174 protein-coding genes, 6 tRNA genes, 1 other RNA gene, 2 pseudogenes and 2 riboswitches (2 of these 185 running past the window's edge) are annotated in these 230,686 nt (G+C 60.0%); of the genes and pseudogenes, 89 read left to right on the top strand and 94 right to left on the bottom strand.

Going from position 1 to position 230,686, the window contains the following annotated elements; all coding sequences use genetic code 11:
* From MSL71_RS03920 to MSL71_RS03905, 4 genes are all read left to right on the top strand, one after another.
* Positions 1 to 614 carry the 3' end of an ATP-binding cassette domain-containing protein gene (locus tag MSL71_RS03920; RefSeq protein WP_180137343.1) on the top strand. The gene continues 907 nt to the left of window position 1, outside the view, so only the last 614 of its 1,521 coding nucleotides appear in the window; its start codon lies beyond the left edge, outside the window; the stop codon is at positions 612 to 614.
* 264 nt (positions 615 to 878) lie between these two features.
* Positions 879 to 2,474: an aldehyde dehydrogenase family protein gene (locus MSL71_RS03915; RefSeq protein WP_180137342.1), complete on the top strand. Its 1,596-nt coding sequence runs from the start codon at positions 879 to 881 to the stop codon at positions 2,472 to 2,474.
* A gap of 846 nt (positions 2,475 to 3,320) precedes the next feature.
* Positions 3,321 to 5,045 (top strand): methyl-accepting chemotaxis protein, encoded by a 1,725-nt coding sequence (locus tag MSL71_RS03910; protein WP_180137341.1) that lies wholly within the window; start codon positions 3,321 to 3,323, stop codon positions 5,043 to 5,045.
* Between the two features lie 367 nt (positions 5,046 to 5,412).
* Positions 5,413 to 7,335: a RecQ family ATP-dependent DNA helicase gene (locus tag MSL71_RS03905; protein WP_180137340.1), complete on the top strand. Its 1,923-nt coding sequence runs from the start codon at positions 5,413 to 5,415 to the stop codon at positions 7,333 to 7,335.
* 61 nt (positions 7,336 to 7,396) lie between these two features.
* Here MSL71_RS03905 and MSL71_RS03900 read toward each other — a convergent pair whose 3' ends face one another.
* From MSL71_RS03900 to trhA, 5 genes are all read right to left on the bottom strand, one after another.
* Entirely contained in the window at positions 7,397 to 8,644 is a 1,248-nt protein-coding gene (locus MSL71_RS03900; RefSeq protein WP_180137339.1) for an NAD(P)-dependent oxidoreductase, read from the bottom strand.
* Positions 8,645 to 8,838: 194 nt separating this feature from the next.
* Positions 8,839 to 9,933: a S1C family serine protease gene (locus tag MSL71_RS03895; protein WP_180137338.1), complete on the bottom strand. Its 1,095-nt coding sequence runs from the start codon at positions 9,931 to 9,933 to the stop codon at positions 8,839 to 8,841.
* A gap of 27 nt (positions 9,934 to 9,960) precedes the next feature.
* Entirely contained in the window at positions 9,961 to 11,952 is a 1,992-nt protein-coding gene (locus tag MSL71_RS03890) for a monovalent cation:proton antiporter family protein (RefSeq protein ID WP_180137337.1), read from the bottom strand.
* 288 nt (positions 11,953 to 12,240) lie between these two features.
* Positions 12,241 to 13,062 carry an alpha/beta hydrolase gene (locus MSL71_RS03885; protein ID WP_180137336.1) on the bottom strand — a complete coding sequence of 274 codons (822 nt, stop codon included), beginning with the start codon at positions 13,060 to 13,062 and terminating at the stop codon, positions 12,241 to 12,243.
* Positions 13,063 to 13,186: 124 nt separating this feature from the next.
* Entirely contained in the window at positions 13,187 to 13,837 is a 651-nt protein-coding gene (trhA, locus tag MSL71_RS03880; protein WP_180137335.1) for a PAQR family membrane homeostasis protein TrhA, read from the bottom strand.
* Between the two features lie 604 nt (positions 13,838 to 14,441).
* On the opposite strand from trhA, the gene MSL71_RS03875 reads away from it, so the two are divergent.
* The 4 genes from MSL71_RS03875 to MSL71_RS03860 all read left to right on the top strand — a co-directional run bounded on the left by MSL71_RS03875 (position 14,442) and on the right by MSL71_RS03860 (position 17,602).
* Entirely contained in the window at positions 14,442 to 16,070 is a 1,629-nt protein-coding gene (locus MSL71_RS03875; protein ID WP_180137334.1) for a methyl-accepting chemotaxis protein, read from the top strand.
* Positions 16,071 to 16,272: 202 nt separating this feature from the next.
* The gene (locus MSL71_RS03870) at positions 16,273 to 16,563 is read left to right on the top strand and encodes a YciI family protein (RefSeq protein WP_180137333.1); all 291 of its coding nucleotides are present in this window, start codon (positions 16,273 to 16,275) and stop codon (positions 16,561 to 16,563) included.
* 25 nt (positions 16,564 to 16,588) lie between these two features.
* A complete protein-coding gene (locus tag MSL71_RS03865) occupies positions 16,589 to 17,137 on the top strand; it encodes an HD domain-containing protein (RefSeq protein WP_180137332.1) in 549 nt (182 codons plus the stop codon).
* Between the two features lie 114 nt (positions 17,138 to 17,251).
* Entirely contained in the window at positions 17,252 to 17,602 is a 351-nt protein-coding gene (locus MSL71_RS03860; RefSeq protein WP_180137331.1) for a potassium channel family protein, read from the top strand.
* A 90-nt stretch (positions 17,603 to 17,692) separates the two neighbouring features.
* Here the strand turns inward: MSL71_RS03860 and MSL71_RS03855 are convergent, their stop codons facing one another.
* From MSL71_RS03855 to MSL71_RS03815, 9 genes are all read right to left on the bottom strand, one after another.
* Positions 17,693 to 18,037 (bottom strand): antibiotic biosynthesis monooxygenase family protein, encoded by a 345-nt coding sequence (locus MSL71_RS03855; protein ID WP_180137330.1) that lies wholly within the window; start codon positions 18,035 to 18,037, stop codon positions 17,693 to 17,695.
* A gap of 72 nt (positions 18,038 to 18,109) precedes the next feature.
* Complete coding sequence (locus MSL71_RS03850; RefSeq protein ID WP_180137329.1) at positions 18,110 to 18,598, bottom strand: methylated-DNA--[protein]-cysteine S-methyltransferase; 489 nt, start codon at positions 18,596 to 18,598, stop codon at positions 18,110 to 18,112.
* Positions 18,595 to 20,052: a DNA-3-methyladenine glycosylase 2 family protein gene (locus MSL71_RS03845; protein WP_180137328.1), complete on the bottom strand. Its 1,458-nt coding sequence runs from the start codon at positions 20,050 to 20,052 to the stop codon at positions 18,595 to 18,597. Before MSL71_RS03845 ends, MSL71_RS03850 begins: the two co-directional genes overlap by 4 nt.
* A gap of 267 nt (positions 20,053 to 20,319) precedes the next feature.
* Positions 20,320 to 20,958 (bottom strand): amino acid ABC transporter permease, encoded by a 639-nt coding sequence (locus MSL71_RS03840; protein WP_218950940.1) that lies wholly within the window; start codon positions 20,956 to 20,958, stop codon positions 20,320 to 20,322.
* 283 nt (positions 20,959 to 21,241) lie between these two features.
* Complete coding sequence (locus MSL71_RS03835) at positions 21,242 to 22,006, bottom strand: transporter substrate-binding domain-containing protein (RefSeq protein ID WP_180137326.1); 765 nt, start codon at positions 22,004 to 22,006, stop codon at positions 21,242 to 21,244.
* 480 nt (positions 22,007 to 22,486) lie between these two features.
* Positions 22,487 to 23,710, bottom strand: a complete 1,224-nt coding sequence (locus MSL71_RS03830; protein WP_180137325.1) for a dicarboxylate/amino acid:cation symporter — start codon at positions 23,708 to 23,710, stop codon at positions 22,487 to 22,489.
* 478 nt (positions 23,711 to 24,188) lie between these two features.
* Complete coding sequence (locus tag MSL71_RS03825; protein WP_180137324.1) at positions 24,189 to 25,487, bottom strand: L-cysteine desulfidase family protein; 1,299 nt, start codon at positions 25,485 to 25,487, stop codon at positions 24,189 to 24,191.
* 477 nt (positions 25,488 to 25,964) lie between these two features.
* Positions 25,965 to 27,860 carry a sigma 54-interacting transcriptional regulator gene (locus tag MSL71_RS03820; RefSeq protein WP_180137323.1) on the bottom strand — a complete coding sequence of 632 codons (1,896 nt, stop codon included), beginning with the start codon at positions 27,858 to 27,860 and terminating at the stop codon, positions 25,965 to 25,967.
* Between the two features lie 252 nt (positions 27,861 to 28,112).
* The gene (locus tag MSL71_RS03815; protein ID WP_180137322.1) at positions 28,113 to 29,291 is read right to left on the bottom strand and encodes a patatin-like phospholipase family protein; all 1,179 of its coding nucleotides are present in this window, start codon (positions 29,289 to 29,291) and stop codon (positions 28,113 to 28,115) included.
* 433 nt (positions 29,292 to 29,724) lie between these two features.
* Between MSL71_RS03815 and MSL71_RS03810 the strand changes: the two genes are divergently transcribed.
* Positions 29,725 to 31,296, top strand: coding sequence for a phytoene desaturase family protein (locus MSL71_RS03810; protein WP_180137321.1), 1,572 nt, complete (start codon positions 29,725 to 29,727; stop codon positions 31,294 to 31,296).
* Positions 31,297 to 31,331: 35 nt separating this feature from the next.
* On the opposite strand, the gene MSL71_RS03805 is transcribed toward MSL71_RS03810, so the two are convergent.
* Both MSL71_RS03805 and MSL71_RS03800 read right to left on the bottom strand, forming a co-directional pair.
* Positions 31,332 to 31,784 (bottom strand): hypothetical protein, encoded by a 453-nt coding sequence (locus MSL71_RS03805; protein ID WP_180137320.1) that lies wholly within the window; start codon positions 31,782 to 31,784, stop codon positions 31,332 to 31,334.
* Positions 31,785 to 32,258: 474 nt separating this feature from the next.
* On the bottom strand, positions 32,259 to 32,897 hold the full coding sequence (locus MSL71_RS03800; RefSeq protein WP_180137319.1) for a DUF1326 domain-containing protein: 639 nt from the start codon (positions 32,895 to 32,897) through the stop codon (positions 32,259 to 32,261).
* A gap of 610 nt (positions 32,898 to 33,507) precedes the next feature.
* On the opposite strand from MSL71_RS03800, the gene MSL71_RS03795 reads away from it, so the two are divergent.
* Positions 33,508 to 33,987 (top strand): hypothetical protein, encoded by a 480-nt coding sequence (locus MSL71_RS03795; RefSeq protein WP_180137318.1) that lies wholly within the window; start codon positions 33,508 to 33,510, stop codon positions 33,985 to 33,987.
* A gap of 108 nt (positions 33,988 to 34,095) precedes the next feature.
* On the opposite strand, the gene MSL71_RS03790 is transcribed toward MSL71_RS03795, so the two are convergent.
* Positions 34,096 to 34,172 (bottom strand) — tRNA-Pro (locus MSL71_RS03790).
* A 226-nt stretch (positions 34,173 to 34,398) separates the two neighbouring features.
* On the opposite strand from MSL71_RS03790, the gene MSL71_RS03785 reads away from it, so the two are divergent.
* The 7 genes from MSL71_RS03785 (at position 34,399) to MSL71_RS03755 (ending at position 41,785) form a co-directional block, all read left to right on the top strand.
* Positions 34,399 to 34,965, top strand: coding sequence for a hypothetical protein (locus MSL71_RS03785; protein ID WP_180137317.1), 567 nt, complete (start codon positions 34,399 to 34,401; stop codon positions 34,963 to 34,965).
* Between the two features lie 25 nt (positions 34,966 to 34,990).
* On the top strand, positions 34,991 to 36,769 hold the full coding sequence (locus tag MSL71_RS03780; RefSeq protein WP_180137316.1) for a long-chain-acyl-CoA synthetase: 1,779 nt from the start codon (positions 34,991 to 34,993) through the stop codon (positions 36,767 to 36,769).
* Between the two features lie 133 nt (positions 36,770 to 36,902).
* Positions 36,903 to 38,594 (top strand): S8 family serine peptidase, encoded by a 1,692-nt coding sequence (locus tag MSL71_RS03775; protein ID WP_180137315.1) that lies wholly within the window; start codon positions 36,903 to 36,905, stop codon positions 38,592 to 38,594.
* A 769-nt stretch (positions 38,595 to 39,363) separates the two neighbouring features.
* Positions 39,364 to 39,852: a GNAT family N-acetyltransferase gene (locus tag MSL71_RS03770; RefSeq protein WP_180137314.1), complete on the top strand. Its 489-nt coding sequence runs from the start codon at positions 39,364 to 39,366 to the stop codon at positions 39,850 to 39,852.
* An 85-nt stretch (positions 39,853 to 39,937) separates the two neighbouring features.
* Positions 39,938 to 40,123, top strand: a complete 186-nt coding sequence (locus MSL71_RS03765; protein ID WP_180137313.1) for a MerR family transcriptional regulator — start codon at positions 39,938 to 39,940, stop codon at positions 40,121 to 40,123.
* Positions 40,124 to 40,310: 187 nt separating this feature from the next.
* Positions 40,311 to 40,886 carry a MerR family transcriptional regulator gene (locus MSL71_RS03760; protein ID WP_180137312.1) on the top strand — a complete coding sequence of 192 codons (576 nt, stop codon included), beginning with the start codon at positions 40,311 to 40,313 and terminating at the stop codon, positions 40,884 to 40,886.
* Positions 40,883 to 41,785, top strand: coding sequence for a patatin-like phospholipase family protein (locus tag MSL71_RS03755; RefSeq protein ID WP_180137311.1), 903 nt, complete (start codon positions 40,883 to 40,885; stop codon positions 41,783 to 41,785). The genes MSL71_RS03760 and MSL71_RS03755 overlap by 4 nt, the downstream gene beginning before the upstream one ends.
* A 565-nt stretch (positions 41,786 to 42,350) precedes the next feature.
* On the opposite strand, the gene MSL71_RS03750 is transcribed toward MSL71_RS03755, so the two are convergent.
* From MSL71_RS03750 to MSL71_RS03740, 3 genes are all read right to left on the bottom strand, one after another.
* A complete protein-coding gene (locus tag MSL71_RS03750) occupies positions 42,351 to 43,028 on the bottom strand; it encodes a lysophospholipid acyltransferase family protein (RefSeq protein WP_180137310.1) in 678 nt (225 codons plus the stop codon).
* A 227-nt stretch (positions 43,029 to 43,255) separates the two neighbouring features.
* The gene (locus tag MSL71_RS03745) at positions 43,256 to 44,008 is read right to left on the bottom strand and encodes a sulfite exporter TauE/SafE family protein (protein WP_180137309.1); all 753 of its coding nucleotides are present in this window, start codon (positions 44,006 to 44,008) and stop codon (positions 43,256 to 43,258) included.
* A 15-nt stretch (positions 44,009 to 44,023) separates the two neighbouring features.
* Entirely contained in the window at positions 44,024 to 44,398 is a 375-nt protein-coding gene (locus MSL71_RS03740; protein ID WP_180137308.1) for a rhodanese-like domain-containing protein, read from the bottom strand.
* 863 nt (positions 44,399 to 45,261) lie between these two features.
* Between MSL71_RS03740 and MSL71_RS03735 the strand changes: the two genes are divergently transcribed.
* Together MSL71_RS03735 and pbpC are read left to right on the top strand one after the other, a co-directional pair.
* Positions 45,262 to 50,172, top strand: a complete 4,911-nt coding sequence (locus tag MSL71_RS03735) for an alpha-2-macroglobulin family protein (RefSeq protein WP_180137307.1) — start codon at positions 45,262 to 45,264, stop codon at positions 50,170 to 50,172.
* Between the two features lie 548 nt (positions 50,173 to 50,720).
* Complete coding sequence (pbpC, locus tag MSL71_RS03730) at positions 50,721 to 53,072, top strand: penicillin-binding protein 1C (RefSeq protein WP_246317710.1); 2,352 nt, start codon at positions 50,721 to 50,723, stop codon at positions 53,070 to 53,072.
* Positions 53,073 to 53,730: 658 nt separating this feature from the next.
* On the opposite strand, the gene MSL71_RS03725 is transcribed toward pbpC, so the two are convergent.
* Together MSL71_RS03725 and pta are read right to left on the bottom strand one after the other, a co-directional pair.
* Entirely contained in the window at positions 53,731 to 57,048 is a 3,318-nt protein-coding gene (locus tag MSL71_RS03725) for an AfsR/SARP family transcriptional regulator (RefSeq protein ID WP_180137305.1), read from the bottom strand.
* Positions 57,049 to 57,152: 104 nt separating this feature from the next.
* Positions 57,153 to 59,267 (bottom strand): phosphate acetyltransferase, encoded by a 2,115-nt coding sequence (gene pta, locus MSL71_RS03720; protein WP_180137304.1) that lies wholly within the window; start codon positions 59,265 to 59,267, stop codon positions 57,153 to 57,155.
* 560 nt (positions 59,268 to 59,827) lie between these two features.
* On the opposite strand from pta, the gene MSL71_RS03715 reads away from it, so the two are divergent.
* Both MSL71_RS03715 and MSL71_RS03710 read left to right on the top strand, forming a co-directional pair.
* Entirely contained in the window at positions 59,828 to 61,153 is a 1,326-nt protein-coding gene (locus tag MSL71_RS03715) for a glutamine synthetase family protein (protein ID WP_180137303.1), read from the top strand.
* A gap of 267 nt (positions 61,154 to 61,420) precedes the next feature.
* Positions 61,421 to 62,110, top strand: coding sequence for a tetratricopeptide repeat protein (locus tag MSL71_RS03710; protein WP_180137302.1), 690 nt, complete (start codon positions 61,421 to 61,423; stop codon positions 62,108 to 62,110).
* Here the strand turns inward: MSL71_RS03710 and MSL71_RS03705 are convergent.
* Positions 62,107 to 62,502 (bottom strand): hypothetical protein, encoded by a 396-nt coding sequence (locus MSL71_RS03705; protein WP_180137301.1) that lies wholly within the window; start codon positions 62,500 to 62,502, stop codon positions 62,107 to 62,109. The genes MSL71_RS03710 and MSL71_RS03705 overlap by 4 nt on opposite strands.
* A 190-nt stretch (positions 62,503 to 62,692) precedes the next feature.
* On the opposite strand from MSL71_RS03705, the gene MSL71_RS03700 reads away from it, so the two are divergent.
* Complete coding sequence (locus MSL71_RS03700) at positions 62,693 to 65,962, top strand: AfsR/SARP family transcriptional regulator (RefSeq protein ID WP_180137300.1); 3,270 nt, start codon at positions 62,693 to 62,695, stop codon at positions 65,960 to 65,962.
* 445 nt (positions 65,963 to 66,407) lie between these two features.
* Positions 66,408 to 67,559 carry a sulfate reduction electron transfer complex DsrMKJOP subunit DsrP gene (dsrP, locus tag MSL71_RS03695; RefSeq protein WP_180137299.1) on the top strand — a complete coding sequence of 384 codons (1,152 nt, stop codon included), beginning with the start codon at positions 66,408 to 66,410 and terminating at the stop codon, positions 67,557 to 67,559.
* Positions 67,560 to 67,779: 220 nt separating this feature from the next.
* Here the strand turns inward: dsrP and MSL71_RS03690 are convergent, their stop codons facing one another.
* The 7 genes from MSL71_RS03690 to MSL71_RS03660 form a co-directional block, all read right to left on the bottom strand.
* Positions 67,780 to 67,992, bottom strand: coding sequence for a hypothetical protein (locus tag MSL71_RS03690; RefSeq protein WP_152004962.1), 213 nt, complete (start codon positions 67,990 to 67,992; stop codon positions 67,780 to 67,782).
* A gap of 2 nt (positions 67,993 to 67,994) precedes the next feature.
* Positions 67,995 to 68,813, bottom strand: coding sequence for a phospholipase A (locus MSL71_RS03685; protein ID WP_180137298.1), 819 nt, complete (start codon positions 68,811 to 68,813; stop codon positions 67,995 to 67,997).
* A gap of 195 nt (positions 68,814 to 69,008) precedes the next feature.
* Complete coding sequence (locus MSL71_RS03680; protein WP_180137297.1) at positions 69,009 to 69,818, bottom strand: phospholipase A; 810 nt, start codon at positions 69,816 to 69,818, stop codon at positions 69,009 to 69,011.
* 212 nt (positions 69,819 to 70,030) lie between these two features.
* Positions 70,031 to 74,032: an ATP-dependent RNA helicase HrpA gene (gene hrpA / locus MSL71_RS03675; RefSeq protein WP_180137296.1), complete on the bottom strand. Its 4,002-nt coding sequence runs from the start codon at positions 74,030 to 74,032 to the stop codon at positions 70,031 to 70,033.
* A 526-nt stretch (positions 74,033 to 74,558) separates the two neighbouring features.
* Positions 74,559 to 75,119, bottom strand: coding sequence for a methyl-accepting chemotaxis protein (locus MSL71_RS03670; RefSeq protein WP_180137295.1), 561 nt, complete (start codon positions 75,117 to 75,119; stop codon positions 74,559 to 74,561).
* Positions 75,120 to 75,126: 7 nt separating this feature from the next.
* Complete coding sequence (locus tag MSL71_RS03665) at positions 75,127 to 75,774, bottom strand: hypothetical protein (protein ID WP_180137294.1); 648 nt, start codon at positions 75,772 to 75,774, stop codon at positions 75,127 to 75,129.
* Positions 75,775 to 75,948: 174 nt separating this feature from the next.
* Positions 75,949 to 78,129, bottom strand: a complete 2,181-nt coding sequence (locus MSL71_RS03660; protein ID WP_180137293.1) for an acetyl-CoA hydrolase/transferase C-terminal domain-containing protein — start codon at positions 78,127 to 78,129, stop codon at positions 75,949 to 75,951.
* Positions 78,130 to 78,211: 82 nt separating this feature from the next.
* Here MSL71_RS03660 and MSL71_RS03655 point away from each other — a divergent pair, with 82 nt between their 5' ends.
* Positions 78,212 to 78,412 (top strand): hypothetical protein, encoded by a 201-nt coding sequence (locus MSL71_RS03655; protein WP_180137292.1) that lies wholly within the window; start codon positions 78,212 to 78,214, stop codon positions 78,410 to 78,412.
* On the opposite strand, the gene MSL71_RS03650 is transcribed toward MSL71_RS03655, so the two are convergent.
* From MSL71_RS03650 to htpX, 3 genes are all read right to left on the bottom strand, one after another.
* A complete protein-coding gene (locus MSL71_RS03650; protein ID WP_180137291.1) occupies positions 78,393 to 79,340 on the bottom strand; it encodes a rhomboid family intramembrane serine protease in 948 nt (315 codons plus the stop codon). The genes MSL71_RS03655 and MSL71_RS03650 overlap by 20 nt on opposite strands.
* 346 nt (positions 79,341 to 79,686) lie before the next feature.
* Positions 79,687 to 80,286, bottom strand: coding sequence for a MarC family protein (locus MSL71_RS03645; protein ID WP_180137290.1), 600 nt, complete (start codon positions 80,284 to 80,286; stop codon positions 79,687 to 79,689).
* A 387-nt stretch (positions 80,287 to 80,673) separates the two neighbouring features.
* A complete protein-coding gene (htpX, locus tag MSL71_RS03640) occupies positions 80,674 to 81,699 on the bottom strand; it encodes a zinc metalloprotease HtpX (protein ID WP_281374422.1) in 1,026 nt (341 codons plus the stop codon).
* 270 nt (positions 81,700 to 81,969) lie between these two features.
* Between htpX and MSL71_RS03635 the strand changes: the two genes are divergently transcribed.
* The 4 genes from MSL71_RS03635 to MSL71_RS03620 are packed head-to-tail and all read left to right on the top strand — an operon-like array spanning position 81,970 to position 85,467.
* Positions 81,970 to 82,896 carry a helix-turn-helix transcriptional regulator gene (locus MSL71_RS03635; protein WP_180137289.1) on the top strand — a complete coding sequence of 309 codons (927 nt, stop codon included), beginning with the start codon at positions 81,970 to 81,972 and terminating at the stop codon, positions 82,894 to 82,896.
* A 55-nt stretch (positions 82,897 to 82,951) separates the two neighbouring features.
* Positions 82,952 to 83,758 carry an ABC transporter substrate-binding protein gene (locus MSL71_RS03630; RefSeq protein ID WP_246317700.1) on the top strand — a complete coding sequence of 269 codons (807 nt, stop codon included), beginning with the start codon at positions 82,952 to 82,954 and terminating at the stop codon, positions 83,756 to 83,758.
* Positions 83,759 to 83,779: 21 nt separating this feature from the next.
* Positions 83,780 to 84,463, top strand: a complete 684-nt coding sequence (locus MSL71_RS03625; RefSeq protein ID WP_180137287.1) for an ABC transporter permease — start codon at positions 83,780 to 83,782, stop codon at positions 84,461 to 84,463.
* A gap of 2 nt (positions 84,464 to 84,465) precedes the next feature.
* Positions 84,466 to 85,467: an ABC transporter ATP-binding protein gene (locus MSL71_RS03620; RefSeq protein WP_180137286.1), complete on the top strand. Its 1,002-nt coding sequence runs from the start codon at positions 84,466 to 84,468 to the stop codon at positions 85,465 to 85,467.
* Between the two features lie 265 nt (positions 85,468 to 85,732).
* On the opposite strand, the gene MSL71_RS03615 is transcribed toward MSL71_RS03620, so the two are convergent.
* The 17 genes from MSL71_RS03615 to MSL71_RS03535 form a co-directional block, all read right to left on the bottom strand.
* Positions 85,733 to 86,014 carry a Trp family transcriptional regulator gene (locus MSL71_RS03615; RefSeq protein WP_246317699.1) on the bottom strand — a complete coding sequence of 94 codons (282 nt, stop codon included), beginning with the start codon at positions 86,012 to 86,014 and terminating at the stop codon, positions 85,733 to 85,735.
* Positions 86,015 to 86,255: 241 nt separating this feature from the next.
* Positions 86,256 to 86,600, bottom strand: a complete 345-nt coding sequence (locus tag MSL71_RS03610) for a CGGC domain-containing protein (protein WP_180137285.1) — start codon at positions 86,598 to 86,600, stop codon at positions 86,256 to 86,258.
* Between the two features lie 373 nt (positions 86,601 to 86,973).
* Positions 86,974 to 88,182 (bottom strand): UxaA family hydrolase, encoded by a 1,209-nt coding sequence (locus tag MSL71_RS03605; protein WP_180137284.1) that lies wholly within the window; start codon positions 88,180 to 88,182, stop codon positions 86,974 to 86,976.
* Positions 88,179 to 88,523: a UxaA family hydrolase gene (locus tag MSL71_RS03600; protein ID WP_218950939.1), complete on the bottom strand. Its 345-nt coding sequence runs from the start codon at positions 88,521 to 88,523 to the stop codon at positions 88,179 to 88,181. The genes MSL71_RS03605 and MSL71_RS03600 overlap by 4 nt, the downstream gene beginning before the upstream one ends.
* 196 nt (positions 88,524 to 88,719) lie before the next feature.
* Positions 88,720 to 90,264 carry a BCCT family transporter gene (locus MSL71_RS03595; protein WP_180137283.1) on the bottom strand — a complete coding sequence of 515 codons (1,545 nt, stop codon included), beginning with the start codon at positions 90,262 to 90,264 and terminating at the stop codon, positions 88,720 to 88,722.
* Between the two features lie 25 nt (positions 90,265 to 90,289).
* Complete coding sequence (locus MSL71_RS03590) at positions 90,290 to 91,411, bottom strand: mandelate racemase/muconate lactonizing enzyme family protein (protein ID WP_180137282.1); 1,122 nt, start codon at positions 91,409 to 91,411, stop codon at positions 90,290 to 90,292.
* Between the two features lie 277 nt (positions 91,412 to 91,688).
* Positions 91,689 to 93,044, bottom strand: a complete 1,356-nt coding sequence (locus MSL71_RS03585) for a sigma-54 interaction domain-containing protein (protein ID WP_180137281.1) — start codon at positions 93,042 to 93,044, stop codon at positions 91,689 to 91,691.
* A gap of 84 nt (positions 93,045 to 93,128) precedes the next feature.
* Positions 93,129 to 94,502: a radical SAM protein gene (locus tag MSL71_RS03580; RefSeq protein ID WP_180137280.1), complete on the bottom strand. Its 1,374-nt coding sequence runs from the start codon at positions 94,500 to 94,502 to the stop codon at positions 93,129 to 93,131.
* Positions 94,503 to 94,692: 190 nt separating this feature from the next.
* Positions 94,693 to 95,382: a type 1 glutamine amidotransferase gene (locus MSL71_RS03575; RefSeq protein WP_180137279.1), complete on the bottom strand. Its 690-nt coding sequence runs from the start codon at positions 95,380 to 95,382 to the stop codon at positions 94,693 to 94,695.
* A 335-nt stretch (positions 95,383 to 95,717) separates the two neighbouring features.
* A complete protein-coding gene (locus MSL71_RS03570) occupies positions 95,718 to 96,518 on the bottom strand; it encodes a 4Fe-4S binding protein (protein ID WP_180137278.1) in 801 nt (266 codons plus the stop codon).
* Positions 96,519 to 97,073: 555 nt separating this feature from the next.
* The gene (moaA, locus tag MSL71_RS03565) at positions 97,074 to 98,054 is read right to left on the bottom strand and encodes a GTP 3',8-cyclase MoaA (RefSeq protein WP_180137277.1); all 981 of its coding nucleotides are present in this window, start codon (positions 98,052 to 98,054) and stop codon (positions 97,074 to 97,076) included.
* A gap of 254 nt (positions 98,055 to 98,308) precedes the next feature.
* A complete protein-coding gene (cobA, locus tag MSL71_RS03560; RefSeq protein WP_180137276.1) occupies positions 98,309 to 99,826 on the bottom strand; it encodes a uroporphyrinogen-III C-methyltransferase in 1,518 nt (505 codons plus the stop codon).
* On the bottom strand, positions 99,823 to 100,755 hold the full coding sequence (hemC, locus tag MSL71_RS03555) for a hydroxymethylbilane synthase (RefSeq protein WP_218950938.1): 933 nt from the start codon (positions 100,753 to 100,755) through the stop codon (positions 99,823 to 99,825). Before hemC ends, cobA begins: the two co-directional genes overlap by 4 nt.
* Positions 100,755 to 100,988, bottom strand: a complete 234-nt coding sequence (locus MSL71_RS03550) for an FmdB family zinc ribbon protein (protein ID WP_180137275.1) — start codon at positions 100,986 to 100,988, stop codon at positions 100,755 to 100,757. The genes hemC and MSL71_RS03550 overlap by 1 nt, the downstream gene beginning before the upstream one ends.
* Before the next feature lie 139 nt (positions 100,989 to 101,127).
* Positions 101,128 to 101,703 (bottom strand): D-sedoheptulose-7-phosphate isomerase, encoded by a 576-nt coding sequence (locus MSL71_RS03545; protein WP_180137274.1) that lies wholly within the window; start codon positions 101,701 to 101,703, stop codon positions 101,128 to 101,130.
* Positions 101,700 to 103,103, bottom strand: a complete 1,404-nt coding sequence (gene selA, locus MSL71_RS03540; protein ID WP_180137273.1) for an L-seryl-tRNA(Sec) selenium transferase — start codon at positions 103,101 to 103,103, stop codon at positions 101,700 to 101,702. The genes MSL71_RS03545 and selA overlap by 4 nt, the downstream gene beginning before the upstream one ends.
* Positions 103,104 to 103,297: 194 nt before the next feature.
* Complete coding sequence (locus MSL71_RS03535; protein ID WP_180137272.1) at positions 103,298 to 104,635, bottom strand: HDOD domain-containing protein; 1,338 nt, start codon at positions 104,633 to 104,635, stop codon at positions 103,298 to 103,300.
* A 462-nt stretch (positions 104,636 to 105,097) separates the two neighbouring features.
* Between MSL71_RS03535 and pyrF the strand changes: the two genes are divergently transcribed.
* A complete protein-coding gene (gene pyrF, locus MSL71_RS03530) occupies positions 105,098 to 105,826 on the top strand; it encodes an orotidine-5'-phosphate decarboxylase (RefSeq protein ID WP_180137271.1) in 729 nt (242 codons plus the stop codon).
* Between the two features lie 379 nt (positions 105,827 to 106,205).
* Here pyrF and MSL71_RS03525 read toward each other — a convergent pair whose 3' ends face one another.
* Complete coding sequence (locus MSL71_RS03525) at positions 106,206 to 107,090, bottom strand: tetratricopeptide repeat protein (RefSeq protein WP_180137270.1); 885 nt, start codon at positions 107,088 to 107,090, stop codon at positions 106,206 to 106,208.
* Positions 107,091 to 107,674: 584 nt separating this feature from the next.
* Between MSL71_RS03525 and MSL71_RS03520 the strand changes: the two genes are divergently transcribed.
* From MSL71_RS03520 to MSL71_RS03405, 24 genes are all read left to right on the top strand, one after another.
* Entirely contained in the window at positions 107,675 to 108,784 is a 1,110-nt protein-coding gene (locus MSL71_RS03520) for a two-component system sensor histidine kinase NtrB (RefSeq protein ID WP_180137269.1), read from the top strand.
* Positions 108,785 to 108,808: 24 nt separating this feature from the next.
* Positions 108,809 to 110,230: a sigma-54-dependent transcriptional regulator gene (locus tag MSL71_RS03515; RefSeq protein ID WP_180137268.1), complete on the top strand. Its 1,422-nt coding sequence runs from the start codon at positions 108,809 to 108,811 to the stop codon at positions 110,228 to 110,230.
* A 511-nt stretch (positions 110,231 to 110,741) separates the two neighbouring features.
* Positions 110,742 to 111,122, top strand: a complete 381-nt coding sequence (locus MSL71_RS03510) for a response regulator (protein ID WP_180137267.1) — start codon at positions 110,742 to 110,744, stop codon at positions 111,120 to 111,122.
* 184 nt (positions 111,123 to 111,306) lie between these two features.
* Entirely contained in the window at positions 111,307 to 111,522 is a 216-nt protein-coding gene (gene gvpA, locus MSL71_RS03505) for a gas vesicle structural protein GvpA (protein ID WP_092209254.1), read from the top strand.
* A 287-nt stretch (positions 111,523 to 111,809) separates the two neighbouring features.
* The gene (locus MSL71_RS03500; protein ID WP_180137266.1) at positions 111,810 to 112,445 is read left to right on the top strand and encodes a hypothetical protein; all 636 of its coding nucleotides are present in this window, start codon (positions 111,810 to 111,812) and stop codon (positions 112,443 to 112,445) included.
* Between the two features lie 124 nt (positions 112,446 to 112,569).
* Complete coding sequence (locus tag MSL71_RS03495) at positions 112,570 to 113,517, top strand: hypothetical protein (protein ID WP_180137265.1); 948 nt, start codon at positions 112,570 to 112,572, stop codon at positions 113,515 to 113,517.
* Between the two features lie 68 nt (positions 113,518 to 113,585).
* A complete protein-coding gene (gene gvpN, locus MSL71_RS03490; protein ID WP_180137264.1) occupies positions 113,586 to 114,533 on the top strand; it encodes a gas vesicle protein GvpN in 948 nt (315 codons plus the stop codon).
* Positions 114,533 to 114,865 carry a hypothetical protein gene (locus MSL71_RS03485; protein WP_180137263.1) on the top strand — a complete coding sequence of 111 codons (333 nt, stop codon included), beginning with the start codon at positions 114,533 to 114,535 and terminating at the stop codon, positions 114,863 to 114,865. The genes gvpN and MSL71_RS03485 overlap by 1 nt, the downstream gene beginning before the upstream one ends.
* A 31-nt stretch (positions 114,866 to 114,896) precedes the next feature.
* The gene (locus MSL71_RS03480; protein ID WP_180137262.1) at positions 114,897 to 115,646 is read left to right on the top strand and encodes a GvpL/GvpF family gas vesicle protein; all 750 of its coding nucleotides are present in this window, start codon (positions 114,897 to 114,899) and stop codon (positions 115,644 to 115,646) included.
* A 64-nt stretch (positions 115,647 to 115,710) separates the two neighbouring features.
* Positions 115,711 to 116,247: an Hsp20/alpha crystallin family protein gene (locus MSL71_RS03475; protein WP_180137261.1), complete on the top strand. Its 537-nt coding sequence runs from the start codon at positions 115,711 to 115,713 to the stop codon at positions 116,245 to 116,247.
* A gap of 7 nt (positions 116,248 to 116,254) precedes the next feature.
* A complete protein-coding gene (locus tag MSL71_RS03470) occupies positions 116,255 to 118,384 on the top strand; it encodes a CDC48 family AAA ATPase (RefSeq protein WP_180137260.1) in 2,130 nt (709 codons plus the stop codon).
* The gene (locus MSL71_RS03465; RefSeq protein WP_180137259.1) at positions 118,374 to 119,411 is read left to right on the top strand and encodes a GvpL/GvpF family gas vesicle protein; all 1,038 of its coding nucleotides are present in this window, start codon (positions 118,374 to 118,376) and stop codon (positions 119,409 to 119,411) included. Before MSL71_RS03470 ends, MSL71_RS03465 begins: the two co-directional genes overlap by 11 nt.
* Positions 119,408 to 120,076: a hypothetical protein gene (locus MSL71_RS03460; protein ID WP_180137258.1), complete on the top strand. Its 669-nt coding sequence runs from the start codon at positions 119,408 to 119,410 to the stop codon at positions 120,074 to 120,076. The genes MSL71_RS03465 and MSL71_RS03460 overlap by 4 nt, the downstream gene beginning before the upstream one ends.
* A gap of 13 nt (positions 120,077 to 120,089) precedes the next feature.
* Complete coding sequence (locus tag MSL71_RS03455) at positions 120,090 to 120,833, top strand: GvpL/GvpF family gas vesicle protein (protein WP_180137257.1); 744 nt, start codon at positions 120,090 to 120,092, stop codon at positions 120,831 to 120,833.
* Positions 120,834 to 120,837: 4 nt separating this feature from the next.
* The gene (locus tag MSL71_RS03450; RefSeq protein WP_180137256.1) at positions 120,838 to 121,086 is read left to right on the top strand and encodes a gas vesicle protein GvpG; all 249 of its coding nucleotides are present in this window, start codon (positions 120,838 to 120,840) and stop codon (positions 121,084 to 121,086) included.
* A 15-nt stretch (positions 121,087 to 121,101) separates the two neighbouring features.
* Positions 121,102 to 121,392: a gas vesicle protein GvpO gene (gvpO, locus tag MSL71_RS03445; RefSeq protein ID WP_281374442.1), complete on the top strand. Its 291-nt coding sequence runs from the start codon at positions 121,102 to 121,104 to the stop codon at positions 121,390 to 121,392.
* 4 nt (positions 121,393 to 121,396) lie between these two features.
* Complete coding sequence (locus MSL71_RS26855; RefSeq protein ID WP_180137254.1) at positions 121,397 to 121,762, top strand: gas vesicle protein; 366 nt, start codon at positions 121,397 to 121,399, stop codon at positions 121,760 to 121,762.
* Positions 121,763 to 121,780: 18 nt separating this feature from the next.
* Positions 121,781 to 122,080, top strand: a complete 300-nt coding sequence (locus tag MSL71_RS03435) for a hypothetical protein (protein ID WP_180137253.1) — start codon at positions 121,781 to 121,783, stop codon at positions 122,078 to 122,080.
* Positions 122,070 to 122,375, top strand: a complete 306-nt coding sequence (locus tag MSL71_RS03430; RefSeq protein ID WP_180137252.1) for a gas vesicle protein K — start codon at positions 122,070 to 122,072, stop codon at positions 122,373 to 122,375. The genes MSL71_RS03435 and MSL71_RS03430 overlap by 11 nt, the downstream gene beginning before the upstream one ends.
* Positions 122,376 to 122,567: 192 nt before the next feature.
* Complete coding sequence (locus tag MSL71_RS03425; RefSeq protein WP_180137251.1) at positions 122,568 to 123,581, top strand: GvpL/GvpF family gas vesicle protein; 1,014 nt, start codon at positions 122,568 to 122,570, stop codon at positions 123,579 to 123,581.
* Between the two features lie 4 nt (positions 123,582 to 123,585).
* On the top strand, positions 123,586 to 124,233 hold the full coding sequence (locus tag MSL71_RS03420; RefSeq protein ID WP_180137250.1) for a gas vesicle protein: 648 nt from the start codon (positions 123,586 to 123,588) through the stop codon (positions 124,231 to 124,233).
* A 45-nt stretch (positions 124,234 to 124,278) separates the two neighbouring features.
* Positions 124,279 to 126,075 (top strand): Hsp70 family protein, encoded by a 1,797-nt coding sequence (locus MSL71_RS03415; RefSeq protein ID WP_180137249.1) that lies wholly within the window; start codon positions 124,279 to 124,281, stop codon positions 126,073 to 126,075.
* Positions 126,011 to 126,934, top strand: coding sequence for an Hsp20/alpha crystallin family protein (locus tag MSL71_RS03410; RefSeq protein ID WP_180137248.1), 924 nt, complete (start codon positions 126,011 to 126,013; stop codon positions 126,932 to 126,934). The genes MSL71_RS03415 and MSL71_RS03410 overlap by 65 nt, the downstream gene beginning before the upstream one ends.
* Positions 126,935 to 126,989: 55 nt before the next feature.
* Entirely contained in the window at positions 126,990 to 128,909 is a 1,920-nt protein-coding gene (locus tag MSL71_RS03405) for an ArsA family ATPase (RefSeq protein WP_180137247.1), read from the top strand.
* 41 nt (positions 128,910 to 128,950) lie between these two features.
* Here the strand turns inward: MSL71_RS03405 and MSL71_RS03400 are convergent, their stop codons facing one another.
* The 8 genes from MSL71_RS03400 to hisS form a co-directional block, all read right to left on the bottom strand.
* Positions 128,951 to 129,451, bottom strand: coding sequence for a thioredoxin family protein (locus tag MSL71_RS03400; RefSeq protein ID WP_180137246.1), 501 nt, complete (start codon positions 129,449 to 129,451; stop codon positions 128,951 to 128,953).
* 14 nt (positions 129,452 to 129,465) lie between these two features.
* Positions 129,466 to 130,587 carry a permease gene (locus tag MSL71_RS03395; RefSeq protein WP_281374421.1) on the bottom strand — a complete coding sequence of 374 codons (1,122 nt, stop codon included), beginning with the start codon at positions 130,585 to 130,587 and terminating at the stop codon, positions 129,466 to 129,468.
* Between the two features lie 303 nt (positions 130,588 to 130,890).
* Positions 130,891 to 130,966 (bottom strand) — tRNA-Asn (locus MSL71_RS03390).
* A gap of 72 nt (positions 130,967 to 131,038) precedes the next feature.
* On the bottom strand, positions 131,039 to 134,896 hold the full coding sequence (locus tag MSL71_RS03385; RefSeq protein WP_180137245.1) for a response regulator: 3,858 nt from the start codon (positions 134,894 to 134,896) through the stop codon (positions 131,039 to 131,041).
* Positions 134,897 to 134,984: 88 nt separating this feature from the next.
* A complete protein-coding gene (locus MSL71_RS03380; protein ID WP_180137244.1) occupies positions 134,985 to 138,899 on the bottom strand; it encodes a response regulator in 3,915 nt (1,304 codons plus the stop codon).
* 397 nt (positions 138,900 to 139,296) lie between these two features.
* A tRNA-Asn gene (locus MSL71_RS03375) sits at positions 139,297 to 139,372 on the bottom strand.
* A gap of 132 nt (positions 139,373 to 139,504) precedes the next feature.
* Positions 139,505 to 141,292 (bottom strand): aspartate--tRNA ligase, encoded by a 1,788-nt coding sequence (gene aspS, locus MSL71_RS03370; RefSeq protein ID WP_180137243.1) that lies wholly within the window; start codon positions 141,290 to 141,292, stop codon positions 139,505 to 139,507.
* A gap of 32 nt (positions 141,293 to 141,324) precedes the next feature.
* Positions 141,325 to 142,578 (bottom strand): histidine--tRNA ligase, encoded by a 1,254-nt coding sequence (hisS, locus tag MSL71_RS03365; RefSeq protein ID WP_180137242.1) that lies wholly within the window; start codon positions 142,576 to 142,578, stop codon positions 141,325 to 141,327.
* A 501-nt stretch (positions 142,579 to 143,079) separates the two neighbouring features.
* Here hisS and MSL71_RS03360 point away from each other — a divergent pair.
* Positions 143,080 to 143,952 (top strand): Rossmann-like and DUF2520 domain-containing protein, encoded by an 873-nt coding sequence (locus MSL71_RS03360; RefSeq protein WP_343052492.1) that lies wholly within the window; start codon positions 143,080 to 143,082, stop codon positions 143,950 to 143,952.
* Positions 143,953 to 143,974: 22 nt separating this feature from the next.
* Here the strand turns inward: MSL71_RS03360 and MSL71_RS03355 are convergent, their stop codons facing one another.
* From MSL71_RS03355 to MSL71_RS03330, 6 genes are all read right to left on the bottom strand, one after another.
* Positions 143,975 to 144,643, bottom strand: coding sequence for a helix-turn-helix transcriptional regulator (locus MSL71_RS03355; protein WP_180137240.1), 669 nt, complete (start codon positions 144,641 to 144,643; stop codon positions 143,975 to 143,977).
* A 419-nt stretch (positions 144,644 to 145,062) separates the two neighbouring features.
* Positions 145,063 to 146,406 carry a sodium-dependent transporter gene (locus MSL71_RS03350; RefSeq protein ID WP_218950937.1) on the bottom strand — a complete coding sequence of 448 codons (1,344 nt, stop codon included), beginning with the start codon at positions 146,404 to 146,406 and terminating at the stop codon, positions 145,063 to 145,065.
* Between the two features lie 264 nt (positions 146,407 to 146,670).
* The gene (locus MSL71_RS03345) at positions 146,671 to 148,053 is read right to left on the bottom strand and encodes a tryptophanase (protein WP_180137239.1); all 1,383 of its coding nucleotides are present in this window, start codon (positions 148,051 to 148,053) and stop codon (positions 146,671 to 146,673) included.
* A gap of 62 nt (positions 148,054 to 148,115) precedes the next feature.
* Positions 148,116 to 148,499 (bottom strand): RidA family protein, encoded by a 384-nt coding sequence (locus tag MSL71_RS03340; protein ID WP_180137238.1) that lies wholly within the window; start codon positions 148,497 to 148,499, stop codon positions 148,116 to 148,118.
* Positions 148,500 to 148,843: 344 nt separating this feature from the next.
* Positions 148,844 to 151,828: an insulinase family protein gene (locus MSL71_RS03335; RefSeq protein ID WP_180137237.1), complete on the bottom strand. Its 2,985-nt coding sequence runs from the start codon at positions 151,826 to 151,828 to the stop codon at positions 148,844 to 148,846.
* A 671-nt stretch (positions 151,829 to 152,499) separates the two neighbouring features.
* Complete coding sequence (locus tag MSL71_RS03330; RefSeq protein WP_180137236.1) at positions 152,500 to 152,931, bottom strand: hypothetical protein; 432 nt, start codon at positions 152,929 to 152,931, stop codon at positions 152,500 to 152,502.
* A gap of 548 nt (positions 152,932 to 153,479) precedes the next feature.
* Between MSL71_RS03330 and MSL71_RS03325 the strand changes: the two genes are divergently transcribed.
* Positions 153,480 to 154,097, top strand: coding sequence for a DUF2062 domain-containing protein (locus MSL71_RS03325; RefSeq protein ID WP_180137235.1), 618 nt, complete (start codon positions 153,480 to 153,482; stop codon positions 154,095 to 154,097).
* A complete protein-coding gene (rsmA, locus tag MSL71_RS03320) occupies positions 154,084 to 154,956 on the top strand; it encodes a 16S rRNA (adenine(1518)-N(6)/adenine(1519)-N(6))-dimethyltransferase RsmA (RefSeq protein WP_180137234.1) in 873 nt (290 codons plus the stop codon). The genes MSL71_RS03325 and rsmA overlap by 14 nt, the downstream gene beginning before the upstream one ends.
* A 141-nt stretch (positions 154,957 to 155,097) precedes the next feature.
* Here rsmA and MSL71_RS03315 read toward each other — a convergent pair.
* The 6 genes from MSL71_RS03315 to tig all read right to left on the bottom strand — a co-directional run bounded on the left by MSL71_RS03315 (position 155,098) and on the right by tig (position 161,275).
* A tRNA-Asp gene (locus MSL71_RS03315) sits at positions 155,098 to 155,175 on the bottom strand.
* 5 nt (positions 155,176 to 155,180) lie between these two features.
* A tRNA-Val gene (locus MSL71_RS03310) sits at positions 155,181 to 155,256 on the bottom strand.
* 106 nt (positions 155,257 to 155,362) lie between these two features.
* Positions 155,363 to 157,753, bottom strand: a complete 2,391-nt coding sequence (gene lon, locus MSL71_RS03305; RefSeq protein ID WP_180137233.1) for an endopeptidase La — start codon at positions 157,751 to 157,753, stop codon at positions 155,363 to 155,365.
* Positions 157,754 to 158,014: 261 nt separating this feature from the next.
* The gene (clpX, locus tag MSL71_RS03300) at positions 158,015 to 159,259 is read right to left on the bottom strand and encodes an ATP-dependent Clp protease ATP-binding subunit ClpX (RefSeq protein WP_180137232.1); all 1,245 of its coding nucleotides are present in this window, start codon (positions 159,257 to 159,259) and stop codon (positions 158,015 to 158,017) included.
* A 3-nt stretch (positions 159,260 to 159,262) separates the two neighbouring features.
* Positions 159,263 to 159,877, bottom strand: a complete 615-nt coding sequence (clpP, locus tag MSL71_RS03295) for an ATP-dependent Clp endopeptidase proteolytic subunit ClpP (RefSeq protein WP_180137231.1) — start codon at positions 159,875 to 159,877, stop codon at positions 159,263 to 159,265.
* 60 nt (positions 159,878 to 159,937) lie between these two features.
* Complete coding sequence (gene tig / locus MSL71_RS03290) at positions 159,938 to 161,275, bottom strand: trigger factor (RefSeq protein ID WP_180137230.1); 1,338 nt, start codon at positions 161,273 to 161,275, stop codon at positions 159,938 to 159,940.
* 428 nt (positions 161,276 to 161,703) lie between these two features.
* On the opposite strand from tig, the gene MSL71_RS03285 reads away from it, so the two are divergent.
* Both MSL71_RS03285 and MSL71_RS03280 read left to right on the top strand, forming a co-directional pair.
* Positions 161,704 to 162,393, top strand: a complete 690-nt coding sequence (locus MSL71_RS03285; protein ID WP_180137229.1) for an N-acetylmuramoyl-L-alanine amidase family protein — start codon at positions 161,704 to 161,706, stop codon at positions 162,391 to 162,393.
* Between the two features lie 63 nt (positions 162,394 to 162,456).
* Positions 162,457 to 162,533, top strand: a tRNA-Pro gene (locus MSL71_RS03280).
* Between the two features lie 99 nt (positions 162,534 to 162,632).
* Here the strand turns inward: MSL71_RS03280 and MSL71_RS03275 are convergent.
* Positions 162,633 to 162,950 (bottom strand): STAS domain-containing protein, encoded by a 318-nt coding sequence (locus MSL71_RS03275; RefSeq protein ID WP_180137228.1) that lies wholly within the window; start codon positions 162,948 to 162,950, stop codon positions 162,633 to 162,635.
* A 572-nt stretch (positions 162,951 to 163,522) separates the two neighbouring features.
* Here MSL71_RS03275 and lnt point away from each other — a divergent pair.
* The 5 genes from lnt (at position 163,523) to MSL71_RS03250 (ending at position 168,806) form a co-directional block, all read left to right on the top strand.
* A complete protein-coding gene (gene lnt, locus MSL71_RS03270; protein WP_180137227.1) occupies positions 163,523 to 165,130 on the top strand; it encodes an apolipoprotein N-acyltransferase in 1,608 nt (535 codons plus the stop codon).
* Positions 165,131 to 165,322: 192 nt separating this feature from the next.
* Positions 165,323 to 166,424 (top strand): peptide chain release factor 2 gene (gene prfB, locus MSL71_RS03265; protein WP_425484392.1). Its coding sequence is split into 2 segments (ribosomal slippage): positions 165,323 to 165,379 and positions 165,381 to 166,424, totalling 1,101 coding nucleotides; the frame shifts between segments, so codons are not numbered across the junction.
* Entirely contained in the window at positions 166,421 to 166,969 is a 549-nt protein-coding gene (locus MSL71_RS03260) for an HD domain-containing protein (RefSeq protein ID WP_180137226.1), read from the top strand. The genes prfB and MSL71_RS03260 overlap by 4 nt, the downstream gene beginning before the upstream one ends.
* A gap of 81 nt (positions 166,970 to 167,050) precedes the next feature.
* Positions 167,051 to 168,010, top strand: coding sequence for a thiamine-phosphate kinase (gene thiL, locus MSL71_RS03255; protein ID WP_180137225.1), 960 nt, complete (start codon positions 167,051 to 167,053; stop codon positions 168,008 to 168,010).
* A gap of 16 nt (positions 168,011 to 168,026) precedes the next feature.
* Positions 168,027 to 168,806, top strand: coding sequence for a TatD family hydrolase (locus MSL71_RS03250; protein ID WP_180137224.1), 780 nt, complete (start codon positions 168,027 to 168,029; stop codon positions 168,804 to 168,806).
* 402 nt (positions 168,807 to 169,208) lie between these two features.
* Here the strand turns inward: MSL71_RS03250 and MSL71_RS03245 are convergent, their stop codons facing one another.
* The 4 genes from MSL71_RS03245 to MSL71_RS03230 all read right to left on the bottom strand — a co-directional run bounded on the left by MSL71_RS03245 (position 169,209) and on the right by MSL71_RS03230 (position 173,305).
* Complete coding sequence (locus MSL71_RS03245; protein WP_180137223.1) at positions 169,209 to 170,753, bottom strand: amidohydrolase family protein; 1,545 nt, start codon at positions 170,751 to 170,753, stop codon at positions 169,209 to 169,211.
* A 69-nt stretch (positions 170,754 to 170,822) separates the two neighbouring features.
* The gene (locus MSL71_RS03240; RefSeq protein WP_180137222.1) at positions 170,823 to 171,587 is read right to left on the bottom strand and encodes a hypothetical protein; all 765 of its coding nucleotides are present in this window, start codon (positions 171,585 to 171,587) and stop codon (positions 170,823 to 170,825) included.
* A 150-nt stretch (positions 171,588 to 171,737) separates the two neighbouring features.
* Positions 171,738 to 172,262 (bottom strand): hypothetical protein, encoded by a 525-nt coding sequence (locus MSL71_RS03235; protein WP_180137221.1) that lies wholly within the window; start codon positions 172,260 to 172,262, stop codon positions 171,738 to 171,740.
* A gap of 80 nt (positions 172,263 to 172,342) precedes the next feature.
* Entirely contained in the window at positions 172,343 to 173,305 is a 963-nt protein-coding gene (locus MSL71_RS03230; protein WP_180137220.1) for an AEC family transporter, read from the bottom strand.
* 479 nt (positions 173,306 to 173,784) lie between these two features.
* Between MSL71_RS03230 and MSL71_RS03225 the strand changes: the two genes are divergently transcribed.
* Positions 173,785 to 174,705, top strand: coding sequence for a molybdopterin-dependent oxidoreductase (locus MSL71_RS03225; protein WP_180137219.1), 921 nt, complete (start codon positions 173,785 to 173,787; stop codon positions 174,703 to 174,705).
* Positions 174,706 to 174,714: 9 nt separating this feature from the next.
* Positions 174,715 to 177,375, top strand: coding sequence for a response regulator (locus MSL71_RS03220; protein WP_180137218.1), 2,661 nt, complete (start codon positions 174,715 to 174,717; stop codon positions 177,373 to 177,375).
* Between the two features lie 139 nt (positions 177,376 to 177,514).
* On the opposite strand, the gene MSL71_RS03215 is transcribed toward MSL71_RS03220, so the two are convergent.
* A complete protein-coding gene (locus MSL71_RS03215; RefSeq protein WP_180137217.1) occupies positions 177,515 to 179,581 on the bottom strand; it encodes a methyl-accepting chemotaxis protein in 2,067 nt (688 codons plus the stop codon).
* Between the two features lie 337 nt (positions 179,582 to 179,918).
* Here MSL71_RS03215 and MSL71_RS03210 point away from each other — a divergent pair, with 337 nt between their 5' ends.
* The 6 genes from MSL71_RS03210 to MSL71_RS03185 all read left to right on the top strand — a co-directional run bounded on the left by MSL71_RS03210 (position 179,919) and on the right by MSL71_RS03185 (position 188,819).
* Positions 179,919 to 181,406 carry an OmpA family protein gene (locus MSL71_RS03210; RefSeq protein WP_180137215.1) on the top strand — a complete coding sequence of 496 codons (1,488 nt, stop codon included), beginning with the start codon at positions 179,919 to 179,921 and terminating at the stop codon, positions 181,404 to 181,406.
* A gap of 170 nt (positions 181,407 to 181,576) precedes the next feature.
* Entirely contained in the window at positions 181,577 to 182,566 is a 990-nt protein-coding gene (locus tag MSL71_RS03205) for a Smr/MutS family protein (RefSeq protein ID WP_180137214.1), read from the top strand.
* Positions 182,567 to 182,955: 389 nt separating this feature from the next.
* Positions 182,956 to 184,725: a hypothetical protein gene (locus MSL71_RS03200; RefSeq protein ID WP_180137213.1), complete on the top strand. Its 1,770-nt coding sequence runs from the start codon at positions 182,956 to 182,958 to the stop codon at positions 184,723 to 184,725.
* Between the two features lie 41 nt (positions 184,726 to 184,766).
* A complete protein-coding gene (locus tag MSL71_RS03195; RefSeq protein ID WP_180137212.1) occupies positions 184,767 to 186,083 on the top strand; it encodes a hypothetical protein in 1,317 nt (438 codons plus the stop codon).
* 205 nt (positions 186,084 to 186,288) lie between these two features.
* Positions 186,289 to 188,082, top strand: a complete 1,794-nt coding sequence (locus MSL71_RS03190; RefSeq protein WP_180137211.1) for a hypothetical protein — start codon at positions 186,289 to 186,291, stop codon at positions 188,080 to 188,082.
* A gap of 83 nt (positions 188,083 to 188,165) precedes the next feature.
* Positions 188,166 to 188,819, top strand: coding sequence for a hypothetical protein (locus MSL71_RS03185; protein WP_180137210.1), 654 nt, complete (start codon positions 188,166 to 188,168; stop codon positions 188,817 to 188,819).
* Between the two features lie 411 nt (positions 188,820 to 189,230).
* On the opposite strand, the gene MSL71_RS03180 is transcribed toward MSL71_RS03185, so the two are convergent.
* Positions 189,231 to 190,130, bottom strand: a complete 900-nt coding sequence (locus tag MSL71_RS03180) for a CE1 family esterase (RefSeq protein ID WP_180137209.1) — start codon at positions 190,128 to 190,130, stop codon at positions 189,231 to 189,233.
* 310 nt (positions 190,131 to 190,440) lie between these two features.
* Between MSL71_RS03180 and MSL71_RS03175 the strand changes: the two genes are divergently transcribed.
* The 4 genes from MSL71_RS03175 (at position 190,441) to MSL71_RS03160 (ending at position 194,849) form a co-directional block, all read left to right on the top strand.
* Positions 190,441 to 191,607, top strand: a complete 1,167-nt coding sequence (locus MSL71_RS03175) for an ATP-binding protein (protein WP_180137208.1) — start codon at positions 190,441 to 190,443, stop codon at positions 191,605 to 191,607.
* Entirely contained in the window at positions 191,604 to 192,959 is a 1,356-nt protein-coding gene (locus MSL71_RS03170) for a vWA domain-containing protein (protein ID WP_180137207.1), read from the top strand. Before MSL71_RS03175 ends, MSL71_RS03170 begins: the two co-directional genes overlap by 4 nt.
* Positions 192,960 to 193,060: 101 nt before the next feature.
* Positions 193,061 to 193,756 carry a hypothetical protein gene (locus MSL71_RS03165; protein WP_180137206.1) on the top strand — a complete coding sequence of 232 codons (696 nt, stop codon included), beginning with the start codon at positions 193,061 to 193,063 and terminating at the stop codon, positions 193,754 to 193,756.
* Positions 193,757 to 193,928: 172 nt separating this feature from the next.
* Positions 193,929 to 194,849, top strand: coding sequence for a transposase (locus MSL71_RS03160; RefSeq protein WP_180137205.1), 921 nt, complete (start codon positions 193,929 to 193,931; stop codon positions 194,847 to 194,849).
* A gap of 86 nt (positions 194,850 to 194,935) precedes the next feature.
* Here MSL71_RS03160 and MSL71_RS03155 read toward each other — a convergent pair whose 3' ends face one another.
* The 6 genes from MSL71_RS03155 to MSL71_RS03130 form a co-directional block, all read right to left on the bottom strand.
* Entirely contained in the window at positions 194,936 to 195,886 is a 951-nt protein-coding gene (locus MSL71_RS03155; RefSeq protein ID WP_180137204.1) for a class I SAM-dependent methyltransferase, read from the bottom strand.
* A gap of 481 nt (positions 195,887 to 196,367) precedes the next feature.
* Positions 196,368 to 197,402: an ABC transporter ATP-binding protein gene (locus MSL71_RS03150; RefSeq protein WP_180137203.1), complete on the bottom strand. Its 1,035-nt coding sequence runs from the start codon at positions 197,400 to 197,402 to the stop codon at positions 196,368 to 196,370.
* Complete coding sequence (locus MSL71_RS03145; RefSeq protein ID WP_180137202.1) at positions 197,395 to 198,567, bottom strand: ABC transporter ATP-binding protein; 1,173 nt, start codon at positions 198,565 to 198,567, stop codon at positions 197,395 to 197,397. The genes MSL71_RS03150 and MSL71_RS03145 overlap by 8 nt, the downstream gene beginning before the upstream one ends.
* 2 nt (positions 198,568 to 198,569) lie before the next feature.
* On the bottom strand, positions 198,570 to 199,496 hold the full coding sequence (locus MSL71_RS03140) for an ABC transporter permease (protein ID WP_180137201.1): 927 nt from the start codon (positions 199,494 to 199,496) through the stop codon (positions 198,570 to 198,572).
* Positions 199,497 to 199,602: 106 nt separating this feature from the next.
* On the bottom strand, positions 199,603 to 200,631 hold the full coding sequence (locus tag MSL71_RS03135) for an ABC transporter permease (protein ID WP_180137200.1): 1,029 nt from the start codon (positions 200,629 to 200,631) through the stop codon (positions 199,603 to 199,605).
* Positions 200,632 to 200,647: 16 nt separating this feature from the next.
* Positions 200,648 to 202,465, bottom strand: coding sequence for an ABC transporter substrate-binding protein (locus MSL71_RS03130; protein WP_180137199.1), 1,818 nt, complete (start codon positions 202,463 to 202,465; stop codon positions 200,648 to 200,650).
* 447 nt (positions 202,466 to 202,912) lie between these two features.
* Between MSL71_RS03130 and MSL71_RS03125 the strand changes: the two genes are divergently transcribed.
* The 4 genes from MSL71_RS03125 (at position 202,913) to MSL71_RS03110 (ending at position 209,572) form a co-directional block, all read left to right on the top strand.
* Entirely contained in the window at positions 202,913 to 204,007 is a 1,095-nt protein-coding gene (locus MSL71_RS03125; RefSeq protein ID WP_180137198.1) for a M20 family metallopeptidase, read from the top strand.
* Between the two features lie 1,282 nt (positions 204,008 to 205,289).
* The gene (locus tag MSL71_RS03120) at positions 205,290 to 206,849 is read left to right on the top strand and encodes a sigma-54 interaction domain-containing protein (RefSeq protein ID WP_218950935.1); all 1,560 of its coding nucleotides are present in this window, start codon (positions 205,290 to 205,292) and stop codon (positions 206,847 to 206,849) included.
* Positions 206,850 to 207,088: 239 nt separating this feature from the next.
* The gene (locus MSL71_RS03115; protein ID WP_180137197.1) at positions 207,089 to 207,520 is read left to right on the top strand and encodes a putative signal transducing protein; all 432 of its coding nucleotides are present in this window, start codon (positions 207,089 to 207,091) and stop codon (positions 207,518 to 207,520) included.
* Positions 207,521 to 207,715: 195 nt separating this feature from the next.
* Positions 207,716 to 207,820, top strand: a riboswitch (glycine riboswitch).
* 3 nt (positions 207,821 to 207,823) lie between these two features.
* Positions 207,824 to 207,962: riboswitch (glycine riboswitch) on the top strand.
* Positions 207,963 to 208,192: 230 nt separating this feature from the next.
* Positions 208,193 to 209,572 carry an alanine/glycine:cation symporter family protein gene (locus MSL71_RS03110; protein WP_180137196.1) on the top strand — a complete coding sequence of 460 codons (1,380 nt, stop codon included), beginning with the start codon at positions 208,193 to 208,195 and terminating at the stop codon, positions 209,570 to 209,572.
* Between the two features lie 59 nt (positions 209,573 to 209,631).
* Here MSL71_RS03110 and MSL71_RS03105 read toward each other — a convergent pair whose 3' ends face one another.
* Complete coding sequence (locus tag MSL71_RS03105) at positions 209,632 to 209,898, bottom strand: GIY-YIG nuclease family protein (RefSeq protein ID WP_180137195.1); 267 nt, start codon at positions 209,896 to 209,898, stop codon at positions 209,632 to 209,634.
* A gap of 247 nt (positions 209,899 to 210,145) precedes the next feature.
* Positions 210,146 to 212,128: a ribonuclease catalytic domain-containing protein gene (locus MSL71_RS03100; RefSeq protein ID WP_180137194.1), complete on the bottom strand. Its 1,983-nt coding sequence runs from the start codon at positions 212,126 to 212,128 to the stop codon at positions 210,146 to 210,148.
* A gap of 254 nt (positions 212,129 to 212,382) precedes the next feature.
* Here MSL71_RS03100 and MSL71_RS03095 point away from each other — a divergent pair, with 254 nt between their 5' ends.
* From MSL71_RS03095 to MSL71_RS03085, 3 genes are all read left to right on the top strand, one after another.
* Positions 212,383 to 212,682, top strand: a complete 300-nt coding sequence (locus MSL71_RS03095) for a hypothetical protein (protein ID WP_180137193.1) — start codon at positions 212,383 to 212,385, stop codon at positions 212,680 to 212,682.
* Positions 212,683 to 213,115: 433 nt separating this feature from the next.
* The gene (locus MSL71_RS03090; RefSeq protein ID WP_180137192.1) at positions 213,116 to 215,266 is read left to right on the top strand and encodes a CHASE2 domain-containing protein; all 2,151 of its coding nucleotides are present in this window, start codon (positions 213,116 to 213,118) and stop codon (positions 215,264 to 215,266) included.
* Positions 215,267 to 215,281: 15 nt separating this feature from the next.
* Complete coding sequence (locus MSL71_RS03085; RefSeq protein WP_180137191.1) at positions 215,282 to 216,484, top strand: M48 family metallopeptidase; 1,203 nt, start codon at positions 215,282 to 215,284, stop codon at positions 216,482 to 216,484.
* A 637-nt stretch (positions 216,485 to 217,121) separates the two neighbouring features.
* On the opposite strand, the gene MSL71_RS03080 is transcribed toward MSL71_RS03085, so the two are convergent.
* From MSL71_RS03080 to uxx1, 5 genes are all read right to left on the bottom strand, one after another.
* Positions 217,122 to 218,333: a diaminopimelate decarboxylase gene (locus MSL71_RS03080; RefSeq protein ID WP_180137190.1), complete on the bottom strand. Its 1,212-nt coding sequence runs from the start codon at positions 218,331 to 218,333 to the stop codon at positions 217,122 to 217,124.
* A complete protein-coding gene (locus MSL71_RS03075) occupies positions 218,326 to 218,826 on the bottom strand; it encodes an SET domain-containing protein-lysine N-methyltransferase (RefSeq protein WP_180137189.1) in 501 nt (166 codons plus the stop codon). Before MSL71_RS03075 ends, MSL71_RS03080 begins: the two co-directional genes overlap by 8 nt.
* 59 nt (positions 218,827 to 218,885) lie before the next feature.
* Complete coding sequence (locus MSL71_RS03070) at positions 218,886 to 220,019, bottom strand: DNA-methyltransferase (protein ID WP_180137188.1); 1,134 nt, start codon at positions 220,017 to 220,019, stop codon at positions 218,886 to 218,888.
* Positions 220,020 to 220,385: 366 nt separating this feature from the next.
* Positions 220,386 to 221,036 (bottom strand): LOG family protein, encoded by a 651-nt coding sequence (locus MSL71_RS03065; RefSeq protein WP_180137187.1) that lies wholly within the window; start codon positions 221,034 to 221,036, stop codon positions 220,386 to 220,388.
* Between the two features lie 142 nt (positions 221,037 to 221,178).
* Positions 221,179 to 221,397, bottom strand: coding sequence for a UXX-star selenoprotein family 1 (uxx1, locus tag MSL71_RS03060; RefSeq protein WP_180137186.1), 219 nt, complete (start codon positions 221,395 to 221,397; stop codon positions 221,179 to 221,181).
* A gap of 183 nt (positions 221,398 to 221,580) precedes the next feature.
* Here uxx1 and MSL71_RS03055 point away from each other — a divergent pair, with 183 nt between their 5' ends.
* The 6 genes and pseudogenes from MSL71_RS03055 to MSL71_RS26845 all read left to right on the top strand — a co-directional run.
* Positions 221,581 to 221,859 carry an HPr family phosphocarrier protein gene (locus MSL71_RS03055; RefSeq protein WP_180137579.1) on the top strand — a complete coding sequence of 93 codons (279 nt, stop codon included), beginning with the start codon at positions 221,581 to 221,583 and terminating at the stop codon, positions 221,857 to 221,859.
* Between the two features lie 340 nt (positions 221,860 to 222,199).
* Positions 222,200 to 223,969, top strand: a complete 1,770-nt coding sequence (ptsP, locus tag MSL71_RS03050) for a phosphoenolpyruvate--protein phosphotransferase (RefSeq protein WP_180137185.1) — start codon at positions 222,200 to 222,202, stop codon at positions 223,967 to 223,969.
* A gap of 131 nt (positions 223,970 to 224,100) precedes the next feature.
* Positions 224,101 to 224,574: an SsrA-binding protein SmpB gene (gene smpB / locus MSL71_RS03045; RefSeq protein ID WP_180137184.1), complete on the top strand. Its 474-nt coding sequence runs from the start codon at positions 224,101 to 224,103 to the stop codon at positions 224,572 to 224,574.
* Between the two features lie 158 nt (positions 224,575 to 224,732).
* Positions 224,733 to 225,133: a transfer-messenger RNA gene (gene ssrA, locus MSL71_RS03040) on the top strand.
* Between the two features lie 349 nt (positions 225,134 to 225,482).
* Positions 225,483 to 225,629: pseudogene (locus MSL71_RS26850) on the top strand (GIY-YIG nuclease family protein); the annotation flags it as partial.
* A gap of 34 nt (positions 225,630 to 225,663) precedes the next feature.
* Positions 225,664 to 225,813: pseudogene (locus MSL71_RS26845) on the top strand (Wadjet anti-phage system protein JetD domain-containing protein); the annotation flags it as partial.
* Between the two features lie 169 nt (positions 225,814 to 225,982).
* Here the strand turns inward: MSL71_RS26845 and MSL71_RS03030 are convergent.
* Positions 225,983 to 226,366, bottom strand: coding sequence for a hypothetical protein (locus MSL71_RS03030; RefSeq protein WP_180137183.1), 384 nt, complete (start codon positions 226,364 to 226,366; stop codon positions 225,983 to 225,985).
* 643 nt (positions 226,367 to 227,009) lie between these two features.
* On the opposite strand from MSL71_RS03030, the gene MSL71_RS03025 reads away from it, so the two are divergent.
* Positions 227,010 to 228,059, top strand: coding sequence for a hypothetical protein (locus MSL71_RS03025; RefSeq protein ID WP_218950934.1), 1,050 nt, complete (start codon positions 227,010 to 227,012; stop codon positions 228,057 to 228,059).
* Between the two features lie 212 nt (positions 228,060 to 228,271).
* Here MSL71_RS03025 and MSL71_RS03020 read toward each other — a convergent pair whose 3' ends face one another.
* Entirely contained in the window at positions 228,272 to 229,375 is a 1,104-nt protein-coding gene (locus MSL71_RS03020; protein WP_180137182.1) for a GGDEF domain-containing protein, read from the bottom strand.
* Positions 229,376 to 229,570: 195 nt separating this feature from the next.
* On the bottom strand, positions 229,571 to 230,686 hold the 3' portion of the coding sequence (locus MSL71_RS03015) for an aldehyde dehydrogenase (protein ID WP_180137181.1). Its footprint extends 381 nt past the window's final position; the window shows 1,116 of its 1,497 coding nt (coding positions 382–1,497); the start codon falls outside the window, past its right edge; its stop codon occupies positions 229,571 to 229,573.

The raw sequence follows: 230,686 nt of genomic DNA, 5'->3' as shown, positions 1-230,686 counted from the left end.
CGGAAAACCGGTCGAAACGGGATCTTTTGTTTCATGTTTCCAAGGGGACCATGGACCTGGCCCCGGGCAGAGACCTGAGCTTTCCCGATCTCGTCATGGGGCCATCAAGCCGGGTGGGAATCACCGGGAACAACGGGACGGGCAAAAGTTCACTGATTCGTCATATCCTCGCCCGAACCCGGATAGCAGAAGAGCGGGTGTTCTTTCTGCCCCAGGAGACAGACCCGGACGAGGCCCGTGAACTTGTCCACAAGGTCCGCTCGTTGCCCGAAGAGGAGCTGGGGCGGATCATGACCCTCGTCCGCAGGCTGGGATCGTCACCTGCAAGGCTCATGGATACCCGGCAGCCGAGCCCGGGAGAGCTGAGGAAACTTGCCATTGCCGTGGGCATTGTCAAGCATCCCCATCTCATTGTCATGGACGAACCCACCAATCACCTGGACCTGCCTTCGGTGACCTGCCTGGAGGAGGCCCTGGCGACGTGCTCATGCGGCCTTCTTGTGGTCAGCCATGACAATCGTTTTCTGGCGCGCATTGCCAGGACCCGGTGGCACCTGGCACCTGTGGCGGGCGGGAACGGACATGTGGTGTTGGAGGTGTCCGGTTTTGCATGAAGGGCATGGCCGTGACCTGGTTGCGCCCGGTCATTTTTGGTGGAGGGCGGTGGAAGGGGGACGGGTATGTGTGTGCCGGTACCGGGAACCTGTTTTGCTTTCGTGAACCACATTTTTTGGTGTGTATTGACAGGGTTGTCGTTGGAGGCTATGGTTGGGGAAGTTGTCGGCCGGCTGGCCGACTGAGAGGCTTGGGAATCAAGGATGAACGGTTGGTCCAACACAACGGCTCCCCGTTTTTTCAGGGCCGGAAAGGAGGCACAGATGAGCAGTTCCATGGAGGCACAGGTTCTACCGGACAATGACGCGACCCCTTGCTGCGACGCCGTTACAGGGGAGCTTCTCGGGCACTCTCCCCTGCACTCGACGGAGGATCTCAAGGAGGCCATTGCGGCGGGGCGGCTGGCTCAGAAAGTCTGGGCGGACATGCCGGTGAAGGAGCGGGTCCGGCGGATGATACCCGTGCGGGATTACATGATGGCACACCTGGACGAGCTGGCCGAGACCGTGGCCCGGGACGTGGGGAAAACCCGCATCGACGCCCTGGTTTCCGAGATCGTGCCCGCCATGATGGCCCTGACCTATTATTGCGGCAAGGCCAAGGGGTTTCTCAAGCCCCGGAGGATGATGCCGGGGAGTATTTTCTTTGCCAACAAGTGGAGCCGGATCCACCGGGTGCCCTTTGGGGTGATCGGGATTATTTCGCCGTGGAATTACCCCTTCAGTATTCCCTTTTCCGAGGTGGTCATGGGGTTGCTGGCGGGCAACGCCGTGGTGCTCAAGACCGCTTCGGAGACCCAGGCTGTCGGTCTGGCCCTGAAAGAGTGCCTTGCGGCCGCGGATCTGCCCGAAGGCCTTTTCAGCTTTATCAACATGCCCGGACGCATCGCAGGGGATGCCTTTCTGGAGTCCGGAGTCGATAAACTCTTTTTCACCGGCTCGGTTCCCGTGGGGAAGATCCTCATGGCCAAGGCGGCCGAGACCCTCACCCCTGTCTCCCTGGAGCTTGGGGGCAACGACGCCATGCTGGTGTGCGAAGACGCCGACCTGGACCGCGCGGTGAACGGAGCGGTGTGGGCGGGCCTTCAGAACGCCGGACAGTCCTGCGGGGGCGTGGAGCGGATCTATGTGCATGTCTCGGTGTACGAGCCGTTTATGAAGCGCCTCAAGGCCAAGGTAGAGGCTCTCAGGGTGGGGTATGATCACAGCCACACCACGGACGTTGGGGCCATTGCCACCGAGCGGCAGCTGGAGACGGTGAAGCGCCATGTGGACGACGCCGTGGCCAAAGGCGCGGTGGTTTATGCCCGGTCCAGGCCCCCCAAAGATCCCCTGCAGGGGCATTTTTATCCGCCCACGGTGCTCACCGAGGTGACCCACGACATGCTGGTTATGGCCGAAGAGACCTTCGGGCCGGTGCTGGGGGTGATGAAGGTGGCCAGCATGGACGACGCGGTGATCCTTGCCAACGATTCCGATTTAGGGCTCACCGGTTCGGTGTGGACAAAGAAATGGAAGAAAGGGGCCAAGCTTGCCCGGCGCATCATGGCCGGTGCCGTCACCGTCAACGATCATCTCATGAGCCACGGCCTGGCCGAGACCCCCTGGGGCGGATTTAAAGAGTCCGGCATCGGCCGTTCACACGGCGCCATCGGTTTTGCCGAGATGACCGAATCCCAGGTTGTGGTGCAGGACGTGATGCCCCTTGTGAAGAAAAACCTGTGGTGGCACCCCTTCAGCCCCAGGGTCTACGCCACCATCAAGGGCGTGGCCCAGACCCTGTACGCCCCCACCTGGAAAGAGCGGGCCAAAGGCCTTGGCAAGGTGCTCATGGGCTTTCCCCGGATGTTTATGAAGTAGGGCAAATAGATAAAAAAAAACGATGCCTCCGGCGGCAAGGTGTGCCACCTTAAAAGCAGGTTGCGGATGTGTTTTTGCCCCTCGTTCCTCGGGTCGAATCACATCCGCCTTTAAAGTAAACATTCACTCAAAAAGATGTTTTAAAATCTGTTTGTGAAACTTTTTAAAAATTTAGCCGCCGGAGGCATAAGCTGTATAGTTACAAATGCCTTTACCTGTGACGGGAAGATGTCTCGTCTGTGGTAAAGGCATTTTTTTTTGTGCGTAGCAGATGTCGGGGGGACGGCAACGTAAGCCGGACAGGGATCACGGGGAACGTTCCGGAGGGCAGGGGCTGAGCCTCTTATCCCGGATATTTCACGGCTCGTGAAATATCCGGATGATGCGTTTTTGCTTTCAGGCTTGAGAGGCATGTTGCATGGAACCCCGTGCCAAGGGTGATTCCCTATCCCCTATCCCCGATCCCCGATGGCATCGGTGCTGTTTTTTTTTAGTGGGACTGTTTCAGAAAATCGGTGATTTGGCCCTTTGGTTTTGCCCCAGGGGCAGCCCGGGGCTGAAATTGAGCTAAATCGCGGGACGCAATCGGCGATAACAGGAGTATGCGGAACGATGTTTGACCTGGTGATCGGACCGCATGTGGCTAAAAAATTTCTGACAGAGGAGGGGTGATCCCCTGTTGGGCCTGTTTTGGGGCTGGAATGGGGTGTGGGGTGTATTAAAAAAATTTCGTACGTTTCGTCAGTTTCACGGATGTGGAATGAGACAGGTCCCTTTCAATGGCGAAAGGGCAAGGGCTCCCAGGTTTTGGAGAGCCCTGAATTGCATGGCTGCGAAGGAGAAGGAATGCTCAAAAACGTATCAATCAAAGCACGTCTGTTTGTTGTTGTCGGGATGGTCATGATGTTGTTTGTCGGCATGCTGTTCGGCGTGTTTGAAACGGGACGTTTGGCAAAAGAGGTGGGGATCGATGCGGCTGAGTCGATGATGCTGGAAAGGCAGAAGGAGACGCTGAGGGTGGCGTCCCATACCGTGGGGGAGATGCTGGGCAAGGCGTTAAAGGGCAAGACCGACCCTGCGGAGGTGCGTGCCGTGGTGGAAGACCGCATCGCCTCCCTCAGGTTTGGTGAGGATAAATCGGGTTATTTCTTTGTCTACGATAAGACGACAGCGGTGTGCGTGGCCACAAACCTCTCCCTTGCAGGAAAAGAACTGGCTGGCGTCAAGGATTCGGTGGGGGTGTATTACGTGCGCGACCTTCATCGTGCGGCCAGGGACGGCGGCGGATTTGTGCAGTATCAGTACAAGAAACCCGGCAAGGGGATTCAGCCGAAGCTGGGATATGCGGAGATGATCCCGGGCACCGGTCTCTGGGTGGGTACCGGGGTGTACATCGACAACATTGACGTGGAGAAAGCACGCATCGAAGCCCTTGTGTCGGGCAATGTGGCCCGAAAAGGGGCATGGGTGGCCGGGCTCGCCGGTGCCTTTTTTCTTCTTGTGATTCTTCCCGTCATCCTGACCATTGCCTTCGGGATCTCCCGCACCCTGGGGGAAGCCATTGAAGGGCTCCGGGGCATTGCCGAGGGGGAAGGGGACCTCACCACACGTCTGGTGATCAAGAAGCATGACGAGATTGGCGTTTTGGCCCACTGGATCAACGTCTTCATTGAGAACCTGCAGGGGATCGTCCGGGACGTCACGGAAAACGCCCGGGGGCTCAACGGCGCTGCAAACGAACTCTCGGCCGTCTCCACCCAGCTTTCCCAGAACGCGGATGAGGCCTCCTCCAAGTCCAGAACCGTTGCCGCAGCAGCCGGTGAGATGAGCGGCAGCATGACTTCGGTGGCCGCCGCAAGCGAGCAGGCCGCAGGCAACGTCGGCATGGTGGCCGCAGCCTCTGAAGAGATGAGCGTAACGGTTCAGGACATCGCCGCCAACTCCGAAAAAGCGAGCACCATGACCCACGAGGCCGTGGACAAGGCGCGCATGGCCAGCCAGAAGGTGGACCACCTCGGCGGCTCAGCCCAGGAGATCGGCAAGGTGACCGAGGCCATCACCGAGATTTCGGAGCAGACCAACCTGCTGGCCCTGAACGCAACCATCGAGGCGGCCCGTGCCGGTGAAGCCGGAAAAGGCTTTGCTGTCGTCGCCAACGAGATCAAGGCCCTGGCAGCCCAGACCGCCGACGCCACCCAGGAGATCAAGCGCCAGGTGGCCGGGATCCAGGGGGCCACCGAGGAGACGGTGGTGGAGATCCGGTCCATCACGGATGTGATCGTGGAGGTCAACGACGTGGTGGCAACCATCGCCGCCGCCGTAGAAGAGCAGGCCGTCACCACCCGGGAGATCGCCGGCAACGTGGCCCAGGCCGCCCAGGGTATCGATGAAGTGAATTCCAACGTGGCCGAAAGCTCCATGGTCGCCGAGAACATCGCCCAGGAGATCAGTGTGGTGAACGCCACCGGCGTTGAGCTCGCCTCCAGCAGCACCCTGCTCAGCTCCCACGCCGGTGAGTTGACGAGGTTGTCCGATGCCCTGGCAGGGATGGTGGCGCGGTTTAAGGTGTGAGAATGGTAATAAGGATAAAGGCTAAGGGCGAAAGGTAATAGGTAATAGGGTGAAAGGTTGAAGGGAAAGGCTTCCGGTGGCCGTTTTTTGATAAAAGCTGGACCATAAACCTTTGGTAGCCCCCTGGGTTTCTCCGTGTTCTTCGGAAAAAGCCAGGGGGCTTTTTTTGTGGAAGGAAATCGGTGTGTTTTGGCCGATAGGTTAATCTTTTCTGGATGAAGATTACACCTGTTGACAACACCCATGGGTTTCTGGTTGCATGACGGGGCATAAGGGGCACATTCCAGGCCTGTGTAAGGATTCAGTTGCCTCCGACGGGTCGCTTTTTGACCTGAATCGTGACCACGTTTGATGAGGAAAGGAGATCATGAACACAGCAGAGCTGCTTAATCGGTTTGGCTTTTCGGGGTTTCGGCAGGGGCAGGAGCCGGTGGTGGAGAGGATCCTGGGGGGGGGCTCGGCCCTGGCGGTGTTTCCCACGGGGGCGGGCAAGTCCCTTTGTTACCAGCTTCCGGCCCTGGCATTGCCCGGGCTCACCGTGGTGATTTCGCCCCTCATCGCCCTGATGAAGGATCAGGAGGATTTCCTCAAGGCCAAGGGGATCCCGGCGGCCCGTCTGGATTCCACCCTGACCCGCGAGGCGTCCCGGAAGATTTTGGGGGAGGCCATGGACGGGACCCTCAAGATCCTCATGGTGTCGGTGGAGCGCCTTCGAAACGAGATCTTCAGGGAGCAGCTCAAGCGCATGAACCTTTCGCTCCTTGTGGTGGACGAGGCCCACTGCATCTCCGAGTGGGGCCACAACTTCCGGCCCGATTACCTGAAGATTCCTGAGTACAAGGCCTTTTATAATATTCCCCAGGTGCTTTTGCTCACGGCCACGGCAACGCCCAAGGTGGCCCGGGATATCTGCGAGAAGTTCGGCATGGGGGAAGAGAGCGTGGTCCGCACCGGCTTTTTCCGGCCCAACCTGCACCTCCGGGTGCTTCCGGCGGCCACATACGCCGAAAAGCGTGGTGCGCTCCTGGCGGCCATGGGGGATGAACCCCGTGGTCCGGCCATCGTTTACACCACCCTTCAGAAAGGGGCAGAGGCTGCGGCGGCCTTTCTGACGGAAAACGGGTTTCCCTGTGAAGCCTACCATGCGGGGCTGGCACCGGACGTCCGGGCGTCCATCCAGAACCGGTTCATGGAGGGCTCTTTGCCTACGGTGGCCGCCACCATCGCCTTTGGCATGGGCATCGACAAGAGTGACATCCGCAAGGTGATCCACTTTGACCCGCCCAAATCCATCGAGGGGTACAGCCAGGAGATCGGCCGGGCGGGTCGCGACGGCGAGCTCTCCGCCTGCACCCTCATCGGCTCCCGGGAGGGGATTCACACCCTGGAGAACTTTGTCTACGGGGATACCCCGTCCAAAGAGAGCATTTTCAAGCTGGTCTCCGGGATCGCCGCCCACCCCGAAAAGAACTGGGAGGTGAGGCAGTCCGAGCTCTCCCGGCAACTGGACATGCGGCCCCTGCCTTTAAAGACATTGCTTGTGTACCTGGAGCTTTTCGGGGTGATCAAGCCTGTGCGGGTCTTTTTCGAGAATTACGCCTTTAAGTACGAGCGCCCCAAAGGGGCCATCATCGATGTGTTTCAAGGGGACCGCCGTGCCTTTGTGGAGACGCTCTTCTCCCTGTCCGACGACAAGAAGGTGTGGAGCTATCCAGACATGCAGGCGGTCTGCCAGGCCACAGGGTCTCCGCGGGAGCGGATCCTGAGTGCCCTCTCCTGGTTTGAAGAGCAGGGAATGATCACCCTGAAGCAGGGCCGGGCCGTGGATGTCTTTGAGATTCTCCAGCAACAGGTGGACGTGCCCGGCCTGGCAGAGCGACTCCACGATCTCTTCAGCCGGAAAGAGGGCTCCGAGGTGGCGCGGATTCATCAGGTCCTTGATCTTGCCGACGGCACGGCCTGCCTGTCCCAGGCGCTCTCCGCCTACTTTGGCGAGCCCCTGGAGCGCCCCTGCGGGAGTTGTTCGGTCTGCCTTGGCAAGCATCGTCCCATCCCGCCTGCCCCCCATGCCCGCGACCTGTCGACCCTGCGCCTTGACGAGGTGGCCGGGGCCTTTGTTGCCGGACTTTCCAACCGGGATCCGCGCCTCATCGCCAAGTTTCTCTGCGGCATCCCCTCTCCCTCCCTGTCCCGTACCCGGGGCGAAAAAGGGTTTGCCGCCCTGGAGACCGAGCCCTTCCATGAGGTGATGGCGTGGTGTGAGAGAGAATTGGGGATCAGTGAACAGTGAATCTGTTCCTGCAGCTCTGATGCCTTGACTATGGGTGCACCCGACCCGTGAACTATCCGGGCTAAGGTGTCCCCGCCTTGCCGTCCATATACGTTTCCATGGCAGCCACGGCCCGTTTGGAGAAGGCCACGGCCTCCACCACGGTTTTGGCGCCGGTAACCACGTCCCCGGAGGCAAAGACCCCTTCCATGGTGGTTCTGCCGCAGTCGTCGGTGATGACAAGGCCCCCCTTGGCCACCTCGATGCCGGTGGCCGTGGCCACAATATTGGCCTGGGGGGTCTGGCTTGCGGCGATCATGACGGCGTCTGCGGGAAAGAGGGTCCGGGTGGCCGGGTCCGGGGTGTAGGTGGCGTTGCCTTCGGCGTCTTCGCTTCTGACCGTGGATTCCACCACAAGGCCTTCGTCGGTGATGGCAACGGGGTTGGTCTGAAAGGCGAACTCCACCCCTTCCACTTTGGCGTAATCGTACTCAAAGGGGGTGGCGGGCATCTCGGCTTCGCTGCGCCGGTAGACCACGGTGACCTCCTGGGCCCCTTTTCTCAAGGCGGTGCGGGCCACGTCCATGGCCACGTTTCCGGCGCCGATGATGGCCACCCGCCTGCCCAGGCGATAGACATCCGGGTTTTTCAGGTAGTTGATGGCGTAGTGCACGTGGCCGAGGCTTTCGCCCTGGATGCGCAAGGGGCGGGGCTTCCACACCCCGGTGCCGATGAAGATGCTCTGGTAGCCGTCCCGCTTGAGATCGTCGATGGTGATCACCGGGCCGATGAGGGTGTTGGGGCGCACCTTTACCGAGAGTCTTTCCAAGAGCTCGTCCAGGCTGTCCAGGACCTTTTTGGGCAGGCGGTATTCGGGGATGCCGTAGCGCAGGATGCCGCCGGTGCGCTCCGCAGACTCGAAGATGGTGACCCTGTATCCTTTGAGGGCCATGAGGATGGCCACGGTAAGGCCTGCAGGGCCCGAGCCGATGACGGCCACGCGCTCTTCTCTTGATTCACGGGGCGCCATGTCGTGTCGGGTGAGGAAGTAAGAGGAGATGTACTGCTCGATGGTGCTGATGGCCACGGGCTTTTTTTTTGCCGAGAGCACGCAGTGGCCCTCGCAGAACTTTTCATGGGGGCAGATCAGCGAGCAGATGACGGACAGGGGGTTGTTTTCGAACAGCAGGCGTCCGGCCTCCATCATCTCGCCTTTCCTGAAGAGCTCGATCATGTCGCGGATGGGGGTGGAAACGGGGCATCCCGTGGTACAGCGGGGTTTTTTACAGACAAGGCACTGGTTGGCCTCTTCGATGACATGGGTTCCCAAGGCAGACTCCTCACGGTTGGGGTGGTGCCTTTGGGCCGGGGTGTTGCGGCGATGCGCGGTCGGTTCTGCGGTGCGTGGAACAGCGGCCCCAAAGGCATGTCCGGAAGCTCCCTGTGGCGGGGCTTCCGGAAAGAATGACTCCGATTATCGGGGGCGTTACTATGCCACATCCCAGGTAAAATGGAAAGGGACCCTTAAGGGGTTAACCCCTGGAATTCATCCAGGGCCGCCTCAATGGGAATGGCAAAACCGATGCCTTCGGAGTCGGAGAGGACCATGGTGTTGATGCCGACCACACGGCCTGTTTCATCAATGAGGGGGCCGCCGCTGTTGCCGGGGTTGATGGGGGCGTCGGTCTGGATGTAGGCGTGGCCTTCATGGCTTCGTTTTCCGGAGACAATACCGGAGGTCACGGTGTGGGAAAGCCCCAGGGGGTTGCCGATGGTGAAGACAGGCTGGCCGATTTTCAGGGCATCGGATTCTCCCTTCTTCAGGCAGGGGCACTCTTTCTGGTCCAGCCGCAGGAGGGCCAGGTCATGGGTGTCGCTGAAGGTGACGTCGGTGGCCGTGTAGGTGGAGTCGTCGTAAAGGATGATCGTGTAAGAGGGATTTTCCCGGTTCTCTTCGATGGCCGCAAGGCGGCTCTTCATCTCTGCGTACTGCTGGGCGAGGGAGGCGCTGTCCTCCCGTTCCCGCTGGATGTAGGTATCGATCTCCATGGAGAGGGTGGGATCCGCCACATAGGGCGCCTTATCTTCGGCATCTTCGATGCTTTTTTGCTTGCTGCTGATGACATAGTCAAGCATGAAAATTTTGTCTCGCAGGACCTGGATCTCCTCTTCACTTATGGTGAGGACATGCTTGTTGGTGATGATGCGGCAGTCCGGGGCGATGAAAAACCCCGAGCCCGAGCCCCAGGGCGTTTCGATGAACACCGTTGCCAGCTGGCTCTCTTCAATGGGGTTTCCGGGCTGCATGAACTCGTAGAGTTGCCGGGTGATGCCGGTGGCAGGCCGGGCTTGGGGGGATGCATCGGGTTTTGGGGTGAAGGACCGGGTGCTGAGGTGTATGGCACCGGCAATAAAGACCCAGACAATGCTTATGCTGAGCGTGACGCGTGCCCATTTGGGGAGGGGAATCACGGGCAGCCGGGTGGGCGTCCGGTCTGAGACGCTGTGGATGGGATCCTTGAGGCGTTCCTGCATCATTCGGTATTTTTCGAAGACGATACCGCAGGCTTCGCACTCCTTTTCAGCGACTTGTTCGTGGTGGCACTTTGGGCATTTCATGGCGGTTGTCCGTGTGTGTATGAATTCTTACTCCAGCACCTCGGTATCGAGATCGGGCGTGTTGATACCGGCCAGGGCCTGGAAGAGGCTGCGGGCGTCGTCGGTGCCGATGATGGCCACCAGGTCGCAGGCCAAGAGCCTCAGGTCGGCGTCGGGGTTGGGGATGAGGGTCTCGCCCCGGAGGACGCCCACCACGGACACCCCGGTTTCCGTGCGGATGCGCGCCTCGCCCAGGGTGCAGCCCACCAGGGCTCCCGAGGGTTCTAAGCGGACCCACTGCAGGTCGAACTGCTGTTCCGCCCTGGAGAGCTGGCCCAGGGTGGTCATCTGCTCGTGATCGCCCAGCATGGGGGCAAAGATCTTCTGCCGGAGGGTCTCGGTCTGGTGCTGGATCTCCGTGGGGGGAACGCGCAGGTGGAGCAGGGCTTTGCGTGTCATCTCCTGGCCGGCCTCGAATTCCGGCAGGATCACCTCGGAGACGTTCATGTCCTTGAATATTTCGATGAACTCCCTGCCCGAGGCCCGGGTGATGATGGTGATGTCTTCGGCCATGTTCCGGGCATGAGTGACCACGGAACGGGCTTCCACCGGGCCGGGGAGGGTGATGAGCAGGAGGCGGGCCCTCAGGATGTCGGCCGCCTCCAGCACGATCTCGTGGCAGGCGTCGCCGAAGACCACGGGCAGGTTGTCCTGCCTGGCCAGCTCCACCCGCCGCTGGTCGAGTTCAATGATGACAAAGGGAAGGCCCATGGCCTTGAGGGCCGATGCGATGTGGCGCCCCACACGTCCGCCCCCGGCAATGACCACGTGGTCCTGGAACCCCTCTTCCGGGACGTTGACGGTCTCCAGGGGTTCATGGCGGAACCATCGTTTTTTCAGGGTGTAGAGTCGTGGGGTCAGGCCCGAGACAATGGGGGTAAGGACCATGGTGAGCACCGCCGTGGTGAGGAGCAGGCTGTAGAGGTCATGGCTGATGGAGGCTGTTGCCACCCCCACCCGTGCCAGGACAAAGGAGAACTCTCCCACCTGAAACAGGCCCAGGCCCACGGCCAGAGGCACCACGTTGCCGTAGCCGAAGAGGCGGGTGACCCCCATGAAGATGAGGCCCTTGCCCAGGCTGATGACCGTGACCAGGAGAAGCACCGCCCCGAGGTGGTCTCTGAGGAAGGTGAGATCCAGGAGCATGCCCACCGAGGCGAAGAAGAGGAGCCCGAAGAGGTCCCTCAAGGGGATGATGTCGCTTAAGGCCTGATGCCCGTAATCCGATTCGCTCAGGACCATGCCCGCCACAAAGGCGCCGAAGGCAAAGGAGAGGCCCACCAGGTAGGTGAGGTAGCCGATGCCCAGGCCGATGGCGGTGATGGCCAGCAGAAAAAGCTCCCGGGACCCCAGGCGGGCGATGTGGGCCAGCAGTCGGGGCAGAAGGCGGGTGCCCAGGAAAATCATGGCAACAAGAAAAATCGTGGCCTTGGCGGCCGCGGCCCCCAGATTGTCCAGGCCCATGCCCGGTGTGCTGAGCTGGGGCAGGATGATCATAAAGGGCACCACGGCCAGGTCCTGGATGATGAGCATGCCCACCATGACCTTGCTGGAGAGGGTGCCCATCCATCCCTGGTTCATGAGGGTCTTTAGGATGACCATGGTACTGGACAGGGAGATGAGGGCCCCGAGCCAGAGGGCCGGGAGCCAGCCCCATCCCAGGGTCTTGCCGATGACGAAGCCCAGGGCGGTGGTGAGCCCCATCTGCAGGGGCGTGCCTATAATGGCGATTTTTTTCACCGGTTTGAGGTCTTTGCTGGAGAACTCCAGGCCCAGGGCAAAGAGCAGCAGGGCCACGCCGATTTCGGCCAGGAGCTCAATGTCGTGGATGTTGGCAACGGTGGTGAGGCCGGTATGGGGGCCCAGGGCGATGCCGGCGGCAATGTACCCGAGAATCAGGGGTTGACCGATACGCTGCATGAGAAGGCCACAGCAGAAGGCTGCGACCACGATAAGGATGATGTCTGTTGCAATGCCCATGGAAACCTCGGTTGCTGTGGCTGAGCAGGTGGATGAGACCGGAGACCGGGATAACAAGTTTATATTAAAGCACGGTTTGAGCATTTCTGTGAACAGAATACCATGATGCGGTGCATATTTCGGGCGGGGGGACGGCTTTCAGGGCCGTGAAGGGATGGGAAAGCTCTTGCCGCCGGGGTGGCTGGGCGGGCATGGAGGGACCGCAGCCATTGCTCAGCGGTCCCGGAAAAAGGGGGAGGCGGGGTAAGGCGGAGTGTCGTTATGTATTATTATTTCAGGGCAAAGCCCTTAACCCGGAAATTCCATAAGAAAACGTTCCACCTCGGCAAAGAGCTCCGTGGCAATGGGGCCGCGGACGATGCCGTGCTGGTGAAAGGGGATTTCGAGGTAGGTTTTGTTGCCGTGGCCGATGCGGGCAAAGAGTTTTTTGCCGCTTTTGTCGCTTACCTTGGGGTCGCCTTTGCCCTGGACGATGAGTGCGGGGGGGCAGAGATCAGGCAGGCCTTTCCAGACCCTCTTCATCAGGGCTTTCACCTGGACGAGGCCTGCGATGGGGCTCTTCAGGTAGTTGATGTGGGGGTTGTCCGCGTGGTTGGTGACGAACTCCTTGGTGAACCAGGTGAGGCCCAGGGCCCGGCAGAGTCGGTTCCAGTCGTTTAAGGCCTCCACGCCGGAGACGGACAGGCTCTTGAATTTTAAGGGGGCACTGACCGAGATCACCGCCTCAAAGGCCTCGGGTTTGAAGAGGGCCTGAGCAAGGGCCAGCCCGGCGCCCGTGGAAAACCCTGCCACCACGATGCGCGTGCAACACGTTTTAAGGATGGCGTGGCCCCGGTCCACGGAGTCCATCCAGTCGTCGCAGGTGCGCCCGGCAAGGTCGGCGGGGGAGGTGCCGTGGCCTGCCAGCCTGGGGGCGTAGACGGTGTACCCGAGCCCGTAAAGGAACTCGGCCCATTGCCGGACCTCTTCAGGGGCGGCCATGAAACCGTGGATCAACAGGATGCCGGTTTGGGCTGCCGGGTGGCGAAGGAAGACCGGGGCGCCGATATTCCGTGGTTTGGATTCGCCTTCTTGAGCAAAGGCGTCGTAGTCGTCATAAAAGCGGAGCATCTCCCCAAGGGCGAGAGACTCCCATTCCCGGCATGGTACCTGTTCTTTCCGTGATTCAATCAAAGCGTCTTGTTGTCCAGTCTTGTTTTTCAGTATGCAGTCACATTCGTTGTCCGGGGCGGTGTTATGCCAGGGACGTGGCATAGACCCGGTAAATCAGGGCGTAGTGGAGAACGCCGCCCAAAAGGACCATGATGTGGAAGAGTTCGTGGAAGCTGAAGATCCCCGGGACAAGCCGGGGCCTTTTGATGGCGTAAATGAGGGCTCCGGCCGTAAAGGAGGCGCCGCCCGTGAAGAGAAGCACCGTCTGTCCGGCCGAGAGGTTGGCCAGCACCTGTTTGATGGGGAAGACCGCTGACCATCCCATGGCGCTGTAGATGAGGGCATAAAGGACCCTCGGGGCCCTGGGAAAGAAAAGCTGGGAGATGAGACCGAAGCCCACCACGCTCCACTGAAAGGCGATCATGACCCAGCGCGTGTTGCCCTCAAGGCAGAAATAGCTGATGGGGGTATAGGTTCCGGCGATCATAAAGAAAATGGCCAGGCGATCCATCTTTCGCCAGAAGGAGAGCTCGTTTTCCTGTTTTTTAAAGGCGTGGTACAGGGAGCTGGCCGAAAAGAGAAAGACCAGGGAGAGGGCGTAGACAAGGGCGGTGATTGTCATGGACGCCGAGTGGCTGGCAATGCGCAAAAGGTAGACGGTCCCCACCAGGGAGGCAAGGGCACCTGCCAGGTGCGAATAGAAGTTGAACGATTCCTGTGTCTTGATTCCCATGTCGCTTTCCTCGAAAGAATGGATGGGGCGTCGCGTGGGCCGGTGGAAGGACCCGGCGTCCATGGCCTCTGCCTGACCTTGGTATATAATATGTTACCGGGGGGAAAGACAGGAAAAAATGCGTCTGATGCGGTTCCGTATCTTATGGAATTTCAAGGGGCCGGAGCCACAGGGCCGGGGTGTGTCAGAAGGGGTGTGGTACAGATCTGGCTGAAACGGAAGGGGTGGGACAGGTTTTTCCGGGTGCTGCGGGGGGGGTGCAAAGCAAAAAATCTGCTTTGTGTTTTTCGCCTCATTTTTTTGGGGAGGACGGTGTCCGGTTGGGTCGTGGGGTGTGTCGTGGTTGGGATGTTTCTATGTAAACAGGCGGTTGTCCTGCAGGGAAACGGTGTTTTTTCGGGGGCGGAGTAACCCTGCCTTTTTATATCTTGGCCTTTTTTCAGGCGCTTCAGGTGTCGGGCTGGCACGGTTGTTGTTATGTAGTGCAGGGTATGCCCCTGGGCCGGGGAGACACTCCGGATCCCAAAGGGCTCAATGTGCCGTGTGTCGCACCGGGTGAGACAGGGCTGGTCATGGGAATTCAGTTGCAGCGGAGTGTGAAGAGATGAGTATCAAGGTCAGGCAGACGCTTTTGATGGTAGGATTTTCGGTGATTGTCGTGTTTATGTTCTGTTCCACCGTGGTGGTGTCCGGCCGCATGAAGGACGACGGCCTGGTCATCAACCTGGCGGGCAGGCAGCGCATGCTGACCCAGAAGATGACCAAAGAGATCCTTCATTACACCGCCTCCCCCGATGCCTCCTCGGCAGCCACCATCCGCAATACGGCCAAGGTGTTCGATCTGACCCTGAAGGCCCTCACCGACTCCGGCAACGCCCCCTTGACCCTGAATCTGAAGACCACGGCTTACCGGCACTGCCCTGCGGCCGGAGGAGAGGTGCGGGCGCAGCTGGAGAGGGTCTCGGGTCTGTGGAAGCGCTTCTACGGACACCTTGAGACCATTGTCTCGGGCGGGGCAGGGGCCGCAGACAGCCTGGCCTGGGTCCAGGCCAACAACCTTTCCCTTCTGGGGGAGATGAACAAGGCCGTGCTCCTGATGCAGAAGGCCTCCGAGAAAAAGCTCTCCCTGCTCTACAGCCTCCAGATCGGCGGCGTGGCCGTGGGCTTACTGGTCATGCTCCTGGGCATCCGCATGACCTTTGGGCTGCTGACCCGCCTTGCCCGGGTGGAGAAGTTCGCCCGTCGCCTGGGGTCCGGTGATTTAAACGCCACCTCCGGCATCGACGGAAGCGACGAACTCGGCCGCATCGGCGGCAGCCTCGACACCATGGCCGGAGAGATGAAGGCCATGCTCCAGGGGGTTGTGGACAACTCAAAAACCCTGTTTGTCTCCTCCGGTGAGCTGAGCACCCTGTCGGGAAGCATGACCGTGAACCTCTCCTCCATCGTGGGAAAGTCCCAGTCCGTGGCGGCCTCCGCCGAGCAGATGAGCGGCAACATGAACACCGTGGCCGCCGCCATTGAAGAGGCCTCCACCAACGTGGGCATTGTGGCCGAGTCCGCCGAGCAGATGATGGAAACCATCGGCGAGATCGCCGGGAGCACGGGCAAGGCAACGGAGATCACCGCTCAGGCCGTGGACCAGGCCGAGTCCTCGGCCACCCGCATCGCCTCCCTGGGCGAGGCGGCCAGGGAGATCGGCCACGTCACCGAGGCCATCACCGAGATCTCCGAGCAGACCAACCTGCTGGCCCTCAATGCCACCATTGAGGCGGCCCGGGCCGGTGACGCGGGCCGGGGATTTGCCGTGGTGGCCAACGAAATCAAGGAGCTGGCCCGCCAGACCGCCGAAGCCACCGGTGACATCCGTACCCAGGTCACCATGATCCAGGACGCCACCCGGGATGCGGTCAGCGAGGTGACGGGTATCAACGAGGTGGTCCACGGCATCAACGAGGTGGTGGGGGGAATCTCTGCTGCCGTGGAAGAACAGTCCGTCACCACCCGTGAAATTTCCGAGAACATCGGGCAGGCTTCCCTGGGCATCCAGGAGGTGGCGGCCAACATCGCGGACACCTCCGTGGCCGTGGGCAGCGTGGCCCATGACATCACCGAGCTGAACCGGGAGACCACGGGCCTCGGCGAGGGAAGCTCCAAGGTGGCCTCGGAGGCCTCCACCCTCAACAGCCTCTCCGAAGAGCTGGAGACCGCCGTGGGGCAGTTTCGCCTGTAATGTCTCCGTGTGATGCGGGGCTCGCCCGGCTGGGCAGCCCCTGTGGCTGTGCAAGGAAATCCTTGAAGCTTTTCATTGTCTGTGGTTCCCTTGGGCCGTTGTGATCCGGGGGCCTTCGGGGCTCCTCGGATGAAGGGGGAGAGGCCCCCAGACCCAGGCCATCCCCGTATGTATGATTCGATCAAGATGCAAAGGACGACGCATGTATATTGTTTCCCTCACCTATGTATGCGAAATGGATAAAGTGGACGCGAACCTTGAGGCCCATGTCGTTTACCTGAAAGAGCAGTACGAAAAGGGCTGTTTTATCGCCTCCGGTCGCAAGGTACCCCGTACCGGTGGGGTGATCCTTGCGGACATGCCTTCCAGGGACGCCCTGGACGCGGTGCTGGCCGAAGACCCCTTCTGCAAAGAGGGCGTGGCGCGCTATGATGTGACGGAGTTTGTCCCCTCCATGGCAGCCAAGGGTTTCGAGTGCCTCTTGCCCAATTAACCGCTTTTTTCCAAGGATGTTACCCATGACTGTCTGGAATCAGGACCTTGTCCTTGCCGCCTGGAATTTTGCATCCAGGGCTCACAACGGGCAGACCATGCCCGGTACCGAGATCGCGTATATCAATCATGTGGGGACGGTCTCCATGGAGGTGATGGCCGCCATCACGGATGATCCCGCCTGTACCGACAACCCGGATCTTGCCGTGCTTTGCGCGCTGTTGCACGACACCCTCGAAGACACGGAGACCTCCTTTGACACCGTGGCCGAGTGTTTCGGGCTTGAGGTGGCCCGAGGGGTAAAGGCCCTTTCCAAGGACAAAACCCTTGGCAGCAAGCAGGCGCAGATGGCTGACAGCCTCGCCCGTATCCGGCAGCAGCCCGAAGAGGTCTGGATGGTCAAGCTCGCCGATCGCATCACCAACCTCCAGCCACCACCCGCCCACTGGGACCGGGAGAAAATCGAGGCCTACCGTCAGGAGGCCGAAATGATCCTGGGCTCCTTGGGAACGGCCAACGTCACCCTGGCCGAGAGGCTCCGGCTCAAGATCGAGCACTACCTGCAATACTGCTGAACCGGATCGTTCTTGCTGTGTCGTTTTTAGGGTTGAACAATGATTACATCTTTCGTATGACATCTCATACGGAAGATGTACCGGGCCGATGACCCTCATCCAAGGTGCGTGATAATGGACTTTACCCTGACGTTTATTCGGTTTTTGTTCTGGGCCCTTTACCTTGCAGCCCCCCTGATGGTGTTCTTGCTCCTTGTGATCGTGGCGCTGGGGCAGTGGGTGGGTCGCCTTGAAAAATGGGCCCGGTTCGACACCCTTTACTGGACGTTCATCACGGCCACAACCGTGGGGTACGGCGATATGCGCCCCGTCAGAAAGGGCTCTCGGGTTCTGTCCGTGCTCATTGCCCTGACGGGCCTCATGTTCACGGGCATCCTTGTGGCCCTGGCCCTTCATTCCGCCACCCTTGCCTTTGGAGAGCACGTGGACATGGGAGTGATCAAGGAGATCAAGCAGCAGCTTTAGATCGCTTTCAACCCCACCGGTCGTGTCGGCTCGTCATGCCCCCGTCACTCGTGTGATCGCGCTTGCCCGGTCCCACAGGCTCAACTCGGGTTACAAAAGGGCGTGGTTCGAATCCGTCGGGGCCTGATCCCGTTTATCGTGGGTGTAGTCCCGAACAACCTTGGCCACGCGGATGCGGTAGGAGGTGAAGAGGGACTCTTTGCCCGTTTTCTGAGCTGTTCGGTGGTCCAGCATGGTGCGCCAGGCCTCGATGGCGGCCTCGGATTCCCAGAAAGAGAGGCTCAGGAGTTTTCCCTCCTCGTTGAGGCTGGCGAACCGTTCAATGGAGATAAAGCCACGTCGGCTTTCGAGGAATCCCCTGATTTCCGCGGCGATTTTAAGGTACTCGGCTTTGCCTTCCGCCTTTGGGGTCACTTCAAACATGACGGCATACATGGTGGTGTTTCCTTTTTGTAACGGTTCCGCTTAATAAAAGCCTCCGGCGGCCTTGCCGGGGGCGTTCTATCCCTACGATGGGGTTTTACCCTGTTCCAGCCGGATGAGCTTCTCCTTGATGGCCAGGCCATGGGCAAAGCCCGTGAGCTTGCCGCCTGCTCCCACCACCCGGTGGCAGGGCACGATGAGGGGGATGGGGTTCTTGCTGTTGGCCATGCCCACGGCCCGGCAGGCCTTTTCGTTGCCCAGGTTGCTGGCAATGTCTCCGTAGGTCCTGAGCTCCCCAAAGGGAATGGCCGTGAGCTCCTGCCACACTTTTTTCTGGAACTCCGTTCCCGAGGGGTTGAGCTTCAGGTCAAAGTGATCCCTTTTTCCTTCCATGTACTCCCGCACCTGCCCCACGGCGTCTTCAAAGAAGGCGTCGTTTCGCACCCACTCCGATGAAATCTCAAAGACCCGCTTGCCTTCCCCCGTGCAGAGGTGAAGGTGGGAGATGCCCTGGTCATCCCCTGCAAGGATCACGTCACAGAAGGGGGCCTGGAATTGTGTGTAAAAGGTCATGCTTCCTCTCCTTTGTCGATATGCCACAGGCACAGGGTTGCATAGCTCCGGTAAGGGCGCCAGGCTTCGGCCATGGCCAGGATCGTTTTGGTCGATGGTTTGTTGCCTTGGGTCAGGGCCTTGATGACCCCTAAGTCCGTGGCCGGAAAGCAGTCTTTCATGCCCAGTCCCCGCATGGCCACGTAGTGGACGGTCCAGTCTCCGATGCCCTTGAGGGCGGAAAAGTCCCTGTGAAAGGCGTCGAAGGGCTGGTTGGGGGTGAGTTTGACGGTCCCGTCCAGAACGGCCCGAACCGCGGTTTGCAAGGTGGCCTGTCGGGTCTGGGTGAGGCCGATGCCGGAGAGGTCGAGGTGCGAGAGCTCTTCGACGTCGGGGAAGTAACGGTTTAGGCCCTCCGGATAATCAGGGTCGGTGCGCCTGTCCGCCTTATCAGCGATACGTCCGGCCAGGGTGGTGGCGGCCTTTACCGTGATCTGCTGGCCCAGGATGGCGCGGACAACGAATTCAAAGGGTTCAAAGGCCACGGGCAGGCGGGGCACGTGGCCGTTTTTCATGCCCCGGCTCAGGATGGTGTCCGCTGCAAGGAGGTGGTTGATCCGGGAAAAGTCGGTGTCCAGGTCGAACATCCTGCGGACCCGGTTGTGGATTTCCATGCAGCAGCGGATGTCGTCACATCTGATGTGGAGCTCAATGGACGATGTTCCCGGGTCCTCGGTGACGGTGAAATACCCCCGGGCTGTGCCGGTTCGGAAGGTGCGGCTGTAGCTCTCCGAGGTGACCACCTCCACCCCGGCGATGGCCCGCGGGGCCAGAAAGGAGAGGGTTTGCTTGAAATCAAAGGGCTGTCGGCAGGGGAGTTTCAGCAGGGTGCGGCCTCCGGTCTTCTCTTCCGGTGCCCCCTCTTCCCGGCGAACCTGGGTGGGCGTTTTCCCGAAGGCCTTTTTAAAGACCTCGTTGAACTGGCGAATGGAGCCGAAGCCTGAGGCATAGGCGATGTCCGTGACGCTCTGATCGGAGTAGACCAGGAGTTTTTTGGCGAACAGGGCCTTGTGGTAACGGGCCACGGCCCCGGGCTGGGCGCCCAGGTTGTCCTGAAAGAGCTGTCGCAGGTGGCGGTCCGACACCCCCACCTCTTCTGCCAGCTCCCCTATGCTGTGGTCGTAGAGGAACCCTCCGTATATTTTTTCCAGGGCCTCTTTCACCAGGAATGCCCCCCGGATGTTTCCGTTGGTGTAGTCTGTTTCAAGGTCCGGCCTGCATCGGTAGCAGGGCCGGAACCCTTCTTTCAACGCTTCGAAGAGTGTCTTGAAGTAGCGGACGTTCTCCTCTTTGGCCACAGGAGACGGGCACGAAGGCCTGCAGAAGATCCCCGTGGTTTTCACCCCGAAGAAGAACCTGCCGTCGTAGTTCCTGTCCTTGGCTATTCTGGCCTGGCTGTATTCGTGCTGCATCATGGTCTCTTTGCCCGAAAAGGTGGTGCGGCGTGCCCCAGGAGACCACGGGTGATGATCCGAAAAAACGACCCGTGACCTCTTTCCTGTATGGATAACGTTCCTGCCGGAATCCTGGCAAGCGGTTTTCGGAGATGGCATTTTTTTGATGGGCAGGGGAGGTGCGGTGTGTTGGGCGCTGCCGCTCCGCCGGGCCGTCATAACCGTGGGCGGAGCAGCGAAAGCCGCTGTGGCGAGCCTTTCTTCGCAGAAAAACGGGGAGGCGAGGTGTTACTTGTCCATGACGCCGAGTTTTCTCTCCAGGGCGGCCAGGGCCTGGGAGATGATGAAGGTCAGGAAGAGATAGACCACACCGGCGCCGAAGAGGAACTGGACGTAGTCGTAGTACCGTGCGCCCATGACCTTGGCTGAGTACATCAGCTCACCGGCCCCGATGACGGAGACCAGGGAGGAGTCCTTCAAAAGGACGATGAACTCGTTGCACAAGGGGGGAATGATTTTGCGGAAGGCCTGGGGCAGGATGACGTCCCTCATGGCCCGGCCGTGGGGCATGCCCAGGGAGCGGGCAGCTTCCATCTGGCCGTTGGGGACGGCCTGGATGCCCGCACGGACGATCTCCGCCACGTAGGCGCCAGAGTTGATGCCAAGGGCCGTGATGCCTGCCTTGATGGGCGAGAAGAGGATCGGTTCTCCGGTGATGGCCAGGTAGAGCTGGGGCAGACCGAAGTAGATAAAGAAGATCTGGAGCAGCATGGGGGTGCCGCGCAGGACGTATACATAGACACTTGACACGGCTCGGATCAGGCGGTTTCTGGAGATGCGGCCCATGCCGGCAAGGGAGCCGAGGATGATGCCGATGATCAGGGCACCGGAGGTCAACTGGATGGTGACTGCGGCTCCTTTAAGCAAAAATAACTTGTGCTGCCAAACCAGCGCAAAATCGATCACTGTGATGATCCTTCTATGGGGTTGCCGACGGCGGGCCTGCCGGGGGCAAACGGTTTTTTGAACAGGCCCTTTGAGACGCGGGGCGGCGTGAAAAACCATGCGGTTTTTCTCCGGCCCCTCAGGTGGTCACGGTAACGGCCTGTTGTGGTGCGTGCTGTTAAGGACAACACCCCAACCGGTCTGCCGGCTGGGGTGGCGTCGTTTTACGATCAAAGCTGAGGGCCGTGAGGCAGGGACATAATCCCTATACGCCCCACTTCTTGCGGAGCTTGGCGATGGTGCCGTCGGCTTCGAGCTTTTCCACGGCCTTGTTCAGGGCGTCCAGGAACTCAGGGGAGTTCTTGCGCACGATGGCTGCGGTCTCTTCGTAGCTCAGGGGCTTTTCAAAGACGGTGAACTCAGGTTTCTTGGCGTAGTTTTCGGCAATGGCCACGTCCAGGACAGCGCCCTGAACTACGCCGTTTTTCATCATCATCACAGCGATGTTGGCGTCGTCCACTATCTGGGCGTCGCAGCCCTTGATCTTCTTGGCTGCTTCGGCGCTGGTGGAGCCGATCTGGGCGGCAACACGCTTGCCCACCAGGTCTTCCTCGGTTTTGACGGGGGAGTCGGCCTTGGTGAGGACCGTGGAGCCGTTTTTGTAGTAGGGGATGGTGAAGTCAACGCTCTTTTTGCGCTCTTCGGTGACGGAAAAGCTGGACATACCCAGGTTCACCTGCCCGTTTTTCACGGCAATGATGATGGAGTCAAAGCCCATGGCCTGGAATTTGGTTGTGAGGCCCAGCTCGGCGGCAACGGCGTCGATGAGGTCGATGTCAAAGCCCACGATCTTGTTGGTGGCCGGGTCCACGCTTTCAAAGGGGGGGTAGTCGGGGCTGGTGCCCACGATGAGAACGCCGGATTTCTTGATCTTTGCCCAGTTCTTGTCCGCGGCGGATGCCGTGGAAACCATTGCCATGCAAACCCCTGCCATGACCATGACGGTCAGCAGTTTTTTCAATCGTGCCATGTTCGTCTTCCTCCTGGTTATCATATGGAGACGGCTCCCAAGCCAGCGGCTGCCCTCCTCCCGGTGAGCCGGGCCTTCGGCAAAGGGCCTTGATGCGGGGCCCTTGATCTGTCGCGTGGTTGATGAGAAGCGACATCCCCTGTTTGATGGATCCGTCCAGTCAAATCAAAATTTTATTTAGTATGACTGAAGGGCTCGGATGTCAAGACGAAACCGGCAACAGGTCAGGGCCAACGCTTTTAAAAATTCAGTTGCCTCCGGCGGGGCGCTTTTTGAAAAAAGCTCCGCAAAAACGTTCCGGTAATCAAGATTAAAGAAGGGGAGGGGCTATGCTCTGCAGGCACGAATCCTCAAAAAAAAACCTGTTTGCTGAATTTTTCAAAAGGTTGGCCCCCGGCGGGGCCGCCGGGGGCTGTTCTTTGGGCTGAATGGTTCCTTTATTGTTGCCCCCGGCAGCTTGGCCGGAGGCAACCCGTGGGGCTATTTGAGTTCCGTGCTGAGCCCTGCTTCGCAGGCGCGCTCCTGCTGGAGCTCGCCGTTGCGGTTGAACAGGCCTTCGAGCATCAGGGTGAGGGCGCCGTCACCGGTGACGTTGCAGGCGGTGCCGAAGCTGTCCTGGAGGGCAAAGACCGCCACCAGAAGGGCCACGCCCGCGGGGTCGAACTGGAGAACCCCCACCACGATCCCCAAAGACGCCATCACCGTGCCGCCGGGAACGCCGGGGGCGCCGATGGCAAAGATACCGAAGAGCAGGATGAACAGGGCCATGACGCTGACGGAAGGCAGGTGGCCGTAGAGCATCATGGAGATGGTCATGGCAAAAAAGGTTTCGGTGAGCACGGAGCCGCACAGGTGAATGGTGGCACCCATGGGGACCATGAACTCCACGGTGTCTTTGCTGAGGGCGCTGGACTTGGAAGCGCAGGAGAGGGACACGGGAAGGGTGGCGGCGCTGGACATGGTGCCCACGGCCGTGAGGTAGGCCGGGGAGTAGTGCTTGACCACCTCAATGGGGTTCTTGCCGGAGATCATGCCCGCAATGAGGTAGAGGATGGTGAGCCATACAAACTGCCCCACCAGCACGATGGCGATGACCTTCAGGAAGACGGGGAGCTGCCGGGTGAGGCTGCCTTCGTAGGCAAGGCAGGCAAAGGTGGCGGCAATAAAGATCGGAAGAATGGGGATGACCACGCGGTGGACAACCTGCATCATGATCTCTTCAAATTCGTTCATGAGCTTGGCAAAGGTCTCGGCCTTGGTCCAGATGGTGGCGCTGCCCAGCATGATGGCGGTGACCAGGGCGGTCATCACCGACATGACAGGGGGAATGTTGAGCTGGAAGACCACCTTGGGCAGCTCCCGGAGTCCCTCCACGCTGGTGGCGATGGAGAGGTGCGGGATGATGAGATAGCCCGCCATGGCAGCCATGGTGGCCGCCCCTGCGGCGGAGAGGTAGGCCAGCAGGACCCCTGTGCCGAGCATTTTGTTGGCGTTGCTTCCGAGCTTGACGATGGACGGCGCAATGAACGCGATGATGATCAGCGGCACCGTGTAGTAGATCAGCTGCCCGATGACGTATTTGATGGTGGTGACAACCTCGATGAAGGCCTCGTTTGCCACAAGGCCGATGATGATACCGGCGGCGATTCCGCCGATGAGCTTGATAATCAGAGCAAATTCTCCAAACCTGTTTTCCAATGACATCCTATCATCCCTCCTGGTTGAACATATTGGGCCCGGGTAAAAAAGCCGCTTGCGTGCGGGTGTTCCGGGGCGTCTCAACGTTGAAACGATTCCCAGGGGAGCCCATGTCGGCTGCAGTGTCTCCAACCTGCCTGCCGCCGAGCGCCGTGCTTTTTATGCCGAAGCCTTTATTTTTTGGGGGGCGGCTTCCAGGCCATGGGCCCGAAGTGTGCCTGTCCCCCGTTTTTTACACGTGTTTGTCAACTCCCTTGCATATGGGGTCCCCGGCAGGGGAGCCGGGGGGCTTTGCGTTGGCCAGGGTGACCATATAGCGCGATTCCGGCCATGTCCCGTGAAAAAACGGGGACCGGTCAAAATAGTTTTTATGTTGCGTGAAAGGGAACGCGGGCCGGATGGATGGTCGCCGTGACCGGGGAGGGAAGAGCTCCCTTTGTCGGGTTGCTTTTCCCCCGTTTTTATCAGGCACCGGTTCCCTTATTTACCCCACCTTTTTGTACTGCCTTTCCATGATATCAAGGATGGAGTTGTTGGCACCGGCCAGGCCTGTGTTGCACAGGTAGCCGAGGTTTTCAAAGAGCTGGCGGAAGCTGAAGGCCAGAATGCCGTTGTCCTCATGGACGGCGACCCCTTTCTGGGCCAGAAGGGCTGCCTTGACGGCCCAGCTAGCTGAAAGGGCCAGCTTGTAGGCGCATCCCTCTTTGCCGCCGTCGCAGATCAGGCCCGTGATGCTGCCCACCATGTTGAGCATGCTCTTGAAGATCTGGGCTTCACTGCCGCCCATCATGTAAGAGACCCCGGCACAGGCTCCGATACCCGCGGCCACGCCGCATCCGCACATGGCCGACAGGGTGCCGGTGAAGGACTTGATATAGACGGTGATGAGGTTGCTGAAGGCCAGGGCCCGGAGCATGGCTTCCGGCGAGGCCTCGGTGGCTTCGGCCACCCCGGCAATGGTCAGGAACACGGTGATACCGTGGTTCCCGCTTCCCGCGCTGCTCATGGCAGGCAGGGTGGAGCCGGACATGCGGGCTTCCGAGGCTGCTGCGCAGAGCATCTCCGCCTTGGTGACCATCTGGTCGTTCAGGATCCCTTCCTCCACGATTTTCTTGTATGCCTGGCCGATGCCTCCCTCATAGGAGAGCCCCTCTTTGGCCAGCATCATGTTCTTGTCCACCCCTTCCTGGAGAAACCGGATCTCATCCAGGGGCACAGTGTTGGAAAAATCCAGAAGGTCTTTGAGGTCGTATGCCTGGATCAGTTTTTTGTGGGCCTGCTCGTCCACAGCGCCGGGCTCTTCATGGGAGAGGTTGATCCCCTCTTCCACCTTGACGATGTTGTTGTGGCGGTCCACGGCCATGACCTTGATCTGCCTGCCGTCGTTGAGGGTGACAAAGATCTCCACAAAGAGCCTGCTGCAATTGCCCTTGATGCCGACGGTGATGAGGCCTTTTTCCACCAGGGCTTCGGCCTTTTTGTTTTGCTCCGGGGCGATGGTCTCCAGGACCCGCAGCTCTTTATCGGGGGTTGCGATGACAAGGCCCAGGGCCGTTGCGATTTCCAGCCCCCGTTTCTTGATGCCCGGGATGCCCACGCGAAGGCCGTTTTTGAACAGGGCGGCATCCACGCAGACCTCAACGGTCTTGATCATGGAGAGGTCTTTGATTTTAGCCCCCGCCACAGAGGCTGCGTATGCCACGGCAATGGGCTCGGTACACCCTGTGGCCGGGACAACTTCCCGCTTTAAGATTCCAACCAGCTCGGAATAATCGGTGGCCATGGTCTGACTCCTTTCTATGGTTCGTACGTGTCGTACTTGATCGTTCACGGTTTTTTGTTTTCGTCCCATGACTAAGGGCAAGGAGCATGCCATGTTTGAAAAAAGCGGAAAGGTCTCGTTGGTTTTTTGATGGTTTGCACGGGGTGGGGAATGGTAAGTGTTTGTCAAAAAGACGAATTTGCAAGGGGTGGTGAAGGGGGACGGCACGACGTACGTTCAGGTACCACAGGAAGGATACACACAGGCCAGTTTCACATCTGATACAAAAAATTGTATCAGATGTGAAACTGTGTCGGTATTGAAACAAAAATAGATCTGTTCACCCCCGCTGCCCCAGACGGTCGGCATGAGAAGAGGTGTTTGCCGAGAGACATCCTGACCCACAGCCCTTGTTCAGACCGATTTCACTGGTGGCGGCAGAGGCTCCGCGCATCATTCCCAGGCAGAGCCTGGGAACGAATGAGACCCTGCCGCCGTTTATCGCTCCTTGCCCTCGCCTTCGGCACGGGCGGAGCTCGTTAGCGCATGTGACGTCCCTGAGGAACGAAGGGATGGCGCATTTTTGAACCTGGGGATGGTGATGGCGTGTTTGCGGAGCCTGCGGTAGAGGGTGGTGCGGCTGATGTTGAGGTCTTTGCAGGCGTTTTTGACGATCTCTTTGTGTTTTAAGTCGCTGTGGGCGTCGATGGTTTTCTGGATCAGCTCTTTTTCCACGCGATCCATGTCCGAGGAGAGGGTGGCGCCTGGGTGGGCAAGGGGCAGGCCCGCTGCGGGGGCGGCACCTTTCAGCCTGTTGTTGCCGCCTGCGAGCCGTCGCTTGATGAGGTCCTCGTGGATTTCGTCTCCCGTTTCAAAGTTGACGGCGTACTCCAGAATGTTTTGCAGCTCCCGGACATTGCCGGGCCAGGCGTGGGCGGTGAAGAGCGCCTCCGCGTTTTTCGAGAGCCGCTTCACCGATTTGTCGAACCGGAGGTTGTACTGCCCGATATAGAACTGGGAGAGGTAGATGATGTCCTGGACCCGTTCTCTCAAGGGGGGGATGTGGATGGGGATGATGTTGAGCCGGTAGTAGAGGTCTTCCCGGAAGGTGCTTTCTTCGATGCGCTCCCTTAGGTCGGCGTTGGTGGCTGCGATGATGCGGATATCGATTTTCCGGGTCTCGTTGCTGCCCACCCGGCAGATCTCTTTTTCCTGGAGCACCCGGAGGAGTTTCACCTGGAGGGCGTAGGGCATCTCGCTGATTTCATCTAAAAAGAGGGTCCCTTCGTCGGCCCCTTCGAACTTGCCGATGCGGGTGTTGATGGCGCCGGTGAAGGCCCCTTTTTCGTGGCCGAAGAGTTCGCTTTCCAGGAGTTCGTCGGGGATGGCCCCGCAGTTGATGGCGATAAAGGCGTTGTCCCGTCTCTTGCTCCTGTTGTGGATGGCCCGGGCAAAGAGCTCCTTGCCGGTGCCGCTCTCCCCGTAGATGAGGACGTTGGAGTCGGATTCGGCGGCTTTGGCTGCCGTGGCCTTGGTGTCCAGAAGGCTTTCAGACACGGTGAGGATGCTGTCGAAGTCCACGTTGACCTGGTTCTGCTGGGTGTACCGGATCATCTTTTTTTCGAAGCGGATGAACTCGTGCAGCTTGACGATGAACTCGCTGCCCTCTGCGTCCATGGTGTAGACCGAGGCCACCAGGGTGGTGACCTGGCCGTGGAACCGCACGCGGATTTTCCTGTTCTCCACCACCTCCCGGTTGAGGGCTTTCTCCTTCAGTTCATCCCAAAGGCCCGTCAGGAATCCCCCTGAATCGGAGATGGAAAGTTCGGTGAGGAGCTGGTTCAGTGGGTCGTTCCTGTAGAGGATCTCCCCGGAACGGTTGAACACCACGAGGGCCTCCTGCATGGTGTTGAGGATGGTCTTGAGCCGGAGGGCCAGGAGCTGGTTCTCCCTGGACATCCTCTCTTCCGAGAGTTTGGCTTCCAGGAGCTCGGCCATCTTCTGGATGAAGTTGATGTACTGGGCCTTGTTCCGGACGATCTTGTCCCGCTGCTCGTCGGTGAAGGCAATGACCCCGATGACCCCGATGGGCACATCTCCCCGTTTGAGGGGCATGCACACCTCGGCCTTTTCACTGCACCGTACCCGCCTTTCGCACACCGCGCAGATTTCGCTCTCTCGGGCGGTCTCCACCACATAGTGCCGACCGGTCTTCAGGGCGTAGCCAAAGGCTGTCTGCTCTTCGATCTTGAGGCCGATGCGGTCTTTGTAGATGCCCGTTCCGGCAATGCGCACCATGTTGCTGTCCATGACGGTGACATCAATGTTGACCACCGCCTCAATGGCCTCCGCCACCTTTTGGGCAATCACGGCGAATATTTTCTGGGTTTCCATGGATAACGACTCCATCTTCATTCTGAGGGCAAAAAACGAGTTGAAAAAAACGTACCACACCATGGCTGGCAGGTGTGCTTTTTTTGGTCTCATTCGGGCGAGGGGGCCGGGCCGGGTCGCCGGAGGTCGCAACACACGGCGCGTTGCCATGACTCTGTGTCATGGCCTTTTTAAAAAAAAGGGGCAGGCCCTTTTGGCTGTTTCAGCCATAACGGGCCTGCCCCTGTGTGTATGTGTCTCTCTTTTGCCGGGCTAGTTGGCTTTTTTCATTCCGGGTTGCGCGGCCTGGGTCCCTTTCTTCCCAAAAGCCCGGGCCATAAAGTTCTGCACCCCGGCCACGCCGCTGTCGAACAGTTTCTGCTCGTCGGCTTTGCTGAGCTTGAAGTCGGTGGCGGGGATGCCGCAGCCGCTGACATTGACGGTCCTCTGCTCGTTTCTGGAGAAGAGGAGCATGGCAAAATTCTGGCTGTTCATCAGGTCGTTCAGCATGTACCCGGCAAACTCCAGGCCGTTGGTCGGTGGGGGCTGGCCCACGTCCGTGGCCATTTTCCCCGGATCCTGAAGAATGGCGATGGCCGCGTCCGTGTCGAGTTTCAACCCCAGGGTGCCGGGGTTGGCGTCTAAGTTGCCGTAGGGACCGGGCCTGTAGTCCGGCATGAACTGTTTCTGGTCGAAGAGTTCAATGGGGTAATTCCAGACCACCCCGCCATCCACGAAAAGGCACTTGGCCTGACCGCCGTCAAAGGGAAAGGACATCTCCACGGGTTCGAAGAAGATGGGAATGGACATGGAGACCCGGACCGCATCGGCCAGGAGGATGTCGGGGGTGTCCTGATAGGAGAAGACCACCGGGTAACCGGAGTTCAGGTTGGTCCCGATGACAAAGGGATCGATTCTGAAATAGTCTGTTTCATGGATTTTCGCAAAGGTCAGCTCTTTGCTGGTGATACCCAGGCCCGCCTCTTGAAGGGCCGCATCAATGGCATCTTCCAGCCACTGCTTGAAGGCGTTGCCTGCCCAGATTCCCGTTTTGGTGGCGTCAAATTTACTGAACAGGTCCTTGTAGACTGCCGAGGCGTCCTCGATGGTTTTGATCCCCTTGCCCACGGCCCAGGGGAAGAGGAGGAACTTGTACCAGTCCCATCCCCTGAAATCGCCGATCAACGCCTCCACCTCCCTGCCGAAGGGGGTAAAGTCTTCAAACTTGGAAAAGTCTTCGTCCATCAGGGTTTTCATGGCGTCGTAGTTGCCGTTGTAGACGGCATACAACGCGGCGAGAATGGAGCCTGCGGACGTTCCCGCGGTCCTTTTGACCTGGGAAATATCGATTCTGTCCGAGTTCTTAAGGAGCTCATGGATGGCCCCCATATAGGCCAGTCCCTTGATGCCTCCACCGCTGAATGCCAGGTTTTCAATGGTCAACATGTCCATGACATGCCTCCTGAAAGAAGGTTGATGGTGCGGGGGCGGGCACATCATGATGGCAAAGGGTGCCCGTTCCCCCCAGGGTCGTGATGTATCTTTCCGGGATATGTCTTGAGAAACCGCGATTATGAATGAAGTCGACAGGGAAAAGGCGTGGTGGCTGAATAAAGAGGGCTGAAATGCGCACTTCTCATGCGTGCCCGTGCAGGTGAAGAGGCCCGACTGTGTCCCCTTGCGTTTCGTTGCGATACCGGAATCTGATGGTGTATAATATATCAAATTTTCAATATATTTTAAATGGAAGCCCTGGCGGGGCCTGTTTCCCTGTGGCTTCATAACCCGAACGCACGTTCCGGCTCGGTTCTTTCCCGTGTTTTTGCACTCCGTCATTGTCTGAAATGAAGGAAGGGACGATCGTCACGATGCAAAGGAGATGGCTATGGCAACATTAACGGAGCTGGCATCCAAGGTACCGGACAAAGAGAGGTTTCCTGTTGCGATTATCGGGGCTGGGCTCGGAGGCCTGATGGCGGGCGCCTGCCTGTCCAGAAACGGCTTTCCCGTGACTGTTTTTGAAAGGTATGACAAACCCGGCGGCTACGCCACGACCTTTTCAAGGGGGGAGTTTACCTTTGATGTTTCGCTGCATGCCACGGTGGCCACAGGCCCTCCCGTGGATTTTTTGCTGGAAGCCTCCGGGGTAAAAAACAGGATCGAGCCTGTGCTGCTGCCCGAACTGGCACGGTTTGTCACCCCCGGGCGCCCGGACCTTTCGTATCCCAGGCAGGAGGCGAAAAACCTGCTTCCCAACGACCCGACGAACTATGTCAAAGAGATCATCGCGTCCTTTGTGGCCCGGTTCCCCGATGATGCCCAGGGGATTCAGGCCTTTTTCGGCAAGATGATGCAACTGCTTCAGGCGTTTTTGAAAGAGGGCATGGCTGGGCTGGAAAAAGATCCTTTAAGCAAGATCCCCCTGTCGAAATTTCTTGATGAATGCACGGGAGACCCCTGGCTCAAGACATTGCTGGGAGGGTTTATCTCGTATTACGGGAAAACCCCGGCGACCTTGCCTGCAAGCTTTTACCTGTTCAGCACCGGTGGCCTGATCACCTGCGGGAGCTGGTATTACAAACGGCGTTCCCAGGATTTTTCCAACGCTTTTGTGGATGTGATCAGGGAACATGGTGGAAAGGTGGTGACCGGGGCCGAGGTCACGGATGTCCTCATGGAAGGGGAGGAGGTTTCCGGTGTGGTGTGTCAAACAGGTGGGGCTAAACGCAAAGAGGCGGCAAAAGCCGTAATCTCCAATGCCTGCGTTCCGGAGACCATGTTTAAGCTGCTGCCTGCGGGTAAGGTCCCCCAGGATTACCGGGAAAAGCTCGGAGCCCTGAAGCCCTCCATGTCCATGGTGAATATCTGGCTGGGGCTGAACAGGGACATCAGTACGGATATCCCTGCTTACGAGACTTTTGTGTTTGACTCCTGCGACGATGCGGCAAACCTTCAGGCCATCAATGCCTGCGATCCTGAGAGAATGCCCTACGGGGTGACTGTTTACAACAACGCCTACCAAGGGTACGCGCCTCCCGGCACCAGCATTGTATCGATCTTTGCGCGCAGCAGCTACGAGCCATGGCGGGCTTTTGAGGTGGAGTACAGGACGGACCACGCCCAGGCATCTGCCTACATGAAACGGAAAAATCATGTCAGGGACGTGTTGATCCAACGGGCGGAAAAACAGGTCATCCCGGGGCTGTCCGGCATGATTTGGGAGAAGGAGGCGGCAACACCCCTGACGAATCTTCGGTTTACAGGCAATGCCCAGGGCGCTTTTCTCGGGTACAGCCAGCTCCTCGGCAACAGCGGCGGCAGCCGTCTGAAGAATACCTGCCCTGTTGAGGGCCTGTACCTGGCCAGCGCCTGGGGGACGCCCGGAGGGGGCTACTTCGGCGTTCTCAACGGCGGCTACGACGCTGTTTGTGACCTGTTAAAGGACCTGCAGCCCTGAAACAAATCCATGTGGAGCGAGGTGGCCTTCGGAGGCTAATCCTCTGTGAATAGGATGCGGGCCGCACCGGCGTCACGTAAACCATCCATGATGATCTGCCGCTGATACCCATGCAATACAGGTTGCAGCTCGTCGACGCCGCGTACAATAAAGGTGGGGCGTACCATGGCAAACTTCGGTGACATGGTTGCGGTGCAATGCTTTAAAAACGCTGAGAGGCAGGGGTATTTGTCGTGGTACCCGTCATCCCCGTACCCGTCATCTCCATGGTGCGTGGCAAACAGATCAACTTTAAACGACTCAAAAGGCCTGGGCGGTACCTCGCCCACGGAGGTGATACGGGCGTTTTTGCCCTTGGAAAGATAGATACAGGTGTGAAATTTTGTGGTTAGGCTGCCCTTCTTGAAGGTGAAGGACTCACGTGAAATATCCACCTCTATTTTGGGTGAAAATTTTAAGAGGAAATTGTCTGATGTTACGCTTTTCATAGTGTGTATCACGGGCTTTCACCGGCAGGCCGCTATACACCCAAACCGGTACAGGAGGTTCAACAGGCTGAAAAACGGGAATACCGCCGGAACGCCCTTTGCTGAAAGCGACACGCCGAAGGCACCTGACTAGTTACTATGGATCCTTTGAAAAGGAAACGCCTCCGACGGGTCGCTTTTTGAAAAAAGTTCCGCAAAAACTTTCCTGTAAAACGTAAAAATAAGATGTGCTATGCACGGTCGCTGTGCACACCAAAAAAACGAAGCCTGTTTGTCAAACTTATCAAAAGTTTGGCCCCCGGCAGGGCCGCCGGAGGCCGCTTTTTTTTCAGGTTAGGCCCATGCCAAGTATAAATTACACATGACGGGATCACCCCATACGTCCCCAGCATGTTTTTTTGATCGTTGCGTCGAGACGTAACGCATTTGAGGCGAAAGATCGTTATGTATTATTATTTTGGGGCATAGACCTTACTACAAGGTTCCCGAGGCATCAATTTTTGAGGTCAGGCCGTTGGTACCGGTGTGCTTGAACTCTTTGCCTTTGCTTTTGTGGGTCAGGGTGACTGCTTTGTACTGGGTGTGGTCCTCCATGAAGGGCACGGGAAGGTTTTTGATGCTGATGGGCTCGCCGTTTAAGCCCTTCATCTTTTCGATCTCCACCTTGGAGGCGGGCACGGAAAAGGTGACTTTGGTGTCGGTGCGTTCCACGGAGATGGGAGCCCTATCCTCGGAGAGGATTTTCGAGCCGCCGGAGTAGATGATACCGAAGGTCTGGTCCAGCTTCAGGAGCTCGACCACGGCTTTGGCCTGCTCCATGGAGGCGGACTCATCCACATACACCCTCAGCCATTTGCCCAGGCTGAAGGCCGTGACCACGGATACGCCGTCAAGGTTGACGTCCCCGTAGTGACCCTCCTTGATTTCAATGAGGTTGTTGCCCTCGCAGTAGCCCCGTGTCGACGGGGAGCCGAACAGACAGGGGCAGGTGGGGTTGCAGCTGCAACTCTCCGTATAGTTGGCTTTGATGGCCCACCCTTCTGCATGGACCGTGGCCGCTGTGATACCCATGATAAACAGGCCCAGCACCCATAATATGATGTGATGTTTCATGACGCCATTCCTCTCTTAAGGATAAAGAGATTTCGGATTCCCGGACGGGACGGTGTCCGGAAACTATTTGTTTCTCGGTCACGGCGCGTTGCCGTTGCCTGGGAAGGCAAAAGGGGAAAAAGCGGTGCGACGAAGGGGGCGTAAAGCCTGAAGGGGGCCACACAACAACAGGGCGGGGACAGAGCCGGGGTCATACGAAAAGGGGGATAAAGCGCACATGCCGTCTATCAAAAATACACCAGGCCCCAGTGGTTATCAACATCGAATCCGGCTGCTTGATGCCCGGGACTGGGTCGGCGCGTGCCTTCGTATTTGACAAAAGGGGCGGCTCCCCATATGGATAGTACACTGTTTACCGTGTTCCGCCGCCCTTGATTTCAGGGGATTGCCGAATCTGGGCCCTTTGCCCCGCAAGGTCCCGGGCACATGACGCCGCCCGCAGGCGTTGCCGCCCCGGCGTCGGCACGTTTCATCGATGTTTCTGAAAAGACCGTATGAACCCATTGGAGTTGAAGGAATGACTATGTTTCACATCACAAAGACCCGGATGAACCCTTTGATGAGGGTGACGATTGCAGTGTCTCTTCTTGTTATGCTGAGCGGTTGCGGAATGATCAAATCGTGGCGGACACCCGAACCGCCCAAGCCTGTCTACAAGTATATCCCCAGTGTCGGGGACAACGTGCGATTTGTGGTCATGCCGTTTAACAACTACATCAACCAGCTGGAGTTCGCCGCCAAAGTCGAGAGCCACCTGCTGGGCGCCGGGTTGAACCTCGTGGCACCTCCTCGCGGGACCAAGACCGTTGAAGAACGAAAGGGTGCAGGGTTCCCCCGGTCCGGCCTGAACCGCAAAGAGATGAAGACGGTCCGTATCGAGAGGTACATCGTCTCCGATGCCGTGGATGCTGAGTACCTGGTGGAGACCATGCTGAAGGATTCCCACGGGACCGTGAAATTCACCCGCCTGAGCGACCACAAGATCATGGGTGTCCTGACCCTGAAAGGGTCGAAATCCAAATTTAAAAAGGAACTCTACAAAGAGCTTGAAGCCATGAGATTCGTCTCAAGGACCATTGTCCGGGGATAGCTGGGCAGGTTGCTCGTCTGGGGCATAACCGACGCGTTATGTTCGTACAAACAAAAAAAGGATCTGATCGGTGTCGATCAGATCCTTTTGTTTTTTAAGCTGTTGTTTTGGTCGGGGCGAGAAGATTCGAACTTCCGACCCCTTGACCCCCAGTCAAGTGCGCTACCAGGCTGCGCTACGCCCCGCCAAAAACAGATCGGGTTATACGCCCTTGCCCGGCGTGGTGTCAAGGGAAAAGGGGGGCAGAGTTATTTTACAACACAATGGTAAACAAAGATTATTGTTGTTATGGTGATTGACGATTGTGGTCTTGCGGTTTTTAAGGGCGTGCCCGGTGCCGGGCAGCGGGCCAAAGGGCCTGCGCCTGCTTTTATGAACGGATCCGAATGGTTTTCTATGTGGGAGGGGGCCATGAGTGAAGTGCAAAGGCAAAAGTGTCTGCAGTCGGTGACCCGGAAGCTGGTGGTGGTGACGGCGGGGTGCCTGGTCTTTCTGACCATCTTTTTTTATGCGGTCAACCCGTCGGAGGCCAAGCGGACCTACCTGGTGAGCTACGTGTTCATGGCAGGGCTCATCGGCGGTTTTGTCAGCATCCAGCAGCGGTTGCCCTCCCTGGGCCTCGATGAGCTGCGGGAGCTGTCCAACTCCTGGTTTTCCATTCTTCTTATTCCCATCAACGGGGGCGTGTTTGCCCTGGTGCTCATGATCCTGTTTCTCTCCGGGATACTGGAGGGCTCCATGTTTCCCCGATACACCCACAGCGCCATCAACCACGACGACCTGGTGGGCAGCTTTGCCCTGTGGCTTAACTCTACCTTTCCGCAAAGCGGGCCAGACATCGCCAAGCTTCTCTTCTGGTCCTTTGTGGCCGGATTCAGCGAGCGCCTGGTGCCCCAGATCATTCGATCCGCCACCCAGAACCTCCAGGAGACCCGTGAAAGCGAAGACGACGAGACGCCGCCCGTCTCAGAAACATAAATCATGCAGCAGATGAAGGAACGTTATGAGTCAGGTTAAGCAATGTGTGTCCATGGTCAAAGGGGCCCTGGGGCCCTTTTTCCTTTCGCCTTCAAGCCAAAAAAACGTGGGGGCGGTTCTGGAGCGCCAGGCGGAAAAGCGTCCCCACCAGGCCCTGATCTGCTTTGAAGACCGGGTGATGACCTACGGGCAGGCCAATGAGCTTGCCAACCGATATGCCCGGCTGTTTCTCTCCCGGGGGTTTGCCAAGGGGGATACCGTGGCCCTGCTCATGGGGAACCGGCCGGAGTATCTGGTCATCCATGCGGGCCTGGCCAAGATCGGGGTGGTGCCCGCCCTTGTGAACACGAACATCCGGGGGCGGGTTCTGGCCCATGCCCTGGAGGTCGTGGAGGCCAAGGCGGTCATTGTGGGCATGGAACTGGCCGAGGCCTTTGACGCGGTGGGCGATCAGATCAGCCTGCCCGGGTCCGTGTTTGTGGAGAAAGAGGGGCACGATGTGGCCACCCCGCCCGGCATGGAAGACCTTGCCCCCCTGCTTGCCGATCAAACCGGGGCAAACCCCGAGGCCCCATGGCCGGTGGTGGCCGCGGACACCCTGGAGTACATCTACACCTCCGGCACCACGGGCATGCCCAAGGCCACGGTGCTGACCCACCGTAAGTGGTTTCAGATGGGGTATGCGGCGGGGGGCTTTGCCATGAACGCCGTCCCCGGAGACGTGCAGTACCTCTGCCTGCCCCTCTACCACAACAGCGGCATCAACATTGCCTGGCCCCACTCCCTGATGTGGGGCGGTACCCTGGCCCTTGCCCGCAAGTTCTCGGCCCGTCGGTTCTGGGACGACGTGAGGCGGTTCAATGCCTCCCATTTTATCTACGTGGGGGAGCTGTGCCGCTACCTTTACAACCAGCCGCCCCGGGATGACGACAAGGCGAACCCCCTGCGCGTGATCCTAGGCAACGGCATGCGGGCGGAGTACTGGGAGGCGTTTCAGGAGCGCTTCGGCATTGAGAAGGTCATTGAGGTCTACGGCGCCACCGAAGGGGTGGGTGGGCTGATGAACAGAAAGGGGCTCCCCGGCATGATCGGGCAGCTCTCCTTTGCCGGGGTGGTGCGCATGGGGGAGCTGGCCCGCTGTGATGTGGAGACCGGGGAGATCTACCTGGACGCCAACGGGTTTGCCCAGAAATGCAGGGTGGGAGAGACCGGGATGTTCCTGCCGAAGATCAATGGCCTTAACCGGTTTTCCGGTTATAAAAACAACAGGGCCGCCACCGACGAGAAGATCCTCAGCAATGTCTTTGCATCCGGGGATCGGTACTTTTTGAGCGGAGACCTGATGAAGCTCCATGAAAAGAGTTACGTCTCCTTTGTGGACCGGCTGGGGGACACCTTCAAGTGGAAGGGGGAGGTGGTTTCCACCAACGAGGTGGGGGACCTTCTCTTTCGGTTCGGTGACATCGAAGATGCCAATGTCTACGGGGTGGAGGTGAAGGGGGCCGAGGGCAGGGCCGGCATGGCCGCCCTTACTCTTCTTCCCGGTTGCGAGATCGATTTTGCGGCCTTGAGCGCCTACGTGGCCGAGAACCTGCCCGCCTATGCCCGGCCCTGGTTTTTGAGGCTTCGGGAGCAGTGCGATGTGAGCGTCTCTTTTAAGCAGCAGAAGGTCACCTTGAGAAAAGAGGGGTTTGCCCCCCATCGCATCGACGACCCCCTCTACTTCTATTATCCGGGTGAGGGGTACCGCCCCCTGACCCCGGACCTTTACGACGATATCCAGGGCGGCACGGTTCGGTTTTAACGCCTGTACCGATCAACGGGGATTGCCGTCGGCACCAGACGAAATAGATTGCCATGTGCTGAATACCGACAGTTCATATGAACCCTCCCCCATCCCTCGTCGGATGACGGGACCACGTCACGGAGGTTTGTGTATGAGACATCGTTCGGCTTTGCAGATTGTATCGTTTGTGATGTTTGTTCTGTGCGGTTTGGGTGCCTTTGCCTCGGCCGTTGCCGCAGGAGGCCCGCTGACCCTGGATCTTCGGGAGAGGCTGGAGACCCTTTCTGGCCATGAGGTGCTGCCCGTCATCGTTGTTCTGAAGGAGGCCCCCGGCCTGAGGGCCATGGCCGGAGACCTGGATACGGCGGCGTTGTCCAGGGCCCAGGATGCGCTTCTCAGGGCTGTTCGCGGCTCTGTACCCCGGTATCGTTACACCCGCATCCCGGCCCTGGCCATGGATGTGAGCCGTGTGGATATCCAAACCCTTTCAGGGCTCGCCTCTGTGGCGCGTATTGAATACGACGCGCCTGTCCATGCGTTTATGGATACGGCAGCCCAGTGGAGCGGGGTCACCGCCGCCCGGCAGATGTACGGCCTGGACGGCGAGGGCGTCACCGTGGCGGTGATCGATACGGGGATCGACGCGGGGCACGCCGCCTTTGGCGATCGCGTGACCGCCTTCTGCGACCTGGTGGGGGACGACACCGGGGCCTCCGCCTACGACGACAACGGCCACGGCACCCATTGCGCGGGTATCATCGCAGGGGCAGGCGATGAAAACGGGGCCAACGCGGGGATTGCCCCGGCAGCAGAGCTGGTGGGCGTCAAGGTGCTGGACAGCCGCGGCAGCGGCAGCATGAGTACGGTCATTGCCGGGATTGAGTGGTGCATTGAGCGCAAACAGGAGCTGGGCATCGATATCATCAGCCTGAGCCTGGGAAGCACAGGGAGCTCCGACGGCACCGACGCCACCTGCCTTGCGGCAAACGCCGCGGTATCCGCAGGCATTGTCACCGTGGTGGCCGCCGGAAACAGCGGACCGGCGTCTTCCACCATCGGGTCACCCGGCGCAGCCGAAGAGGTGATCACCGTGGGGGCCATGGGCGATCCGGGTGAGGGCGGTTTTTTCCTGGCGGACTTTTCCAGCCGGGGGCCCACGGCGGACCAGCGTGTCAAGCCGGATATCGCCGCTCCCGGGGTGAATATCATGGCCCCCCTGGCCAACTCTCCGGCAGGGTATATCGCCCACAGCGGCACCAGCATGGCCACCCCCTTTGTGGCGGGAACAGCGGCCCTGCTCCTCCAGGGCGATCCGGCCCTGACCCCGCAAGGGATGAAGGCGGTGCTGGCGGCCAACGCGCAGTTCTGGGGACCGGCCGGAAACGACAATGAGGTGGGCGCAGGGCGCCTGGACGGCCTTCAGACCATCAGCAAGACCATGGACGGCTATCCTGCCCCGCCCCTTGAAGGCGCACCTTACCACCTCGGCGTCACCGATACCCTGAGCGGGTGGAACTGGTTTGCTTCGGCCACGGACAAACGGGACGAGTGGACCTTTGATGTCTATGATACCTCCCAGCCCATCGCCGTGACCCTGATCATCGAGGCCTGGCACCCCATTCTGCTGGTGTTTCCCAGCCATGACTACAACCTGAGCCTTCTGGACCCCGACGGCACCGAAGTGGCCTCGTCCGCCAAGTGGTCAAGCAGGCAGGAGACCGTGACCTTTGCACCCACCGTCATCGGCACCTACACCATTCGGGTGGATGCCCGCAAAGGGTCAGGGGCCTACACCCTGGATGTGAGCGCGTTGACCAGCAACCTGGCTCTCATCGGAGGGTAAATCGGTGCGGGAGCCCCGAAACGGCTCGAGCCAAACGTAGGGTGAGCTTGCGCACCGTTTACCGTACGATGCGCGCTGGCGGCGTTTCGCGTCACGCAAATCGGTGCGGGGGCCGCACCCTACAGGCCACGGCAACCCCGAAGCGGCTCGAGCCAAGCGTAGGGTGCGCCGTGCGCACCGTTTACCGTACGATGCGCGCTGGCGGCGTTTCGCGTCACGCAAATCGGTGCGGGGGCCGCACCCTACAGGCCACGGCAACCCCGAAACGGCTCGAGCCAAGCGTAGGGTGCGCCGTGCGCACCGTTTACCGTACGATGCGTGCTGGCGGTTCGCGTTATGCAAATCGGTGCGGGAGCCGCACCCTACAGGCCACGGCAACCCCGAAGCGGCTCGAGTCAAGCGTAGGGTACGCCGTGTGCACCGTTTACCGTACGATGCGCGCTGGCGGTTCGCGTGACGCAAATCGGTGCGGGGGCCGCACCCTACAGGCCACGGCAACCCCGAAGGGGCTCGGGTCAAGCGTAGGGTGCGCTTGCGCACCACCGAAAAATCGAAACGGGCGTGAAAGCCCATGCCCGGGTGAGCTTCACGCAACATGGACATGGCAAAAGGCGTGGGGGGTATTCCGAATACATGATGCCAATGGGTGGACGTGTGGCCCGTAAGGCGCTATCTCAAGAAAGAGAGAAGCGGCCTTTTCGGGCCTTTTTTACGCAATTTGCGTTTCTGCAACTCGCAGCAGTGACGCCGTCATGGAGTGTGAAGCATCATGTCATATACCATCGAAGAGATCCGTCCTGAGTGGGACGGTGCCATCTGTGAGGTCATCAGGAAAACCGGCGCCGAGTTCGGGGCCGTGGGGGAGGGCTTCGGGCCTTCGGACCCGGAAGTGAGCGCCATGAGCCGCCACTACGCCCCGCAGGACGGGAGCCTTTATCTTGTTGCGCGGGTGGGGGGCCGGGTGGTGGGGGGATGCGGGGTGGCCCCTTTTCAGGAGAGCCGGGAGACCTGCGAGCTGCGTAAGCTCTTCCTCCTTCCCGAGACCCGGGGCCTGGGCGCGGGAAGGGACCTTGCCGAGCGATGCCTGGCCTTTGCCGAGGCCGAGGGCTACCGGCGCTGCTACCTGGACACCCTGGCTGCCATGACCGCTGCCATCTCCCTGTACGAAGCCCTGGGCTTCGAGCATCTGGACGCACCCCTTGCCGGTACCATCCACGGTGGATGCGATGTCTGGATGCTGAAAGCATTTTCCGGTTGACCCGTTTATGGCTTCACAGTTTATACCCTTTCCTGTCATGGCCGTGACGCACCCAAAACCGCATGAACAGTTAAGGAGAAAAATCATGGAAAAAAATGTCAGCAAAGAGCAGTGGGTTGCCATGTTTCAGGAGATCGGGTTGTCCGAGGAGCAGATGATGGCATGGCACAAGGTGTTTGAAACCCGCCATCCCGAGGTCCACGATCAGTTCCTGGCGTGGCTGGGGATGTCCGAGGCGGAAATCGCCGATGTGCGGAAACGCTGCAGTTAAGGATTAAATCAGGAAAAACAAGTACGCCTCCGGCGGCCAGGGGACGATCCCCTGGCCCCAGGTTGCGGATGCTCATAAAATCATCTCCAACCTGATTGTCAAACCCGGTTTTATAAATCAGGCAAACGTTTGGCACCCGGCAGGGCCGCCGGAGGCATTTCTTGTTTACTCATCCGGGAGATGGACCGTGAAAACCTACACGATTTCTCAGCTGGGCCGGGCCTTCGGGTTGTCCCGGAGTACCCTGCTTTACTACGACCGCATCGGGTTGCTGCGGGCGCCTGAGCGCACCCCGGCCGGATACCGGGTGTACACCGGGGCAGAGTACGACCGCCTGGCAAGGATCACCATGTTTCGGGGGGCGGGCATGGCCCTGTCCGATGTGCAGGCGATTCTGGACAGCGGCCAGGCCCCAGCCGTGAAGATCCTGGAAAAGCATGCCAGGGAGCTGGAGGCGGAGATTCTCTCCCTCAGGCACCGGCAGCATGCTGTCATCGGGATGCTCAAGGCCATGACCGGGGATGCGCCCACCCCTGTGGTGGACAAGCAGATGTGGGTGGCTATGCTGGAGGCCGCGGGCATGGATGAGGCTGCCATGACGGTGTGGCATGCCGAGTTCGAGGCGCGGGCCCCCATGGCTCATCTGGAATTCCTTCTCTCCCTGGGCATTTCCCGGGAGGAAGCGGAAAAGATACAGACGTGGTCGCGCGAGCACTGCGACGAAGGCGCACAGGCCCGAGGGCCGGAAGGGGACAACGCATGAGTGGCAACACAAACAACAAAAGGGGAAAAACGGTCTCCCTTGTGCTGGGGAGCGGTGGGGCACGAGGGTTGGCCCATATCGGGGTCATTCACTGGCTGGAGGAACACGGCTTTCACATCGCCTCCATCTCGGGGTGTTCTGTGGGAGCCATGGTGGGCGGCATTTATGCGGCGGGGCACCTGGACGAGTTTGAGACCTGGGTGCGCTCCATTACGCGCATGGACCTGGTGGCGCTCATGGACCTCTCCTGGGGAAAGAGCGGCCTGGTCAAGGGGGACAAGGTGATGAGCACCCTGGTGGGGCTGGTAGGCGATCAGTGCATCGAAGACCTGCCCATTCCCTTTACGGCTGTGGCCACGGACATGTTGAACGAAAAGGAGGTGTGGCTCACCTCCGGCAGCCTGTTTGATGCCATTCGGGCCTCGTGTTCCATCCCCTTTTTCCTGACGCCGGTTCACCTGAACGGGGTGGAACTCATCGACGGCGGCGTCCTGAATCCCGTGCCCATCGCCCCCACCTTCGGAGATTCAACCGACATCACCCTGGCCGTGAATTTGGGGGGGCCTGCCGAGGAGCACCAACACGAGGAGACGGATCAGGTGCAGGCTGCCGAGGAGTCCCCGACGATCCGCCGTAAGATCAATCGGTTTATCCACCGGTTCAAGAACAATGGAAAGGAGAATTCAGGCAGGGACTGGGGGGTCTACGACATCGCCCACCAGGCCTTTGACGCCATGCAGGGCACCATCGCCCGGCAGAAACTGGCCGCATATCCGCCGGACAGGCTGGTGGTGATTCCTAAGAACGCCTGCGGCACCCTGGAGGTGTACCGGGCTGCGGAGATGATTGATCTGGGCTACCGACGGGCCGAAAGGTGCTTCAGTGAGCTGCTGGCGTAAAAATCAGATAGACAAAAAAGGATGCCTCCGGCGGCCAGGTGGGGGCACCTGGAAACCTTATAGCGAATGCATGACGGCCGTCATCATGCAAATGTTTTCGAGGCATTCGCGTGGTGTGTGACATGTGGCATCTGTTTTTGCAGGAGAGGCCCATTTTATTTTTCTGGAAGCACGATGAAAGGGACGTGGGATTCGCCTGGCTTAAACCGGAATAACTCCGGCAGCGAGGTGTGCCACCTCGAAAGCCGGTTGCAAATGTGCTCTACGGTGTATGATGTGAGGTAGGGTGCGCTTGCGCACCGCCGAAGAACCGTAACGGTCATGAAAACCCATGTAGGGTGACCTTCACGCAGCATAGAAATATCAAAAGACGTCGGCTTTCTTAACAATATGGTGCGCAAGCACACCCTACAGGATGCCATAGAATAAACTGTTCAGGTTATTCTGACAGCCAGAGGTAGATTGCGTTGGGTCGTTCCGACTTTTTAAAACCTGTTTGTCAAACCCAGTCCATAAAATTGTCAAACCTTTGGCCCCCGGCAGGGACGCCGGAGGCGTTTTCCCATCAAGCCGCCAGGCATTCCTGCTTCAGGCGCTCGTTGTCTGAGAACATGACGCCTTCCAGGGCCAGCCGGTGGTCTTCAAAGGCGTCTTCGGAGTCTGTTTCCGGGAAGGTCAGCTCCTCCCCGAACCGCAGGATGACCTTGGAAAAGGGCTTGGGCAGCAGGAACCTGTCCCAGCTGTTGGCGTACCAGGCACGGTCAGCCTGGATGTAGAAGGGCACAATGACCGTCTCTTCCCCATGGGCAAGGCGGATGGCTCCGGGTTTGACTTTCCCGAAGGGGCCCCTGGGGCCGTCGATGATGTGGGCGGCGAGCCTGTGGGTGCCTAGGTGGTCGATCATTCCTTTCAGGGCGTCTCCTCCCCCCTTTGATGACGATCCCCGCACCGTGGTCCAGCCGGTTCGGTTGGCCACAGCCGCGATGAGCTCCCCGTCTTTGCTCTGGCTGATCATCAGGCCGGGGCAGTACTCTTTGTACTTTTGGAAATACCGGATGGCTGCGAAAAACTGCTGGTGATGGACGCACAGGAGGATACGCTTGTCCTTGTTCAGGTAGGCATCGAGCCAGGCATCCTCGTTCTGGACCTCAAGCCTGAAGCTCAGGGAGTACATCCGGATGAACTTGTAGAGAAGCCACTGGGAAAACCTGGACGAGAGCATCCTGTTGATCTTGATCGCCATGATCACCTCGACGGTTGAAGGAGTTGAATCACCGGCCATGCGTGGGGACTCATCCAGAGAGGACGATGCAGAACAGGCGAGGAAAGGTGTGCCCCTGCCTGAGACACAAAGGGGAATATCCAAGGGGATGAACACACGGGATTAAGACAAGATTTATCTCAATTCGGGGCAGAAAGCAAATCGCATTTTAAAAGTCATGGGCTGCGGACGGGCCGACGCAACGGGGATTACCAGAGTTTCATGGAGAGCTTCACAGCCAGGAGGAGCAGCACCATGCCCAGGCATTTTTTTACGGAAGAGGCTTTCATGTTTTGCTGCATTACCCGGGTCCCCATGTACCCGCCCACCCAGGCGGCGAGCCCCGCAATGGCAAGGAGGTGCAGGGAGACCGACCCCAGGGCCGCGTAGGCGAGAAAAGCGGAAAACGAGGAGAAGGGCACGGCAAAGGCCGTCACCGCTGCGACCCGTTTCGGATTGAAGCCCTGGACGATCATCAGGGGCGAAATGAGCCCGCCGCCTCCCACCCCGAGAAGGCCGGAGAAGAACCCGGCGACGGCACCCACCAGCATGGGGCCCACAACCGGTCGGTCCTCCCGGTACTGATCCGCATAGTTGGATCCCTTGAAAAAGAGCATCATGGACCCGGAAAAGGCGAGGAACCCAATGAAGGCGAAGAGGACCGCCCGGGTGGGGACGCGGTGGCTGACCCAGGCCCCCACCGGGGCAAGGAGAACCGATGCCGCGATGATGGGGACGCCCAGCCTGATGTCCAGGCGTTTTTCCCGGATATTGGAGACCGTGGCCCCGAGCATGCTCACGGTGTTGACAAAAAGGGCCGTGGGCCGTGCCTGGGCAAAGGGGATTCCCAGCCAGGTGAGGGTGGGAATGAGGACCAGGGCCGAGCCGACGCCCCCCAGGGCAAAGAGGAAACTCAGGCCAAAGGAGAAGAGGGCGACGGCGAGTGTGAGGTGATCCAGCATGGAAAGCCCGGCTCCTTACATCTTGGCCAGGGGGCCGGGTTTGAAGATTTTGACCAGCTCCTCCATGGACGCGGTGAGGCCCTTGACCTCGTCAAAGCCCTTGGCCTTCAGGTAGGTATAGGCCACCGCACCTCGAAAGACTGACGAGCAAAAGGCCACGATGCACTTGTCCCGGGGCAGTTCATCCAGGCGGTGGGGCAGCTCATGCAGGGGAATGTGTACGGCAAAGGGGAAGGCGGTGTAGGCGACTTCCTGGTCCGTTCGGATGTCCAGGAGGACGATGTGATCGTTGCCGAGAGCCTTTCGGACACCGTCCACGCTTATGGCGTGGTCCCCTGCCCCCAGAAAATCAAAATCCATATCGGTGATAACCTGGTCCAGTGCGTTCATTTTTACTCCTTTGCGTGATGGGTTGGGGTAGATATATCTTTATATCCCCATATTGCCAAGTAGAAATATACTCCCCTTGCGCCCAGTGTCAACTCCCGAGCCGCGTCGGCATTGTGTTTTTACGGGCAGGGTTTATTAGCCCGGATATTACGCGAGTCAAGTGCACCCAATAGGCAAGGCATCAGGGCTGAGGATGCCGTGGATTACCTCAAGGTTCTGATAACGCAGAAGATGGGGGCGCTCGGATCGCCCGAAGGGTGAGGAACTCGAGCAGAAAACCATGAATTACATTATGTGTTTGTAACTATTCAGCTTATGCCTCTGGCGGCCCTGCCGGGGGCCAAGCTTTTGAAACGTTTGACAAACAGGTCTTGATAGCTTTGGCATGAATTCCAGCGATTTTGACTGTTCTCATTTTTCTGCTCGCTCTCTTCGCTTTCTGCCCCGCAGGGGCAGAAAGCGAAGAGAGTGAACAAGCGGAACGTTTTTTGCGGAGCTTTTTTTCAAAAAAGCGACCCGCCGGAGGCAAGCTGAATAGTTGCATGTGTTTTTGAAATGTCTATTATTACAGATGGCTATCTGTGATAGTTTTCCAGCGCTGCAGTTGCGCTATTTTCTCGCGAAATACCCGGTCTGGGGGCATGGCGGGGTGGGGGCAACGGCTGTCTCCGGCCTGTCCGTGACAGCGCAGAAACTGTCGTTTGATGCAAATAGAGTAAAAAAAGGACCCGTAGAATTACCTTGCTATTACGATGTAGAAAAATGATTGACAAGGTGATCAAGGGGTGGTTATTTTGCGCTGATATATTTGAACTAGATTTTAGGTAACTATACGATAAAATGTGACATGAGGTGAGCCTACCGTGAGAAGGTATTTTTTTGACAGGAGCATTCCCATACTCCGAGCAACCCTGACCCTGCTGATCAGCCTCATGATGCTGGTCCAGACCGCTTCGGCCTTTGATCTTGAGAAGGCCAAAAAAGACTACAAAGGAGCCGGTTTTGCCGTGGCGTCCATCAAGGAGATCCTTTACGAAAACGCACCGGCCATTGCGGTGAGTTTCACGGCACCGGTGGACCGGGACCTCCTGGAAGACAAACAGATCTACCTGAAAGGGGGGAGGTCCGACCACTGGGTGGTGAATGAGGACCGCACCAAGGTGATTTTTCCCTTTGTGACCCCGAAGGCCAAGTACATCGTCAATGTCTCCAACAGGATAAAGGACATCAACGGTCAGAAGCTGGAATTTTCCGAGTACAAGACGGTCACCACCAAGGCCCTGACTCCTGGGGTGAACTTCACCTCCAGCGCCCACATCATCAGCAGCTCCAGCCCCAGACAGCTTCCGGTCACCACCCTGAACGTGGATGAGGTGACCATCGATTTCTTCCGCATCAACGCCAAGAGCCTGCCGAAGATGATGGAGCGTTTCGGCAAAAACGGCTGGGCCGACTATTACAACCTGAAGAAGCTCAAGACGTACGGCTCCCTGGTGCATACCGGCCGGTTTGCCTTGAACCCACGAAAGAACCAGCGCACCGACTACAACATCGATCTGAGCGGCATCGATGCCCTGAGCGCCCCCGGGGCCTACGTGGCGGTGATGTCCCAGCCGGGTGAGTACAACTATCAGTACGAGCACGCCCTTTTCATGCAGACCGACATCGGGCTCCATATCCGCGAGTACAAGGGCCGGTTTGATGTCTATACCCAGAACATTGCCACGGGCAATCCCATGGCAAACGTGCAGGTGAAGATCATCAACCGGGAGGGCAAGGTCGTCGACGCCGGTGAGTCCGACGAGCTCGGGCGTGTCTCGTTTCGCGCCAAGTCCAGTCAGCATCAGCTTCTGGCCACCTTAGGGGACCAGTTTTCGGTCCTTCGCCTCGGCCGAAATGCCCTGGACCTCTCGGGGCTCAAAAACGCCGTGACCGTCCACAGCGAATACCAGATTTACCCCTGGGGTCCCCGGGACCTCTACCGCCCCGGCGACAACATTGAGGTCAAGGTGCTGGTGCGGGACTTTGACGGCAAGCTTCCGGAAGGGCTTCCCCTGAGCTATGCTTTTTACAAGCCCGACGGCAGCCGGCTCACCTCGGGCCAGCTTCAGCCTAAGGAGACCGGGCTCTATGGTTTTGATTACCAGACCTCGGATTCAAGCCAGACCGGTACCTACACGCTCAAGCTGGCCTATGCCGGGGGCAACGCCTGCCGGTATCAGGTCAAGGTGGAGGAGTTCCTCCCCGAGCGCCTGGACCTCACCCTGTTTGACGGGCCCCAGGAGGGCAAGCGACTCTATGCCTCGCCTTCGTACGTCAAGCTGCCCGTGGCCTCCAAGTACCTCTACGGTGCCCCTGCCTCCGGCAACAAGGTGGACGGCTTTATGACGGCCAAGGTGGATCGCCACCCCTTTGATCACCTGCCCACCTTCTTTTTCGGGGACAAATCCGAGAAACTGATGGTACGCCGCCGTGATTTTGGCACCCACAGCCTGGATGAGAAGGGCAAAACGTGGTTGAGCGTGGGCAATCTGTGGACCAAACAGACGTCTCCGGTGGAGGTCCACGCCAACGTCAGTGTGTACGAGACCGGTGGACGCCCCGTGACCCGCTCCACCCGGCTGACCATTCTCAACGGAAAGCGTTTTCTGGGCATTGAGCCCCAGTTCAGCGGCAACCCGGATTCCGACACCACCGTGGACATCAAGGTCGGGGTCGCGAACTCCGCCGGGGAGTGGCAGGAGGCCAGGGATATCCAGCTCTCCCTGATCCGGCAGGATCGCAACTGGTACTGGCGTCACTCCGACAGCCGGGGCTGGCACTGGGACTGGGACGAGAGCCCGGTGACGGTGTTCACTAAGTCCCTTACCACCCGCAAGGGGGAGACCACCACCGTGAGCCTGCCCCTGAGCTGGGGCCGCTATCGTGTGGAGATCACCGACGGCACCACCCGCACCGCCTATGGGTTCAAGACCTCCTGGTCGTGGTGGGGCAACGCGGACACCGGCAGCGCCCAGAAGCCGGACCAGGTGAGCCTGGGCTTCGGTAAGGCTTCTTATGTCCCCGGGGAGACGGCAGAGCTGCGCATCACCCCGCCCCAGGACGGCCTGGCCCTGGTCACCGTGGAGAGCTCTGAAAAGTCCCTGTACACCACCTACGTTCCCGTGAAGTCCGAGGGCACGGTGGTCTCCATTCCCACCAATACCTCCTGGAATCGCCACGATCTCTACGCCTCGGTGATGGTCATCCGTCCGGGGGACATGACCGCAACCCCCGTGCCCTCCCGTGCCTTCGGCATGGTTCACCTGCCCCTCAAGCGCAAGGGGGCCCACCTGGATGTGTCCATTGACGCGCCTGAGCGCACCCAGCCCAACAAGACCGTGAAGGCTTCCATCTCCGTTTCGGCCGAAGACGGTCCCGTTTCCGCCAACACCCGCGTGGTGGTGGCCCTGGTGGACGTGGGGATCTTGAACATCACCCGCTACGCCACCCCGGACGCGGAAGGCTACTTTTTCGGTGCCCGACGCTACACCGTGGACCTGTACGACAACTACGGAGAGATCATCGACAACATAGGCCCGGCGGCGGCCCGTCAGCGGTTCGGCGGCGGTTTTGCCGAGTCCGACGCCGAGCTCTCCCGGGGCGGGGACAAGCCAAAATCCGACGTGCGCATGGTCTCGTTCTTCTCCGAGCCCCTGGCCGTGGACGCAGACGGCCAGGTTACCGCCGAGTTCGAGCTGCCCGACTTCAACGGCCAGCTTCGGTGGATGGTCCTGGCCTATGCCGATGAGCAGTTCGGCAAGGCGGACGCCAACACCACCGTGGCCGACAAAATCGTCACCCAGGTGGCCATGCCCCGGTTCCTGGCCATGGGGGATAACTCCACCCTGGCCCTGGACCTGCGCAACATGAGCGGCGAGCCCCAGACGTTTTCCGTTAAGATGACCCAGGGCGGCTCCCTTGCTGCGTCCACCGAGACCCGCTCCGTCTCCCTTAAAGAGAAGGAGAAGACCACCCTGCGCTTTCCCCTTACGGCGGAAAAAAGCACCGGCCAGGGCGTGATCTCCATGCATCTCACCGGACCGGGGGGCGACTCCGGGGAGGCTCTGGACATCGACCGCATCTGGCGGCTGGGTGTTCGTTCGCCCTATCCTTCGATCTCCCGGAAAACCGTGGCCACCATTGATCCGAACAGTCAGTGGACCCCGACCCTTCAAACCGATGACCTGGTGCCCGCCTCCGTGCGGTTCCAGATGAACCTGTCCGACCGTCCCCCCATTGACTTTGCGGGGCATTTTGAGTACCTGCTTCACTACCCCTACGGTTGCCTGGAGCAGTCCATCAGTTCAGGGTATCCCTGGGTTCTGGCCACCCCCGAGGGCCTGGGAGAACTGGGCCTGACCAACCGTGTGGAGGAGCAGTTCAAGCGTCCCTATGATGAAGCGTTTCGACGGGCCCAGGTGGACAAGGCCGTGACCCGGGTACTGGACTGCCAGAAGTCCAACGGGAGTTTTGGCCTGTGGTCCTCGGACAGCCCTGAAGACGAGTGGTTGACGGTTTACGCCGCCGAGTTTCTCCATGACGCCCAGAAGATGGGGATCCCCGTGGGCTCCAAGGCCCTTGAGAAGGCCGACAAGAGGCTGCGTACTTATTTGAAAGGCAACAACGCCAGCAGCAGGCACTGGAGCGAAGACCCCGATCATTACCGGTTTGCCTACCGAAGCTACGCCGGGTACATTCTTGCCCGTAACGGAAAGGCTCGCCTGAGCGACCTGCGTCGTCTTTATTCCCACTACGACGGAAAGACCGATGACGACGGCCTCAGCTGGATGTACCTGTCCGCGGCCTTTAAATTCACCGGGGATGAGCGGCACGGGGAGGCGTCCTATGAAAAGGCCCTTTCCGAGCGACTGCGTTCCGATCGCAGGTACTACGGCGATTACGGGTCCCCCGTCAGGGACCTGGGCCGAATGACCGAGCTCGCCATGGCCTATGGCTTTGAGGGCCTCGGCGAGCTGGTGGAGGACCTGGCGGACACCGTCAGGGAGCGCAGGTGGCTCAGCACCCAGGAGCGCATCTGCCTGTTCCGCACCGCCACCAAGGCCTTGTCCGGACAGGGCGACGCCAACAAGGAAAAATGGCAGGCCGTGCTCATGACCCAAAACGGCGACCAGGCCCTTTCCCGCAACAGGGATTTTTCCTCTCTGTTTGACCTGGACCAGTTCCAGGGGCTTACGGCCATCAAGGCCGGGGAAAAGCCCATCTACGCCAACGTCAGCCTCACCGGCGAACGCAAAAATGCCCCTGAGCCGGTCTCCAACGAGATGACCATTACCCGGAACTTTTACGACGTGGACGGCAACGAGATCTCGCCCACCACCCTGAAGTCCGGTGCCCTGATGGTGGTGAAGCTGACGGTTTCCGCCACCCGGCGCACCCCCGACGGTCTGGTGGTGGACCTGCTCCCCGCAGGGGTGGAGATCGAGAACCAGAACTTGGGGCTTTCAAGCGTCCGTCTGGACGAGATCCGTATCGGGGACAAGCCCGTGGGCAAGCTGTGGGACAAAGGCGCCGTCTCCCACGAAGAGTTCCGGGACGACCGCTACGTGGCCGCCGTCTCCGTGGGCGAGGAGAGCACCGTCACCCTGTTCTACCTGGTGCGCGCCGTTACCCCCGGGGTCTACCGCATGCCGGGCAGCTACGTCGAAGACATGTACCGGCCCTTCCGCCACGCCATTGGCGGGACCTTTGAAACCCTGACCGTGACGGAGTAATATCGTTTCTATTCCGTGAAAAGGGTGCGCAAACGCACCCTTTTCACGAGAGATACCGCCTTCGACGGTGGGTAGGGTGCGCTTGCGCACCGCCGAAGAACCGTAACGGTCATGAAATCACATGCCCGTGTCTTCTGTATGCCGCTTAGGTAAGGCAAAAGAGGGTGTTTTTTCTCATTCTCGAGTCCCTCAGCAACCTGGGGCCAGGGGGGCGGAGCCACTAAGGCCAGAACTCCCTTGGCCGGCGGAGGCCTGCTTTTTCCATTCACTTTCTCCATAGAAGGCAGTGCGGTTAAATCGACACGGAGCAAGTGGTGACAACGTATCCTGTAGCGGCGAAGCTTGTGATCCAGCCTGCAGCACCCATCAGCGTTTATGTCGGGCGTGGCCCGAGTCGAAGGCCATTGCGCTTTGCCCTGAGGAACGAAGGGCAAAGCGCAATGGCAATAAGCTTTCGAGGTGTTTTTGCTACAGTGGCTTCGTCACCCTCGCCGCCGGAGGCATGCTTTTTTTAACCATTTTCATTTGAGAAGGCTTGATTGAAACAGATGCTTTTCAATCGCAGCGCGGTCGCGCAGAAGATCCAGGCCCTGGGGGGGCGGTTTCCCAGGGCTTTTTTATGTTTGGGCCTGTTTGTCCTTTTGCTGGTGGCAGGGCTCTTCGCGCTGGACCGCCTCTATCCTGTGGACCTTGCCCCCCGGACCCGGACCTGCGTGGTCCTGGCCGAGGACGGCACGCCCTTGCGTGCCTTTGCGGATCCCAACGGGGTGTGGCGTTATCCCGTGACCCCGGAGCAGGTCTCCCCCTTGTATGTGGAGGCCCTTCTTGGGTACGAGGACCGGTGGTTCTACCGTCACCCCGGCATCAACCCCGTGTCCATGGTGCGGGCGGCCTGGCAGTGGGCGGCAAGCGGCCGTATTGTGTCGGGGGGCTCGACCCTCACCATGCAGGTGGCCCGGCTGCGTCGGCCGGTACCCCGGAGCCTTTGGGGAAAATGCCTTCAGATGGCCACGGCTCTGCAGCTGGAGTGGCATTTTTCCAAGGCTGAGATCCTCACCTACTATGTGAACCACGCCCCCTTTGGCGGGACCTTTGAAGGGGTCCAGGCGGCCAGTCACGCCTATTTCGGCCACGGGGCGGACGACCTGACCCGTGCCGAAGCCGCTCTTCTGGCGGTGATGCCACAGTCCCCGAGTCGTTTTCGGCCGGACCGGTTTCCCGAAGCCGCGGAAAAGGCCAGGAACAAGTGTCTGGATCGGCTTCAGGACTTCGGGATCTGGAGCGCCCTGGAGGTCACCGAAGCCAAGGAGGAGAAGGTGATTCCCTGGCCGGTGGAGGCCAGCATGACCGCGCCCATCCTGGCCCGTCGGCTTCATGCCGGGGCCGTGGAAGGCACCGACCGGGTGGAGACCCTCATCGATTTTCCTCTGCAGGAAGCCATGGAGCAGCTGGTGATGGACTATGCCACCGCGCTGCCCCCCCATGTGTCGGTGGCGGTCCTTGCCATGGAGAACAGAACCGGGGCGGTGAAGGCCTATGTAGGGTCTGCGGATTTTTTCAATGAGGAGCGGTTCGGCCACGTGGACATGGTGCGGGCCCTTCGGTCCCCGGGCTCCACGGTAAAGCCCTTTGTCTTTGGTATGGCCCTGGACCAGGGGCTGATCTGTTCCCAGAGCCTGCTCATGGACGTTCCCATCCGGTTCGGGGACTACCAGCCCGTGAACTTCCACCGAAGCTTCAGTGGCCCGGTGAGCAGCGCCTCGGCCCTGGCCCACTCCCTGAACCTTCCGGCCGTGCAGCTCATGGACCATGTGGGCCCCCGTTTTTTCTATGCGGAAATGGTCAACAGCGGGTTTCACATCAAGCTGCCCGTGGGGGCCGTGCCCAACCTCTCCATGGCCTTGGGGGGCTTTGCCACGAGCCTGGAGGACCTGGTGCTGGCCTTTTCCAGCCTGGGACGTGGCGGCAAAACCATCAAGCCCCGCCTGGTCCGGGGCGCTCCCGCAGAGGAAGCCAAGCTTCTCTCCGAAGGGGCCGCCTGGATCATTCAGAACATGCTGATTCCCCCCCGTGCCCGGCAGATCCGGGACACCGGGGCGCTGTTTGCCGTGAAGACCGGCACCAGCTACGGGTTTCGGGATGCCTGGTCTTTGGGGGTGGACCGGGACTATACCGTGGGGGTGTGGGTGGGGCGGCCCGACGGCGCTCCGGTGCCGGGTCATTACGGTGCCCAGACCGCCACCCCGCTGCTCAAACTCGCCTTTCAGCTCCTGCCCCGGCACACCGGCCTGGTGCCGCGGCCGGATTCCGTCTCCGAGGGCACCATCTGCTGGCCCGAGGGCAAGGCAGTGGCTCCGGGGCAGAGTTGCAATCAGCCGCGCATCGCCTGGCTCCTGGACAGGACGGCTCCCCCCACCCTCACCGCCACCCGGGAGACCCCCGGACCTGCCGTGACCACCCTGGACCTTCCCGTCACCCCGGACGGACGGTATCGCATTCCGGTCGGCTGCGCTCCCGGGCAGCCTGCCGTGCGGAAACGGTTTACCCTCTGGCCCGTGGCCCTGGAGAGCTGGCTGGAGCCGTCCCGGAGGCGACGGCAGATCATACCGCCTCGCCTCCCCGCATGCGAAGGGGTGACAGACAGCGTCATTGAAGAGCCTGTGCGTATCAAGGGCATCGAAGACGGGGAGATCATCATGCGAAAGGATGCTCAGCGCGAATATCCCTCCTTTGACCTGGGGGTGGAAGGGGGCAACGGCCCCTGGTACTGGTTTGAAAACTCCGTTCTGGCAGGGCAGGGGCCCACATGGTCCTTTCGGCCCACCCATGGCGGCCGGTACCAGATCCTTGTGGTGGACCAGAGCGGCGCCCTGGATCGGGTGGCGGTGGATGTGTATTGAACCCACGGGGCAGCCATTCGCCATGCGTGATCTCTGGTAACCGGTTTTGCCGGAGGCAGCTGAGCCGTCACCCCAAAAAAAAGACCCCGCCCTCCATTGCTGGAAGACGGGGCCTTTATGTCTAGGGCATTGAGCACCAACCTTGCGCTGGGCCAAGGGAGAACTCTCCCCCCCGGATGAGTCCTCACAAGACCGCATCGACAGGATCGATGCTCGCCCTATACACCTGTATCAGGGCTCCGGCATCACAGAAGTCGTTTCCCAGGGCGGGCAGGCATGGGCCGTGAAAAGACTGCGGCCCTGGCCCTGTCGGCCGGGAGGTGTTGCGTCGGCTTCGTCGAGTGAGCCCCTGAGTCGGGACGTCATAATCTTACTTAAAAAAAACGGGATGCTTCATTCAGGGGAGCGGATACGATAGATGGCTCATTCTGCCACGGCCATCATGGGACTTGCCCGGGGGTGTTCAATGTTATTCTTCCGTCTTCCCTGTTTACTGCGGGGCTGAGAAACGCCCCTGTGGTCACCAAACCATGGCAACCATATAAAAATGGGAGTTACATTTCGGTTACGAAACGGCGGGCCTTTTTCCCCTATAATGGGATGCTGCGGGGGGATGTCTTTGGAAATGGTGCGGTTAGCGGCTTTTTTTATGTGAGGGTTAAACCGTTGACGCACCAAAATCAGGGGCCCAGAGCCTGTCTATTTCTTCTTTTACTTCCTCATCGGTGTATCCGGTACGGACCAGGGATTCCTGGTAGGCGCGGGTGAGGTTGTGGATTTTTCCGGTGTTGCCGGCGGCTGCGTGAAGGTCGAAGAGGTTGTTCAGCATCTCTGTGGTGCCCGCCCCGCGTGGAATGGTGCGTTCAATGAGCTCCAGGTCTTCCTTGCTTGGGATGCCGTGGGCGTTGATCAGGGCGCTCCAGGCGGTTGCGGCATTACTCAGTGTGTTGAGGAAAAAGCGATCGTTAAATTCTCCGGCGGTGTCGTCGTAGGAGATGCTCTTGAGAAAAGGGCCCTTCCAGAGGGAGAGGGCATGGCGAAAGGCGTTGGCCGCCTGCCAGTGCTGGCGGTTTCTGTAGTGGGTCATCCCCTTGGAGGCGGCGTCCAGGAAATCATGGGCGTCAATGCGACAGTGGGCCAGGAAGAGCTGCCTGTTTTTATGCTGGAGGTAGTCCTGGAAATCAAAGGCGGGTCGGCCCGCGGGGTGGGAGATTTTTTTTCTCAGCCTGAAGAGCATTACCTTCAGGGCCTTGAGCGCCTTTTCCTCATCGGATTCTGGCCACATCATGTGGAAGATGTCGTGGATCCCCATGCTGCGGGAGGGGGAGCAGACCAGGGCGGCCAGGAGACGTTGCTCGTGATGGCTGAGGCGGGTGCCGTCCAGTATCTCATGGCCTTCGGCGTAGAGGGCGAAGCGTCCCAGGGTGGTGATTTCAAGGAGGGGCAGGGGGCGGCTCTCCGCGTCAAAGGAGACCTTGAGCCGGTCTTCTGCCAGGGTCAGGGCAAATTCGGGCAGGATGCCCCGGGCACGGGCCTCCTGCAGCACGGGGAGCATGACCCTGGGGGTCCAGGTGTCAAAGTGGACGTACCGTTCCTTCTGCATGAGGGAGAGCAGCTTTCGGATGTCGTCGCAGGCTTCCTGGTCCCGGTTGCGGGTCAGGAAGAGGCAGGCCCGGTGGGCAAGGGCGGCGCAGCGGATATAGCGTTCGCCCGAGCCCCGGCTGTTGTCGATGGCCCGGGTCAGGTAGGCCTCTGCCTCTTCGGCCCTGTCGAGCTGCACGTACATGCCCCCCAGCACCATGGTCTGGAGAGTCACAAAATAGGGCACCCTGGCCTGGTGGCGAAGGGCCAGGGAGGCCTGGGCGGCCTCCAGGGCTTTGACGGGCTCGTGTTTCAACCCGTAGATGTAGGCCTGGTAGTGAAGAAACTGGCTTTTCAGGTGGGCATTTTCCCCTGCGTTGTCGGGGGAGAGGGCCCTTTGCGTGAGTTGAAGGGCCGTTTCCGTGTCGCCGACGGCAAGGGCCTGGCAGGTCTCCCAGATGGTGGAAAAACCACTGAGGACCGTCTGCTGGAGCAGGTCATGGCGCGTCCGTCGCTGGAGGATCGGTTTCAGGTGGTTGTAGTTGAAAAAGTCCCCGGTGATCTCCAGCTGGTTGAGCTGGGCCAGTCCGGCACGCAGCCTGGCGGACTCGGTGAGCCCGGGGGTGGAGAGGTGAGGAAGCTGTGCGTCGAGCTCTTCTGCGGATTTGAGAAATCGGCCCCGGCCCATGCGGTTGAAGCAGGAGGCTGTGTACGCCTCCACCAGCAGGGGCTGCATGTGGTGTTCGCGGGCCGTTCGTTTGGCCAGGGTGGCACAGGCTTCGGAGGCGCTGGTGTCCCCTGTAAAATAGAGGTGGCAGGTGCCCAGGGCCGTGGCTGCCCGTGTCAGGTAAAAAGGAGACAGGCCCTGGCGGAGGCGGTTAAATAGCTCGGTTGCCCGGGCAAAAAGGGGCCTGGCCCGGTTGACTTCGCCGTCCATAAAGACGTGGTTGATGCAGATCTCGGTGGTGGCCAGGAACTCTCCGGGCAGGTCCCTTTGGGCCACAAAGAGGGTGCGGGCGCGGTGAAGGTTCTTAAGGGCCGCGCCAGGATCTGTTTCAAGGGCGATGAGGCCCGTGAAAAAGGAGGTCCAGCCCCTGGTGTCGGCCTCGTCTGCTGGAATGGCCGAGAGGATTCTGTAGATGGCATGGGGCGCTTCGGACCGGTAGAGGGACAGACCGTGTCGTCTCAGCAGGGTTTCCGTAGCGTTGAAATTGTCCGCGGCTGCATAGGAGGAGAGGGCTAACCGGAACCCATGATTTTTTTCGTACCATGCCCCGGCCACGTTCAGGAAGTCGGTGATCTCATGGGCGTCGCATTGCTCCCTGCACTTTATCCTGAGGAACTCCCGGAAGAGGGGATGGAAGGTGTAGGGCGCGTCCTTGCCTTCGTCCTGGGAGAGAAAAAAGTGGTCGCGGCGAAGGGCCTCCAGGGTATCGCAGAGCTCCGGGCTGCCTGCCGTCTGCCGGGCAAGGCCCGTCGGGATCTCCTCCAAAAGGGCCAGTTTAAGCAGGGCGTCCGAGACATGGGCGGCCATGGCAGGGTAGACCTCTTCGGCAAAATACCAGAAATCGAACTCCGCGTCCCGGCAGGGTCGCCCCCCGGAAAACGGGGGCAACGCCGGGATGCCGCCCATGGCAAGGCACCTGGCCCTGAGCCCCGTGATCCACCCGCCGGTGGTTTCAACGAGTTGGTGGAGCTGCGTCCGTGACAGGGGCAGCTCCATGCATCGGTGCACAACATCACGGGACTCTTCCGGGCTGAAGGCCAGGGCCCGGCTGTCCAGATAGACGCACTGGCCCGATTGAAACAGGGCGCGGACCTGTCTTGGGATACGGCGCCTGGAGATGAGGATGACGTAGAGGCCCGGGGTGGGTTGCGACAAAAAGGCGGTGAGGAATTTAAGGGCCGCCGGTGAGGCCTCGATGTGGTGCAGGTCGTCAAAGACAATGTACAGGTCGGTCTTAAGGGCCTTTTTAAGGTCGGCAAGGAGGGCTCGCGCGATTTTGCCCATGGCCTGGATGGAGAGGTCGCCCCGGGTGAGCATGGTGCCTGTCGTGCGGGAGGAAAAGGCGGGGACAGCCTCTTTCAGGAGGGTGTAGAGCCCTGAAATGAGGTGGGCGGCATCCATGTCCGCAGGGTCCAGGGTACACCAGATGCTCCGGGTGGAGACGTGATCGAGGTACTGGCGGGCAAGGGTGGTTTTTCCCTGGCCGGCCTGGGCCTCGATGAGCAGGGAGCGTTTTTTGCCGAAGGCGCGCAGGTCAATGGCCTGCAGCACGGAGCGGCGGACGCAGGTGCGATCCTCCGGGAACGTCGGGGCAAATGGCGTGGCAGTGGACGGGACCTGAGTGGTCTTCCCGTCTCGGGACTCAAAAGAGGTGCAGTGTACAGGCATAGCGTTGGGCCGATATCATGGTGATGCGTATGGAAGCCGTGGGGTCGAAGGCACCGCGGCCTTGAATCGTTCAACCGTCATGGGGAACCGGGGCAGGGCCCGGGCTATCGCGGCTTTTCCTCCCTTGCCGCCTGGGCCTGCACGGCCGTGATGGCCACGGTGTTGACGATGTCGGGGACGGTGCAGCCCCGGCTGAGGTCGTTGACCGGGTACCTCAGGCCCTGGAGGATGGGGCCCACGGCCACGGCGTCGGCAGATCGCTGCACCGCCTTGTAGGTGTTGTTGCCGGTGTTCAGGTCCGGGAAGACAAAGACCGTGGCCTTACCGGCCACTTCGCTGTCGGGGAGCTTGGTACGGGCCACGGCCGAATCCACGGCCGCGTCGTACTGGATGGGCCCTTCGATCTTGAGGTCCAGGCCTTTTGCCTTGGCCATGTCCCGGGCAAGGCGGGTGGCCTCGCGGACCTTTTCCACGTCGGCACCGCTTCCCGATCCCCCGGTGGAATACGAGAGGAGGGCCACCGTGGGGTCGATGTGGAAGGTGCGGGCGGTTTCGGCCGAGCTGATGGCGATTTCAGCAAGCTGGGCAGCATCGGGGTCCGGGTTCACCGCGCAGTCCCCGTAGACGAGGACCCGGTCCTCCAGGCACATGAGAAAGACGCTGGAGACCAGGGAGACCCCCGGCTTGGTGCGGATGATCTGCAGGGCGGGCCGGATGGTGTCCGCCGTGCTGTGGACCGCCCCGGAGACCATGGCGTCGGCGTCGCCCTGCCGGACCATCATGGTGGCGAAAAAGTTGCGTCCCTTGACCACGTCCCAGGCATTTTCCTCGGTGATGCCCTTGTGCTTGCGCAGTTCGTAGTAGGTTCGGGCATAGGATTCGAGGAGGGGGGAGGTGTCGGGGTCGACAATGGTGGCCGAAGAGAGCCTCAGGCCCAGCTGGGTGATCTTTTCGTGGATCCGCTCGGTGTTTCCCAGCAGGGTGATGTCGGCCACCTCCCGTTGAAGGAGAAGCTCGGCGGCTCGCAGGATCCTCTCTTCGTCCCCTTCGGGCAGCACGATGTGCTGCTTTTTCTTTTTTGCCCGCTGGATGAGGTTGTACTCGAACATCTTCGGGGTGACGATGGCCGTGCGGGTGGTGACGAGTTCACGTTCCAGCTCGGCGGTGTTCACATGCTTTTCAAAGAGGGCCAGGAGCTGGGTGATTTTTCGGTCGTCGTCCGGAGAGATCTTGGTGTGGAGGCGGCTGACCCGGCTGGCGACGGGGAAGGTGTCCTCCTGCACGCTGAGGACCGGAAAACTCCGGGGGGAGGTGGTGAGCAGGTCCATGATGGTCTCGTCGGGGGTGAGGCCCCCGGTGAGGATCATGCCCGCGATGTTCTGGCGGGTGGCGGAGGCGCCGGCTGCCAGGCAGGCCACGATGACGTCGGTGCGGTCCCCTGCGGTAATGACCAGGGTGCCCCGCCGGACCCTTTTCAGCAGGTTCTGGATCTGCATGGCGCCGATGGTAAAGCTGCTTACGTGAAATCCAAGCCACTTTTCGCCGCAGAGCACCTCAGCCCCCAGGATTCGTGCCACCTCCGACACCGTGGGGCGCGCCAGGGCCGGGTTCTCCGGGATGCCGTAGATGAGCAGGGAGGCTGCCTGGGGGTTGGACCGGAGGCGACGGACAATCTCTTCGGTCTGCTCCGGCTCCGTGCGGTTGATCACGGCCCCGATGGTCTGGCATTTTTTGTCCTGAAGGGATTCTAAGGCCACTTCCATGGAGCGTACGGTTTCGTGGGTGGATTTCCCGTGGCCGTTGGCCACCAGCAGCACCGGGCAGGAGAGGTTCTTGCTGATTTCGGCGTTGATGTCGAACTCGAAGGCTGCGGTGGAGGTGGCGTAGTTGGTGCCGTCGCAGACGATGAAGTCGCAGGTCTCTTTGAGCTCGTTGTACTTTTTGATGATCCCTTCGATGACCTCCATGGGCTTGCCCCTTGTGGCAAGGTCCGTGGCCTCCCTGGCCGAGTAGCCGTACATCTTCTCGTAGGGGGTATCCAGGCCGAAGTGGGTGGCGATGAGGTGGGTGTTGCTGTCCCGCTCTTCAAGACCCGAGATGATGGGACGGAAAAAACCCACCCGGCCGATTTTTCGATGCAGCAGCTCCATCACCCCCAGGACTATGGCTGATTTTCCGCTTCTCGCCTCTGTTCCCGCAATATACAGACTGTCGGACATCTTATCCTCCCTCGTCACCCGTGAAAAGCCCGGATCTTGTGGATCGCCGTGAAGGGATGGGGGCAGGCACGTCATGGACTGCACCCCTGCCGTTGCGATTCATCGCCGGGTTTGCCGTCGTGCATGGTCTCGTCGTGTAGATGGCTGTGGAATCTGTGCCCGCAGGCCGTCGCGGGCGGTAAGTGTGTGCTGCGAATAACCCATTTTGTCTCAGAGATCGCAGGGTTCGTCAAGCCTCATCTCATCTTCTGCAGGGCGCTTTTTCCATGGGTGCCAAGGGGTGTTCCCCTTCCAGGGGGCGGGTGGCTGACGGTGGCAATCAGGGCTCATGGGGTTGGGTTAAACTGAAAAAATGTATTGTATTGTAATTAATTTTTTATGGTGAAACGGCTTTTTGCGGAAGATATTGTGAGTAAAATCCGCAGGGGTGGGTGGAAACATATATTGAGTTCAAAATAATTTCATGGTAGGTCATAGATCAATGTTTTTACCTGGTAAACGGGCGGTAACGGGACAGGCCCTTTGCTGTCATGGCGGAAATTATACCTGGGCGGGAGATTATGGACGAGGTAGACAGTCATCTTGAACACGTGGATTGCACCAAGCTTTTCTTTACAGACCTCAACGGCAGGCTCATGAACCTGTCGGTGAACAAGCACAAAATCGGCGAAATTTTTGAAAACGGCGTGGGGTTTGACGGCAGCTCCATAGCCGGGTTTGCCAACGTGGAGCACAGCGATCGCATCCTGATGCCGGATGCGGGCACCCTCTGGAAAATTCCCTTTGAAGAGGAGAAGGTGGGCTTTTTCATCGCCAATGTACTCAACGAGGAGGGCGCGCCGGCTGCCGTGGATCCCCGGACCATTCTTCAGGAGGTGGTCCGGAGCGCCGAAGAGGAGTTCGGCTTCCGGTTTCTGGTGGGGCCCGAACACGAATTTTTCCTGCTCAACGGCGATGAATTTGCCCTGACCGCAAAGCGGGGCTTTCCCTCGGACGTTCACACCGACCAGGCAGGCTACTTCCACTCCACCCCCCACGACAAGGGCCAGGCCATTCGCCAGCAGATCACGGATGTCCTGGAACGTTGCGGGGTTGTCTACGAAAAATCCCACCACGAAGTCACCCCGTCCCAGCACGAGATCAACCTGGAGTGCACCGACCCCGTGAGCGCGGCAGACCGGACCCTATTGTTCACCTATGTTGCCCAGCGGGTGGCCCAGGAGAACGGGTTCTATGCCAGTTTTATGCCCAAGCCCTTCAAGGAGCACAACCGCAACGCCTTTCACATGCACCTTTCCGTTCAGGACGCCGAGGGCACCAACCTCTTTTACGACGAGTCCGCAGATCAGAACCTGAGCACCGTGGCCCGTCAGTTCATCGCCGGGATCCTCAAGTACGCCCGGGAAACCTCTGTGGTCATGGCCTCCACCGTCAACTCCTACAAGGCGTATGTGGTGGAAAAAGAAGCCCCCATCGTGCGCGGCTGGGGGTTTCGAAACCGCAGCTCCATGGTTCGGGTCCCATACACCACAAGCCCTTCGGCCACCCGCATCGAGCTGCGCAACCCGGATCCGGCGGGCAACGTTTACCTTCAGATGGCGACCCTCATCGCCATGGGCCTGCAGGGCATCCGGGAGGCCTTGGCCTCGGACAACCCGGACAAGGGCAGCACCTACGAGCGTGATTACCAGATGAAGGTCTGGGACGAGCGCTTTCTGCCCAGGACCTTCTACGAAGCACTGGTGGAGGCCGAACGCAGCGATTTTCTGAAGGGGTTCCTGGGGGAGAAGCTCTACGACAACTTCATGACCCTGAAAATCGAGGAGTGGGAAGCGGATCGCGTCCACATCTCGGCAAGGGAGCAGCGCCAGTATCTCTCCATCTGACGCCATGGCAGGGTGAACATGCTCCCTTGAATGAACTTCTTACTGAAGGCCCGGCAGGCATCCGCCCGCCGGGCCTTTTGTGTTTTCTGAAAGGAAACCATTGGAAAAAATTGGCCTTGTTTTAACTTTTTTTTGCCTTTGCCTCGGTATACGGTTCCATCCCGGATGGTGTGTGTGAAAAAACGGCTGCGGAAAACATGGGTGGTTGCCCTGCAATGCCTCAAGACAACGAGGTGTCGAAAGAATGGTTGCTGAGGAAAACAAACAATGAGCTCTCCTTCACGTGTGCTGTTCATCGGGTGGGATGCGTCGTGCTGGGACGCCATCTTCTCCCTGATGGAGAGCGGAACGGTACCTGCAACGGATCGGGAAGGTTCTCTTTTCAGGGTGTTGTGTGGGGCGCTGGACGAGGTGAAAGACGGCGCCACGGTGGTTCTTGTTGCCGCTGACGAGGAGCCGGGCCTTTTTTTGGCCCTGGGGGAGTTGTTTCTGAAGATGGGGTGCTGGAGCGACGCGGAGACATACTTCAAGCGAACCCTTGCCGTGGTCCCGGACAATTCCGGGGCGACCCTCGGGCTGAGGCGGTGCGCCGTGGCGCGTCGGCGATGCCAGGAGGCTGCCGAGGAGGCGCTGACGTCTGTGGGGGTCAGGTTTCACTACCCCGACGGGCATGACGTGCTGGCAAGGGCCCTGGTGCAACTGGGGGTCTCAGAAAAGGCAAGGGACGCCGTGAGGCCGGGCCATGGGTACAGGCGCTGTGCCGGCGAGGAGGCCGGGGCCGAGTGGTATCGGGCCCTGGCCCGCCAGGCACGCAGGCGCATCCATGCCCTCAAGGCCGAAACCCCTGCCGCGTCCGCGGAACCTTACAGGGTACCCTGCGGTAGCAGCTGCGCTTCTTTGTCCGGCGTGGCCAGCGGTTCGTCCCACGAAAGGCTGCAGGGGCCTGTCCCCGGTTAGCCGAGGGAGACCTCGTCCACCTGGGGCGGGGTGATGGTGACCACGTCGATGATGGCCTCTTCGGTGATGAGCTGGAAGTGGTGCAGGGGGTGCTTCATGGTGGAAGCCGCGTAGGTTTCGGCCCGGACATAGTCGAGGAAGGGGGAGGCCTTGTAGGTCCTGAGCAGGGTCCCTGAATAGGTCCCGGCATCGGCCTCGCGGGTGTAGCTGGCGTTGAGGCTCTCTAAGGCCATGATCTCGCCGGGGAAGGCGATGTGAAAGAGGCGGGGGGGCCTTCTGGGGGACGATTTGCCGTTTTCTTTCGACTCTTCCGCCCAGATCTCAAGGGTGCCTGCAACCTCCATGCGCATCAGCACAAGGGCGTCGGCGCTGTTGATCTGCGAATAATCCATGGGGCCATCCATTGTTTTGGTTCACGGGGAATACCCTTAGTGTAATTCGGTGCCCGGGGAAGATCAAGGGATCCTTTGGTGGAAGCCGCATCCTGTAAAATCTTGGCTGGCCCTTGCCCGGGTTTCTGATATAGATTGCCAAAGGCAAACGTTTTTTTATGGGCAACGTCTTCGGCAGGGTTCCCAAAAGATGGCAGACATTCTTCACTCCAAGCTCCTTGCGCCTCACCAGCAGGGCCTCCTCGACCGGGGACGGCTCCATGCGTGCTTCGGTGAGCTTTTCCAGCGAAAAATCACGACAGTGGTGGCCGGGGCCGGCTACGGCAAAAGTACTCTGGTGGCCCGGGCCTTGGGCCAAGGCGGGGCACAGACCGTCTGGTACCGACTGGATGCCTTTGACCGGGACCTGTCGGTGTTCATGGGGTACCTCATCAGCGGGATCGAAGGGCTCGCCCCCGGGTATGGCGGGATGCTCCCGGCCGTCCCGGAGAGGGTCTCGGTCTCCCGGGAGGAGCGTGAAGCGTTTCTCCTGTCCTTTGCCAAGGGCCTCGAAGAGATGGTCGCCACCGAGACCGTCATTGTGCTGGATGACTACCATCTGGTGGGCGAGAGCGCCGAGGTCAACGGGGCCCTCGATTTTCTCCTGGAGAGACTCCCTCCCTTGATGCATGTGGTTGTCATCAGCCGGACGGCACCGCCCCTTCGCCTGTCGAGGCTTCGGGTGGCAGGGGGGCTTCGTGAGATCGGTGAGCGGGAGCTTGCCTTTACCGAGGAGGAGATCGGCACGCTCTTTTCCCGGGTGTTCGGCATGCCCCTTTCACGGGACGCCGTGGGACATCTGCGTGAGAAAAGCGGGGGATGGGCCGCCAGTCTCATGCTGTTTCGATGTTCTCTGCAGGATGCGGGGGACCGCGGGGTGGAGGGCAGGCTCTGGGAGCTCAAAGGATCCCAGGGCTACGTTTTTTCCTACCTGGAGGAGAATGTTTTCGAGACGCTGGGGCCCGACGAACAGGATTTTCTGGTGAAGAGCTCCCTGCTTGCCACCCTTGACCCCGGGCTGTGCGATGCCGTCCTGGGCATTGACGACTCCCTGGAGCGCCTTCGGGCCCTCGAAGACCGCCACCTGCTCACCTTCTCCCTGGACCCAGGCCGCAGGTCCTTTCAGTATCACCACCTGCTCCGGGATTTTTTGCGGGAAAAGCTATCCGAACAGGTGAGCAGCGAGGCCATTGGCGCCCTTCACCTTGGGGCGGGAAAGGCCATGGAAACGGACACGCCCCTGGAGGCCCTGAACCACTACCTTGACGGGCAGTGGTACGATGAGGCGGCCCGGGTGGTGGCGGCCCTGGAGGGCCGGTTCATCATCCAGGGCAAGGTCCGTTCCTTAAGGGCGTGCCTGGAGGCGTTTCCTTCGACTTACCGAAACCGGACCCCCCATCTTCTGACTATCGAGGCAAAGCTTCTGTCCTGTGCGGGCATGCCCCGGGAGGCCATCGCGCTGTTGAGGCGTGCCCTGGTTCTTTTTCGAGGTGTCCATGACGGGCCCAACGAGATGAAGTGCCTGTCGAACCTGGGGTTTCTCTACTACTACACCGGCAACGTGCGTGAAGCCAGACTCCTGCTGGAGCAGATCGTGGGGGGCCAGGACCCGCACTCCGAGACCTACGCCTTTACCATGACCTTCCTTATCTTTTTTGCCGCGGTGCTGGGGGATATGGAGGCCTCGGACGCCTACACCCGGGAGGCCATGGATGCCATCTCGCTTCTGGACGAACCCGACCGGTCCGCAAACCTCACCATCGTGGAAACCTCCCTTGCCTACCGTCTTTACTACGCAGGGGAGTTCAAAGCTTCCCTGGAGGTGAGCCGCCGCTCCCTTCAACGGGCCGGTGAGCACGGGCTGGACTTCTGCCTGCCCCTGACCTACTACCAGCTTTCTGTGTGCTGCTTTTTCCTGGGCGCCTTTGATGACGGGTGCGCCTATGCGGAGCAGGGTATCGCAGCCTCCGAGGCCATTGACCTCAACGACAGCCAGAAGGGGTGGGTCTACGTGGCCTGGGCCCAGAACTGCCTGGGCTTGGGAGCCCCGGACAGGGCCGAGTCCCTGGCGCGAAAGGGACTTGCCATCTTTGAGTGCCCGGGGAACCGCTGGGGCATGGCCTGTACCCACGACCTTTTCCATGAAATCAGCCTGGCGCGGGGCGATGCCGGGTCTGCCCGGGCAAGCCTGGAGACCGCCGCAGGCCTCATCGAAGGCTATGGCCTTACCGTCACCGAAGGGATCCTGGGCATCGGCAAGGCCGGGCTGGCCCTGGAAGGGGGCGATCCGGAAAGAGCCCTGGGCCTTCTTGGGGAGTGCCGGGACAAGGTCCGGCCCGCCGCCCATCATCTCCTTTCCCTTTATCTCCTTGAGACAAGGTGCCTGCTGGCGGCTTCGCGCGGGCAAGAGGCCCAGGCCGCCTTTGAGAGCGCCCTGGACCTTGCCGCAGGCAGGGGCCTGGCCCACCGGGTGACCGGCGAGGCAGCTCAGCTCGTGCCCCTTCTGGTGCGATGTTATGCAAAAGGCTTCAGGACAGAGCTGGTGGTGCGTCTCCTCAAGGCCATGGGTGCCCCCGCAACAGATGGCCTGGCAGCCCTTGCAAGGGCCAAGGATCCTGCGGATAAAGGCGCTGCAAAAGCGCTGATGGCCCTTATGCCCACCCCGGCCGCGCCCCCTTTGACCCTCTCCCTTCTTGGGCCTTTCACCGTTGCTGTGGGGGATGACGCGATTTCTCCCGAGGCCTGGACCAGCACCAAGGCCCTGACAATTCTACAGGTCTTGGCGGCAAAGCATCGTACCGGTTTTGTCCATCGGGAGACCCTCACCGAACTTCTCTGGCCCGAAGAAGATGCTGAAAAGACTGCCAAGCGCTTCAACGTGGCCATGAGTGCCCTGCGCGCCACCCTGGAGCCCCACCGCACCGCCAAAGGGGCCTCGTCCTATCTTGTGAGGCAGCAGGACGCCTATCGGCTCGACCTGGGCGATGGGGGAATCATCGACGTGGAGGTGTTTCTGGATCACCTGGACGCCCTGGACAACGAAAAGGACGCCTCCCTTAAGGACCTCCTTGCCGCCGAAGCCTGCTGGAAAGGCCCTTTCCTGAAAGAGTACCCCTTTGACGCCTGGTGCCAGCCGGAGCGCGACTCCCTGACAACCCGGTACCTTGCCCTGCTTATCCGGATCATGGATCACCCGGACATGGCGGGCGATCCTGCCAAAGCCCTTGCCTGCGCCGAAACCTACCTGGGCCTCGACCCCCATGCCGAACCCGTCTACCGCACCGTTATGCGCCTTAATGCCCGCATGGGCAACAACGCCGGGGTGGTGACCGCCTACACAGCCTGCCAAACCCACATGCAGGCCCTGGGATGCCCCTTGCACGAAAAAACCATGGTGCTGTACGAACAGCTTATTGGCTGAAAGGTTTTGCCTCATGACGGTACCGGACCTTCGGGTACCGTTGCTCGCTCCCAGGCTTTGCCTGGGAGTGTCGGTTGCAAGGCTCTGCCTTGCCGGTGTGAAGCATAGCGGCGTAATGGATTTCCCTTACCGGGTGAAGCGATTTCGGTCGTGGAGGCAGAGCCTCCGTGCATCATTCCCAGGCGGAGCCTGGGAACGAAAGGTAAGGGCATTGCCCCTTGCCTTTGGCATTCAGAACGAGCGCAGCCCGTAAGCAAATGCGCAGGGCGAGGAACGAGCCCCGGAGCATTTGCGAGCCTGGGTTCCAAGGGCTCAGCCCTTGGCCGCCGGAGGCACGCTTTTCCCTGGCTTTTTTACTGCTGCTTTATTCCTGCTTAACTTGCAATTTGTATACTCCCTCCCGACAGATGTTTGATGACTTGGAATCTTTCTATGCGGAGGGCGTATGCTTGAGTTGGCGACAAAGGGCGGAAAAGGCTATTGGGCCTGGATTGGGGGGCTTCTGGCGGTACTGGTGCTGGGGGCGTTGTGTTACGGGCAGCAGCTTGAACACGGACTGATGATCACGGGCCAGAGCCGGGATGTCTCCTGGGGATTTTACACGGCCCAGATGACCTTTCTGGTGGGGGTGGCGGCAGGGGGGGTGATGCTGGTGCTTCCGTATTACCTCCATGACTACAAGGCCTTCGGACGGATCACGGTGCTGGGGGAATTTCTGGCCGTGGCTTCCATTGTGATGTGTTTTCTCTACCTGCTCATTCATCTGGGGCAGCCCTTTCGGGCCCTGAATATTTTCCTCAATGCCACGCCGTCGTCCATGCTTTTCTGGGACGGCAACGTGCTGATGGCTTACCTTGTCATGAACATCATCATCGGGTGGAATGTCCTTGAGGCCGAGCGTAACGGGGTGGCACCAGCCCCCTGGGTGAAAGTGCTGGTGTATCTTTCCATTCCCATGGCCTTTGCCATCCACACCATGACGGCCTTTATCTACTGCGGCCTTCCCGGTCGGGGGTTCTGGCTGACGGCCATCCTGGCCCCCCGGTTCCTTGCCTCGGCCTTTGCGGCGGGTCCGGCCCTTTTGATCCTGCTCTGCTTTGTTATTCGAAAGGTCTCGGACTTCGACCCCGGCCAGAAGGCCGTAAGGACCCTTGCCGTCATCACCGCCTACGGCATGGTGGCCAATCTCTTTTTCCTGGGGTGCGAGGTGTTTGTGGCGTTTTACTCCCGGATTCCCGAGCACATGGACCACCTGAAGTACCTCTACGTGGGACTCCATGGCCACGGGGTTCTCGTTCCGTGGATGCGGGTTTCCCTGCTTCTCATGGGGGCGGCGGCGCTGCTGCTTGTTCCCCCTGTGACCAGAAACAACGAGACGATCCTTGCTGTTGCCTGCCTCAGCGCTTTTGTGGGAATCTGGATCGACAAGGGCCTCGGTATGATTGCAGGGGGTTTTATCCCGTCTCCCCTCCACCATGTCACCGAGTATGTGCCCTCTTTCATGGAACTGATGATCTCAGCGGGCATCACGGCCATCGGTCTTCTGGTCCTTACCGTGCTCTACAAAATAACCCTGGGTGTGAAACAGGGCGGTTGAAGAAAACAATGAAAAAACATGCCTCCGGCAGTGAGGTGTGCCACCTCGAAAGCTGGTTGCGAATGCTCCCGGCCTTCATTCCTCAGGCCCATCACATTCGCTGACGGGCTGTGCCCGTGGTAACGCAGTGGCAGGGGAGCAGAAAAAGGTGGCGATTCAGTTCAAAAAAGCCTCCGGCATCCATGCCGGAGGCATAACGGAATCGTTATTGAAAAAGATGCTACACCCCGTCGAGGATGATGTCATCGGAGGAGAGCCCCAGGATCAGGGCGAGGGCATCCCGCAATTCGTGGAGGCTCGTGAAGCGGCGGTCCGGTGCCAGGTGCTGGGCGAGCTCGTTGCCGGATTCATCCGTTGCCGAGACGACCCGGAAGCTGTCGTAATATCCTTCGTATTCAGCGTATTCCCACTCTATATCAGCGTAAATGATCATGCTTACCTGCAGAGCATAAAACCCGCTCCCACGCGGGTGATCTTTCGGTTGTAGTCGATGAGGCTGTCTCCGTACCCGTGAAATCCCTGGACCATGAAGAAGACGCCCCCTTCGGTGACGGGGATGCTCCAGGTGAGGCTTGCGGCCCCTTTGCCTTCCCGCAGGTTGCCCCGGGCCATGAGGTGGATGAGCTGCTCCCCGATGAATTGATACTTGATGTTGAACTCACTGTAGCCCATGAAATCGGCGATGTCCGGGTTGTTGCTCCCCTTGGAATCATTGGTGGAGACATCTTTGCTGTCTTCGGTGATGTACCAGAGCTTCAGCCAGGCAAGGAGGTTGCCGTCGGCGTAGAAGGGGGTGACGTAAAAGCGGTTCCAGCTTCGGGAGTCAGGCATGTCCTGGCCGTTGGATTCGTGTTCGAAGCCGAGGTCTGCCCCCATCTTGTTGACAAGGGACCCGTTTCCCAGCATTCGGTGAAGGGGGCTGCCCGGCAGGAACCGGTAAAAGATCTCCGGGTTGTAGTTGGTCTCCCGGAAGGGGGAGGACTCATGCTCGTTGTAGGCCTGCCAGAAGGACTTCTGGGTGTAGGCCACGTGAAACCCGGTGTTCATGATCTGCTTTTTCAGGCTGAACTGAAAGACGACCTCGCTGTGTTCGCTGTGGTAGGCATCGGACCAGGTGAAGGGCATGATCCAGGTGGCCTTGTGCCGGGAAATGCCCCGGGCCATGTCGGTGATGGTGTAGTCAAAGGCGCGGGCGGGTGTTGAAAACACAAGCCCGGCAAGGAGCAGGAGGAGGGAAAAAGCACGTGGGCGCATGGGGTTACCTTTTCAAAGCTCGCATGGGTCTGAGGGCCTTCGCGTGGAAGGCCCCGGTGAGAAGCGTGCTGCTTGCATATCAGCGCCGTACGTTAGCATGAAGGCGCATGTGTGAAAAGGTTTGACGTATCGCATACATTGTTTTGAGAAGGGGCCACGCTACGATGCCGTTGACGTCATGGGTGGTCGGAGGGATTAGCGGGAGAGCATGATGCCCACGCCCACGCGGGAGACGGACCGGTTGTAGTCGATGAGGCTGTCCCCGTATCCGTGGAATCCCTGGACCATGAAAAAGGCCCCGCCGTCGGTGATGGGAATGCTCCAGGTGAGGCTCGCGGCCCCTTTGCCCGTTGCCGGATTGCAGCGGCCCATGAGGTTGAAGAGCTGGTCCCCGTAGGTCTGGTAGGTAAGGTGGAGTTCCCCGTACCCCATGTAATCGGCGATGTCCGGGTTGTTGCTGCCGCTCTTTCCGTCTTCGGGGACATCTTTGCTGTCCTCGGTGATGTACCAGAGTTTTAGGGCCACAAGCAGGTTGCCGTCGGCGTAGTACGGGGTGAGGTAGGCTCGGTTCCAGCTTCGGGACTCGGGCATGGAGCGACCGTTGGACTCGTGTTCGAAGCCGATGTCCAGGCCCAGGTTCTGGCTTCCCATGGACTGGAACAGGTCGTTGCCGGGTTCAAAACGGTAGAAGATTTCGGGATTGTAGTTTGTCTCGCGAAAGGGGCTGGATTCGTCTGTGTTGTAGGCCTGCCAGAAGGATTTCTGGGTGTAGGCCACATAGAGCCCGGTGTCCATGATTCGCTTTTTGACGCTGATCTGAAAGACCGCTTCGGTTTCGTCTCCGTTGTACTCATTGGACCAGGTGGCGGGCATGATCCAGGTGGGTTTGTGAAGGGAGATTCCTTTGGCCACATGGGTGATATGATCTCCTGCGGCCCCTGCCGGTTGTGTCGCGAAGAGGGTGGCCGTGAAAAGCGCTATGGCCACAATAAAACGAAAAATCATCAGTTTGTCCTGCCTGGAAATGATGGGGTGGTCAACTTAGCGGAAGACACCGCACCGTGCGGCGTCTTCGGATGTTCCCGCGGGGATGCGGGAACGGTGTTTTATCATATAACGGTCAATGGGGAGTTTCCCTTGAGGGAATAATGTCAGGGGACGGCGCGGAAGGCATGGCCTGCGCGCCTTTTTTCAGGGGGCTCTGGTCTCGGGAGCCGTCAGATCATCACCTCAATTTCCCGGATCCATTTGTTGAGTCGCTTGGCCGAGACCTTTTCCCGGGTGCCGATCTCCTGGGCGTAGATTGAGATCTTGAACTCTTCGATGGACCAGAAGAGGGCCTCGATGGCCTCTTTTTTCTCTTCGGAGGAGTCGGGGTTGAGGGAGGCCACCAGGCTGTTCATGGCCTGGACAAAGGGAGCCACTTCCCGGGCTTTGACGCGGTCTTTTTCCGGGGCGTCAAAGGCGCGCTTGGCGCGCAGGGCGATGGCCCGGATGTGGCGCTCCAACTGGGTGAGGCGGCTGGGGCCGTAGAGGTCGATGAAGTTTTTGGGGACCAGAAGGTCCAGCTCGTTTCGCATCATGCCGGTCAACAGCTGGCCCGCCGGGGTCTTGGAGCGCCGGAGCTCCTCGGTGTAGATGAGGCTGCTGGTGGTGTGGTACTCGGTGAGGATGGCCTCCACCGCGGCCAGGAGCTTGGTTCCCGTGGCGTAGAGTTTTTTGGACACTTCGCTGACGTGGGCCTCGAAGGCAGCGCTGGTGCGGATATCTGCGGCAAAGAGCAGCTCCGTGGTCTTGGCGGCCAGGGCCGTGGTGAGGGGGGCGTCCCCTCCGAAGTAGGCGGCGCGTTTTTTTGCCTCTCCGGTGAGTTTCAGGTCTTTAGAGAGGCTTCTGACCTCTTTGGCCAGGCGCAGGGCTGTGAGGGCCGATACCCCTTTTCTGTGAAGGCGCAGGGCCTCCTTGTCGTGGCGATGGAGGACAAGGTCCACGGAGCTTTTGCGCACGGTCAGGGCCGGGTAGGCAAAAAGGCCTCCGGGCGCGGGGACGGAGGCTGGGATCTCGTCCATGGGCCATTCGGTGAGGCCGGTTTTCTCCCAGGTGCGGCTCAGCTTGCGGAAAGCGTCGTCCTTGGGGGCCACGGCCTCGGCGGCCGGGGTGAGGAGGACGGATTTGTCCCGGGACGCGGCCAGCTCCTTGCCCTTGGCGCCGGTGACGGCGATGCGTACCTTGAGGTGATCGGGCACGGCCCCGGCCTGCCAGGCGTTGGGGGGAATGCGCACCCCGAACCTGCGGGCAATGAAGGAGCCCAGGGCGGTGATGAGGGGGCGGGTGGGAAAGGCTCCCTGTTTCAGGGTGTCGAGCTCTTCCATCTCCCGGGCGATGACGGCAACGGTATCGGAGACGGGCACCAACCGCTTGCGGTGCTCCTTGGGCAGGGCCTTGATCATGGCCTCGATCTTTTCGGGCATGAGGCCGGGCACCACCCAGTCCAGGGCCTCTTTGGAGAGGGCTTTGGCCGAGTGGGCCGGAACGGTGAGGGTGACGCCGTCTTTCTCTTTTCCCGGTTCAAAGGCGTAGGAGAGGGAAAAGGTACCGCCCCCCACGGTGATGCCCTTGGGAAAGGCTGCCAGCTCCTCTTCTTCCGGGGTGTACCGGGCGATGGCCTCGGGATCCATCATCAAGTGGGCGTCTCCCCCGGCCACCTTGAGGTGCCGTGAGAAGGTGCGGATGTCCCAGGTGTTGGTGATTTTGTCCGCGTAAAAGGAGAAAAGATCCTCTTCGCTGATGAGGATGTCCCGCCTTCGGATGCGGTCTTCCACCTCCCGGACGTCGTCGATGAGGGCCCGGTTGTGTTCTAAAAAGGTAAAATGCCGGTTGCCTTTGGGCACCTCCAGATCCCCTTCCACCAGGGCGCTGCGGATGAAGAGGCGGGTGGCCTCTTCCGGGTCGGTGGGCCCAAAGAGGACCTTGCGGTCTGCGACGATGATCAGGCCGAAGAGGGTGACCTGCTCGTCGGCCACCACCGCGCCCATCTTCTTTTCCCAGCGGGGGTTGGAGAAGGTGCGCTTCACAAGGTCTCCTCCCAACTCTTCCAGCCAGTCCGAGTCGATGCGGGCGACGTTCCGGGCAAAGAGCCGGGAGGTCTCCACCATCTCCGATGCCACGATCCACTGCCCCCCTTTGTTGAAGAGCCCGGACCCCGGAAAGATCATCACCTCGCGCCCTTTGGTGGCGTTGTAGCGGTTTTTTTCCTTGCAGGTGGCGATGCTGGAGAGGTAACCGGCCAGGATGGACTTGTGGATGGCGGTGTACTCGGCCCCGAAGGTCGCTTTTTTCCCCTTTTGGGGCTCAGCCGGTCGGGTGGATTTTTGGGTGACGTCCGGGGAGAACTCCTTTGCAATGCGGGAGAGCTGGCCGTGGATGTCGATCCATTCTCGCATGCGAAGGAAGGAGACGTAGTTCTCTTTGCAGAAGGCCTTCATGGCACTCATTTTTTTGGTGCCCCCCATGTGCTCCTTGAACCGTTTCCAGATGTTGAGCAGGGTCACGAAGTCGGAGCTGGGATCTTTGAAGGCCGCGTGTTTCTGGTCGGCCTGGGCCTCCTTGCCGTCGGGGCGTTCCCTGGGGTCCCGGATGGTCAGGGCCGAGATGATGACCAGAACCTCTTCGAGGCAGCCGTTGGCCGAGGCATCGATGAGGATGCGGGAGAGCTTGGGGTCCACGGGGATGGAGGCCATGATGCGGCCGGTGCGGGTGAGGGCATGGCGCACCTCGCCGTTTCGGCCCTTGGTCTCCTGGATGGCCCCGAGCTCCAGGAGGGTCTGGAAGCCGTCGGCAATGCTCTGGGGGGAGGGAGGGTCCACAAAGGGGAAGGTCTCCACCCGGCCGAGTTTTAAGGAAAGCATGCGCAGGATGACCTCGGCCAGGTTTGCCCGCAGGATCTCCGGCAGGGTGAACAGGGGGCGGCTCTCTAAGGATGCCTCGTCGTAGAGGCGGACGCACACCCCGTTTTCCACACGGCCGCAACGTCCTTTTCGCTGGTCGGCGCTGGACCTGGAGATCTCCATGACCGGCAGGCTGGTGGTGCGGGTGCGCGGGGAGTAGCGGGGGATTCGGGCCACGCCCGTGTCGATGACGTACTTGATGCCCGGAATGGTGATGGAGGTCTCGGCCACGTTGGTGGAGACAATCACCTTGCGGCCAAAGGCGCTCTGGAAGACCTTTTTCTGGTCGTGGGCGGAGAGGCGTGCATACAGGGGCAGCACGGTCATGGCCTTGTGGCGCCTACCTTCGATCATGTCACAGGCCTCTTTGATGTCGGCCTCCGTGGGCATGAAGATGAGGACATCCCCGTAGGGGCCCAGGGCCACGAGCTGGTCCAGGGCGGTGACCGCGGCCTCCACGTAGCTGTCGTCCTTGGATTCCAGGGGCTGGTGGATCACCTCCACGGGGAAGGTCCGGCCGGACACCTCGATGATGGGGGCCCCGGAAAAGGCCTTGGAGAATTTTTCCGTGTCGATGGTGGCCGACGTCACAATGACCTTCAGGTCACGCCGCTTTTTCACCAGGGTGCGCAGGATGCCGAGGATAAAGTCGATGTTCAGGCTGCGTTCGTGGGCCTCGTCCACGATGATGGTGTCGTAGGTGGAGAGGAAGGGGTCGCCCTGGGCCTCGGCCAGGAGGATCCCGTCGGTCATGAGGCGGATGGTGCCGTCTTTGTCCCCGGTTTCGTGGAATCGGATCTTGTAGCCCACGCTGTTGCCGGGCTCTTCGCCCATCTCTTCGGCCAGGCGGTTGGCCACGGAGACAGCAGCAATACGCCGGGGCTGGGTCACGGCGATGAGCCCGCCCGTGCCGCGGCCTGCTTCCACGCAGAATTTGGGGATCTGGGTGGTCTTTCCTGAGCCGGTCTCCCCGGAAATGATCACCACCTGATGCTTCTTGATGGTCTCGACGATCTCGTCTCTTCGGGCGGTGACCGGAAGGTCCGGGTTGTAGTTGAGGGCAGGCGGGTTCTGGCGGCGGCGGTTGCGCTCGTCCATGGACGCTGCAAGGCGCTCCCGGAGGGACGTGAGCCTTCCCATGGCTTTCTCGTCCGGGGTGTTGATGCGTTCGAGTTTCTTCAGGTCCCGCCGCAAGGGGTGACGGTCCCTGATCATGGTGCGGCCCAGGCTCCGTAAGGCCCGTTCCACCTCTTTTTTAAACGCCTGTGATTCCATGCGTCTCCTGCTCTCCACGGGTGATAAATCCTCCGGGGTTTTCCACTATTACCCCGGCTTCGGCAGGGACACTTTAATGACAATGCCATGTAAAATCAAGGCCACTGCGAGGCGTGGGCAGGACCAATGCATTTAAAAAATCAGTTGCCTCCGGCGGGTCGCTTTTTGAAAAAAGCTCCGCAAAAACTTTCCGGTAATCAAAGCGCTTATCTCCAGCCCCGCAGGGGCTGGAGATAAGCGCTTTGATAAATTAAAAAAAAAGAGGGACTATGCTCTGAAGTAACGCACCTTCAAAAAACAAAATCTGTTTGTCAAACTTTTCAAAAGTTTGGCCCCCGGCAGGGCCGCCGGAGGCCAAAATCTAAATGCGTTAACCCTGTAGGCGTGGGTTTCTCCCTTTGCAACCGTTCGGTTCCAAAGAGCCTTCTATGGTTAAAGTGGGGAAAAAGCAAGCCTTCGGCGGCAAGGTGGGGCACCTTGAAACCCTTTGTTGCGTGCAGGGATGGATGGGCGAGGCTGAGGCCGGCTACGGATGAAAGGTGCTGAGCAGCTCGTCGATGCGGTCGTTTCTGCGGCGCGCTTCGGTGAGCATCTCAGGGTTGTGGGAGGCCTTTTCCAGGCTTTCGGCAAGGGCGAGGTTTTCTTGCCGGAGGGCGGTGAGCTGGTCTGTCAAGGAGTCCAGAGCCTCGTTGACCATCTCTGCTTCGTCCCGGAGATAGTCCCGTTCCCGAAGCCGGATGCGACGTGAGAGGTTGCCTTCTGCTATGGACTCAAAGGTGCGGGTAAAGTTGACCAGGGGGCCGCAGATGCGGTGGGTCATGATCACCAGGTGGACGAAAAAAAAGAGGAAAAGAACCAGCACGGCGGGCACGAGGCGCTGGGCCAGCAGGAGAAAGACCTGGGCGGCCTCGTACTGGGCGTTGGGATCGGAGGGGTCAAACATGGCGTGGAGAACGGGCAGGAGGGCAAAGGCAAGGGTCACGGCAAGGGTGATGGCCATGTACCCTAAGCTGACAAAGATCAGGCGGAGCTGAAGGGAGCGGTTGATGACATAGTTTCTCAGCTTGCGTTCATGATCCTTGGACATGTCGGCCCTACCTTTCGATGATTGTGTCGGTTGCAAAGCTGTATTCGTAAACGGTGGCAGCGCGTTTGTGCTTGGCCTGCATGGTGAACGGATTGTTGGGATTGTACGGGTCTTCGGGCGAACCTGCAACGATGGTGATGGAGACCCCCTTGGAGAGGGTGTAGTCGGGCAGGTCGATGGAGGAGGGCAGGCCGTCGTTGCGAATGGACTCCCCCTGGTCGCCGATGCAGATGCCGTTCATGGAGAAATGGAACTTCTGGAAATCTGCAAAGAGCTGAAGGTCGTGCTGGGTGGTGATGTTGAAGGCCGAGGCGCTGGTGATCTTGAGGAAAATGGCCCCCCCGGCAAAAAGGGCGGTGGTGAGGATGGCCACAATGCAGAGCTGAACCGGCGTCACAACGGGTTTTTGCTCTCGCTTGCGCGGTGGCTTGGCATAAGGGTGTCGTCGGTTTTTTTTCCGAACGGTCATGGCTTCCCTCATGTGGGACGGCGGCTCCGGTGGACGGATCCGGGTGCCGTTGGGCTGTGCGTCGTTGGGTGATGTTTCGGGAACCGAAGAGTGCGTCGCTGGGTTGGGCTCCCATATGCTGCAGCTGATGAGGAACGTGCCTTGTCGGGTGATGTGGGGTGAGTCGGTGCGAGTCATCGTGTGCATACGGGCATCCTTGGGGCACAAGGGTCGGGTACCAGGACCCGACCTGTGAAGTATGCGACATATTGTATTGAATCTCAACAGAATAAATCAGGGGCGCCGATACTCCCGGCAACGGGCCTGGGGATGCAGGGCCTGCTCCCGGGGTGGGGGCAGGCCCTGCTTCGGTGTGACGGGTTACCCGGTGATGCGTCCGTTGGCTTTCAGGGCAGAGATCACCACCTTCTGCAGAACCCTTTCCCTGAACACCGCCGGAGCCTTAAGGGCCATGCGGTTCAGGTAGGGCTCGGCGTCGGCGGGCACGGGTTTGAAGAACTCTCCGGCCAGGGACATGGCCACGCCGACCTTGCTTTTGCCGGCCTTGGCCTTGAAGGCCCGCAGGGCACCGCCCAGGGCCACCTCTTCGTCGGTAAAGTCCGTGCCAAAGGGAAAGACCTGAAAGAGCCCCTCTTGTTTGTACGGGGCCAGAAAGGCAGAAACCCTGTCCGGGGTGTTGTGGCGATACGCTTCGGGGATCTCGTAGTGGGAAGGCACCTTGCCGGCTTTTTTGGCCCGGGCCAAAAGGTCGTCCTGAAAGCGGGAGTCGGCTATCTTGATGAGTTCCAGGATGACATCCTTGTCGGGCAGGCCCCGGACGTCGGCGATGCCGTATTCGGTCACCACGATGTCCCGGAGGTGCTTGGGCACGGAGCAGTGGCCGTAGTTGAAGACGATGTTGGACTGCGGGTTGTCTGCGCTGCCCCGGGTGCTCCGGACCATCATGATGAGGCGGCCGTCGGGAAGGGCATGGGCCATGGAGACAAAGTTGTACTGACCCCCGATGCCGCTCACCACCCGGCCGTCGTCCAGGGCGTCGGAGACAACGGAGCCGAAGATGCTGATCATCATGGCGGTGTTGATGAAGCGGCCGTCCTTTCTCTGGAGACTGCGGAGTTTTTCGTCGCCGTAGAGCTGGTTCACCTTGTCCACCCCGGACATGCCAAAAAGCTTTCTCTCCTCTTCGTCCATGGTGTTGAGGGCCTTGTAGAAACTGCGCGGACCAATGAAAAAGGCCCCTAAAATCACGCTGCCCCCGTTGAGCTTTTCTCCACGGATCGCTTTGATGGCCTGGAGGTTTTTCGGTACGGACAGGTCGGTTTCATAGGCGGTCTCCCCGTCGTAGAGTGTGCCGTCTCTCCAGGTCACCCCCTCTTTGAGAAGGCCGAAGGCGGTGAGGAACCGGACATCCTTTTCCCTGAGTTTTTCCTGCACAGCCTCTTTTTCGACGAGAAGGTCAAACAGGTTCTCCGGCAGGGCCTCGCAGTTCAGGCGCTTTTCGTTGATCAGCTCCATGAGGGGCTCGCTCTCAAAGACCTTTCGCTTGAGGATGCCGCTTTTGTAGAGCTCCATAAAGGCGTCCACAAACATCTCGGAAGAGCCGTAGAGCCCTTGGGCAAAGGTGTCGGTGCCTCCCACCTTCTGGATCAGGTCGCCGTAGGCGGCCGTGATCCCGGCCTTTTCAATGATGGTGTTGTACCTGGCATTGTCGGTGTGGCGAAGCTGCAGGCCGGAGACGATGGCGTCCCCCAAAGAGCCGATACCCACCTGGATGGTCCCCCCGTCCTTGACCAGGGCGCTCACATGGAGCCCGATGAGGTGGTCCACGTCGGAGACCGACTCCTTGGGCGGGCCGAACAGTTCGTAGGAGGTGTTGTCGTTGTTTAAGATGAAGTCGTAGTCCGCAGCCGGGACCACGGCGTCTCCGTACATGAAGGGGAGGTTGGTGTTGACCTCGCCCACCACCGCCACTTTTTTGCCCTTGGCCCGCTGGTTTTTCAGGGCCGCAATGCACTCTAAGCTGATGTCGGTGTTGCAGCCCATGGAGTACTGGGGGCCCGATCCGTTGCCGTCCCGCACGGAGAGCATCTGGCCGTAGACGTTGATGCCGAAATCGATGCCGTCCCGGATGACGTGGGTGTAGTTGGAGTTGAGGTGGTTCTGCTGGGCTTCGGGGCTGCCCATGTACCCCCCGGCTTTGTTGAAGAACTCGTAGAGCTTGATGTTTTCGGGCATGGTTCCGGCCCGGAAGTCTTTCATGTAGTCAAACTCCGGGCATCCGCCGAAGATGCGCTCCACAAGGGGGCCTAACAGGCGTTTTTCAAGGTCGCTGGCTCCTTCGGGTTTTTCCAGGGCCAGGGCGGTGAGGATGGTCAGCTTGATCTGCGGGTTTCTTTTGGCGTGTCGGTAGAGTTCGTTGACAAAAAGGGCCGGTTTTCCCAAGGCCAGAGGCATGCCGAAGATAATCTCGTTTCCGACGGTGCGGATGACTTCTTCCACACAGGCGGAGGTGTTGTCATGGTACGTTGTGTTACTTGTCATAACCCATATCCCCCCTTGCTGTTTCAATGTCTCCATGGGGCTCGAAGCCCGCGGATCTTGCCTTGGTACCATGGTGGCGCACATGAACTATGTTATTTTTGAAGATGCAGTAATGCCTGTAAAAAAACGTGGGAAGGAAAATACTATGAGTATTGTTCGGGAATGTCAATACAAAGGGGGAAGCGATCTCTTTGGGCTAACACCAAGAAAAGGCAGGGGGATCGGACAACGGCACCGGCCGTTGTCCGATGATTTCGGCTCCATCAATCCATGGCAATGGTGAGGAAAAGATCGCCCCGTGACCCGTTGGGGTGGGGAAGCCCCAGGCCTTTTAAGCGAAGCCGTTTGCCCGGTTCGACACCGGGTGGCACGGTGATCTTGATGAGGCGGCCCTTGCCGAAGCGGAAGAGGTTGATGCGCTTGACCGCCCCTTTGCGTGCCTCTTTGGGCGTGATGGCAAGGCGCCCGGTGAGGTTGAAGCCTCCCTGGTCCACGCGGACATGGATGATCTGCAGGCGCGGGGACCGTGACCGGACGGCCTGGAACCTGTGTGGTTTGGTGGGCGCCTTGCGGGCGCCGGTGACCAGAACAAAGGCCATGCCGCAGAGAAACCCGCCGATGTGCGCCCACCAGGCAATGGCGCTGGCACTGCCGCCGGTGGCGTTGAAGAACTGCATGAGAAACCAGATTCCGAGAAAGATGAAAGCCGGAATTTCAAAGAAAAGGGGGATGAAGAACAGGGGCACCAGGGTCAGGACCTTGGCCCGGGGGTAGAGGAGGAAATAAGCCCCCATGACCGCTGCCACGGCACCGCTGGCCCCGATGGTGGGCACGGTGGAGCCCGGATTCAAAAGCATGTGGGAGAGCCCGGAGACGACACCCCCGCCCAGATAGAAGAGAAGGTAGCGTACATGGCCCAGCCGGTCTTCCACGTTGTCCCCGAAGATGTATAGGCTGAGCATGTTGCCGAAAAGGTGCAGCCAGCCGCCGTGGAGAAACATGAAAGAGACCAGGGCCGTCATCTGGCCCGTCACGCCAAAGTACTCCCAGGCCGCAGGGGTGGTGTAGCGCGCCGGGACCAGTCCGTAAATATGGTAAAAGTGGGCTGGTTGCGACAACGTCTGCAGAAAGACCAGGAGGTTGATGACAATAAGGGTGGTGTTCACCACCGGCAGGGTGCGGGAGGTGAGGGTATCTCTCAGGGGGATCATGGGCGGTCCCTTAGGCTGTGTGGTTGTGGGGTTCGGCTTTCATGGCTCCTATCCTGCCGATTTTGTCGGGTGCTTGCAAGGGGGAAGCAGGTCATGGGGCATAGGGGATGGGTTATAGAAGGCGGGGCGGTTGAAGGGAAAAAACCTTCAGTAGCCCTGTTGGGGGCTTTCAAAACAACCGCTAAAGATCGACCGAAACCAGGGGACAAGGGTGTTCGTGGGGGGGAGCTGTTTAAAAAATGCTAAATGCCCTTCATCGTTTTCAGCTCAAAATTGCCTCCGGTGGCCCTGCCGAAGGCGAAGACGGAAGCTTTTTTCAAAAAGCGACCCGCCGGAGGCTTTTATTCTATAGCAGCAGAAAATTTCGGATGCCGGTGAAGATGATCTGGGCGGAGATGGCGGAGATCATGAGGCCCGTGACCTTGGAGAGGATGACCACCCCCTGCTTGCCCACGGCTTTGACCACCAGGGGCGCGAAGAAGAGCATGGAACCCACAAAGCCTGAGGCCGTGAGGATGGCCGCACCGATCTCCAGTTTGGCCGGAAGGGTGGTGGCTTCTGCGCCGAAGAGGAGCAGGACCCCGATCCCCCCGGGACCGACGGTGATGGGCAGGGCCAGAGGCACGATGGCGATGTCGTTGCCCTCCCCGGCGCTCTTGATGTTGGAGCTGCCCCCCACCATGGAGACCCCCGAGAGGAAGAGGATGCTGCCTGCCCCGATGCGGAAGGCATCCAGGGTGATGCCGAAGAGGGCAAAGAGGTATTTCCCGAAGAGAAAGACGCAGAAAGAGATGACGATGATGCCGAAGGTCACCCGCAGGGCCAGGCATTTTTTCTCCTTTTCTTCCATCTCCTGGGTCATGGAGATGAAGGCGGAGAGAACGAAAAAGGGGGTGAAGATAAAGAAGATCTTCAGGGCGTCGTTGATGAACAAAGAGAGGTCCACGGGGCTTGCTTCCTTGATTCAGAATACTACGCATGGGCACGCCGGGACACTTCGGGCTCCGGCAGCCGGGCAAACAGCTCCCCGGGTTTGGAAAACGACAGATGTTCCATGGGGAGGCAGCTTTGTATACACCAAATCAGGGAGGGATAAAACAGGAATTTGAAAGGATTTTATAAAATCTTGGAGGGGGACGCAAACGGGGAGTAGGGGATGGTGAATAGGGTGTAGTGAATGGTGAGTGGTGAATGGGGCGTAGTGGCCTTCGTCATCGTATCGGTCACCGGGGTGTTTTTGATGACACCGCCCCAAAAGGCCGCCGGCCCTTGCGATTTTTCCTGAGGAACGAAGGAGAAAGCGCAAGGGCAATAAGCTTTGGAGGCTTCTTTTTTACTTTCCCCGGATGTGGTCCCAGGGGTTGGCGGGGCCGGAAGGGCCCTTGGGGCTGCCGCCCGTGGGGCGGGGACGCGTGCCCCGGAGCTTGGCCACCCGCTCTTCGATGGGAGGGTGGGTGGAGAAGAGGTTGGCCAGGCTGCGGCCCGACAGGGGGTTGGTGATGAACATGTGGGCCGTTGCCGGTTCCGCGTCCATGGGGATGCGGCTGGAGGCGGCCCCCAGTTTTTCAAGGGCGCCTGCCAGGCCTTCGGGGTTGCCGGTGAGCTGGGCGGCGGTGGCGTCGGCCAGGTACTCCCGGGACCTGGAGATGGCCATCTGGACAAGCATGGCGGCCATGGGGGCGATGATGCTCATGGCGATGAGGCCGAAGATGCCGGAGCCTCCTTCTTCATCACTGCGCCCTCCGCCGAAGATGGCGGCCCAGCGGGCCATGGACGCAAGGGTCATGATGGCACCGGCCAGGGTGGCGGCCACGGTGCCCACGAGGATGTCGCGGTTCTTGATGTGGCCCAGCTCATGGGCCAGGACCCCTTTGACCTCTTCGGGACCCATGAGGTCCAGAAGGCCCTGGGTGACGGCCACCACCCCGTGTTCCGGGTTGCGGCCCGTGGCAAAGGCGTTGGGGGCCTGCTGGGGGATGATGCACACCCTGGGCATGGGAAGCCCGGCGCGACCTGCAAGCTCTTCGACCATGGCGTAGAGTTTGGGCGCTTCGGTTCGGCTCACCTCCCTGGCCTTGTACATTTTAAGGACCATCTTGTCCGAGTAGAAGTAGGAGAAGAAGTTCATGCCCCCGGCCAGGACCAGGGCGATGACCATGCCAGCCTGGCCGCCGATGACACGTCCTGCCATGATAATAAGAAGGGTTAAGACCGTTAAGAGCATGGTGGTTTTGATCTGGTTGCCCATGGAAGACTCCTTGATGAGAATGAAATATTCGGGCTCGGAAACATCGCCCCTGCGCCCGGTACCTTGGCCCGCAATGGCTGGCGGTGCGGATTGCGGGACGTCGGTCTGCATTCTTTCTGGCCTTTGGGGCGCTGAAGGGGATGAATCCGAAGTGTATTCACCAAAAGATAAAGACAAATTTTGCTTTGGCAAGGGGCGGGGCGGCGTGAAACACGAAATGAGGCTTTGGAAAAACCGGCGGAAAAGGGACAAGATGGGGGCTGGTTGTCATCATGGGTCATTTTGAGTTATTCTTGGTCTGTCTCTTCAAAATGAGTTGACAAGAAATGGATGGGATGGGTAACTCTGAAACGCTGAAATGCATTGTTTCAAGGGGGATGGATGAAAAACAGGGGTCGTGGAAAAGACCTTCTAACCACCAGAGAGGTGGCCGATTTTCTCGGTGTCAACGAGAAGATGGTCTATCAGCTGATTTCGGACAAAGGCCTGCCCGCGTCCAAGGTCACGGGAAAGTGGCTCTTCCCCAGATACCTGGTGGAGCAGTGGGTGGAGAACAGCACCATCAACTACCCGGATGCCGCCCATATCCACACCGGCGGCAGCGGCCCCCTGGTGGTGGCCGGGAGCAACGACCTGCTGCTGGACCGGGTGCTTTCCCAGTACAACAGGAGCCGTCGGGGAGAGCTGGCGGTCTTTGGCAACGTGGGCAGTATGGGGGGCATCCAGGCTCTTAAGAGCGGTATGTGCCATATCGCCTCCAGCCACCTCGTATCCACCGACGACCAGGACTACAACTTTGAGTTTGCCGGTCGGGAGCTGGAGCGTCAGCCGGTGGTGATCAACTTCTGCCACCGGGAGCAGGGCATCGTGTACCGCCCGGGCTGGACCGATTTTTCCGGTGTGGCCGACCTTTCGGCGCCCGGGATTCGCATTGTCAACCGTCCCCTGGGAACAGGCACCCGGCTTCTTTTCGACCGGGAACTCAAGGCGTGCGGCATTGAGGCCGTGAGCCTCGACGGCTACGGTGAGGAGGTTTCCCGCCATATGGACGTGGGGCTGGCCGTGCTCTCCGGCCGGGCCGACGCCGGACCGGGCATCCGGACCGTGGCAGAGCTTCTGGGGCTTGGCTTTTATCCCCTGCGACGGGAGCGGTTCGACCTGCTTGTGCTGCGTGAGTTCTATTTTGATCGAAGGGTTCAGGGCTTTCTGGCCCTGCTTCGGGAGAGCTCTCTCAACGAGTTGAAACAGGGCTTGACCGGATACGATATTGAGGGGAGCGGGCTGATGCGGTTTCCCGACGGTCCGTGACATGAACAACCAGATGCAACAAGGGATGGGATTTACCATGATGAAGAGACGATTTATGACCACGATGATGGCCCTTGTGGCGGCCATTGCCGTGGCGGGAAGTGTTCAGGCCAAGGCGCTTATGATGGCCACCACCACCAGCACCGACAACACCGGACTCCTGGACTACCTGGCCCCGGAGTTCACCAAGGACACGGGCATTGAGCTCAAGTGGACCTCTGTTGGAACGGGCAAGGCCCTGAAGCTGGGCATGAACTGTGACGTGGACGTGCTCCTCGTCCATGCGCCCCCTGCCGAGAAGAAGTACATCAAAGACGGCTACGCCGAGTCCCGCAAAGAGATCATGTTCAACGACTTTGTCATCGTCGGCCCCGAAGCCGACCCGGCAAAGGTCAAGGGCATGGCCGTGGAAAAGGCCCTTGCCACCATCCGCACCAAAGGCAAGACCTTTGTGAGCCGCGGGGACAACTCCGGCACCAACAAAAAAGAGAAGCTGCTCTGGAAAGCGGCGGGCGGCCCCCTTCCCGAAAAGGAAGCCTGGTACGTCCAGACCGGCCAGGGCATGCTGGCGTCTCTTAACATCACCGCAGAGCGCGGCGGTTACACCATGACCGACCGCGGCACCTACATCAAGTACAGCCACAAGAACGGCGGCAACCCGCCTTTGAAGGTTCTCGTGGAAGGCGGCGCCATTTTGAAGAATCAGTACAGCGTGCTGATCCTCAATAGCAGCAACTGCCCAGATGCCCAAAAGGAGCTGGCCGAGGCCTTCTCCGCGTGGATGGCAGGCGACAGGGCCCAGAAGCTCATCGCCGATTTCCGCCTGCTGGGCATGGCGCTGTTTACCCCCAACGCCCAATAAGGCCAGGACCAAGGAGGGGCGGTGGATTTTCTCGTTGACGGTTTTTATCGGGCCCTGGTGCTGCTGATTCAGGCAGACCCCCAGACCCTTTCGGCGGTCACCACCACCCTCAAGGCAGCCTTTCTTTCCATGGGCATGTCCCTTTTCATCGGGGTGCCCGCCGGTTTTTTCCTCGGATACTGTGAGTTCCGGGGGAAAAAAACGGCGCGCACCATCGTGGATACAATGTTGGCCCTTCCGACAGTCTTCATCGGCCTGCTGGTATATGCGTTCCTCTCCAATCGGGGGCCGTTGGGCGGGTTGGGCCTTCTTTTCACGATTCCCGCCATCTCCGTGGGCCAGACCATTCTGGCCCTTCCCGTCATCACCGCCCTTACCGCGGCAACCCTGGACAACCTGGACAACGGCATGCGGCTCACCCTGGTCTCTTTGGGGGCCGACAAGCGCCAGCTCTTCTTCACCACCCTGTGGGAAGTGCGCTACGGCATCGTGGCCGCGGCCATGACAGCCATGGGGCGGGTGATGACCGAGGTGGGGATCTCCATGATGGTGGGGGGAAACATCAAATGGCACACCCGCACCATCACCACGGCCATTGCCCTGGAAACGGGCAAGGGCATGTTTGCCGAGGGCATCGCCCTGGGACTGGTGCTGCTCAGCATCGCCCTGGTGGTCAATGTCAGCGTGTCGGTTTTCAGGAGGTAGGCATGGATCGCCCTTTGTATCAGCTGGAAGAGGTGTCCCGGTGTTTCGGTGCGGCCAGGGCCCTGGATCGGTGCTCTTTTTCCATTCCCGCAGGCCGGGTCACGGGCATTGCCGGGCCCAACGGCAGCGGCAAGAGCACCCTGCTGAGCCTTCTGGCCTTTGTGGAGCGACCCGATGAGGGTCGGGTCCTTTTTGAAGGCCGGGAAGAGCACCCCTTTTCCCCGGCAGTCCGCCACCGCGTGACCCTCATGCCCCAGACCCCCTTTCTGCTGGATCGCAGCGTCTTTGACAACGTGCGCTACGGCCTCTCCTTAAAAAAAGAGACCACGGACGTGGCCGACAAGGTGGGCCGGGCCCTTGCCCGGGTGGGCCTGGATTTTGATGCCTTTTCCCGGCGCAGGCGACATGAACTCTCCGGGGGCGAAGCCCAGAGGGTGGCCCTTGCAGCCCGCCTGGTTCTGGACCCTGAGGTGCTGATCTTAGATGAGCCCACGGCCAGCGTGGACGCGGCCAGTTCCTTTCTCATCCATCAGGCCATCCTCGCCTTTGCCGCTCAGCCCGGAAAAACCGTGATCCTCACCAGCCACGACGCGGCCTGGCTCGACAGCGTCAGCGACGAGATCCTCTTTTTCTTTCGGGGGCGGCGCGTCACCGAAAAGATGGGCCTTCTCCTTTTCGGTCCCTTTGCCAAAGACCCTGCCTCCGGCGCGTGGGTTGCCGGCACAGGGCAGGGGACCATTGCCCTTCCCGAACCCCCGTCGGCCGATGCCGTGGCCGCCGTCCCCGAGCGATGCCTTCGCATGGGGACGGAAGAAGGGGCCCACGAAGCCGGGTTCGACGCCGAGGTGCGGGAAACCGCCCTGGAAAAAGGCCGGACAGGCGCCCGGGTTACCCTCATTGGCGCCGGATTTCCCCTCACCCTCTCCTGCCCTCCCCACCAGCTCCCGGAACCGGGCCGCACCGTCCGCGTCTCCTACCCCCTTTCATCCGTCCAGTGGCTCTAAACAGGGTTGGGGGCTCGTTCCTCGCCCTGCGCATTTGCTGACGGGCTTCGCCCGTGTTGAATACCGAGTCTGCATCAGGGGACCTTTCGTTCCCAGGCTCTGCCTGGGAATGACGCACGGAGGCTCTGCCTCCACAGCCGAGATGGCTTCACCCTGCAAGGCCGGAGGCTGGGTGCGCGCAAAAGCATGGCCTGTGCGTCAAGCCAGGCACATCGCATAAAAGTCGGCAACTGATGGCTCACGGCAGGTCTGCCGGAGGCGTGGACTACTCTTTGGGGTGGCGTTTTTTGAGGGCGTTGGCGGTGAAGGAGTCTTCGGTCTTGAGGATCTTAGAGCCCCGGGTGATCTTGCAGAGGCTGATGTTGTGGCGCTTGGCGATGCTTCGCTGGGTCTGTCCCTGATGGAGTTCCACCATGAGCTGCCATCGCATGGCAAGATCCGAGCGCTCCTTGGGGGTGAGGATGTCGTCAAGGAAGGCGCGCACCTTTTCCAGGTCGGTGGTCTCTGCGAGCACGCTCAATAATTCGTCGTAGGCCTCTTTCATCATGTCGCTCCGGGGGTAAGGTCAAAGGTCGATTGAAATGGGGTTATATCACAGAGAAGGTGTTTCTGTAAAAAGAAACATGACGGCCTGGAAGGCATCAGATACAGAACCTGCGGCGCACCCTTGTGGCAATGTCGAGGGCCGACAGGAAGCGGCATCGACGCCAAAGGGCGCGCGGCGGGTGGGGCTGAGGACAAGCAGCATGGCCCAAAAGGGCCTTGCCGTGTGGCTCCTCAAACACCCCTTATTTGTAATCGTGGGTGCCTAAGATGACGGGAACACCGGTTTTTTCTTCGATGAACTTGGCTTTTTCTTCCGGGGTGGAGTAGGGGCAGTCGGGCTTGGCGCCCACCATACAGCTGCTCAGGTAAATGGCGTCGGGCTTGACACCGGAGAGCTTGATGGTCATGCCGACGTTGGGTGCTGCGGCACGGCCGGGGCATTCGCACTTCACAAACCCGATGATCTGGGTGGGTTCTTCGAATTTGCCGTCGCCCATGGCACCTGCCTTGAGACATCGCCATTCACCGGGGCATCCGTAACCAGACTCCAGATAGGAGCCGCATCCTACGACAATCGCCTTTTTCATGTTTTACTCCTTTTGAGGTAAAGTAGATATTGGGCCGAATCATAGGACAGGGGTTCTGGGGTGTCAAGACCCCTTGACGGGACCATCAGGGCCAACGCATGCAACAATTCAGTTGCCTCCGGCGGGTCGCTTTTTGAAAAAAGCTCCGCAAAAACTTTCCGGCAAAACGTAAAAATTAAGATGGGCTATGCACGGTCGCTGTGCACACCAAAAAAGCGAAGCCTGTTTGTCTAACTTTTCAAACGTTTGGCCCCCGGCAGGGCCGCCGGAGGCAAAAAATGAAATGCGTTGGCCCTGCCGGACCCATGCCCATGGCTGGTTTTGAACCCCCCGGCGTTTTTCTGGCTGGGCAGTGCCGGGGAGAATTCAGTCATCAGGCCGTTTGCGATTTGCAGGGTGGCGTGCCCGACAGGGCCAGGCAGCTCTCCAGTCGCTGTTCCTTCTGGTAGATGCTCATGAAGGAGGAGGCCACCTCTTCAATGGCCGTGGGGGCGCCGCAGGCCACCTCGCAGATCGTTTGGATCAGCTTTGCACCGATCTCCCGGCTCGTGGCTTCCCCCCGCATGATGGGGGTGGCGTCGATGTCCTGGTCTTCGGTGATGAGTTCCGGGTTGCCGCTGACGCGAATAACCGGAACCATGGGGTTGTTGAAGCCCGCCCCTCCGCTGGTCCAGAGGATGAGCTGGCAGCCCATGGCGGCAAAATTGACGGCGGAAGCCCCGCAGAGATGGGTGGCTTCGCTGATGTAAAGGCCGGGTTTCCCGGGGTCCGGGCGTTCGATCCCTTCGGGACCGGCCTTAAGGACTCCCACCACCTGGCGGCTGCCGAACTTGGAGATGGCCCCCAGGGTCTTCTCCTCGATGGTGGTGAGTCCGCCCGTGCTGTTGCCCACGCTCATGATCTCCACCTCGGCTCCGGGGATGTTCCACCGCTTCTCTTCGGCGGCGACCAGCTCCAGGAATGTTTTTTTCACCGCCGGGTCGGCCATGCGCTTGGTGAGGTAGGGCTCACCGCCGATGAGCTCGATGAGTTCGCCTCCGATGACCGTGGCACCCTGATCCACCATGTGGTCCACGGCCACTCCCACGGTGGGGTTGGAAGCCAGGCCCGAGGAGGTGTCCGAACCGCCGCACTTGACGCCAACGACAAGACGCGAAAGGTCGGCCTCGACCTCAGGGGTGCTTGCAAGGGCCGCTTCAAGGCTTTTTGCCTTTGTTGTGCCTGCGGCGATGGCTTTTTTCGAGCCCCCGCAGGCCATGATTTTCAGGGTGTCCACGGGTTTTCCTGTGGCGCGGACAGGCCCTGCCACCACCTCGGGGTCGATGCTGCCGCAGCCCATGGCCACCACAAGCACGGCGCCCACGTTGGGGTTGTTGCCGCAGCCGATGATGTTGGCCAGAAGCTCTTCGTTGCCCGCCATCATGCAGGTAACCACGTTGGTGATGACCACTGCCTCGGGAATGCTCCTGGCAATGGCGCGGCACACGCCGTCGGCGCACTCGTCCACCGCCGCGATGAGCAGCTTGTTTCGGATGCCCACGGACCCGTCGGCTCGCTGGTACCCGTTGAATGTCTGTGTCATGGGTTGCCCCTTTGTTTGAGTCCCATCTGATTCAAGATTTCATCGATGATGCTGTCCGGGATATCGATGCGATGGCTGCGCACGTTGTGTACATGGACCAGGGTGCCTGTGGCAATGTCGCAGGAGGCATAGCCCACCGCCACCCCGTACTTGATGATGTCCCTTCCCTTGGGGATCGCTTCAAGGGCGATCTTGTTGCCTGCCGGGATTGTCTCACCGGCCTCCATGGGGGCACGCCTGCCCCCCGTTTTTTCTATCAGTTCCACCGGGCTCCCGGCCGCGGCGCTCGAAAGCACCGTGGCCACGTTGTCCGGCTCGGCCATGATCATGGCGTTGGCCATATATCCTCCTGCAGTCTGCCTGTTTTTTAGGGATAAAAAGATTGCCTCCGGCGGGCAGGGGATGATCCCCTGCACCCCGGATTGCCCCTAAGCGTTGCCCTTCGTTCCTCAGGACAAAGCCCAAGGGCGTTTACATCTGGCTGCGGATGCCTCCGGTGGACTTGCCGGAGGCAATCCGGGTCGTTGCTTCTGTTGATCAACCGCGGGCCCTGATTTCCATCTCGGTCAGATCCGCAAAGTCGGCACGCAGCCAGGTGATGAAGCCGTAGACCATGTAGCAGATGATAAAGGTCAGGGGCACGGCCGTGACGATGGCGCAGGTCTTGATGGTGTTCAAGGGGGCGTTGATGAACATCATGGCCAGGGGCACGGCGGCCAGCATCACGCACCAGAAGAGGCGGTGCATGGGTGAGGGGTCCTCACCGGTCTTGAGGCCCGGCGTGACGGTGGCGGCCATGGTGTAGGCGGCCGAGTCCAGGGTGGTGGCCAGGAAGAGCACGGAGATCAGGGCGAACATGATGATAAACAGGCTGCTTGCCGGCAGGGTGTTCATGATCTCCACGATGGCGGCGTTGCCTTTGCCCGAGGCCACCATCCCGGCCACGTCCACGGCCTTGGTGAGCTGGGTCTTCATGGAGAAGTTGCCGATGATGCCGAAGAAGAACCAGCAGCCCATGCTGCCGCTCACAAGCATGTTGAGGATGACCCCCCGGATGGTGCGCCCTTTGGATATCTTGGTGATGAACAGGCCCACAAAGGGGGTGTAGGTGATCCAGTAGAGCCAGTAGAAGATGGTCCAGCCTTCGGGGAAACCGGATTCACCGATGGGATCGGTCCAGAGGCTCATTTTGACAAAATCCTGGAGCATGGTGCCGATGGCGTTGGTGGTGGACTTGACGATAAACAGGGTGGGCCCGATGAGGAAGATGAGCAGGCAGAACCCGATGGCAAAGTAGGTGTTCATGCTGGAGATGCGCTGCATGCCCTTGGAAATGCCCACATAGGAGCTCAGGGAAAAGATCGCGGAGATGCCGAGGATCACGGCCAGGTTGAAACCGAAGCTGGGTGTCATGCCCAGGATGGAGCAGAGGATCTCAGAGACCATGGGCACCGAAACCCCCAGGGTGATGCTGAGGCCGCCGAAGCAGGTGAAGATGAAGATGACGTCGATGATCCGGCAGGTGAGGGCCCAGGCAGGTCCGGTCTCTTTCCTGTTCAGGATGGCCGTGCACACGGCCGAGAGGCTGAGACCTGAATTTTTCCGTACATGGAAGTGGTAGGCCACGGGCAGGGCCGCGATGCAGTAAGTTGCCCAGGCGCTGATGCCCCAGTGGAAGAGGTTGTAGGTGGTGGCCACCTCGTAGGCGCCGTTGGTGTGGGCGGTGATTCCCATGGGCGGTGCGTTGAAGTAGTAAGCCCATTCACAGAAGGCCCAGTAGACGGTGGCTGATCCCAGGCCCGCGCAGACCATCATGGCCACCCAGTTGAAGGTGGTGTACTCGGGCTTGCCGTCCCCCAGCTTGATGGATCCGTATTTGCTGAAACCCAGGCCCACCAGAAAGACCACCGCGCCGAAGACGGTGAGGAGGACCGGGGTGCCGAAAAGTTTGGTGAAGAGACCGAAGATATGGTTTGCGCCTGCCTTGCCCGCCTCTGGAAAGAGGGTGAGCCCGGCCACAATGGCGGTGACGATGGCGATGCTGGTGATCAGAAGGGGCATGTCGAGCCGTTTGGTTTGCATGGTGTTGCTCCTTATTGCTTCGGGACTAAAAGTCCACCCGGTATCTGTTGATGATCTCGTCATTCAAGGTGATGCCAAGGCCCGGTGTGTCCGGGACGGTGACATAGCCATCCTCAAAGGTGATGGGGTTTTCCACCAGGTCGGTGGCCAGGGCGGAGTCGCTCAGGGAGTATTCCATGAGGTCGCCGTGGGGGCATGCGGCGAGGAACTGGACCGTGGCCGACAGGAGGATGCCGGTGCTGAACCCGTGGGGCACCAGCTGCACCCCGTTGATGTCGGCCATGTCTGCGATTTTTTTCATCTCGGAGATGCCGCCGCACCGGGTGATGTCGGGCTGGACGATGTCGGGCTTGCCCTGTTCGATGAAGTCCCGGAATTCATAGCGGGTGGTAAGGATTTCTCCCCCGGAGATTTTCTGGCTCGTGGCCGAGGTGAGGCGGGCGTAGGCGTCCAGATGGTCGGAGGGCACCGGTTCTTCGATCCAGGAGAGGTTGAAGGGCTCCAGGCGACGGCTCATGGTCAGGGCATGGCCGTAGGTGCGCCAGCGGGAGACCATGTCGATCATGAGCTCCACGTCAGGGCCCACGACCTCGCGGACCGCTCGGACCACGGCCACGTCGTCTTCCGGGTTGAGGCCGAAGGAGCCACCGCCGAATTTTAACGCGCGAAACCCTTTGTCCACCAGGTCAAGGGCCAGCCGGGCGCAGGTTTCCGGGCTGTCGTCGGGGATGAAGGTGCCGTAGGCTTTGATTTTTTTGCGGTACTTTCCACCGAGGAGGGTGTGGACGGGTACCCCGTAATGCTGGGAGGCGATGTCCCAGAGGGCGATGTCCACGGCGCTCATGGCATGGATGCCACCGCCCCGCCTGCCCATGTAGGACGATGCCTCGTACATTTTGTCCCAGAGCCTGCCGATCTCCAGGGGGTTCTCCCCCACCAGGATATCGCGCAGGCCGAAACAGGCCAGGTTGCTGTTGGGGGTCTCGATAAAGGCCTTCACCGCCATGGGCGATGTGTCGGATTCCCCGATTCCTGTGATGCCCAGGTCTGTGTGCACCCGGACAATGACGGCATCTTCACCCCAGACGCAGGTCGCTTCCCGCGCAGGAATGCGTAGACAAATGACGTCTACATCGGTAATGATCATTCTTATCCTCCTTCTTCTGTCTGGCTTTCGCCGTGTTGATACAAGCACCGCTCTTAGGAGCAAGCGGCGTGCCAGATGGGAGGAGGAGTTTTTTTTGTGGGGAATACGTCGGACGGCAGGGTGTTTACGGGGCACGGCGTGCCGGAACAGGCGAGACTGGAATCACCCGGGGGTGAGGCGTAAACGACTCACCTCCGCGCTACATGCCTTGATATTTCCATGGATATAGAATTTTGAGTTGATTTCGACTCGGTCGAGTTGCTTTGAACTCACCCGGTCAGCCCAGGTGTTTCCGAATCAGCCGGGAAGCCCGGGTCTGGCTTATTCCCAGGGCCTGGGCCACTTTGCGTGAGCTCTTTTCCTTTTTGAACGCGTCGGAGACGATGCGCTTTTCCAGGGCTTCCACGGCTTCGTCCAGGGTCCCCCAGGTGTTGTCAAGGGAGGTGGCAGGGACGATGCGGTAGAGGTGGCGGGGCAGGTGGGCCGTGTCGATGACCCCCTCGTCCACGGTGACCACGAGGCGCTCGATGGTGTGGGCCAGCTCCCGGACATTGCCCCGCCAGGGACAGGACTTCATCACCTGAAGGGCGGCCTCGGAGATGCGCTTTTCCCGGTTGTGACGTTTTCCGAACTCGTTGAGGAAGTGGTAGGTCAGGGGGGCAATGTCCTCGGATCGGGTCCGCAACGGGGGCAACACCATCTCAAAGACGTTGAGCCGGTAGTAGAGATCTTCCCGGAACGCCTTGTTCTTGACCATTTCAGGGAGGTTGCGGTTGGTGGCGGTGAGGATGCGCACATCGGCTTTCTGGGGATGTGGGGAGCCCACTTTCCGGTACTCCCGCTCCTGGACCACGTGCAGCAGCTTGGCCTGCAGGGGGAAGGGAAGCTCCGAGATCTCGTCTAAGAAGAGGGTGCCCCCTTCGGCCTTGGCGATGAGGCCCTCTTTGTCTGTGTCGGCTCCGGTGAAGGCCCCTTTTTTGTGGCCGAAGAGCTCGCTTTCAAACAGGGATGCCTGGATGCTGGCGCAGTTGATGTTGACAAAGGGCGCGTCCCTGCGATCTCCGTGGTTGTGGATGTACTGGGCAATGAGGCTTTTTCCGCATCCCGATTCACCCAGGATGAGGCAGGGGGCGTTAAGGCTGGCCACCTGCTGGGCCAGCTGGACCACAGAGCGCATGGCCTCGCTTCGGTATATCAACCCTTTCTCATACCGCTCCGGCGGATTTTCCACAATGTTGAGCACATCCACCAGCCGGTTGATATCGCTTTGCTCGATGTCGTCCCGGACACTCATCACCACATAATCAATGGCACCGGTATCGTCGTGCAGGGGAATGGCGATGGTGTGGATATCCGATCCGATGTAGGTTTTCTGCTTTTGCCGCAGGGGCTGGTTCAGCTCGCAGACATAAGGAAGGGTGGAGAGGTTCCAGCAGGTGTCCCCGTCATCGATAAAATCCCAGATGGTCTGGCCGATCATCTCCTCCTGGGTGTAGCCGTAGTGACGGATACAGGCCTTGTTGATGTAGACAATACGGAAACTTCGATCGTAGATGATGATCTCATCGTGCAGGTTGTCAATGAGACGAGCGAAGGTCGAAAAACTCAACCCGAAATGATCAGATTTCTCCATTATACTGCGTGTTGCCTCCTTATGCGTTGCGGATAGGGAGGAACTTATCACATTATTTTGGAGATTTACAAGGGAACATGCCTTTTAAAAGTAGGGAGGGAACCCTCGGGGGACTGCTTCAAAGGGCGCCACGGGGGCCCATTTCCCGAGCAGGCGGTCCATGGGCACAGGGCCGAATGTCTCCGCCGGAACAGTGAAAAGAGCGCCATGCTGTTTGCGCTGGGCGTAAACCGTGCATGAGCCGAAATGCATCTCTTTTTCCCCGGGCCCTCCGGAGGGTATGGGGCTCAAGGCGGCCTCCTCGTAGGAGACCCGGCAGGTCGTGTTTTTATCGGGCGTGTGCGGTGCAAGGTGCGCAGGCAGGTGAAGGCCGTCGGGGGTGCGCGTAAAGGCTCCCCCATGACCGGCGTCGGCCAGGCTTGCCTCCAGAGAACCCACGGTGTTGCTGGCCCCGGCAATGGTGAGGTTTCGGATGTATCCGTTGGCCGTCACTGCCTCCCACGGCGCACACAGGGCTTCGGCGGCACGGATTCGGGCCGCGGCGCCCTGGAAGCGCTGCTTGTAGACAAAGGAGCAGTAGTTGACCCCCATGGCAAGGCCCAGTTCAAGGGCGTGGCGCACCAGCTCCAGGGCCCCCAGCTCCGATTCCAGCACGGTGACCCGGCTGCCGTGGAGAAAGGTGTAGTTCCGAAGGGCCAGGTGACGGATGTTGTGGGGTGTAAGGCGCAGCTGGTGGAGGTTAAGGTGGGAGACGCCGGCCGCGGCCATGGGAGCCAGGAGACTCTTCAGCCGGGAGGTCTCCTCCGGGACCATGGGGATCTCCACGGTGACGGTGGGGATGATCCCTTTGGCCATGGCGGTTTTCTTCAGGGCGTAGTTGGTGGCCCCGATGTCAAAGCGGATTTCGTCCAGCCCCGCCTGAGCCAGGGCTTTCAACTTCTCCCGGGTCACGCGCGTGCCGTTGGTGTAAAGCCAGATGTGGACCTTGGGGCCGAGGCGCTCCCGCACGGCCCGGATATGGGCCAGGCTTCGTTCAAAGGTGAGGAAGGGCTCGCCTCCGCTGATGCTCATGCCGGAGAAGCGGAATGCGTCCACGTAGGCGGCGTAATCATCCGGGGAGGCAAAGGCAAGGTGGTTGGTGGTGGGAACCCCCACCTCGTCCTGGGGGGTGGGGCAGTAAAAACACCTGCCGTTGCACCTGCCGTTGACAAAGAGGCAGGACCATGTCCCCTGCATGCAGGCCCGGCATCCCGGGGAGAGCGGCGGGGCAGCGACCTTGGTCCCTGAAGCGAGGATCTCTCCGCCCAGGTCGTGGATTTTTTCCATGAGTGCGTCGCGACTGGCTTCCCCGGCGGTTGCCTGTTCCGGCGTCACCCAGGAAAGGGCGGCGTAACTCCTGCCGTACTCTTTTCGGTTTCCTTCCACCAATAAAGCCTTGCGATTTTCCGAAAGACCCATCGTTGTCTCCTGTTACGGATGCGTGATGTGTGGCAACCAGCTCGGACAGGTGGGGGGACCGAAGACACCCTCAAGGGGGCTCCGGGTTGAAAAGAATGCTCTCCTTATGAGGAAAAGAAGTCAAGGGGTTCGGTGAAAAATAATGAGTATGAGACCGGTTTGAGGGACAAAGACCGGGAGTATTCGCGAATCAGGCCCCCAGGGCGCGGAGTATTCCTTTCATGATGCGGTTGATGGCCTCAAAGCGTTCCGCTTGGCCCAGCATCTCGGCCTCGCTTTGCACGTAGGGAAGGGCCTCCAGCTCGTGTCCGCAGTGTTCGATGAGCCGGGCAGCAGAGTCCGGGGTGGTCTCCAGGTGAAACTGCAGGGCCAGGATCCGGTTGTCCATGAGAAACCCCTGGTGCCTGCACGCCTGGCTTGAGCCCAAGGGAACGGCCCCGTGGGGGACAGAAAAGGTGTCCCCGTGCCAGTGAAAGACCTCGGCCTGTTCGGGAAAAATGTCGCCAAGGCAGGTGCCGGAAAGGGCCGGGTCCCGGGTGACGGGAAACCAGCCGATCTCCCGGTGGGGATTTTTCGTGACCTCAGCCCCTAAGGCCTCGGCCAGGAGCTGAGCCCCCAGGCAGACGCCCAGGACCTTTTTACCCTGGTCCACGGCCGCCTTGATAAAGCGCTTTTCCGGGGCAAGCCAGGGATAGACGCTTTCATCGCCAACCCCCATGGGTCCGCCCATGATGATGAGAAGATCAAAGGCCGACGGATCGGGCAACACCTCGTCGCGGTACAGGTGCGTGGCGGTTAAACTGTGCCCGGCCTCGGTGAGAACCGCTTCCATGCTGCCCAGGCCCTCAAAGGGGACGTGTTGCAGGTAATGCACTCTCATGATGGCTCCATGGTGTCTTTTATGGTGAAAATCGCAGGAGAAAATCAACCTCCGGCGGCCCTGCCGGGGGCCAAACTTTTAAAAAGTTTGACAAACAGGTCCTAAATCATCAGTTCCAGGCTCCGCTGAAATAATTTCGATATTTTCGAACCCGTGCGTCGTTTTGATCGCCCTCCGGGGCGATCAAAACGACGCACGGGTGTATTAGAAAAGTTTTTTGCGGAGCTTTTTTTCAAAAAAGTGACCCGCCGGAGGCAACGGAACAATTATCTGAGAAAGCGCAAGGGCAATCTGCTTTCGAGGTGGCTCCACCTCGCCGCCGGAGGCTTTATCTGCTACAGGAAGAGCTCGGGTTCACGACGCTGTCGGCAGTTTTGGTGAAGGACCCCTGCGATGTGGGCGATCTTGGGCTGGTTGAAGGCCAGGGCCCCTTTGGGACAGGTCTTGACGCAGGCGCAGCAGACGGTGCAGCGGGAGGGGTCGAAGGTGACGGCTTTGTCCACGGTGATGGTGCCGGTGGGGCAGGCCTGGGCGCAGAGGCCGCACAGGGCGCAGGCCGAGGCTTTCCAGTCCGGGGCGATGTTGCCGGGGCCGGCGTAGGGGCCTTCGGGGAGCTCTCCGGGGACGGTGACCGGGGCCATGTCGGAGAGATCTGAACGTCCTTTCAGCTTGTCTGCCACGTCGGCACCGAAGCTTACTGCCGCGGCTTTGTCCTTGTCATCGGGGCGGCCCTGGGCAATGGGTTTTTCCTGGGTGGAGAAGGAGTGCTCGCCTAAGAGGGCGGCTGCGGCCACCACCTTGAATCCTGAGTTTTCCGCAATGGTTTTGAGTTCAAACAGGGCGTTGTCGTAGTGTCGGTTGCCGTAGACGGCCACGATGACGGCCGGGGTGCCCGCGCCGCGGACGGCCTTGAGGCGTTCAGCAGCCACCGGGGCAATGCGGCCGGCGTAGACAGGGGCACCGATAACGGCGATGCCCTCTTCGATGACGACCGAAGGGGCCGTTTTTTCGGGGGGCTGCGTCAGGTCCAGGGGTTTTGTTTCGGCTACGCCCAGTCCTTTGGCGATGTGCTCAAGGGTGGTGAAGGTGGTGCGGGTGGGGGAATAGCAGATGAGATGTGCGGTCGTGATATTCATTGAAAATCTCCATGGTCAAGGCAGGTGATACGCGTTGGGCTTGAGGTCTCCGGAGACCATGCACGCGCCGCAGGGCCGTGTTGAGTCCGGTGCTGCGGGCTGCATATGGAAAGACGTCGCGGTTCGGCGTTTCCGGCTGGTTCATCAAACCCTTATAGTTCCGGGCATCGGTGTATCATGTTCTGGTGGGCTTGTCATGAAGATAGCACGTGAAATTTGGTCACTATTCAGCTTGCCTCGGGCGGGGCACTTTTTTGAAAAAAGCTCCCGTCTTCGCCAAAAGGCTACGCCGTCTCAAAACCTGTTTGTCAAACCCGACTCATAAAATCGGGCGTAACTATTCAGCTCAAAAAAAACAGCCTCCGGTGGCAAGGTGTGCCACCTTGAAAGCAGATAGCAGATGTGTTTTGCCCCTCGTTCCTCGGATCAAATCACATCTGCCTTTAAAGTAAAAATTCACTCAAAAAGATTTTTTAAAACCTGTTTGTTAAACTTTTTTAAAAGTTTAGTCCCCGGCAGGGCCGCCGGAGGCATAAGCTGAATCGTACCGGTTTTTTATCCGCCGATGGAGGACATCATGTCCTGGACCCCATTGGCCGAAAGGTCGTGGCGCTTGCCTTTGATACCGGCTGCGTGGCGGAAGAGGGCGGCCAGAACGGCGTCGTCGGCAGAGCCCCGCAGGGCGTCCTTGAGGTTCACGGTGACGTCGGAGAGGAGGCAGGGGCGCAGGTGGCCGTCGGCGGTGAGGCGCAGGCGGTTGCAGGTGGCGCAGAAGTGGTTGGTCATGGGGCTGATGAGGCCGATCTCCCCTTTGGCGCCGTCCAGTCTGAAGCGCCTGGCCGGGCCGTCGTGGGGGCTTTTGGGCACAGGGATCAGCGTGCCCAGGGCTTGGAGGCGGCGGGTGATGGCAGGGGCCAGCAGCTCGCTGTGATCCGGGCCGGAGCCTTTGCCGATGGGCATGTACTCGATGAAGCGGATGTGCACGGGGTGATCGAAGGTGAGGCGGGCAAAATCTTCCAGCTCGTCGCCGTTGGTCCCGTCCAGCAGCACGGTGTTGATTTTCACCGGGGCAAGGCCCGCGTCCAGGGCGCCCTGGATGCTTTTTTTGACCTCGGAAAAGAGGTCTTTTCCGGTGATGCGGGCAAACCGTTCGGGCTTGAGGCTGTCCAGGCTGATGTTGATGCGGGTGAGTCCGGCCTCCTTCAGGTTTTGGATCTCATCTGCAATGAGGGTCCCGTTGGTGGTCACGGCCAGGTCCTCAAGGCCTTCCAGGGCGGCAAGCTCCCGGATGAACCCGATGAGTCCTTTTCTGGCAAAGGGTTCTCCTCCGGTGAGGCGCACCTTTCGAATCCCCAGGGAGATACCGATGCGTACAAGGCGGATCAGCTCTTCATAGGAGAGGATGTCCGTGTGATCCATGTGGGCAAAGGGGGTGGGGGGCACACAATAACTGCACCGCAGGTTGCACCGGTCCGTGACGGAGATACGCAGGTAGTCGATGGTTCGGTCAAAGCTGTCGGTGAGTGTGTGTGTCATGGCAACGGGCCTTTATTGGGGTCGTGGCCGAGGGCTTCCCGCTTTCCATGGAAGCGGCCACCGGCGCTGTGTATGGCAAATCCAGAGGTTGATTGTAGCAGGAATAATTCAGGTGGCAAGGGGAGGATAGGCCTTAAGCATCTTTCTTGAATGCAGTTCGATGCAAAGGCGGATATGAAAAGCTGCGGCGCTGTGCCTTGAGAACGAAGGGCACAGCGCCGCAGTAATCCGCTTTCGAGGTGGCTCACCTCGTTTTATTCGGCAGCACCGACGATGGTGTCCACGAGGCCGTCGATGGTGAAGGTGTCGGCCACGAGGTGGGGGGTAAGGCCCAGCTCTTTGGCGGTCTCTTCGGTGACGGGGCCGATGCAGGCCACGGTGACGTTCTCCATGAGGGAGAGGTCGCCGTCCGGGATCATGGAGACGAAGTTTCTCACCGTGGAGGAGCTGGTGAAGGTCACCATGTCCACTTCACGGTTGGTGAGGGCTTCGGCCACTTTTTCGGTGGAGGTGGTGTCCATGGTGGTGCGGTAGACGGCCACTTCGTTGACTGTGGCCCCCATCTTGGTGAGCTCCACAGGGATGACCGGGCGGGCTTCTTCGGCCCTTGGGAGCAGGATCTTTGCGCCCTGGATCTCCTGGTCCTTGAAGGCCTCCACAACGGATTCCGCCACGTAGCTGTCGGGCAGGACATCGGTGCCGATGCCGTATTTTTTCAGCTCGGCGGCGGTGGAGGGGCCGATGCAGGCGGTTTTAAGACCACCCAGGGCCCGGGCGTCCAGGCCTTTTGCGAAGAGCTCGTCAAAAAAGGTGATGACCCCGTTGACGCTGGTAAAGACGATCCAGTCGTAGTCCTTGAGGGTAGCCAGGGCATCGTTTACGGCTGCGGAGTCTTTGATGGGCTCGATCTCGATGGCCGGGGCCTCAAGGCACTCGGCACCCAGTTCCATGAGGCGTGTGGTAAGGCCGCTGGCCTGCTTGCGGGCGCGGGTGACCACGATGCGCTTTCCGAAGAGGGGGCGGTTTTCGAACCACTTCATGGTGTCGCGCAGGGAAACCACATCGCCCACCACGATGATGCTGGGGGACTTGAGCCCTGCTTTTTTGACATCTTCCACAATGGTGGCCAGGGTGCCGGCAACGGTCTCCTGGCGGGTGGTGGTGCCCCACCGGACCAGGGCCACGGGGGTGTCCGAAGGCTTTCCGCAGGCGCTGAGCTTTTCCACGATGTTGGGCAGGTTCTTCACGCCCATGAAAAAGACGATGGTGCCCGACTTGGAGATAGCGTCCCAATCGATGTTGGAGTTCTCCTTCTCCGGGTCTTCATGGCCGGTGACCAGGGACAAGGTGGCGGTGAACTTGCGGTGGGTCAGGGGAATCCCTGCGTAGGCCGGGGCCGCAATGGCCGAGGTCACGCCCGGGATCACCTCCCAGTTGATGCCCTCTTTGATGAGGACTTCGGCCTCTTCTCCGCCGCGTCCGAAGATAAAGGGGTCGCCTCCCTTAAGGCGGGTCACGGTGGCCCCTGTTTTGGCTTTTTCCACCAGAAGGGCGTTGATGCCGTCCTGGCTCAGGGTGTGGTCTCCGCCCTTTTTGCCCACGTAGATGATCTCTGCATCTTTTTTGGCGTGGGCCAGGTGGGAGGGGGCGGCCAGGTAGTCGTAGACCAGGACGTCGGCTTTTTCGATGCACTCTCTGCCCTTGACCGTGATCAGGCCGGGGTCTCCGGGACCTGCGCCCACCAGATAGACGGTTCCGTATGTCTTGCTCATGCTTGGTTCTCCAGGAGTCTCGTAAGGATATCTGCTGCGCCGGCCTCTTTGAGGCGCTCTGCCACGGTGACGCCCAGGGCATGGCCTTGAGCGTTTTCGGCGGTCTCTTGTTCCATGAGGATGCGGGATCCGTCCACTTCGGCCACCAGGCCGCGGATGGTGACGTCTTGGCCGTCGGTTTCGGCAAAGGCGCCCACGGGGATCTGGCAGCTTCCTTCCAGGGTGTTCAAAAAGGCGCGCTCAGCAAGGACCGTGACCCGTGTGGGCATGTGGTTCAAGGGGGCAAGGGCCGCGTCGATGCGGTCGTCCTTTTCCCGGGATTCGATGCACAGGGCGCCCTGGCCCACGGCCGGGAGCATGAGCTCCGGTGCCAGGCATTCGGTGATGTGCTCTCCAAGCCCCAGGCGCTTGAGGCCTGCGGCTGCCAGGATGATGGCGTCCAGGTCGCCTTCCGTCACTTTCCGAAGGCGGGTGTCGATGTTGCCGCGCAGGGTCTCGATCTGAAGATCGGGGCGCTTGGCAAGCAGCTGTGCCGAGCGCCTGAGGCTGCTGGTGCCCACGCGGGCGCCTTGGGGCAGGTTCTCGAAGGTGAGGCCGTTTTTGGAGATGAGGGCGTCCCTGGGGTCTTCGCGTTCGGGGATGGCGCCGATTTTGAGGCCCTCGGGGAGGTCTGCGGGCATGTCCTTCATGCTGTGGACGGCCATGTCGATGCGTCCGTCCAGGAGGGCCTCTTCGATCTCTTTGACAAAAAGGCCCTTGCCCCCCACCTTGGCCAGGGGCACGTCGAGGATCTTGTCCCCTTTGGTTTTGATGACGAGGAGCTCGCAGGTGACCCCTGTGTGGAGTCGTTCCAGTTCAGATTTGACCCAGTTGGCCTGCCAGAGGGCCAGCTGGCTCCCCCGGGTGCCGATGACAATTTTATTTTCCATCAGGAGCCGCACCCCGCGCAACTTGTGGCTGTGCAGCCGGTACAGGAAGAGCCGGAAGCCGATGAGGAGGAGATTTCACCCCCGGCTCCCTTGCTGACGAATCCGCAGCGGGACATCAGTTTGGCAACGTTTTTGTCGCCGCATTTGGGGCAGCTTTCCGGGTCTTTTCCTCCCATGACGAGGTACTCGAACTCGTGGCTGCACGCACCGCACTTGTATTCATAAATGGGCATGGTCTCACCTCATGGTTATTCGGGTTATGGCCCCTCAGGCCGGGCGTTTAGACGCATCGGACGGGCCTGTCCTTGTGTTCAGGGTTTTTCGGGTACGACACACAATAAGCACCCTGGGGCAGGATGGCAAACGGTGTCGTTAAAAATTTTCGGGAAAGAGGATCCGGTCCACCAGGTCGCAGAGGATGTGGCCCATGAGGATGTGGCTCTCCTGGATGCGCGCGGTGACCCCCACGGGCACGGTCAGGGCGATGTCGGCCATGTCGGCGGCGCGCCCCCCTTTGCCGGTGAATGCAATGGTGTGCATGCCTTCTTTTTCGGCGGCTTCAAGGGCCTTGACCACGTTGGGTGAGTTGCCGCTGGTGCTGATGCCGATGGCCACGTCGTTGATCTGTCCCAGGGCGGTGATCTGCTTGGAGAAGATCTCCTCAAAGCTGTAGTCGTTGCCGATGCTGGTGAGGATGGAGGAGTCCGTGGTCAGGGCGATGGAGGCCAGGGGCACCCGCTCGGTCTGGAACCTGTTGACAAACTCGGCGGCGATGTGCTGGGCATCGGCGGCGCTGCCCCCGTTGCCGAAGAGAAGGATCTTTCCTCCGGCGGTGAGGCTTTCGGCCATGAGGGTTGCAGCGTTAACCAGGCGCTCACCGTTTTCGGCGATGGCCGACTTTTTGGTCTCGATGCTGGCCTGAAGGGTGTCGTTGATGATGTTGATCATGGGCGGGCCTCCACAAGGGTCTTTAGGGCGCCTGCGATGAGGGGGATGTCTCCCTCCTGCAGGGTTCGGGGGTCGAGGATGAAGGTTTCGTTTTCAATGCGTCCGATGACGGGCGGCTCGTTTTGTCTCAGGGCCTTTTCCAGGGCGCTGGCCCCCATGCCGGGGACGGTGATCCCCACGCAGCAGGAGGGCAGCTCCAGAAGGGGCAGGGAGCCGCCGCCGGGCCGGGAGGCAAGGGCCAGGGCCTCAGTGGTGACCGGAAGGCTTGACAGGGCTTCCATGAGGGCGGTGGCCCGTGTCTCTGTCTCTTCCCTGTCCATGGTGATCATGCGCAGGGTGGGGATCTTGGCCACGGCTTCGGCTTCGTCCCGGTAGAGGCGCAAGGTGGCCTCCAGGGCGGCCAGGGTGAGTTTGTCGATGCGCAGGGCGCGTGTCAGCGGGTTTTTGCGGATGGCGTCGATGTGGGTTTTGCTGCCCACGATGATGCCGGCCTGGGGGCCCCCCAAGAGCTTGTCCCCGCTGAAGGTGACGATGTCGGCCCCGGCTTTCACCGACTGCTGCACCGTGGGCTCGCTGGGCAGGCCGTATTGGCCGAAGTCCACAAAGGTGCCGCTGCCCAAATCGTCCATGACGGGGATGCCCCGCTCTTTGCCCAGGGCTGCCAGCTCGGCCACGGAGACCGCCGATGTAAAGCCCACAATGCTGTAGTTGCTGGTGTGGACCTTGAGAAAGAGGCCGGTCTCGTCGGTGATGGCGTTTTCATAGTCCCTCAGGTGGGTGCGGTTGGTGGTGCCCACCTCTTTTAAGATGCCCCCGCTTTTGGCCATGACATCGGGGATGCGGAAGGCTCCCCCGATCTCCACCAGCTCCCCTCGGGAGACCACGGCCTCTTTGCCGTTGACCAGGGTGTCCAGGCAGAGGAGCACGGCCCCTGCGTTGTTGTTCACCACCATGGCCGCTTCTGCCCCGCTGATCTCGCAGATCAACTCTTCCACGGCGGAATAGCGCAGGCCCCTTTTTCCGGTGGCCAGGTTGAACTCTAAGTTGGAGTAGCGGTCTCCCACGGCCTTGATGCGGTCCAGGGCCTCTTCGGCCAGCAGGGACCGCCCGAGGTTGGTGTGGACCACCACGCCCGTGCCGTTGACCACCCGGGTGAGGTTGGGGCGCATTTTTTTTGCGATGAGTTCATGGGCCAGGGTGAGCACCGAGGCCAGGTCCACGGTGGGGTCTGCCCCGGTGAAGATGGCGCGGCGGGTGGCTTCCAGGGCTTCCCGGGCCGATGACGTGAGGACGCTTCGGGGGACCGTCTCTGAAGGGATCTCTGCCGTCAGGGCGTCAAGGAGGGTATCCACACCCGGCAGGGCGCGAAGCAGCTGTTTCTGAGTGTCCCGTAATTCCATTTTTGACTACCTAAAAATATAGTGGGATGCGGCGTGGTGCGGCTTCCCGTATCCGGGTCTCAAGGGACAGGGACGACAGGGAGCCCGCAGGGCCGAAGATGGTTTCATCAGTTCTGCCAAACCCCTTCTTTGTATCTCAAAAGGTCTGCCTCGGCAAATGCTTTTCCCCGCGGGAAGGGGGGCGTTGCAAGGGGTCAGGTGATGGCCAGTTCCGGGCTCCCGGAAAGCACCTGGTGGGGGATGGCGTCCACGATGGCGGGGAAGTCCGAGATGGACATATCCAGAAGCTCCAGCCTGCGGGACAGGGAGTTCATGTCCACCTTGTGGAGGCTGGGGCTGGCGCTGAACATGTGGAACAGGGAGTTGGCCACGGAGATGATGGTCACCAGCTCCCGGTGGGCTTCGGCCTCACACGGGCAGTGGTGGTAGCGGATGGTGTTGGTGATGGAGGCGGGCAGGTCCCATTTTTTGGCCAGCTTGAGCCCGGCCTTGGTGTGGTTGGTCTTCAGCAGCCGGTTCTCTGTCTCCACCAGGTCGTTTTCACCCATGATCTCCCGGTAGAAGAAGGGGCGCGCGCCGGAGACGAACTGATCCAGGACCACCTTGCCCAGGTCGTGGGTGAGGCCGGCCGAGTAGGCGGCAAAGGGGGATGCCTTGCCGCTTAAAGAGGCTATTTTTTCCGCCACCAGGGCCACGCCGATGGCATGGTGATACAGGCCTCCCTTGGCCAGGGAGTAACCGGTGTAGCTGTTGTTGAGCAGTTTTTTTACGGCCATGGCCGTGACGATCTTGGCCAGGGATGCCTGGCCGATGATGAGCAGGGCATCGTCGATGGAGTCGATTCCCCCCTGCCCGCAAAACACGGCGGAGTTGCAGTATTTGAGGACCTGGGCGCTGATTACCTGGTCTTTCCTTACCTCCTGGGAGAGGTTGTGGATGTCGTAGACATCCTCATCGATCATCCGCAGGATTTTCAAGGCCACCTGGGGGATGGGCTGGATGTCGTCCAGTCGGGAGATGCGGCCGTGGGTGGTGTCGTCTGCTTCCTGCTCGTCGGAGAGGAGGGCCGGGATCACTTCGTAGTCGAAGGTCTCCAGGTTGAAGTTGAGGCAGCAGGTAAAAAAGCCTCCGGTCTCGGAAAGGGCCACCTTGATGCCGTGTTTGCCCAGTACCTCTTTGACCACCTCGGCCGTTCGCCCGCCGATGTCGAGGCGGATGTCCTGGTTGCTGACCTTCCCGGCCAGGGCCCCTCCGGCGATGACGGCCTGGAGGCGGGAGATGTCCGCTCCTTCACGGACAAGGCTTCCCAGGAACAGGGGCAGGCCGGTGGCGGCGTATTTTTCCCGGTTGTACTCGGATTTGTGGGAGACGGGCTCGGGCAGGAGGATGTGGTAGAGGCCTCCGATGCCTGCTTCGGCATCAAAGAGGGCAACCCCGACACAGGAGTTGAGGTACGCTTGGAGTATGAGTGGTTTTCGGGCGTTTACCTGGAACGTTCCTGCCGGAACATGATATTTCTGGTAGTAGGTCATACGGAGAGACTCTCTTGCAAGGGGTCGTTCCCATGTGTGGTGAACAAGGCCCTTGCCATGTCGGGTGCCTGTTCAACCGGAATGCGCTCGGACAAAGGACCGGATCGGGTTCGGAGAGGGGACACCTCGGCGGTGTAACCCAGGGGGATGGATTTCTCACCCTGGTGAGTGCAAAAGACCCTTCCCGGCTTTTCAAGCGCTGTTAAGAGAAAAGAGGTAGCACTTTGCTTGGTGTATTGCAACCCAAAAGGCATTAAACTCACTGTTTTTTCATTGTTTTCGAAGAACTGTGCTCCGGTGTGCAGACCACGGTTCCGGCGGGGGCATGTCGAAGGGGTGATGCCAAACGATTTTGATGCTTTATCCTGTGGGAGAAATGGGGTATACCCCCATTGACCATGGTGAGATCCGTGGTCTGTCCCATCCTTTTTATCGCAATCTAAAATATGTAAGGAGGCGCCCTTGGGTCCCCACGATCGTATTATTTTTCCTCTGGATCTCCCTTCGGAGAAAGAGGCGCTGGCGTATGCCGCCCTGCTCTCCGGCAAGGTGGGGTTGTTTAAAATCGGGCTTGAGCTTTTCCTGGAGTGCGGGCCGTCCATTGTGGAGAAGGTTCGCAAGGCGGGGGCCGCGGATATTTTCCTGGACCTGAAGCTCCATGACATTCCCGTGACCGTGGAGCGGGCCGTGGCCCGTGTGGCAGATCTCGGCGTGCGGTTTCTGACGGTGCACTGCGGGGAGTCCGAGGCCATGCTCAGAGGCGCGGTGGCCGGCAGCCAGGGCAAGGTGGGGATTTTGGGCGTCACGGTGCTCACCAGCGTGGGGTCCGAAGACATCCGCAAATCCGGTTTCCTGCCCCAGTATGCCGAGGACATGAGGCAGCTCGTGGTCAAGCGTGCGGTGATGGCCCACACCTGCGGGTGTGCCGGCGTGGTCTGTTCAGGCCACGAGGCATCCGTGATCCGTGACGCCGCTGGCGACGGGTTTTACACGGTGACACCGGGTATTCGCCCGGCCTGGGAAGGCACGGGCGCGGACGACCAGAAACGCGTGATGACACCTGCCGCCGCCATTGCCGGTGGCTCCGACTATCTTGTCATCGGGCGGCCCATACGGGACGCTGCCGATCCTGCGGCGGCCGCGGACAAGGTGGCCGAAGAGATCGCCGAGGGGCTTGCCGCACGGCCCTGATCCCTGTAGCCATGGACCCGGAAGACACCTTTGTTTCGAAGTAACTATTCAGCTTATGCCTCCGGCGGCCCTGCCGGGGGCTAAACTTTTAAAAAGTTTAACAAACAGGTTTTAAAAAATCATTTTGAGTGAATTTTTACTTTAAAGGCGGATGTGATTTGACCCGAGGAACGAGGGGCAAAACACATCCGCAACCTGCTTTCAAGGTGGCACACCTTGCCGCCGGAGGCTGTTTTTTTTGGCTGAATAGTTACGTTTCGAATAAAAAAGCCCGACCCGCATGATGCGGGTCGGGCTTTTGTCGTTTGGCGGCCTTTACCCTAACCCGGATATGTCACGCGTCACGTGTTTCCATGGTCAAGGCATCGAAATATCCGGGTTAAGGGGTGTTGAGTTCCATGGCGTGATACCGGCCGAGGGAGACGGTTTCGGACCTGATGAGGTCGCCCTTGTCTCCGTAGTAGAAGAGTTCCACGTTGCCCAGCTTTTTGCCGGTGAGGTGATACTCCATGAGGGTGTAGTCCCCGTGTTGATTAAAGTGGGTGATGGTTTTGTTTCGGTTGTTTTTCGTGCTGAACAGGGCGTGATGGAAGGTGTCGCTGCGTCTGAGGACACCTTTTTCGTTGTAGTGGTTGAGCTGTTTGAAGATGCCCTCAGGGCCGTCGTAGAGGGGATCTCCCTTGGAAAAGACCGTGGTGGTGGTTTTGCCGCCATACAGGTTGTGCGTCAGGGTGGTTCGGGTGGTGCGGGCGCCCGCCGTTCCCGAGATCCCCTCGGCCAGGAGCTCGATGGCCTTGTCCTTCCGGGACATGGACCCGGCTTTGCGCTTGAGCTCACCGTCTTTCAAATGGTCTTTGGCCAGCCTGTTCTGTTTGCCCGCAGCTTTCTGGATATCGGAAAGGGCCAGGCCGAACTGGCCGGTCTTTTCGTAGGCAAGGCCCCGGGAGTAGAGAACGTCCGGGTCGTTGTGCCGGAGTTCCAGGGCGCGGTCGAAGTCCACGATGGCCTTGTAAAAAAGTTTCAGGCTGTGCCAGGCCAGACCCCGGTTGTAATACGCTTCAAAATAGTCTGGGGAGGCTTTGATGGCCTGGGTGTAGCTGGTGACGGCCTCCATGTAACGACCGGCCTTGAAGTGGCGGTTTCCCGTATCTTTTTGCGCCACGGCTGCCTGGGAGGGCCGGGAGGACACGGAGGCCTTGGCCCGGGCCGATGCCGGGGCAGCGAGCAGCAAGAGGGCCAGGAGGGGGAGGAAAAGTTGTTTCATGGTCACGTCTCGGGTTGTGAGGGCTTCCCACGGGGCCCGGGGAGCCGTTCGGGCGGTATGGTCGGGTTGTCGGGAACCTGCAACGGGGAGCAGCACCCTCCCCCGGATAGCTCACGAAATCGTCAGGTGCATTTGGGCCTGGTCGCTTTCTCATGACATATCCGCGCTTGGAGCCTGAGCCTGGGGTCAGGGATGGCTATTCTATAGATCGGGGGTGCAAAGGCTGTCAAGGACAGGTCGGGGGCGTGCGGGCATCCGGCGGTGCGTGGGATATAATGGGGTTTTGTTGTATAAATAATTGACATTATAACGGTTTTTGGTGTAATGTAAAGCAATTTGAAGCGGTGCTTGTTGCGGGGACCCACGGCCATGATCCTGGTCGTTGGCCCCAAACCTGAAACACCGCGTCCATCCTGGTTCCTTTGCCCGTATCGTGACCTGCTTTTTCTCCGAATTCAACGAAGACCACCACCCACCCCGGTAGACGGGCTGTATGCACGGGTCTTTTTCCGTGCCACACCCCTTGCATGGGCACAGGAAGACCGTATCCCCGCCTTATCCGATCTATGACCAACGGGCGTGCCATGAAACGACCTGACCAGAGAGACATGCTCAAGGAAAAGGTACTGGAGTGCCATCGGCTGGCCTGTGCCCTGAGGATGAAGGAGCATGCCCTGGCCCACTCCCTCAATGCGGTTTTTTTCGCCGATTCTCAAGGAACCGTGTTTGACGTCAATCCCGCTTTTTTGAGGTTGTGGGGGTATGGGGAGACACAGGAGGTGCTGGGGGCAAAGCTGGATCGTTTTTTTATCCTCAAGGGGGGGCTTGGCCAGTGGCGCAGGGGGGTGGGGCCAACGGGGGAGGCACTCCGGGAGATGACGGCCGTGAAAAAAAACGGCACCGTCTTTCCCGTGGAGGCTGCCATCAGCCTTTTTCAATCTTCGGGCCGGGGGCCCTCAGGGCTCATGGGGGCCTGCGTGGCCCTGGCGGAAAAGAGCCGCACCGAGGAGTTCAAGCGGCAGTCCCTGAAGCTCCTTGCCCTGGGGCACCTTTCAGCCGGGCTGGCCCACGAGCTGCGAAACCCCCTGGCGGTGATCAGCTCCTGTGCCCAGTTCAGCATCGAAAACCTCACCATCGAAAGGCCGCTGGCAGAGAACCTGAAGGTGATCTACCGAAACAGCCAGAAGGCAAGCCGCCTGATTGAAGAGCTGCTCTCCTTTGCCAAGCCGTCCAACCTGGACTGGAAACGGCTGAGCGTCAACGCGCTTTTGGCCCATGTGGTGAAGATGGCCCGTCTGGAGGCCGGCCAGGGGAGGATCCAGACCTGCCTCAAGGCAGACCCCAACCTGCCCCGGATCGTGGGGGACAGGGAAAAGCTGGAACAGGTTTTTTTGAACATCACCTTGAACGCATTCCAGGCCGTGGCGCACCAGGGGCGGGTGACCCTGACCACGCGGCATGTGAAAACGGCCAACATGGTGGAGGTCAACATCATCGACAACGGGCCGGGGATTCCCGAGGAGTATCGGGAGCAGGTGTTCGATCCGTTTTTTACCACCAAAGACAACGGCACGGGCCTGGGGCTGAGCATTTCCCATGCCATCATCAAACAGCATGGCGGGCAGATACGCATCAGCGGAGACGCGCGGCACGGCACCGACATGTCCATTTTGCTGCCCATCGGGAAACCGTAACGGGAACGGAGACTGGGAGGCTGGATGAACAACCCCACAGAGGCGATGCAGAAAAAGATCATGGTGGTGGACGATGACCAGGACTTTCGCTGGGCCATCTCCAACGTGCTTTCCCTTGCGCGGTACGACGTGAGGCAGGCCCCCAACGGGGACGACGCCCTGAAGCTTTTAAACGACGACATGGCAGACCTGGTGCTTCTCGATCAGAGGATGCCCGGCCAAGACGGCATTGCCGTTGCCGAGTGCCTGTACCGGCAGTACCCCTCCCTTCCCATTATTATGGTGACGGCCTACTCCGAGGTGAAAACCGCGGTGAAGGCCATGAAGATCGGGGTCCGCGACTACGTCACCAAGCCGGTCAACAACAACGACCTGCTTTACCTCATTGAGGAGGCGCTGCAGCACGCGGATATTTTAAACCGCAACCTGCCCGGGGCCGGGCGGTGCGTCGGGGAGAACCCCCTGTTTGAGACCATGGGGCGGAGCCATGCGGTGCAGACCCTGGCCTGGAAGGTGGAGAAGGTGGCGGCCAGCGATTTGACGGTGCTCATCGAAGGGGAGAGCGGGGTGGGCAAGGAACTGGTGGCCCAGACCATCCATGCCTTGAGCCCCATGAAGGAGGGGCCTTTTGTGGCGGTGAACTGCGGTGCCATCCCGGAAACCCTCATCGAAAGCGAGCTCTTCGGATACATGAAGGGGGCCTTTACCGGTGCCCAGGAGAATAAACCGGGGTTTTTCGAGCTGGCCCAGGACGGCACCCTGTTTTTGGACGAGGTGGGCTGCCTGCCCTACGGTGCCCAGCAGAAGCTGCTCAGAACCGTGCAGGAGCGCTGCGTGCAGAGGCTGGGGGCCAAGCGGGCCCAACCCGTGCGGATACGGATTGTGGCGGCCACCAACCAGGCCCTGGACCGGGACCGTCATGCCGATCGTTTCCGGTCGGACCTGTACTACCGGTTGAAGGAGTTTTACATCCGGGTTCCGGCCTTAAGGGAGCGCAAGGAGGACATTCCCTATCTTGCGAAACGGTTTTTCAACCGGAATCGCAAACGGTCCTACGGCAGGCAGGTTACGGGGTTTTCCGACGAGGCCATGGAGGCCCTGCTTGCCCATGACTGGCCCGGCAATGTCCGCGAATTAAAGAACATTGTGCGTCAGGCTGCCCTGATCTGCGAAGGGCAGCTCATCGAACCGGGGTGCCTGGCGCTCCATGCCGAAGACGAGGTGATGGCCCCTGCCGCGTTCCCGGTTCCGGCCACGGGCCTTGGGGGGCGGTCCCTCACCGATGCCATCAAGCATGTTTCCGGCCTCTGGGAGAAGGAGATCATCCGGGAAACCTTAAAACAGAGCCGGGGCAACAAGCGTGAGGCCGCCCGCCGGTTGAAGATCGATTACAAGACCCTGTATCGCAAACTCAAATCCCATGGGCTCGGCGGCACGGGGCACTGACGGTACCTGTCCTGTCACCATATCCCTCATTCTCATCTGTTTCTTTCCTGATTTTCTGCGAATACGCATTCGCACCATCCAGAGTTTTTATAAAACCACGACCTCTGCAGCTCTGATGCCTTACCTGGATGCCTCGACTCGTGAAATATCCGGGGTATGGCACCGGTGCCCCATGAGAGTCAGCCCTGCCACGGGTTGCCATTGGGGACGCGTCAGGGGGTAACTCACTATGAATAAAGGATCTTTTTGCGCGGTCTTTCCGGCGGGGGATCCCCGTCTGGTTCCGTTGCAGGGAAACCGGGGGTGCCGGTGTGGGGTGCGGGTGCCCTTCTCCGGACGGGTGGCAGAGCGCCGGAAGCCTTGCGTTTCAAGCGTTTTTCGTGATCGCGGGCGGTGGTACGCATGTTGCATTAACTTGATGTAATGCATAGCCAATTTTCATCGATTCATTAATTTAAAATAAAAATATCAGCCATGAAAAATGAATGAAAAACCTCCCTTGATATTGCTTGTGGAAGACTCAGACGAGTTGCTCTGGGTGGTCGCCAATATCCTTGATGCCGCTGGGTTTCATGTGGAGGCGGCCCTGAGCGGCGGCGAGGCCCTGGAAGAGTGGGGCCGCCACCCCGAGACGGCGCTGGTGATTTTGAACTATCGCCTTCCGGACATGAGCGGGCTCAGTGTGCTCCGAAGGCTTCGGGAGCGGGGCTACACCCGTCCGGTCATCGCCATTTCCGGGTTCGGGACCCGGGAGGTGAAAGAGGGTTTTTTGAGCAAAGGCGCCTTTGCGTTTCTGGAAAAACCCTTTGACATGCATGTGCTCATCGGTCAGTGCCGCATGGCCCTCAATGGCCAGCCGGGGGTGAAGACCGAGGCCGTGAACCAGGCGTAACGGGCCTGGGCGCAGGGCTTTTTGGGGAGGTTTTAACGAAGACGAGATTTCAGCACCCGGTGCAGGGCGGTCGGGTGCTGGACAGCGGAACGGCGGGCAACTTTCCGCGGTTCCAGGCAAGTCCGGCGGTTGGTTTGTGATGAGACCGCATTGTTACTTACCCTTACGACAAAGGAGTGTAGCCATGGCAGTTGAAAAAACCAATGCATCGTCAAGCCTTGTGGAAGTTGTGGACCGGATCCTTGACAAGGGTGTGGTCGTGGATGCCTGGGCCAGGGTTTCCCTGGTGGGCATCGAGCTGTTGGCCGTGGAGGCCCGGGTCGTTCTTGCCGGTGTGGACACCTACCTCAAGTATGCCGAGGCCGTTGGCCTGACGGCTACGGCGACCACAACAGCCTAACATCAACGCGGAGGTGAGATTGGCAGGTATCCTTGAGGGCATCGAAGGCGCTGGTTATCGCCCCTTTGATCACGACGCGGACCTTAAGCATATCTGGTATCTCGGGTGTTGATGGCAATGGATGGGACCGATCCCCGGGTGGCTGCAAAAAAGCCCCCCCCAAAGGGCGGCACCATTTAGAAAAACCGTCAATCAATCCGACAATACCCCGCCGAGCGAAACCATTCTGGTTATTGTCCGATTTATTGACGGTTTTTGCACATTAGACCATGGAAAAAGGTGGGCGCATGGGCACCGGTGAGGAGTTAAGGCAACTGGCGGAGAGCATCATCGATTCCTATGAAGGGCGCGTCAAGACGGTGTGTGCCCTGATGGCACAGGCCCACGAGGTGCTGGTGACCTATCGATCCGACCTGGCGGCCATGGTGGCCGAGGTCCGGTCCAACCTGGCCGCCTCCCGCAGCCTGAGGCGTGCGGATTTTGATGCCATGGTGGGGGATGTCCTGGACCGGCACCATCGGATCGAGACAGAGGCCGCCGGCCACCTCATCCGGTTTCGAACGGAAGAAGAAGAGGTGATCGAGCGGTTGCGCCACATCATCAGCAACGGGTGCGCAACCCCCCTTGAGGATGTGGAGTTCATCCGCGAAGAGATCCTGTCCCGGCAGAAAGAACGGGAGCTGGAGGTGATCGGCATCTTGAAGCGGTTCCAGGTGGAGCAGGTGGAATTGAAGATCGGCCTGCGCAAGCTCCTGGACAAGGGGGACGAGGTGAAGGTGAAGGACCTGAAGACCATGCTCAAGGCGATCAGGGCTCAGCAGAGCGAGACAAACCAGACGCTCTTTGCATTTCTGGACGACTTTGACCGGATGCGATGCCGCGTCCAGGGGCAGTGGCAGCAGGTGGCCCGCCTGAGCAGTTGATGGGAGGAGCCCCGGTCTGTGCCGGGCGGCGCGGTGCCGGTGCGGCCGGAAGCATTCAACAACACGCGCAAAGGACGCTGAACAACAGGCGGCCTTTGGGTCGGCAGTCCATGGAGAGGGTATCATGTCAACAACCCAGGATTTCAATCGGTTGGGGGAGGAGATCGCACAGGCGTACGAGCAGCGGTGTCTCTTCAGGGAAAAAATGCAGCAGGAGTTTTCCAACATCAAAAAGGGCACGGCAGAGTTGCTCGGGTCCCTGGCGGAGCATCGGTTTGAAATGGCCCAGGACCTGAAGGCGGGACTCAAGCAGTTCACCGACGAGCTCGGGGAGAAGGGCAGGCAGCGCCAGAAAGGGGCAGAGGATGCCTCCCAGGAGCGCATGGCCCAGATCGATGCCCTTCGGGCGGACATGCGGCAGATGGAGGCCGAGACCCGCAGTTTTCTCGAGGGTCTGGAAGGGGCGCACCGGGCCATGGGCGAGAGCCTCAAATCGGAGCTGGCCGAGTTTTCCAAGACCTTTGGTTCCCGGTCCAAAACGGACTTGAACCGCCGCGTGCAGGAGATCAAGAGCAGGCGGGCCGATGTGGGCACCATGCGGGGAGAGATCCGTTCCTTTCTCGGGGGGCTCGCCAAGACCCGGGAGGCCATGGAACGTGCCCGCAGGTCCGGCATGAGGGCCTTTGAAGAGGAGCGTAAGGCCGGAGTGCAGGATTTTCTGGACACGGTGCGAACAGAGCACCAGGAGATGGCCGCGGCCTGGCAGGGGATCGTGACAAAGATTACCTCGGTGCTGGAACGTCACAGCCAGGAGAGTCCGGCCAAAGGCAAAACCAGGGGCGGGACACAGGCGGGGGCCTCGTCGGCGGCCGCAACGGGTGAGGCAGGCGACGTGGGCCGTCTCAAGGCCGAGATCACCGAGACCCTTTCGGCCCATCCGGACGGGTTGAAGATGACCCAGATCGCAGAGATCCTCGGCATCGGGCAGTGGCGGACGCTGATCCCCATCATGCGTGACCTTCAGGATGCCGGGACGATCCGGAAAGAGGGGGCCCTCTACGTGTCCGAGTGATGGCGAGACTTCAATTTTGTGCGCCATCGTCATGCCCATGAGGTGGTGCCTGTGCAAAGGAGAGTGACATGTCCATAGCTCACCCCACCACCGTCCTTGAACCCCGTTCCATGTCCGACTTTGTGGAGACGCCGTATATCAAAGGTGTGGCGGACCGGGCCCTGGGGTACATCACCGCAGGGTTTCCCGTGCACCTGCGGGGCATTTCCGGCACCGGAAAGACCACCCTGGCCATCCATATCGCCGCCAAGCTGGGGCGCCCCCTGATCCTGATCCACGGGGACGAGGAGTTCTCCACCTCGAATCTCATCGGCAGCGAAAACGGGTACAGCATCAGCAAGGTCCGGGACAACTTCATCCATTCGGTGCTGAAAACCGAAGAGAACATGAGCAAGCAGTGGGTGGACAACCGCCTGACCGTGGCCTGCAAGTACGGGTTTACCCTGATTTACGACGAGTTCACCCGCTCCCGTCCCGAGGCCAACAACGTGCTGCTCTCCGTGCTCCAGGAGCGGATGCTGGACATTCCCACCACGGGCAACGGGGACAGCAACTACGTCAAGGTGCACCCCGATTTCACGGCAATTTTCACCAGCAATCCCGAAGAGTACGCAGGGGTCCATCGCAGTCAGGACGCCTTAAGGGATCGCATGGTGACCCTGGACCTCGACTACTTTGACGAGGAGACCGAGGTGGGCATAGTCCACTCCCGCTCGGGGGTCTCCTACGACGACTCCAAAAAGATCGTGGGCATTGTCCGGGGCCTGCGGGACTCGGAGGTGTTCGAGTTCGCCCCCACCATCCGGGGCTGCCAGATGATCGCCAAGACCGCCAGGGTGTTGGGGGCCTCCGTGGATAAGGACGATTCAACGTTTCGCCAGATCTGCGTGGACATTCTCTCGTCGGAGACCACCCGCATCGGCAGCCGGGCCACCAAGGAGAAGGTGACCAAAGAACTCTTTAAGCTCATCGACAAGCACTGCAACGGCAAGGCCAAGGCCAGGGGGAAAGGGTGATGGCAAAACATCGGCATGGAAAAGACATCTACCGGCGGGGCTACGGCAACATGCGGACCCCCATCAAGCACAACATCGCGGCCAAGTTCCGGCCGGTCCAGTCGAGTTATCTTGAGATGTTCATCCTGGACAAGCACCGGAGCCGCCTGCGCCAGGAGAGGGCCAACCTGCTGCGGCGCATCCATGAGATCGAGGCCGAGCTGGCGGCCCTGGATGCCAAAATCCATGAGGTGAGAAGCGGGGTGGAGGTGGAGATGGACCAGATGGACGAAGAGCAGATGGATAAGCAGGGGCCCGAGAGCGGGATCCGTACCATGCCCCTGGGGTACTGACAGAAAACAGGGGCTTCAGGCGGGGTGACACATGAGACAGGACGGCAAATACGTGTACTGCATCATGGGTGAAAACGACGGCAGGAACTTCGGGCCCAAGGGCATCGGGGGGCGGGAGGATGTTGTCACCACCATCGGGTACAAGGACATCAGCGCGGTGATCAGCAACACCCCCATGACCCGTTACGTCATCAGCCGGGAGAACCTGACCCACCATGAGAAGGTGATCGAAGCGGTGATGAAGGAGTACACCATTTTACCGGTGCGTTTCTGCACCATCGCCGAAAGCACCGAAGAGATCCGGACCCTTCTGCGTAACCGCTACGCCGAGTTCAAGGGGCTGCTCAGGGACATGGACAACAAGATCGAGATGGGGGTCAAGGCGTACTGGAAAGGGATGCCCGCTGTGTTTCAGGAGATCGATCGGGACGATGCATCCGTGAAAGATCTGAAACACAAGCTTGGGGGCAGGGGAGGGGATGACACCGGAATCAAGGAGGCCCTGGGAAAGGCCGTGGAAAAGGCCCTGGCCGTGAAGAAGGCCGATGAGAGCTGGCCCCTGGTGAACCGCCTGCGGCGTATCTCCGTGGACGTCAAAACCAAGGAGCCCCGGGCCGGAGCCATGGTGTGCAACGTGGCCTGCCTCATCGACCGGACCCGGGAACGGGAGTTCGACTATGTGGTGGAGGAGCTGTCCGAGGCAAACGAAGGGCGTTATGCCTTTGCCTACGTGGGCCCGGCGCCTCCCTTTCATTTCGTCAACATTGAAATCAAAGCGTGATGGTCGCCCCGGCAGACGGAGCGGGGAGCCATCAGGCATCATCAGCAAGGCACGGGGGTAGGCAATGAGTGACAAGGAAAGATCCGACAGGAAGATGGAAGCCCACGGAGATTTCGGTTTCGGGGGGCTCTTGAAAGGACTCGGCAACCTCATCGACGCCGCCGCCAAGCTGGCCGAGACCGGCGAGGGCCAGAAGCGAACCGGAGAGTTCGACTTGAGCAGCCTGGACAAGATCAAGGGGCTCAAGGACATTCGGGGGGTCTACGGCATCAACGTGCGGACCCTGCAGGACGGCAGCCCCGTTGTGCAGTCCTTCGGCAACATCAAAAAAAGCCCCAAGGGGCCCGTGGTGGAGGAGGTGCGCGAACCCATTGCGGACCTTTTTGAAGAGGAGGGTCAGGTCCGGGTGGTGGTGGAGATGCCGGGGGTGGAGGCCGAAGAGATCTCGGTGTCCGTCTCCGACGACATCCTGACCATCCACGCCGAGGGCAAGAACCGGGAGTACCAGAAGGAGGTGCTGCTGTCCGAACCGGCCCAGAAGGACCAGGTGAACTGGACGTACAAGAACGGGATTCTGGAGATTACCCTAACCATGGATTAGAGGTCCTATGGATAAGACAAGCCTGACCCTGAAGGTAAAGGAGGCGGAGTCCAAGGACGTGGGCCGCGGCATCGTGCGGTTCGATCCTGCGGATTTTCCCGGCATCGGCGTGGAGGTGGGCGATATCGTCGAGATCAAGGGCAAACGAACCACCGTGGCCAAGGTGATGCCGGCCTTTATGGAGGACCGCGGCCAGGGATGGGTGTGCCTGGACGGCATCGCCCGGGACAACGCCCAGGTGGGCCTGGACGAGAAGGTCAGCATTGCGCCCTGTGGCTGCAAGCCCGCCCAGAAACTGACGGTGAGCCCGCTGACGCCCCTGCGTTCCTACGACCCCACCTACATCGGGAGCCTCCTGGAGGGGATCCCCCTGGTGACGGGGGACACGGTGCGGGCCAAGCTTTTCGGGGCCCAGACCCGGGACTTTCAGGTGACGGGTACCAAGCCCGACGGGGTGGTCATCATCCGTCCCGAGACGGCGGTGGTCATCCAGGAGCCCCGGGAGAAGGGGGAGGTGAAGTCGGCCCGGGTCTCCTACGAAGATGTGGGCGGCCTGGGCAAGGAGATCCGGCGGATCCGGGAGATGATCGAGCTCCCCTTGAAATATCCCCAGGTCTTTGACCGGCTGGGCATCGATCCCCCCAAGGGCGTTCTCCTGCACGGACCTCCCGGCTGCGGCAAGACCATGATCGCCCGGGCCGTGGCCAACGAGACCGATGCTTATTTCAGCCACCTGAGCGGGCCGGAGATCATGAACAAGCTCTACGGGGAGAGCGAGGCCAACCTGAGGCGTATCTTTGACGAGGCCTCGGCCCGTGCCCCCAGCATCATCTTTCTTGACGAGATCGACGCCATCGCTCCCAAGCGGGAGGAGATGGGCGGGGAAAAACAGGTGGAAAAACGGGTGGTGGCCCAGCTTTTGACCCTCATGGACGGGCTCTCTTCCAGGGGGCAGGTGATGGTCATCGGCGCCACCAACATCCCCAATGTCATTGATCCCGCCTTAAGGCGCCCCGGACGGTTCGACCGCGAAATCGAGATCAGCATCCCGGACCGCAACGGTCGCCTGGAGATCCTCACCATCTACACCCAGGGGATGCCCCTGGCCGACGACGTGGACCTTGCAAAAGTCTCGGAGATCACCCACGGCTACGTGGGCGCCGACCTGGAGGCCCTCTGCCGGGAGGCGGCCATGGCCTCCCTTCGTAACATCTTTCCCCGCATCGATTTTGAGTTGGAGGAGATTCCCATGGATACCCTGCTGAACCTGCAGGTGACCATGGGCGACTTCACCGAGGCCATGAAAGGCATCGAGCCCTCGGCCATCCGGGAGGTCTTCACCGAGGTGCCCAACGTCACCTGGGGGGATGTGGGCGGGCTGGACGGGGTAAAGTCCCTGCTCAAAGAGACCATTGAATGGCCCCTGGCCTATGCTTCCCTGTTTGAGCGGGCAAACACCTCCCCTGCCCGGGGGATTTTGCTCCATGGCCCCCCCGGAACGGGCAAGACCCTTTTGGCCAAGGCCGTGGCCTCGGAATCCGGGGTCAACTTTATCTCCGTCAAGGGCCCGGAGCTTCTCTCCAAGTGGGTGGGGGACAGCGAAAAGGGGGTGCGGGAAATATTCCGCAAGGCCCGCCTGGCTTCTCCCTGCATTGTGTTTGTGGATGAAATCGACAGCCTGGTGCCCCAGCGGGGCATGCACGGAGCCTCGGCCGTCACCGACCGGGTGATCAGCCAGTTCCTGACGGAGATGGACGGCATCGAGGAACTCAACGGCATTGCGGTGCTGGCGGCCACCAACCGCCTGGACCTCATTGACGCGGCCCTGCTTCGTTCCGGTCGCTTTGATTTCCACCTGGAGCTGCCCCCTCCGGACGAGGGGGCGCGCCGCGAGATCTTTTCCGTGCATACCAAGGACAAGCCCCTGGCGGAGGGGATCGATCTCAACGCCCTGGTGGCGGCCACCGAAGGCATGGTGGGGGCCGACATCGAGTTCATCTGCAAGGCCGCGGCCATGGCTGCCATCCGTGCCTTTATTGCCTCCGGGGAGAGCCAGACGGAGCGGTTTGAGATCACCATGGGCCATTTTGAAGAGGCCGTGGAAACGCGTCAGAGGGACCGGGGCGATGGACGGTAACGCACTCTACCTTTACGGCTTCATGACCGCGGATGCGCCCTTGCGCCTGGGGCCCTTCGGGCTGGACAACGGGGAGGTGGTCCTCAAGGGGGGGGCGGGCCTTGCCGTGGCGGTAAGCGAGGTGGCCCCCGTGGACTTTCCGCGGCTGCCCAGGGAGACCCTTTTGAAGTACGTTGCCGAGCACCAGCGGGTCCTTGAAGGGATGATGGTGCGGGGTCCGGTGATCCCCTTGAAGTTCGGTACGGTTGTGGGGCGAGGCTCTGAGGTGGAGGCCCTGCTGGCCAACGGCCGCTCCCGGATCCTGGCGGCCTTTGAAAAGGCCCGCGGCAAGACGGAGCTGGATGTGGTGGCCCGTTTCAGTGATTTTGAGCGGGAGCTCAGGGAGATCGGTGCCACCGAGGCCGTGGCCCATTTCCGGCGCGAAGCGGTGCTGGCCTCCGAGGCTGACAGGCAGAAGGCCCGGATGACCCTGGGCAAGATGGTCAAGGCGGAGCTGGAGCAGAAACGCAAAGGGTACGCCGAGGCCATCGTCGAGGGGCTCAAAGGGGTTTCGGCGGCCCTTGCTCCCCTTGAGGTGCGGGACGATGCCGTCATCGTGAGCCTGGCTGCCCTGGTGGAGGAGAAGGAGACACCTCGGTTTGAAGAGGCCCTCACCGACCTGGACCGGCGCCTTGAAGACCGGGTGGATTTTCGCCTTATCGGGCCCCTGCCCTGCAACAGCTTTTATACCCTGTCCGTCCAGCAGGTGGACTTTGACGAGATCGACGGGGCCCGAAGGTGCCTCTCCCTTCCTGAGCGCGTGACCCCGTCGGATATCCGGGAGGCTTACCGGCTCATGGTCCGGGAGTGCCATCCGGACAGCCGTTCCCGTGGAGAGCTTCAGGCAGGCCGGTTTGAGGACGTGAGCAAATCGTACCGGTTGCTCCTGGCGTTGTGCGGGGAGGGGCCGGTCTCCTTTGCAAAGGGCGGTGAGAGCCGGTGGCTGACGGTTCAGCGGTCGGATCAAACCGGCAGGGGGGGGCCATGAGAGAGCTGATCCTGGTACCCATGATCCATTCCGACCCCGATTTGGGGGCGGCCGCCGAGAAGATCCGGCTCATGCGGGAAAAACTTTACGGACCGGACCGGCTTGCGCGCCACGAAGCGGTGGTGACGGCCTTCTGGGGAGGGGTCGAGCAGCGCCTGGGAGCCGAGGATGCCCACCGGCTCAAGATCTATCAGGACGGCATGGTGGAGGCCGGCGAGATCGGTGATGCGGTGGTGCGGGAACTGGCCGCCAAGGGCAGCCCCAACTTCCTGTGCATTTCCCGTCTCATGGCGCAGGGGGCGGAGATTCGAAAGACCGAGGACCTCACCCTGATCCGTCGGGAGTACGAACTCACCATGAACCTGGTGCAGGCCCGGTCCCTGTGGCAGAAGCTCTACCGACTGGCCCTGTCGCGGTTTCAGAGACGGGGGCTCCTGAAGCGCCGGGACCGGTTCATGGCGCATCGGATCAACACGACCCTTGAAGACGGGGAGGTGGGCGTTCTCTTTGTGGGGGCGGCCCACCAGGTGCAGCAACACCTTGACGCGGAGATTCGCGTGGAACCTTTTAAAACGCCCGGGCTGGTCCGGGCTTACATGAAGGCGGTGAAACGTCGCGGGGGAGAAGAGGAACTCCTTCGCCTGGGCGAGGAACTGATCGGGTGAAACAAAGGTGACTATGGGCCAATACATCTATGCAGTGGCCGCAACGGGCGAGGAACGGACCCTGGGACTCGGCGGCATCGCCGAGGAAGGGGGGCAGGTGTCCATCATCTGCCATCGGGACATCGGGGCGGTGGTGAGCCCGTCGCCGGTGACGGAGTATGCGGTGAACCGGAAAAACACCATGGCCCACCAGACCGTCATGGAGCAGGTGATGGCCGAGACCCCCATCCTGCCGGTGAAGTTCGGTACCGTGGGCGACGGGGCAGAGGCCATCCGCACAAAGCTCCTGGCCGAGCGTTACGATGAGCTCAAGGCAAAGCTGGCCTACGTGGCGGACAAGGTGGAACTCGGGCTCAAGGTGCTGTGGACCGACCCGTCCCAGGCATATCGGGAGATTGTGGAGGAGAACCGGCAGATCCAGAGGCTCAGGGACCGGCTCAACACGCAGAAGGGCGGGGCGCGTAAGGAGCAGATCCGACTGGGAGAGCTGGTGGCAGGCGCCCTGGCCCGGAAGCGCGAGGCCCTGGATACGCGTATCGGGTCGTTTTTCGACGGGCTCTGGGTGGAGCAGAAGAAAAACCCGCCCCTGGGGGACCGGATGATCACCCACAGCGTCTTTCTCGTGGCCCGGGACAAGGAGAGGGCCTTTGATGAGGCGGTGCACCGTCTGGACGAGAGCACCGAGGGGCGCATGAAGATCAAGTACGTGGGGCCTGTCCCTCCAAACCATTTTATCGAGCTGGTGGTCAGGTGGTAGACCCATGGTGTTGATTCTCGACGACATATTGCTGGCGCCTGTGAAGATGACCGTGTGGGTGGCCGGAAAGCTGCGGGACACGGCGCTTCAGGAGATGACCGACGAAGCCGGCATCCATGAAGAGCTTTTGCACCTCCAGATGCAGTTTGAGATGGAGGAGATTGACGAGGCGGAGTTCGACCGGAAGGAGCAGGCGCTGATGGACCGGCTGGATCGGGCACGGCGCTTGAAAAAAGAGATGGACGAAGGTTGAAAGACGCCTACAACCCTGGACAAAAAAAGGACACAGCCCATGGCGATTTCATTTACCGAGGCCATTCAGAAAGCCCGTGAGGAGCTCAACATGCTCATCGGGCTTGAGATCGACTCCACGGTGAGCGCCGAGCCCAACGCCGAAGGCTGGCGGGTGACGCTCGAAGCCATCGAAAAGAGAGCCATTCCCGACAGCCTGGATATCCTGGGGGTGTACGAAACCATGCTGGACGACGAGGGAAAGGTGTCGGAGTTCAGACGGGTCCGGATGCGCAAGCGCATCGATACCGACGATACGGAGGATTGATCCCATGAGCCTGGAACCGACCCGGGAAAGCAGCGGAAGCCTTGCCGATGTGGTGGACCGGATCCTGGACAAGGGGCTGGTGATCAACGCGGATATTGCCGTGTCCGTGGCCGGGGTGGAGCTCTTGGGAATCCGGATCCGGGCGGCCCTGGCCTCCTTTGAGACGGCGGCCAAGTACGGCCTGGAGTTCCCGTCCGGCACCGAACTCCAGACCCCGGCCTGGGACGAGGCCCTTTCGGCCAAAGAGCACTGTCCCCAGTGCGAGAAGGTCCTCCCCGCCGAAGAGCTCATCACCACCGGTTGCCCCTGGTGCGGCTGGATCAGCGCCAAGGCGAGGCAATCGAACCCCGGCCTCACCACCTCGGTGTAACCCGTGTGGAAGACCCTCATGGACAAGGTCCGCCGGGGACAGGAGGAGAAGCAGGCCCTTCGGCGGCAGAGCGGGTACTGGACCCGATGCCCTTCCTGCGGCAGGGGCGTGGTGAAAAAGGCCTTTTTGAAGAGCGGCTGCTATGTGTGCGGGGCAGGGCCGGACACACCCGGGGAACACCGGTCCCCCCTGGCCTACAAGATCCCCTGTCCCGGGTGCGGGCGCCCTGTGGTGCGGGAGTCCATGGAACGGACCGGGTGCTACCTCTGCGGGTTCTCCCCGGAAGAAACAGGCAAAGGCAACCCCCATGGCCATTGACATCGATGAGAACAACTTAAAGCACGGGGTGCTGGGGCTGGTGGTGGCCCTGGTGGAGGTGATCCAGGACGCCCTGCGGCTCCAGGCCATGAAGCGGGTGGAGGGGGGGAGCCTGTCGGATGAGGAGGTGGACAGGCTGGGCCAGGCCTTGATGGACCTGGACGAGGCCATTGCCGAGATCAAGGCCCAGCAGGGAATCTCCGAGGCCGTGAAAAACGTGCGCGACGGCCTGGACGAGATGGTGGACGACGTCCTGGAGAAAATGATCAATCCGAACCGCTGGTCCGGACCATAAGGCCAGACAAGACAGTGGTGCGTAACTGGCTGAATTGTTTCGGTAGATCCTTGAAATGATGACCTGAGACCTGTTTGTCAAACGTTGCACAAGTCTGGCCCCCGGCAGGGCCGCCGGAAGGCTGTTTTGAACTGAATCGTTACGGCATGTTTCAACCGGTTGAGCCACACCCACCCCAATGGTTTTCTGCCCATGAACCCCATCCTCAGAGAGCGAGTGTTGCAAGAGATCCGGAGCCTGCTTGACGCATACCGGCCGGAGATCCGGCGGCTTGTGCGGGAGGCCTTTGTTCCCGAACTGCAGCGGGTGATCCAGGATGAGATTGCCGGGGCGCTGGCCCCGGAGGCACCGGCTCCCCCGGTGCCGTCCCCTGTGGCTGATGCCCCGGCGGAGCCTAAGCCCTCTTCCCCGGAGGAGGCGCTCCGGGACCCCGGAGAGCCCGGAGAGGGGCGCTATGTCTACGCGGTGATCCGGGGAGAAGCGGGACCTGTGCTGGGCCCCATGGGCATCGACGGCAGGGAGGTCCGCATCATCTGGGAGGATGGCTTAGGGGCTGTGGTCCACGACTGCACGGCCGCACCTTACGAGTCCACGGACGAGGAGACCGTGAAGCAGTGGCTGTTTGCCCATCAGGGGGTCATTGACCGCGCCTGGAGAGAGTTCGGCGGGGTGATTCCCCTCTCCTTTGACACCATCCTGGCAGGGGGTGAGGCGCAGGGAACCGACGAGACCGTGGCGGCCTGGCTTCGCGACGGCCGGGATGATTTTTTGTCCATGCTGGACCGTTTCGCCGGGCAGGCCGAGTACGGGGTGCAGGTGTTCTGGGACGCTCCGGCCATGATGGAGACCCTTGCCCAGGAGAGTGAGAGCGTCCGCCACATGACAGCAGGGCTGGGGGACAAACCCAAAGGGGCGGCCTACCTGCATCGCCAGAAGATCGAGGCGATGCTGAAAAAGGAGCTGGAGACCAAAGCCGACCACTATTTCCGGGAATTTTTCAAGGACATCCAGGGGTGCGTCACCGAGGTCAAGATCGAGAAGACAAAAAAGACCGAGGACCCTGCCCGGCAGATGATCATGAACCTTGCCTGCCTGCTGCCCGAGGCCAGGAGCGGGGAGCTGGGCCGGGAGTTGGAACGCATCCAGGAGATGGTCTGGTTTTCCGTGACATTCACCGGCCCCTGGCCGCCCTACAGCTTTACGTGAGCCCATGGAGCCCGAAAATCACACCAAAGCCACCCTGGTGGATCTCCTGGACCGTATCCTGGACAAAGGGCTGGTGATCCATGCAGACCTGGTGGTCTCCGTGGCCGGGATTCCCCTCATCGGGCTCAACCTCAAGGCGGCCCTGGCCGGTATGGAGACCATGGTGAAGTACGGGATGCTCAAGGACCTGGACGAGAGCATGCGGGCCCGGGAACGCGACGCGCGTCAGCAAAAGGAGGCGTTGCTCCCCAACGGGGAGGCGGTGCTCTTTTCTGCCCACGGGGGATGGTATTGCTCCGAGGGGTTGCACCCGGCCTGGCGATACGGGCACCTCTACCTTACCCGGGAGAGGCTCTTTGTCTACCAGCACCCCTTTGAACGCATGCTTTTTGAGGCCCCTTTAAAGACCGTTGCCCGGTTCGGGGTACCGGAAGGCGCCGCATCCGAGGGCGAAGAGATTCGTGAACTCCACCTGGTGATGGTGGACGGCCGGATGGAAAAGCTCAGGTGCGGTGAGGCGTCCCGGCTCCGGGAGTGTCTGGCGCAGCGGGTGGAAGCCGGCGTCAGCCTCGACAAGGGGGTCTGGAAGTCCATCTGGCAGGGGAACCGGCCCGGGGATGATGCGCTTCCCATGGAGACGGTGTGCAAATAGGCGTGCAGGCATCTGCGTAACGCATCACTTACAATGAGGCAGCCCATGGACCGAGTCATCGGCATCGACCTTGGAACCTCCAACACGGTGGCCGCCGTGGTGGACAACGGACGGGCCCGCATCATCCCCAACAGGGAGGGCGAGCGTCTGACGCCGTCGGTGTATGCGGAGACCGAAGAGGGGCGCGGGCTTGTGGGGAGCGCGGCCAGGCAGCGGCTGGCAGGGGGCGGCGGCGATGCGGTCTCCAGCGTCAAGCGGCTCATGGGCAGCGGAAGGCAGGTGATGGTCCGGGGTACGCCCCGGTCACCGAAAGAGATCTCGGCGGCCATCATGGCCCGAGTCAGGGCCGACGCCGAGAAGGCCCTGGGCGGCCCCGTGACTCAGGCGGTGATCACCGTGCCGGCCTATTTTCATCACGCCGCCCGGGAGGAGACGCGCCAGGCGGGCCGGGACGCGGGTTTTGAGGTGCTCAGGATCATCAACGAACCCACGGCAGCGGCCCTGGCCTACGGCCTTCATCGTCAGGAACTCTCCACGGTGCTGGTGTGGGACTTAGGGGGAGGCACCTTTGACGTCTCCGTTCTGGAACTTGCCGAGGGCTTCTTTGAGGTGCGTGCGGTGTGCGGGGACAACCGCCTCGGCGGGGATGACTGGGACCGTCGCTTTGCCGACCACGTGGCCGCACGGATCAAGGCGTCATGCGGTGTGGATATCCGGGGCGACTCCCAGGTGCTGGCGCGGCTGGGGCTGGTGTGCGAAGGGGTGAAAAAAAGGCTGTCGGACAAGCCGGTGGCCAGACTCTCCCTGCAGCACCTGTCCGGAGCGCCCCGGGGCGTGGCGGCCTTTGAGGAGGTCATGGAGCGGTCGGTCTTTGAAGCGGCAACCGAAGACCTGGCGAACCGGCTCCTTGCCCCCACGGAACGCGCCCTCTCCGATGCGGGGCTTTCGGCCGATGATATCGACAGGGTCCTTCTGGTGGGCGGGGCCACCCGCATGCCCGGTATTCGGGCGCTTGCCGAGTCTTTTTTCCGTCAGCGCCCCTGTCTGGACGTCAACCCCGACGAGGTGGTGGCCATCGGGGCGGCGGTGCAGGCCGGGATCATCACCGGAGAGATCCGTGATGTGGTGCTGGTGGACGTTACCCCTCTGTCCCTCGGCATCGAGTCCCAGGGCGGGCTCTTTGCCCGCATCATCCCCCGGAACACCACCATCCCCACTTCGGCGCAGGAGCTGTTCACCACGGCCCGAGACGGTCAGGAAACCATGGACATTCACGTGCTGCAGGGGGAGCGGGAGATGGCTTCGGACAACATCAGCCTGGGGGCGTTTCAGCTCTCGGGCATCCCTCCCCTTCCCCGGGGGCAGGCCCACGTGGAGGTCTGTTTTTCCATCGATGCGGACGGCATCGTCACGGTCTCTGCCGAGAATCTCCAGACGGAATCCAGGGAAACCCTCTCCATCGACGCCATGAAGGAGATGAAAGATGAAGAGGTGAGCCGGGTGCTTGCCGATGCCGAGGCCTGTGCCCAAGGGGACCTGGAGAAGCGGGAACAGATCGAGGCCGCCACCCGGGCAGAGACCCTGATGCGGTCTGTGGAGGCCCTCTTGGAAGATCCCTCGGCCTCCATGGCCGAGGTCCTGGTCCAGAAGATTGAAGCCCATGTTGCCCTGTGCCGGGAGGCTCTGGAACGGGGCAGCGCCCTTGAGATCAGGAGCCGTTGCGCAGCGTTGCAGTCCCTTGTGTCCACCTCCGACCCCCATGCAAAGGAATCCGGCCATGAGACCCCGATTGAGCACCATGCCCCCTTTGACCAAACCCGCCCCGCGCCTGAAGCCCCATGAGACCCTGATCCTGAGGGACCAGGGGGGATTCAGGTCGCATCCGGGGGCAGGCTGGAAGGTGGTGGAGTGCCTGTTCACGGACAGGCGGTTGATTTTCTGGCAGCTCCGGAAGATTCTTCTGGAGATTCCCCTGGGGTCCATCACGGACCTGCGCCTGGGGACCTTCTATTATGTGCTGCGCAAGCGCCATGCCCTGGGGGTGTGCTTCCACCCCGGTGGAACCCTTCGTCCCCGGATGATCTGGTTCATTGTCAACGGGGCATCCAGCTGGAAAGCCAGGCTGTTCCAGATGGCCCTGCTGAAGGTGGATGAGGCCCTGATTGAAACCCTTGCCGAGAGGCTCGACGACAGCTGCCGGGCCATCCTCATGCACCTCTGGGAACAGGGACATGCGCGGATTGCGGACCTGGCCGAGGTCTGCGGCACAGACAACCACATGGACGTGTTGATGCACATCAGGGATGCCATCAACCCCGTGGCCGTCAAGACCATGGGCTGCCCGATCCTCAGTTTTGAACGCAAACGGGTGGACCCGGCGTCAGGGGAGACCGTCCTTTTCAGCTGGTGGCTTGCCGGCAGCCCGGAGAAGCGGGCTCCTTCACCGGAGCGCCTGCTGGATCTCTTTGACGAGGGCGGGCACTATCAGGTCATCATAGACGTCAAAGGGGTGGGGCGAAGCGATCTTCATGTGGGGGTGGAGGGCAGGGAACTGACCGTTGCGTCGCGCCATCCGGCGTCGCCGTGGGTGGAGCGGTTTGAGCTGCCTGAAAAGGTCGTGTTCGACGCCCACCGGGTAAACCTTAAAAACACCCTGCTTGAGATCTGCCTCCGGAAAGCCGAGGACGGTTACGAGGCCTGATTTTCCGTTTTTCCCGGCCGCCCATGGCCGGGACCGTCATGAACCCGCGCAGAGGATGCACTCTCCCATCAAACCCGACTACCTCCATAATCCCAACCTGAAGCTTCTTCTCTTCGGCGGAAAAGGCGGTGTGGGCAAGACCACCTTGTCTGCGGCTGCCGCCATCTCCCTTGCCGAAGCCCGCCCGGCCTCCAGGGTCCTTCTGCTTTCCACGGACCCTGCCCATTCCCTTTCCGATTGCCTGGGCATGGATGTCTCCCATGACATGACCCCGGTGCCCCTGAACGGGCAGGGGAACCTCTTTGCCCGCCAGCTCTGTGCGGAGACGCTGGCAAACCGCTTCAGGGAGCGCAACGGAGAGATTCTGAAGACCATCGCCGAACGGGGGACCTACTTTGACCGGGAGGATATCTCCGGGTTTTTCGCCCTGTCCATGCCCGGCCTGGACGAGGTGATGGCCGTCCTTGAGGTGGCCGACCTCCTGGCTGAGGGCGCGTGTGATCTCCTGATCCTGGACACGGCCCCCACGGGGCATACCTTGCGCCTCCTGGCCCTTCCGGAGCACATGCGCACCTGGATCCGGGTGATGGACCTGATGCTGCACAAGCATCGCTACATGGCATCGGTCTTCTCCGGGAAGAGGTACACCAAGGACCGGTGTGACCGTTTCCTTGAGACCCTGGGCCGGGATATCGAGGGGGTGGGAACCCTTTTCAGGAGTGGTCACCTGACCCGCTTTGTGCCGGTGATGACCCCGGAGCTCATGAGTTTTCGTGAGACCGAGCGGCTGGTGCAACACCTTGAAGCCGACCATATTCCGTGTCGGGAGATCCTCGTGAACCGGGTGGACCCGGCAGGCAACGCTGGGATTTTTGGGGAGATCAAGGCGAGGTTCCGCCAGTATGGCCTGGTTCTGGTGCCAAAGGAGGGGGCAGAGGTGAAAGGGCTCCCCGGCCTGAAAGCCCTGGGGGCCCGCATGGAGGGGGAAGGGCCTGAGACTGGGCCTGTGGTCCCGAACCCCTGGGATAAAGCCAAGGCCCCGGACCACGCAACGGAACCGATCCTTTCGGGGCTCTGTGACTCTGCGGTGTGTCGGTTCCTTCGCTACGGGGTGGCCGCCGACCTGGAGGTCATTGTGGTGGGGGGCAAAGGCGGCGTGGGGAAAACCACGGTGGCGGCATCCCTGGCGGTTCAGCTGGCCGATTGCTTCAAGGGAAAACGCTTTTTGATTGTCTCAACGGACCCGGCCCATTCGCTGTCCGATGCCTATCACACGCCCATCGGAGACCGGGTCACGCCCATAACAGAGAACCTCTCGGCGTATGAGATCCATGCCGATGGGTTGTTTGAGCGTTTCAAAGAGGGGTACCGCAAGGAGATCCAGGCGCTTTTCAAGCGGTTTGCAGGGCGCGGCATGGATATCGCCTTTGACCGTGAGGTGATGGCAGAACTTCTTTCCCTGGCCCCATCGGGCCTCGACGAGATCATGGCCCTGGATGCGGTGATGGATGCCAGGGGGGACGGCGCCCATGACATCCTTATACTGGACGGCTCGCCCACCGGTCATCTGTTGCGATTCCTGGAGATGCCCGGTCTGGTGAGGGCATGGCTCACGGCCTTTTTTGCGGTGTTGAGAAAGTACCACGGGGCGGTGAAGCTGACGGCAACCATCGAACGGGTCCTTGACCTGTCCCGGCGTGTCCGGAGGATGCAGGGGGCGCTGCAGGACAGGGAGAAGACCGCCTTTGTCTGCGTGACCCTGCCTGAAAGCATGGTCCTTGCCGAGACGGATCGCCTGGTGGCATCCGTGGCCCAGGCCGGGATCTCCTGCCAGCACCTTGTGGTGAACCGGGTGACGCGGAAAGAGGACCTGGAAGCTGCCGGTGCCCGTTTCTCCCGGTTGGAGGTTACGGGGATTCCCGAACAGCATGCTGCCTTGCACTGCCCGGGGGGAACCCCGGTAGCCAGGGCCTGACCTCCCTATAATTAAAGATGCGGGCGTCCCAGGGGGGATTCTCAGGTGTTGGCTGCGGCCTCCGTAAGCCAGGCTGTCAGCCTGGTTTTGGAGGGCACCTTGCCCACGGCTTTGACCTCGCGGTTGATGATGAGGGCAGGGGTTCCCATGACGCCGTAAGATGCAATCTCCTTGAGGTCCCGGACATGGTCGAGGTCGGCCTCGATACCGGCCTCGGCCATGACGGTCATGATCTCTCGCTCCAGGCGCTCGCATTGGGGGCATCCCGGCCCCAGGACCTTTATTTCAAGGATGCCTTCGGTCACTGCGTCCTCCTCCGGTGCGCCGATATGCCGGAGGTAGGCCCTGTGAAAGGCTTCTTCATAGGTGGGGGCGGCCGCCGGGGCGATGTAGTTTTGTGCCGATAGTTTTTCAAGGAGAAACCTTCCCGCCTTGGTGTCGGGGGTGCCGTTAAATCTCTCTGCTGCCTCGGCAAGGGCCTCTTTGAGGCCCCGGATGCCGATGGTGTGTTTGCCGACGCGTAGTTTCGTGATGTGATCCATGCTGAATACCCGTGCTATGCAATGATGAGGTTGAAGAGGTATCCCACCAGGAGGATGCCGGTGCCCACCACCCCGATGAAGGTGGCGATCAGGCGCGGCTTCAAAACCTTTCGGAGGATGATGATCTCGGGAAGGGAGAGGGCGATGACCGACATCATGAAGGCCAGGACGGTCCCTAGGGCCGCGCCTTTGCCCAGGAGGGCCTGGACAATGGGAATGATGCCCGCGGCGTTGGAGTACATGGGGATGCCCAGAAGAACCGACAGGGGCACGGACCACCAGGCCGACTTGCCCATGAACCCGGCCATGACCCCTTCGGGGACGTAGCCGTGGATACCGGCTCCCACAGCGATGCCCAGGATGACATAGAGCCACACTTTGCCGAGGATCTCCCCCACGGCCTCGACGCCGGAGCCGATCCGATCCCCCCAGGTCAGTTTGTCTTCAGCCATGGGACCGGCCCCTGCCTGGATTTCGTGGACCCAGGATTCCAGGTGGCCTTCCATGTTGAGTTTGCCGATGACCCACCCGGCGATCATGGCGATGGCCAGGCCGGTGCCAAGGTAAAGGGCCGCCACCTTCCACCCGAATAGGCCGTACAGAAGAACAAGAGCGATTTCGTTGACCATGGGAGCGGCAATGAGAAAGGAGAAGGTCGCCCCCAAGGGGACACCGGTGGTGACAAACCCCAGGAAAAGGGGGACCGCCGAGCAGGAGCAGAAGGGGGTGACGATCCCCAGCAGTGCGGCCAGGATGTTTCCGGTGAAAGCGCCTTTTCCGGCCAGCATGGCCCGGGTTTTTTCCGGGGTAAAAAAAGAGCGGACAATCCCCACGGCAAAGACCACCAGGGTGAGGAGCATGAGCACCTTGGGCACTTCGTAGATGAAGAAGGCAAGGGCGCTTCCCAGGTGGCTTTCCCGGTCAAAACCTGTCAGGGCGGAGAGAAGGGCGGTACCGGCCTCGGCCAGGGGGGCCAGGTTGAGGTAAACGACAAACCAGAGGGCGATGCCCAGGGCACTTGCCGTGATCATGGAACGTGTTTTTGATTTTTCTTCCCCGGGGACGTTGGCGGTGTCACGGGGCGTTGCCTCTTTTTTGCATGGGCACTGTGTGTTTGTCAGGAGCTGGTGGGTCATGGCCGACCTCCTATTTGTCTGTCTGTGAAACTATATATCGCCATTTAACGATTTAATTGGGCGGATGTTTCCCTGCAAGGGAAAGGCGCAGGCCAGTCTTCGTCATGTGGCGGCGGTTTTATATAAATCGTTATTTGTGAATATAGCTATTTAGTGGGCGCTGTCAAGGCGTTTGATTCCATGAAGGGGCCTTTTTAATGTCGCCATCTGGGGTTGGCCGGGTGACACAAACAAAAAAACCCCGGAGGCTTAAGCCTTCGGGGTTTTCATATATCGGCTCTGTCCGAAACGGACAGTTGTTTTTGGCTCCCCAGCACGGATTTGAACCGCGGACCCAGTGGTTAACAGCCACTTGCTCTGCCGACTGAGCTACTGGGGATCAGTCAAAAGACTCGGACTATTTAGTGTGATTTGTCGGTGGTGTCAATAGAAAAATGCATGCCCATGGCCTTTAGCTGTCCAGGACCTTCCGGACCTTGGCTGCAAGGTCCTCTGAGGTAAAGGGTTTTTGAATAAACGAGGTGCCGTGGTCGAGGACACCCCGGCGGCTGATGACGTTGTCCGTGTACCCGGATACGTACAACACCTTCAGGGTCGGTGCAAAGGTCACCAGGTGGTCGGCCACCTCCTTGCCGCTCATGCCGGGCATGATGACGTCGGTGACCAGAATGTGGATGGTTCCGGTGTGGGTCTTGAAGCGTGTGATGGCCTCTTCGCCATGACTTGCCTCCAGGACGGTATAGCCCTTGCCGGCCAGGATGCGCCGGGCGGTTCGCCTTACGCTCTCTTCGTCTTCCACCAGCAGGATGGTTTCGGTGCCCCGGGAGCTGGGTTTGGGGGCCGGGGCCCGGGGTGGTGCCGGGCAACTGGTGGATTCGTCTACCCGGGGCAGGCAGACCCGGAAGCATGTCCCTTGTCCCGGCCTGCTCCGGACCCGGATGTTTCCCCGGCTCTGCTTGACGATACCGTAGACGGTGGCAAGCCCGAGACCCGTGCCTTTGCCGTTTTCCTTGGTGGTGAAAAACGGGTCAAAGATGTGGGCCTGGGTCTTTTCGTTCATGCCTTCCCCGGTATCGGTCAAGACGAGCATCACCATGGGGCCCGGCGGCCGGGCGCCGGGGCCTGGGGGCTCTGCGTCGTCGGTGACGTTGCGGGTCTCGATGGTGAGGGTTCCCCCGCGGGGCATGGCGTCCCGGGCGTTGACGGCCAGGTTGGCGATGATCTGCTCCATCTTGCCCTCGTCTGCCCGGGTGTTGCCAAGGTCCGGGGCGAGGCGTTTTACGAGCTTGATATCTTCTCCGATGATGCGGGAGAGCATTTTTTCCATGCGGGAAACCACCGTGTTCAGGTTCAGGCAGGTGAGCCGCATGGGCTGCCTGCGGCCGAAGGCCAGGAGTTGACGGGTGAGGCGGGCGCATCGATCGGCCGCTTCCTGGATTTCGCGGATGTCCTCGTGCATGGGCTCTTCCGGGGAGAGGTCGTTGAGGAGCATGCCGCTCACCGCCAGGATGGGGGTCAGGGCGTTGTTGAAGTCATGGGCCACCCCACCGGCCAATCGTCCGATGGCCTCCATTTTCATGGCCTGGTGGAGCTGCTCTTCCAGCTTTTTGTGCTTGGTGATGTCCTGGAATGTTCCGGTCAGTTTTTCAACCTTGCCCGCAGGGCCCGCGGCACGGCCCGTGACGCGGGCCTGGAGGTTCCGGCCCCCCGCCGTGGTGACGTGGAGCTCCAGGTCAAAGGGGGTGGCTGTTTTTCGGCAGGAGGCAAGGGCTTTTTCCATGGCTGGCCTGGATGTGGTGTCGCAAAACGCCAGGGCTTCGGCAAGGGTCACGGGTTTGCCTTCGGGGATCTCGTGGATGCGGTAGGTCTCCCGGGTCCAGCGCATGGCTCGGGTCGACAGGTCCAGCTCCCAGCCGCCCACCTTTGCCATGGCCCCCATTTCGTTGAGCAGGGTTTCGCTCTCCCTTAGGGCTCCTTCCACACGGTTTTTTGCCAGGGCGATGCCGATGCTTGTTCCCAGGCCTTCAAAGAAATGGATCATCTCCCGGTTGAAGCAGCCGGGCCGGGAGTCCCCTAAGTGGAGCAGGCCCAGGATCTGTTCATCCGCCTTCAGGGGGATCAGGGCCACCGATTGAAACCCCTGGACGCTGCAGAGGTTGCGGGGGCAGGCTTCTTGTATGGGGGAGGGGGCGGGTTGGCCCCAGGTTTCGGTGCTGTTGGTCCAGAAGCTCCCCCCGTCGGTGAACCCGGGGGGCCGGGGGACGGTTCCTCCTGAGAGCACCCGGCCGCAGAGGCCGTCCAGCAGGGCCTCTCCCTTGCTGTTTCGAAGGGCGCTCCCGTCGGCGCCACGCCTGCACAGGAGGGCCTCGGCCTGAACAAAGTGTTCGGAGAACCCCTGGGTGTGGCCGTAGGGGCACTCGTCGCCGTCCCGCAATCGGATGCCCAGGGCCTCCACATGGGTGCTGCGCCGGATGATGGAAAGGATCTCTTCCAGAAAGTCCGGCGAGCGCTCCTTGCGGTTGAGAAGCTCCAGCACATCCCGGGCCAGCCGGTCCCGGCTTCGAGAACGCCTTGCCTCCAGCATGGTCCCCATCCGACGGGCCAGGTTGTCTATGAGTTCCCTCTCTTCCTTGAGAAAAGGGCCTTCGTCCAGGGGCGGGCACTCTTTGAGGACAAAGACCTCCACCTGGCCCACCTCTTCCCCTGAGACCAGGATATCTGCGGAGAGGGTCCAGGGCGTTTCCCGGAAGCCCGTGCTGGTGAACCGGTGGCGGTGGCAGGTGATGCGGGCGCAGGTGAGTTCCGGGTAGAACCAGCCCGCGGGGATGATGGAGACCACCTCCTGCAACACCTCCCTGATGGGGGCGTTGGAGTCCGCCGCGATGCGGGACACCTCGTAGAGGCAGTGGAGCTCCTTAACCCGTTCGGTGAGGGCCCGTGTCTTCATCATGAGGGCCGCCTCCGAGGCTTTGAGCTTGCCGATGTCGTGGCTTGACCCCACGATACCGATGGGGGTGCCAGCGTCGTCCCTCACCACGGCAAAGGTGGCCGACGCCCAGGCCGAAGAGCCGTCTTTTCTCGTGAACTCGATCTCCATGGTGATGGAGAGCTTTTTCAGGGGATCGGTGAGGCTTTCCGGGGTGATGGTGGTGTTGTACGCCTCCATGACCCGTCGGTAAGAGTCCGGGGTCATCTGCTTGGACAGGGGCAGGCCTTTGAGTTCATCTGCGGTGTACCCGCGGCTGCGCGCGGCGCTGATCCAGATGGGGTACAGGTTCATGTCCATGAGCCAGATCACGTCCCGCATGTTGTCCAGGACCATGCGAAGCCGAAGCTCTTTTTCGATGGTGTGCAGGGCAAAGGCGAGGTCACCCCCGGCCTCCTCCAGGAGGCTCAGTTCGTGCAGGTCGCTTGCCAGCTGACGCGGCATGGCCAGGGTCATGAGACCATAGACCCTGTCGGCGTGCTCCAGGCGGATGGTGATGGCGGCGTGGTCGCGGCTCTTGCCGGACAGGGGGCACCCGGCGCAATCGCCGTGGGGGAGGCGCGTGAGAACAGGGGTCGGCTGGATCAGGGCTTTTTCATAGCATCGGGACAACGTGCCGGCTTTGAGGTTGTCCAGAAACGGGGGAAAGGCGTTGCCGAGGCCGGTTTCCGCAGCGGTTTCCAGTTTTCCCGAGGCATCCAGCAGGGTGATGAAGGCAAAGTGGAACCCCCGGGTTTCGATGAGTTTTCGGCAGGCGTCCCGGATGAGGCGGGCGGGTTTTTTCTCCCGGACGATGAGCTGGTTGACGTGGCGGATGCCCAGGAGCACGGAGTTGAGGTGGCTGAGCTGGAGGGTGCGCGCCTCCACCATCTGCTCAAGCTGCCTTCGGTGGGTGTCGAGTTCCAGCAGGGTCCGGACTTTCCCAATGAGGATGGCCGGGTCAACGGGCTTGACGATGTAATCGATGCATCCGGCCTCATAGCCCTTGAAGGCCTGGTGCTCATCTGCTGTGGCGGCGGTGTTGAAGATGATGGGGAGCACCCGGGTCCGCTCCTCTTCCCTGAGGATTGCCGCCAGTTCGTAGCCGTCCATGCCCGGCATCTTCACATCCACGACGGCCACGGCAAAATCGTTGTCCAGGGTGGCCACAAGGGCCTGGTTGCCGCTTGAGGCTTCGATGATCTCCACATCCAGGCAGGCGAGGGTTCTCCTGAGGGCAATGAGGTTCTCCTGCTTGTCGTCGACAATGAGGATCTTCTGCCTGTGCGTCCAGGGGCAGGGGTCTGTGGGGGCGGCGCTGGGCATGTCTGTGGTGTGAGTCATCGAAGGGTCCTTGCAACGTTTCCCATGTGCGTTGACTGGGGGTCGGTTTGTGCCTTTTTGTCAGCGGAGGCGCTTGATGGGTTCCTTTCTATCGGTGAAGCCACACGCGCATCATGGAGATGAGGCGGTGGGGGTCCACGGGCTTGGGCATGTAATCGCTGGCACCGCTGGCCAGGCATTTGGTGCGGTCCTCTTTCATGGCCTTGGCCGTGAGGGCGATGATGGGCAAATGCCGGAAGGCCTCTTGGGCGCGGATTCTCCTGATGGTCTCGAACCCGTCCATGACGGGCATCATGACATCCATGAGCACCAGGTGCAGGTCGGGCTCCCGGGACAGGACCTTCAGGGCCCGCTCCCCGTTGTCTGCCTTGAGGGGAATCATGCCCCGTTCCCGCAGGAGTTTGGAAAGGGCAAAGGTGGCGCGCATGTCGTCGTCGACAATGAGCACCTTTTTGTCCCGCAAAAGAGCATCGGTGTCGTGGAGGTTGGTGATGATCTGTTTCTGCCGATCCGGCATGCGGCTCACCACCTGGTGGAGGAAAAGGGAGACTTCGTCCAGGAGCCTCTCCTGGGAGCGGACGTCTTTTACGATGATGGCATCGGCGTGTTCCCGGATGCCCATCTCCTGTTCGACGGTGAGGGCCCGGGCCGTGTAGATGATCACCGGTGAGAGGGGCACCCCTTCGCTGCGGAGGGTGCGCAGGAGTTCCAGGCCGTCCATGTCCGGCAGGCCCAGGTCGAGGACAACGCAGTCAAAGCGCCTGGCCCGAAGGGCATCCATGGCCTCTGAGGCCGAGGTCGCCTCTGTGGCTTGCACCCCCTCGCACTCGATGAGGCCCACCACGCTTTGGCGGGTCTCCCGGTTGTCGTCCACCACCAGAACGTGCTTGGGCCGTTGGGCCGTCATCTCTTCCAGGGTTGAAAATGTCTTCTCCAGCACTTCGGTGCTCACGGGCTTGGTGGCGTGCCCCACGGCCCCCAGGCGGAGGGCTTCGGCTGCCGCGTCGTGGGCGGAGATGATGTGCACCGGGATGTGGCGGGTGCGAAGGTCCTCCTTCAAGGCGGTGAGCACCGCCCATCCATCCATCCCCGGAAGGGTGATGTCCAGGAGCACGGCGCAGGGCCGGTGCGTTTTCAGCAGCGCCAGGCCCTCCTCCCCGGATGGGGCGGCCAGGCACTTGAACCCTTTGTCCCTGCACGTGGTGCAGAGGTGACGGGCAAAGACAGGGTCGTCCTCAATGACGAGGATGATCCTGTCGTCCGGGCCCAGGGCCTTGCGGTCATCCTGGACCGGTAAGGGCGCAGGGGCTTCGGTGTCGGGGGCCGGGACCGGATCCGGGATGGATTGCCCGGGCGGCGGGGCAACGGGGAGGTAAAGGGTGAAGGTGGCTCCCTTGCCCGGCTGGCTGGTGAGTTCTATTTCGCCTCCCAGAAGGGTGGCGAGCTTCCGGGCGATGGAAAGGCCCAGCCCCGTGCCTCCGTAGCGCCGGGTGGTTTTTCCGTCGGCCTGTTGAAAGGCGTCGAAGATGATTTGCTGGCGGCTCTCTTCGATGCCGATGCCCGTGTCGGCAACGGACAGGGCCAGGGTGGTTTCGGGCGTGAGGTTTGATTGAAGGAACCGGGCGCCTTCCGGGCAGGGGGCGGCGGTGAGGGTGACGCGGCCCGAAGCCGTGAACTTGATGGCATTGGCCATGAGGTTGTTGATGATCTGGTCCAGGCGCTTTCGGTCCGTCATGATGTGCGTAGGGGCCTCCGGTGAGACCGATGTCACCAGGTCGAGGCCCTTGTCTTTTGCCAGGTGCCGGAACCCTGCCTGCATATCGGACGTGAACTCCTTGAGGTCCACGGTGACCGGGGCCAGCTCCATGCGCCCGGCCTCGATTTTGGAGAGGTCGAGGATGTCGTTGATGAGGTTGAGCAGGTCTGTGCCGCTGGCGTGGATCACCTCGGCGGATTCCACCTGCCCGGGGGTCAGGGTCTCCTCCTTGTTGTCGGCAAGGGACCGGGCCAGGAGCAGCAGGCTGTTCAGGGGTGTGCGGAGCTCATGGGACATGTTGGCCAGAAACTCCGATTTGTACGAACTGGCCAGGGCCAGGGCTTCGGCCTTCTCTTCGGTCTCTTTTTTTACACTGAGCATTTCCCGGGCCTGGCGCTGGAGGAGCTCGTTCTTCTCTTCGAGCTCCTCGTTGATGGCCTTGAGCTCTTCCTGCTGATCTTTGAGCCTCTCTTCGGAGCGCAGCAGGGTCGATGCCTGTCCTTCCAGCTCTTCGTTGGACTGGCGCAGCTCCTCCTGCTGGGCCCGGAGCTCTTCCGACAGCTTTTCGGACTCTTCCAGGGAGAGGGCAAGGCGTGTGCGGCCCTGGGTGTTTTCCACGGCCAAGGCGATGCTGCCGGCCACCAGGTCCAGAAACTGGGACTGGGACTCCGAAAAGGTGGTGAGGGTGCCGAGTTCCAGAACCGCCTTGACCTGATCGTTGCGGATCACGGGTTTGATGCACAGGGTGGTGGGGGCTGCCGTGCCCAGGCCCGACTCGATGGTGATATAGCCTTCGGGGACCTGGGTGAGGATGATCTCCTCTTTTTCCAGGGCGGCCTGGCCCACGAGCCCTTCGCCGGGGCGGTAGGCGGATGCCAGGTGCTTGCGCCGCTTGTGGGCGTAGCTGGCCACCAGGCGCAGGGTCCCGGCCTCGTCGGCCAGATAGATCAGGCCGGTGACGGCGCCCAGGTACTTGCAGAGAAAGGTGATGATCCGGCGGCAGAGGGCTTCGGGGTCAAGCTCGCTCTGCATGAGGTGGGAAAGTTTCGCCTGGCCGGTTTTCAGCTCATTTTGATCTTCCAGGGCCCGGGCCGTTTTTTTGCGGTCGGTGATGTCCCAGAAGCTTTCGATGATGCCCCCGAAGGTCCCGTCGGGTTTTTCAAGGCGCATGGCGTTGAGGAGGTAAAAGGCCTGGGAGCCGTCGGGGTGTTTTTTCTCCACCTCGGTGTGGATGTGGGTGGTGGCCCCTGTTTTCATCTGGGTGAGGGGGCAGGCATCGGTGTGGCACAGGGGACCGCCGAAGGACTCGTAGCATTTCACGGGGCCGGGTCCCGGGGGGGCGCTTCCGGCCAGGGCCGCCAGGGTGTCGTTGGCCTGGACCTGGTTGAACTGGCTGTCCACCATGCGTTTGCCGTCCACCCCCACATGGAAGAGGGTGTCCAGCTCGGCATGGGTGCGGAGCATCTCCTGTTCTGTTTTGCGATACGCCACAAGGGCCAGGAGAAAGGCGATGAGGTAGCCGGAAAACCGCAGGAGGTGCCAGAACCACCAGCCTGCTTTCCAGGAGGTGGTAACGGAGAACAACATGCCTGAGATGCCGAACAGAAGGGCCAGGAGGAGAAAGAGGAGTTCTTCCTGCTGCCTGGTCCGGCTGTAGTTCACCGCAAAGTTGAGGGCGGCCATGAGGATAAGAAGGCCCCCGGCAAGGGCCGTGATGTCGGCGGGGGAGAGGCCTGGGGAGCCTGCCTGGGGAAGCGGCTGGCCCTGGGGCCAGGTGGTGATGAGCGTGCCTGCGGCCACCGAGGCGAGCAGGGTTGCGTTGGCTGCCACCAGCACTGTTGTGCGGGAGAGGGGACGGTCGGGGAACCAGACCAGGGCGAAAAAGAGGCCGCCTGTCAATACGGAGAGGCTGCGAAACCAGATGAAGGCCCGGCCCTCGGGGGTGCAGCTGTGGAAGATGTCGAAGACGGCCATGGCGATGAGGGCCAGGGCGATCCACATCCTTCGGGTGGTGGTTTTTTCCTGGCTCAGGAGGAGGAGGGCGGCCAGCACCAGGCCGAGGGTGGCCCCGGCCACCTCCAGGGAGGTGTGGAGGGGCTGGGAGACGAGGCGCCAGTCCGGGTAGCGGGTGCCGATGAACAGAGTGCCCATGAGGGGGATCGCACCGCCGAGTCCCAGGGCCGTGGAAAGCCACTGGCCGGAGTGTGGGCGTTGCTCAATGGAAAATTCCCGTGTGGAGCGGGCCATGGCCTATCTCCTTGGGGTGACGCGGTCCGCCGAAGGCGGCTGGCCGGTGGCCAGGTTGGGATGCCCTGATGTGGAGACCGCCCGCGTCGTTCAATTGTCGGGTTGTGTTTGTTTTTGCCCGGCCCACGGGGGTTCCCACGGAAACCGAGGCGGGCCTTTCAAGGGGCTTTGCTGTGGTATGCCGTGGTGTCCGGTGAGCCTCTGCAAAGGGGGGGAAAGGAAACGCTTTCCTTTTATACCATATCGTGTTCCGTCAAGGAATGGCCATGTGCGGGGTATTGGAACGTTTTTTCAGGAGGTTACCTGTGTTGGGCGGCGAAAAGGCACAAAAAAACCCCGAAGGCAGGGCCTTCGAGGTTTTTTATATCGGCGCTGTCCGAAACGGACAGTTGTTTTTTGGCTCCCCAGCACGGATTTGAACCGCGGACCCAGTGGTTAACAGCCACTTGCTCTGCCGACTGAGCTACTGGGGATCAGTCAAAAGACTCAGACTATTTAGCCCGAACTTCGGGCGGTGTCAATTAAAAAACAGGGCGAGGACCCTGTTTTTTTTGCCCCCGGCACCGGCGGGAAACCGGTGCCGGGGGTATCTGACTTGAATTGCTCTACGATTCGATTTTTTTGATTCGAAGGGCCAGTTCGTTGAGCTGGGCCATGCCCGCCTCGGAAGGGGCATCGGTGAGCATGCAGGAGGCCTTCTGGGTTTTGGGGAAGGCGATGACGTCACGGATGGAGGGCATGCCGCACAGGATCATCACCAGGCGGTCCAGGCCGAAGGCGATGCCGCCGTGGGGAGGCGCACCGGATTCCAGGGCGTTTAAGAGGAAACCGAACTTCTCCTCGTACTCTTCCTTGTCCATGCCCAGGGCCGAGAACATGCGCTCCTGGATGGCTCGGTCGTGGATACGGATGCTGCCCCCGCCGATCTCGGAGCCGTTGAGAACCAGGTCGTAGGCCCTGGAACGCAGCTTCAAAGGATCGGTCTCAATGTGCTCGTAATCCTCCTCCAGGGGTGCGGTGAAGGGGTGGTGCAGGGACTGGTAGCGTTTTTCCGTCTCGTCGTACTCGAAGAGGGGGAAGTGGGTGACCCACACAAAGCGGAACTCGTCCTTGTTGATGAGGCCCAGTTTTTCGGCCAGGTGGTTTCGCAGGTTGCCCAGGGATTCGTTGACCACCTTGGGCTGGTCCGCCACAAAGAAGATGAGGTCGCCGGGCTCCATGTCGATGCGCTCGGCCAGGGCCTTCTTCTCGTCGTCGGTGAAGAACTTGGCGATGGGGGACTGCCACTCGTTTTCCTTGACCTTGATCCAGGCCAGGCCCTTGGCGCGGTAGATGGAGACGAACTTGGTGAGGTCGTCGATCTCCTTGCGGGAGAAGTCGATGCAGCCCTTGGCGTTGAGGGCCTTGACCATGCCGCCTTTTTTGACCACGTCGGCAAAGACCTTGAAGCCGGAGGTCTCCACGATGGAGGAGACATCTTTAAGCTCCATGTCGAAGCGCAGGTCGGGTTTGTCCAGGCCGTAGCGGTCCATGGCGTCTGAGTAGAGGAGGTGCTCAAAGGGGGGCTCAAGGTCCACACCGAGCACCTCTTTAAAGACGCTTGAGACCATGCCTTCGGCGATGGACATGATCTCTTTTTCACCTACAAAGCTCAGCTCCATGTCGATCTGAGTGAACTCGGGCTGACGGTCGGCGCGCAGGTCCTCGTCGCGGAAGCACTTGACGATCTGGTAGTAGCGGTCGAAGCCGCTCATCATCAGGAGCTGCTTGAAGAGCTGGGGCGACTGGGGCAGGGCGTAGAAGAGGCCCTGGTTCACGCGGCTGGGCACCAGGTAGTCCCGGGCGCCTTCCGGGGTGCTTTTGGTGAGGAAGGGGGTCTCGATGTCGAGGAATCCCTTGCCGCTGAGGTAGTTTCGAACCGCCTGGGTGGTCTGGTGCCGGGCGATGATGTTTTTCTGGTACTTGGGACGCCGCAGGTCGATGTGGCGGTTCTTAAGGCGGATGTTCTCACCCACCTCGATGTCGTCTTCGACGGCGAAGGGCGGGGTCACGGCGCGGTTCAGGATGCGCAGCTCGTCCACGTTCACCTCGATGGCGCCGGTGACCATTTTGTCGTTGACCATGTCTGCGGGGCGCGCGGCCACGGTGCCCCGGACGCCGAGGACGAATTCGCTCCTGACGGCGTGGGCTTTTTCATGGACCTCGGTGTTCACCTCGGGGCTGAAGACCACCTGGGCAATGCCGCTTCGGTCTCTCAAGTCCACGAAAATGACGCCGCCGTGGTCCCGCCGGGTCTGTACCCAGCCCATAAGGACCACTTCTTCTCCCACGTGGGCGGTGGTTAAGTCGCAGCAGTTGTGGGTTCGTCTCATATCACCAAGTAGATCTGTCAATGCCCTGACTCCTTTGTGCTTTCTGATATCGTTTAGTTGAATCGGTCGACCAGTGTCTCCACCAGCCCATCCAGGGGAAGATCCCACTGCTCTTTGGTGGCCATGTTCCTCAGGGCGGCCACGCCCCTGTCCAGCTCATCGTCGCCCACCATGAGGACATGGGCTGCGTTGAGTTTATCGGCCCGCTTCATGTGGCTTTTGAGGCTGCGCCCGGCAAAGTCGGTTTCGCAGAAGACGCCGTTGGCGGCCAGCTGCATGGCCCAGGTGGCCGCTTTATTCGTGGCCGCATCGCCTAAGGGGGCGATGTAAAGGGTGGGGCCGTCCGCTTCGATGGTCTGCTGCATGGCCACGATCTCCGCCAGTCGGTCAAAGCCGATGGCAAACCCGATGGCGGGTATTTCCGGCCCGCCCAGGGCCTTGACCAGCCCGTCGTATCGCCCGCCGCCGGCCACGGCGTTCTGGGCGCCCAGGGAGGTGGTGAGCACCTCAAAGGCGGTGCGGGTGTAGTAATCGAGACCGCGCACCAGGCGGGTGTCCACCTCAAAATCCACCCCGTTTTCCGTGAGCACGGCCTTGACGGTTTCAAAGTGCTCGCGGCAGTCGTCGCAGAGGTGGTCGAGGATGGAGGGCGCTCCTTCCACGGCCTCGCGGCAGGAGGGGACCTTGCAGTCCAGGACCCTTAAGGGGTTCTTCTCGCTTCGCCTGAGGCAGTTCTCGCAGAGGCTCTCTTTCTTGGCGTCGAGGAGATCCTTGAGGGCCTTCTGGAAGTTGGGACGGCAGCAGGGGCAGCCCAGGGAGTTGATGTGGGCCTTGACGTCCCTGGCCTTGAGTTTTTCCAGCAGGGTGGCCAGCATGAAGATGAGCTGGGCGTCGAGGTACGGGGAGTCGATCCCGAACACCTCGGCGTCGATCTGGTAAAACTGGCGGTATCGCCCTTTCTGGGGGCGTTCCCTGCGGAACATCGGGCCGATGGTGTAGAATTTCCGGATGGGGTCCTTGGCGTACATCTTGTGCTGGATGTAGGACCGGACCACCGATGCGGTGGCTTCGGGACGCAGGGTCACGTGCCCCCGTTTGCCGTCCTCAAAGGTGTACATCTCCTTTTCCACAATATCGGTGGTGTCGCCGATGCTTCGGGAAAAGAGCTCCGATTTTTCCACGATGGGAAGGCGGAGTTCCTGGAACCCGAAGTTTTCAAATGTCTCTTTGGCTGCGCGTTCGATGGTCTGCCACACTTCGATTTCACCGGGCAGAACATCTTTGAATCCTTTGATAAGCTGTATCATGTGCTGTGCTTAAACCGCCTTCGTACCTGCGTTTTGAAGTTCAAAAGAAAAAGCCGGCCCCGTGTGCGGCGCTCCGGGATGGGGTCGGTGCCCCCTGCCGCATGCACGAAAGTGCCGCCCTTAAAAAGACCGTGGGAGTCTCGGATACTGGCAGGTAAGGCGCCCGGGACAGCCATGGGGCTGCGGGCGGTGTCCGGATGATTCCCAGTGATTTTTCAAGCGGTTGCGCCGTCCCGTGTGCATGGAGGGGTGCAAATCAACCCCTACTTGTATCGCAACAGGTAATTGCCGGTCAATACTTAATGTTTTTCAATAGATGGCGTTACCGGGAAATGAATTGAGTTTTTCCCGGAGCTGCAGTATGCATGAACATTGTTGGCCCAGCCGGAAGTTCTGTGGTTGAACAGGGTTGGGCCTTGCATCCGCGATGCAGGAAAGGGCGTTGGGCCTGCAGGGGCCGGTGCGCTCCAACGAAAAGCTGGAAAGTAAGGGGGAGTAGACGTGAAAGCAAGATGTGCAGTGGTGGGATGTGGACGAGTGGGAACCAGCCTGGTGATCCATCTGGACCGTGTGGGATACCCCCTGTGCGGGGTGGCGAGCCGCAGCGCCGAATCGGCGGAGAAGGCGGCGGGCCTGGTTTCCGGGACCCCGTATTCGACGGACCCGGTGGCCGTGACCCGGGACGCCGATCTGGTCTTTATCACCACGCCGGACGACACCATCGCCGAGGTGGCCGAGGCCATTGCCGCGGCCGGCGGGTTCAAACAGGGCGCCACGGTCCTTCACTGCAGCGGCTCACTGCCGTCCACCATCATGGAGAAGGCCAGGCTTGCCGGGGCCCGTATCGGGTCCATGCATCCCTTGCAGAGCTTTGCCGGGGCCGACCGGGAGACCAACCCCTTTGAGGGCATCATCATGTCCGTTGAAGGGGACGCCCCGTCCGTGGAGCTCGCCCTGGGCCTGGCGTCGGATTTGGGGGCCAGGGGCCTTACCATCGAGACCCGGGCCAAGACCATGTACCACGCCGCAGCCGTGGTGGCCTCCAACTGCTTTGTCACCGTCCAGGACATGGCCTGGCAGTTCATCGGTGATGCCGGGGTTTCGGAAGAGGATGCCTGGAGCGTGCTTGGGCCCTTGATCGAAGGGACCATGGCCAACATCCGGAAGGTCGGTCCGGTGGCGGCCCTCACCGGGCCCGTTGCCAGGGGCGACGTGGACACCATCGGCACCCACCTGGACAAGATCGCGGAGATGAAGCCGGGCCTTGCCGCCCTTTACAAGGCGTTGTGCCTCCACACCGTGGACATGGCCAGCCGCAAGGGGACCCTCACCCCGGAGGCCGAAGAGGCGCTGGTGCGCCGGTTGACATCCTGATGAACAGGGGCCGGGCGCACGGTTACAGCTTGCTTAGGTACCTGTAGATGGTGGGTTCCGAGCACCCGAGCTGTTTGGCCACGGTGCGCACCGCGCCCTTGAGTTTGAAGATCCCTTTCTGGTTCAGGATGTCCACGATGTCGATGCGGTCGTCCTGGACCAGTCGGTCGATGGAGGTGTTGTGTTTGTTCAGGTAGCCCTGGATGACGGCATCCGTCTCTTCAATGGCCGAGTCATAGAACCGTTCCCCTGCATTGTTGACAAGGGAATCCACCGATTCGTAGGCGTTGTTGCTCTCGATGAGCATGTCCGGGTGGCAGAGCTTCAGGATCTGTTCGCTGATGTTTTTGTAGCGGCGGTCATCGAAGTTGATGCAGAGAAGGCCCACGATGTTTTTGTTGTCGTCGCGGATGAACATGGTGGAGGACCTCAGGATGCGATGATCCTTTGAGACCCCGTTGTAATTGATCTTGTATTTTTTGTCGCTGAAACTTTCGTTGGAGATGACCTCCAGGCCGAAGTCGGTCAGGGGGGCCCCCACGGTTCGCTGGCTGATATGCCCGTTGGCGATGGCCACGATGGAGTTGATGTGATCCTCCGTGTCGTGGAGGACCACTTCGAAATCGGGGCCCAGGGCTTTTCCCAGAAATTCCACGATCAGGCTGTACTGGCGTTTTAAGGCGTCGTTCATGGTCTTTTGTCTTTCAAGGTATGTTGGGTGCGTTTACCGGCCACAGTGGAAAGGGGGGAATGGCCCCGGAGCATGTTCTCGGATCCGCTATCAGCATGACGGCAGCATGGCTTTAACGCTTACGAAACGCCGGTGCCTGGCATGTCTTCGTGTTTTCCTGTACCTCGGGCATCGGGCCGGTACGGCCCGTTTCCCGAAAGGGCCCCCTCGCCCCTCAGCTGGTGTCGGATTGCACGTTGTTGCGTGAATAATACCTTTTTGTTCTTATACCACCGCCGGTAAGGATGCAATGCGTAACTGGGCTGAAAAGCCTGGAAGACCACGGAAAATAAAGGGGCTTTGTCATCCCGGTGTAAAAAAAAATCCCGCAACCCACACAGGGGTTACGGGATGGGTTCAGTGGGCGGTGGCCATGGGGGTTACCCGATGCCTCCGTAAACGATGCCCAGGATGTAGACGATGATGGTGGCTCCGCAGAAGCCGTATTTCGTCATGGGCTCGAACCAGGCGCCGATGGTTTTGTCTCGCCCGGTCTGGGCCTGCTCCCTGGCAAAGCCCGGGCCGCAGACCCAGAAGAACATGATGCCCGCCAGAAGGGCTCCCAGGGGGATGAGGTAGATGGAGACGATGTCCATCCAGGTGCTCAAGGTGGCCCCGTTTTCCAGGATCAGCCCCACGGTGCCGCTGATGAGGGCGATGATGGCGATGGCCGCGACCCGTGAGATCTTGAGTCGCTGCTGAAGGGCCTCCACCGGCGTTTCAAACAGGTTCATCAGGGAACTGACGCCGGCAAAGAGGACCGCCACAAAGAAAACGATGGAGAAAAGCGTGCCGCATGGCATCATCTTGAACACGTTGGGCATGGTGATGAACATCAGGGGAGGACCGGCCGTGACATCAAGCTTGAAGGCAAAGACGGCCGGGATGATGACCACGGCGGCCAGCAGGGCGGCCAGGGTGTCGAAGATGGCCACGTTCTTGGCGCAGCCCACCACGTCTTCGCTCTTTTTGAGGTAACTGCCGTAGACCACGGTGCCGGATCCGGCCAGGGAGAGGGAGAAGAAGGCCTGTCCCAGGGCGTAGACCCATGTTTTGGGGTCTTTTAAAAGGTCCCACTTGGCCACAAAGAGATACCGGTAGCCTTCCCCGGAACCCGGGAGGGTGAAGACCCGGATGGCCAGCAGGATAAAGAGAATAAAAAAGCCGGGCATCATGACCTTGTTGACCTTTTCGATGCCGTTGGAGATACCCAGGATCATGACGGCAAAGGTGATGGCAAGGCCGAGGAGGTGCCAGCTGACGCTGCCCATGGGCCCTGCGATCTGCCCGAAATAGGCGCCGCAGTCCGGGGCACTGGTGACGGCTCCGGTGAAGGAGCCCACGGTGAACCGGAGGATCCAGCCCACCACCACCGCGTAACCGATGGCAATGCCCAGCGAGCCTAAGACCGGGATGATGCCGAAGACTTCGCCGTACTTGAACCCGCGACGTTCGCACGCCTTTTTGAAGGCGCCTAAGGGGCCGGTGCCCATGGCCCTGCCGAAGGACATCTCTCCGATGACGCCGAAGAGGCCGATGATGACAATGAATAGAATGTAAGGGATGAGAAAGGCGGCTCCGCCGAATTGCCCGAGCCGATAAGGAAACAGCCAAATATTTGCCATCCCCACTGCAGAGCCGATGCAGGCAAGGATGAATCCAACTCTCGAATCAAAGTTATCCCTGTCGACGGGATCCGTATTGATCTTCTTTTGTTCAGACACAGCTTCACTCCTTCAAAAAACACCAGAAAAAAAATCAAAGAGAGAGCTTCCGGAAAGATACAGCTGCATTGCTGCTTTTCCGGAAAATAATCTGCGGTCGACATCCATGGGTGGAACGGTCATCCCATGGATGTGTTGTTCAAAAACAAGACAAAAGGTTGGTACACGTTTGTAGGGGGTGTCCGCAAGGCGTTGGGCTGATTTTTGCCCGGGACAATCAAAAATACCTGCAGCCCCGAAGGGCTGCAGGTATGTGGAGGTGGACTATTTTACGGGTTCAAGGTGAGCCTGGAAGTGACGCAGGACGGGGGGCTCCCAGGTGATGCGGTAGCCTTTGACCTGGTCGGCCCGTTTTTTGATCTCGATGAGGGCGTCGGCCATGATGTCGATGTGGGCCTGGGTGTAGACGCGGCGGGCGATGGCAAAGCGGGTGAACTCAAAGTTGGCTTCGAGCTGCTTGCCGGTGTCCGGGTCGTTGCCCAGCATGTAGGAACCGATGTCGCAGGTTCGGATGCCGGCCTCGATGTAGAGCTCGATGGCCAGGGCCTGGCCCGGGAACTCATTGTAGGGGATGTGGGGGAACAGTGCCTTGGCGTCTACGAAGACACCGTGGCCGCCCACAGGGGACTGGTAGGCGATGCCGGCGTCGTCGAGGCGGGAGGCAAGGTACTCCATCTGGCCGATGCGGTACCTGAGGTAGTCCTCGTCGAGACCTTCGTAGAGGCCGATGGCCAGGGCTTCGAGGTCACGGCCGGAGAGACCGCCGTAGGTGGTGAAGCCTTCAAAGGAGATGGTGCGGCCCTTGCACGCCGTGAAGAGCTCCTCGTCGTCCTTGACGCCGAACAGGCCGCCCATGTTGACGATGGTGTCTTTTTTGGCGCTCATGGTGAAGCTGTCCGCGTAGCTGAACATCTCGTTGATGATCTCTTTGATGGACTTGTCGGCGTACCCTTCTTCGCGCTGCTTGATGAAGTAGGCGTTTTCCGCGTAGCGGGCGGCGTCGATGTTGAGCTTGATGCCGTACTTCTTACACAGGGCTGCAGTCTCCCGGACGTTGGCCATGGAGACAGGCTGGCCCCCTGCGGAGTTGTTGGTGACGGTCATGATGACCAGGGCCACGTTTTCGGGACCGTATTCCTTAATTAAGGATTCGAGCCGCTCAACATCCATGTTGCCTTTAAAGGGAGCTCGTTTTGAGGGCTCGTTGGCGATGGGAACCACACAGTCCACAGCGCGTGCCCCGGCAAGCTCCACATGGGCGCGGGTGGTGTCGAAGTGCATGTTGGAGATGGAGTACTGGCCCTCTCCCATCATCACGCCGAAGAGTACTTTTTCCGCGGCACGGCCCTGGTGCACAGGCTGAATGTACTTGTAGCCGGTGATGTCCCGGGCAGCGTCGAGGAGCTTGTAGTAGCTTGAGCTGCCGGCATAGGCTTCGTCACCGCGCATGACGCCGGCCCACTGCTCCTGGCTCATGGCGTTGGTGCCGCTGTCGGTGAGCAGGTCGATGTAAACATCTTCGCCCTTGAGGTTGAAGGTGTTGTATTTCGCCTCGGCGATTTTCTGCACCCTTTCTTCGCGGGTGAGCATTTTGATGGTTTCGACCATTTTGATTCGGAAGGGTTCGGCGACGTATTTGATTGCCATGATGTTAGCCTCCAATGTATCTGATTTTATATGAATCGTAAGAGATAGAGATATCCGGTGCCTTAACCGACGACCGCGATGGCTTCAATTTCAACCAGGGCGTCCTTGGGCAGTCGTGCCACTTCGACGGCCGATCGTGCCGGGTAGTTGCCTTCCCCGAACATCTCTTGATAGACGGCGTTCATTTCGCTGAAATCGTCCATGCTGGACAGGAAGACGGTGGTCTTCACGACATGGCCCAGGGTCATGTTTTTGCATGCGAGGATTTCGGCGAGGTTTTGAAGGGATTGTCTTGTCTGGGAGGCGATGCCGCCCGTGGGAAACGCTCCGGTTTCCGGATCGACCGGAAGCTGTCCTGAAACAAAGACAAGGTTGGGAGTCACGACGCCCTGGGAGTAGGGCCCGATGGCTGCCGGTGCTTTTTCTGTGAAAAGTGTCTCTTTCATGATCTATTCCTTAACTCGTGATTTCAATCATGACCGCTGTTGACTGATAGGGTTTTATAGTGAAAAAAAATTATTGTCAAAGAAAATCTTTATTATCTGAGAATAAAATTTATCGGACTGCGGGTTTTGTGCCTAACATTTTGTATTTAAATGGCAAAGGGTGTGTTACTTTGAGGCGTTGCGGTGAGAGAGTATGAGAAAGTTTTATTAAATTTGGGGCGGTGTGGGGTGTTGGTCGGTTTGTTTGTGGTCCTGCGGGGTACGGACACACACACCTTTGGGGGATGTGTGTGTCGGAAAGGGAGGAGGGCAGGGGCGGTGCGTGCGCCCCTGCCGGATTCGGGTCAGATGGTGTGAATCTCAAGCTCCTTGTCCAGGCGGCCTGAGAGCCCCTTGAGTCGGTCGGCACCGGAGATGATCGCCACACTCGCCAGGTCGGCCTCCGGGGGGAAGTAGCGCGCGGCAGCGGCCCGGACCTTTTGGGCGTCCAGGGCCAGGAGTCCTTCTTTAAAGGCCTTGCGCGTGTCATCAGAGAGACCCACCAGCTCGCGGAAAAATCCTTTGCGCGCGGCAGCCGCCGGGGTCTCCGGGCGATCGATGGCGGCGGCGGCCTGGAGAATCGCCTCCTTGACGTCCTCGTCGGTGTAGTCGGTGCCGGTGATGTACCGGGCGGCGCCGTCGTAAGCCGAAAGGGTTTTTACCACGTGGGGGTCCCTGTAGGAGCCCATGCTGAAGGTGCCCTCTTCGCTGCTGTAGGCGGCAAAGGCGCCGTAGGCCCCGCCCTTTTCCCGGATCTCCCTGTGGAGGTAGAGGGAGCGGAGGAGCCGGGCGATGATGGACAGGGCCGGGGCGTCCTCGTGTCCCATGGAGACCACGGGAAAGGAGGAGGCCACAAAGGAGACGGCGCTGTTGGTGGCCCACCCTTCGTGGACCGGGGTGCAGGTTGCCGGTACCGAGGCAAAGCTCAAGGGCGAGGAGCCCTCGGGCAGAGCCTGGGACAGGGCAAGCTGGTCGGCCTCTGCCCGGGCCAGGGTGGCTTCGTCTCCGGCCAGGGCGCAGCGCAGGTTGCCCCGGTTGAGGAAGGCGTCGCCGATGCGGGCGAGCTGGTCTCCGATGCGGGCCAGCTGCTCTTCGGAGGCGTCCCCGCGTACCAGGGCCTCGGTGAGCCCTTTGATGTACCGGATCTGGCCGACCCCGTTCCAGAGTTCCGAGAGGGCCAGGGAGTCTGTGAAATTTCGGTTGGCAAGGGAGATGGCCAGGCTGTGGCCGTTTTGCACCACCGCGGCCTCAAGGGATGCCCGGTACTCCAGCAGGAGGTTGCGGAGCCGTTTGAGGTCGGTGAACCGGTACTGGGTGAGGGTTTCGGTGAGAAGATCAAACATGGCCCCCCGGTTCCTGGCAAGGCACTTGCTGTTGACGGCGATGAGGGGCAGGGCGGATCGGTTTTCGTCGTAACGCCTCCGGGAAGCAGGGGAGAGCCCCATGCCGCCGGTGTGGGCGGCAATGGCCCGGGCAAGCTCCTCGTAGTTCTTTTGGGCGGTGCCCACCCTCATGATGGCGGAGCAGAAGAAGGGGACCAGGGGCACCAGGTCGTCGTCAAGGCTGCCTGCCTCCAGCACGCCGGTGTAGTACAGAAGGGTGTTGGTGGCGCAGGGGTAGGTGAAGATGCGCTGGCCGTTCCTGCTTGCCGGGGTGACCGAGTCGATGGTGGCCGGGATGTCGGAAAGCTCTAAGGTGGGCAGGCAGGAGATGTCCTCTTCTGCCTCCTGAAGGACCTTCAGGGCCCGGGCATCGGCGTTGATCTTCTTCTTTTCGTCCTCGGTGAGTTTTTGGGCGATGGCTTGCAGTCTGCTCTTCTCTTCCTGGGCCTGCCTGGCGGCCAGGGTGCTGTCCGGGGCCAGGGTGAAGCGGACCCGGTGGGGGTTCTCCAGCAGGCGCTTGCGTATGAGGGACTCAAAGTAGCCCCCTTGCCTGACGGCATCCTTGATGGCGCCCAGGTCGTCATCCAAAAGGAGGAGCTTTTCAGGATCCCCGCCGTGGAACCAGCAGCCGGCAAGCCCCAGAAGGATCTTGATGCCGTAGGGGTACGGAGTGTTGGAGATCTCCCGCCGCCTTATCTCCATCTGATGGATGGCCGAGTCGATGAGGTCCGTGTCGATGCCGTCGTCGGCGATGCGCGCCAGGGAATCAAAGACCAGGGCCTCGATGGCATCGGCGTCTTCAACGCGGGTCTCTTTGAGGCCACAGCCAAAGGAGGCGTCCCGGGCATCGGAGTCAAAGCCCGTGGCGTCGCAGAGGGAGGAGCCGAGGTTTGAGTCGATGAGGGCCTTGCGCAAAGGCGCGGCCGCGTTGCCCAGAAGGATCTGGGAGAGGAGGCTGAAGGCCAGGGTCTCCCGGGTGTTGAGGATGTCGGTGACCAGCCAGACCAGGCTCACCTGGGCCCGGTTGTCCCGTCCCTCTTCCTCGTCGGCCGGGTAGTACTCCACCACCTGACGTGGGGCGGTCCAGCGCCCCTGGGGCTCCACCGTGGTTTTGGGGTCGATCTTTTCGAAACGGGAGAGGACCTTTTCGCTGATGACCTTGAGGTGATCGGCCAGGGGGATGTCCCCGTAGGTGAAGAAGTAGGCGTTGCTGGGGTGGTAGTGCCGGGCGTGGAAGGCCTTGAGTTCGTCCCAGCTGAGGTCGGGAATGGCTTCGGGGTCTCCGCCGGAGTTGTTGGCGTAGGTGGTTTCCGGCATGAGCGCCTTATTAAGGGCACGTCCCAGCACCTGGTGGGGGGAACTCATGGCTCCTTTCATCTCGTTGTAGACCACCCCTTTAAAGGAGAGGTTCTCTTCATCCCCCTCTTTGCCGGTCTCGAACTCGAGGCGGTGGCCTTCCTGCTTGAAGCTCAACTCATCGATGCGGGGAAAGAAGGCGGCGTCCAGGTAGACATCCATGAGGTTGTAGAAGTCCTTCCGGTTCTGGCTGGCAAAGGGGTACATGGTCCAGTCCGACGCGGTGAAGGCGTTCATGAAGGTGTTGAGGCTCCGCTTGATCATGGAGAAAAAGGGGTCTCGTACCGGATAGCGCTCTGAACCGCAAAGGGCGGTGTGCTCCAGGATATGGGCAACACCCGTGGAGTCTTTGGGCACGGTTTTGAAGGCCACGGAAAAGGTGTTTTCCCGGTCTTCTGCGCTGATGTGGATGTGGGACGCCCCGCTGGCATCGTGTTTCAGCTCATAATAATAGGCATGGATGTCGGGGATGGGGCACGCCTTGACGACGGTGTAGCCGTGGAGGGTCTGCCCCGGTCGGATGGGGGTGTTGCAGGGGTCGTTGAGTGTCATGGTCTGGTTCATCCCAAAATCTATGGTTCTGCGCACACCGGGTTGCATGCAGGAAAAGGCCGCCAGAGACGACTCACCGTGCTCGGCGCGGGGCCGGGCGATGCGTTGTGGTCGCCCCGGGGGCTGGGCGTGACAATCCGGTCGGGCGCGTGAAGGTGCGCTGCGATTCTATAAGATGGGCATCCCAAGACCGTTTGTCGAGGGCTGGGCCAAAGAGTTCGTGTTTTCTTCGGATGAAACAGTGGGGAAGGAAAGGGGGTTGTCCTCCCTGACAGGTTGTGGACAACACACCGGCCGCCAGGGCGCAAAGGGAGTGCATCGCCTGTGCGCGACGGCGTAAGAGCCTTGGAATCACCCGTTTGCTAAGCAAAGGGGCACGAAAACGTGCCTGGCGTAAATCCAAGGGCCCGGGATATCCACAACCTGTAAGGGAGAACGATCCTGAATCGGGCAAGAGCAAATGAAATGGATGTGGGACCCGGAAACGCGGGTTCGTACGGACGCACCCGGATTTCAACCCGGCGATGTCTGGTGACAGCGGGTGAGGGGTGCCGGCACGGATGAGTATGCCGAAGTGCACGGGCCGTTTCCATGTCCCTGAAGCGTGTACCGGGCGTCACTTGGAAGAAGGACGTCAGAGGGCAGGTGCCCGGTAGGGTGCTTCCGGCTCTTTAGGCGGCGATATACACGCCACGGGTTTTGCGCTTGATGCGACCGATTTTGTTCAGGCGGAAAATGATGTTGCGAAGCTTTTTGTCTTCAAAACCGGTTTTTGCCTGAATTTTAGCGAAGTCGGCTCCGTTGCGTGAGCTCTTAATGACCTTGAGCACCGTGCCGGATGCAGTCATTTCGGAGCGGTCGCCTTTTTCTTTCCCGGCGCTGGCGACGTAGCCGCGGCCTGAGGTCTGGCGAATCAGTTTTTCAAGACGATCAATCTGAGCAGAGAGCTTTTCGATGTCCTGACGGGACGGGATATCGTAGCTTTTGATGATGGTCTTGAAAAGGGAGTCAATGCTCACCGGCTTGGTACGTACGCGACGACGGGTAGCCGGGGCTTCGGATGCTTGCTCTTCCTGAACGGGGTTGGGGGTTTCTGCAGACATATGTCCTCCTTGTGCTGTTTTGTTTCTTATTATCATGGGTTTATGAATAACCAGAAGGATGTCTGAATAACACACGATCGACCCGCACACCCCTGCACGCGCATTTCCCCCCTCTCGTCAGCACGCACGCTCAGGAGCTCCATGACAAACATGGTTTATGCTTGTAGGCAAAACAGAAATCGATCAAGAGACATCCTCTAGTAAGGATTACCCGTTAGATAACTTAATTGTTTATGAGAGTCAAGCAATCTTCAAAGGAAAAAACGGACCTTTTAGTAAAAATCATGAAAACGTGGGGACGTCACGGCGGAAAAAACACAAATCGTGTTGAAAGGGTATGCGTTTCATGGTATTTTCAAATCGCCGAAAATAAAATGGATTGGTGGCTCGGGCCATGAAAATTCCGGTGCCGTTTCAGCCCTTTCCATGTCCTGCGACAGTCACTGTAACGAAAACGCCCACCCGGGAAAAAAATTAGGTCGTTGTTACAGTTTTTGTTTATGTGACGTTGTTTTCTAAGGCTTTGCTTTTTTAGGGATTTGACAAGTATGAATCAGATCGGACAGAAATCCTTGATGTCTAATGAGAATATAACATATTGGAACAAAATAAAAAAACACTTTTGTTCTCTTTTAGAAAAAATTAAGAGGTTGCAGGGGAATCCTCACTATATTGCCATGGGAATGGCAATTGGCGTATTTGTGGGTGTAACTCCCACCATTCCTTTTCATACGGCTTTAGCAATCGTCCTGGCGTTTGTTCTTCACGGCAGCAAGCCGGCGGCAGCAATTGGGGTCTGGGTAGCCAACCCGTTGACGATCCCTTTGTTTTATTACAGCAGTTACAAGGTCGGTGTGGGGCTGTTCGGCGGGAACCGCGGGGATGGACCGAATATCGACCTGATGATTCGGGTGATGGAAAGCGGGATCCCTATAGCCGAAAAACTGGGGCTGATCAAAGGCTTTCTTGCTCACCATTTCGGAGTGGCGTGCATGATGCTTGGCGGCAGTATTGTGTTGGCTGTTATTCCTACCATTGTAACCTATTTTTTAACGCGAAAGTTGATTGCGGGTACATACACGAGTGTAAAAGTGATCAGTAAATCAAGATACAAGAATGATGGAAATCGCCAATGCGGCGAGGAGAGTGACGATGACATCGCCTAGAATTACCCTGGCTGCGTGGGATATGCATGCGAAAAAGAAGTTTGGTCAGAATTTTTTGAACGACCCCTCGGTGCCGGAGCTCATCGCCGAGCGCGCGGGCATCGCGCCCGAGGACCTGGTGGTGGAGATCGGTCCGGGCCTGGGTGCCTTGACCGTGCCCCTTGCAAAGCGGGCCGCCCGCGTATGCGCCATTGAAAAAGACAGTCAGATCCTGCCTGTTCTCCGCTCCGAGCTTCTTGCCTCGGGTACGGAAAACGTGGAGATATTGAATGAAGACATCCTGAACGTCAGTCTGACGGAGATCGCCGAAGCCCATGGGGGGCCTATTATTGTTGCGGGGAACCTGCCGTACAATATCTCATCCCAGATTCTCGTGCAGATGATTCGTGAGCGTCGCTGGGTGAAAAAGGCTCTTTTCATGTTTCAGAAGGAGTTGGCCGAGCGTATCACGGCCCCTGAGGGAACCCGGAATTTCGGGCGTATGGCGGCCATGCTGGGCTATTGTGCGAGGATTCGGACCCTGGTGCGGGTGGATGCCTCCAAGTTCTTTCCGCGGCCCAAGGTGGACTCCGAGGTGATCGAGGTGACCTTCCTTGAAGATCCGCCCCATGTGGCTAAAGATGAGGCGCTTTTGTTTGCCGTGATCAAGGCGGCTTTCGGCAAGCGTCGCAAGAACCTTCGCAACGCCCTGTCCAACAGCGAGCTGCCCCTGAGCCCGGTGCAGGCCGAGGAGGTGCTGGGCGCTGCGGGGATCGCGGTGAACCGTAGGGCCGAGTCCCTGACGGTGGCCGAGTTTGTCGAGCTGGCCAATGCCCTGGCTGGTTTCCTTGCAGCATCGCCCGAAGCGTCCGGCGACTGACGACGGCGGAAGTGACGGTACGTTAAAGGCTCCGGGGCAAGGCTTCGGGGCCTTTTTTATTGTAAGGGGGATGAAAGAGGTTTTTTCAGGGCATAAAAAAAGGGTTCCTTTTTAAAAAAGGAACCCTTGTTCTTTTTATGGTGGCGGGAGTGACGAGACTCGAACTCGCGGCCTCCAGCGTGACAGGCTGGCGTTCTAACCAAACTGAACTACACCCCCGCAGGTGGTGGGCGATGCAGGGCTCGAACCTGCGACTTCAACCTTGTAAGGGTCGCACTCTACCAACTGAGTTAATCGCCCGTTGCCGTGAAGGCTTTCGCCCTCAGGAACGAAGCCTTTTTAGCAATATTCATCGGGTCACGTCAAGGGAATAAAGTGACCCGATGTTATTTTTTTTTGCCACGGATCAGACGGGCTCCGGGCTGGTGAAAAGGCTGGTTCCTTCAGGCGTGATAAGGGCTTCGTTTAACACGTCATCCAGATGGTCGGCCGGAACAACCTCCATTTGCTTGAGGATGGAGGCCGGAATCTCTTCCAGGTCCTTTTCGTTTTCTTTGGGGATGATCACCTTTTTCAGTCCCCCGCGGTGGGCGGCAAGGATCTTCTCCTTGAGGCCCCCGATGGGCAGGACACGTCCCCGGAGGGTGATCTCACCTGTCATGGCCACATCTTTGTCCACGGGGTATTTGGTAAAGGCGGAGACAAGGGCCGTACACATGGTGATGCCGGCAGAGGGGCCGTCCTTGGGGATGGCTCCTTCGGGCACGTGGATGTGGATGTCCACCTTGCTGTAGAAGTCGTCGTCAAGCTTCAGCGCTGAGGACTTGGATCGCACGTAGCTCACCGCGGCCCGTGCCGACTCCTTCATGACGTCTCCGAGCTTGCCCGTAACCGTGAGGTTGCCTTTTCCGGGCATCAGGGCCGTTTCGATGCAGAGGAGCTCGCCCCCCACCTGGGTCCAGGCCAGGCCCGTGACAATGCCGATCTGGTCCTTCTCTTCCCCCTGGCCGTAACGGAAGCGGATGGGGCCGAGGTGTTTTTCCACCTTCTTCGGTACGATCTTCACCGGTTTCTTGGCCTTCTTCTTGACCACCTCCAGGGCGCTTTTCCTGCAGACGCCGGAGATCTCCCGTTCCAGGTTACGGACCCCAGCCTCCCGGGTGTAGTTGCGGATGATGTCGAACACCGCCTGGCGGGTAAAGTCGATCTCATCCACCTTCAGGCCGTTCATTTTGGTCTGTTTGGGAATAAGGTGGTCCTTGGCGATCATGTATTTTTCCTGCTCGGTGTAGCCGGGGATGCGGATCACCTCCATCCTGTCCTGCAGGGGCAGGGGGATGTCCGAGAGGGTGTTGGCCGTGGTGATGAACAGGATGTCCGACAAGTCGTAGTCCACATCAAGGAAGTGGTCGTTGAAGGTGTTGTTCTGCTCGGGATCCAGCACCTCCAGAAGGGCGGACGAGGGGTCGCCCCTGAAGTCGGTGCTCATCTTGTCCACTTCGTCGAGGCAGAAGACCGGGTTGTTGACCCCTGCTTTTTTCAGGTTCTGGATGATCTTGCCCGGCATGGCGCCCACATAGGTGCGGCGATGTCCCCGGATTTCCGCTTCGTCGCGCACGCCCCCCAAGGAGATGCGGATAAAGCGCCTGCCCGTGGCACGGGCAACAGAGCGTGCCAGGGAGGTCTTGCCCACCCCGGGAGGGCCCACCAGGCAGAGGATGGGGCCCCGCACTTTGTTGACCAGGGATTGGACGGCCAGGTACTCCAGGATGCGTTCCTTGGGCTTTTCCAGGCCAAAGTGGTCCTTGTTGAGGATGGACTCGGCCTCGGTGAGGTCGCTCTTGGTCTTGCTGCGGTTGTACCAGGGCAGGTCCAGCATCCAGTCGATGTAGTTCCTTACCACGCTGGCTTCGGCGCTCATGGGCGACATCATCTTGAGCTTTTTGAACTCCTGCTTCACCTTGAAGGCCGCCTCCTTGGAGAGGCGCTTGCCCTTGATGCGCTGCTCAAGCTCCTGGAGTTCGTCGTCGGCGCTGTCGTCGGCACCCATCTCCTTTTTGATGGCCCGCATCTGTTCGGTGAGGTAGTAGTTTTTCTGGGTCTGTTCGATCTGGTTTTTCACCCGGCCGCGAATTTTCTGACCCATTTCGAAGATTTCGCCTTCGCGTTTGATGAGCCCCAGAAGGATGTCCATGCGCTTGCCGATGTCCACCGCTTCCAGGAGGGTCTGCTTGTCGGCGACCTTGAAGGGCAGGTGGGAGGCGACGGTGTCGGCCAGCTTTCCGGATTCTTCGATGGCGGCGACTTTTCCGATGAGCTCTTTGGAGATGCTCTTGTTGAGCTTGGTGTACTCTTCAAAGGCATCGATGACGGCCCGGGACAGGGCTTCGCCCTCGGCTTCGGTCACCGGGGTCTCCGGCATGGGCTCGGCATCCACGGACAGGAATTCCTCGCCGGGGATAAACGAGACGATGCGGCCTCGGGCCTTGCCTTCCACCAGGGCCTTGACCGTGCCGTCGGGCAGTTTGAGAAGCTGAAGGATGGTGCCCACGGTTCCGACACTGCTGATGTCCTGCTCTTCGGGGTTGTCCACTCCGGCGATGCGCTGGGTCGACAGGAAAATGGTTTTGTTTTTTCCCATGGCCTCAGCCAGTGCGTTGACGGACTTGGTCCGTCCCACAAACAGGGGCACCACCATTCCGGGGAAAACCACGATGTCCCGCAGGGGAAGAATCGGAAGCGTCACACGGCTGGAACTGGAATCATCGTTTTTAAATATCTTCGGTATATTGATCATCGGAGCTTCTTCACCATCATCTGATAAGGTAGTTGGTCGAGGAGGAAGGGTCAGCGGCCTGAAGGGCACGTGCAAGGATGGTCCGACAGGGGATCGCCGATCAAACCGGGGCCCTTTCCGCACCGCTAAGGGGCGGAAAGGGCGTTCAACCGGATTGTGCCGGCCAGAGGGCCAGGGGAACAGTCACCCGCGGGGGCCTGAAGGACGGGGCCGGGCCTGCGCCGGTTCGTCAGGTGATTCCGCGGAGGGGTTCCGTGTTCCTCAAGCCTGCTGCTGAGGTGTTTCGTAGAGAATGATGGGGTCCTCTTTTTCGAGGATCACATCTTCATTGATCACGCACTCGCTGATGTTTTCCAGGGAAGGGATTTCGTACATGATATCAAGCATGGATCGCTCGAGGATGGCCCGAAGGCCGCGGGCACCGGATTTTCTCTCCACCGCTTCGTGGGCGATGGCCTTCACCGCGTCGTCGGTGAAACGGAGCTTCACGTCTTCGAACTCGAAGAGCTTCTGGAACTGCTTGATCAGTGCATTCTTGGGTTCCGTCAGGATCTTGATCAGTGAGTTTTCGCCCAGCTCGTTCAGGGTGGCGATGACGGGAAGACGTCCGAGAAATTCGGGGATGAGCCCGAACTTGATGAGGTCTTCCGGTCGAACCATCGTGAGGAGTTCACCCAGGCTCTTGTCTTGCCGGCTGGTGACCGTGGCCCCGAAGCCCAGCGCTTTTTCGCCGGTTCGCCTCTGGACCAGTTTCTCCAGGCCGGTAAAGGTACCGCCGCAGATAAACAGGATGTTGTTGGTGTTGATCTTGACAAAGTCCTGCTGCGGGTGCTTCCGGCCCCCTTTGGGGGGGACGCTGGCCGTTGTTCCCTCGATGATCTTGAGGAGGGCCTGCTGCACCCCTTCCCCGGAGACATCCCGGGTGATGGAGGGGTTGTCGGAACGCTGGGCGATTTTATCGATCTCATCGATGTAGACAATGCCGCGTTCGGCCCGTTCTACGTCGTAATCCGCATTCTGGAGCAGCGAGAGGATGATGTTCTCCACGTCTTCGCCCACGTAGCCTGCCTCGGTGAGGCTGGTGGCGTCGGCAATGGTGAAGGGCACATCCAGGAATCGCGCCAGGGTCTGAGCCAGGAGGGTTTTCCCCGAACCGGTGGGCCCGATGAGCAGGATGTTGCTCTTCTGCAGCTCCACTTCCGATGAGCTCATGGCCGAGTCCAGCCGCTTGTAGTGGTTCCGGACGGCTACGGAGAGGACTTTCTTGGCCCGATCCTGCTCGATGACATACTCATCGAGGCGCTCTTTGATCTCCTTGGGGGTCAAAAGCACTTCGGGGCTCTGGGGCTCCTTGATGCCTTCATCCTCAATGATCTCACTGCAGAGCTGGATGCATTCGTCGCAGATATACACTGCGGGACCGGCGATGAGCTTCTTGACTTCTTTCTGGTTTTTACCGCAGAACGAGCAGAAAAGCTTATCATTTCCGTCCGACTGTTTTGTCATGGATTACTCCTCCGATTTTACAAGGTTCGCCAGATCTTCCCTGTTCTTGACGACATGATCGATGAGGCCGTACTCCTTGGCTTCCAGGCCGGACATGAAGAAATCCCTGTCGGTATCCGCCTGGACTTTGTCGTAGGGCTGCCCTGTGTGGGTAACCAGGATGTTGTTGAGTTCTTCGCGCATGCGGAGAATCTCCCGGGCGTGGATTTCGATATCCGTCGCCTGGCCCTGGGCTCCACCCAATGGCTGGTGAATCATGATACGGGAGTTGGGAAGGCTGTATCGTTTTTTCTCAGCCCCTGCACACAGGAGCAGGGCCCCCATGCTGGCGGCCTGGCCGATACAGACGGTAGCAACCTCCGGTTTGATGTATTGCATGGTGTCGTAAATAGCCATACCGGCTGTTACGGAACCCCCCGGGGAGTTGACGTACAGGTAGATGTCTTTGTCAGGATCTTCCGATTCCAGGAAGAGTAGCTGCGCCACCAGCAGGTTGGCGACTTCATCGTTGATGGCGGTGCCTAAGATAACGATCCGGTCTTTGAGAAGTCGTGAATAGATGTCGTACGACCTTTCACCTCTGCTTGTCTGCTCAACTACCATGGGGATAAGTGGCACGAGTGTCTCCTCCTTGGTGAAAGGCTGCCCCAAAGGGCAGCCCTTGGTTTTAATTCGGCGTTACGCTTCGTCCGCTTCCGCGGCGTCTGCGTCTTCGAGCGTTGGTTCCACTTCGTCAACGTCGCTAATCTCAATAATAAGACGCACTGCCTTTTTTTCAAGCAGGGTAAGCTTCAAAACATCGATTTTGTCGGGGTTGGCCTGGTAAAAAGCGTGGATGGCGTCCACGGGCTGGCCCACCATGGCGGCCATATCGGCGTAGCCTGCTTCGAGCTCCTCGTCGGTGAGCTCCATCTCTTCCTGCTGGACGATGGCGGCCAGAAGGAGGTGACGTCGAACCTGCTTGTCGGCCAGCTCACGGTACTGATCGCGGAGCTCTTCGCGGCTCTTGCCAAGCTGCTCGATGCTCATACCGTTCATCTGGAAGGCGCGCTCGGCCTCGGCCAGGATGGCGTCGAGTTCGTACTCGATCATGATGTCGGGGACGTCAAACTCATGGCGCTCGATGAGGGTGGAGAAGATCTGCTCGTTGAGCTCCTGCTCCATTCTCTTTTCGTAGTTGGCGGTGAGGTTTTTAACGATCTCTTCCCTCAGGACGTCAATGGAGTCGAAGGGACCCATGGTCTTGGCGAATTCGTCGGTGAGCTCGGGGAGCACCTCTTCCAGGATCTGGTTGAGCTTCACCTTGAAGGTGAGGGTGTTGCCCGCCAGGTTGGAGTTGACGTAGGTGTCGGCGTAGGTGATCTCGAACTCTTTTTCGTCCCCGGCGTTCATGCCCACGAGCTGCTCATCGAACTGGTTGCTCATGGCCGCAGCACCGATTTTCATCTGCTGGTTTTCCACCAGGGGGGTGTTCTCGAAGGACTCGCCGTCCTTGAAGCCCTCGTAGGTCAGCACGGCGTAGTCGCCGTCTGCTGCGGGACGGGCCTCGGCGATGGGCTCGCGCTTGGCGCCGTTGCGGCGAAGCATCTGAAGCTGGGCTTCGATCTCTTCGTCGGTGGCCTTGTAGAGGGTCTTGGTGATTTTCATCTCTTTGAAGTTGATCTCGCCGAGTTCGGGGCGGAGTTCAACGGAGGCGGTGAATTTGAAATCAGCCGCAGGATCCAGCTCAGGGGCCTCCACCAGTTCGGGCTGGCCGATGATGCTGTACTCTTTGTCACGGATCGCTTCCATGAGAGCGGACTGGATCAGTTTGGAGACGACGTCGCCGTGGACATCATTTTTATACATGCGCTCCAGAACGGAACGGGGGGCCTTGCCGGGGCGAAAGCCTTTGACCTTGGCTGTTTTCTTCAGCTGGTTGTATGCTGCATCCAGTTCGCCGACAACGGTTTCATTCGGCACTTCGATATGCAGGGTCTTCTTGACGCTGCTGACGTCTTCTACAGTAAAATTCATTGTGATCCTTTCCACTTCGGCACCCTTTCGGCCTGCCTGGAACCAGGCGGTCGACATGCGCCTTGATTGCTGCTGACGTTACCCCACCCTTTGGTCGGCAAAAGGTGAATACCCGTAAGGGCCGCGCGAGGGTGCAGCCCTGTTTCATAATGTCATCATCTCCCGGTACCTGCCGGGTTTCGGCATGGGGCTCGGGGGATGTTTTTTCCTGTTCAAATGCCGCTTTATCTTTTATAGTTTTCAGCGGCGTTGAACGCCTGAAAGGGCCTTGGAATCAAGATTTTGGGCGATTCTCGGGGGCCCTGGGTTAAATCTGTGTATTAAAGCCAAATTTTTCGGGCAATGTCAAATACTATTGGTGAAGGGCGTGATGAGAAGGGGCTTCGGGTTTCATCCTCCCCGCGCAGCGCCGCCGAAGGGGTGAAGGAATGCTCAAAAGTGGAAGGGGGCCGAAGGCCGTGGCCTTGGTTTCCGCCTGTGTCATGGTTCTGCTGCTTGCCGCGGCAGGTTATGGGGGGGAGAGGCCCGTGGTGGTCCTGGATCCCGGTCACGGAGGCGAAGATGTCGGGGTGACCGGTTCCTACGGGTCCCGAGAGAAAGATGTGGCCCTGGCACTGGCCCTCGAACTGAGGCGGCAGCTTGGACTCTCCTGTGATGTGCGCCTGACGCGGGAGTCGGACAGCACGTTGTCCGTCATGCGTCGGGTCGAGCTTGCCAACAGCTTCCACGGTGACCTCTTGGTTTCGTTGCACGCCGGTGGGGGGCTCTCCCGTGATGCCAACCGCATCGCCCTTTTTGTTCAGCAAGAACCCAAGGGCCGTGCGACGGATCCGGGCCGTGATAACGGATGGGACGGAGGCCATCGGCCTCATATTTCGGAGAGCCAGGCCCTGGCCACGATGCTGGAGCGGCCCCTGGCCCTTCTTGACGGGTATGAAGGGGTGGATTACTCGGCGGTCCCCCTGGGAATAGCCAGGGGTGCCGGAATGCCGGTGGTGCTTTTGGAGGTGGGAAACCTCACCAATCCCCGTGAGGAGGGGCGGCTCGAAAGTCCCGAGCACCTCCGGCGGGTGGCAGCTGCCGTGGCTGCCGGGATCGACGCTTATCTCCTGCGCTGAGCTGATGGTGGTATTAGCCCTTGCATGGGCCAGGCAACTGTGTTAGTTTCCCTGTCGTTTAATCGGGGCGTAGCGCAGCCTGGTAGCGCGCCTGCTTTGGGAGCAGGATGTCGCAGGTTCGAATCCTGCCGCCCCGACCAGATTTCTTGAAACCACCCCTTGAAAAAAGGGGTGGTTTTTTTATGGCCGAAAAAGGCCGCCCGTCCCCTCCTTTCGGCTTGGCCGACAATCCCCTCGCCTCAGGGTGAATCTCCTGCCTTTTCGATGGTAAAGTGTCGATCCAGGCGCATGGTCGTGAAAAGCCCGTAAATGTCTTCGGCAATGTTGATCACCTTCAGGGTGGCGCCGTGCTGGTCCAGGGTGTTGTGGGTGGCGATGATCACACCGATCCCCACGGAATCCACCATCTCAACGCCATGCAGGTCGATGGTCAGCTCCTCCAGCTCTTCGGCAATCTCACCGTTTAGTTCCGATCGAAATTCGCCGGCCATGGAGGCGACAATATCTCGTCCCGGGCGAATGGTTACGCGACGGTCATCTCGAATGATTTCACTCATGTTCCACCTTTTCGTCGTTAAAATAAGGATGGGGTTGTGGCGTCATTTGGTTGTTCGGGTTGTGGGCCGGGCATGCCCCGGCCTCTTGTCCGGCAATCCTGGCGGTGCTGCGCACGCCGTGTCACCTGTCGAAGGGGTGGGCTCGAAAGAGGGGGATGTCAGCGCGAAATGGCGGGGCTGTCTGGCCCGTTCGTCGACGTATCGGTTCCGCTGAGGTGTAACGGTTACACGGTTTATGGTTCCTGGGGATTGGGACAGTGCCCTTACGGTGTGAGGCGTTTCCGGGAATTAAGGCCGCAGCCTCCTCATCAAGGGTGCATATATGGCTATTTTTACCACACCGGTTGGGAAATCACAAATAAAAATATGGCCCCAACCGCTTGTCCTTATGAGGAATTCGGTGGCTGGCGCGGGCCCCGGGGCGCCGCAAAATCCATTGACACCCTGCCCGCGGCTGGTCAATAGTTGGCACCTGAGGGCCGTTGGCAGGCCCGTATCCATGGAAGCCGCAAGGATTGAATTCAGCCGGAGCCGACGGCTCCGCATCTCATCTCACGTGAGGAGACAAACAGGTGGTATCTTTAAACGACATCGCCGTATGGCGGGGGGAGTCAAGTTCCCGCATCCGGTCGGAGCTGTTCTGGGCATGTGCCGGGGCCCTTCTTCTGACCTTTGCCTTTCCCGGCCCCGCCCTGGGGCTGCTGGCATGGGGGGCCCTTGTCCCCCTGATCGTGATTTCCCTGACCTCTGACCCCAAGCGGGCCTTGCGGGTGGGGTACCTCACCGGTGTCTTCCATTATCTGGCCCTGCTGCGCTGGGTGGTGGGGACCATTCACCAATACGGTGGTATCCCCTGGATTGCTGGGATTGCCGCCCTTCTCCTGCTCTGCCTTTACCTTGGCGCCTATGTCGGGGGCTTTGCCTGGTGCCTTGCCCGCTGGCGACGGGGCGGGCTTTATTCCCTGGTGCTGGCCCCTGTCCTCTGGGTTGCCCTGGAATACCTTCGCACCAAGGCCCTCACCGGGTTTCCCTGGGGACTTCTGGGCTACACCCAGCAGGATGCCCTGGCCCTTATTCAGCTGACGGATGTCACCGGAGTGTACGGGCTTTCGTTCCTCGTGGTTCTGGTGAACACGGCCCTGGCCCTGTGCGTGGTACACGGAATGGGGCAAAACGGCGACGGGCATTCCGGTTCGGGGTGGGGCACACCCGTGCTGGCTGTGGCTCTGGCCGCTGCCTGTGTGGGCGGGGCCTTTGCCTACGGCACCCATCGCATGGCCCAGGTGGATGAAGCGCAAGGCAAGGCAAAGGCCTTGAAGGTGGCGGTGATTCAGGGAAATATCGATCAGGCGGTCAAATGGGACGCAGCCTACCAGACCGCAACCATCAAGACCTATCAGGCGCTTTCAACGGAAGCCCTGGCCAAAGAGCCCGACGTGATTGTATGGCCCGAAACCGCCACACCTTTTTATTACCTGAACCCCGTGGACGGGCTCCTGACCCGCGAAGTGAACCGGGGGCTGGCCAAAGGGGATGCGGACTGGATCCTGGGAGCCCCTGCGGCGGAACGCGCAGGGCAGGGGTGGCGCTATTTCAACCGGGCCTATGCCGTCACCTCGGAAGGGGCGGTCATCGGCAGCTACGACAAGGTGCACCTCGTCCCCTTCGGGGAGTACATCCCGTTTCAGAACCTGCTTTTTTTCATCAAGCGCCTGGTGGCCTCGGCCGGTAATTTTTCTGCCGGGACCAAGGGAGACACCATCAGGGGCTGGGACTGGCACGCCGGGATCCAGATCTGCTTTGAGTCCATTTTCCCGGAGCTCTCCGTGGCGTCGGTGCGGTCTGGGGCGGGGCTTCTCATCAACCTGACCAACGACGCCTGGTTCGGTCGGTCCGGGGCACCTTACCAGCACTTTCAGATGGCCCGTTTCCGGGCGGTGGAGACCCGAAGGGCCCTGGCCCGCAGCGCCAACACCGGCATCAGCGGGTTTGTGGACCCTGTGGGGCGCGTGAGCGGGGCCACGGACCTGTATGAAGAGGCCTGGCGCGTGGCCTCCCTTCCGGTGATGACCCTGACCAGCCTGTATGTGCGCTACGGTGATTTTTTTGCATGGCTTTGTGTTGCCATGGCCCTTGCTTTCGGGCCGGTGGGCGGGGGCATCAGGCGGCGATTTCTGTGAAAGGCCAGGGGCTTTTCCGGGGGGCATGAAAAAACGGTTTCACTGTCTGGGGATCAATGGTAGATAGGGGAGTTGAGGCCGGGTGTGTACCGGCTGGTAACCCATTGCTCTGCAATCGTTGCCCCGTTCGGGGGGCGTTGCTGAGGGCGTGGGCAGACGATTTTGACGGCAAGCCCTTTAAGGAGATAAAACATGTCAATTGAGTTGAAACAGGCATTTCGAGAGTTCAGTACTCGCCTGGGACAGCTGGGAGGTTGTCTTTGACCTGCCTGGCAAAGAGTTTCGACTAAAAGAACTTGAAGCCCAGGTGTCCCACAAGGACTTCTGGAACAATCCCGACGCCACCACCGCCGTTCTCAAGGAGCGGTCCTTCCTGACCACCCTTTTAGAAAACTGGAACGAGCTTTCAAAGGACATCGAAGACGGTGAACTTTTGCTGGAACTCGCCATGGAAGAGGGCGACAAGGAGACCCTTGAAGAGGTGGCGCGTCATGCCGACGGGATTGATAAGCGACTGAAGAGCCTCTCTGTTGAGATGATGCTCGATGGGAAAGATGACGATCGAAACGCCATCGTTTCCATCAACCCCGGCGCAGGGGGCACCGACTCCCAGGACTGGGCCGAGATGCTGTTGCGCATGTACACCCGCTGGTGTGAGCACAAGGGGTTCAAGGTGACCATGGTGGACTACCAGCCCGGTGACGAAGCCGGGATCAAGGGTGCCACCTTTACGGTGACCGGGACCAACGCCTTCGGCTATCTGAAGGTGGAGAGTGGTGTGCACCGGCTGGTGCGGATCTCTCCCTTCAACGCCAACGGCAAGAGGCAGACCTCCTTTTCGTCGGTTTTCGTCTGTCCCGAAGTGGACAACGAGATCGTCATCGACGTCCAGGAGAAAGACCTGCGCGTGGATGTCTTCCGGGCCAGCGGTGCCGGCGGCCAGCACGTCAACAAGACGAGCAGCGCCGTGCGCATCACCCACATCCCCACGGGGATCGTGGTGCAGTGCCAGCAGGAATCCTCCCAGCATCGGAACCGCGAAATCGCCATGAGCGTGCTGCGTTCCCGCCTCTACCAGGTGGAGATGCAGAAGGTGGAGTCTGAGATGCAGGAGATGCACGACAACAAGGACGAGATCGCCTGGGGCAGCCAGATCCGTTCCTACGTCATGCATCCCTACCAGATGGTGAAAGACCATCGCACCGATGAAGAGAGCGGAAACATCAAGGCCGTCATGGACGGTGCCCTGGATCCCTTCATCGAAGCCGCCCTGATGGCGAGGCGCAAGCGATGAGCGTGGACGTCGACGCCATCTTGAAGGCCCACTACGGCAACGGGTCGGAAGCCCTTGAGGTGCTTTTGACCCACAGCCGCTGCGTGGCCGACAAGGCCCTGGCCGTGGCTCACCGGGTGGCCCACCTGAACCCGGACCTCCGGTTTATCGAGGAGGCTTCCATGCTCCACGATATCGGCATGGTCCGCACCTGGGCGCCGGGCATCGGATGCCGGGGGGAGGCCCCCTATATCCGTCACGGCGTCATCGGCGCCGAGATGCTCCTGGAGGCGGGGCTTCCCCGTCATGCCCGCGTGTGCGAGCGCCATACCGGGGCCGGGCTCTCGGCCCGGGAGATCATGGACGCTGATCTGCCCCTGCCCCACCGGGACCTCCAGCCCGAAACCCTGGAAGAGAAGATCATCTGCTACGCCGATAAATTTTTTTCCAAAAACCCCGACACCCTGACCGTTGAAAAACCCATGGACAAGGTGCGACGCCTCATGGCCCGGTACGGCGACACCCAGCTTGAGCGATTCGAGGCCATGGCCAGCCTCTTCGGCTGAGCTCGCCGCCCGACCCCACCCGGGGTTGCCCTGGCCGTCGCACCCCATCCCATGCGTACCCCACACACAAAGGCGCTTCCGTTGACTTCAGACCCCAAAGAATCCGGAGAATTCGGGCTCATCGATACCCTGGTGACGCGGCGGCCCCACAGGGCCAGCCTTTACCGCCCCTGTCGCGTGGCCGCAGGGGACGATGCCGCCCTTCTGGCCTGGCTTGCCCAGCCTGTGATCACCACCGACACCCAGCGGGAAGGGGTGCACTTCCGTCGCGACTGGCAGACCCCCTTTGAGATCGGCGCCAAGGCCGTTTCCGTCACCTTAAGCGATCTGGCCGCCTCCTTTGCCAGGCCCGTGGCCCTGTTTGTGAACCTGGGGCTTCCGCCCACACTCCCCGGGGCCGTGGCCGAAGAGCTCTACGACGGCCTGGGGCATGCGCTGGAGCGTTACGGGTGCGACCTGGGCGGGGGCAACACCTCGCGGGCCTCCGAGCTCTCCCTGGATCTTTTTGCCGTGGGCGAGGGCCAGGGGCGCATGCCCCGTCGAACAGACGCCTGCCCCGGAGACCTGGTGTGCGTCACCGGTCCCCTGGGTCTTGCCCGGGCCGGTCTTCGGTGCCTGGAAACCCAGGAGACCCGTTACCCTGAGCTTGTGAAGGCCTTTAAAGAACCTGCGGCCCGGTTCGATGCGGCCGAGGTGCTGAGAAAACACCGGGTGCGCTGCGCCATGGACATCAGCGACGGCCTTGCCGGAGACGCCGGGCATCTGGCCCGGGAATCCAAGGTGAGCCTGGTTTTTGATCTGAGGCCGGACATGGCCCACGGCGCCCTTACCGACTGGTGCGGGGCCACAGGGGAAGACCCCCTTGCGTACATGGCCTCCGGGGGAGAAGAGTACGAGTTGCTTTTTGCCTGCAACCCGGATACCCTTGCGGCCATCGAAGCCGATTTACCCGGCGTGATGTGCGTGGGCCGTGTGACGGACCGGTCCGGCTCGCCCCTTTCGGGCCTTCCGGACGATGCATCCTCTTTTGAACACCGATGAGCAAAGCAACAGCGATATGCGTATTATAGACAGTCATTGTCACCTGGATGACAAGAGTTACCAGAACGACCTTCAGGAGGTGGTGGCCCGGGCAGAGGCCGCCGACGTGGTCAGGGCCATGGTGGTGGGGGTTTCCGAAGCAAGCTCCCGGCGCTGCGCGGCCCTTGCCGACAATTCTGATTTTTTCTACGCCTCCGTGGGCATCCACCCCCACGACGCCGCCGATACCGATGAGGGCGTCCTGACCCGCCTGGCCGAACTGGCCAAGGGGGACAGGGTCAAGGCCTGGGGTGAGTGCGGCCTGGACTTCAACCGCATGTACTCCCCGAAAGACGTGCAGGAGACGTGGTTTGTCCGTCAGCTTGAGGTGGCGCAATCCCTTGACCTTCCCCTGATCTTTCACGAGCGGGACACCGAGGGCCGGTTCCTGGAGATGCTCTCCGCCCACCGGTTCGACGGCCTGCGCGGCGTGGTCCACTGCTTCAGCGGCTCCACCCAAGAGATGGAGGCCTACCTGGACATGGGGCTCCACATCGGGGTCACGGGCATCGTCACCATCCAGAAGCGGGGCGAGCACCTCCGGGAACAGGTCCTTGCCATCCCCCGGGAGCGCCTTCTCGTGGAGACCGACGCCCCCTACCTCACCCCCGCACCCCACAAAAACAAGGTGCGGCGAAACGAGCCCGCCTTTGTCCGTGAGGTGCTCTTCAAACTGGCCGCGGTTCGCGGCGACGACGTGGAACTCCTTGCCGACACCGTCTGGAACAACACCACAGCCCTGTTTGACCTTTCGTGAGGGAACCTGCTCAGCCCATGTTTGCCTCCGGCGGCCAAGGGCTGAGCCCTTGGATCCCAGGCTCGCGAATGCTCCCGGCCTTCGTTCCTCAGGCCATCGCATTCGCTGACGGGCTTCGCCCGTGAACCCAAGAGAAACGCGGGTGTTTTCCTTGGCGAAAGAGAATACAAAAAAGCCCTGATGATTCTTGCAGATCATCAGGGCTTTTTGCGTGTTGTCGCGTGAATTCATCAACGTCGTACCCTGGGAGCCAGGGGATCATTTCCTGGCAGCCGGAGGCTGCTCTATCCACCAACTGTAACCATGGAAGACAGTCCGGTTAAACCATCGGCTTTTGTATCGGGCGAAGCGCAAGGGCAATCAGCTTTCGAGGTGGCTCACCTCGCCGCCGGAGGCACGGTTTTAGGTTTTTTCGTACACGGTGCCGTTTTTAACGATGAGGGTGAGGTCGTTCAAGGCCGCGAGGTCCTGCAAGGGGTTTTCCGCCATGGTGATGAAGTCGGCGCGTTTGCCCGGCGTGAGGGTGCCGGCCTCGTTTTCCACGCCCAGGATGTGGGCGTTGTTTACGGTGGCGCAGGTGAGGGCCTCTGTGTTGGTAAAACCCAGGCGGGCCATGCACTGGAGTTCGCGCACGATGGCGCCGTGATAGTTCAGGGGGACCCCGGCGTCGGTGCCGCAGCCGATGCGGATACCCGCCTCTTTCATGCGCATGAGGTTTTTCTGGCCGTGGGTGAGGATGGGAAAGAAGAGGTGGGGATTGAAGGTGTAGTCGCCCCGTGTGTAGAGCTCGGAAAAGGGGTGTTTTTGCATGGCCTCCAGCATGGCCAGGTTGTTTTCATGGATGGCGGGCTCCACGTCGTCTTCGGTGACGGCGGCGAGGTAGGCCTCCCGGATGGGGGCTTCCAAAAGGGCCCGGCGGGAGAGGAGGCCTTTGGGAAGGGGCTCGGCAAGATCCAGCAGGGTGTAGAGGTTGGCCAGGATGGTGGTGGGCACCACGGAAACCTTGTTGTCGGCCATGGCCTTGAGGGTTGCTTCGTCCAGGGGCCCGTCCGAGACGGTGTGTTCCAGGGAGTGGATGGGGTGGGCAAGGGCGCGGCTCACGCCGTAACGGCTCATGGCGTGGCCTGCCACGGGTTTTCCAGCGTCCCGGGCCAGGCGGAAGATGGTGGCGAGTTCAGGGTCGCTGTAGCGGTTGATAAAGGGCTTGCCCGCGATGAGGGAGGTGTTGTCCAGGGTGATCTTGACAAAGTCGGCGTTCCGGCAGTTGGCCCCAAAGGCTGAGGCCAGCTCCCCCTCTTTGAACGACACGGTGGGTGCCCCGGTAAAGAGGCTGCCGAAGGCCGCGACCCAGGAGACATCGGACGGTGAGATGTCTGGGTGGCCTCCGTCCACGTTGAAGATGGCGTTGCAGGTGATCACGTCCGGCCCGGCCAGTTGGCCTTTTTCCACCTGGCGGACCAGGGTGCCCAGCACCGGGGGCATGGCGCCCATGTCCCGGACGCGGGTGACCCCGGAGGCGAGCTGGTTCTCGAAATTTTTCCTGAGCTGTCGCCAGGTGGCCAGCCCCAGCAGGGGAGAGAAGCTTGCGGCCGAAGGCAGGGTCATGTGGCAGTGGGCGTCCATGAGGCCGGGCAGGAGGTACGCTCCCTTTAGATCGATGTGCCGGGCCTCCAGGCCGGAAAAGGGCGTGCCCGGACCGGCCCAGGCAATGTGCCCGGCCTCCACCAGCAGGGACCAGCCGGGGGTGATCCGTCCTTGGGGCAGGGAGAGGAGCTGACCGTTGGTGAACAGGGTCCTGTGGGGCGTTGGTTCGCCGGGATGGGCAGGGGTGATGGCAGGGGTGTGACCGGCGCATCCGGCAGCCGCCATGGAACCTGCCACGGCGGCAGAGGTTTTTTTCAGAAATTCCCTTCGCGACAAAGGGGGGATGGTGACGGGGGTGTCCATGGCAGCTCCCATGCATGCGGGGGAGGCAAAGACCCGGCTGTTCGGTTTACCCCTCCCGGCTCAGGCTGGTTACGGGGGAAACACCGAGGTGGCGCCTTTGTATCCGTAGGCGATGGTGGTGGCCCGGGTGTGTTCGTCTTCGATGAGGATGGCGCCGCTGACCGGAACGGAGCTGTGGCTCAGGCTGCGCCCGCTGGAGGTGATGCCGGATATGGTCACAGAGTAGCTGTGGGAAAAGCAGCTTCGGGCCTTAATATAAGTGCCGTCATAGGCTTGGCGCTCGGCCTCCCCCACACGGACCGTGGAGCCGGCCAGGGCGTTGTCGGTGAGGCCCCGGGCCATGGCCAGGAGTTCAGGGGGCATGTCGTTGACAGGGCCGTCCCCCTCCCTGGTGCGGACCCGGATGATGCGGAGCTGGCCTGCGATGCGGTCGTATTCGTCCCGGGTATAGGAGAGGCTTCCCCACACCGGGTAGTTCTCGAAGGTGACCTGGCTGTGGAGGGGCCGGGCGTCATTGGATGCGGAGAGGCTTTCCGTTTCCAGGGTCACGGTGTTGCCGTCCACGGAGATGACCTTGGTGGTGGTCAGGGCGACATTTTTATCCCCGTCCAGGGCCTCCTGGAGAACCGTGATCCACTGGCCTTTTTTCAGGCCCATGCGGCGCTCCTTGGACCGTCCCAGCTTTCGGGCTTCGGGAAAGGCCATGGCGTCGACCATGTCGTAGATTACCTGGCGTTTGTGTTGCGGAACTTCAGGCATGAGGTTCATGAGGGTGGTGCAGGAGGCAAGGGCAAACAGGACCGGGACGAAAAAGGCAAGGATGCGCGTCTTCATGGCGGGGTTCCCCTTTACTTGGGTATGGCGGCGATGTGTTGACGGGGTCCTGCGGACCTGCAGAACGTGGCTGTGGTTGTTCGAACGTACCAGAGATCCAACGGATAATCAACGGCTTCCGTGCCGGGCTCGCCTGTGGGCGAGGCCGGGTCAGCAGGCCTGGCCGGATTCGGCCTCCAGGGTGGTGATCATGTCCAGGCAGCTCTGGCGGAATTCAGCGTAGTCGGCAAGGGACATGTCGCCGGTGAGGATCCACTCCAGGGCGTAGTTGAACCCCAGGTAGTCGTAGGTGTAAATGCCGTGGCCGTCGCGGAGGGCGTCGATGCTCTTTCGACACATGAAGGCAAGGCAGATGGGGCTTTTGTGGGTGGGAAGGGTGCAGCCGGTGTTGGTGTGGTACTCGCAGGGGCTCACCAGGCTGGACTCTTTTACGTCTTCGGGTTTTCCGTAGAGGGCTTCCCGCTCTTTGCGCAGGAGATCAAAGCTGGGGTGATCCAGGTCGTAGACCTTGTAATACTTGTCCTTGCAACAGGCGGCAAAGGGCTGGTTGCCGTTGCGTTCCAGCTCGGGCAGCACGCATCCTTTGAGGCAGAAGTCAAAGATCCCGAAAAACCGGTTGAGGATCGTCTCCATCTCCAGGTACCGGTTCAGGTTTTCCTGTGCGCTCTCCATCATCACTCCTTCTTATGCAATCGTCACAATCCGTCTCTTTTAGCGCAATCCCGGGCTGCTGGCAAGGGCGGAACCGGCCGTCATCAGGGGGATACCGGCCCCGTGGCCAGGGTCAGCCAGAAGGGGATGGCCATGAGGCAGACCACGTAGCAGGCCAGCATGGCACCCCCGATGATCTCCGTGCGGCCGTTGTACGCCCGTGCCTGGAGGATGAGGTTGGTGGCCGGTGCGGCCGCGGCCTGGATCATGAAGAGGGAGGCGATGAGGGGGCTTTGCCGGGCCAGGTCAAAGGCGGAGATGGCCCACCAGGTAATGAGGGGGACCAGGCCGAACTTGACGCCTGCAAGGCCGAGGAGGCGGTGCCAGGGCGGAAGCTTTTGCAGGCGAACCTCCCCTAAGGTCGCCCCGAGGATAAAGGTGGCCAGGGGAATGGTGGCGCTTCCGAGGAGGCCCGTGGCGTCCAGGGCAAGGGCCGGGACATGGGGGGAGAGTCCCGACAACGCGATGGCGACTCCGGCAAGGCTTGCCACAAGGGGCGGGTTGATCATCTCTCTTAAGCGGACTTTGCCCTTGCCCCCCACGAGGCGCACGCCAAGGGTCCAGTGGATGGGGGTGTTCCCGATGACAAAGAGAAAGCAGTAGGCGGCGAAGGTGTCGAAGGTCTCCGGAAAGAGGGCCTGTCCCACGGGCAGGACCAGGTAGGCGGAGTTCTGGATGCCGCTCATGGCGATGAGCTCCGGGTGGCGCCGTGTGGTCCGGCCGAAGAGGACCCATCCGAAAAAGAGGCCGCCCAGGTTCATGGCCATGGACGCCAGGGGAAGGAGCCACCACAGGGGCGTTGAACCGGTGTCCAGGCGCGTGATCAGGGAGGTGAGGATGAGGCAGGGAAGCAGCACATGGATGGTGATGCGGGAGAGGGTGTCGATGTCTTCGGAGCGAATGACACGACGCCTCACCAGGACACCTGCCAGCAGGGCCACGACCACGATGCGCAGCATGGAGAAAAAGACGGTCTGGAATCCTGTGGCGAACAAAGGGGGAATCATGGGGGCTCCTTGCCCGGATATTTCACGAGTCGAGTGCGCCCGAAGGGTCAGAGGATCGGGCCAAAACCGGTCAATTACATGTTGAATTCTTGAAATAACTAATTTTTGTCACAATAGCCAACCGTAATAATGCCCTGTTCCTGTGGGGCTGAAGGTAAGTCCTTGATTACCGGAACGTTTTTGCGGCGCTTTTTTTAAAAAGCGATCCGCCGGAGGCAACTGGATTTTTAAATGCGTTGGCCCTGCCGTGCTTTCCGTTCCGGGGCAACACACGGGCGAGGCAGGCGGGTGGCATCCGGCGTGATGGAATAGCGTTTAACTAATTACCTTTATCGGCCGATACGTCTTTCTAGACGCGGATTTTCTACGACAAAACACATAACCCGGATATTTTACGAGTCGCATGGCATTGTGTCGGACTGATGGTTTTTTACGACATATCCGGGTGAAATTGTGTTTCAACCCATCATGGTGAGGATATGACGGTGCGCTCCGGTACCCTTCGTTTGTGTGTGTTCGCATGGCTTCTTCTCTGCCATGCCGCCCTTCTGTCCGCAGAGACGTCTTCTGCCGGGCGTGTCAAGGTGATGGGGGGAAAAAAGGGGCACGGCACGGTATCCGTTGCCGTGGGGGCCACGGTGCCCGGGGCGGTGACCTTTTCCTCCGGGGATCCCAACTTTGACTCCGGCGGCCCCTCTTCCTTTACGGGGGTTCCCCTGGGCCGGATTCTGAATCAGGCCGGGGTTACGGACATGGCCGGGGTAACGCTGATCGGCCATGATCAGTACACCGTGTACCTTCCCGCCGAGGTGGTCTCAAAACCGGGGGTGATCATTGTCTCAGATCAGGACGGCAAGCCCCTGAGCCGTTATCTCGGGGGGCCCCTCAAGCTTTTGTTCCCCCCGGGGATGGGCATGCACCAGAGCGCCTATTGCTGGTACGTGGATACGCTGGTCCCGGATTACCTGGACAATCCGGAGGTGAAGGTGTCCGTCAACGGAAAGACCAAAACCTACACCCTGTCTGGCCTGGATGCCTTGTTGCCGGAGCACCGGACCCTTTATCTCTCCATTCCCCTGGGGTACCGGTGGGACCTGCCCAAGCTGAACCAGCCGTGCCGGGTGACGGCCGTCCCCCTGGCGGCTCTTTTTGACGGTGAGGATGTCACTGGCAGGGAGCTGACCCTCACCCCCTTTGCGGGGAAATCCATCACGTTGCCTGTGGCCCCGCTTCTCTCCTGCGACGTGATGCTGGTGTATCGCATCAACGACCAGCCCATCCACCCGGCGCTGGGCGGTCCGTTTTCCGTCTATTTTCCCGTCATGAGCTGCGGGGAGCTTCAACGTGTTGCCCCGGAGACGGCTTCTCTCTTTTTTTTACATGAGATCTCCGTGGATTAGGAGTGATTTATGGCGTTTCACATGCGGTTGCAGACCAAGCTCCTGGCAGTGGTGAGTGTGCTGGTCCTGGCAGTGGTTTTTGTCTCCTCCGGCCTGGTGACCTATTCCCAGAAAAAACGGGTCACCGAGGCCACCTACAAGCTGATGGAGCGGGATGCACGGTACCTTTCCCGCCGGATCAGCCACAACATCTACAACTCCAACTGGCGAACCATTCAGATTACCCTGGACATGGCCCTGCAGTCCAACGGGGACATGCTGTATTATGCCATCCACGACAAGGACGGCAAAATCCTCTTTTCATCGGACAGCAAGAGCGTTGGCGGGTGGCTCCCGGGCTGTGTTGCAGACGGCCCCCGGTCCGAGGTCTTCGAACGTTACCAGTCCAAGGAGTTCTCCGTCCGTGAGCGCCCCCTGTCCGAGGCCGTGGCCTACAAGGGGGTCGTGCGCGGGGGCAAGGGCGAGGCGGTTTTCGACACCTGCATGAAGGTGCGGTATATCGGGCGGCCCATCGGCTGCCTGCGCATCGGGTATTCGTCCCGGGAGCTTTCGGCACATATCCGAAAGAGCGCCATGGATGTCCTTGCCGGAGGGGCGGCCATTCTCATGACGGTGATCACGGGCCTCCTGATTCTGATCCGCATCAGCATCGCCCCTTTGGGACGGCTGAACCGAAAGCTCCTGCTCCTCAGGAAGCGGGCGGAGACCGAGCCGGTGGGCAAGGTGCTGGGAAGCCTGGACATCGACGAGATGTCCGACGGGTCCACCACCACGGAGATCCGGGAGCTCTCCCTCTCCTTCGGGGCCCTCAGCGGGATGCTGGTGGAAAACTGGCAGCAGCTGGAGGCCCAGCAGGTCGATCTGGAGAAGAACGTGGCCAAGCGGACCTGCGCCCTCAGAAAGGCCAACCGGGCCCTCCTGCGGGAGATCGCGGAAAAGAAAGAGGCCGAAGAGAAGCTCCGGGTGAAAAATTCCCTTATGGAGGCCCTCCACGACACCACCCTGGACCTAATGCGCCAGCTGGGGTTCAACGAACTCCTGAAGCTTCTCCTCAAGCGGGCAGGGGGCCTCATGAACATGGAGAGCGGATACTACTTCGAGTACAGGGAGTCCACCCGCCAGCTTCACCCCATCGTCACCTCCGGCCCATTCCTGGAGGTGCCCAAGATCCCCTCCCGCATCGGAGAGGGGCTTGTGGGGCGTGTGTGGGAGACGGATCGCCCCCTGTACGTAGAGGACTACAAAACATGGAACGGCCGGGTCAAAGGCCACCCCGGCCTGGAGACGCTGGGGGCCTCCGTGGCCGTGCCCATCCGCCTGGAGGGCAACGTGGGCGGGGTCATGGGCCTTGCCCAGTTCGGGGATGATTTTGAGATGGACGAGACGGCCATGGCGGTCCTCATCCGCTTTGCGGAGCTTGCCACCATTGCCCTGAACAACGCCATGATGCACACCAAACTCCAGGAGGAGCTCGATGAGAGGCGCCGGGTGGAAGAGGAGAAGGACCGACTGTTTCAGCACCTTCTCCAGGCCCAGAAACTGGAGGCCATCGGGACCCTGGCAGGGGGCATTGCCCACGACATCAACAACCTGCTCATGGCCATTCAGGGCAACATCTCCCTGATCATGAGCCTCACGGGCCCCGGGGACATTGTGCACAAGCGCGGGGGCAAAATCGAGGAGCTGGTGGCCAGCGGTTCCTCCCTCACCAGCCAGCTCCTGGGCTTTGCCAGGGGAGGGCGATCCCATGTGCGGCCGGAGAGCGTGAACACGGTGGTGAAAAGCAGCCTCTCCATGTTCGGCCGGACCCGCAAAGGGATCATGATCTCCGAAGCCATGGCCGAGTGGCTCCCCAACGTGGAGATCGACCGGACCCAGATGGAGCAGGTGCTCCTGAACCTTTACCTGAACGCCTCCCATGCCATGCCGGACGGTGGCAGGATCCACATCGAGACCGGCATGACGGACCTCGACGACAAGCTGGCCGCAGCCTTCAACCTCAAGTCCGGGGCCTATGTAACGGTGGCGGTCTCCGACACGGGCGTGGGCATGGACAAGAAAACCCAGAGCAAGATTTTCGACCCCTTCTTCACCACCCGGGAGATGGGGCGGGGCACGGGCCTGGGCCTGGCGTCGGCGTACGGCATCGTCAAAAACCACAAGGGCGCCATCACCGTGACCAGCGAAAAGGGCCGGGGGGCCTGTTTTACGATTCACCTGCCCGCCACCTCCAAGGCGCGGTGGGAGGAGGAGGCCTCTCCCTTGGCGGTCCACAGCGGCGAGGGAACGGTTTTGGTGGTGGATGACGAACCGGAGATCCGTGAGGTGGTGAAGACCATGCTCAAGGGCCTGGGGTACCGCTGCCTGGTGGCGGAGAACAGCAGCCGGTGCGTTTCCATGTACAGGGAGGCGTGGCAGGAGATCGACCTGGTGCTCCTGGACGTGGTGATGCCCGACGCCGGAGGGGACATTGCCTACCGGGCCATGAAGAAGATCAACCCGGATGTGCGGGTGATCCTCTGCAGCGGCTACAGCCTGGAGGGGCGCGCAGAAAAGATGATGGAGGCCGGGTGCAACGGGTTTATCCAGAAACCCTTTTCCGTGGAGGTCCTCTCCACGGAGATCCACCGGGTGCTCGAAGGATCAGGAGAGAAAGCGCCTGTGGGCTGAGCCCTCACAGGGGACAGGCGTGGGGCGGGAATATGCTGTTTTGAAAGAACAAAAGCCCGCAGGGGAAAACCCTGCGGGCTTTTTTACGTCTGATGGCTGCCGGGCCCGACCGGGAAAGGATCCTTGGCCGGGCTTCGGGTTAGATCTTGAAGCGTCCCACCAGGCCGTTTAAGGCTTCAGCCATGGCTTTGAGTTCCCGGGCGCTCTCCTCGATCTTGTGGCTGCCGCCGGAGATTTCGCTGGAGGCGTTGTTCAGGTTGCCCATGTCCCGGTTGATGGCATCGGCTGCCGTGGCGCAGTTGCCCACGTTGTTGTTGACCTCCTCCACGCCGGCCGATGCCTGGCCGATGTTGGCTGAGATCTCGCTGGTGGCGGCGGACTGCTCTTCCACGGCCGCAGCGATGCCGGAGACGATGTCATTGACGTTTTTGATCACCCCCAAAATGGCGTTGATCTTTTCCACGGAGACGTTGGTCTTCTCCTGGACGCTGTGGATGTTGCTACGGATCTCCAGGGTGGCCGCGGCGGTCTGGCCGGCCAGGTCCTTGATCTCACCGGCAACCACGGCAAAGCCTTTTCCGGCTTCCCCGGCCCGGGCCGCTTCGATGGTGGCGTTCAAGGCCAACAGGTTGGTCTGCTCGGAGATCTCGGTGATGGTGTCGGTGACCTTGCCGATTTCGTCCACGGCGTTGCCCAGGCTGTTCATGAGGTCGGCGGTCTCCATGGCATCGGAGAGGGCCCCGTCGGAGACGGAGCGTGCGTTTTCGGAGTTTGCGGCAATTTCGCCGATGGTGGCGGTCATCTCCTCGGCGGAGGCGGCCACGTTGTTGATGTTGGCCGTGGACTGCTCCATGGCCGAGGCGATGGTGGCCAGGTTCATGGCCATGGTGCCCGCTTCCTGTCCCACCTGGGATGCCAGGGTGTGGGTCTCGTCGGCGGAGGCGGACAGGGATCCCGAGATGGTGAGGAGTTCACCGGAGGAGCTGTCCACGGACCCGGCGTTGCCCTTGACCTCCCCGATGATGGATTGAAGATCGGCCATGAAGGTGTTGAACCACCCGGAGAGTTCGCCCACCTCATCTTTGGACTGGACCTCCAGCCTCTGGGTGAGGTCCCCGTCCCCTTTGGCGATCTCTTCCAGCAGGGAGGCGCTCCGGCGCAGGGGCTTGGCAATGGAGCCCGCCACCCAGATCACCACGGCGGTGAGGAGAACAAAGGCAGCCACCCCGATACCCACGATGAGCCAGCCGATGGAGTTGGCTTCGGCCATGACCTGGGCCATGGGGAGGTTCACGAGAAAGGACCAGGGGGTGTCCTGGCCGGAAAAGGGGATGGGGGCGAAGATGCGGACGATGTCGGTGTCAAGATCCCGGGAGATCGCTTCGAACTGAAAGGGCTGTCCGGCCTGGATGGCTTTTTTGGCCGCCTCCCAGTCTGCGGAAGACCCTGCGTTCTGGCCGTGTTTGTCCTGGTTGACCTGGTGGGCCACGTAGGTGCCGTTGTTGGCGATGACAGAGGTGTAGCCCGTGCCGAAGGGGGTCAGCCCCTTGATGAGCTCGGAAAAGATGGAGAGCCTCAGGTCCACACCGCAGACGCCCACGGTGGTGCCTTCGACTTCGATGGGCACGCAGAGGCTGATGATGGATTCCTTGCTGCCCTGAACTTCATAGAGGTAGGGTGGGGTCATGATCTCACGCCCGGTGCGCAGGGGGACGAGGTAGTAGTCCCCTTCTCCCTCCTTGTCGTAGTTCACCAGGGGGGTCACATCGATGCCGTCTCCGGTGCGGTGCCAGTAGGGGACGAAGCGGCCGGTGGCGTCGTGGCCCTTCTTGTTTTCGAATGCGGCGTCAAGATTGTCCAACGCATCAGGTTCCCAGGCGGTCCAGACGGCAAGGAGCTCGGGGTTGTTGTCCAGGACCTCGGCCATGATCTTGTTGAGGTCTTCGCGGGGGTTGAAGCTGCCCGATTTCTTGAAGGCCTCCATGGTTTCGGAAAGAGTCCTCACTGCGTGGAAGGAGGCGTCGACCTTACCGGAAATGATTGCGCCGTATCGGGCGGCAATCTCTTCGCCCTGGGCAATGGCTGCGTGATGGGCAGAGCTGCGAACTTTCAAGGTTACAGCCGTGATGGTGATGAAGTAGGAGAGAAAAGCAATGGTGGAAATGGCAAGGATGAGCTTGCCGCGAAGTTTAATGTCCCTGAACATCCGCAGAACTCCAGTTTGAGGGTGGAAAATAAGGTGTATGGGATAAATATCGGATGAAGGCGTGTTTGGGTTTAGGATGATTACATGAAATATTTAATAAAATTGATTATCCCACATGGGGGAACGCCCGGGAGCGTCTGCTTTGGCCCGAATCGGTCTGTCAAAATGGGGCCTTTGGGGGCATGGGATGGCCCTTGCGGTGGACAGATCTCTTTTTTTGGGGTTGAAACATGACGGGTGTTTATCATAAGTAAGTATTCGATATGGCTTGGGTTAAGGTGTCGGCTGCAAAACCCGGTCGAGAACAACCTCAAAATACAGGATCAAGGGGAGTGTTATGGTTTTTGTCAGAGGGACTGCTATTCGATGGATGGCCGCTGTTGTTGCGGCGGCGTGTGTGCTCGGCTTCTGGCAAACCGGTTTTGCAGGCAATGAGACGCGGAACTCTCTGTTCCAGGGGACCGAGGCGATGATCGTCCAGGCCAAGGAGAAGCGGGCCTACCTTTTTGCTCCGGATGCCTTTGGTGAGGCCATGGAGGCCTACCAGGACGCCCTCACCGATTTCAACAAGGGACGAAACCTGAACGGGATCCGAAAGGAGCTCAAGAAAGCCGAGTCGTACCTTACACGGGCCATGGCCGTGTGCGTGACGGCTGAAGTGACCTTCGAGAACGTTTTGAAGGCCCGTGAGGATGCCTCGTCCATTGGCTCCGAAAAATACAGCGAGAAACTGACGGCCAAGGCAGAGGCCGAATTCCAGCGGGCCGTGAGGAGCCTTGAAGACGGCGACGTGGACAAGGCCCGGGGGCAGGCCGGTGAGGCCGAGGCCCTGTTTCGGAGCGCAGAGCTTGAGACCATCAAACACGCCCTTCTGGGCAAGACCCGGGAGAAGCTGGCCCGGTTCGAGGACCTGGGGCGTAAGAACAACGCCCCGAAAACCTATGAGAAGGCCCGCCGCCTGGTGGCCCTTGCAGAAAAGAAGCTGGACCAGAACCGCTACAACAATGCCGAAGCCGTGGCCCTGGTGAAGGAGGCTGAGTACGAGCTGGCCCACACCGAGCACATCCACACCCGGGTGGGCAAGCTCAAGGAGGCCGATTACAGCTTTGAAGACGTGATCATCGACATGGAGATGCAGCTGGTCAAGATCGCCGAGGGGCTGGACATGGAGCTCAAATTTGATCGGGGGGTCAGCGGTGCCACCTGGCAGCTCCTGGACGGGGTGCAGGCCCTGAAGGCGTCCAACGACGCCAAGGACCGGGAGATTGCGGATTTGAAGGCCAAGGTCACGGACCTGGAGACCTCCGTTGCCAGCCTGAGCAAGCTGGAGCAGGACCTCATGGCGCGCAAGCACGAAGCCGAAGAGGCCCTGAAACGTCAGAAGGAGGCCGAGCGGCTGAAGCACATGAAGATCACGAGGATCCGCGACGCCTTTACCCCGGAGGAGGGCAAGGTCCTCATGGACGGAGACAAGATCATCATCCGCCTGTACGGGCTCTCCTTTTCCAGCGGCAAGGCGGTGATCGACTACAAATACTTCGGCCTCCTGGCCAAGGTGCGGGACACCTTCAAGGAGTTTCCGGGCTGCCGGGTGGTCATTGAGGGCCACACCGACTCCCTGGGCAGCGAGAAGGTCAACAAGCGCCTCTCCAAGGAGCGGGCCGATTCTGTGCGCCATTACCTCATCGCCAACTCCGTGGTGACGGACGACCAGATTTCGGCCGTGGGGTACGGGGAAGACAAGCCCGTTGCCTCCAACGAGACCCGCCAGGGGCGCGCCAGCAACCGGCGCATCGACGTGGTGATTATCCCTGCCAGGGGGTGACACGGCAACAGCCGGTGAGATGGATCCGGTGGTATTGATAAGGGGCGGTTATCCGCCCCTTTTTTTTACGCGGGTTTGACCTTTGGAGAAAAATAGCCTATCAGTTGGCCCCGGCAGGATGGCAGAAGGGAAGCACACGCACACCAAGAAACAAGGCACAGGGTATGGGGATGTTTGAGAAACTGAAGCAGCTGTTAACGAAAAAAGAGACGGGAAAAGCCCCCCAGGCACCGGTGGAAGAGCCCCGTGTCGAGGAGAAGGCTCCGGTTGAACCCGCGGCTGTGGAGCCCCCGGCTCCCTTAGAGAAACCCCATGGCGGGAAAAAGGCGCCGTTACCCGGCAAGGGACCCAAGACGGCTCCCAAAAAAGGAAAACACGGGATCTCCGTGCTGTCAGGGGACGAGGACCTGGAGGCTCTGTTTCGCGACGAGGGGCCCCAGGAGATCCCGGTGCCGCCCAAGCCAAAGCCAAAACCCCGGCCTGCAAGGCCAGCGGCCCCCCCACCCAGGAAAAAGCAGAAAAAACGAAACCGCAACGGGATTCTGGTCCTCTCCGATGAGAAGGACCTGTGCAGCCTCATGGCCGAAGAGGCTCAGCGCGAAGGGGACCGGGTGGTGCCCACGGCCCGGAAAAAAGTGGCCCCCGAGGAGGTTCCCCCGGCCAAAAAGGTGCAGCGGGACCGGCACGGGCTTCCCATCCTGGAACAGGGCCAGATCCCGGCCTCCGAGGAGAGCGAAGAGTTTGCCGAGCTCCTGGCCTCTTCCCTGTCGGAGAAGAGCGGGGAGGTGCTCTTGAGCGAGAAGGTGGACAAGCTCGAGCAGGCCCGGACCCTTACGGTGAAAGAGCGACTCAAGCGCTATCCGGCCCCCCAGGGCCAGCTGGATCTGCACGGCTACACCGCGGCCAAGGCGGACCAGACCGCCGAGCACTACGTTCGGCGTGCTTTTTCCGTCGGAACCTACACCCTTCGCCTCATCGTGGGCAAAGGGCTCCACTCCGAACACGGGGCGGTCCTCCCCGACACCATTGCCGACCGCATGACAGCCCTGAAACAGGAGGGCATTGTCCTTTCCTGGGCCTGGGAAAAGGGCAAAAAGTCCAAGAGCGGCTCCATCCTTGTGTACCTCAACAACTACGACACCTCACGCCACGGGCGGTAAACCGAGTCCAGGCGGTCAGGCGAAAACCCGCACCCCGCAATGGGTCACGGGTTTTTTTGCGTGTTTCAGGGCGGCGCACCTGTTTCGCCGGACTTCCCATGGGCGTGGTTTCCTTGTTTATCCATTTTATCAATGACCCGACGGGCCCGACGTTCAAGGCGGTGTCGGATTATTCCCTGGTAAGTAATGATGTTACCGTAAGGGTTGCGTTTGTTTGTCAGTCATGAGTCTTTGGAGATCCTTGAACAAAAGGCCTTTTGGGAGTCGAGGCTTTTTTTTAAGTAAAAAGCTGTAAACAATGTTTGCGAACAAGAAGAAGTATTTATATAATACATCGCGTTCTATCCCGATACATTTTTTCCACAGCAAACGGCCGGAGGCTTCATGCCATGAATCAACCGATTCTGAGACGACTCCTTTGCGTTGCGATGATGGCTGCAGGGTTCTCCCTGGCGGAGGGCAGGCCTGCACAGGCCCTGACCCCCCTGTCCGACGAGGGGCTGGCCCAGACCCATGCCGCCAACGGGATTCGCCTGGCCTTTGAAGACATGGTGGTCCATCACGCCACCGATGGCATGGGCTATATAGCCCAGGGGAACATGGACTCCCTGGGAGGCCATGGGGGGGCCTACGGAAGCCTCGGCCTCAACGATGTGTCCATGGCACTTCGCGTTTCAGGCGCCGTGGAGATTGAGGCCGAAACCTTTGCCTACCCTGCGGGGTCGGGGCCCTATTTTGCCACGGATGTCTGGAAGGAGGACGATTTTGTGCACGTGGCCAAAACCCACACCCTGGACAAGGAGCCCCAGGTTAACGACGCCCACCGGCAGGTGGTGGTGCTGGAGGCCATGGGGCTGGGCGGGCCCTTTTTGACCCTCGGACCCGACGGCAGCCCGGTGGAGGGCAATCTGGAGGTGCGCTACGGCACGGAGAGCGACCTTTTTTCCCTGGGGGCTCTGGGCCTTTCGAACCTTCACCTCATCGATCAGAAGACGATCCTCTACACCATGCCCGAGATTGACGGGTATTGCTCGGGCGAGGGCATCGCCCTGGAGATGGGGCTCCGTCTCTCCCTTTCGTCCATGACCATCGACTCCCCTTCGGAGGAGGGTTTTCACTTTTTCCAGATGAAGGGGTTTCATCTGAGGGAGAGTTTCGAGGAACTGGACCCTACCTATGATCACCTGGGGCATTACAAAAAGAATTCCATGGGCGATCTGTACGCCAACAGTACCGGGGACTCCGACGGCTTCGGCCCCGGGGACAAATCAGCCCTTCTTGCGGACTACGCGGCGATGACCGAGACCTGGGGGAGCACGGAGGTCCCGGCCGAGCGGTCCGTCAACAACATGTACGACGGCCGGTTCATGATCGGTAACCTGCGGCAGGTGGGGTTCACCGACTATGTGGCCGGGAACAGGGAGATTGCCTACCATGAAAACCACAGGGACCAGCTCACGGACGAGTTGAGGGACGACGGATGGGATAACCAGGAATACAGCATCGCGTTTCCCATTCATTATGTGTCCGACGAAGACCGTGTGGACTATGCGGAGATCGTGGAGCGTCCCATGACCCTCTCCTTTAAAACGCGGACCCGTGAGGAGTCTCTGGACGAATCCTCGTGCATGGTACTCAACATGCCCCTTCACGGCGCCATCCGCGTGGAGGAGACCGTGGGGTACAATTCCAGTGGGGACAACAGCTACCTGGGGGGCAACTCCATGGGGCCTCTTATTGTGGAAGGGCTGCGGGCGAAAAAACTTTATATCGAGTTTCCGGGGCGGCACACCACCTATGCCCTTGAGACCGCGGTGAACGAGAGCGCGTCGGATCCGAACCCCCACCTGTATACCTACCGGGCCGGAAGGCTTCCCGTGGCCCAGGACATTCCCGTGGGGCAACAGGAGTACAACCCCATGGGACGGGGGGCGGAAGAGTTCATGGACCGGCTGAGGCCCGAGCCGGGGCCATGGGTGGACAGCAGCGACCACAGCTTGGGGGTCACCCCGGCCCCGGTGAATTCGGGGTGGGCCCAGTACCGCACCCGCATCGGCGAAAACGTGTATGACGGGGACAGGCTGGTGAAAGACACCTCCTTCTGGCAGATCCGGGAACCCTATCCCATCAACAGCGATTACACGATCTACAGGAATTGAGGCACGCGGCAGGCATGGGTAACGGCAGGAAAGGGGAGAGCATGAGGCAATTGGGGACAGGCAGAGCATTGAGGTGTGCGGGACGAGTTATTGCGGTGGTGGTTGCGGTCTTTGCTGGTACGGCGGAACCTGCGGATGCCCTGAAGCCCCTGAACGATGCGGCCCTGGCCATGGTGGACGCCCAGGCCGGGCCCGTGACCATCTCCGTGGAGCAGGATACGGTGCGGATTTTTTTCGACACCTATATCAAGACCTATGTGGAGGCCGATCAGGTGCGCATGGGGTATTACTACAAGGACAAGACGGATCTGGTGACGCGCAAGGGGATGAACCCCGGGGTACACGGCGGCCAGGGCATGAAAGACTTTGATCCGCGCATCAACCAGAAGTGGAAGAAAAATGAAGTGGTGGACGGCCACCGGACCTTTAAGGTCGATTACAGGATGTACGGGGGCGAAAAGACCCCCGAGCGGTACGCCATGGAGTACCAGCTGTTCAAAGAAGGCGAGCTGGAGACGGAGTATGTGCCGTGGACCGATGACGACCTGTTTATGGCCAAATACAAGGTCTCCGCTGGCCAGAAGCTGTGGGTGGACGGGGTGCAGGCCGACAACGACGCCACCTTGCTGGGCATTCCCCTCTTCTACTTCTCTGAAAAAACCTACCAGAACCGCAACTACCTGGACTGGGACATCAGCCTGGACAACCTGCGCCTGGGGGCCAGCCCGGACAACCCGGCGGAGATCAACGGATTGGTGATTCGCCTGAAATACGACAACATCAACGACCCGGACCGTCGCCTCACCGACATTATCATCGGCACCAACGATCTTCAGGCTGACCTCATGGTGGACTTCCGCCGGGCCACGGGGCTGTACAGCCCGAAAAACGCCTACAGGTCGAGGCAGGTGGGCCGTATGGCGGGGATTCCCATGCTCCAGGGGTCAAGCGACCTGGCCAAGGAGTTCAACAGCACGCCGGTGCCGGTGATCCTCCAGCGGGACTCCATGCTCATGCTGGTGGATCACTACTATTTCGGCAGGGACTACCGGGTCCCCGACGGGGAGAGCTATATGGCGGCGGTGCCCGACAACCCCACCAACAGCAACACCCACAACGGCATGTTCCTGCGCATCGGCCTGGATCGGGAGAGTCCCCACTTCGGGTACCAGATTGTGACAGGCTACAACGAGCTGGTTGCCACGAGTTTTCAGTACCGGGGAGAGCATATCAACGAGTCCCTCTACAAATGGTGGCACGGGGAACCCCACGCCGAGGCCACCCACACCTACCCCTCGTACCTGCCCCAGGACGGCTTGTACACGGACAACTCCAGCAACTTCAACTATCACCCCTGATAGCCCTGTTGCGTTTTGCTGTGCGCGGTCACGTGCGTGGCCCTCGGTGGGGACGATGCCTTACCGGGGAGCCTTCCTCCTCCTTCTTTCCTTTTTTGTGCGAATGATGCATATTTTTTAAGTAAGGATACCTGTGCCCTGGCCGTACCGGTGTCCTTGTCGTGTATGCATACCTGTTTTTGTCCAGCCTGATGAAGGGGGCCCCATGAAAAAATGGTTGATTGCACTGGCCGCGGTTGTGAGCCTGCCCGTCGTGGCCGGGGCGCTGCTCTGGCTGTTCCGGAATCCCCTTGCGGATTATGCCCTCACCCGAGGTGCCGAGTCCCTGGTGGGTGCTGAGGTGTCTGTGGAGGGCGTGAAAGCCGGGCCCTTCGGCCTTGAGCTTGCCTGGGACCGGCTGGTGGTGGCTGATGCCCGGGACCCCTGGAAGAACGTTGTGGAAACCGGGCCCGGACGCCTGACCCTTGCCGGGCCTCCGCTGCTGAAGGGGTGCCTCAAGGTGGAGAGCCTGACCACCGGAGGGGTGGTGGTGGGGGGCGCACGCCGGGTGAAGGCTCGGGTGACGGACCCGTCCTCTGTGGCCGGGACACCTTCGGATCGTCTGTCTCTCTGGTTGCGAAGGCAGCTGGAAGAGGAGGCAAAGGAACTGCCGGGGTTGGCAATGGTTGACCGGGGAAGCCCGGAGACAGTGCGTGGGGTGATGGGGGCGGTGTCGTTTCAGACCCCGGCACAGGTGGACCGGGCCCGGGCCGATATGCAGGCACGGTCGGCCCGGTGGCAATGGCATCTCCGGGGCCGTGATTATAAAAAGCGGCTGACGGCCATTGCAGAGGCCCTTGAGGGCGAGGATCCCGCCGCAGCAGAGACCATGGAAGCCCTGTCGGCCATGGCGGAGAGAGGCCAGGGCCTCAAGAAAGAGCTGGAAACTTTAGGTGATGAGCTGGCTAAAGAGAAAGCCACGGCCGAGGCCGAGCTCTCCCGCCTCGGGCGGTGGACCGCAGCGTACCCCGGTTGGGTGGCCCGGGACGTTGAAACAGCCCGGGCCATGGTCAGGCCGGGGGATTCCGGGCTGCAGGATGTGGCGGCGATCCTTTTTTCGTATCATCTGGCCCGGGTAACGGGGCCTGCGGTGGAGGGGCTGGAGAGCTTGGGGACCCTGGTCTGTGCCCTGAAAGAGAATGGGACCCAAGGGGCTGCGGGGCCTTGGTCGAAGCTGTGGATCGATCAGGCTGCCGTGGCCATGGAGCTGGGGGCGTTTTCCATGACCGGCACCGCTGCCGGGCTATCCAGCCTTAGGGACCAAGGGGAGGAGCCGTTTACCTTTGATTTGGAGGGGGAGGCGTTGCCCGAGGCGGGGCGGCTGAAGGTGACGGGCAGGGCCGGTTGCCCCGGGGACGCCTGTGATCAGGGGGGGATAATCCATGCCCAGGGGGTCCCGGCGGAGGAGGTGGTCCTGGCGCCGGGCGTCCATCTGACCCAGGGGGTGGCAGACGTTCGCATGGCTTACCGGATGCTGGGACAGGAGGCCCGGGTGGAGACTCTTGTGACCCTTACCGGTGCCACGGTGACGGGGGACGGCGGGGGGCTGGGCTGGCTGCGCCGGGCCCTGGAAGAGTCCCTGGCACGGGTTCCTTTTCTGGAGGTGCGCGCGGTCATGACCTTTGACGGTGGACAGGGGCGCTGGGAACTGGAGAGCAATCTGGATGCGTACCTTGCCGTGCGCTTTGACGAGGCCGTGGCCCGGGAATCAGAGCGGGTGGCCCAGGGGCTCAAGGAGGAGGTGGAGCGGCGCCTCAGGCGCCATGGCGTGTTGCTGGAGGAGGAGCTTGCCGTGGCGCAGCAGCGGATGATGTCTCCTGTGGTGTTTCTGGAGGAGAGCCTGGGGCGGGAGGCACTGGCCGTGGATCGGTTTCTTTCTGCGGTGGAAAAAGAGCGCGCGAAAAGGCAGCAGGCGATTGAGGAAAAAGGAATGGAGGCCTTGATGAAGTGGAAGTACTAACGTGACATATCCGGGCGACATACTGGCGAAGGTAACCCTGGCCGCGGATTAAAAAAAGGGCCGTTGAATTGGCAGGAGTCACCATGGATCATGGTACCATCAAAAAGGCGCTGGCCGATCAGTTGAAAGCTGCGCGTCGTGAAACCCTTTCCGGCTTGCTGTGGGGCGGTCTGCTGGCTGTTGTGGGGTATGTGGGCGCCGGAATTATACTGAAATGTGTGGTGCTGTTTTGCCTGGAGGTGGACCAGAAGGTGGTGGAGGACTGGTTTTGGAGGCTTTACGGTGGCTTCTTTGTGCTTTTGATGGTGGTGGGATTCTTTTACCAGCCCAGAACATCCTATGATTTCGGGATGAAATCCAACCCGTTTAGCCAAAAAGATGACATGGAAAGGGCTCATATGACAGGCGGTTTTATTCTGGCGCTGCCCCATTTTACGTACCACTACCTGAGAACCCTTTTGGGGTATTTTTTCAATGCGGGTGAGCAGGTTGACCTGAACCTGGCCGCAGGGCTCCTGGCCCATGCGGCTCATCCCCATTACACCGTTTCCCTGAAAAACGCCTACGCCTCCAACCTGCCGAAGAAGACGGTGGACGGGACTCTCATTACCCTTGAAGACACGGGGGTGGTCAGCATCTCACGGCAACGGGGCCTCATGACCCTGACCCTGAAGGGGCGGGAAATGGTGGGCAGGGATCCGGTGACAAAGCAGGCCGAACGATTTATGCTCGAGTAAGTGTTTGTTCCTTTGCCTCCGGCGGCCCTGCCGGGGCTAAACTTTTAAAAAGTTTAATAAACAGGTTTTAAAAACAGATTCGGTTTAATTTGAATCAATAGCGAATGAGATTTTCCCTGAGGAACGAAGGGGAAAGCTCATTCGCAACCTGCTTTCGAGGTGGTACACCTCGCCGCCGGAGGCATTGCTTTTGTTTTTTCCTGAGCCCTCTTGACCCTGTGATTCATCAGACTTTAACCATCGAAGGCGGTTGCCAGATGTCACACCTCATGCGAATGCTCTGATAACGCACGCAAAATGGCTGCCTCCATGCATTCGCCACAGGGCTTCCAGGTGCCCCCACCTGGCCGCCGGAGGCCTGCTTTTATTAACTCACGTTAACCACAGAAAGCCTTCTTTTCGCTTGGGGGATTATGGCGTGGACCCTGTCATAAAGTCCCAGGACATCTGGCTGACAGAGATGTCGCCGTGTTCGTAGAGGGCGTTGTGTCCGCCGCCTTTCAGGGTGCAGAGGGTGACGGTGACCCCGTCGTCGCAGGCACTGGTGGTGGTGCACCAGCTCGCCCCGTGAAAGTGGAGTTCGGCAGCCCCTTCGGCGCAGCCGTTTTTGTTGCACCAGTCGGCAAAGCTCTCCTCGGCGCCCATGTATGGGGCGTCTTCCAGGGGAATGGTGCCGCCGGCGTAGGCGATGGTGTTGTCTGAGGTGCCGTGGAAGTGGATGACGGGGATGGGGTAGTCCGGTGTGATGTCGGGCACGAGGACCGGCATGGAGGAGACGGAGACAGCGGCAAAGAGATCCGGGGCTTCCCGGCCCAGCCTGTGGGCCATGCCCCCGCCGTTGGCGTGGCCGTGGGCGTAGATTCTATCGGCATCGATGGCGCAGCGGGTTTGAAGGTGGGCCACGAGGTGCCGCGTAAAGCCCACGTCGTCGACGTTGTTGTTCTCAGCCTGGCCGCAGCAGGCCGGACCGGCGTTCCAGCCCAGGAGGCCCGGCGTTCCCGAGCCTTTGGGGTAGGCCACGATAAACGGCTCGCGGTCCGCAAGGTGGGGGAACCCGTCTTTTTCCGCCTGCCCCGCCGGGGTGTCCCGATGGCCGTGGAAGGAGAGCAGCAGGGGAAGGGGTGCTGCTGCCCGGTATCCTGAGGGAACATGCAGGTAGACCGGCCGTGTTTTTCCTTCGTACGAGAGGGTGAGCTTCCAGTTGCCGGGGCCCAGGGAGCCGCCGGGATCTTCGGTGTACTCATCATCACATCCCGCCATGAGCAGCACACTGATCAGCAGCAGGCATGCAAGCAAGGGTTTCAGGGGCATGGGGCATTCTCCATGGTGTGTGGTGGATGGGTCGGAAGGGCTTCGCAAGGGATTGAGGTCCTTGCGGATCGGGGGTGTGTAATTGTTTAATTTACCATGTGGATTCGGTGTGTGTCAAAGCGGGTCCGTCCCGGGGTGCGCAGCATCGTGGGTAGAATGGTTATTCTAAATGGTGTATGATGTACTGATCGTGTGAACATTGATGGCGTTTGGGGGCGTGTGAAATAGGTCTTTGCCCCGGGGCCGTTACGCAGGAACAGAAGACGTGCATGGGCGGCATCACGGCTGCCCGCAGAAAGGCAGTGAGGGTATGCAGAAACGACCGGTGGAGGTGGATGCAGGGGAGATGGCAGAGATTCTGGACCACTATCTGGACGCCGACGGCCAGGTGAACTATGCCGTGAAGATCGTGGGGCATCCGGGGATCGGGAAGTCATCCATCGTCAAGCAGGCGGCGGAGCGCAAGAACCGGTATTTCATCGATACCCGGCTTGCCTTCAAGGAGAATATCGATCTGGGGGGCTACCCGGTGCCGGACCATGAAAACCGGCGCATGGTCTATTACCGCCCACGGTTCATTCCTCCTGAAGAGGTGCCTGAAGGATTTGACGGCATTGTGTGGTTCCTGGACGAAGCGAACCGGGCCCATCCCACGGTGATCCAGACCCTGTTCCAGGTGATCACCGAGGGGCGCTGCGGAGAGCACCTGCTGCCAGAAAAGACGGTCATCGTCATTGCAGGCAACCTGGGGGAGGAGGATCACACCCACATCACCGATTTTGACGACAGCGCCCTGGACGGGCGCCTGGGGATCTTTCACCTGAAACCCCTGGCCGAGCACTGGCTGAACTGGGCGCGCAAAAGCGGCATCCACCCCACGGTGGTCCGGTACATCTCCCGGTTTCCCGAGCGGCTCTGGGATGCGGCGGCCATTCACCCGAACCCCAGGGGGTGGCACCAGGCCTCTCAGGCCCTTTGTCTCTCTTACGGCCTGGAAGACGAAGACGCTCTTTACAGAGCCCTTGCCGGGGAAGGGCGCCGGGCCGTGGAAAAGGTCCTGGCCTCTCTGGTGGGGGAGCTGGCCGCTTCGGATTTCGTTACCCAGATTCTTACCCCCAGGCAGCTGAGCACCCATGAGGTGCTTTCCGGCGATGCCGGGGCCTTTGCCCGGTTCAAGGCAGGGGAGGTGCCTGTTGAGGACCTGCTCTGGGCTGTATCCGGGGCGGTGACGCGCATCCGCGAGAAAAAAACGGCCGGGGATGAAGGGCTCCTGGAGCCTTTGGGGTGTCTGCTCCGGTATGTGGCGGCGTCCCGAGCCGATGCGCGCGTGAGCTTTTTCCTTATGCTGCTCAGGGAGTGCGGCGTCTTTTCTCAGATTCCCGATGCGGTGCGGGCTGTGTCCCAGGGACAGGAGCAGGAAGAGATCCTTTCGTTGCTCACCGACGTGGTGTTTGACGGGGAGAAGGTACCGGCATGACCCCCTGGGATTCCCTGTTGAAGGAGCTTTGGAAGCGCAGTCGGTTCACCTCCTACTTTTACCAGCTGGTCTCCTTTGTCGAGGACAACAGTCTGCCCACCCTGGCCCTTACCGTTCGATCGGGGCGGGTGACCCTTCTGTACAACGGTGTGTTCATCGAGGGGCTCTTCATGGAGGAGCGCATGGGGCTCCTGGTCCATGAGATGATGCACGCGGTGTTCGGGCACGATCATCGCGGCTTTCGGGATGAGCACCCGTACCTTCAGAACATGGCCCAGGACATGGTGATCAACTCCTGGATGGACGACCACCGTGGGACCTTTTTTTCTACGGGTGAGGCAACGCTTACGCTTCCGGAGGGATTGCCACGGATTCCCGGCGAATTTTACGAAAAAACCGGGGAGAGCGACCCTTCATGGGAGAGTGTGTACCGTTTCTTGAAGACGGATGAGCCCACCGTTATGGGGGATTTTGCCGAAGGCCTCAAGGAGAATTTCCGGCCGAGCAAAAGCCGGGAGCAATCGGGCCATCCGGAGCCTGCACCCATGACGCCGGATGAGGAGGGCAGGGCGGAAGACGGGGAGTGGTGCCTCTCGCCGGGGCAGGGCCAGCAGCTTCCCACGGGGGTGCATCGCATGGAAGATGCTTCGGCCGCCGTGAGGATACGGAAGAATGTCCGTGAGGCCCTGACGCTCTCCGGCCAGGATGTCAAGGCGCGGGACGAGCGGCTGGTCCGGGAGATCAGCACCCTGATCCAGCAGGTGGCAAAGGTGGACATCTCCCCTTTGAAATGCAAGATCCGCACCATCGTGGCCCGGGGTACCCCGTCGCGGGAGTGGGAGTACAGCTCCGCCCGGTTTAACAGGCGTTATTTTACGGAAGGGATCTACTCTGCCGGGCGCCATTATGTGGACAAGAAGCTGTTGACCGTGGTGGTGGACCTTTCCGCCTCCATGGTGACGCGGCCCGAGCAGATCGAAGAGGCCTTCGGGGCTGTGGAGTCCCTTCTGGACGGGTACCGCATCAACCTGCTGTGCATCGACGAGACCCTTTTCGTACCGGAAAAACAGGGCGACCGCTTTGTCAAAGGGGGAAGCGAAACGCGGGTGTGCACCTACCGGCGCGGCGACTGGCGCCTGATCCGTTCGGGAAACAGCGGCACCACCTTCTTTTCTGCCCTGTTCAATCGTTATCTCCTTAACCACCGGGAGATGGTGGTGGTGATCACCGACGGGGAGATCTACGACCTGGAGCGGCTGCTCCCCTACCAGCGGACCCTGTGGCTCCTTCCTTCCACGGCCCAGGGCTTCCACGCCCCCTTCGGCGACGTCGTCAGGCTGGAACGGAAGTAAAAGGAGTAAAAGGGGACAGGCAAATTTTTCTATTCACCCACGACAACCACCCGGGCTCTTGGTGAAACCTTCAGGGTGCACGGCTTTTGGGAGCAAAGCATATGCCACAATCGTTACATACGCTGACCGATTCGGAATCAATTGTTGAGATGGGAGCCGCCGGTGGTGATTTTTCGGTGGCAGAAGGCCTTCGCCGACTCGTTGTGCTGGGCGACGGGCAGGCCATTTACAAGGCCGGTTTGCATTGGAATGGTTTTGATGTTGCCGACGGCTTGACGGCGGTCATCGGGTTGCGGGATGCCGAGAGCCTTTATAAATGCGGCTGGATGTGGAAGGGGTTTGACTATGCACGGGGCATGGACGCGCTTTTTTCATGGGCCGGTGCCCGGTATATCTATCTTGCAGGCCTTAACTGGAGCACCTTTGACGCGGCAAGGGGGCTTGAGGCCCTGACCAGGGCCGGTGATCCCGAACAGATCTGTTATGCAGGCTTTCACTGGAAGCGTTTTGATTACGAACAGGGGATGACGTCCCTTTTGGAAATCGCATCCCCCGAACACCTTTACAAAGCAGGCGCCAGGTGGCCGGTCTTCGACTATGCCGCTGCCTGGGATGTCATGGAAACACAAGTGGCGGAAGGCGAGAAGTGGCGTGAAGAGGCCTTTGATCAGCCCTTTTGGCGCCAGGCCTTGCGGTGTATCTGGTTGCGCAAACGAAGCCCCGACGATCCTGTAAAGATTCCCATGCCCAAGGGTGCCACAAAGGAAAAACGACAAGGCGGCAGCTGGTCGCTGTAAAAAAGGGACAGGCAAAACAGCATTGACATATGTCGGTTTGTATACCATAAGCATATTACGATGCTTATGGCTGTATGTTTCTTTATTCCAGTATGTTGGATTGCTGGGCTTAATCCATCCACCAATTTGATCACCCTGCAATACGATTCCATGATCCGATGAGGAGGTGCCAATGCCCCGAAGTCTGAGAATGGTAGTATCCGACGAAAGCACTGCGTATCACATCATTTCACGAACGGCCCTGGACGGCTTGCCCTTCGGCGATATCGAAAAAGAAGCACTGGTCGATATCATCAAAAAATTCAGTTCGATCTACTTTGCAGACGTTCTGGGCTACGCTGTTATGGGAAATCACTTTCACCTGCTGGTCACCATGCATACCGAGATGCGGGCTTCCGATGCGGAGATAAGGCATCGCTATAGCCTTCTGTACGGAGAAAAGACGGTTTTTCCTGAGGGGAAAATATCTCATTTTCGGAACAAATGGTGCAACTTGTCCGAGTTCATCAAAGAGATCAAACAGACGTTTTCACGGTTTTACAACAAAAGGTATGATCGCAAAGGGACCCTTTGGGGGGAACGGTTCAAGAGTGTGATTCTGGAAAGGGGGGAAGCGGTTGTACGTTGCCTTTCCTATATTGACCTCAATCCCGTACGTGCAGGAATCGTCAAAAGGCCGGAGGCCTACAGGTGGTGCTCCATGGGCTATCATGCGCAGACGGGCAATCGCGACGGCTTTTTGTCCCTTGATTTCGGGTTTGTGGACTTTGGTGTGGAGGACCCTGAAGATCGGCTGATCCGGTACCGGGAGTACATGTACCATGCCGGCTCCCTCGAAAAAGAGGGAAAGGGAGCCATTCCCCGGAGCATTCTGGAAAATGAAGTGGCCCATGGGTTCAAGATCAGTGGATCCTCCCTCGTGAAGGGCAGGATACGACATTTTACGGAGTCCGGGGTGATTGGATCCCGCGCGTTTGTGGAGGCGACGTGTCGGCGTTTCAAGAATAAGTCCTTCTCGACTAGGGCGCGCATACCCAGAGTGATCGAGGGGGGCGGAGGGCTGTTTGTGGTGAAGAGGGTGAGTGACACCTGAAACCGGTTGGCTGCAGGTGTCGTGTCAACAAGGGGAGTGGGTTTGATTTAAATTTGCCTGTCCCTTTTGCATCTCCACCTAGTTTATCACACGGTGATTTTCCAGCACCGGTGAATGGTTTTTCGTTTGCTGATGTAATCTTCCGGAATGGTTGTGTGGGTGATTTCCTCGAAGTCGGTGACAGGAAGAACATCGAGCTTGGGGGTGAAATCCTGATGGTTGGTGGAGAAAAAAATTGTGCTGCCCGGCTTCATGATGGCCACCACGGCGTTGAGCAACCACGGGTGGTCTTTATCGATATCAAATGCCTCGCCTGTGGTCATGGTGGTGGAGTAGGACGGTGGGTCCACCACAGCGAGGTCAAAGGTGCGCCCTTCTTTTTTTGCGATTTCCAGAAATTCAGGTGTGTGCTTTTGGATGACCTCATGGTCCTCTGAAGAAAGCCCGTTGAGTTCAAGGTTCTCTTTAACCCAGTTGACGGCTGTTTCGGAGCGGTCCACGCTGGTCGTGGTGGCAGCGCCTCCCTTTGCCGCATAACAGGTAAAGGCACCTGTGTAGCAATAAAGATTCAGAAAATGTTTTCCTTCGGCCATCTCACGGACCATGAGCCGCGTGTTGCGATGGTCGGAAAAGAGCCCGGTGTCCACATAGTCGCATGGGTTGACATAGAACTTCAGGTCCCGTTCCCCCATGATAATTTTGGCGTCGGTGTGGTCGATACGCTCGTACCGTTTGCCGTTTTGCCTTCCTGCCTTGCGCTGCTTCAGGTGGACCTTTTCCATGGGAACGTCAAAGGCATCGGCAAGGGCCTGCCCCATCATGGGGAGCCATTCGGGTGTTGACTGGGCACGGGTGTATTCTCCCACCACAAGGTGTCCAGCGTACCAGTCGACCACGGCCCTGATCTCGGGAATATCCCAATCATAGATCCGAAACACCTCGATTCCCTGCTTGGCAAAACGTTTTTTCAGGTGTTTGAATTTTTTCTTTGCTTTGTTGGCAAGCATCTCTCCTTGCCGCAGATATTTATTTTCCATAATGGGATCCATGTCGTGCCTCGCCCTGTATATATGCCGAGCAAGGCATACGCACCCGCCCTTTTTGTCGGGATGTGATGCCGTGCTGCGGATTATGAGTGTGATAAAATGCTCGTTTTATAACAGAATGGCGGGAAAGGGTCCATGGCCTCAAATGCGAATCAGCCAGTACGAAAAATTTTCCGTAACTATTCAGCTCCAAAAAACAGCCTCCGGCGGCAAGGTGTGCCACCTTGAAAGCAGATAGCAGCTGTAATTTGCCCCTCGCTCCTCGGGTCAAATCACAGCTGCATTTAAAACGGCATTCATGTAACTATTTTTTATGGCTTATTTGTTAAGCTTTTTTAAAAGCTTATCCCCCGGCAGGGCCACCGGAGGCAACACCAATCCGATGCGAATCGAATAGGCGAACAGGCGGGAAAATAAACTTGCCTGACCCTTTTTTTTTCTTCGATCGATCTGGGGTGTGCTGTTGGAGTGGTCACTGGGCGGTTTGGCGTTGTATGAACAGGTGTGGCGTTTCGTGGCTGCGATGGCAGGCCACCATGTGGCCGTCGCCCATGTCTGCGAGGGGTGGCTCGGTTGTCAGGCAGATGTCTTCGGCAAAGGGGCAGCGGGTATGGAACCGGCAGCCCTGTGGCGGGTTCAGGGGGCTGGGAACGTCGCCTTTCAGAAGGACCCGCTGTCGTGTGGCGTCCGGCTCTGTGCTGGGGATGCCGGAGAGAAGGGCCCAGGTGTACGGGTGGCGTGTGTTTTCAAAAAGATCGTCCGTGGCGGCGAGTTCCACGATTTTGCCCAGGTACATCACGGCGATGCGGTCGGCCATGTACTTCACCACCAGAAGGTGGTGGGTGACAAAGAGGTAGGTCAGCCCCATCTTTTTTTGCAGGCCCCGGAGCAGGTTGAGGATCTGGGCCTGTACCGATACGTCCAATGCGCTTGTGGGCTCGTCCAGGACAAGGCACTCCGGGTTGGTGGCGATGGCCCTGGCAATGGCGATGCGTTGCCTCTGGCCCCCTGAGAACTCGTGGGGGTAGCGATAGAGGTGGGAGCGGTCCAGGCCCACCAGTTTCAGGAGCGCCACCACCCTTGCCTCGAGTTCAACGGAGGTGAGGGACTCTTTTTCGATGATGGGCTCGGCGATGATGTGCTTGACCAGCATGCGCGGGTTCATGGACGTGGTGGGGTCCTGAAAGACCATTTGCAGCCGGTGGCGGAGGTCCTTTTTTTTGAGCTGCCTGGGGGAGAGGTGCGTGATCTCCACCGGAGCGTCTTGATCCTTGGGGTGAAAGACAATGGCCCCGGAGGTTGCCCCATGGAGCCGGATCACCGCCTTTGCGGTGGTGGTTTTGCCGCACCCGGATTCGCCCACGATGCCCAGGCATTCGCCCCGCCTGATGGCAAGGGAGACGCCGTCCAGGGCCTTGACGGAATTTACCTGTCGCCTGAGCACCCCGCCCAGGACAGGGTAATGTTTTTTCAAGTCCACCAGCTCCAGAATGGTTTCATCAGGCATCACTCTTTTCCTTGTTTCCATACAGGTGGCAGGCCACCCTGTGGTTTTCTCCAACGGCTTGAAGCTCGGGGACCTCGGTTCTGCATCGCGTCATCACGTGGGGGCACCGTGGGTGGAACCTGCACCCCTGCGGCGGATTCACGAGGTTTGGCACCGCACCGTCAATGCTCTTTAACTCGCCTTCCTGGTGAAAGCGGGGCACCGAGTCCATGAGGGCTTTGGTGTAGGGGTGTTTCGGCCCTTGAAAAAGGTCTGTGACGTCGGCCTCTTCGCAGAGGGTCCCGGCATACATCACCCCCACGCGGTCGCAGGTCTCGGCCACCACACCCAGGTCGTGGGTGATCATGAGGATGGAGGTGATTTCGGTCTCTTTCAGCTCGTGCAGCAAGTCGAGGATCTGTGCCTGCACCGTGACGTCTAAGTTGGAGGTGGCCTCATCGGCGATGAGCAGGTCCGGCTTGCAGGCCAGGGCAATGGCAATGACGATGCGCTGCTTCATGCCGCCGGAGAGGTTGTGGGGATAGCTCCGGGCCACCTCGTCCGGATGGGGGATGCCGAGGCGCCCGATGATCTCCGTGGCACGCCGGAACGCCTCTTTTTTCAGGCGCATTTCCCAGCGTTTCAGGAGCGGGATGCGTCGGGAGAGTCGAAGCAGAAGGGCCTCCGGGTTCGATGCGGTGCGCGCATACAGAACGTTTTGCAGCCCCCTGCTTCCCGGGAAGACCCGGGTGTCGGCATCGGCCAGGTCCGAAAGGATTTTTTGTGCCATGGAGCGCCTGCGGTGAAAGAGAAAACTCTCCGCCACCTGGTCCCCAACCCGCAAAATGGGGTTCAGGGCCGCGTTGGGCTCCTGGAAGATCATGGAGATGCGGTCTCCCCTCAGCCCCTGCATCCAGGCTTCGGACTGGGCGATGAGGTCCACGGGGTCTTCGCCGGTACCTTGCCTGCCGTAAAACAGCACCTTGCCGCCCACGATGCGCCCGGGCTCCTGGATGATGCGCATCATGGAGCGAACCGTTACGCTTTTTCCGCATCCCGACTCCCCCACGAGGCCGAAGGTGATGCCCCGGTCCACACGGAGGCTTATTCTGTCCAGCGCTTTCACCACCCCTTCGTAGGTGTAAAAGTGGGTGGTGAGATCCGTTGCTTCGATGAGGGGATCCATGGTCATCTCCTCCGCTGCTTCGGGTCGAAGGCGTCCCTCAGGGCATCGCCGATGAGGTTCCAGGCCAGCACAAAGAGGATGATGCAGATCCCGGGGATGGCCACGGTGTACCAGAATCGCAGTGGGTCTTCCGGCGGTCCCACAATGTAGTTCCGGGCCAGGGCCACCATCTGCCCCCAGTCCGCATAGCCCTTGGGCGCTCCCAGCCCCACAAAGCTCATGAAGGAGGCGGAGATGACCATGGACCCCATGTCCATGGAGGCCATGATGAGTACGGGGTAGATGGCGTTGGGGAGGATGTGCCGCGCGATGATTTTTGCATCGGAGCGCCCCATGAGCCGGGCCGCCTGCACAAAATCCCGGTCCCTCAGGGTGAGCACCTCCGAGCGGATGACCCGCACATACCAGCGCCACTCCACAAGGGCCAGGGCGATCATGATGTTTTCAAGGCCCCTGCCGAAGGCCACCACAATGGTCATGGCCAGCACCAGGAGCGGCACGGACCAGACAATGTCCACGATGCGCATGAGGATCTCGTCGAACCACCCCCCGTAGTACCCTGAGATTACCCCGAGAAAGGTGCCGAAGCATCCGGCAATGCCCACCACAAACAGGCCGATCTTAAAAGCGGTTCGTGTGCCCCAGACCACCCCGTAGTAGATGTCGTACTGGCCGGAGGTGGTGCCGAACAGGTGCAGATCCCCCGGTGGCTTTGGCGTGGGGGAGAACCCGGTGTGGGGCATCTGGTAGGGGGCGTGGGCGTATTTCGGCGGTGCAAGGTACGGCGCGGCTAAGGCCACGGCCACAAAGAAGAGGAGCAGGCCGAAGCCGATGAGGGCCGAGGGGTTTCGAAAAATCCGGTGCAGGGTGAAGGTGAACTCTCGCCACCTCGGGTGCCTTGTTTGTCTTGGCTCCGGTGCTGGATCCATAGGGTTTGCCTTTCAGCAAGCAGGTGTTCTGGTTTGCTGCAGCAGGGAGGTGCCGGTGGGTGCCGTCCCTGCGTCGCTTCGGTGGCGATCCGGGCATCGCCACGTGTTATGTGAGCCGGATCCTGGGGTCGACCCTGGCGTAGAGGATGTCGATGACAAGGTTGGAGACCACAAAGACAACCCCCATGAACATGCAGACACTCATGAGCACGGGCATGTCGAGCTGGGTGGCGGATTCAGCCAGCCACCACCCCATGCCCTGGCGGCTGAAGACCACCTCCACGGCGATGGAGCCTTCCATGGCAAGGGCCACGAGCTGGCCTGCCACGGTGATGACGGGGATCAGGGCGTTGGGCCTGGCGTGGGCCCGGGTGATGGTGTGGGTGTCGGCTCCCTTGGCCCGGGCGGTGATGATGTAGTCCTTGCCCATCTCTTCGATCATGCCCGATCGCATCACCCGCATGAGAAGGGCCACCACCACGATGATCTGGGTAATGACCGGCAGGACGAGGTGGGCCAGGGCGTCACCGGTGATCCACAGCTCGCCGTTTAAGATGCCGTCCACGGTGTACATGCCGGTGTAGCGGATAAAATCCGGGCTCCTGGCCACCCACAGGGCCGTGTGGGTGGAGACGATGCCCGGCTGAAAAAGGTCCAGATAGCCGTAGAAGACCATGAGCAGCACCAGGGCAAAGAGAAAGGTGGGCAGGGACCAGCCGATGATGGCGGCAATGCGGGTTCCGTGGTCGAGCCAGGTGTCCCGGTGGACCCCCGAGAGGGTCCCGAGCCAGATGCCAATGAGGATCACCAGGGGAGAGGCAAACAGGTTCAGCTCCAGGGTGACGGCAAAGTAGCCCCAGAACGCCTCGGTGACGGGCCGGGCAGCCACCAGGGACCATCCCAGGTTGCCCGAGGCCACCTCTTTGACCCAGCGGGCATACTGCACCGGGAAGGGGTCGGTGAGCCCGAACTGCTCCACGATCCTGGGGATGTCTTCGGCCTGCTGGGGTGTGGTGACGTAGGCGGCGGCCCGCCTCTCCGGGCTGAAGGTCATGAGAAGCCCGAAGATGAGCACCGACACCCCGAACAGCACAAAGAAAAGGAACATCAGGCGGCGCGTGATGTAGGCTGTCATGGCTGGCTCCCCGGGGTTATTGGGTGGTGTGCGATTTGGAGAGCCGCTTGAGATCCTCCCAGGCCGTGTCCAGCATGGGGTGCGGGACGAATCCTCTGATATTGCTTCGGTAAACGAAGTTGTCGATTTTCTGGTAGATCATGCAGCCAATGGCCTCTTCATACCAGAGGTTCTGGAGGCGCTCGTAAATGACCCGACGTTTTTCGGGGTCCACCTCAAATCGGCCCTCTTTGCAGAGGCGGTCCACCTCTTCGTTTTCATAGGCCATGTACTTGCCGTAGACCCCTTCGGAGCTCATGAAGGTAAACATGAAGTTGTCGGGGTCGGGGTAGTCGGCGCCCCAGCCGATGATGAAGATGGGATACCGGTACTTTCGGTAAGCCACGGTGTAGTCTTTCCAGTCCACATTGCGCACCTCGATCTGGAACTTGGGGCTCAGGCTCATGATGTTTTCCGCCAGCATGTGGGCGGCGGCTTCCCGCTGGGCGTTGCCGGTGTTGTGGGTGATGACCATCTTGAAGCCCTTTTTCCACAGCTCGCCCCCCCAGGCCTGCTTCATTTCCTCTTTGGCCATTTCCAGGTCGAAGTCGTAGATGGGGACACGGATGTTGTAAGGCATGCCGCTGGCGTTGGGGCTGGTGGGCATGACCACGCGATCGTCCCAGACGTCCTTGGCGTAGGTGCCGCGGTCAAAGGCGTGGAGGAAGGCCTTTCGCACGTGGGGGTCGGCAAAGAAGTCTGGGGGGATCCCCTCCCCGTCAAGCTTTCCGCTGCCGATGTTAGGGTTGGCCTCGGGGTTGACCTGGCGGCAGAAGAGGGCTGCCGTCACCGAGAGCTGGGGCACGGCGTGGATCACCACGTCTTTCATGGCCTGCACTTCGGACAGGTACTGGGTGTCCACCAGAACCCGGTCCGCGTCGCCGTTCTGAAGGGCCAGTTTCCGGGAACTCCACTCTTTGTTGTACCGGATGACGGCGGTCTTCAAGGCGGGCTCCTCGCCCCAGTAGCCGTCGAAGCGTTGGAAGATAAAAACCTTGGAGGGCTCCCAGGTCAGCATGGTGTATGCGCCGGTGCCGTTGGTGATGTGGTGCAACGGCTCAGCCCCGAAGGCCGGGTTGTTGTGGGCTGCCGCGGTTTCCAGGGTGCCGTCCCAGCCGCCGTGCTCAATGGTCCACTCTTTGTCGAGAATGGCGCCGCAGTTGGCGTAGGCAAGGAGGGCCAGCAGCGGGGGAAAGGGGCGGGGCAGGGTCAGGACCACGGTGTCGCCGGAAACGGCAACGCACGCATCGATTTTTTCAAAGATACCGGGTTTCAGGGTGCCTCCCTTGGTCCGGGTGCTTGTCTCACCCACCAGGGCCTCCAGGAGCATCCAGATGGGGCCGCCGTCCTGGTCCACCACCATGTGGCGTTTGAGGGAGTAGGCCACGTCCTCGGGGGAAAGGGTCCCCCCTGCGTGGAAAGTGACGCCCTTGCGGATTTTGAAGGTGTAGGTCTTGCCGCCGTCCGAAATGCCGCCGTTTTCCACGGTGGGGACCTCTTCAGCCAGGACGGGCACGAAGGCATCGGTGGCCGAGCCGTCAAAGGCTATAAGAGGCTCGTAGATGTTCATGATGCGCTGATGGGAGACATTGTCGTAGGCGCATGCGGGGTCAAGGGTCCGAACCGTTCCGTAATCTTCGAAGACAAAGGTGTCCGGGTTTTTTACTTCCGGTTTGACCACTTTTATTTTGGTGGGTTCCTGGGGGGCCTCTTCGGCGGGGCCGCTGCAGGATGTGGCAAAAAAGAGAAACAAGAGGAAAAACAGGGTGCGTTTCAACACGCTTGATGGGCTCATGGATTTTTCCTTTGTGCGGATGATCGGGTGCCCGGAACGGGTCGCCTGGTCGTGTTATGTGCTTCTTTTTGATTGCTCTTTACTTTAAACGCAGGAAGGCTTGGTGATCTTTGTTGTAAAGGCTATCACAAAGTGAATCGCGCTTCAAAGGCGAAGTTTGCTTTCCTCGCGGCGAGCTATTCTCCATCAGGTCCTTGCTCGCTGATTTTCTTTGGAATACAACAGGAGGAATCCTCTCCTTTAATGGTGGTGTCAGCAAGAGCGCGACGGCGGGCGAACGGAGAGGCGGAGCGTGGTGTCCCCATGCTTCAGATTTATGATGCGCCCGGTGGGGAGCCCGTCTTCCCGCTGGCGGAGTCTTTTCGCGTCGCTGTCGGAAAACGGGCGCGTGTGCCGGGTGAGGGATGCCCCGGTGGATGTGGCCATTGAGAATAAGGATGTGTGAGTATGAACGAGATGGTTCCCCTGTTGAAACGCCTGATTCAATTTCGCTCCGTGGCCGATCGGCCGGATGAGATTACGGCCTGCGCCGATTTTACGGAACGCTGGCTGACCGAGGCGGGCCTCACCGTAAATCGCATGGAGGTAAACGGTACACCCTCCCTGTGGGTGACACCCACTGCCGACGCCGCACCGGTGCTTTTGATGGCCCATTTTGATGTGGTACCTGCAGGGGACGAGCTCTTTACCCCCCGGGAAGATGGGGGGCGGCTTTACGGCCGGGGAGCCGTGGACGATAAATACGCCGTGGCCCTGTGCATGGTGCTTGTGAAAGCGTGGCTCGACCGCCTGAGGGCGGAAGGCAAAGGTCAGGAGGCCCTTCCCTTTGGCGTGCTGTTGACAGGCGATGAGGAAACCGGTGGATTTAACGGGGCCGGAGAAGCCCTGAAGCGCGTGTCCTGCGATTATTGCGTGGCCCTGGACGGCGGAAGCCCGGAGCGCCTGGTGGTCCGGGAAAAAGGGATCGTTCGGCTCAACCTCACCGCCCGGGGCAAAGGGGCCCACGGGGCCCGCCCCTGGCTTGGGGACAATGCCATCGATACCCTGCTGGACGATCTGGTGAGGGTGCGGCGTCACTTTATGGAGACCCGTGAGGACCACTGGCACCGAACCCTGAACATCGGCTGCATCCAGGGAGGCAGCGCCGTGAACCAGGTGCCCGGCGAGGCCCGGGCAAAGCTCGATATCCGTTACACCGAGGCCGACGACCCCCACGCCCTCATTGAGGCGATACGGGCCGACGTGGCCTCCGAGGTGGAGGTGGTCTCCGTGGATACCCTCTTCAACGGCGGGGACGGACCGGTGACCCGATACCTGGCAGAGCTGGCCGGGAACATCGAGAAAGTGGCCGAGCATGCGTCCAGCGACGCCCGGTTCCTGAACCGGACCGGCACACCCGGGGTCATCTGGGGGCCCCAGGGAAACATGAGCCAGCACACCGACCAAGAGCATGTGGAGATCGAGAGCCTTTACAGCCTGTATGGGGTGCTGGACAGGTTCGCGGAGGCGGTGTTCAATCATGAGGTGACCCTCAGGCCATAACCCGGAAACACTTCTATGGTTATCGTGAGTGGAAAAAGCAGGCCTCCGGCCGCCAGGTGAGGGCACCTGGAAACCCTGTGGCGAATGCATGGAGGCAGCCATTCTGCATGCGTTATCAGAGCATTCGCGTGGTGTGTGACATATAGCAACCGCCTTTGCAGGAGAGGCCAATTTCATTCTTCTGGAGACACGAAGAAATGCATATGGGATTCGTTTGATTTTAGCCTGAATAACTCCGGCGGTCAGGTGGGGCACCTGGAAACTCTGTGGCGAATGCATGGAGGCAACCATTCTGCATGCGTTATCAGAGCATTCGCGTGGTGTGTGACATATAGCAACCGCCTTTGCAGGAGAGGCCAATTTCATTCTTCTGGAGACACGAAGAAATGCATATGGGATTCGTTTGATTCTAGCCTGAATAACTCCGGCGGTCAGGTGAGGCACCTGGAAATTCTGTGGCGAATGCATGGAGGCAACCATTCTGCCCGCGTTATCGGTGCATTCGCGTGATGTGAGACATGTGGCAGCTGCTTTTGCAGGAGAGGCTCCTCTCTTTTTTCGTGTATCAAAGCGCTTTTCTTCTGGCCCGCAGGGACTGAAGAGAAGCACCTTGGTTACCGGAACGTTTTTGCGGAGCTTTTTTTAAAAAGCGACCCGCCGGAAGCTTGTTTGAGCTGACTTCCTACCTGTTTCGGTGTTCTTTTAAAAATGGCCGGCCAGGCCAGGGAGCCTGGCCGGCCTGTCCGGGTGGGAGGGCCTTCACCATGTCGGGCAATCATGTGAAGATCCCTGTGGGGCGGGATGTTTGTGACGCCCTGTGGTCCGGCGTTTTATTGCGCGGCGTTGGCAGGACGTTTTTTTACGTGGTGTCTGCGGACCGCGTACGTCTTAAAGAACGACGTTCGGAACGTTCCGCTGAGCGTTCCATTGCCCTGACATCGGGGCCGGGCTGCTGCCTTTGCCGGGGTGGTGCTACAGGCGAAATGTGCGCCGGAGGAATCCGCAAGGGGCAAGGGGGGAATTTCCATCCCTTGCACGAGGCAAGGAGACGGAAACGTGAATGCCTGACTTTCGGATTCCACCGGCACAGCGAAGATTCGGACTTGGAAAGGTGGATCCTGACTTGTGGGTTCCGAATATTCTGCCTATGAGATAAACCAAATATCATGCCAGGGTTTCAGATTGAGTATTATTGAGGGGTTGCGGGTTGGGCGACTGATGTGGTAAACGAGATATCGTGACCAATGCACGAAATATCGTTTAAGTACGGAATGGAGGAATTGTGTCCGACCGGTTTCGAGAAGTCGCCCGACGTATCTTCAGCAGCCTGGACCTGGAGTCCGCCCTCTTTGATGCGTACACCTACCTCAAGGGGATCATGCCCCTGGACGGCGTGTTCATTACCTCCTACGACTATGATCAGAAAAAAGCGCGGGTCATCTCCCTTGCCTGTGCCGAGGGAGGGATCGGACTTGATGAGATGATCTCCATCTCCGACGGCACCTGGGAGATGATGGGGGCCTGGCACGAAGAATCCCTCCAAAACCCCACCCCCTGGATCCGCGATCATACCCACCCCATCAACAAAGAGTTCATGGGGCTGGTGAAACACTGGCTTCCCTCGGTCCGAAATCGTCCCGAAGGTTCCCGAAACCTGTGCTGCACCATCTCCTGCGTTCTGAAAAATCAGGGGGAGATCATGGGCAACCTGATCCTTGCCGCGGCCGGGGAGTCCCTTTACAACGAAAGCCACCTTGACGTGATGACGGATATCTGCGAGCCCTTTGGCATGGCCCTGGCCAATGCCATGCGGTTCAAGGACCTGGTCCGGGATCATCAGGCCCTTCAGCGCGACACCCGGCAGATGGCCGGTGACGTCATGATCGGGGCCTACGGGGGGCTGAGCGAGGTGCGGCGCCTCATCGAGCAGGTGGCCCCCACCGACAGCCCGGTTTTGCTCTTTGGAGAGACCGGGACAGGCAAAGAGGTGGTGGCCGGAGAGATCCACAAGCTCTCGCCCCGCAGCAAAGGCCCGCTCATTCGCTTAAACTGCGGGGCCATTCCCGAGTCCCTTATGGACTCCGAGCTGTTCGGGCACCAGAAGGGGGCGTTTACAGGGGCCTTTGAAACCTCGGTGGGGAGGTTTGAGCGGGCCGCAGGGGGGACCTTGTTCCTCGATGAGATCGGAGAACTGCCCATGGCCGCCCAGGTCAAGCTGCTTCGGGTGCTCCAGAGCGGGGAGTTCGAGCGGGTGGGCGGCACCCGGGTGATGCAGGCCGATGTCCGCATCATTGCCGCCACCCACCGGAACCTGGAGGCCATGGTGGCCGAAGGGACGTTCCGTTCGGACCTCTGGTTTCGTCTCCATGTGTTTCCCCTGGGGATTCCTCCCTTGCGCAGGCGAACCGAGGATATCCCGGCCATGGTGGACCACTTTATCCTCCGCAAGACCCGGGAGATGAACCTGCCGTATCGCCCGCGCCTTGACGAGGGCGCCCTGACAGCTCTGATGGACTATCACTGGCCCGGCAATGTCCGGGAGTTGCAGAATCTTGTGGAACGGGCCCTCATCCTTTCCGGCGGGCGTCCTTTGCGCTTTGAAGCCCTTTTGAATCGGCCCGCACCCAGAACGGAGACAAAGGCCTGGGAGGTGACGGAGCCCCGGTCCGGAACCTTTGACGACATGGCTGCCTCCTGGATTCGCAAAACCCTCGTCCTGTGCCAGGGGAAAATTGCAGGCCCCAACGGTGCCGCCGAACGCCTTGGCCTTCACCCCAATACGTTAAGAAGCAAAATGAAAAAGTACGGCATCTCTCTGAATCGCCATGTGAACGTGGATTAAAAAAAGGGGACAGGCAAAAATTGGCGGGGCGAGGAAGTCGAGGGCATGGTACCTTAGTTCTTGGGCCCGGCCATCACCCATGGTTTCGTTTATTTGCCTGACCCCTAAAAATAAAAAAGGGACAGGCAAAACAGACCAGGGACACGGCGATCCTGCCCCGGACCTACCCGCTGTTTTTTTGATCTGTTGTTTTGCCTGACCCCTTTTGAAACGGCTTCGGCCACAACCAAAGCGAGGGCATGATGCCACAGGAATCCCTGGTTACTATCGCGACCTTTACCGCACCCCACGAAGCCCATCTGGCCAAGGCCCAGCTTGAATCCAGCGGCATCGAGGCCTTTGTGTTTGACGACAACCTGGTGGGCATTCATCCCTGGTACTCTCTGGCCGTGGGTGGCGTGAAACTGCGGGTGTTTGCATCGGATCGCCAGGATGCCCTGGCCGTCTTGGGATATCGGGACCCCCTGGCGGAGACTGAGGAGCGGTGCCCGCGGTGCGAAAGCTTTGACGTGGATTGTGAGCGAAACGTGGGGTGGCGGCTTCGGATGTGGCGTGGGATTTTGCTGCTGGTTTTCCTGGGCATCCCCTGCTTTTTCCGGCGCAGGCGGTGGGTCTGCAATGTGTGCGGTCACCAGTGGAACGGTCCCGTGGACAAGGGGCCGGGTTCATAAACGGGCCCCCCACGGTTCAGTTGTGTGTGGCGTTGTTCCATTGTTTTTCTTTTTTATGATTTATTCGTGTGCACATTCTTTGATTTTTGGCGCAGCGACTGTTCAGGGCTTGATAAATTCTCCAGAAGGTGTAGAAGAAGTGCCTTACCTGCGGCGCCTCGGGCATGGCCCGGATGCGCTGCGGGGACAACTCGGATGAAAACAGCAGGAGAGACCTTTCGGCGCGTTGTTGCGAGTGCGATGCGATGGAAAGGCACCGAAGAAGTAAATCTTTCAGGTAAAAGGGACTGCTGTTGGACGAGCCTCTGGAGAGTCTCAATATTCGGGGGGCTCTGCACAACCCAAGGGTTGTGCGGAGCCGCTTTTATTGAGCGCCGAAGGAGCAAGCTGCCGGACCGTATCGCACGGGCGGTGGTGAAACTCTCAGGTACAAGGGACAGAGTGGCATGGCAGATCAGAACCTCCGGTATCGAATCCGGTGCGTGCGGGCTGTCGTGAAAACTGAAGTAACCTCAGTTGGTAGTGCCTCTTTTTTACGCCTTTCTCTTAGCAGACCGATCCATTCATCCACATTATTCATCTTATTTCATTATTGAAGCGGCAGCCAAACGCCGTGATCATGCCCTGTGCATTGCCTTGTTGTGCGCACACGGGCTGGAAAGGAATGATACTGTGGAAAATTTTGCACAACTTTTGGGAACGATTGATTCCTTTGTCTGGGGGCCCCCCCTTCTGATCCTCCTTGTGGGAACCGGGATTTATCTCACCGTGGGCCTTGGCCTGCTGCAGATCACCAAGCTGCCCCTGGCCATCAAGTACCTTTTCAGCAAGGACCATGGCGACGGGGCCCAGGGAGATGTGTCGAGCTTTGCCTCCCTCTGCACCGCCCTTTCCGCCACCATCGGTACCGGAAACATCGTGGGGGTGGCCACCGCCGTCAAGGCCGGAGGCCCCGGGGCGATCTTCTGGATGTGGGTGGCCGCGTTTTTCGGCATGGCCACCAAGTACGCGGAAGGGCTCCTGGCCGTGAAATACCGGGTGGTGGATGAAAACGGGCAGATGTCCGGCGGCCCCATGTACTATATTGAGCGGGGCCTCGGAAACAAATTCCTGGCCAAGATGTTCGCCCTGTTCGGTATAGGCGTGGCCTTCTTCGGCATCGGGACCTTTGCCCAGGTCAACGCCATCAAGGACGCGGCCCTGCTGAGCTTTCACATTCCTGTTCCGGTGACGGCAGCGGTCCTCACCGTGCTGGTGGCCCTTGTCACCATCGGGGGGATCAAACGCATCGCCCAGGTGGCCTCGGCCATCGTGCCCTTCATGGCCATCTTTTTCATTCTGGCCTCTGCCGTGGTCCTGATCCTGAACCTGTCGAGCATTCCGGCCGCCGTCTCCCTGGTGATCCAGAGCGCCTTTAACCCCGAAGCCGCCTTCGGGGGCGCAGCGGGCGTCACCATGATCATGGTCATGCGAAGCGGCATTGCCCGCGGGGTCTTCTCCAACGAATCAGGCCTGGGCAGCGCGCCCATCGCAGCGGCCGCCGCCAAAACAAACTCCTGCGTGCGTCAGGGCCTCATCGCCATGACAGGCACCTTCATCGACTCCATCATCATCTGCACCTTAACCGGCCTGGTCCTGGTGATGACCGGCACCTGGAACGATCCGTCCCTTGCCGGGGCTGCCATGACCAACACCGCCTTCAACATCGGTATGGGAAGCGGCATCGGTCAGTATGTGGTCACCGTGGGCCTGATGTTTTTCGCCTTCACCACCATCCTCGGCTGGAACTACTACGGGGAGCGCTGCACCGAGTACCTCTTCGGGATCAAGGGCATCAAACCCTACAAGCTGGTCTATATCGTTCTGGTGGCTTCAGGCTCCTTTCTCCACCTCAGCCTTATCTGGACCCTGGCCGACATCGTCAACGGCCTCATGGCCATCCCCAACCTCATTGGCCTTCTGGGCCTGAGCAAGGTGGTTTTCTCCGAAACCCGAAGTTTTTTCAGCGGCCTTTCCGTGGCCGCTAAAGCTGAAAAAGCCTTTCAGGCATAAGACGGGTAGAACGTGTGCCCTTGAGTGATGATGCATGGGTGGCCGTGAAAAACGGCCACCTATGACCTATGACCTGTTTTTCCTGCCCTTATCATCGCAAGCTTTGCCTTCCGGGACAATTTTTTGATGCGGTATTCGAGGCGGGATGCTTCGGATCGGTCTTTCACCGAGGTCTGGTAGACCATGGTCACGGGGAGGCGAGCCCGGGTGTACCGGGCACCCACACCTGCATTGTGCTCGGCAAGGCGCCGCTCGGGGTCGGTGGTGATGCCTGTGTACAAGGTGCCGTCCGCGCATTCAAGGATGTAGAGATACCATGGTTTCATGGGGGCACTGTAGATCATTAAAAGTGGTGGCGCCAGCATGAAGGTGGCCCAACCTGTCAAAACAAAAAGCCCTGCCGATGAATCGGCAGGGCTTTTTTATGCTGAACCAGGTGGAGGCAAGGAGCGGGGCGGTCTGGCCGGTGCTTGGTTCACCGATCCTTAAGGCCCGGAAAGGCCCTTGACACAAGCACACTATCCCATTTTTTTACTCACTACTCACTACTCACTACTCACTACTCACTACTCACTACCCAACAAACACCGCCAGATTGTCTTTCCGCGCATCGGCGTGCTGGATAACGGTCTGGACCATGTCCCCGGATTTGAGGCTCAGGCCGCTGGCCGGGAGCATCACCTCCATCATGTAGTCCGGCAGGAGGACCTGGAAGCTGTGGCGGCGCTTGTCCAGGACCAGCCCTTCCACGCGTTCGCCGATTTTGGACTCCAGGCACTTGAGGATCCAGTAGCGGCGCCGGTTGGACTGAATGCGACCGATGCTGCCCATGGGAATGTCGAGGTGCTGGGAGACCTCGGCCACCTCATCTTCGGTGTACGGCTCCTCCAGACCCATGACGGACCGGATCTGGCGCTGGGAGACAAGGTCGTAGTAGCGCCGGATGGGGCTGGTGGCCGTGGTGTAGGCGTCGAGGCCAAGGCCGGAGTGGTGGCCCGCCTTCTGGCTGATGTGGGCCCTTGAGAGCTGTTTCCTCTGCATGCAGTTGAGGTAGAGGGATGCTTCTTCCCCCTTGAACAGCCGCTCTTTGGGATCGGGCTGGAGCCGGAAGAACGAGGGCAGGTTGTGACGGGCCAGAAAGCTTGCCATGAGCCAGTTGGACATGATCATCAGCTCTGCCACCATCATGCGGGAGGGACTCTCCCTGTCCACGGTGGAGATGACGGGGGTGCCCTCCTCATCCAGGTGGACATTGACCTCGGGCAGGCTCAGGTGCACGGCCCCGCTGTCCAGGCGCTTCTTGCGGAAGGCCTGTCCGATCTTGATGAGGGTGGACAGGTCCTCGTCCCCCTCCTTGGCCAGGGTGTTGGCCCCGGTGTAGGTGAGCTGACGCCTTACGGTTACCACGGTGGGCACCACCTCGAAGTCCTCCACGGCGTGGAACCGGTTCAGGGTGATCATCACGCTGATACAGGGGCGCACCGTGCCTTCCACCAGGCTGCAGAGGTTGTCCGAGAGGTCCGAGGGCAGCATGGGGATTTTCTGGTCGGGCATATAAATGGAGCTGCCGCGGGACAGGGCCCGCTTGTCGATGAGGCTGCCCCGTTTGACGGACTCTGCCACGTCCACGATGTGGATGCCCAAAAGGGTCTTGCGGTCGTCCAGGCGCTCGATGGTGACGGCGTCGTCGTAGTCGGTGGTGAACCTGCCGTCGATGGTGATGGTGGACAGGTGGGTGAGGTCCCGCCTGCCCTCGTAGGAGGCCGGAGCCTCTTCCACCAGGCGTTTCGCTTCAGCGAGCACCTCGTCGGAGAAGTGCCGTGGCACCTCCATGCGGATGAGGTCGATGTTTTCGTTTTCGTCGAACACGTCGAGTTTCACCAGCAGACGAAAGACCGTTTCATGGGAGGAGATGTTGGCTTCTGCGAGGATGGCCTTGGCCATGTCGAAGTGGCGGCTCTCCCGCTCTTCGATGTACCACCCTTTGAGGCAGGCGATGATCTCCATGGCATGCTCGCAGGGGCCGGGCTTTTTGTCTCCCAGGAGGCCCTTGAGCCAGGCTGCCCCTTCGGTGATGACCTTCAGGCGCCTCTCCTCTTCCCGTTTCTTGGCGAGCATCTGCTCCACCTGCTCCGGGGTGTAGGGGAGGAAGCGGTCGTGGTCGAACTTGAACCAGGTCCGGTTTTCGAAGAACGCCCGGATGATGGCTGACTTGTGGTCGGAGGTCACGGCTTCGGAGAAGCAGTATTCCGCCATGGTTGTGAGATCGATCCACTCCCCTTCTTCATTGAGCAGTTCCCACAGCTCTTTGAGATCGATCTCCTGTTTGAGGGATTCACGACGGGCGACGGTGGCCTTGAGGGCTTCCACCATGGTGGCGCGGCTGGCCGATTCAGAAAGGGCGTCGTCCGAGGTCAGGGATATGCGGGAGGCGGAAAGGCTCACCTCTTTATCGCTTTCGGTGATGAGTCTCAGGCGTTTACCTTTGACGTCAGCCACCGCGGCGCATATCAGCTTCTGCTGATCTATGTATTCGATGATGGTTCCAGATTTCATAACTAATCAGGATATCAACGGCACCTTTGAAAGTCAATTCAAGGGATGAAAACCTGGGGCATGGAAAGGGGACAGGCAAAAAAGGCGGCGCTGTTTCCCGTGGGGGGAGGAGGGATGTTTTTGCTTTCAGGCGTGGGCGCGCGAGGAATAAGAGATGGCAGGCCGGGGCAAGGGGTGGTACTATTCACCCGGGTGAACAGGGCCTTGGGGCTGAGGGGCCGTGTTCCAACCGACGGAATCTTTGAGGAGGGATCGTGACACAGATCGAACTGGACGTGAGCCGCCACTGCATCGCCAGCGAGGTGAAGAGGCTCCATAATCGTCGTATCTCCGATTACTTCAAGGGACGCGGAGACAAAGAGTCCCTGGAAACCCAGATAGCCCTCCTTACCCGGGCGCTGGAGGAGCTGGACCTGCCGGCCCTGAGGGGCAAGGATGCCCGCCTTGCAGGGGGGGAGTCCGTTGATGTGGTGCTGAAAGGTGTCGAGGGAAAGCCCCTTGCCATCACCGTCTCCGGGGAACCCGTGGACCTGTCGGGGGTTGAACGGGGCTGAGGCCGTTCCGGCTTTTTTTTAACCCGGATATTTCACGCGTCGAGTGCACCCATACCCGCAGGGTGGCATCTCTGTGTCAGACATCAGTAAAAAGCAATCGACACTATTTCAGCGGAGCCTGGGAAAACTCACCTGACATCGTTATTGTTCTACGTTTTAAACGTGTTGTTTCCGGCAGGGCCGCCGCAGGAGGGGCACACCCGTGCTGCCGCTTTAAACACACGATGCGGGGAGGCTCTTTGCACGTCAATGGAATCGTTTCGGTGCGGCGGTTTTCTGCTGCATGGGAAGCTGCGTGTTGTGACTCGGGTCACTGGAAAAATCCGGGATTCGGGCTATACTTTGTTTGTGTTCATGCCAAAAAGAGGCGCCGGGTTTGTGTAGGCCGAGCGCTGCGGAAGCGGGGTCGGATGCGTGTGGGTAAAGGAGGGGTATGGAGACGGTAAAGAACTGGCCGGCCATGGTGGCGGCCCTGGCCACTGCCTGTGTGGCAACCCTGGTGGTGGGGCTTTTTTCATTTTCTCCCGTCTATCAGAACATGCGGCATGCAGCCTTTGATGCCGCCCTTCGCATGGTAACGGACAAGGGCACGGCCGACCCCGGTATGGTGATGGTGGCCATTGACGACGCCTCCATCCGCAACCTGTCCGAAGCGTATAACGTGAACTGGCCCTGGCCCCGTGAATTCTACGGGGTGGTGACCGGCTATCTGGCCGACGCCGGTGCCCGGGCCGTGGTCTTTGATATGCTGTTCACGGAAAAAGAGGTGGACCGCCTGGACGTGGACGCCGAGTCTTCGGAGCAGGCCTTTGCCCAGGCCATCCAGGAGTCCGGCATCGTGGTGCTGGGGTCGGTGGTGTCCACCAACGGCGACGGCCGGTTGCCCGATGACGGGGCCATGGCCTTTGAAAACAGCGAGATGCTCAAGCTGCCGCCATACCACAGCATCACCATGCCCATTGACTCCCTTGGGGCCCATGCCACAAACGGCGTGGTGAATTTTCTGGCCGACGACGACGGCACGGTGCGGCGCATGCCCCTTTTTTTTCGAGTGGGGGAGCGCCTCTACCCCCAACTCGCCTTTGCCGCCTACCTGGCGGTGACCGGCGATGAGGTGGTGCGCTATGATGCCCGGAAACGAGAGCTGGTGACCAGGAAGCGCACCTTTGCCCTGGACGCACAGGGCAACCACATCGTGTTCTGGCACGGCAAGGGGGGAAGCGGAGGGGTCTACCGCTACGACAGCTTTTACGACACCCTGCGCTCCGCGGTTCAGGCCATGGGCGGGGAGACGCCGGTGATTGCCCCGGAGGCATACAAGGACAAGGTGGTGGTGGTCTGCGCAACGGCCCCGGGCCTCACCGATCTGAAGACCACCCCCTTTACGGCCCTGGCGCCTTATCCCGGCGGGGAGATCCAGGCCACCCTTCTGGACAACTACCTCAACGGCCACGGGATCCGCGGCCTGGGGTTTGTCTGGCTGGTGCTTTTTTCCTTTGCCGGCAGCTTTCTGGCGGCTGTGGCCTTTACCTCCCGCTCGTTTCCCGTGGCGGCCCTGACCAGCGGCGTGCTGCTGCTGGTGCCGCTGGGGGGCAGCTGGGTTCTGTTTCGCTCGGGGTCTGTGGCCGCGGATTTTCTCTTTCCCATGGCATCCCTGGGGCTTTCCGCCTCGGGTGCTGCGGTCTATCGCATGGTCACGGAAGGGGCGGCGCGTCGCCAGATTCGGACAGTTTTTTCCCGGTACCTGCATGAGGACGTCATCAACCAGCTCATGAAGGACCCGGACAAGGTCTCCCTGGACGGGGTGGAGTGCCACGGCACGGTCTTGTTCACCGACCTCCAGGGGTTTACCACCTTTTCCGAGGACAAGACGCCCAAGCAGCTCATCAAGGTGCTCAACGACTATTTTCAGGTGGTGACCGACATCGTGCTGGACCAGGGGGGGCTGCTGGACAAGTACACCGGAGACGGGATCATGGCGGTGTTCGGGGCACCGGTGGACCGCAAGGACCACGCCCGGGCCGCCTGTGAGGTGATCCTTGCGTTTCGCCGGGAAAAGGTGAACGAGATGATCACAACGGACAAGGGCAACATCCTTACCCGCATCGGCATCAGCAGCGGGCCGGTGGTGGTGGGGAACCTTGGCAGCACCCGACGCATGGATTTTACCGCCATCGGGGACACCGTGAACCTGTCGGCCCGGCTGGAGGGGGTGAACAAGGCCTACGGCACCACCAACATGCTCTCGGAGCAGACCTGGGAGCAGGTGAAGGACGAATACGTGTTCCGGGAGCTGGACTGCATCCGCGTAAAGGGAAAGAACAAGCCCATCCGGGTCTTTACCCTGGTGGACCGCCTGGAACATGTCACTGCCCGGATGCAGCAGGTGGAAGACGCCTTTAAAGAGGCCCTCTCCGCCTATCGACAAAAGATGTGGGACGATGCCATCTCCCGGTTTGAGAAGGTGCTGGCCCTGGACCCGGACGACAAGCCCAGCGCCGCCTACATCGACCGGTGCAGGCTCCTCAAGCATACCCCCGAGCTGGTGGACGCGGACGGGGTGTTTACATTTAAGACCAAGTAATCTCATGGAGGGACCATGAAAACGATTCAATGCATGACGGCGATGCTGGTGCTGCTCTTCTGCGGCGCGGCCTTTGCCGAGACCATCCAGGTCTCGTCCGCCTCCCTGCGGCAGAAACCCGGCTCGTTCTATCCGGTGGTGACAGTCCTGAACAAAGGGGACGAGGTGACCATCCTGAAAACCCACGGCATGTGGCGCCGGGCAAAGACCGCGGACGGCCAGACAGGATGGGTGTCTGAAAACGCCTTCAAGGCCCAGGGGCGCTCCATCGATTACGGCCTCATGGCCCAGGACACCTCGGGACGGCGTATGGCAACGGTGATGGTCACCGCTGCGGTGAAGGGTTTTTTTGAAAACAGGGTGCGCACCGGCAACCTCAACCGGGCCCTGTTTGAAGCGCCCTTTGTCCGATACGTGACCCCTGAAAGCTACGGGGCGTTTAAGGAAGAGACCTTCAGGGGGCGCCGGTCCCACGGGTATTTCCTCTCGAAAACCCCGGTGTACTCCAAGGGGCCCTTTTTTATCAGCGAGCAGATGGTGGCGGTGAGCGCCTACATCACCGGGCGCCTTGCCGCACCGGGGTTGGTGACCGACAGAGCCCTTGTTTCCTACGTCAACAACGTGGCCCAGCTGGTGGCAGAGAGCTCGGAGTTTTATGATCTGCCCATCAGTGTCCATGTGGTGGATACGGACGCCATTTTCGCCAATGCCACTCCCATGGGGGTTATCCTCGTATCCAGGGGCATGCTGGATATCATCCGCAGTGAAAATGAGCTGGCCTGTCTCCTGGCCCACGAGCTCTCCCACGTGACCCTCCAGCACGGTGCCATCGAAACCGAGGCGAGGAAATCCAAGATCAACGCAGAAGACGCCTTCGCCGAGATGGACGATGAGCTGGGCAAGGATGAGGTGGAGCAGGAACTCGATGACCTGGCCATGGACATGTACGAACATGCCATCAGGGGGCGCAAAGAGGTCTACGAGATGGAGGCCGACGCCCGCGGTGTACTCTACGCCAAACGGGCGGGCTACGACCCCTCCGGTATGGCCACGCTCCTGACCCGCCTAAGGCGCGTCCAGGCCGATGTGCCCTGGGACGAAGAGCCTTCCCACTGGCTTCCCAACTCCATGGGCCGCAGGATCAATGTCCTGCCCAAAAAGACGCCGTCAGGAGACTACGTCAATTTCGGCAGCCGGTACAACCGAATGGTGCGTTAAAAGAATTTCTCAGGCTATTTGAATACATCAGGCCGTGGTTGATCCCTTGGATCATCCACGGCCTGTTTTGTTTTGGGGGGCTATGGGGGAAGAACCAGGCACCATGGTGGAACCGCCATGGGCTTCGTCTTTTGACGAGGTTAGGCCTTTATGGCTCGTTTTGAATAACACTTGGCGGTGACCTTAAAAAAAACGAGAAAGACCAACTGAAACGGAACGCCGCACTCCGGTGCGGCTTTTTGGGCCGTCGTTACCCGTGCCGCACAGGAGTGCGGCGCTCCAGGGGACAACGGTTTTCGGGGGGGGATGTATATACGCCCATGGGCCAAACGGTGATCAAGGCCGATGCTACCTCCGCAGCCGACTTGGCTCCGTCGTTCCCAGGCTCCGCCTGGGGGTGCTTTTCGGAGGCTCTGCCTCCATGGGGGCACCTCGGCAACCTGTGGGTTTCTTCTCTGCGCCACGGTTTTCCATGCTGGCAAGGCAGAGCCTTGCCCCAAACACTCCCAGGCAGAGCCTGGGAACGAGGAAAAGATCCCGTCCTTAATGCCCTTGCGATTTGACCTGAGGAACGAAGGGCGAAGCGCAAGGGCAATATGCTTTCGAGGTGGCTCACCTCGCCGCCGGAGGCACGCTTTTAAAAAAGCAACACCTCACGGAACTGTCCGCGCATGCAGTGGTTGGAGCTCATGGAGGAGGCGTAGGCCCCGGCGTTGATGAGGGCCAGGGTATCTTCTTCTTCCACGGGGGGCAGGGGGATCCCTTCGGAAAAGAGGTCCAGGGCTTCGTTGATGTTACCGGCAACGGTTGCGGGAAGGAGGGGGCCTTTTTTGAGTCGGGTGACCACCGGCTCGAAGGGGAGGCGGTAAAAGGCGGGCTCCACGGCGATGTTGAACCCGCCGTCCACGCCGATATAGCGGGTGGATCGCCGGGTCTCCACGGTGTTGGCGGTGAGGAGGAGCAGACCGGCGTCTTTGGCGATGTAGTCCCCGGGCTCCACCTCGATGGTGAGGCCGGAATCTCCGAAGACCCGTTTGATGACAGCGGCCCACTGGCCAAGGTCCAGGGCGGTGTCTGTGGGGGTGTGGGGCACGCCCAGGCCGCCTCCTAAGTTGATGGTCCGCAGGCCGGGGATTTTCTCGGCAAAGGCTTTGGCCTCTTCAAGGATCTGTTCCCATGGGGCGAGCTGATCGCTTAAGTAGCCGCAGCCGGTGTGGAGGTGAAGGGTGGTGACGGCGAGTTTGTGCTTTGCGGCGGTTTCCAGGGCTTCGTCGAACTGCTCGGCGTAGATACCGAATTTGGTGGTGCTCTCGCCGCTGTAGCGCAGCAGTGCGTTGTCCCCGTAGCCCACGCCCATGGCCGGGTTGATGCGCAGGCCGATGTTCCGCCCCGGGGCCCGCGTGCCCAGGCGGCGCAGGGTGCTTATGGCGTCGCAGTTGATGTGCAGCTTTTCGAACCGGGCCAGGGTATCCAGGTCCTCATTGGAGACGGCGGTGGCTGTGTAGGAGATATCGGACTCTTTGAATCCGCATCCCATGGCGTGCATCACCTCTTCCGGGGAGCAGGCGTCGATGCCGCAGAGCCTTTCCGTGGCCATAAGGGTGAGGATGGGGGCGAACCGGTTGGCCTTCATGGCGTAGTGCAGGCGATACGGGCGACCCGTGGTCTCCAGGGCCTGGCGGAGCCTGGCCAGGTTTTCCCGGATGCGTGGGGCGCTGTAGAGAAAGGTGGGGGTGCCGAAGCGCCGGGCCAGGGCTTGCGCCTTATTCCCTGCAAAGCACAGGTTGCCTTTTTCGTAGCAGAGCCCTTGGCGTTCCCACCAGAATGGGGTGTGGCAGGCATCAGGCATGGGCGTAGACTTTCTTGGCAGGGGTGGCAAGCTTCAGCCCCTTAAGGTAGGCGTATCCCTCTTCGCTCGGGGCCTCCAGGCGTCCGGTAATCCACTTGCGGCAGTTGTCGGCCTCACAGAGGCAGGGGAACTGCCTGTAGAGGACGTCTTCGGTGGAGGTGTAGTCCATGGTGAGGGCTTCACCCGGGTTGATGTCCTTGAGGGCCCACATGGTGAGGGTCTTCATGTCCAGGGCCACGTTGGGGTCGCAGGCGTGGAGGAGGTAGCCCACAAAATGGGGGTCGTGGAGGTGTTTTGTGGGGCTGATCTGAAGGGTGTGGAGCCGGATTTCGTCGAGGACCTCGCCGGTGAAACGGGCCATCATCTCCCCTTTTTTGAACGCTCGCCTGGTAAAAAGACCGAATCCTTTTTCATCACCTTCCGTGGAGACGAAAAAATCCTTCCGCGAGGGGTAGCCCTCTGGTTTCTCTGTGGTGTCTGGGTATATATGCATGCATCCTCCTGAAAACACGGACCTGGGTGTGGTGAACGCCTGTTTTCATTGGTTGTGGGTTAAGTAAACAGTGCCATCTGGGTGGCACCCTTTGCTTCAGGGGCCTCATCTGTTCCGGTGAGCGGTGACGGCTTGGGCGCCTTTTGGCCCGGAACAAAGGGGGCGTGTTCAGCGCTGAAGCCGGTCCCGTTTTTTTCTACGGATACGGTCACCGGCAGGGTCATCCCCTTTTCCTGGGCGGTGACCACGGGCAGCTCCCAGATTTCATGTGTATGTTTGATCGCTTTTCCGGACGCCAGCCTTTCATCGACAAACCGCACATGCTCCTCGTACCTGCTTCGTGCGATGGTGTGCGAAAGGCCGGGTGCCTGTGCGGCCCGGGCGTCGAACATGGGGGCAAACCCGCTGTCGATCTCATAGGAGATGCTGTTGCGGCCGGTGGCAAGGGCGGCCTGCATGGTGGTGCCGGTCCCGGAAAACGGATCCAGCACGGTGTCTCCCATGGCGGAGTACATGAGAATGAGACGCAGGGGCAGCTCCAGGGGGTAGGCGGCGCTGCGTTGCCTCAGGGCTGTGTCGCCTGTTTCCTGGCGTACGCCGGAGATATCGCTCCAGGTGTCCGAATACCAACGGTTTCGCTCCTCCCAGAAGATGGCCGAGGCCTTTCGAACCTCCTTGTCCGGGCCGTTTTTAAAGACCCGTTTGCCGCCGTTGCGGAAGATAAGAATGTATTCGTGTTCCTGGGTGACATAAGCTCCTGCAGGAAGCATGCCGGAGCCCATGAATTTATTGGGGGCGGTGCTTACCTTGCGCCAGAGGATTTCGGGCAGGGGGGTGAATCCCCGCTTCAGCATGGCCATGGTGATGCGCGAGTGGTTGGGGTAGATGGCGAACTCCCCGGCGATGGTACGGGTGGCGTCGCCCATGTTGATGGCAACGAAGCCTCCCTTTTTCACCACGCGGGCCAGCTCGTCCCAGACCGCATCCAGGATGCCGTGCATGGCCTCGAAGGCCTCCATGCCCCGGCCCTGGTCAAGGGCCTCTGCCACGGCGGGGGCTGCGTTGGAGAGGGCCTCGTCCCACATGGCGATCATGGGGTACGGGGGGGAGGTGACCACCAGGTCGACGCTGTGGTCCGGGGTCGCCTCCATGGCGGCGGCGTTGAGAAAGTGAAGGGCGTGGGTGGTGTTCATGAAAATGTACTGCCTTATATGTCGAGCCCGTGCAGGCACAAGCGTTGTCGGGTGTCGGGCATGGGGCCGTAAAGCCCCTCGGGCTCGGGCGTCTCTGGTCCGGCCAGGAAGACGCCAGCCTGTTTTTCCGGTCTGGGGCCCGTATCCCGGGGTTATGCTGGGGTTGTCTGTGGTTCGTTTCGGTGTGCGATGTGTTTCATGTGTCTCATAAACAGACGGTACGTGTATCAGGTTGTGGCCTGTGCCACAACGCCGGAATCACGGAAGGGGGTGCGGGGTTGTGTGCCCGCCCGCGGGGGGCAGGGTTGTCCCTGCCGGGCCGAGGCGGCTGCATGGGCCGCCTCGGGAGCTGGTGTGCCTCGCGGATTAATCCTTGTTGCTTGCCTTGACGAACTCAACGATCTCTTCGGGATCGTCGGTGAGCTTGATGATATCGAGGTCACCTTCGCTGATGGTGCCTTCCTCCAGCATGCGGGCCTTGATCCAGTCGATGAGGCCGCCCCAGTACTCGGTGCCGAAGAGGACCAGGGGCAGGGGCATGACCCGCTGGGTCTGGATGAGGGTCACCGCCTCAAAGAGTTCGTCCATGGTGCCGAAGCCGCCGGGCATGATCACATAGGCAGAGGCGTACTTGACGAACATCACCTTGCGGATGAAGAAGTAGTTGAATTCCACGCAGATGTTGGCGTAGGGGTTGGGCTTCTGCTCAAAGGGCAGGTTGATGTTAAGGCCCACGGACTTTCCCCCGGCCTCGGTGGCGCCGCGGTTGGCCGCTTCCATGATGCCCCCGCCGCCGCCGGTGATGACGTTGTAGCCGTTTTTCACCATGAGGGCCGCAATTTCACGGGCTTTTTCGTAGTAGGGCGTCCCCGGCTTGGTGCGGGCCGACCCGAAAATGCTCACGGCGGGTCCCAGGTCATGCAGTCTGTCCACCCCTTCCACAAATTCGCCGATGATGCGGAACAGTCTCCAGGATTCTTCAAGTTTGAACTCTTCGATGACGTACTGATGCTTCATGGTATTACTCCTCATGTGGTGAAACGCAACGTCCGCTCAACTGGGGCATTCCAGAATGGGGTGCCGGGCCGTTGGACCCTTGGTTGATGTGCAGACAGGCGATGGGGTGCTCCGGCAACCTGCCGGAATCGTCTCAGACCCGTCAGGTTTTTCCCTGCCAGCCGACAGAGACCTCTCCGTCGGTGTCGATGACCGGGATTTTTCGTCCGCCCCCGGAGAGGGCGAGCATTTTATCCATCATCTCAGGGGATTTGAGGACATCGATGTAGACCACCTCGTTACCCTGTTCTTTCAAGGCGTCGACGGCGGCCCGGGTAAAGGGGCATTTGTCTTTGCCGTATATGGTGACCGACTGCTTCATGGGATCAGTCTCCTGTGTTGATGAGCCAATTTCAGCGAATATGCGGGTAAACCCAACCCCTTGGGATTGTTTTTAATCTGGAAGAATATCAACGTTTTCAATTTGACACAAGGGGATGCTGTGTGCTAATAATGTCCGGTATTTTTCGTTGGACCGGGAAACCGGGCTGTTACGCATCATTTCCTGAAGGTAAGTCATATCAAAGCAATTTCAAGAAAAACAACGGTAAAAAGTCAATTGGGCATCCACGCCCGGCCTGCCGCCATGATTGCAAAAGCCGCGGCTGAGGCGGTGGGAGAGGTGTGGTTGGTCCGTGATGGCGAAAAGGCCGACGCCACCAGCATCATCGATATCCTGACCTTGGGCTGCGCCTGCGGCGCCGAGGTGGAGATCGAAGTGGAAGACGCTTCCGACAGGCCTGTCCTTGATCGAATTTTCGAACTCATCGAGGAAGATGAGTGAAGACCCATCGAGGTCGATGAGTGGTTCCCCGCCCCGGCCGTCCGGCCCGGGGAGATACGCATCAAGCGTGGTCCGCGGCGATACTTTTTCAACTATTCATTCATTGATTGACGTTTCCCTCCACGGTGTTTTGACACCAAAGGCCGTTTTCCGTTTAAGTTGGCGGACGGCTTGGTGTATAACACCATGAGGTGCGCTCGCCGGGAGCCCGATCCTTATGGGTCGGTCCGTGGTGTGCGAGTGTCAACACCGGGCGTCGCAAGGCCCGGGCAATACAACGTGAACCGGCACCACGACGTGTGCAAGGTCACGAAAAATTAAGAAGAGCAGATCTTTACCCATGGCAGACAAAGGTTCAGATACAGTATTGAAGGGCATCAGCGGATCACCGGGGATCTGCATCGGCCAGGCTTATCTCGTGGATCGGGAGGGCGTGGACGTTGTGGAGAAGTACACCGTCCGACCCGAGAGCATCCGAGACGAAGTGAACCGTTTCAAAACAGCGGTGAAAAAGTCCGAGGACGAGCTCATCGAAGTGATTGAAGAACTCCCCGAGGAGCTCCATCATCACCTGACGATCCTGGAATCCCATCTTGCCCTGTTCAAGGACAAGATGCTTTACGAGCGGGCCATCGACGCGATCCGTGACGAAAGCATCAACGCGGAGTGGGCCCTGAAAAAGGTGGCCACCCGTGCCAAGGCCATGTTCCAGGACATTGCCGACCCCTATCTCCAGAGCCGGGTGGACGACATCGTCCAGGTCTCGGATCGCATCATGATGAACCTCGTAGGGGTCGATGCCGTGAACATCGGCAACATCGACAAACGGGTGGTCCTCGTGGCCAAAGACCTGACCCCTGCGGATACCAGCCGCATCCAGCTGGAGCGCGTCAAGGGCTTCGTCACCGACCGCGGCGGGAAAACCTCCCACACCAGCATCATCGCGCGGACCCTTGAGCTGCCCTCGGTCATGGGCCTGGGCAACGTGTCCGCCCTGATCAAGAACGACGACATCATCATCGTGGACGGCAACGACGGGCTGGTTATCATCGACCCCTCGGACGAGACCCTCCTCGAGTACGAAGAGAAGAAACTGCGTTACGAGACGCGACGGGCCAATATCAAGCGCCGGAGCAAGATTCCCGCCACCACCGTGGACGGGGTGACCATCAAGCTCATGGGCAACATCGAGCTGGCCGAGGAGATCGTCTCGGTGATGGACTACGGCGGAGAGGGCATCGGCCTGTTCCGCACCGAGTTCCAGTACCTGAGCCGCTCCCATTTTCCCACGGAAGAGGAACTCTACGAGCAGTACCGGGAGGTGGCTGAACTCATCTTCCCCGAGCCCGTGGTAATTCGGACCCTGGACATCAACGGGGACAAGGCCCTGGCCTACGCCCGGGAGAACGACGAGGAGAACCCGGCCCTGGGGCTTCGGGCCATCCGGTTCTGCCTCCAGCGGCCCGATGTGTTCATGACCCAGCTCCGAGGGATCCTGCGTGCAGCCGCCTTCGGCAATGTCCGGGTGATGTTCCCCATGATCTCCGGCGTGGAAGAGGTTCTGGAAGCCAAAAAGATGCTCAAAGAGGCTGCTGCCCAGCTCGAAGCCGAAGGGATTCCCTACAGCGAAAACTTCGAGATCGGCATCATGGTGGAGGTTCCTTCTGCCGTGGTCATGGCCGAGCGCCTGGCCGACGAAGTGGATTTTTTCAGCATCGGCACCAACGACCTGACGCAATACACTCTGGCCATTGATCGCGGCAACCGCAAGGTGGCCCATCTTTACAACTCCCTTCACCCTGCTGTGCTGCGCATGATCAAGCAGGTGGTGGATGTGGGCAAGAAGCATGGTGTTAAGGTGTGCATCTGTGGCGAGATGGCCTCTGAGCCCGCCAACATGCCGGTGCTTCTGGGCATGGAGCTTGACGAGCTCTCCATGACGCCCCAGTCCCTGCCCATGGTCAAGGAGATGGTTCGGGGCCTGAGTTTTTCCGAGTCCCGGAAGTTTGCAGCCAGGGTTCTTGAGGCAACCACCGTGGACGGTGTGACCTCCATGATGGACGAGTTCGTCTACCCCGAAGAAAACGAGAACGGCACCGCTTCGGCGTGATGCCTTCGGCTGCCTGGGCGGCCCCATGAGAAACCGGTGCCGCATAGGCGGCCACCGGTTTTTTTCGACCGCATCTCTGTGTTCAGGGCCATGCGGGATCAGCCACCGCAAGGTGGGCAAGGACAGCGATTATGGCAGAGAAGAGCACCCGAACCATCGCCAACAACAAAAAGGCGCGGTTCAACTATGAAATTACCGATCAGTACGAGGCCGGCCTGGTGCTGGTGGGCTCCGAGGTAAAATCCCTGCGCGACGGGGCCGTGAACCTCAAGGAGTCCTACTGCAAGATTGCGGAGAACGGCGAGCTGTTCGTCTATCAGATGAGCATCTCCCAGTACCCCTTTTCTTTTCACTCCAACCACGACCCCCTGCGTCCGAGAAAGCTGCTCCTGAACAAGAAGGAGATCCGCAAGATATCGGACATGCTCAACATCAAAGGATGCTCCCTGATTCCCTTGAGCATTTACATCAAGGGCAATCGCATCAAGATGAAGGTGGGAGTCGGCCGTGGCAAGAAGCTCTACGACAAGCGCCAGACCCTGAAAGAGCGGGACGCCAAGCTGGAGGTGAACCGCATGAACAAGCAGAAAGACTATTCGGATTAACACGCCCGGGTTGCAGCGCAAGAGCGCCGCGTCCGAAGATGCCTCCGGAATCACCCTGACCATTGACAGGCCGCCCCGGATGCATTACCTTACGTTTGATCTGAGCCACCCACCTCACAGGTTCAGATCAAGTCACATCTCTTATGAAGCCAATTTATGGGGGCGTCCTGGGTTCGACTGGGATATGAGAGCTGTTTGACTGCACTCCGAGGATGATCGTTGGCCTCGTTAATAATCGATCACAACATAAATGCAGACGATTATGCATATGCGGCAGCTGCTTAGCAGTTAATCCGCAAAAAAAATGTATCCTTCGGGATGCACGTCACCTGACCTTCTCACTTAAGGCCAACGTGGCGACACTTTAATGTGATAGGGACCGGAAGCCTGGTATTCCACCACCTGGCGGCGTCCGGAACCGAATTTAATGCTGCAAGGGGACGTTCAGGGGACCGAGTCAGCGGGTAAAACCTGGATGTATTTGGATGCTGACTATGAGTGTAGAGGTCTTACGGGGAATTATTTCAGGACGCGGGTTCGATTCCCGCCGCCTCCACCAGGCTTCGCCCGAGCGCCAGCGAGCAAGAAGCCTGCCGCGGCGTAGCACGCAGTGCGAAGCCGGGCCATTTCATGCCACGTCACAGAGGGCGCTCAGGCTACGCCCCGGCAAGCCAGGTAAAAATCGCCTGAGATCCGGCGAACAAGAAGCCTGCAATCCTTAAAAATAAAGATTCCCGAATCACGTTTCACAAAATAAATTCTTCCAGCTGTTATATGACGATGCGGATGAGGAGGCTCCTTTGGGCTTTCACTATGTATACATGCTCCGAAGTGAGTCGTTTCCGGAACGGTTTTATACCGGTATGACCTCTGACCTTGGAACTCGCCTATAGGCCCATAATTCTGGAAGCGTCCCCCACACGTCAAAGTACAAACCCTGGAAAATTGAAATCGCCATCGCCTTCCCCTCCAAACCCAAAGCCACTGCCTTCGAGACCTACCTCAAATCCCACTCCGGCAGAGCCTTCGCTGCCAAGCATTTTGAACTGAAATAACTGTTGCCTTGTCCACTATTTCCAGCATAGGTCAAAAGAGTCACGGCAGGAAAATCGTGATTTGAATCGGCTTTCAAGGAAAGGGGCAGGCCTTTACGCTGGGTTGCGAGGAAGGCATTATGGTGAGCATGTCAGGCTGGAACAGGAAAGGATTTCCTTTGGAATCAATCATGGGGATTCTTGATAGGTGAGTATCCATCGCTTTACAGCGTGCCAACTCGATCATAAAAACCTTGCACCCATCACCGCCAAAATCGTGATCACTTGCCTTGCCCCTCCGTTTCGAGAACGCTCAAAACAAAGGGGCAAAGCCTGAATATTCCATCTTATTTATTCCATTTTAGCGCTGGATTTTACTCGGCGGCGGGCTCTGCTTCAGCGGTGGGTTCCGTTTCCGCAGCAGACTCTGCCTCAGCTGTGGGCTCTGCTTCGACCTCAGGCATTGCTTCAGCAGCTGGTTCCGCCTCAGGTGTCGGTGCGGGTGCAGGGGCTGGTTCTGCCATGCCTGCTTTGTAGGTATCTTTGTTAACTTCAATCACCTCAGAGTTCTGGATGATGATCTCTTTACCTGTGGCCGAGTCTTTGAACTCAATGGCGCCGTTCCTTTTCTTGTTTATTTTTTCAGTGTAGTAGACCTTGTCGCTTGAAGGGTCGGTCACTTGGTAATAGGTGCCGCAGGCCGCCAGTGAAACCATCATAATCAGGGTCAGGATTAAAGCAGAAACGTTGATCTTCATGTTGGCTCTCCTTTTTTAGATTCGAGATTACGTCAAATGTGTAACGGACTATGGGGTTGGGTTTCGGCCATACGGCATACGGTTGTCCCAAATAGTGTCGGGACAATTTTTTACTCATTTTAGGAGAATTACGAGAGCGCTTTTCAGTAGAAGAGGCAGGCTTATATGTCTCATTTGCCCGGGTGGGTTTTCTTTTCATTATACGGGAAAGTCTTGCCGGGATTGAGAGACCATCATGCCGTATTGTATTGGCATGGCTGCATACGTTCAGGTCGCGATGATCTGTCTTGAATTGTCGAAGCCGGTGAAAGGTGTATAGCCCTTAAAAATGACAGGATATCGTTAATAATCAGCCCAATTGGATGCAAAGTCAATCATTTTAATTTGCCGTACGCTGCCTGCGATACATGGCGAAAGGCAGAGCACATTCCAACGTGAGGGCGGGCAACACCGGTGGGCCCTCTTTATCCTCCGCACGCATTCCACATAAGAATAAAGACAACGTCTCTTTTGGTCGATGACATCCTTCAGGGGCCCTGACTGCTGAGTACCCACAGGGTTTGAAGGTTGTCGCCCCCTGAAAACTTTACTATTGAGTGTCTTGTTGTGATGTTGCGCCTTAAACCGGATTGATGGATGCGTTGTGGATAATATACTGGATTATTGTGCCCGGCTGCTGAGCGGCCTGATGGCACTGCTTGCCACCCCCAATTATACCGCTATTTTTAAGAGCGTCCTGGCCGCCGGGTCCCACGCAGGGCCGTGGCAGCTTCTGGGGCTGTTTCTGGTGTCCTCCATGGTCATGGTCTGGCGGCTCAATGCCTTTGAGAAGCGCGGCTTTGAGGGGACTGCCATCGGCACCATGGTTATGCCGTACTGCTCGGGATTTTCCAATCTTGCCTTTGCCTATGTGATGGGAACCACGGGCGGGGACGCGGCCATGGTCCTTGAAAACTGCATCGTGAACAACGTCACCAACCTGACCATCCTCTTGGGCATCCCCGCCCTGCTGTGGGGCCTGACCCTCAAGGGGACAAAGGAAGACCGTTCAGAAGAGAAGCTCGATTACCTCTCCCTGCTTCTTACCCTCATTGCCATGGTGTTTTTTACGGCCGTGACCTGGGCCCTGGGCCGGGACGGGGTCCTGAACCAGGGGGACGGCCTGGTGCTCATGGGGCTGTTTCTTTTCTGGCAGGTGTTTCAGGTCTTTGATGTGATGAAGACCAACGTCCAGAAACACAGGGCCGTGAGTCTCTGGGTGGTTGTGGATATCCTGCTTGTGGGCGGGGCGGCCTGGGGAACCTATGTCAGCATCGAAGGGCTGGTGGCATGGGTTTCGGCCGGGGGCGGGGGGATCATCTCCACAAGCCAGATCGGCATCTTAAGCGGCCTTCTCATGGTGGTCCCCAACGGGCTTCTTGCCTTTTACTATGCAGCCGTGGACCGCTCCGACATCGCCTACTCTTCCCAGATCGGGGACGGCCATATCTGCATTCCCATGTGCATCGGCATTTTCGCGTTCTTCTCTCCCATCCGAATCCCCGATTCCTTTGAAACCGGGGCCTTCACCATCATGGCAGCGTGTGCCGTCCACTTCTTCTTTGTCGGGGCCATGAAGCGCCTTCCCCGGGGCGCAGGGGCCGTGCTTGCCGCAAGCTACGGGTATTTTATCTACAAAGGCATCCTTATGTAGGTGTGACGCGTTGCCGACGGTGTAGGGGATGTGAGGCAGGGTGCGCTTGCGCACCGCCGAAGAATCGTACCGGTCATGAAAACCCATCTGCAGGTGACCTTCACAACGCATGGAAATGGCAAAAGACGTTGGTTTTCCGAACAAATGGTGCGCAAGCACAGCCTACGGGATGTCACATTTCGAGGTGGCCCGCCTCGCCGCCGGAGGCAGTCTTAAGCCGTTTCCACGCACGCCTCATCCAGGGCATGGCTCCAGAGGGTGGCCCGGTTCCTGCCATCGTGTTTGGATCGGTAGAGGGCACGGTCGGCCCGGCTGATCCACTCCAGGGCATCGCAGGGGGAGGCGTCCGCCCGGTTTTCGGCCACGCCGAAGGAGAGGGTGATGCGAAGGGAGTCGCCGGGGATGGGTTTTCCGGCCTGGTCCACCTTGGGGAAGGCGTGGGTTTCGATTTTTTTGCGGATGCGCTCGATCATGGCGATGGCTTCGGGGCCCGTGGTTTCATCCAGGACCAGGAGGAACTCCTCCCCGCCGTAGCGTCCTGCCACGTCAAAGTGTTTGCGCATGGAGGTGGAGAGCAGCTCGCCCACCTCTTTAATAACCATGTCCCCCTGGATGTGGCCGTGGGTGTCGTTGACGGCCTTGAAGTGGTCGATATCGCAGATAGCCACGGAGGCCACGGCCTTGGGCTTTCGGGTAAATCGGTTGCGGACGCGGGAGGCCTCTTCTTTGATGCGCCTGCTGTTGGCCAGGCCTGTGAGGCTGTCGTAGACCGCGAGTTTTTCAAGCTGGGCCTTGATGAGGATGGTGCTCAGGAAGTTGCACATGATCTCGCAGACGCTGGCCTCGTAGTCCCGCACCCGGGACTCTTCGCCGCAGTAGTCTCCGCCGAAGAGGTAGCCGCCGCCCAGGCTCTCCGGGAGGTAGACAAACCCCATCATGTCGCACCCTTCGTTGGGCACGTTGATGCAGGAGACCTTGCGGGAGGTGAAGGCCTTGATCTCGTTGATGTAGATCCCTTCGGCACGGGTGAGGTCCAGAATGAGTTTTTTTCCTTCCTTCAGGTCTTCGCGGTAGCCTTTGGGGTCGAACACGCGGGCCACTTCCAGGATCAGCCAGTTGTCCACCACGTTGCAGACCTCGTAAAGCACGCTTACATCAAAGGCCATGGCCTCTGTCATGATCGAAAGGGGCATGGTGAAGCAGGCATCCCCTTCAGAGGCCGGGTCCATGCCTGTGAGAAAGGAGCTCAGGGAGCCCAGCTGGTTGAGAATGTGCTTGGCGTCTGTTTCGACCTTGTCTATATCGCTGCGGGTCATGGCACCTTCCTTTCGTGAAATATCCGGGGCAAGTATGATCAGAAGGGTTACTATCTCAATTTTCCGGTCAACGCGCCAGATTTATGTGCTGTTCGTGGGACCGTGCGGAAAGGAGCGGGGTGGTTTTCCCGTTGGGAAACACTCATGGGAAAGCCGGGCCCGGGGGCCCGGCTCGGGTGAGGCGAAGGGAACTTGTTAGTTCTCGTACCAGATGGTCTTGGTGGCCATGTACTGCTCAAGGGCTTCAAAGCCCTTGTCGCGACCGCCGAAGCCGGACATCTTGTAGCCGCCGAAGGGGGTGCCGATGTCTCCTTCGGAGAAGCAGTTCACGGAGACGGTGCCAGCCTTGATGCGCTGGGACACGCGGTGGGCGCGGCGAATGTCCGAGGTGTAGATGGAGGAGGCCAGGCCGTATTTTGTGGCGTTGGCCAGCTCAATGGCTTCCTCTTCGGTTTTAAAGGTGGTGACGGCAAGGACCGGGCCGAACACCTCATCGTTAAAGAGGGACATCTCCGGGGTGACGTTGTCGAAGATGGTGGGCTCGATGCATTTGCCCGCACCGGCGTCCACGGCTTTGCCGCCGTAGATGAGGGTGGCGCCCTCTTTCTTTGAGGCTTCGATGTGGGCCAGCACTTTTCGGAAGTGGCCTTCTTCGATCATGGGACCCATGAACACGGACATGTCAGCAGGGTCGCCGATTTTCCATTCGGGCAGCTTGGCAACGATGGCCTTGAGCACCTCGTCTTTGATGCTCTCCTGCACCAGGAGACGGGAGCCGCAGCTGCAGTTTTCGCCCATGTTGTAGAAGGCGGCGTCCAGGATCTGGTCCACCACCTCGTCCATGGGGTAGGTGTCTTCGAAGATCACCTGGGGGCTTTTGCCGCCGCACTCCAGGACGATCTCCTTGAGGTTGCTGTCCGCCGAGTAGTGGAGGAAGTAGCGTCCCACTTCGGTGGAGCCGGTGAAGGAGACCACGTCCACCTCGTTGTGGAGGCCCAGGGGCTTGCCCGTGGCTTCGCCGAGGCCGGTGACCAGCAGCAGGGCGCCTTCGGGGATCCCGGCCTGGTGGGCCAGCTGCACCATGCGGTAGGTGCTCAGGGACGTCTGCTCAGCGGGCTTGACGATGATGGAGTTGCCGGCGGCAAGGGCCGGGGCCACTTTCCAGGCAAAGATGGTGGCAGGAAAGTTCCAGGGCAGCACCGCACCCACCACGCCCATGGGCTCCTTGACAACCATGCCGAGGTTGTTTCCGGGGGAGGGGGAGACCTTGCCGAAGACCTTGTCGGCGGCTTCGGCAAACCAGGAAATGGT

It is taken from the genome of Desulfoluna butyratoxydans, from assembly GCF_900699765.1.
Taxonomy (GTDB): Bacteria; Desulfobacterota; Desulfobacteria; order Desulfobacterales; family Desulfolunaceae; genus Desulfoluna; species Desulfoluna butyratoxydans.
This window is presented reverse-complemented; position numbering and strand designations above follow the sequence as displayed.

Coding starts and splice junctions, on each gene's coding strand:
- MSL71_RS03785 (WP_180137317.1), top strand. CDS start 34,399: ATGAGTGAAGTGCAAAGGCAAAAGTGTCTGCAGTCGGTGACCCGGAAG.
- pbpC (WP_246317710.1), top strand. CDS start 50,721: ATGCTTTTCAATCGCAGCGCGGTCGCGCAGAAGATCCAGGCCCTGGGG.
- MSL71_RS03105 (WP_180137195.1), bottom strand. CDS start 209,898: ATGAAACCATGGTATCTCTACATCCTTGAATGCGCGGACGGCACCTTG.
- gvpA (WP_092209254.1), top strand. CDS start 111,307: ATGGCAGTTGAAAAAACCAATGCATCGTCAAGCCTTGTGGAAGTTGTG.
- MSL71_RS03835 (WP_180137326.1), bottom strand. CDS start 22,006: ATGGCACGATTGAAAAAACTGCTGACCGTCATGGTCATGGCAGGGGTT.
- MSL71_RS03830 (WP_180137325.1), bottom strand. CDS start 23,710: ATGTCATTGGAAAACAGGTTTGGAGAATTTGCTCTGATTATCAAGCTC.
- MSL71_RS03755 (WP_180137311.1), top strand. CDS start 40,883: ATGAGTGGCAACACAAACAACAAAAGGGGAAAAACGGTCTCCCTTGTG.
- MSL71_RS03770 (WP_180137314.1), top strand. CDS start 39,364: ATGTCATATACCATCGAAGAGATCCGTCCTGAGTGGGACGGTGCCATC.
- MSL71_RS03470 (WP_180137260.1), top strand. CDS start 116,255: ATGGATAAGACAAGCCTGACCCTGAAGGTAAAGGAGGCGGAGTCCAAG.
- MSL71_RS03800 (WP_180137319.1), bottom strand. CDS start 32,897: ATGAAACATCACATCATATTATGGGTGCTGGGCCTGTTTATCATGGGT.
- MSL71_RS03705 (WP_180137301.1), bottom strand. CDS start 62,502: ATGGATTATTCGCAGATCAACAGCGCCGACGCCCTTGTGCTGATGCGC.
- MSL71_RS03240 (WP_180137222.1), bottom strand. CDS start 171,587: ATGAAGACGCGCATCCTTGCCTTTTTCGTCCCGGTCCTGTTTGCCCTT.
- MSL71_RS03610 (WP_180137285.1), bottom strand. CDS start 86,600: ATGAAAAAGGCGATTGTCGTAGGATGCGGCTCCTATCTGGAGTCTGGT.
- MSL71_RS03210 (WP_180137215.1), top strand. CDS start 179,919: ATGGTTTTTGTCAGAGGGACTGCTATTCGATGGATGGCCGCTGTTGTT.
- MSL71_RS03715 (WP_180137303.1), top strand. CDS start 59,828: ATGGACGAGGTAGACAGTCATCTTGAACACGTGGATTGCACCAAGCTT.
- MSL71_RS03080 (WP_180137190.1), bottom strand. CDS start 218,333: ATGCCTGATGCCTGCCACACCCCATTCTGGTGGGAACGCCAAGGGCTC.
- MSL71_RS03460 (WP_180137258.1), top strand. CDS start 119,408: ATGAGAGAGCTGATCCTGGTACCCATGATCCATTCCGACCCCGATTTG.
- MSL71_RS03585 (WP_180137281.1), bottom strand. CDS start 93,044: ATGGAGAAATCTGATCATTTCGGGTTGAGTTTTTCGACCTTCGCTCGT.
- MSL71_RS03215 (WP_180137217.1), bottom strand. CDS start 179,581: ATGTTCAGGGACATTAAACTTCGCGGCAAGCTCATCCTTGCCATTTCC.
- cobA (WP_180137276.1), bottom strand. CDS start 99,826: ATGAGCAAGACATACGGAACCGTCTATCTGGTGGGCGCAGGTCCCGGA.
- MSL71_RS03170 (WP_180137207.1), top strand. CDS start 191,604: ATGACCCCCTGGGATTCCCTGTTGAAGGAGCTTTGGAAGCGCAGTCGG.
- MSL71_RS03480 (WP_180137262.1), top strand. CDS start 114,897: ATGAGACAGGACGGCAAATACGTGTACTGCATCATGGGTGAAAACGAC.
- MSL71_RS03690 (WP_152004962.1), bottom strand. CDS start 67,992: ATGATCATTTACGCTGATATAGAGTGGGAATACGCTGAATACGAAGGA.
- MSL71_RS03235 (WP_180137221.1), bottom strand. CDS start 172,262: ATGATGGAGAGCGCACAGGAAAACCTGAACCGGTACCTGGAGATGGAG.
- MSL71_RS03820 (WP_180137323.1), bottom strand. CDS start 27,860: ATGGAAACCCAGAAAATATTCGCCGTGATTGCCCAAAAGGTGGCGGAG.
- MSL71_RS03890 (WP_180137337.1), bottom strand. CDS start 11,952: ATGGGCATTGCAACAGACATCATCCTTATCGTGGTCGCAGCCTTCTGC.
- MSL71_RS03220 (WP_180137218.1), top strand. CDS start 174,715: ATGGCGTTTCACATGCGGTTGCAGACCAAGCTCCTGGCAGTGGTGAGT.
- MSL71_RS03615 (WP_246317699.1), bottom strand. CDS start 86,014: ATGATGAAAGAGGCCTACGACGAATTATTGAGCGTGCTCGCAGAGACC.
- MSL71_RS03670 (WP_180137295.1), bottom strand. CDS start 75,119: ATGTCCAAGGATCATGAACGCAAGCTGAGAAACTATGTCATCAACCGC.
- MSL71_RS03915 (WP_180137342.1), top strand. CDS start 879: ATGAGCAGTTCCATGGAGGCACAGGTTCTACCGGACAATGACGCGACC.
- MSL71_RS03660 (WP_180137293.1), bottom strand. CDS start 78,129: ATGACAAGTAACACAACGTACCATGACAACACCTCCGCCTGTGTGGAA.
- MSL71_RS03070 (WP_180137188.1), bottom strand. CDS start 220,019: ATGAACACCACCCACGCCCTTCACTTTCTCAACGCCGCCGCCATGGAG.
- MSL71_RS03850 (WP_180137329.1), bottom strand. CDS start 18,598: ATGACCTTTTACACACAATTCCAGGCCCCCTTCTGTGACGTGATCCTT.
- MSL71_RS03335 (WP_180137237.1), bottom strand. CDS start 151,828: ATGACACTCAACGACCCCTGCAACACCCCCATCCGACCGGGGCAGACC.
- MSL71_RS03780 (WP_180137316.1), top strand. CDS start 34,991: ATGAGTCAGGTTAAGCAATGTGTGTCCATGGTCAAAGGGGCCCTGGGG.
- MSL71_RS03745 (WP_180137309.1), bottom strand. CDS start 44,008: ATGCTGGATCACCTCACACTCGCCGTCGCCCTCTTCTCCTTTGGCCTG.
- MSL71_RS03180 (WP_180137209.1), bottom strand. CDS start 190,130: ATGCCCCTGAAACCCTTGCTTGCATGCCTGCTGCTGATCAGTGTGCTG.
- MSL71_RS03380 (WP_180137244.1), bottom strand. CDS start 138,899: ATGGCCCGCTCCACACGGGAATTTTCCATTGAGCAACGCCCACACTCC.
- MSL71_RS03415 (WP_180137249.1), top strand. CDS start 124,279: ATGGACCGAGTCATCGGCATCGACCTTGGAACCTCCAACACGGTGGCC.
- MSL71_RS03420 (WP_180137250.1), top strand. CDS start 123,586: ATGGAGCCCGAAAATCACACCAAAGCCACCCTGGTGGATCTCCTGGAC.
- tig (WP_180137230.1), bottom strand. CDS start 161,275: ATGAATTTTACTGTAGAAGACGTCAGCAGCGTCAAGAAGACCCTGCAT.
- MSL71_RS03225 (WP_180137219.1), top strand. CDS start 173,785: ATGACGGTGCGCTCCGGTACCCTTCGTTTGTGTGTGTTCGCATGGCTT.
- MSL71_RS03450 (WP_180137256.1), top strand. CDS start 120,838: ATGGTGTTGATTCTCGACGACATATTGCTGGCGCCTGTGAAGATGACC.
- MSL71_RS03175 (WP_180137208.1), top strand. CDS start 190,441: ATGCAGAAACGACCGGTGGAGGTGGATGCAGGGGAGATGGCAGAGATT.
- MSL71_RS03030 (WP_180137183.1), bottom strand. CDS start 226,366: ATGAAGATCAACGTTTCTGCTTTAATCCTGACCCTGATTATGATGGTT.
- MSL71_RS03520 (WP_180137269.1), top strand. CDS start 107,675: ATGAAACGACCTGACCAGAGAGACATGCTCAAGGAAAAGGTACTGGAG.
- MSL71_RS03855 (WP_180137330.1), bottom strand. CDS start 18,037: ATGTATGCCGTCATGTTTGAAGTGACCCCAAAGGCGGAAGGCAAAGCC.
- MSL71_RS03020 (WP_180137182.1), bottom strand. CDS start 229,375: ATGACCCGCAGCGATATAGACAAGGTCGAAACAGACGCCAAGCACATT.
- MSL71_RS03825 (WP_180137324.1), bottom strand. CDS start 25,487: ATGGCCACCGATTATTCCGAGCTGGTTGGAATCTTAAAGCGGGAAGTT.
- MSL71_RS03845 (WP_180137328.1), bottom strand. CDS start 20,052: ATGATGCAGCACGAATACAGCCAGGCCAGAATAGCCAAGGACAGGAAC.
- MSL71_RS03200 (WP_180137213.1), top strand. CDS start 182,956: ATGAATCAACCGATTCTGAGACGACTCCTTTGCGTTGCGATGATGGCT.
- MSL71_RS03160 (WP_180137205.1), top strand. CDS start 193,929: ATGCCCCGAAGTCTGAGAATGGTAGTATCCGACGAAAGCACTGCGTAT.
- MSL71_RS03665 (WP_180137294.1), bottom strand. CDS start 75,774: ATGCACACGATGACTCGCACCGACTCACCCCACATCACCCGACAAGGC.
- MSL71_RS03875 (WP_180137334.1), top strand. CDS start 14,442: ATGAGTATCAAGGTCAGGCAGACGCTTTTGATGGTAGGATTTTCGGTG.
- MSL71_RS03185 (WP_180137210.1), top strand. CDS start 188,166: ATGGATCATGGTACCATCAAAAAGGCGCTGGCCGATCAGTTGAAAGCT.
- MSL71_RS03575 (WP_180137279.1), bottom strand. CDS start 95,382: ATGAGAGTGCATTACCTGCAACACGTCCCCTTTGAGGGCCTGGGCAGC.
- MSL71_RS03860 (WP_180137331.1), top strand. CDS start 17,252: ATGGACTTTACCCTGACGTTTATTCGGTTTTTGTTCTGGGCCCTTTAC.
- MSL71_RS03115 (WP_180137197.1), top strand. CDS start 207,089: ATGATGCCACAGGAATCCCTGGTTACTATCGCGACCTTTACCGCACCC.
- MSL71_RS03400 (WP_180137246.1), bottom strand. CDS start 129,451: ATGGATCACATCACGAAACTACGCGTCGGCAAACACACCATCGGCATC.
- MSL71_RS03250 (WP_180137224.1), top strand. CDS start 168,027: ATGCGTATTATAGACAGTCATTGTCACCTGGATGACAAGAGTTACCAG.
- selA (WP_180137273.1), bottom strand. CDS start 103,103: ATGGAATTACGGGACACTCAGAAACAGCTGCTTCGCGCCCTGCCGGGT.
- MSL71_RS03285 (WP_180137229.1), top strand. CDS start 161,704: ATGCTCAAAAGTGGAAGGGGGCCGAAGGCCGTGGCCTTGGTTTCCGCC.
- MSL71_RS03275 (WP_180137228.1), bottom strand. CDS start 162,950: ATGAGTGAAATCATTCGAGATGACCGTCGCGTAACCATTCGCCCGGGA.
- MSL71_RS03685 (WP_180137298.1), bottom strand. CDS start 68,813: ATGCGCCCACGTGCTTTTTCCCTCCTCCTGCTCCTTGCCGGGCTTGTG.
- MSL71_RS03245 (WP_180137223.1), bottom strand. CDS start 170,753: ATGGACACCCCCGTCACCATCCCCCCTTTGTCGCGAAGGGAATTTCTG.
- dsrP (WP_180137299.1), top strand. CDS start 66,408: ATGCTTGAGTTGGCGACAAAGGGCGGAAAAGGCTATTGGGCCTGGATT.
- MSL71_RS03910 (WP_180137341.1), top strand. CDS start 3,321: ATGCTCAAAAACGTATCAATCAAAGCACGTCTGTTTGTTGTTGTCGGG.
- trhA (WP_180137335.1), bottom strand. CDS start 13,837: ATGGGAATCAAGACACAGGAATCGTTCAACTTCTATTCGCACCTGGCA.
- uxx1 (WP_180137186.1), bottom strand. CDS start 221,397: ATGAAGCAGTCGGTCACCATATACGGCAAAGACAAATGCCCCTTTACC.
- MSL71_RS03075 (WP_180137189.1), bottom strand. CDS start 218,826: ATGCATATATACCCAGACACCACAGAGAAACCAGAGGGCTACCCCTCG.
- MSL71_RS03815 (WP_180137322.1), bottom strand. CDS start 29,291: ATGGACATGTTGACCATTGAAAACCTGGCATTCAGCGGTGGAGGCATC.
- MSL71_RS03140 (WP_180137201.1), bottom strand. CDS start 199,496: ATGGATCCAGCACCGGAGCCAAGACAAACAAGGCACCCGAGGTGGCGA.
- MSL71_RS03535 (WP_180137272.1), bottom strand. CDS start 104,635: ATGACCTACTACCAGAAATATCATGTTCCGGCAGGAACGTTCCAGGTA.
- MSL71_RS03260 (WP_180137226.1), top strand. CDS start 166,421: ATGAGCGTGGACGTCGACGCCATCTTGAAGGCCCACTACGGCAACGGG.
- gvpN (WP_180137264.1), top strand. CDS start 113,586: ATGTCCATAGCTCACCCCACCACCGTCCTTGAACCCCGTTCCATGTCC.
- MSL71_RS03085 (WP_180137191.1), top strand. CDS start 215,282: ATGAAAACGATTCAATGCATGACGGCGATGCTGGTGCTGCTCTTCTGC.
- rsmA (WP_180137234.1), top strand. CDS start 154,084: ATGACATCGCCTAGAATTACCCTGGCTGCGTGGGATATGCATGCGAAA.
- MSL71_RS03525 (WP_180137270.1), bottom strand. CDS start 107,090: ATGAAACAACTTTTCCTCCCCCTCCTGGCCCTCTTGCTGCTCGCTGCC.
- MSL71_RS03195 (WP_180137212.1), top strand. CDS start 184,767: ATGAGGCAATTGGGGACAGGCAGAGCATTGAGGTGTGCGGGACGAGTT.
- MSL71_RS03205 (WP_180137214.1), top strand. CDS start 181,577: ATGTTTGAGAAACTGAAGCAGCTGTTAACGAAAAAAGAGACGGGAAAA.
- MSL71_RS03580 (WP_180137280.1), bottom strand. CDS start 94,502: ATGGGTCTTTCGGAAAATCGCAAGGCTTTATTGGTGGAAGGAAACCGA.
- MSL71_RS03410 (WP_180137248.1), top strand. CDS start 126,011: ATGAGACCCCGATTGAGCACCATGCCCCCTTTGACCAAACCCGCCCCG.
- MSL71_RS03905 (WP_180137340.1), top strand. CDS start 5,413: ATGAACACAGCAGAGCTGCTTAATCGGTTTGGCTTTTCGGGGTTTCGG.
- MSL71_RS03385 (WP_180137245.1), bottom strand. CDS start 134,896: ATGACTCACACCACAGACATGCCCAGCGCCGCCCCCACAGACCCCTGC.
- MSL71_RS03345 (WP_180137239.1), bottom strand. CDS start 148,053: ATGGCAATCAAATACGTCGCCGAACCCTTCCGAATCAAAATGGTCGAA.
- MSL71_RS03545 (WP_180137274.1), bottom strand. CDS start 101,703: ATGATCAACATCATCAACGACACCCTTCAGGCCAGCATCGAGACCAAA.
- MSL71_RS03090 (WP_180137192.1), top strand. CDS start 213,116: ATGGAGACGGTAAAGAACTGGCCGGCCATGGTGGCGGCCCTGGCCACT.
- MSL71_RS03355 (WP_180137240.1), bottom strand. CDS start 144,643: ATGAACGACGCCTTAAAACGCCAGTACAGCCTGATCGTGGAATTTCTG.
- MSL71_RS03550 (WP_180137275.1), bottom strand. CDS start 100,988: ATGCCCATTTATGAATACAAGTGCGGTGCGTGCAGCCACGAGTTCGAG.
- MSL71_RS26855 (WP_180137254.1), top strand. CDS start 121,397: ATGAGCCTGGAACCGACCCGGGAAAGCAGCGGAAGCCTTGCCGATGTG.
- MSL71_RS03595 (WP_180137283.1), bottom strand. CDS start 90,264: ATGCAAACCAAACGGCTCGACATGCCCCTTCTGATCACCAGCATCGCC.
- MSL71_RS03100 (WP_180137194.1), bottom strand. CDS start 212,128: ATGAAATCTGGAACCATCATCGAATACATAGATCAGCAGAAGCTGATA.
- MSL71_RS03775 (WP_180137315.1), top strand. CDS start 36,903: ATGAGACATCGTTCGGCTTTGCAGATTGTATCGTTTGTGATGTTTGTT.
- MSL71_RS03805 (WP_180137320.1), bottom strand. CDS start 31,784: ATGAAAAGCGTAACATCAGACAATTTCCTCTTAAAATTTTCACCCAAA.
- MSL71_RS03650 (WP_180137291.1), bottom strand. CDS start 79,340: ATGATCCCCCTGAGAGATACCCTCACCTCCCGCACCCTGCCGGTGGTG.
- MSL71_RS03485 (WP_180137263.1), top strand. CDS start 114,533: ATGGCAAAACATCGGCATGGAAAAGACATCTACCGGCGGGGCTACGGC.
- ptsP (WP_180137185.1), top strand. CDS start 222,200: ATGGCAGACAAAGGTTCAGATACAGTATTGAAGGGCATCAGCGGATCA.
- MSL71_RS03130 (WP_180137199.1), bottom strand. CDS start 202,465: ATGAGCCCATCAAGCGTGTTGAAACGCACCCTGTTTTTCCTCTTGTTT.
- MSL71_RS03405 (WP_180137247.1), top strand. CDS start 126,990: ATGCACTCTCCCATCAAACCCGACTACCTCCATAATCCCAACCTGAAG.
- MSL71_RS03725 (WP_180137305.1), bottom strand. CDS start 57,048: ATGCCTGTACACTGCACCTCTTTTGAGTCCCGAGACGGGAAGACCACT.
- MSL71_RS03190 (WP_180137211.1), top strand. CDS start 186,289: ATGAAAAAATGGTTGATTGCACTGGCCGCGGTTGTGAGCCTGCCCGTC.
- MSL71_RS03340 (WP_180137238.1), bottom strand. CDS start 148,499: ATGAAAGAGACACTTTTCACAGAAAAAGCACCGGCAGCCATCGGGCCC.
- MSL71_RS03425 (WP_180137251.1), top strand. CDS start 122,568: ATGAACCCCATCCTCAGAGAGCGAGTGTTGCAAGAGATCCGGAGCCTG.
- MSL71_RS03710 (WP_180137302.1), top strand. CDS start 61,421: ATGAGCTCTCCTTCACGTGTGCTGTTCATCGGGTGGGATGCGTCGTGC.
- moaA (WP_180137277.1), bottom strand. CDS start 98,054: ATGACACACACACTCACCGACAGCTTTGACCGAACCATCGACTACCTG.
- MSL71_RS03515 (WP_180137268.1), top strand. CDS start 108,809: ATGAACAACCCCACAGAGGCGATGCAGAAAAAGATCATGGTGGTGGAC.
- MSL71_RS03150 (WP_180137203.1), bottom strand. CDS start 197,402: ATGCCTGATGAAACCATTCTGGAGCTGGTGGACTTGAAAAAACATTAC.
- MSL71_RS03750 (WP_180137310.1), bottom strand. CDS start 43,028: ATGGCGATCAAGATCAACAGGATGCTCTCGTCCAGGTTTTCCCAGTGG.
- MSL71_RS03230 (WP_180137220.1), bottom strand. CDS start 173,305: ATGATTCCCCCTTTGTTCGCCACAGGATTCCAGACCGTCTTTTTCTCC.
- hemC (WP_218950938.1), bottom strand. CDS start 100,755: ATGGAAAATAAAATTGTCATCGGCACCCGGGGGAGCCAGCTGGCCCTC.
- MSL71_RS03810 (WP_180137321.1), top strand. CDS start 29,725: ATGGCAACATTAACGGAGCTGGCATCCAAGGTACCGGACAAAGAGAGG.
- clpX (WP_180137232.1), bottom strand. CDS start 159,259: ATGACAAAACAGTCGGACGGAAATGATAAGCTTTTCTGCTCGTTCTGC.
- MSL71_RS03065 (WP_180137187.1), bottom strand. CDS start 221,036: ATGAAGCATCAGTACGTCATCGAAGAGTTCAAACTTGAAGAATCCTGG.
- MSL71_RS03895 (WP_180137338.1), bottom strand. CDS start 9,933: ATGAAATGCCCAAAGTGCCACCACGAACAAGTCGCTGAAAAGGAGTGC.
- MSL71_RS03135 (WP_180137200.1), bottom strand. CDS start 200,631: ATGACAGCCTACATCACGCGCCGCCTGATGTTCCTTTTCTTTGTGCTG.
- MSL71_RS03700 (WP_180137300.1), top strand. CDS start 62,693: ATGGCAGACATTCTTCACTCCAAGCTCCTTGCGCCTCACCAGCAGGGC.
- MSL71_RS03865 (WP_180137332.1), top strand. CDS start 16,589: ATGACTGTCTGGAATCAGGACCTTGTCCTTGCCGCCTGGAATTTTGCA.
- MSL71_RS03795 (WP_180137318.1), top strand. CDS start 33,508: ATGATCAAATCGTGGCGGACACCCGAACCGCCCAAGCCTGTCTACAAG.
- MSL71_RS03325 (WP_180137235.1), top strand. CDS start 153,480: ATGAATCAGATCGGACAGAAATCCTTGATGTCTAATGAGAATATAACA.
- MSL71_RS03455 (WP_180137257.1), top strand. CDS start 120,090: ATGGGCCAATACATCTATGCAGTGGCCGCAACGGGCGAGGAACGGACC.
- hisS (WP_180137242.1), bottom strand. CDS start 142,578: ATGATACAGCTTATCAAAGGATTCAAAGATGTTCTGCCCGGTGAAATC.
- MSL71_RS03740 (WP_180137308.1), bottom strand. CDS start 44,398: ATGAACGCACTGGACCAGGTTATCACCGATATGGATTTTGATTTTCTG.
- MSL71_RS03605 (WP_180137284.1), bottom strand. CDS start 88,182: ATGACACAGACATTCAACGGGTACCAGCGAGCCGACGGGTCCGTGGGC.
- smpB (WP_180137184.1), top strand. CDS start 224,101: ATGGCAGAGAAGAGCACCCGAACCATCGCCAACAACAAAAAGGCGCGG.
- MSL71_RS03500 (WP_180137266.1), top strand. CDS start 111,810: ATGGGCACCGGTGAGGAGTTAAGGCAACTGGCGGAGAGCATCATCGAT.
- htpX (WP_281374422.1), bottom strand. CDS start 81,699: ATGCAGACCGACGTCCCGCAATCCGCACCGCCAGCCATTGCGGGCCAA.
- MSL71_RS03465 (WP_180137259.1), top strand. CDS start 118,374: ATGGACGGTAACGCACTCTACCTTTACGGCTTCATGACCGCGGATGCG.
- MSL71_RS03885 (WP_180137336.1), bottom strand. CDS start 13,062: ATGCTCCGCTTTTATGACGACTACGACGCCTTTGCTCAAGAAGGCGAA.
- MSL71_RS03630 (WP_246317700.1), top strand. CDS start 82,952: ATGACCACGATGATGGCCCTTGTGGCGGCCATTGCCGTGGCGGGAAGT.
- MSL71_RS03655 (WP_180137292.1), top strand. CDS start 78,212: ATGAACTATGTTATTTTTGAAGATGCAGTAATGCCTGTAAAAAAACGT.
- MSL71_RS03125 (WP_180137198.1), top strand. CDS start 202,913: ATGAACGAGATGGTTCCCCTGTTGAAACGCCTGATTCAATTTCGCTCC.
- MSL71_RS03330 (WP_180137236.1), bottom strand. CDS start 152,931: ATGTCTGCAGAAACCCCCAACCCCGTTCAGGAAGAGCAAGCATCCGAA.
- MSL71_RS03870 (WP_180137333.1), top strand. CDS start 16,273: ATGTATATTGTTTCCCTCACCTATGTATGCGAAATGGATAAAGTGGAC.
- MSL71_RS03620 (WP_180137286.1), top strand. CDS start 84,466: ATGGATCGCCCTTTGTATCAGCTGGAAGAGGTGTCCCGGTGTTTCGGT.
- hrpA (WP_180137296.1), bottom strand. CDS start 74,032: ATGGAATCACAGGCGTTTAAAAAAGAGGTGGAACGGGCCTTACGGAGC.
- MSL71_RS03680 (WP_180137297.1), bottom strand. CDS start 69,818: ATGATTTTTCGTTTTATTGTGGCCATAGCGCTTTTCACGGCCACCCTC.
- MSL71_RS03430 (WP_180137252.1), top strand. CDS start 122,070: ATGGCCATTGACATCGATGAGAACAACTTAAAGCACGGGGTGCTGGGG.
- pta (WP_180137304.1), bottom strand. CDS start 59,267: ATGTCCGACAGTCTGTATATTGCGGGAACAGAGGCGAGAAGCGGAAAA.
- MSL71_RS03395 (WP_281374421.1), bottom strand. CDS start 130,587: ATGACCCACCAGCTCCTGACAAACACACAGTGCCCATGCAAAAAAGAG.
- MSL71_RS03570 (WP_180137278.1), bottom strand. CDS start 96,518: ATGAATATCACGACCGCACATCTCATCTGCTATTCCCCCACCCGCACC.
- MSL71_RS03495 (WP_180137265.1), top strand. CDS start 112,570: ATGTCAACAACCCAGGATTTCAATCGGTTGGGGGAGGAGATCGCACAG.
- MSL71_RS03590 (WP_180137282.1), bottom strand. CDS start 91,411: ATGATCATTACCGATGTAGACGTCATTTGTCTACGCATTCCTGCGCGG.
- MSL71_RS03155 (WP_180137204.1), bottom strand. CDS start 195,886: ATGGAAAATAAATATCTGCGGCAAGGAGAGATGCTTGCCAACAAAGCA.
- MSL71_RS03765 (WP_180137313.1), top strand. CDS start 39,938: ATGGAAAAAAATGTCAGCAAAGAGCAGTGGGTTGCCATGTTTCAGGAG.
- MSL71_RS03635 (WP_180137289.1), top strand. CDS start 81,970: ATGAAAAACAGGGGTCGTGGAAAAGACCTTCTAACCACCAGAGAGGTG.
- lon (WP_180137233.1), bottom strand. CDS start 157,753: ATGATCAATATACCGAAGATATTTAAAAACGATGATTCCAGTTCCAGC.
- MSL71_RS03435 (WP_180137253.1), top strand. CDS start 121,781: ATGGACAAGGTCCGCCGGGGACAGGAGGAGAAGCAGGCCCTTCGGCGG.
- MSL71_RS03145 (WP_180137202.1), bottom strand. CDS start 198,567: ATGGATCCCCTCATCGAAGCAACGGATCTCACCACCCACTTTTACACC.
- MSL71_RS03165 (WP_180137206.1), top strand. CDS start 193,061: ATGCCACAATCGTTACATACGCTGACCGATTCGGAATCAATTGTTGAG.
- MSL71_RS03600 (WP_218950939.1), bottom strand. CDS start 88,523: ATGGCCAACGCCATGATCATGGCCGAGCCGGACAACGTGGCCACGGTG.
- MSL71_RS03475 (WP_180137261.1), top strand. CDS start 115,711: ATGAGTGACAAGGAAAGATCCGACAGGAAGATGGAAGCCCACGGAGAT.